Origin of the sequence: Nitrobacter sp. TKz-YC02 (assembly GCF_049852135.1) — a bacterium.
GTDB lineage: Bacteria > Pseudomonadota > Alphaproteobacteria > Rhizobiales > Xanthobacteraceae > Nitrobacter > Nitrobacter vulgaris.
On the sequence record NZ_CP180728.1, the window covers coordinates 2,090,950 to 2,318,580 of the forward strand.

Consider the following 227,631-nt stretch of genomic DNA (forward strand, 5'->3'; position numbering starts at 1 on the left):
CATAGATGCCGGCCGCCTCCTGGCGTATCATGCCTGCCCGCAGCATCAGCCGGTGCGAGACTATCTCGGCTTCCTTCGGGGTCTCCTTCAGAATCGGCAAAAAGAACCGCGACAATCGCATGGGCAGGCCTGGAATCGCTTGGGGACACGGACACTGGCAGTGAAACCGGATCGGCCAGCAAAATACAAGGTCTGCAAGACGACAAGCCGCGCAAAAGCGACGGAATTTCCCGCATCTGAGTCGCAGGCGCACCGACGAAGCGTCGCTCGCTGGATCACTGACGATCAGGCTATCGTCGGCCCGGTCCACAGCCTACGACAGTACTGTCACCAAAAACCAGCACCACACTGCCCGCGCAAAACGTCTTGCCGACCGCGGGTCTCAGGGCGCGGCTTTCAGCCGGATTACCGGCGCGGGCGTGCGTAGTTTCTCGGAGGTCCGCCCCACCTGCGGGATTTCGATCCAGCGCTGGTCCCCCTGTTCGCACTCCTGCACAGCGGGGAAATAAAGGCTCTGCCCCGTTTTATCCGGAAGTCGGACGACCAGACCGAACGTGTCATAAAGGTTGTCCGGCAACGGACCACCACGCCAGGTGACCTCCTCCACGACATCCGTGACGGTTTTTCCGTGCGGCCCTTGTGCCGGTGTATCGAGCTTTCTGCTCTTGATTTCGACATTCCAGCCCGGCTTCATCTGCGGTTTCGCCGACAGAATGCCGTCCGGCAACTTGATCCGCAGCGCCGTGGTCGCGCTGCCGTTGCAGCCGTGCGGCACGGTAAAGGTGAGATGCGCATAGCTGTCCGCGGGTGCATCCGCCGGCTGGACTGTGACATGCGCCAGCGCTGCGTTACACGAAATCATTGCGGCAGCCGCCGCAATGGCCGAGCCGATCCACGATCCTAACGCGCGCGTCACTTCTCGCCTCCATCCTGTGAATGATCCGGCATCTTTTTCATCATCGCTCCACCGGCCGGCACGCCCGGCGCTCGCGCACCGATGCCTTCCACATCGAGCGTGACCGCGACGTTGCCGGCCTTTTCGAATTCGAGCGTCACCGGCACCGTTTCTCCCTTTTTGAAGGGATGCTTAAGATCGACCAACATCAGGTGATAGCCGCCGGGCTCCAACTTGACCGTCTTGCCCGGCTCGACGGTGAGGCCACCCTCGACCTGATGCATTTTCATCACGCCGTTGCTCATGCTCATTTGATGAACTTCGAGCTTGCCGGCTGCATCGGTCGAACCGCCGACAAGTTTATCGGCAACCGCACCTTTGTTCTCGATGGTGAGATATCCGGTACCGACCTTGGCGCCGCCCGCCGTGGCACGAGTCCAGGGCTGAGAAATCACCAGATCGCCGACGCTGGCGGATTCAGCGTGGACCGGCATCACCAAGCCAAGCGCAGCAATCGCCACGGCGCCGATCATGTCGCGAAGCGCCAAACATGATTTCATCACGTTCTCCTTTTGGGTCTGTCACAAAGGATCGTTCGGTTATAAGCACTGGTCGAAAAATGCCGATGAGCGCGTATAGGCGCTCACCATCGCACCTTGAAACCAGCATAGACCGCACGCCCGAATCCAGGTTCAAACAACGGTGAGTTGGCGTTGGCACGATCGATGATCGAACTGGAAGCGATGTAGGCCTTGTTGCCGATGTTGCGGGCCTCGACGTAGCCAGAATACCTGCCGCCATCGTCAAAACCGGTTTTCAGTCCATAAATCGCATAGCCGTCCGTGCTCAGCGTGTTCGCGCTGTCCACATAATAGCCTTGCGGCACCCATTCGATATTCGGACCGATGTAGAACCCGTTCGGATGCTTGTAGAGCAGTTCGCCTCGGACGAAGTGGCGCGGCGCTCCAGGCAGCAGATTATTGCCGAATACCGGATCATTGCTGAAACGGAAATCGCTGAAGGTATAGGCAATGTTGAGCCAGAGCCGGTCCGGCCGATCGCCGCGCACGAAAAGATTGCGGAAGATCGCCGCGCCTGCGCCGGCCTCTATGCCCTGATGCATCGTGCGATCAGCGTTGGTGACGTTGCAGTTACCGAACGCGCTGAATAGACAAAGCAGTTCGTTGTGGATCTGCGCTCGGTAGTACGTCAGCTCCCAAGTGGCGTCAGGCCGCCCCGCGCGCGTGCCTATCTCGTACGTCGTCGCGCGCTGCGGCCGAATGCTGGTAAAAGGAATGGTCGGAATCCCGGGACCGATCGCACTCTCGCCGTAGCTCGGCACTTCCGCGCTGCGCGAGATGTTGGCAAAAGCCTGCCAGGTCGGATCGATCTGCCATAATAACCCGCCCTTCGGGCTCCACAGGCTGAACTCCGTCCGGCCCGATTGATCGCCGTTGCTCAGGAGGCGGTCTTGCCTGTCGCGCGTCGCGTAAAGAAACTGCGTGCCCGCTACCGCGGCGACGTTCGGCAGGAAATAGAACGAATCCTCGGCATAGACCGAAGTGTTCTTCGAGCGGTCGATCGACGACCACAGCAGCGCTCCCTTCTGGCCGGCGAGATTGGCGAACTGTTGATTGTCGATCCGGCCATTGATCACGTTGACGCCCGCCACCAGCCGGTTGCGGAAACCACCGATCACGCGGTCATCGACCGCTCGCACGAACGCCCCATAGTCCTGATAGTGATAATCAAGCCATTGGAAGATCGGGTGCATCAGGTGGCGATCGATCCCGAATGCACCGAACTCCACCGTCGTATTGTCGAACCGCATCGTGGTCTTGTTACCTATACGCACGGAATCGATATTTCGCTGCCAGTCGCCTGTAAGGTTGTTCACAGCGGCGGTCTCAGGTGACGTCAGCGCCGAAAACTTGCTGACGCTGCCGGGGATGCGTTGCCGCACACTGTTGGCGTTGAGATAAAACCGCGTCTCGAAATCCGGCGAGAATTGATAGCCGACGTTGCCGCTGAGGCGCGTCGCCTGGCCGAAGCTGTGATCGCGAAAGCCATCGCTGCTCTGCGTCGCAGCCGTGATAAAGCCATCCCACGGACCGTTGTTGCCTCCGGCTTTGGCCTGCATCCGCCGGAAGCCGAAAGCGCCGGCATCGACGCTGACGCCGTTGATGAACGGGTCGCGGCCGGACGGCGTCACAAAGTTAATGGCGCCGCCGAGGGAATTGGCGCCGAAGCGCAGCGCATTGCCACCCTTGAAGACTTCAACATACTTATAGGCGGTCGGATCGATTTCCTGGAAATCGCCATAGCCGTCGGACGTGTTGATCGGGATTCCATCCATATAGAGCTGCACGCCACGTAGATGGAAGTTACGCGACAAGCCCGAACCTCGGATCGACAGCCGGGTGTCGTCGCCCCATTTCGGCTGGACGAACACGCCGGGCACGTATTCCAGCACGTCCTTGATGGTGTTGGCGACGGTCGAGTTCTTGTAGGCATCGGCTATCACCAGCGCGACGCCGCCGGGCGTCTGTTGGATTTCCCGCAGCGCCTGCTGCGCGGTGAGGACCGTCAACGATCCGGGGACGGCTGCTGGAGCAGCGGCCTGCGACGGGGCCTGTGCATGACGAATGGCTTGATTTGACCGCGACGTGCTTCGCATGGCGCGCTTCAACTGAGGTTTGTCGGGCTGGGCCGCCATGACTGTTACCGCCGGCAGCGTTACTCCGGATTGCGCGAAAGCCGCGGAAGGCAACATGATCGCAACGGACGTCGCGAGCACACGGCGAAGCCCGCTGCCTCCGACGGAGGCAAGGCAATTGAACATGATAATTTACCTGATACCGGACATTCGCCCGGAGCGTTCGAACGGATTCGGATCGCTGCAAGATCGCAGCAATCGTTCAAAATTCACCGATCAGGAAATAACGGGAGGACCACGCGCTTGCGCGTTGGAGCCGACCGCCGATGGCGGCAGGACGAAGGTCAGATCGCGCCAGCGGACCGCGTTGGCATTTCGTTCGACCTCGACAATGGAGGCTTGCGGGTCAGCAGTTGGGGTCGCGCTACTGCCGACACAACATAATGTACAGCACGCGCCGCTTGCCTTTTGATGGTCCGCCTGACTGTCTTGCGAAACGCTGCCGTCAGTGGCGTGGGAACAGATGGCGCCCGCAGTCAGATCACCGGTGGTGTTGCTCAACGCCCGGCAAGCGGCGATTGGTGCGAAAATCTGCACCAGCATCGCAAACATGACGATCGGAAGAAGCCTTCCCAGCCGCCGTCGCATGATCCCCTCAGCCGTTCGCGTTGAGAGCTACCATGGCCGGAGTCGAGTGTCGAGCCGATATCCTACAGGTTGGCGGACGGATGTTCGAGCAAGCACACGACCACAACGCTCTGCGGTTTCGTATTCTAACGCCGGCCCGGCCCTTCTCTTGAATGCACCAGTATCCGACGCCGCGCTGGGACAGCGCGCACAGTACTTAGCGAAAGCTAATCCGAAAAACCCATCAGTCGCGACAACCGCGCCACATTCAGCAGGCCTGAATAATACGCCCAGGCCGCGATACCATAGAGCGTCAGTGAAATAATCGTGGTCCAGATCACTTTGCGCAGCATCAACGCCCTCACAGGGGCTCCGGGATCGGTGCCCGGAGCATGCTCGCCGTCTTCATGCTGGCTTCGCACACCGAACGGCAGCATCAGAAACAGCGTTATCCACCAGAAGACAAAATAGATCGCAACACCGGAGAAAATTGCGGAAACCATCAGGATTGCTCGATCTCGACAAGCGCGCCGGAAAAGTCTTTCGGATGGAAGAAAAGCACCGGCTTGCCATGCGCACCAATCTTGGGCTCACCGTCGCCGAGAACGCGCGCGCCCTCTGCTATGAGAATATCACGAGTCGCGACGATGTCAGGAACCTCATAGCAGACATGGTGAATACCGCCATCCGCATTACGCTCGACAAACTTCGCAATCGGAGACGTCTCGCCGAGCGGCTGAATGAACTCGATCTTCGTATTTGGCAGAACCGCGAACACTGTGATCACCCCATGCTCGGGCAACGGCAGCGCGGCAGAAATTTCCGCGCCGAAGGCGGCGCCGTAAATCTTTGCCGCCTTTTCGGCATCTCTGACGGCGATAGCCACGTGATTGAGCCTACCCAGCATGTCATCTCGCAATGCAATGGTTGGATTTAGTTTCGTCGCACCTGCACCACATCCACATTCACGTCCGGGAAACACCGTCAAGGGGCGGCGTTAATCCACTGCACTAGATCACCAGAACGTGAATATAGCAGAGCGGCTTCTTGCCCCACTCTTCCGCGACTGCTGCCCGCACCGCGCGGCGCACTGACTCGGCCATCGCATCCGGATCGCGCCGCCGAGTCCGCGGCAACTCTTTCACCGTCGAGACCACCGTGTCGAAAACGATGTCGTCGAGTATCTCGCCGGCCATGTTCTTCTCCGGTATGCCGACGAGATCAACTTCGGGATCCTCAACCAGTTCACCTTTGTCCGTGACAGCAATTGCCACGAACACGCAGCCGGCAAATGCCATGCGCCGCCGCTCGACGACCGCGCGCGACTTTGAATCCTCCAGGATGGAGCCATCCTTGTAAAGCCGCCCTGCCGGCAATTCATCGATGATGCCTGGGTCTCCTGGCCCAAGCCGGACCAGATCGCCATTCTTGCAGATCAGAACTTTCGGCACGCCTGAAGCACGCGCCAACTGCGCATGTTCGGAGAGATGCAAAGCCTCGCCGTGCACCGGGATCAGCAGACGTGGGCGAACCCAGGAAATCATGTCCCGTAGCTCGTCGCAGCGTGGATGGCCGGACACATGAACAAGTCGGGTGCGATCGGTAATGACCTTGATGCCCTGCGCCACAAGACCGTTGATGATAGCGCCGACAGCTTTCTCATTGCCGGGAATGGTGCGTGAGGAAAAGATCACGGTGTCGCCACCGTTCAGCGTCACCTCCGGATGATCGTCCCGGGCGATGCGGGCAAGTGCCGCCCTCGGTTCGCCCTGACTGCCCGTGCACAACGCCAATACTTTGTCCGCTGGAAGGTGGCCATAGACTTCGGCGCTGCGGAATTCCTGCACCCCGTCCATATGCCCGGTCTCGCGCGCGACTTGCACCACGCGCGCCATTGCACGGCCGACCACCACGACCTCGCGTTCTGCCTCACGCGCGGCATCGGCCACCGCGCGCAGCCGTCCGACGTTGGACGCAAACGTTGTCACCGCAACTCGGCCCTTGGCGGCCTTCACCAATTCCGCGATGGTTTTGGCGACTTCGATTTCAGACGGCGAACGCCCATCCCGCACCGCGTTGGTCGAATCGCCGATCAGCGCCAGCACGCCCTCGTCGCCAAGTTCGCGAAAGCGCCGTTCGTCGGTCGGCGGGCCGATGATGGGCGTCGGATCGATCTTCCAATCGCCGGTATGCACAACAATTCCAGCTTCCGTATGGATCGCAAGGGCATGGGACTCCGGAATCGAGTGCGCCACCGGAATGAATTCCACGCCAAAGGGGCCGATCTCGATACGCCCTCCCGAAGGTACGACAGTCACAGGTATGTCGGGCGAATTGCGTTCGGCGGCGCATTTGGCCTCGAATAAAGCTGCGCTGAATTTGGTCGCGTAGATCGGGCATCTCAGACGCGGCCACAAATCGATGATTGCGCCGAAGTGATCCTCATGGGCGTGCGTCAGCACCAAGCCGACGAGGTTCTTTCGTTCCTGTTCGAGAAACCGGATGTCCGGCATGATGAGATCTATGCCCGGCAAATGTTCCTCGTCGCCGAAGGATACACCGAGATCGACCGCCAGCCAGCTGCGCTGATGACGATTGCCGAGCCCGTAGATCGACAGGTTCATGCCGATCTCACCCACGCCTCCGAGCGGGGCGAACATCAACTCATCAGGCCGCGCTATCATGTTGCTCCGACCGAGGCTGCCGTGCCGAAATGCACATCACCGGCGGAGACGGCAACTCGCTTACCGTCGGAGGTCGCAACGATCAAACAACCGTTTTTGTCGATGGTATCAAACAGGCCGGATACCGTTGACGGGCCGGACTGGACCGAGACCTGTTGGCCGACGCCGGCCGCCCGATCGAGCCACAGGCGCCTGATCTCGCCAAAGCCACGACCCATGTCCCAGATCGCGCGAAATTCAGCCCAGGCCTCGGTCAGCGCGCGAAATAAATCCTCCGCGCCGATGTCGATGCCGAGGTCCCTCAACGCAACCGCCGGATACTGCATTCCCTCAGGCGCAGCAATCACATTGGTGCCTATGCCGACAACAACGGCCAGACGGTTATGTGCGACCATCTCGGCCTCCAGCAGGATTCCCGCGAGTTTCCTCCCACCTGCCAACACATCATTCGGCCATTTCAAATGAAACGTCACCTTCTCCGAAACTGGAGATCGCATGCGCGCTTCAAGGCTGACTGCTTGAAGCGCAGCTTCGAGCGCCAACCCTGCCGCAAAGCTCAGGGTTGCCGCTACGGCAGGTGAGGTATCGATAACCTCTAGTACGCTGCTGGCCAGATTGCCCCGAGGGGAGATCCAGCTACGCTGCCGGCGACCGCGTCCCGCGGTTTGTTCCGCCGTTACCAGCCAGATCGGACCGGTCTCGCCCGTTCGCGCGCGCACCAGCGCTTCGGTGTTAGTCGAGCCGATGCGGTCAAAAACCGCGAGTCGGTAACCAGCCGATGCAGCTCGTGGACCGAGCGAGAATGCCATTAGAACAATGATTTCGCAGCCGCCGTGGCTGCGCTGACCAAGGGTCCCGGATACACGAAGAACAGCATGTTAAAAAGCGCCGTCGCAGCCACCACCGAACGCAATTCGATGTGCACGGCGTCTGTCGCCTCGGCCTGCTCGTCGAAATACATCATCTTAATCACATTGAGATAGTAGAACGCGCCGACGACACTGGTGATGACGCCGATCACGGATAGGGCAAACAATCCTGCCTTGATGGCCGCGCTGAAGACATAGAATTTAGCAAAGAATCCAGCCAACGGCGGAATACCGGCGAGCGAAAACAACAGCATTGCAAAGAAAAACGCCAGCAGCGGATTGGTTCGCGATAGTCCCGCGAAATCGCTGATCTGTTCCAGGGCCTGACCGTTACGGCTCATGGCGAGAATGACAGTGAACGCCCCGAACGTCATCACGGTATAGATGACCAGATACAGCACGACGCCCTGTGCGCCCTCGACCGTGCCGGCAGCAAGGCCGACCAGCGCAAAACCCATATGGCCGATCGACGAATAAGCCATCAGGCGTTTGATGTTGCGTTGTCCGATCGCGCCGAACGACCCCAGCGCCATGGACGCGATCGCCACGAAAACCACGATCTGTTGCCACTCGGCGACGACCCCGGAGAATGCCGTCAGCACCACGCGGGTAAACACAGCCATCGCCGCGATCTTCGGCGCCGAGGCGAAGAATGCCGTGACCGGCGTCGGCGCGCCTTCATAAACATCGGGCGTCCACATGTGGAACGGCACCACCGACACCTTGAAACAAAGGCCCGCCAGCAGAAAGACGATGCCGAACACAACACCGATGCTACCCGTCTTCGCAGCGGCTGCAATGCCGGCAAAGCTAACCGTTCCCGTGAAGCCATAGATTAGCGAAGCGCCATACAGCAACATCCCGGACGCCAGAGCGCCAAGGACGAAGTATTTCAAACCCGCTTCGGTTGACTTGACGTTGTCACGGTTGCTCGCCGCTACCACGTAGAGCGCAAGGCTCATCAATTCGAGCCCGAGATACAGCATGATCAGGTCGGCCGCCGAAATCAGCACCATCATGCCGACCGTCGAAAGCATCACCAGAATTGCGAACTCGAACATCCGACGGGACTGGTCCTCGAGAAACTCCCGGGACAGAACGAGCGTCGCCGCAGAGCCGAGCAAGGCAAGTATCTTCAGAAACCGAGCGAACTCATCGACGATGAAGCTGCCGCCGAACGTCATCAGCCTGCCGTGCGGCAACAGATACTCAATCACGCCGGTCCCGATCAGAAAACAGATCGCAAGACCGGTCACGAGGCCGGTTGCACGCTGGCCGCACCATGCCCCTATCAACAGCAACACCATCGCGCCGACCGCCAGAACAATTTCCGGCAATACGGGGAGCAGTTGATACCCAGCGGCCTCAAACATCATAGCTGGCATCCCTGACCTACCGCGATCATGGCAGCGCCGCAGCCTTGATGGCGGCGGTCGCGCTTGCGTAATTATTGACAAGATTTTGTACGGAAGCCGCCGAGAAATCGAGCACCGGCTTCGGATAAACGCCGAACAGGATCGTCAGCACCACAAGCGGCGCCAGCGTCAGGCCCTCGCGGAAAGTAAGATCCTTAATGGTCGCAAGCGACGGCTTTACCAGCGCCCCGAACACGATCTTGCGATAGAGCCACAAAGCGTAGGCGGCTGACAGGATCACGCCGAGCGTTGCCGCCACCGCTGTGGGAATGTTGACCTTGAAGGTGCCGATCAGCGCAAGGAATTCCCCGACAAATCCGGACGTTCCGGGCAGTCCGACATTGGCCATCGTGAAGACGAGAAACACCATCGCATAAAGTGGCATCCGGTTGACAAGCCCGCCATAGGACGCGATCTCGCGCGTGTGCATTCGGTCATAAACCACACCGACACACAGAAACAGCGCGCCCGACACGATCCCGTGCGACACCATCTGGAATACGCCGCCGTGAACCCCTTGCATCGTGCCGGCAAAAATTCCCATGGTCACGAATCCCATGTGAGCCACCGACGAATAGGCAATCAGCTTCTTCATGTCCTCCTGCATCAGGGCCACCAACGAGGTGTAGACGATCGCGACAGCGGAGAGAACGAAGACCAGCGGCGCGAAGTCATGCGACGCAAGCGGAAACATCGGCAGCGAAAAGCGCAGGAAGCCGTAGCCCCCCATCTTCAGCAAAATAGCTGCAAGGATAACCGATCCCGCCGTGGGCGCTTCGACATGCGCATCCGGAAGCCAGGTGTGCACGGGCCACATCGGCATCTTGACCGCGAACGATGCAAAGAAGGCAAGCCACGCCCACATCTGTAGGTTGTACGGAACGGAAGTGCGCATCAGCGTCGGAATGTCGGTCGTTCCGGCATTCCAGTAGAGCGCCATGATGGCCAGTAGCATCAGAACCGAGCCGAGCAGCGTATAGAGGAAGAACTTGAAGGTGGCATAGACCCGGCGCGGACCGCCCCAGATCCCGATGATCAGGAACATCGGGATCAGGCCGCCTTCAAAGAATACGTAGAACAGCAGCAGGTCGAGCGCCGAGAACGTGCCGGTCATCAGCGTTTCCAGAAACAGAAACGCCATCATGTAGGCAGGCACGCGACGGGTAATCGATTTCCAGCTTGCGATGATGCATAGCGGCATCAACGCCGTGGTGAGAATGACGAACGGCAGCGAGATGCCATCGACGCCCATATGATAGCGAATGCCGGTGGCAAGCCAGGTCGCCTGCTCGACGAACTGGAATCCCGTATTGGTTGGATCGAAGCGCGCAACCAGGATCAGCGACACCGCGAGGGTGACGATCGTCGTCCACAGCGCAATCCAACGCGCGGTGCGGTTGGCGGCTTCGTCGCTGCCACGAGCCATCACGTAAATCAGAATCGCGCCGACCGCCGGCAGAAAGGTCGTGACAGACAGAATGGGCCAGGTCGTCATTCTTACCGGCCTCCCGAGAACATGAACCAGGTGATCAGGCCGGCGACGCCCATCAGCATTGCGAACGCATAGTGATAAAGGTAGCCGGTCTGTAGCCTGACGACATTGCGGGTGACATCAAGAACCCCCGCCGAGACGCCATCGGGGCCGAATCCGTCAATGACGAAGCCGTCGCCCTTCTTCCACAGAAAGCGACCAAGCCACTTCGCCGGACGCACGAAGATCACCTCATAGAGCTCGTCGAAGTACCACTTATTGAGCAGAAATTGGTAGAGCATCGGGTGTTCACGGGCGAGTTGGACCGGCACGTCGGGGCGACGGATATAGAACAGCCACGCCACCGCAAACCCCAAAATCATCATCGCTGTCGGCAGGTAGGCGATTGCCTTTGGAATATGGTGCATTTCCTCAAGGATGTGCGGATGCATCTTCACGGATTCCCGGAAGAACTCTTCGACCCCGTGCCCGGTGAATAGTTCCTTGAAGGGAAAGCCTGCGAGGATCGAGCCCGCTGCAAGAATGCCGATCGGAATTAGCATCCAGATCGGGCTTTCATGCGCAGCCTTATAGTGCGCCTGATCGTGAGGCCGGCCGTGGAAGGTCTTGAAGATCAACCTCCACGAATAGAAAGAGGTCAGGCCGGCAGCTACCACGGTCATAAGGAAACCGTAGTACGCGAAGGGGTTGTGAGACACATAGGCGGATTCGATAATCGCGTCCTTGGAAAAATAACCCGCCGTCAGCGGAAATCCTGTCAGCGCCAGCGTACCGATCACCATCACGAAGTAGGTATAAGGAATGCGATCCTTCAGGCCACCCATATTGCGGATGTCCTGCTCGTGATGCATCGCATAAATCACCGATCCCGAGCCCAAGAACAGCAGCGCCTTGAAGAAGGCGTGAGTGAACAGGTGGAACATTCCAACGGTGTAGGCTCCTGCTCCCATTGCCACGAACATGTAGCCGAGCTGCGAGCAGGTCGAATACGCCACGATGCGCTTGATGTCGTTCTGCACGAGACCGACCGTCGCTGCGAAGATCGCCGTGGTCGCGCCGACGAACATCACGAAAGCCTGCGCGTCTGGCGCCAGTTCAAACAGGGGCGACAGTCGCGCCACCATGAACACCCCGGCCGTCACCATGGTCGCTGCGTGAATCAGGGCCGATACTGGTGTTGGACCTTCCATGGCGTCGGGCAGCCAGGTGTGCAACAGGAACTGGGCCGACTTGCCCATGGCGCCCATGAACAGCAGCAGACAGATCAAAGTCAGGGCGTTGACGTCCCAGGCGAGGAAATGAACCTTCGTCCCGGCCAGGCCCGGCGCCGCGCTGAAGATGGTGTCGAAATCGGTCGAACCGATCAGCATGAACACCGCGAAAATGCCGAGCGAAAAGCCGAAGTCTCCGACACGGTTGACCACGAACGCCTTGATCGCTGCCGCATTAGCCGACGGCTTCTGATACCAGAATCCGATCAGCAGATAGCTAGCGAGACCGACGCCTTCCCAACCGAAGAACAGTTGGACCAGGTTATCCGACGTCACGAGCATCAACATCGCGAAGGTGAACAGCGACAGATAGCCGAAAAATCGCGGCCGGTTGGGGTCTTCGTCCATGTAGCCAATGGAATAGAAGTGCACCAGCGACGACACCGTGGTGACGACAACGAGCATCACCGCCGTCAGCGTATCCACCCGTAACGACCAACCAACCTGAAGATCGCCCGAGGAAATCCAAGGGAAGAGCGCAATGCGTGCGTCATGATGCATGAAGCCGACGTCGACCAGCGTCACCCAGGACAGGACTGCCGATGCGATCAGAAATGCGGTCGTAATCAGTTCGGCGGCGCGCGATCCCGCAGCCGGAGGCTCGCTGACATGATGGTCGTCGTGACCGTGGGCGTCACCGTGCCCATGTTCATTATGCGCAGCAGCCGCGTGAGCATGACCATGGTCGTCGTGATGATCGACCGCATCACCGCTGGGATTGCGCCCATGCGCGCCCACCAATGCAATCAGCGCGGCAAGGATCGCGCCGATCAGCGGCAAGAAGACGATTGCCTCGATCATGCATCCACCTCACGAAGCATGATCTCGCAACCAATGCATCCATTGGCCGGAGAAAGCCGGTCCTCACTTTTCCGGATCATGCTTCAGCCCTTCATCAGATTGACGTCCTCAACCGCGATCGAACCGCGGTTGCGGTAATACACAACGAGAACAGCAAGGCCGATCGCAGCCTCGGCCGCGGCAACCGTGAGCACCAGCAGCGTAAATACCTGCCCGACGATGTCGCCCAAAAACGCCGAAAAAGCCACCAGGTTGATATTGACGGCCAGCAGGATCAATTCCACCGACATCAGGATGATGATGATGTTCTTGCGATTGAGAAAGATGCCGAGAGTCCCCAGCGTGAAAAGGATCGCGCCAACCGCCAGATAGTGTCCGAGGCCGATTGTCATTTCACCCACTCCGCCGAGTCAGCGTCCTGCAACCCCTGCCCCGAGGCAACCTGGCGCACACCCATGGCCATCTCAGGAGTCCGCGCGTTCTGGACATTGATATCCTGACGCTTGACGCTGGCCCTGTGTCGCAGCGTCAGGACGATGGCGCCGATCATGGCCACCAGCAACACCATGCCGGCGAGCTGGAAATAATGAATGTACTTCGTGTAGAGCACGAGACCGAGCGCCTCGGTGTTGCTGACGTCGCCCGGAATGGCCGCCGTGATCGATTTCGTGACCGTCGGATTGAGGGTCCAGCCCCCGACAACGAGCAGCAGTTCCAGCAAAAAGATCGCTGCGATCACCAAACCGAACGGCAAATATTCAAGAAAGCCTTCTCGTAATTCGGCGAAGTCGACGTCCAACATCATGATGACGAAGAGGAACAACACCGCGACTGCGCCGACATAGACCACGATGAGGATCATCGCGATAAATTCCGCACCCAACAGGATGAACAGACCGGCGGCGTTGACGAACGCCAGAATGAGGAACAGCACCGAGTGCACGGGATTGCGCGACGAAATGACCATCGCGGCAGATGCAACGCACACGCCGGCGAACAGATAGAAGAACAGTGCTGGAAGGATCATGCGATACCCCCACCAGCTAGCTGCAACCTTGCCGCGCGGAGAACACACCCTCTCCCCCCTTGTCGGGGCGGGAGAGTGGAGGCAACGCCCCATACTACAATGCGATTGAACATACCCACCTTACCGATACGGCGCATCAAGTTCGATCGCTTTCGCGATCTCGCGCTCCCAGCGGTCGCCGTTGGCGAGCAGCTTGGCCTTGTCATAATAAAGCTCCTCGCGGGTCTCGGTCGCGAATTCGAAATTCGGCCCCTCAACGATGGCATCGACCGGACAGGCCTCCTGGCACAATCCGCAATAGATGCATTTCACCATATCGATGTCGTACCGCACTGTGCGGCGGGTGCCGTCGTTTCGGCGCGGACCGGCCTCGATGGTAATAGCCTGCGCAGGGCAGATCGCCTCGCACAGCTTGCAGGCGATGCAACGCTCCTCGCCGTTTGGATAACGGCGCAGCGCATGCTCACCGCGGAATCGTGGCGAGATCGGATTCTTCTCGAAGGGATAGTTGATAGTCGGCTTCGGTTTGAAGAAATACCTCATGGTGAGGAAGAACGCCGAGATGAATTCGGTCAGCAGGAGCGAACGGGCTGTTGCATTGATACTCATGACAAATCTCAATTCGGCGCGATGCCAGCGAACTGCAACACGCCAGCCACGATCACCACCATCGCCAGCGACAGCGGCAGAAACACCTTCCAGCCGAGCCGCATCAGTTGATCATAGCGGTAGCGCGGCACGATCGCCTTCGCCATCGCGAACAGGAAGAACATGAAGAATAGTTTCAGTGAGAACCAGATAACGCCGGGCACCCAGTTGAGCGGTGGCAAGTCGACCGGCGGCAGCCAGCCGCCCATAAAAAGAATCGCACCCATCGCGCACATGGTGGTGATCGCGACGTACTCGCCGAGCATGAACAACAGATACGGCGTCGAGCCGTATTCGACCATGAAGCCCGCGACGAGTTCGGATTCCGCCTCGACGAGATCGAACGGCGGGCGATTGGTCTCAGCCAGAGCCGAAACGTAAAACACCACGAACATTGGCAGCAGCGGCAGCCAGTACCAGTTCAGGAACGTCAGCCACGGCAATCCGATCAGGCTGGCTAACCCGCGGGTATGCTGCGCCTCGACGATGGCAGAGAGGTTCAGTGAACCTGCGCAAAGCAAGACCGTGATGATGACGAAACCGATCGACACCTCGTAGGAGACCATCTGCGCCGCCGAACGCAAAGCGGCGAGAAACGGATATTTCGAGTTCGACGCCCAGCCGCCCATGATGATGCCGTAAATCGACAGCGACGAGATCGCAAAGATGTAGAGAATCCCGACATTGATGTCGGAGATGACCCAGTTCAGATTGACCGGGATCACCGCCCACGCGGCCAGCGCCAGCACGCAGGAAACCAGCGGCGCCAGAAGGAACACGCCCTTGTTGGCGCCGGAGGGAATAATCGGTTCCTTCAGCACAAATTTCAGAAGATCGGCGAACGACTGAAACAGACCCCACGGTCCGACAACATTGGGGCCTCGCCGGATCTGCACCGCGGCCCAGATTTTTCGGTCGGCGAGGAGAATGTAGGCGATCGCTATCAGCAGAACGACGAGCAACAGCAGGCTCTGCGCCACCATCACGATCAGAGGCCAGAGAAAGTCCGTCCATAATGGCATTGCGAAGAAATCGGCCATCACGCTTACTCCGCTGCCGTCAACATACGACCCGATGCAAGCCGCGAGCATTCGGCCATCACGGCCGAGGCCCGCGCGATCGGGTTGGTCAGATAATAGTCGTCAATCGCTGGCTTGAACGACGACTTCTCGATACTGCCGCCCTTGCCCACCAGATCTTTGATCGCGCGGATATCGCCGGCCTCTATTTGGTCGATCCGCATCAGATGCGGCACTGTCTTGAACATCGCCTGCCGCAGGGCGGCCAGCGAGTCATAACCCAGGGTCTTGCCTAGCATTTCGGACAGCGCACGAATGATCGCCCAGTCCTCTCGCGCCTCACCGGGCGGGAAGCTCGCCCGGTTCGCCATCTGGACCCGGCCTTCCGTGTTGACATAAATGCCGGTCTTTTCGGTGTAGGCTGCGCCTGGCAAAATGACGTCCGCGCGGTGAGCGCCGGCATCGCCGTGTGTTCCGATATAGACGACGAATACCCCGTCCGGCACTTTGATCTCGTCTGCGCCGAGCGAAAACAAAACGTCGAGCTCGCCCGGTGCGGTCATCCGTCCTGCGGTCAGCCCCCCCTTCCCAGGCACGAAGCCGAGGTCCAGCGCGCCTACCCGCGACGCCGTATTGTGAAGCACGGCAAATCCGTTCCAGTCGTCGTTCAGCCCACCGATATCAACGGCAAGTTTGGCCGCGGCCGCGAGAATTGCCGCGCCGTCAGGCCGTGACGTTGCAGCACCGCCGACCAGTATGATCGGATAATTGGCGCCCTTTAGTGCATCGAGGAACTTGTTCTTGCCCGCAGCGAGGTCCGCAAGCGAATCTGCGCCGGCGCCGAGATAGTCATACTCGTAGGTCAGATCGGCTCGCTCTCCGATCACACCGATCTTGAGCTGACCCGTCCGCCAGCGCTTGCGGATGCGCGCGTTGAGGATCGCCGCTTCCTTGCGCGGGTTGGACCCGACGATCAGCAGCGCGTCGGCCTGCTCGATGCCGGCGATGGTCGGGTTAAAGATGTAGGACGCCCGCCCCCGGGCGGGATTGAAGGCGTCGCCTCCCTGCACCGCCATGTTGACCGAGCCGAGTTTTGACAGCAGATCCTTAAGCGCGAACAATTCCTCGACAGCAGCAAGATCGCCGGCAACGGCGCCGATCCGCTTTCCGTCGGTCCCCTTCACCTTCGCAGCAATCGCCTTGAATGCTTCCGGCCACGAGGCCGGGCGCAACGCGCCGTTCTCGCGAATGTAGGGGCGATCGAGCCGCTGGGTGCGAAGCCCGTCGACGATGTGGCGGGTCTTGTCCGAGATCCACTCCTCGTTCACGGCGCCGTTGAAGCGCGGCAGGATGCGCATCACCTCGCGTCCGCGCGTATCGACGCGGATGGCTGAGCCAACCGCGTCCATGACGTCGATGGATTGAGTCTTTCCGAGCTCCCATGGCCGGGCGGCGAATGCGTAGGGCTTCGATGTCAACGCGCCGACCGGACAGATATCGACGAGGTTGCCTTGCAATTCCGACGTGAGCGCACTTTCGAGGTAGGTCGTGATCTCCATGTCCTCGCCGCGGCCGGTCGCGCCCATTTCCGGCGCGCCGCATATCTCGGCGGAGAAGCGGACGCAGCGCGTACACTGGATGCAACGGTTCATCGAAGTCTTGACCAGTGCACCGAGATACTTGTCTTCGACCGCGCGTTTGTTCTCGGCGAAACGCGAAGTATCGACGCCGTACCCCATCGCTTGATCTTGCAAATCGCACTCGCCGCCCTGATCGCAGATCGGACAGTCAAGCGGATGGTTGATCAGCAGGAACTCCATCACGCCTTCGCGCGCCTTCTTCACCATTGGTGAGCGCGTGGAGATTTGCGGCGGTTCACCGTTGGGACCGGGACGGCAATCGCGTACGCCCCAGGCGCAACTCGCGACCGGCTTCGGACCACCCTTCACTTCGACAAGGCACATCCGGCAGTTGCCGGCGATCGACAGCCTCTCATGATAGCAGAAGCGTGGAATCTCGGCGCCGGCGGCCTCGCACGCCTGCAAGAGCGTATACTCTGCTGGTACGTCGATCTCTTTGCCGTCGATGATAAGCTTCGTCATGTCTCTACTCCGCCGCAACCATATGGGCGGGATCGAGGATGCCCTGATCGTCGCGGTCGGCCTTGTGCGAATACTGGTCGATGCGCGCCTCGATCTCATGCCGGAAATGCGCGATTAGACCCTGAATCGGCCAAGCCGCCGCGTCGCCGAGCGCGCAGATGGTGTGGCCCTCAACCTGCTTGGTGACTTCGAGCAGCATGTCGATCTCGCGCTTGTGGGCGCGGCCGTCGGCCATCCGGGTCAGCACCCGCCACATCCAGCCGGTCCCTTCCCGGCACGGCGTACACTGGCCGCAGCTCTCGTGCTTGTAGAAATAGGAAATGCGCGCGATCGCCCGGATCAAGTCGGTCGACTTGTCCATGACGATGACCGCCGCGGTGCCGAGGCCGGAACGCAGCTTGCTGAGGCTGTCGAAATCCATCGGCGTATCGATGATCTGCTCGGCCGGCACCATGCGCACCGACGAGCCGCCCGGAATGACGGCCTTGAGATTGTTCCAGCCGCCGCGAATGCCGCCGCAATGGGTATCGATCAATTCGCGGAACGTGATCCCCATCGCCTCTTCGACATTGCAGGGGCGCTCGACATGGCCCGAAACACAAAACAGCTTGGTGCCGACATTGTTGGGTCGGCCAATGGCGGCGAACCAAGCCGCGCCGCGGCGCAGGATGTCCGGCGCCACCGCGATCGACTCGACGTTGTTCACCGTGGTTGGGCAACCGTAAAGACCGACATTGGCCGGGAACGGCGGCTTCAGCCGCGGCTGGCCCTTCTTGCCTTCCAGGCTCTCCAGCAGCGCCGTCTCCTCGCCGCAGATGTAGGCCCCCGCACCATGTGCGACGTAGAGATCGAACGGAAAGCCATGAATGTTATCCTTGCCGATCAGCCGGGCGTCGTAGGCCTCGTCGATGGCGGCCTGAAGATGTTCACGCTCGCGGATGAATTCGCCGCGAATGTAGATATAGCCGGCATGGGCGCCCATGCCGACGCCAGCCAAAAGGCAACCTTCGATCAGCAGATGCGGATCGTGCCGCATGATCTCGCGGTCCTTGCAGGTGCCGGGCTCGGACTCGTCGGCATTGACGACGAGATAGCTCGGGCGGCCGTCGGCGTTGTCTTTCGGCATGAAGGACCATTTCATGCCGGTCGGGAATCCGGCCCCGCCGCGGCCACGCAGGCCCGAGGCCTTCATCTCACTGATGATCCAGTCGCGACCCTTGTCGACGATCGCTTTGGTGCCGTCCCACGCGCCACGGCGGCGCGCGCCGGCCAGCCGCCAGTCATCGAGGCCATAGAGATTTCGGAAGATGCGATCCTTGTCGTCGAGCATCAGGTCTTGCCCTTTTTGGTCGCGTCATCGGCGGGCGGCCTCTTGGCGTCCGCATCCGTCAATGCCGGCCGAACACCGCCGCGCGATCTTCCCTCACCTTTCGCAGCCGCCGTATTCAATGTGGTCGGACCGCCGACCGGCGCGGAAAACTGGCGGTCGATCTGAGGACCGGGCTTCGGCGGCTGGCCCGAGGCAAATCCATCCAGCACCTTGCCGAAGTTCTCCTTCGTCAAATCTTCGTAAGTGTCCTTCCAGATCAATACCATCGGCGCGTTGACGCAGGCGCCGAGGCACTCGACCTCTTCCCACGAGAAGTCGCCATCCTTCGAAAGATGAAACGGCTCGTGATGGATGCGGCTTTTGCAGACGGCGAGAATGTCCTCAGCGCCCCGCAGCCGGCAAGGCGTGGTGCCGCAGACCTGGATGTGAGCCTTTTTGCCGACCGGCTGCAACTGGAACATCGTGTAGAAGGTCGCGATTTCCAGCATCCGGATGTAGGGCATGTCGAGCATGTCAGCGACGACGCGGATCGCCGCCTCGGAGATCCAGCCGCCGTGCTGTTCCTGCGCGCGCCACAAGATAGCGATGGAAGCGGACGCCTGGCGACCCGCCGGATATTGCGCGATCTGCTTGTTGGCCCATGCGAGGTTTTCCTCGCTGAAGGCGAAACTCTCGGGCTGTTGTTCTTTCGGTGCCAGACGGCGAACGGACATCGTACTCTAGTCTCTCAATGAACACGTTGCGACGCGGTCGCGTTCAGGCGACGAAAACGATCTTGCCAGAATGCGCTCGAGGTTCCGAACACGTTATATCCAACGTGGGAGGCAACCTTGATGCGGTCCAAAATGGAAAGTTCGGTTAACGTCTCGAAACGATCACTGGCCGGATCATGCACGATCAGATCGAGCGGCGTCTGCTCAAGAATGTAGCGCGATACGGTGTGATTTCGATCATTGCCGTGTTCCTCGCATAGGATCACGGCATCACCCTGCAGCACGCGGGTGCCGCCCTTGATGGCTTCGATCTCGACGCCTTCCACGTCAAGCTTGATAAGATACTTGCCGTCAGGCGAAATCTTGCCGTCATCGAGTAGATTATCTAGCGCCACCACTGGCACAACTTCGCCGCCGGCATCGGCGCCGCCGGCGATGCTGAAGGCCTCGTGCTTGGTGCCGGACAGGCGCGCGGTGCCGCGCGTCGCACCAATGGCGCTCTGCATCACCTCGAAGCGACTGCCATTGATCTTTGCATTATTCGAAAGCCTGGCGAAATTCTTGGACGACGGCTCAATCGCGATCGCCTTGCGTGATCCGAACGGCTTGCTGGACACCAGCACCGACCAGTAACCGTAGTTAGCGCCGCAATCGAGCAGCGTGTAGTCGATGTCGGCGGAATCGCGAAACAGCAATTCAAGTTCGTCTTCATATTTGAAGGAGCGATTGAGCAGCTTGCTCCAATAGCCGTCGCCATAGGGAAACGCGAACGTGGCATCAGGATTGAGCCTGACGGCGATATCCCGCTCTGGCAAGGTTTTGCGCAGCAGGTTGGCGCAACTGTTGTAGCCGCGATGCGAGAACAGCGACGACACCTTGGAGCCAGCCACCAGCGCCAGCGCAGCCGCGCGCTCCCAGGCGTTCGCTCCCTGAAGAACGCCGGAGGTTCGGTCGAATTGGATCGGCGGCTGTGCGATCACCGGTCAACCTCTCCGAACACGATGTCAAGCGACCCCAGAATAGCGGACACATCCGCAAGCAGGTGCCCCCTGCAGATGAAATCCATCGCTTGCAGATGCGCAAAACCCGGCGCGCGGATCTTGCACTTGTAGGGCTTGTTGCTGCCGTCGGAGACGAGATAGACGCCGAACTCTCCCTTGGGCGCTTCCACGGCCGCATAGATCTCACCTGCCGGAACGTGGAAACCCTCGGTGTAAAGCTTGAAGTGATGGATCAAAGCTTCCATCGAGCGCTTCATCTCGCCGCGACGGGGCGGGAAAATCTTGTTGTCTTCGACCGCTACCGGTCCCTGCCCGTCGGGAGCGCGCAGCTTGGCGATACATTGCTTCATGATGCGAACCGACTGCCGCATCTCTTCCATGCGAATGAGATAGCGATCGTAGCAGTCGCCGTTCTTGCCGATCGGAATATCGAAATCCATTTCGGCGTAGCATTCGTAGGGCTGCGCTTTGCGCAAATCCCAGGCCGCTCCGGAGCCGCGAACCATGACGCCGGAAAAGCCCCATTCCCAAGCCTGCTTCAACGTAACCACGCCAATATCGACGTTGCGCTGCTTGAAGATGCGATTGGCGGTCAACAGCCTGTCGAGGTCGGCGACAACCTGAAGGAACGGATCGCACCAGGCGTCGATGTCATCGATCAGCTTTAGCGGCAGATCCTGATGCACCCCGCCGATGCGGAAATACGCGGCATGCATCCGCGAGCCGGACGCGCGCTCGTAGAAAACCATAAGCTTCTCGCGCTCCTCAAAACCCCACAGTGGCGGGGTCAGCGCGCCGACATCCATCGCCTGCGTGGTGACGTTGAGGAGATGCGAAAGAATGCGTCCGATCTCGCAATAGAGCACCCGGATCAACTGGCCGCGTCGCGGCACCGCAATCCCAAGCAGTCGCTCGGCCGCGAGACAGAACGCATGCTCCTGATTCATCGGCGCAACATAATCGAGCCGATCGAAATACGGGATCGCCTGAAGATAGGTCTTTTGCTCGATCAGCTTCTCGGTGCCGCGGTGAAGCAGGCCGATGTGCGGATCGACGCGCTCGACCACCTCGCCATCCAGCTCCAGCACCAAGCGCAAAACGCCGTGGGCCGCCGGATGCTGCGGGCCGAAATTGATGGTGAAGTTACGCATACCGGGAGTTACGGCACCAAGTGCTTCCGTCATCAGCTACCCGCCTTGCCGCCCGTCGCCTTCTCATCACCCGGCAACTGATAGTCGCCGCCCTCCCAAGGTGACATGAAATCGAACTTGCGAAACTCTTGGTTGAGACGCACGGGCTCGTACACGACCCGTTTCTCGGCGTCGTCGTAACGCACCTCGACTAAGCCCGTCAGCGGAAAATCCTTTCGCAGCGGATGTCCGTCGAATCCATAATCGGTCAACAAACGCCGCATGTCGGGATGGCCAGTGAAGATCACGCCGTAAAGGTCGTAGGCCTCCCGTTCGAACCAGTCCGCGCCGGGAAACACGTCGATCAACGAGGGAACCTGGGTGGTCTCCGAAGCGTGAGCACGCAAACGGATGCGCGCGTTCAGCGTCGGCGACAGGAAATGATAGACCACATCAAAGCGCTCCGCACGGCCGGGATAGTCAACCGCGGTCACGTCGATGAAATTGACGAAGCGGCAGCGCTGGTCGTCGCGGATGAAGCGGGCAATCTCGACAATCTTCGCGGCCTCGACCGTCACGGTCAGTTGACCAAACGACACGGAATGACCCGTAGCCGCGCCCGGAAGCGTGGCGACAATCATCTGGCCCAAGGCATCGAGCCTGCTCTCGTCCATCCCTTTAAACCTCAGCGTTCAATCGTTCCAACTCTCCGGATCTTCTTCTGCAGGAGAAGAATGCCGTAGAGAAGTGCTTCGGCCGTCGGCGGACAGCCCGGCACGTAGATATCGACCGGCACGATGCGATCGCAACCCCGCACCACCGAATAGGAATAATGATAGTAACCGCCACCGTTGGCGCACGATCCCATCGAGATAACATAACGCGGTTCCGGCATCTGGTCGTAGACCTTGCGCAGCGCGGGCGCCATCTTGTTGGTCAGCGTTCCGGCGACGATCATCACGTCCGATTGCCGCGGCGATGCACGCGGCGCGAAGCCAAAGCGCTCGACGTCATAACGCGGCATCGAGACCTGCATCATCTCGACCGCGCAGCAGGCCAAGCCGAAGGTCATCCACATCAGCGAACCGGTACGCGCCCAGGTGATGAGGTCGTCGGCCGCGGCGACAAAGAAACCTTTGTCCGACAGTTCGTGATTAACCTCGAGAAAGTACGGATCGCTCGCACCGACGGGCCGGCCGGTGCTGGGATCCAGAATCGAGCCTCCCGACGGAGCCGAGAGAGGGCTGCCGGCGTAGGCGACCTTTGCCGTGGGAGAGTTCAATCCCATTCTAGAGCGCCTTTCTTCCATTCGTAGGCAAAACCGACCGTCAGCACCCCTAGAAACACGATCATCGACCAGAAGCCTGTCACGCCGAGCTTGCCGAACGTGACCGCCCAAGGAAAGAGAAACGCGACTTCAAGGTCAAAAATGATGAAAAGAATAGCGACCAAATAAAACCTGACGTCGAACTTCATCCGGGCATCGTCGAATGCGTTAAATCCGCACTCATAAGCGGAAAGCTTTTCCGGGTCCGGCTGCTTGTATGCGACGATAAATGGAGCGATCAGGAGCACAGCGCCGATCACACCCGCTATTCCGATAAACACCACAAGCGGAAGATAGTTCTGCAAAATGCCGCTCATGGGCGCTTCCCCTCGCTGCGATGCTTTACCCGCAGATTTGTTTAGATATTGGAACTTTTGAGAGGCTTTAGCCTAGCAAAACAGGGGTGGCAAGATAGCCTAATTTGACGCACCCGGGACGGAGATTTTGCGACTTGACATCGGAGCATGGACCGCGGCCGGGCGGTCGACCCGCTGCTCACTCACCCCGTCGAAACCACGGCCCGAAAAATCAGGCCCAATGAAACCATTTCGGGAGTGCCGCGAAGCCGGGCTGAAACAAACTGGTTTTATTGCTCTCGCCTACGGACCACGAGTTGCCGCGAGGCGGAAGGCGAACCATGAACCATTCGATCCAGAGCGCAGACCGCGCCACCCACCTGAAGATCGTGATTGTCGCGCTTGTCGCAGGTGCCGTATTGACAACTTTCGGGACTTCCCTTCGCCCAAGCACCGACTTCGTCCAGACTGCTCACGTGATCAAGGCCGGACAACCAACGATGGTATCCAGCTCGGAACCATCGCTCGTAAGATGATCCTGATTTCGCGCCGGTGACAAAGCGCCATCTGGTGGCGCTCATTGAGGCAACCGCTGGCTGGAACCGGCCCGAGCTGCGAGCCCTCGTCAAAACCCGAAGCTGATATCACGCGAAATGGCGCGAGAGACGGGACTCGAACCCGCGGCCTCCGCCGTGACAGGGCGGCGCTCTAACCAACTGAGCTACTCCCGCGGAAGCCGTTTATCCGCGCATAGGTGTGACGGCTTAAAGGGGAGGCCTTTCCAAGTCAAGGCAGTTGCAGATCTCCTTTGCTATCGGGCTTTTTGAGGGGTCGGTGCAAAAAATCAGCTATTTGCAAGCAAAATGGCGCGAGCGGCATCTCCCCGAATCAAACAAGGGCTGATACGCCTTGCTTTTCGACGCTGGCAATGACGAGGAGAGCTATATTATGGCGAAGAAGGCAGCGACCCCGAGCACCGTGACCCTGAAACATCTCGCGGCAGCCTTGGCCGAGGACCATGAATTGTCCAAGAAGGCTTCCGAGGCCATCCTGACCGACATGGTTACCCGCATCACCAAGCATCTCAAGAAAGGCGATCGTATCCGAATCGTCGGCCTCGGCATCCTCCAGGTCCGCAAACGCGCCGCCCGCAAAGGACGCAACCCGGCCACCGGCGAGGAAATTCAGATCAAAGCATCCAAGAAAGTCGCGTTCCGAGCCGCCAAAGAGCTCAAGGAAGCCATCTGACCAAGAATGCCGGATCCAGGACGCTCCGTTCAAACGCTCGAGGATTTGCCGCAACGAACCGGTTGCCCACGCAAAGCCCCATCGCGGATTTGGCGAGGTTGATTTCTTACTGCTCAGCCCTGCCCTGGATTCCCGATGGCCGTTCCCATGACATTCAATCACACGGTGACGGAGCGCTTTCTTCGTTATGTCACCATTGATACCCAGTCCGATCCGACGTCTTCCAGTTGTCCCTCCACCGGGAAGCAGAAGGATCTTGGACGGCTGCTGGTGAAGGAGTTGCAGGAGATCGGCGCCGCCGATGCGCATCTCGACCCGCACGGTTACGTGTACGCGACCATTCCGGCAACCAGCTCAAAGCAGGTTCCAGTTATTTGCTTCTGTTCGCATATGGACACGTCGCCGGACTGTTCAGGCGCTAACGTCAAACCGCAGATTGTCCGGAATTATCGCGGCGGCGACATCCCTCTCCGCGGCGATCCGTCGCAGATCATCCGCGTGGCCGATAATCCGGCACTGGCTGATCAAGTCGGCAACGACATCATCACGTCGGACGGTACCACGCTGCTTGGCGCCGACAACAAAGCCGGCGTTGCCGAAATCATGGATGCAGTGCAGGTCCTTCTTGCCAACCGAGACATCAGGCATGGCGTGATCAAAATCCTGTTCACGCCCGATGAGGAAATCGGACGCGGCGTCGACAAAGTCGATCTGAAAAAACTCGGCGCGGACTTCGCCTACACCATCGACGGCGAGACCGCAGGTCATATCGAGGACGAGACGTTCTCGGCCGATGCTGCGGTTATTACCATCAAGGGAGTCAGCGCCCATCCCGGATTCGCCAAGGGAAAGATGGAACATGCGATCAAGATCGCATCTCGCATTGTGGAGCGCCTTCCAAAAAATACTTGCTCGCCCGAGACGACCGAGGACCGCGAAGGTTTTCTTCACCCGACCGGAATCAGCGGCGAGCTTGAGCACGCGACGCTAGACTTCATCGTGCGCGATTTCACGGAAACAGGTCTGACGGAGAAGGAGGCCTTGCTGGAGGGCATTATCCGCGATGTCATGACGGACTTCCCACATTCGACGTATCGGCTGGACATACAGCCCCAGTATCGCAACATGAAGCAGGTTGTGGATCGTCACCCGGAGGTTGTCGACAACGCGATGGAGGCGATCCGCCGCGCCGGTCTCAAGCCAGCCAAAGGCAGCATTCGCGGCGGCACGGACGGCTCGCGGCTGTCATTCATGGGACTTCCCTGCCCTAACATCTTCGCCGGTGAACATGCTTTCCACTCACGCACCGAGTGGGTCAGCGTACAGGACATGGAAGCCGCTGTGCGCACCATCGTCCATCTCGCTGCGATCTGGGAAGAACGTGCCTGACGTTTCTGATATCGCGAGCAAGAGATCGCAGGTCCGGATGCCGCGCGGTCATCGCGGGATACGACCGCGCTAACATCGTTAATCTTTCCTAAACATCAGAAGATATGATCCTCGAATCATCGGGGATTCAAGAATGCTACGCACCATCTCGCTTGCGGTCATCGGAGTTGCAATGATGGGAACGGCGGGATCAGCCGCCGACCTTCCAATGCAGAGCCGCATCGGCAAAATCTTCGCGGAGCCGGCACCTCCGCCGGTCCGTGTCGCGCAGGAGAAGGATTACCCAGAGAGCGTGCTCTACCGTTTTCGGATTCCGCCGCCAGTGCCGGGCTATTACGGAAGGCCAAACGATTTTTACTATCGCCCGTACTACGAGGAACGGCCAGTACTCTCGTTCTATTTCGACCGATTGCCGTACGCTTGCGGACTTTACGGATATTGCTAGGGCATGATCTGATAAACTTGGATCTCTAAATCGGCGAGTCGACGAACTGCGCTGAGATCAAAGGTTGCGCGCGGTTACGATCCAGATCGATGCCGGTAGAACCACTGTTTGCTCACGGGCAAACGGAGCAAGAACTTCCCGGATCGAGTTCGCCGCAGCAGCGATGACTTCAACAGGCTGGCCTTCAATCGCGCGGCTGGCGGGACCGAGCTGAAGCGCGGACTTGACCGCGGCATCAATCCCGCCGCCGACGGAAATATCCAATGTGAGGTCATAGGCCTCCATTGCGACGTCAGAAAATCCGGCAGCACCGAGAATACGATGGACACGCGCTTCGGACGCGAACGCGAACGGACCGGGGTCTTCCGGCCCGACCTCGGGGAGCTTCGGAACATGGTTGTAGACCGCCTGGAGCGGGACCATGAGCCAGGGATTTAGGCGAGGCTCCCGCCAGCAAATGAATACCAAGCGGCCACCCCGTCGCAACGCCTGACGCAGATTGGCAAACGACACGACCGGCTCGTCGAAGAACATCACGCCGAACCGGGAGGCCACCAGATCGAAACGCTCTGGCTCAAATGGATATACGGTGGCGTCGGCGAGCAGGAATTCCACCGACGGGTTCTTCGGCGCAATCTGCCTTGCCCGTTCCAGCATCGGTGCAGAAATATCGATTCCCAGGACGTAGCCGGAAGCGCCTACCCTCTCCGCGAATGCTCGCGTAGTTGCACCGCAGCCGCAGCCGACATCTATGATGCGTTCGCCGGGCATAGCTTTGGCACGATCCAGCAGGAAGGTGGAGACCGGCTGCAGCAGTTCATCCTGCATCCGCTGACGATCAGCCCAGCGCTGACCGCCGGGTCCATTCCAATAGGCGATCTGGTCCGCGTTTCGCGTCAGAGGAACCCCTGCCATCACCGCTCCCGCGCAATTCGAGCGATTGCCCTTCACAAAATCGGTGACGCCGCTTATGGAGGAAACCACTCGATCTAGCGGCTTGGTAACAAGCCGAGGTCAAAACGTACCACACCCAAGCAGAGGGCGATATCCCGCCGCAGCGGGACAGAGGAGAGGCCGCCTGCGGTTTGGACCAGAATGGAGAGATGAGATGGCAGATGAGGAAGATAAGACGATCGTCGAGCAAGGCCCTTCCATCGGTGAGTATCGCCGGGAATCGATCCCCGAATACATCGTCGATTCGAGCGGCGTCCGGTTTGAGTTCGATCGTATCGCTCTCGAAGGAGCCGGCGGGCTTGAGCCATCGCAGCTGGCCCGGAATGAATGCCTTATCGCTCCCGGTTTGATCTATCGTAAAGTTTCGTCATGACCGATCCGAGTATGCATCTGCGGCTTGCGTTTGCATCGGGATCAACGGGCAAAGCCGTATGATGGACCTAGGGCTACGACAGCGGCTTGCATGCAGGGATGCGTCGGGGCTAAACAAGGAGCGGAGGGCGGCTAGCTCAGCTGGTTAGAGCATCTCGTTTACACCGAGAGGGTCGGGAGTTCGAATCTCTCGCCGCCTACCAATATTTAGTTGTTTTGATTCGGCTCCCCGCCAGCTTCCCCGAATTTTAATGCATGGCAACGCTTCAATGAAGCGCACCTCCATCTCCCTCCTCGATATCCCTTATTACGGTCCAGCAGGCATAGTCGCATCATAATGCAAGAACGGCGCCCTCGCAGGCGCCGTTCCGTCAACTATGCCGTGACGTCAGTGAGCGGTCAGGCCGCCGGCCGCCTCGTCAGCTTCATCCGGACCGACCGGGAGCTTCGTATCCTCCTCCCAGACAATCGGCTTCGGCTGCCTTACCAACGCCTTTGCAATCACCTCGTCCATCCGGGCAACCGGAATGATCTCCAGCCCCCCTTTGATGGCATCGGAGATCTCAGTGAGATCCTTGGCATTCTCGTCCGGTATGAGCACCGTCTTGATGCCACCTCGCGCAGCTGCCAACAGTTTCTCCTTGAGGCCGCCGATCGGCAAAACCCTGCCTCGCAGCGTGATCTCGCCCGTCATTGCGATGTCGCGCCGGATCGGGATTCCGGTCAGCACCGACACAATCGTCGTCGCCATCGCTACACCGGCCGAAGGACCATCTTTCGGGGTAGCACCCTCGGGGACGTGAACGTGGATATCGCGTCGCTCGAACAGCGGCGGCTCGATCCCGAAGGTGATCGCGCGCGAACGGACGTAAGAAGCCGCCGCCGAGATCGATTCCTTCATCACGTCGCGCAGGTTGCCGGTAACCGTCATGCGTCCCTTGCCGGGCATCATCACGCTTTCGATCGTCAGCAACTCGCCGCCGACGTCGGTCCATGCCAGACCGGTCACGACACCAACCTGATCGTCGATTTCGATCTCGCCGTAGCGATACTTCGGAACTCCGAGAAATTCCTCGACGACCTTCTCGGTGACTTTGACCGACTTCCTTTTCGAAAGCATCAGTTCCTTCACCGCCTTGCGGGCGAGTGTGGAAAGCTCACGCTCCAGGTTTCGCACGCCCGCTTCGCGGGTGTAGCGACGGATGATGAGCAGAAGCGAGTCGTCATCGATCGACCACTCCTTCGAATCCAGACCGTGCTTGGTCAGCGCGTTCGGGATGAGATGCTTGCGAGCGATCTCGACCTTCTCGTTCTCCGTGTAGCCGGCGATCCGGATGATCTCCATGCGGTCCATCAAGGGACCGGGAATATTCAGCGTATTCGCGGTCGTGAGGAACATCACGTTGGACAGATCGTAGTCGACTTCCAGATAGTGATCGTTGAACGTCGAGTTCTGCTCGGGGTCGAGGACCTCAAGCAGGGCAGACGACGGATCGCCGCGGAAATCCGCGCCCATCTTGTCGATCTCGTCCAGCAGGAACAGCGGGTTCGAGGTCTTGGCCTTGCGCATCGACTGAATAATCTTGCCGGGCATCGAGCCGATATACGTCCGGCGGTGACCGCGGATTTCCGCCTCATCGCGCACGCCGCCAAGCGAGACGCGCACGAATTCGCGGCCCGTTGCCCGCGCGATCGACTTCCCGAGCGAGGTCTTGCCGACGCCTGGCGGACCGACAAGGCACAGGATCGGTCCGGTCAGCTTGTTGGCGCGCGACTGCACCGCGAGATACTCGACGATACGGTCCTTGACCTTCTCGAGCCCGTAATGATCAGCGTCCAGCACTTCCTGGGCGGCGTTGAGATCCTTCTTCACCTTGGACTTCTTGGCCCACGGTATCGACAGCAACCAATCGAGATAGTTGCGCACCACGGTGGCCTCCGCGGACATCGGAGACATTTGCCGCAGCTTCTTCAGTTCGTGCTGGGCCTTCTCGCGAGCCTCCTTCGAAAGCTTGGTCTTGGCGATCTTCTCTTCGAGATCGGCGAGCTCGTCCCGGCCCTCGTCATCGCCGAGTTCCTTCTGGATCGCCTTCATCTGCTCGTTGAGGTAGTACTCGCGCTGGGTCTTCTCCATCTGGCGTTTGACGCGTGAACGGATGCGTTTCTCGACCTGCAGGACGGAGATCTCGCTCTCCATCAGACCGAGCACCTTTTCCAGACGTGCGGTTACAGACAGCGTCTCAAGAATGCCCTGGCGATCCGCGATCTTGGCGGCGAGGTGCGACGCTACGGTGTCACCAAGCTTGGCGAAATCCGTGATCGCCTGCACGACACCCACAACCTCGGGAGAGATCTTCTTGTTCAGCTTCACATAGCTTTCGAAATCCGACACGACTGAACGCGCCAGCGCCTCGGCTTCGACGCTGTTGATATCGGTATCAGCCAGCGCGACCGCGGTCGCCTCATAATAGTCGGAGCGGTCGGAATAGGCCTCCACGCGCGCCCGCTCAAGACCTTCCACCAGCACCTTCACCGTGCCGTCGGGTAGCTTCAGCAGTTGCAGCACGCTGGCGAGCGTTCCGATTTTATAGATAGAATCTGGCGCAGGATCATCGTCCGACGCGTTCTTCTGCGTCGCTAGCATGATGAGCCCATCGTTCTTCATCACCTCTTCCAGCGCCCTGATCGATTTCTCGCGGCCGACGAACAGCGGCACGATCATGTGCGGGAAAACGACGATGTCGCGAAGCGGAAGCACCGGATAGGCATGGATTTCGCCGTGGACTATAGCTGGCCGGGGTTTCGAGGCGGTCATAGCCTTGTTCCTTTTGTTGCGCCCCCTTGTTCGCAGCCGCATATCATGCGCAACCGCCACAAGGTGCCGAGTTTCCTGGAGAAGAATGGGCCTTTGCGAACCAAGGCCTCACCTGCCCGAGGTCGTGAGCAGCTGACGAACATACGCCGCTGCCGACAGCATAAGGTGGCCATCCACCACCAGCGTGTCAAGTGAAGGAAATCAGCGGCTTGTACCTACACGGAGCGTCGGCTTGCAACCTACAGGAGCCATCGGCTTGTAAAGCAAGGCCCCCTCGCGGCTAACCGCCAGCGAGGCATCCGACAGCCGAAAACGGTCGGATCAGGCGCTGGCGCTGCTTTCGCTCGCGCGATCAGAGCGGTCGGCGTAAATGTACAACGGTCGCGCAGTGCCTTCGACCACTTCGCGGGAGATCACGACCTCCTCGACCCCTTCCAGGCCCGGAAGATCGAACATGGTTTCGAGCAGGATGCTTTCGAGAATCGAGCGCAACCCGCGCGCACCAGTCTTGCGCTCGATCGCCTTGCGGGCCACCGCGCCGAGCGCCTCGTCGGCGAACGTCAGCTCGATATTCTCCATCTCGAACAGCCGCTGATACTGTTTCACCAGCGCATTCTTGGGATCGGTCAAAATCTTTTTCAGCGACGCTTCGTCGAGATCCTCGAGCGTGGCCACGACGGGCAGACGTCCGACGAATTCCGGGATCAAGCCATACTTCAGCAAATCCTCCGGCTCGACATGCCTGAAGATTTCACCAGTGCGGCGGTCTTCCGGCGCAAGCACCTGCGCAGCGAAACCGATTGACGTCGTGCGTCCTCGCGCCGAGATGATCTTCTCTAGGCCGGAGAACGCGCCCCCGCAGATGAACAGGATATTCGTGGTATCAACCTGCAGGAACTCCTGCTGCGGGTGCTTCCGGCCGCCCTGCGGCGGAACCGAAGCCACTGTGCCTTCCATGATCTTCAACAACGCCTGCTGCACGCCCTCACCCGACACGTCACGCGTGATCGAGGGGTTGTCGGACTTGCGTGAGATCTTATCGATTTCGTCGATATAAACGATACCGCGTTGCGCACGCTCGACATTGTAGTCCGCAGACTGCAACAGCTTCAGGATGATGTTCTCGACATCCTCGCCGACGTAGCCGGCCTCGGTCAGTGTCGTCGCATCCGCCATGGTAAACGGAACGTCGAGGATACGCGCCAGCGTCTGCGCAAGCAGCGTCTTGCCCGATCCGGTCGGTCCGATCAGCAGGATGTTCGACTTCGCGAGTTCGACGTCGTTATGCTTGGTCTGATGGTTAAGCCGCTTGTAGTGATTGTGGACTGCAACCGAAAGTACCTTCTTGGCATGGCCCTGCCCGATGACGTAGTCGTCCAGAACCTTGCAGATTTCCTTCGGAGTCGGAATGCCGTCGCGCGACTTCACCAGCGAGGACTTATTCTCCTCGCGAATGATGTCCATGCAGAGCTCGACGCATTCGTCACAGATGAACACGGTCGGGCCCGCGATCAGTTTGCGCACCTCGTGCTGACTCTTGCCGCAAAACGAACAATACAGCGTATTCTTGGAGTCGCCCGTACCGACCTTGCTCATTCCTGTCTCCGTCCGACGCTCGATCCCGCCTGTTCGCCTGCTCACCCGTTCCGATCCGGCACATCCGGTCTAACGAGTTTACATATGAGCAAAGTCCGTACCAGAAAAGACCCTGCGCTCTCAACCCCGCGCGAATCGCGGGTCCATTCGATTCTCCTGCGCATACCGCCAGTTGAAACGCAGCAACCGCACCATGGCTCCCCGACTCTCAAGAATTCGCTAATCGGCAGCCATCCGCAATGCGACAATAGCCTGATTTGGCCCAGGGAGGCGACTCTTCCCTTGCCAAAATTTAGTCCAGCGTTGCGCTGGTATCATGCCAGTCAGGCGGATACTTCGCGCGGAAGGAAAAGGAACTTTTCAGAAACCATCGTGCAATCGCGATGGTTCAAACTGGATCGGGATCAACCGGCCTTGCGTTCGTCACTGGACGGAGCCTTGATACGTTACGAAGCCTTCGGTGCGGCCGGTTCTTCAGCGCGCTTGTCGATCACTTTATCAACGATGCCGAAGTCACGAGCCATGTCAGCCGTGAGGAACTTATCGCGCTCCAGCGCCTCCTCGATCGCCTGGTAGGTCTGTCCCGTATGCTTGACGTAGATCTCGTTGAGTCGCTTCTTGAGGCTCAGGATTTCCTGCGCGTGCAGCATAATGTCCGTCGCCTGCCCCTGGAAACCGCCAGAGGGCTGGTGAACCATGATGCGCGCGTTCGGCAGTGCGTGCCGCATATCCTTTTCGCCTGCGGCCAGCAGCAACGAGCCCATCGACGCAGCTTGTCCGGTGCACAGCGTTGCGACCGGCGGACGAATGAACTGCATCGTGTCGTAGATCGCCAGACCCGAAGTCACCACGCCACCCGGCGAATTGATGTACATCGAGATTTCCTTTTTCGGATTCTCCGCCTCCAGGAAAAGAAGCTGCGCAACGGTCAGCATCGCCATGTTGTCTTCGACCGGGCCGGTCACAAAGATGATGCGCTCCTTCAGCAGCCGGGAGAAGATATCGTAGGCCCTCTCGCCGCGATTGGTCTGCTCGACCACCATCGGCACGAGGTTCATGTAGGTTTCCACTGGATCGCGCATTGATCACCCAAAAGTTTGTGTCAGCGGTTGGCGGCGACGAACATCCGAGAAACCGAGAGTCTTCAGTTCTTCCGGCGCGGATGAATGTCCCGTGATGCAGGACTCGGCAAGCACGGCCCACAGATATAAGTTCATCGCTTGGGCGACAAGACTGAACCTAAGCCACGCCGGAATCGTAATTTGCTGGCGCCCTCGATTTTGACATTCGCTACGAAAGGTCGCGCAGTACGAGCTGGTCCTCGACGGCACCCCCGCCTCGAATGTCAGACTCACTCCACAAACTGAACCGATTCGCAGCCTGACGGGACCGTATCGCGACGCCGGATCCGATCCATACCCATAATAACATGCGGCGCCGTACAGACCCCGACGCGCGGTCGGTCAGATCTCGGTACTGTGTGCCTCATGTTCCTTAAAGAGGTCCTCGCGCGTCACACTCTTTTCCGTGATCGTGGCGAGTTCAAGAATGTAATCCACCACCTTGTTCTCAAAAAGGGGCGCGCGAATCTGAGCCAGCGCTTGCGGGTTTTTCTGATAGTAATCCCAAATTTCCTTCTCACGGCCCGGCGTCTGGCGGGCGCGACTAATCAACGCACGATTAATTTCATCATCCGCGACCGTGATCTTGTTCTTTTCGCCGATCTCCGAGAGTACCAGGCTGAGCCGTACCCGGCGGTCTGCAATCCGGCGGTACTCTGCCCTGGCCTCTTCTTCGGTGGTGTTCTCGTCGGCGAAGGTCTTCTTCTCTTTTTCCATCTCCGCCGTGATCGACTGCCAAACCTGTTCGAACTCCTCTTCGACCAGCGTCGGGGGCGCATCGAACTTGTGCGTCTCATCGAGACGATCAAATAGCGCGCGCTTGACGTGTTGCCTCATCGCTCGGGCAAATTCAGCGCTGAGCTGCTCGCGGACGACTTGCTTCAACTGATCGAGCTCCTGCAGACCGAGCAACTTGGCAAACTCGTCGTCGATCTTGATATCCTCCGGCGCCTCGATCAGGCTTACCGTGGTCTCGAACTCTGCATCCTTCCCGGCAAGCTCTGAGTCCGCATAGTTCTGAGGGAACGACGCCTTGACCGTGCGAGTCTCGCCGACTCCGGCCCCGACCAACTGCTCTTCGAACCCCGGAATGAGAGCATTCGATCCCAGCACGACCAGGATATCCTCGCTGCTCCCGCCCTCGAACGGCTCGCCGTCGATGGTGCCCTTGAACGAAATGGTGACGCGATCGCCATTCTCGGCCTTCGCACCTTCCGTCCTGTTGGAGTAGGTGCGATTCTGATCGGCGATCCGTTTGATGGCTTCGTCAACGTCGGCGTCGCTAACATCGACCACCGGCTTCTCGATAGTGAAGGACTTGAAGTCCGCTAGTTCGATCGGCGGCACGACTTCGATCGCCACGCTGTAGCTGAGGTCGGACTTGCCCGCGAGGATATCCTCGATCTCCTTCTCCTCCGAAGGCATCGTTACCTTGGGATTGCCTGCGAGTTTGAAGCCACGGTCATTGACGATCTGCATATTCGTATCGCGGATCGTGTCTTCGATGGTCTCGACCATCAAGGAGCGGCCATAGAGCTTCTTGAGGTGGCTGACCGGCACTTTCCCTGGACGAAAGCCGTTGATCTTCACCTTGTCCTTGAGGTCGACGAGCCGCTCATCCGCCTTGGCCGCGATTTCGGCGGCCGGAATGCTGACCTGGAACTCGTGTCTCAGTCCCTCGGCGAGGGTTTCGTTCACCTGCATGACGTCATCTTCTTCCGCTCGATCCGGCTGGAATGGCTGGATCATTGTCAATCGGTCGATGCGCGGCAAAACGCCTGCATCGGTGTACGGCCGGCATGTATCCAACCCGGATAGCTGCCTGAAATCATCTGCTCAAACGCTTTAGCGCTTGGTGCGGGCGGAGGGACTCGAACCCCCACAACTTTCGTCACTGGAACCTAAATCCAGCGCGTCTACCAATTCCGCCACGCCCGCCGGTGGAGTGGGTTTGACATTTGCTACCATCTGGCTGGGAGTCGGCAAAGCGAATGTCAAATGATGCCGAAAAATGCGAAGCGGCTTTCGGTAGACCTCATGCTCCAACGAGTTAAAACCGGAACGAGTTGAAACCAAGCGCATCGAGGGCAACGGGTTCATCTCCCGCCGTCATCGAGGCGCTTCGATGCGGCGGGCTTATAACATGGCGGCATCCGTCTGCAGTAAAAAAATGGCCGTGCTGGACAGGGTCCCAAGAACATGATCGGCATTGGCAAATGACGTTTCGCCCTGCTCAATTAACCCGGAGGCATCTTCTGGCCGGTTTCGGGGCAGCCGCCGCGGCAGGACCCGCCACCACGATCCATGCGCAATCGCAACATCCTCAAATACAGGCCATTGACGCAATGCCCACCCCCCTTTCACTTGGGCCGGATCATCGCGAAACCACGGTCTGGTCCCTGAAGACCGACGGCTCCTCCGGAAGCCTGCGTTTCCGCCAAAGCGAGAGCATGGGCCTCGTCGTGAACAACGGCCTGCCGGCACCGTTTGTTTTGAACTGGCATGGATTAGATGGCGCGGCTGCCATCGAGCCATTGACCGCTCGGCCCCCTATCTCGCCGGGCGGAACCGATCGCTATTCACTCCCCTTCCAGCAGGCCGGAACTTTTATGTGCGATAGCCGCCTGCTGGGAGACGGTCTGGCGCAGCCCTCGCCCGCGCAAGCTCTGATCGTCGAGGAACGGACGCCGCCGGAAGTCGACCGTGACGAGGTCATGCTGATTGAGGACTGGCGGCTGGATGCCGAAGGACTTCCTGTCGCGCCCGGGATAACCGAAAAGAAGGTCGGACCGCCCATCTACCTGGTGAATGGGAAGCCATCGCTCAACTTTAACCTTCACATCAACGAGCGACTCAGGCTGAGGTTCATAAATGCCTGTCAACGCAATGCAATCGCTATTGAAATCAAAAATCTTGGTGTACGGATCATAGCGATCGACAGCCAGCCGGCGGAGCCGTTTCTGGCGCGCAACGGCCGATTGGTACTGGCCCCGGGAACCCGGATCGACGCCGTTATAGATGTCACGCTTCCGTCGGGAACGACATCAGCCATCGCCCTGCATGACGGCGGCGGCAACCCACGTGAGATCGCCCGCCTGCACGTTTCAGCTGACGGGCCGGGCCGGGCCGCGCCGCTGCCGGCGCCGCCTGCGTTGCCATCCATCAGCCTGCCTGCGAGACTCGATCTCAGGAACGCGCTGCGCGCCGACGTGCCGCTGCCCTCCTCTGAAGGAACTCCAACTTCATGGAGTCGCCCGGCGCTCTTTAGCACGCGTAGAACCCCCGCCTTCCGTATCAAACGCGGCCGGACCGCCGTGCTTGCGCTGACAAACACGACAACAAAGCCCATGGTCTTTCGCCTGCATGGCCATCACGCCCGCCTGCTGGACCGGCTCGACGACGGATGGAAACCGTTCTGGCTGGATACGGTGCTGATCGATACAGGGCAGACCCAACGCATCGCTTTTATCGCTGACGTCGCCGGAGCATGGCTGATCGAGACCATGGCTGTGGAATGGAGCGCGCCGCGCCAGGTCAGCTGGTTCGCTGTAGAGTAGCTGTTTAGTAATCAACCCCGAACCGATCGTAGAGCCGCCGCAAGACCGCGGGCAGCACCTCCGGTAGATCCTCTGCGATCAGCCCCGGACCCGCCTCCTGTCCAGCTTCGCCGTGCATCCAGACTCCGATGCAGGCAGCCTCGAAGGCCGGCACGCCCTGCGCCAGCAGTCCGCCGGTCATGCCGGACAGCACGTCGCCAGAGCCTGCCGTCGCCAGCCACGGCGGGGCATTGGCCGCGATCGTCGCGCGGCCGTCGGGCGAGGCCACCACCGTGTCCGGTCCCTTGAGCAGAACGACCGCTCCCGAACGCTCGGCCGCGGCACGCACCCGCTCAAGTTTTGATCGAAGTGGATGTTTATCAATCATCTCACTGAAAAGACGTCGAAACTCTCCTTCATGCGGGGTCAGGATAATGTCGGAGCTTCCGCTCTGCTTGATGGTCTCGAACAAGCGACCCGGCGCATCGGCAAAGCTCGTCAGTGCGTCGGCGTCGAGCACCAGCGCCCGCCTGGCTGTAATAGCCGTCGTCACAAGTTCTCGGGTTTCCTCGCCGATCCCGGCGCCGGGTCCGATCACGCAGGCATTGATGCGCCGATCTTCCAGGATTTCCGTGAGGCCAGCCGCGTCATTCATGCGGCGTACCATCACGGCAGTCAGCGCCGCCGCGTTCGCGCCCAGCGCATCATCGGGGGAAAGCACGCTCACAAGCCCGGCTCCCATGCGCAACGCGCTGCGCGCGGACAGTCGGGCAGCGCCCGTCGATGTCAGATTGCCGGACACAACGACAGCATGGCCACGCGCATATTTGTGACCGTCGATAGGTGGCACCGGAAACGCATTCTGCCAATAATCCGGGATATTCTCAAAGGTTATGGGACGAATCTTATCTAGTACCGCATCGATGATGCCAATATCGGCCACGCGCACACGGCCGCAAAAAATCCGACCCGGCAACAGCAGATGCGCCGGTTTTCTACGAAAGAACGTTACTGTCTCGGTAGCGCGTATCGCCGCGCCCATGATCGCGCCAGTGGTGCCGTTAATGCCGCTCGGCAGATCGATGCTGAGCACCGGCGCGACGTTGGCGATGATTGCCTCGATCATCGCGCGGGCGTCGCCCATGACCGGCCGGTTGAGACCCGCGCCGAACAGCGCGTCGATGATCAACGCGGGCGAGCCAAGCGCGGTGAGGTCGCAAGGCAGCACCGGCCCTTTCCAACCTTTTGCTGCGAGCGCGGCGTCGCCCTTGAGGCTGCTTCGCTCGCACATCAGGATGACCGAAACGTCGTAACCGCGTGCCGCCAGTTCTGTAGCAGCCACGAACCCGTCGCCGCCGTTGTTACCGCATCCAGCGACAACCAGGATCGGCCCTTCCTCCGCGAGGTCGGCGGCTGTGTTCGCGACCGCCTGCCCGGCACGCAGCATCAGGGCAAAACCCGACGTGCCTCCCGCAATCGCCAACCGATCGGCCCGCTCCATTTCGCCGGTCGTCAGAATCTCCATGGCCTCAAACCCGATAGCGCAAGTTGCCCGTCCACATATCCAACGTTGCACAAAAAATAAACGCAGTGCCTAATTTATAGTCTGGCCGCTGGTCAGGCGCTCATCTATCGATATGTCAAGCTGCCTTAATCGTATGATATTATGGATGTTTTTTACAAATTGCTTATTGGCATAAACCCTGCTTTGAAGGCGAAATTCGACCCAATGTATCCACTGGCGGGCAATGAAGCGTGTCCCGCGACTTTTGTCCGTCCGAAAACCAGTGCATGACCGCTGCTGCAGGCGGCAGTGTGAGCGCGCATCAGCCCCTGGCTGAATATTGAAAGCGCCAGGAGACGTTCAATGAAAAAGATCGAAGCCATCATCAAACCGTTCAAGCTTGACGAAGTGAAGGAAGCTCTGCAGGAGATCGGATTGCAAGGCATCACCGTGATCGAAGCGAAAGGCTTTGGCCGGCAGAAAGGACACGCCGAGCTCTATCGCGGCGCGGAATACGTGGTGGACTTCCTGCCCAAGGTCAAAATCGAGATTGTGATCGGCGATGATCTGGTCGAAAAAGCCATCGAGGCCATCAGGCGCGCCGCCCAAACGGGCCGCATCGGCGACGGCAAGATCTTCGTATCCAATATCGAAGAGGCTATTCGGATCCGAACGGGGGAATCCGGCCTCGACGCAATCTAGACCCTTTGAGAACGACATCCACACAACAAGCCATACCGACGGCCGCTTCGCGCCGCCGATTACCAAGACCAGCATAGACAAGGGGTATTTATGAAGACCGCCAATGACGTCCTGAAATCAATCAAGGACAACGACGTAAAGTACGTCGATCTGCGATTCACTGATCCGCGCGGTAAGTGGCAACACGTCACCTTCGACGTGAGCATGATCGACGAGGAGTTTTTCGCCGAGGGCACGATGTTCGATGGTTCATCGATCGCCGGCTGGAAGGCGATCAACGAATCCGACATGATGCTGATGCCCGATCCGGCGACGGCGTCGATCGATCCGTTCTTCGCCGAGACCACCATGGTGATCACCTGCGACATCCTGGAGCCTTCCACGGGCGAGCCCTATAACCGCGACCCACGCGGAATCGCAAAAAAAGCCGAAGCGATGGTGAAATCGATGGGCATCGGCGATACGGTCTACGTCGGCCCGGAAGCCGAGTTCTTCGTGTTCGATGACGTGCGCTTTCAGTCCACGCCCTACAACACCGGATTCAAGCTCGATTCCTCTGAGTTGCCGACTAATTCCGATACCGAATATGAGGGCGGCAATCTAGGTCATCGCATCCGCAACAAAGGCGGCTACTTCCCCGTTCCACCGCAGGATTCGATCCAAGACATGCGTTCGGAGATGCTTGGCTCCATGGCCCGCATGGGCGTGAAGGTCGAGAAGCACCACCACGAGGTGGCATCTGCCCAACACGAACTCGGCATGAAGTTCGATACACTGACCCACATGGCCGACCAGATGCAGGTCTATAAATACTGCATTCATCAGGTCGCGCACATCTACGGCAAGACCGCCACCTTTATGCCGAAGCCGGTCTACGGCGACAATGGCTCGGGAATGCACGTCCATCAGTCGATCTGGAAGGACGGTAAGCCGACCTTCGCCGGCAGCAAGTACGCCGACCTATCGGAAGCCTGCCTGTATTATATCGGCGGCATCATCAAGCATGCCAAGGCGATCAACGCCTTCACCAATCCCTCCACCAACTCCTACAAGCGCTTGGTCCCGGGCTACGAGGCGCCGGTGTTGCTCGCCTATTCGGCGCGCAACCGTTCCGCCTCCTGTCGTATCCCCTACACCACCTCGCCGAAGGCCAAGCGTGTTGAGGTTCGTTTCCCTGACCCCATGGCCAATCCGTATCTCGCTTTCGCTGCGATGCTGATGGCGGGCCTCGATGGTATCAAGAACAAGATCGATCCCGGCCCCGCCATGGACAAGGACCTCTACGATCTGCCGAAGGAAGAGCTGAAGCAGATTCCAACGGTTTGCGGCTCGTTGCGCGAAGCGCTGGAAAACCTCGACAAGGATCGCGCCTTCCTCAAGGTCGGCGGCGTGTTTGACGACGACTTCATCAACGCCTTCATCGAATTGAAGATGGCCGAGGTGGAGCGCTTCGAGATGACGCCGCACCCTATCGAATTCGATATGTACTACTCGCTGTAATCGGCGACCTGCGAAATCTTCTGCAGGTTTCGAAAGCTCAAGGGCGCCCATCGCAGGGCGCCCTTTTTGTTGAATGGTCGTACTCCGTAAGGTCGCGTCAGCTTGATCCCTGCGGGGTTTGCAGAAAGAGTGCCTGCTTTGGGAATCAGTGAGGTCAAAAGTGGACGGTTCGCCTGAAACTCGGGGCTTCGAACGGCGGTCTCTTGCCCGCTCGATCGCAGCCGGCGGCATTGGCATTGTCGCCTTTGGCGCAGCCCTCGCACTGGCATGGTATTCCGCAGCAACGCTGTTCATGCTGTTCGCTGGCATCCTGTTTGGCGTGTTCCTCACGGCCATGGCAGATCTGCTGCGCCGGGTGTTCGGCGGAAATCAAACCCTGCGGCTGGTGATCGTGTGCCTCCTGTTCACCGGGCTGTTGTCCGGTGTGGTTGTACTCGGCGGCGCAACCATCGCCCAACAAGCTACGGCCTTGAGTTCGACCCTCCGCGCGCAGCTTGGCAACGCCAAGGATTTTCTCGAGAAGCAAGGGATCGACACCAGCTTCCTCAACGTGGGCACCAAGGCGGCGCCGACCGACGCCGGTGTCACTCCGACGCCCAACACTTCTGCCTCGCCGTCGCGCGGCCCGAAACTACCCGACGCCAGCACCATCGCCTCCGGAACCGGTGCAATCATCACTCAGACCATCAAAATTCTGACCCACGTCTTTGAGGGCGTTGGCAACTTCTTCATCATCATCTTCCTGGGGCTGTTACTGGCGGTACAGCCAAAACTCTATCGAGACGGCATCCTGCGTTTCGTGCCGAGACAACGACTACCCGAAGCAACGCGCCTCATCGACGATGTCAGCGAGACGTTGCGCCGGTGGCTGCTCGGCCAAATGGCCACCATGGCCACGCTGTTCCTGCTGACATGGATCGGATTGACCGTGATCGGCATTCCCGGCGCGCTGGTGCTGGGCTTCGTTACCGGGCTCCTGACGTTCATCCCCAACGTCGGCGCCATCCTAGCGGGCGCTCTTATCGTGCTGGCGAGCCTCGGCTCCGGATTCACCGCGATCATCAGCTCCTTCGCGCTCTATCTCGCCGTGCAATTTCTTGAAGGCAACGTACTAACGCCACTAATTCAGCGCCACGCCATCAGCATTCCGCCGGCGACGTTGTTCGCGGCACAAATTTTCCTCGGCGTGCTGTTCGGAGTGTGGGGTCTGGCGCTGGCGCTGCCTTTGATTGCGGTCATCAAGGTGGTGCTGAACCACGTCTGGCCGGATCAAACTGCGGCTGCCCAGAGCTAACTATAGCGTTTCGAGCGAAGTGGATATCGGTTCGCTTGAAGACAACGCGTCAAATCAAAATCTGAGAGCCCCGCTACTGTTTCGATCAGAAGCGGAAAGACTCTTGCCGTCAGACGCTGGAAATCACCACCGTTTCAGTGTGCTCGACCTCGGGGGGCGAAGCAAAGAATGACCCCACCAGCGCACGCCATTCGGTGAAGTTTGAGGATTCGCGAAAATCCACGACATGGTTTTCAAGCGTTTCCCATTTGATCAGCAGCCTATAGCGTGACGGCCTCTCGATAGACTTGTGCAACTCAAAACCTTTCCAGCCGATGCAGCGCTTGAAGATCGTTTGAGCTTGCGACACGGCAGCCTCAAAATCTTTCTCGCTGCCCGGCTTGATCTCGATTTGCGCGATTTCGGTGATCATGTGAGCAGACCTTTCATATGCCTTGCGTCTGTACCGCAATCGACTGCAACCGTGAAGCGAACGGCAAGTAGCGTTCAGGCCGCGTTACCAGGTGCTGTTATCACTCGCACCATCAGACAACAACAAAACGCCCCCGGCTCCGGACGAACCGGGCCGATGGGCGCAAATGCAGGGAATATCGCAGGGTATCCGGAGAACGGGCTGCCGATCTTGCTGCCGACTTCGCCCTGTTCCGGAGAAAACTCAGAGCCGATACAGAATCTGGTCAGTCCAGAAGCGCTCAAGGCGATGCAGCGACTTGTTCAGCGTTGCGAACTCCTCGTTCGAGATGCCGCCGACCTGTTCGACAGTCTTGACGTGCTTTTGATAAAGCGCTTCCACGATACGTCGAATCTCCTGGCCCTGCGTGGTCAAGCGGATTCGCACCGAGCGGCGATCCACGCGCGAGCGCTGATGATCGAGGAATCCAAGCTCGACGAGCTTCTTCAGATTGTAAGAAACGTTGGAGCCGAGATAGTAGCCGCGGGTTCGCAGCTCACCGGCCGTTAGTTCCTTGTCGCCGATGTTATAGAGAAGAAGCGCCTGCACCGAATTGATGTCGGCCCGACCGCGACGATCGAATTCATCTTTAATGACATCGAGCAGTCTGCGATGCAGTCGCTCGACCAAGGTCAATGCCTCGAGATAGAGCGACTGCACCGGTGCCTGGCCGGCGACCTGTTCCGCGGGCTCGTGAGCCTTCGCAACGGCTTTCATGGTGACATCCCCTGTTGTCGTTTTTCGACTTATTCGACGAAACTTGTGTTCCGCCTGATAGCTGAGACCTTAGGGGGGGCGTTTGAAGATCAGCTTAAATAAGACAATAAAGACATCATGAATTTAAGAGAGTGAATCGCCGATTAAGTCGCCAGAAAAGGGCATTTCGCAACCCTTCGTTGACGTTTCCGCTGCGCTGTTCACGCTTCGTGTGCGACCACTGTCGCATTCAGAAACAGCACGGCTCAGATTTGAAATACTCGGTCAATATAGATAACCGGGCCGTTAGGGTGACCAAATTCTTATTGCGAAAAATTCTCGGAAAACTTTACGGGACTTCGTCATCTCCGATCTGGAAATGACGTCCGTTCCGAAGGGCCGCTACAGTTCAAACTGTGCTCCCTTCTATCGGCCCAACGCTCGTCGCACGTCTCATCTATGGCGGCCGTTCACGCGCAGCCATCCATGCCAGCGCCAGATAGGCCGTGAGCAATGCAGTTTCCAATCCGACGATGATCAGGTTGCCGCCGTAGATCGCCGGAAACATAAGTTCGACGACGGCCATTGAGACCACCGTGGTAAGCCACACAACGGCGCCCCATGGCGTGGCCAGCCATAGACCCACGGCAGCGACAAGCTCGATCACGGCGAAGTAGATCGTCGCCGCCTGCCAGGCCACCATCTGGTTCTCAAAGGCGTCGTCCTCGCTGCCTATGAATCCGGTCAATTGAGCCCAATGATAGAGCCCAACGACGAGCGATAGCACCGCCATGGCCCGCAGAAATACCACCAGTCGCCGGGTCCAGAGATTTTCGTCGGCTTCTGTCTGTGCCGTCGAACTTCTTGCCACCGACATGGCTTGATCCCGCGGGATCTGCTCGCGCGATGAGGTTTTAGACATCAGGATGCTCACAACCGGAACCGACAGCCATGCGAGATCAATTCATGACTTTCCGGAACCATAAAATCAATTGCAATGCACCGAGATGCACGAGCGCGGTGACGAAGCCGGTTCCTGATGCTACAAAAATCCAATTGGTTCTGGCCTTCGGGAGTGTCGGCAACATGGCGATAAAATACGGGCGTCCCATTGAAATGCGGGATGGACCCCGCCGCGATGTCACGATCACTGCCCCTCCGCTCGATCTCGTGGCCCGGCTTCGTCGTAACCGCAAGGCGGAATGGGCCCGCCGCCTGGTCCGCGAAAGCGTTCTGACAACCGACGACCTCATCTGGCCGCTGTTCGTCGCCGATGGCGCCAACGGACGGACGCCTATTCCCTCAATGCCCGGGGTCGACCGTCTTAGCGTGGACCAGTGCGTGCGTGACGCTGAACGAGCGCTCAAGCTGAACATCCCCTGCATCGCGCTGTTCCCCTACACCGATCCCGCCTTGCGAGACCTCTCCGGCAGCGAAGCCCTCAATACCAAGAATCTGGTCTGCAAGTCGGTCCGCGCCATCAAACGGGAATTTCCGGACCTCGGCGTGCTCTGCGACGTGGCGCTCGACCCCTTCACCAGTCATGGCCATGACGGTCTGATCGAGGACGGCAGGATACTCAACGATGAAACCGTTGCGGTTCTGGTCCAGCAGGCGCTGGTGCAGGCGGAAGCCGGCTGCGACATCATTGCTCCGTCCGACATGATGGACGGCCGCGTCGGTGCGATTCGAAGGGCTCTCGACGAAACGGGGTTCGTCGATGTGCAGATCATGGCGTATGCCGCGAAGTATGCATCCGCGTTTTACGGCCCGTTCCGCGACGCCATCGGTTCGGCCAAGGCGCTCACCGGGGACAAGCGCACATACCAGATGGACAGCGCCAACTCCGACGAAGCGCTGCGTGAAGTCGAACTCGATATTGCCGAGGGCGCCGATATGGTCTTGGTGAAGCCCGGTATGCCCTACCTCGACATCGTGCGGCGAGTAAAAGACACGTTTGGAATGCCAACCTTCGCCTACCAGGTGTCGGGCGAGTACGCGATGATCGCCGCCGCGGCAGGCAACGGCTGGATTGACCGCGACCGGGCGATGATGGAAAGCCTCGTTGCCTTCAAACGCGCCGGCGCCGACGGGGTACTCACCTATTTTGCTGCGGCGGCCGCCGAGAAGCTGAAACAAAAAAACGGCTGACCCTCCCTCCCCGGCCCGTATGCCGTCGTTCCGTACGCCTCTGAGCTTCTGAGGGCTTGTAACCCAGGCAGCACGTCGCCATGTCGAAGGGCGGCAGAAATGCCGTGCTGAGCGCCGTGGAGGATTGGACATGGCCGATGGTGGCTTCAACACTGCGCAGAGCGGCAACTCTGCCGAGTTTCAGCGGCATGCGTTCGACCCCTGGATGCAGCCTGAGCTGTTTCGCGGTGTTTTGATCCGGCGCTTTTTTGCGTTTCTGATCGATCTGCTGGTGCTTTCGATACCAGTGATCCTCGGCGTGATCTTCATCGCAATGTTCGGCGTCATTACGCTCGGGCTCGGTTGGGCGCTGTTCTGGCTGGTGTCGCCCGCCTCCTTGATCTGGGCCGTCGTCTACTATGGCGCGTCACTTGGCGGACCGCATTCGGCGACGGTTGGGATGCGGGCCATGGGTCTGGAAATGCGCACATGGTCCGGCGAGCCGAGTTATTTTGTGCTCGGCGCCATGCACGCGATTCTGTTCTGGATCTCGGTATCGATGTTTACGCCGCTTATCCTCGTGATTAGCCTGTTCAACAACCGGCGACGCATGCTGCACGACATGTTGTTGGGAACCGTCATCATCAACAATTCGGATCTTGCGACAGTTGCGGAACCACATGGAAGCTATTGATATCGCGGCAACCCGGATTGACGGTCAGCCCTGGGAGCGCGATGCTGGAATGTAATTTGTCGGAGGCTGACAAGGCGCCGTGACCCAGCACTCGCGAGATACCCCGCAGTTCTATTTGACCGCGCCTTCGCCGTGTCCGTATTTGCCCGATCGCAGCGAGCGCAAGGTATTCACTCATCTGGTCGGCGAAAAGGCGGGCGAACTCAACGATCTGCTGACCCATGGCGGTTTCCGCCGCAGTCAGTCGATCGCCTATCGTCCGGCTTGCGACCAGTGTCGTGCTTGCATTTCCGTGCGGGTGATCGCCGATGAGTTTCGGCCGTCGCGCAGTGCTCGCAGGGTGCTGGCGCGGAACGCTGACATTGTCGGCAACCTGCGTGCCGCAATGCCGACGTCGGAGCAATACTCGGTATTTCGCGCTTATCTGGACCAGCGCCACCGCCACGGCGGCATGGCCGATATGACCGTGCTGGACTACGCGATGATGGTGGAAGACAGCCACGTCGAGACCCGCATCATCGAATATCGCAGGCGCCGCCCGAACATCGGCAACAACGAACGCGGCGAACTGGTGGGCGTGGCGCTGACCGATGTGCTCAGCGACGGGCTCTCGATGGTTTATTCGTTTTTCGAACCGGCCGAACAAAACCGTTCGCTCGGCACCTTCATCATCCTCGATCACATCTCGCGCGCGCGGCGGCTCGGCCTACCTTACGTATATCTCGGCTACTGGATCGAGGGATCGCGGAAGATGGATTACAAGGGCCGCTTCCTGCCACAGCAGCGCCTTGCGCCGACGGGCTGGTTGCGCGTGGATGAGAACAGTCAATCGACAGGCGACGCGGCAGATCAGCCATAGCCGATGAGACGGCAGCGGTCAGTTGGCTGACGGTTATCGAATGCTCTCCTCATTTGGGCCACAAGACGTTATCCAGGATCGAATCGTCGCCTTCAGATAGCGCACGCGCTCATTGGCATAACGCAGACCGCCGTGCAGACGCAGGTCCATGAAGCTGGCGTCGGCACTTATGTGGTCACAGACTTCAAACTCGTATTTGCACCAATAACTAGGACGGGTCGGCTCGAAACATCTGGCGGCGAAAAACTCTTCGGTATTATTCGGCGAATAAAGTTCGATAGATGCTCCATACGACCCTAATCTGGTCGCGATGAGCCCCTCAAAGGAACCTCGATTGACGTACTGCGAACTCTCGTATCGCTAGTTACCTGTCGAGGGGGAGGAACAGTGTAGTTTAGCGTGACAGTGGCAACCTCCGCTCGCAGCGTATCCCGGAGCGGGAAATCAGAGTCTTTCTGCGCTTTGAGGTCTTTGAGGCGAGCGACATAGGACTCCGTGCGGCCATGAAGTATGGCCACGGCCACTTCAGTAACGTCAACCCGCTGCGGAAGGCCCGCGTCACTCTGTTGCTTCTGTGGTTCGGCTACAAAGAAAATGTAACCACGCGGTATCCTCAGTGTCGCATCTTCGTTTGAACCCAGCCAATTGCGACGCAGTCGCACATCGATCATGTCCATCCGATCCGTCCAGAAGTAAAATGGAGCGATATAACCTTCCATCCCGAGAAACGAATCCGCGCGAGCTGGAGCAATTGAAAAACCGTTCAGCACCGCTCCCACAATCATCAGCGCGAACGTGGCAACAGTCCTCGGCACTATCGACAGGTGCAGAAAGGCTGGCTTGATGTCCATTTCCTAAACTCTGCCAGATCTAATGATTGCTCGGCTCTTGCTCACCATTCTTGTCCAGCGGCGGTTCGAAGCAAAGAATGACCTCGGGTGTGCAGCCGCCAGAACTGAAGCTATAGTTGCCGCAGGCAGGAAATCACAAACCTAGAATTCCGATGGCTTCATGCGGAGAGCCTTCCGACGGTCCAGCACACATCCGAACGAATTCGATACAGCATAGGATGTGCTGCTGTAGCCTAGGTTAAAAAAACCTCGGCCCTCGCCTATCCGGCGAACGTGTCTGCCAGCAGCTTGAGATTGAGGATCACGATCACGCCGGCGATAATCCACGCCACGGCGGCGGTCCCGGTTGAAATCGCGAACTCGCCCATCTTGCGCCGGTCCGAAACAAAGCGGACCAGCGGGATTACCGCGAACGGCAATTGCATCGACAAAATGACCTGACTGAGAACGAGAAGCTGTGCGGTTCCGCTCTCGCCATAAAGCGCGGTGACGACGATCACGGGAACGATGGCTATGCCGCGGGTGACCAACCGCCGCGCCAACACTGGCATCCGCAAACGCAGAAAGCCTTCCATCACGATCTGGCCTGCGAGCGTCGCCGTCACTGTAGAATTGATGCCGGAGGCGAGAAGCGCGACCGCGAACAGCGTTGATGCGATGCCGAGCCCCAATAGCGGCGACAGCAGCCTGAACGCATCTCCGATCTCAGCCACTTCGGTGTGGCCGCTGCGGTGAAACACCGCGGCAGCTACGATCAGAATGGCGGCGTTGACGAACAGAGCCAGCATCAAGGCTAGCGTGCTATCGGCGGTCGCCCAGCGGATCGCACTCCGCCGTCCCTCCGTGGTTCGCGGGTATGCCCGAGTCTGCACGATCGACGAATGCAGATAGAGGTTATGCGGCATGACCGTCGCGCCGATAATGCCGATGGCGATATAGAGCATTGCCGGATTGGTGACGATCTCGCGTGACGGCGTGAAGCCGCGCAAGATCTCGGCGACCGGAGGCGCGGCGGCGGCGATCTGGATCGCAAAACAGACCGCGATCACGATCAATAGCGCGACCACGAAAGCCTCGAGAAAACGAAAGCCGCGGTTCATCAACAGCAGCAGCAAAAAGGCATCCAGCGCCGCGATCAGCGCGCCGCCGATCAGCGGGATGCCGAACAACAATTGCAGCGCAATCGCCGTGCCGATCACCTCGGCCAGATCGCAGGCAATGATCGCGGCCTCACAGACCAGCCAGAGCATGAAATTGACGGGCCGCGAATAGCTGGCGCGGCATGCCTGCGCGAGATCAAGGCCGGCAGCGATACCAAGCCGGGCGGCCAGGGCCTGCAACAGGATCGCCATGAGGTTCGACAGCAGGATGACAGACAGCAGCGTGTAACCGAACTTCGAGCCGCCCGCGATGTCTGTGGCCCAGTTGCCGGGGTCCATATACCCCACCGAGACCATGTAACCGGGTCCCGCAAAGGCCAGCATGCGACGCAGCCAGTGCCCGGTCGCGGGAACCCGCACCGTCGCATGGACCTCCTCGAGACTGGGACGGACTGGCGCTTCCGAACTCCAGCCAGCCCCAGCCGAGAAGGTCCCTTGCGACGGCTCCGAAGCCGGTTCGGGCGACAAAGCGGATGCTTTCATATCCATCGGACGAGATAATGGGCTAACTTCACTTTTATTGCAACTCATTTGCAAATGCATCTAGAGCAAGATGAGAAATAATGTGTGTAGCGGTTTCCGCCACGCGGTTCGCGAGCGGCGATGCTCCGCGACGCGAAGATCGCGGGATTCAAGGATGCTGGTATGTGAGACTACTTGCCGGAAGCGACGGGAGAATCGAGCAGTTCGAGCACCGTTTCGGCCGGACGGCAAATCCGCACGCCCTTCGGGGTTTCCACGATCGGGCGTTGAATCAAGATCGGGTGCGCCAGGATGAAATCGAGAAGCTGGTCGTCGGTCCATTTGGGGTTGCCAAGATCGAGTTCGGCGTAGGGCGTGCCCTTCTCCCGCAGCAGCCCGCGAATGGGGAGACCCATGGCGTCGGCCAGCGCACGAAGCCGCGCACGGTCCGGCGGGTGCTTGAGATATTCGACGATCACCGGCTCCTCGCCGCTCTCCCGGATCATTGCCAGCGTGTTGCGGGAGGTTCCACAAGACGGGTTATGATAGATCGTCACGGTCATGGTCGTATCCGCTCAGGTGTCCAGGATTTTGATTTGACGCGTTTTCTTCACGCGAACCGGTATCCACTTCGCTCGAAAACGCTATATCCGCGATGTCATATGGTTCGGCCGAACCTGTTCGATTTCGGTAGGCCGTGCGCGAGGCGTCCGGCGTCGGCGCGGTTGCCACGCCAGTCGGACAACTCCTTCCAGCTCAAGCCTTGCTCGCGGCCCGCAGAATCCCGCCACGTCAATCCGGTTTTCGAATCGAACACGGCGACGTCGGACAGCCCTGCGTCCTTGTACTTCTGCAATCGCACGCCGCGGCCGCGCGTCATCTCCGGCACCTGATCGAGCGGAAAGATCACCATCTTATGGTTGGTGCCGATGACCGCGACCTGATCGCCCGCGACCGTCACAATCGCCTTGGCCTCGTTCGGCATCTCGACATTGAGCACCTGCTTGCCCTTGCGCGTGGTGCCGACGCAATCGTCTTCGTTGACGACGAACCCCTGCCCCTCATGGCTCGCGATCAGAAACTTGCGGCCGCCAGTGTGGACGAATAGCGAAACGATCGCTGCATCCTGCTCGAGATCGATGAATAGGCGGATCGGCTCGCCATGACCGCGTCCGCCTGGCAGCTTCGCGACGTCGAGCGAATAGAATTTACCGTTGGTGGCGAACAGCAACAGCTTTGACGTCGTTTCAGCGAAAAACGCGAAGCCGAGCTTGTCGTCGGTCTTGAAGGACAGGTTCGACAGATCTTCGACGTGACCTTTCAGCGTCCGCGCCCAACCCTTGTCGGATACAACGACCGTGACCGGCTCGCGCTCGACCAGCGATTCTTCCAACGCGGCAAGATCGTGCTCGGGCGCGTCGGCAAAGACGGTGCGGCGCTTGCCGAGCGGTGTCTTGGGGCCAAACATGTCACGCACGTTGCGCACCTGCTCGCCGACTTTCTCCCACTGCTTGGCTTCGGAGCCCAGCACGGCATTGATACCCTTGAGTTCCGCCCGCAGGTTCTTGTCCTCGGTGCGTATCTCCATTTCCTCGAGCTTGCGCAAACTACGCAGGCGCATGTTGAGGATGGCCTCCGCCTGGACCTCCGTCAGCTTGAACGCCTTCATCAGGGCTGGCTTCGGCTCGTCTTCGGTGCGGATGATTTTGATAACCTTGTCGATGTTCAGATACGCGATCAGGTAGCCGCCAAGCACTTCCAGCCGGTGCTCGATCTGCGCCTTGCGATAGGCGGAGCGACGCAACAGCACGTCGCGCAGATGGTCCAGCCATTCGCGAAGGCACTCCGCAAGGCCGACGACTTTTGGAATCTTGCCTTTGATGAGAACGTTGAGGTTGAGCGAAATGCGACTCTCAAGCTCGGTCAGCTTGAAGAGCGATTCCATCACCAGCTCGGGATCGACGTTGCGCGACTTTGGCTCGATGACAACGCGGATGTCTTCGGCCGACTCGTCCCTGATATCGCCGACCAGCGGCAGCTTCTTCTCGTTGAGCAGTTCGGCGATCTTCTCGATCAGTCGTGATTTCTGCACCAGCCACGGAATCTCCGTGACCACGATGACCCAGGTGCCGCGCGCGCCTTCTTCCTGATGCCACTTGGCTCGGGTGCGGAAGGCGCCGCGCCCGGTCGTGTAGGCCTCAGCGATGCTCTCTTTGGAATCGATGATGATGCCGCCGGTCGGGAAGTCCGGCCCTTTGACCCATTTCAGCAACGATTTCGATTTCGCGTCAGGCTTGTCGATCAGATGTAGCGCGGCGTCGCAAAGTTCGGCGGCGTTGTGCGGTGGAATCGCGGTGGCCATCCCGACCGCGATACCCTGCGCGCCGTTGGCGAGCAGGTTGGGAAAGCCGCCGGGCAGCACCACCGGCTCGCGGCTCTGGCCATCATAGTTCGGACGAAACTCGACGGCGTCCTCGTCGATGCCATCGAGCAGCAGCCGCGCCACATCGGTCATGCGCGCTTCGGTGTAACGGTAGGCGGCGGGATTATCGCCGTCGATGTTGCCGAAATTTCCTTGGCCGTCGACCAGCGGATATCGCGAGGCGAAATCCTGCGCGAGCCGCACCATGGCATCGTAGATCGCTTGATCACCGTGAGGATGGAACGAGCCCATCACATCACCAACAATCTTGGCAGACTTTTTGAAGGCCGAGCCGGGATCGAGCCGCAGCAACCGCATGCCGTAAAGGATACGCCGATGCACGGGTTTCAAGCCGTCACGGGCGTCCGGCAATGCGCGATGCATGATCGTGGACAGCGCATAGGCGAGATAGCGCTCTTCCAGAGCCTCCCGCAGTTGCACTTCGTGAATTTCGGCCGGCTCAGCCGGAATCAATCGTTTTCCCATACGGACGGGTTAACGCCTGTCAGGTACGGCGACAAGGTGTGCGAATGACCTCCCCTTCTCGAGGGAGGGTGTAAACTCAACCTACGGCTAACTAGATGCCCTGCCTTCGCCAGTCCCGGCGCGCGCCCTCCGGAATTGCCGCTGCCCGCTTTCGCACCACCGCGTTGATAAACCCGGCGCGAGCGTCGGAATGGCCCTGCCCGCGCGGCTCCAGTACATGGCGCAGCAGGAAGCGCCCGGTTAACTCAAACCCGTCCAGCAGGTCTTGTTCCGACCAGCAGTTTTGCTCGTCGTCGATCGCGCGGAGAAAAGGTGGCAGCGGTAAGAGCCGGTCGCGCCAGGGCTCGCCGGCCTGCCGCGACACCGCCCCGCCCGATTTCGGGGAGACGTAGATGAGGTCTGCGGTAGCGCCCGTGGCCGCACAGGCCGACAGATCGAGGCCGAAACCGAGCTCGGTCAGCATCGCCAGCTCGAACCGGACCAGATGGATCGCCGCCCCGCCCGCGTAATCAAAATCATCCAGCGTCCGTTCCAGCATCGCAAACATGCCTTCATGCGGGTCGCGCTCCGGCAGCAGGCGCGCCAACGCCGCCAGATGGGTCACGCCATAGGTTGCATGTGACGATGCGAGCAGGCTCGCTGCGCGCATGCGCGTTCCTTCCAGCACATAGGTGCCGAGGTGCTCGTCAAGCCGCGCCCGCCACAGCGCGTTGACCGAATTTCCGGGTTGTAACAACGGACGCATCCGCGATCCGGCCCCGCCACGTACAAGGCCAAGATGGCGACCATGGCTGCGGGTCAAAAGCTCGACGATGGCCGCGGACTCGCCATGTCGCCGCACTCCGAGCACGATGCCGTCGTCGGTCCATTCCATGGCGCCAGTCTACGGTATCCTGCCGTTTCGCAGCAATTCGATTGCACCGTCAGTGGAACCACTTTTCCGCGTCATCGGAGAATGAAAAATATAGTCCGGCTCCGGCCAGACCGGTCGAAAACAGATCGACTACCAATGCCAGAGTCAGCCCATAGCTCAAGGAACCGAGCATCGAAAGCACCGAAAGCGCAAGCGCGACGACCAGCGCCCATCGGGCCCAATTCTTTCGTTGCCGTGCTGCAAGCCACACCAGAAGCAGAAAGAATATGAACACCATAACGACGAACGTATCGGCGCTCACCGCAGCCGCTTGGTCGATTTCGGCCGACGGGCGTGCAATGAAAGCAGCCGACAACGTATCGATCAGGAGCGAAAGGTACAGCAGAGCTTCAAACCGCAGCACGTTTCTAGGGATGGTCATTCCGTCGGCCTATTCCTTGGGAAACTCCAGTCCCATTTCTCGATAACGGTTCGGATCGTCGCCCCACTTCTCACGCACCTTCACGAACAGAAACAGATGCACGGGCTGCCCGATGATCTCGCCGATCTCCTTGCGGGATTCGGCGCCGATCGCCTTGATGGTCGCGCCGCTCTTTCCCAGAACGATCTTACGCTGACTGTCACGTTCAACAAAGATGGTCTGCTCGATACGAACCGTCTTATCGTTGCGTTCGGTCCAGGTGTCGGTCTCGACGGTTGATTGATACGGCAGTTCCTGATGCAGATGGCGGTAGATTTTCTCGCGGGTGATTTCGGCAGCGAGATGACGCAGCGGGGCATCCGACATCTGGTCTTCCGGATAGTGGAACGGCCCTTCCGGAACGCGCTCGGCCAGCGCACGACGCAGATCATCGGTGCCGTCGCCCGACAACGCCGATACCATGAACGTATTCTCGAACGAGAGACGTTCGTTGGCCGCGCTGGTCAGCGCCAGCAGCTTTTCGCGGGGGACGAGGTCGATCTTGTTCAGCACCAGAATTTTCGGATGCGCCACGCCAGCTAGCTTCGTCAGGATGGCGTCGGCCTCGTCATCGATGCCCGCGCGTGCGTCGAGAAGCACGCAGACGAGATCGGCGTCGTAGGCTCCGCTCCATGCGGTCGAAACCATGGCGCGATCGAGCCGCCGCTTCGGGACGAAGATACCGGGAGTATCGACCAGAATGATCTGGGCGTTGTTCTCGACAACAATGCCGCGGATCAGCGCACGGGTGGTCTGCACCTTGCGCGAGACGATAGTGACTTTGGAGCCGACCAGCGCGTTCACCAGGGTCGACTTGCCGACGTTCGGTGCTCCGATCAACGCCACGAAACCGCATCGCGCAGCCGGGCCGGTCTCGCTCACTTGACACCTTCACGAGCGATCATGGCGGATGCCGCAGCCTTCTCCGCCGCACGCTTACTTCCGCCGATACCTTCCGAAGCCTCCAACCCCGGCAATTCCACCGCAACGCGGAAGCGCGGGTCGTGATGCGGCCCGGTGCGCTCCACTTCGCGGTAAACCGGCGTCGGCAGCCCCTTGCCCTGCGCCCACTCCTGCAGCACGGTCTTGGGGTCGCGCAGCGGTCGCACTGGCTTGCGCATCCGCTCAAGCCAGTTGTGTTCGACGAAAGTAGCTGCCGCCACATAGCCACCGTCGAGATAAACCGCCCCAATCACCGCCTCGCAAATGTCGCCGAGCACGGACCGGCGTAGCCGAGCCCCGGCGCCAGCGCCGACCGCGCCGAGCTTGACGCCCTCTTGCAGATCGAGCGACTTGGCAACGTCGATACACGTCTCCTTGCGCACCAGATCAGCCAGGCGCTTCGACAATTCGCCCTCATCCGCCTGCGGGAAGGCACGGTAGAGCATGTCGGAAACCACCAGACCGAGCACGTGATCGCCGAGGAATTCGAGACGCTGGTAGCTATCGCAGCGTCCGCGCGATGACTTTAGCGCCGAGACATGGGTGAAGGCCGTCGTGAGCAGCGAGATATCAGCAAACTTATGACCCAACCGCTGTTCGATCGCGGCCATAATGGCTTTTGTGGTGGTCCGGGCTCGCTTCTTCTTCGGGGCAAGCGCCACCGGCTCCGCGCCGGATGGCACGGCTACGTCGTGGGGAGGCGGGACTGGCTTAATATCAGCCGATTCGTCGATCATCGCACGATGGAGAATATGCGATTCCAGCGCACCGCGGCGGGCCAGCGCCAAATCTGCCAGGCATGCTCGCCCTCCGCGATCGAAAAGAAGATCATCTGCGCCCGTCCGACCAGATTCTCGAACGGCACATAACCAACCGCGGAGAGCACGCGGCTGTCGGTCGAGTTGTCGCGGTTGTCGCCCATCATGAAGAAATGGCCCGGCGGCACGGTGTAGACGTTGGTATTGTCGTAGAAGCCGTTATCGACGCAATCGAGCGTTTTGTAGGTGACACCGTTCGGCAGCGTTTCCTGCCATTGCTTTACGCGCGCCGTCGCATCGGAGCCGCAAGGGTCTTCACCCACGAAATCCGGCAACCGTTCGCGCTGCACCGGTGTGTCGTTGATGTAGAGCAGCCCCTCCTTCATCTGGATGTGGTCGCCCGGCAGCCCGATCACCCGCTTGATATAGTCGGTGGTGTTATCCTTCGGCAGACGAAACACCAGGACATCGCCCCTGTTCGGTTCAGAACCGAACACCCGCCCTGAAAACAACGGCGGTGAGAATGGGATGGAGTAGTGACTGTAGCCGTATGAGTATTTCGAAACGAACAGGTAGTCACCTACCAATAGCGTCGCCTTCATCGAGCCCGAGGGGATGTTGAACGGCTGGAACAGAAAGGTCCGGATCACCAGTGCGATTAGGAGAGCGTGGATAACGACACGGACGGTCTCGCCGACGCCGCTTTCAGTTTTGGTTCCGGATGACACGCTCATCGTTTCCCTATCTCGGTGGCCGCCGCTTCGAAGCGATGGCAAAGCGTTTCAAGCGAAGCGTATCCGTTCCGCACAATAACGCAGTGAATTCTGGTATTTGGACGAACTCGCACGCAATTCGTCACGATTCGAGCTGATTCACCCTGATCGTGGTCCCTGCGGCGTTTTAGACGGTTGTTTACGACCGCGCAATCAACCGTGTCGTGAAAATCATATAACTATCTGATAAATAGCATATTTTAGTTTAAGCCTATTGCCAGCCGACTCAAAATTTGCCCGGTGCGACGGCCGAAATTATGACGAAAGCCTGCGCCAACGGCCAGTCATCGGTAAGGCTTACGTCAATGCGGGCCTCAAGGCCGGAGGGCGTGAGCAGTTCCAGCCGCTTCAGCGCCCCGCCTGTTAGCCTCATAGAGGGTTGCCCGGTCGCCAGACTGATGACGCCCATGTCCTGCCACCATACGCCCTGCCGGATTCCGGTCCCGAGCGCCTTGGCGCACGCTTCCTTCGCGGCAAACCGCTTCGCATAGGTCGCAACCACCATCTTCTCATTGCTGGCGCGCCGCTCGGCCTTCGCCCGCTCGACCTCCGTGAAGATCCGGTTGAGAAATCGATCCCCATGACGCTCCATGACTGTCGCCACGCGGCGAATATCGATCAAGTCGGAGCCGATGCCAATGATCATGCCGTCCGCATCTTCAACGTTGCGCGTCCGCGATCCATGGCCGCACGCATGGTGCGAACGGTCTCGGCGACGCCGACGAGCAACGCCTCGCCCATCATAAAGTATCCGATATTCAGTTCGACGATCTCGGGCAGAGCCGCAATCGTCTCCGCCGTCGCGTAATCGAGACCATGGCCGGCATGAACCTCAAGGCCCGCCGACTTGGCTAACGCCGCGCCTTCGACAATACGACGCCACTCGGCATCCGCCTTCTCTTTGTCATCTTCCACGACAGCATCGCACCAGCCACCGGTGTGAATCTCGATCACCGGCGCGCGCAGTTTCGCCGCAGCCTCAATCTGCCTGGGGTCGGCGGCGATGAACAGCGAGACCCGGATGCCGGCGTCGTTCAGTTTTGCGATGAAAGGCGCCAGCGCGTTGTATTGGCCGGCCGCGTCGAGACCGCCCTCGGTGGTCAGCTCCTCCCGCCGCTCGGGGACCAGACAAACGGCGTGCGGTTTGGTGGCGAGCGCAATCCCTTGCATCTCCGTCGTCGCCGCCATCTCGAAATTGAGAGGCTTTGCAATTCCAGCCTTTAGCCGCGCCATGTCGGAGTCGCGAATATGACGGCGATCCTCGCGCAGGTGCGCGGTAATGCCGTCGGCGCCAGCCGCAATCGCCGCGAGCGCTATTCGCACCACATCCGGCCGATCGCCACCGCGCGCGTTACGAATAGTGGCGACGTGATCGACATTAACTCCTAGGCGTATGGATGGAGGATGGGACATCAAACAACTCTAAATCTGCATAGTATCGCGTTGGCTTAGCATCGCGACGTTAAACTAAAATGTGAGCAGTCGATTGTGCCGTCTTAGGAAGACAAACTGAGATTGCACATGAAGGCCGGTCGCGATCCATATCACTTTATTACTAGCCATTGACCCGCTCGACCCGTGCCACAACGTCCTTGGCACGTAACTGGGCGATGATGGCGCTGAGATGCTTGAGATCGTAGACCTCGAGATCGATGGTCATCTCGGTAAAGTCGGACGAGCGCCTCGTCATGCTGATATTGTCAATATTGCCATCGTGCTCGGCGATCACGGTCGCGACCTGCGCGAGGCTGCCGGGTTCGTTGAGGCTATCCAGCACGATGCGCGCCGGGAACCGCTGAGGCGTGGTGTCGTCGACGTCCCAACGAACGTCGAGCCAGCGCTCGGGCTCTTCCTCGAAATTCGTCAGCGCCGGCGACTGAATCGGATAGATCGTGATGCCCTCACCAGGCGTGACGATGCCGACGATACGATCACCCGGCACCGCGCCGCCACTGGGCGCGAACTTGATCGGCAAACCCGAATTGATGCCGCCTATCGGGATCACCGACGGGCCACGAGCAGGATCCGGCAGCGATTTCAATTTGAGTTTCGCCGCCAGACTCTTCTTGACGCCTGGGCGCCCTAAGCGCTCCTCCTTGTAGTCTGGGTACATCGCGCGCGCGACATCGGCGGCGCGCATTTCCCCCCGACCCACCGAAGCCATGACATCCTCAATCGTGGCGCGCGCCAACCGGTGCAACGCGCCGGTGAGCTTGTCGTCGGCGTATTCTATCTTCGCGCGGATGAACAGGCGTTCCACGATCCGCCGACCAAGGCTGACATACTGACCGCGCACGGCGGCTCGCGTGGCGCGCCGGATCGCCGCCCGCGCTTTGCCGGTTGCCGCAAGCGATTCCCAGGCAGATGGCGGTGCGGACTGAGCGTCCGAAGTCAGAATCTCGACCTCGTCACCATTCTGCAATCGCGACGACAGCGGCGCGAACTTGCCGTTGATCTTGCAACCCACCGTGCTGTTGCCGACGTCGGTATGCACGGCGTAGGCGAAGTCGATGACATTGGCGTGCCGCGGCAGCGCGATCAACTTCCCCTTCGGGGTGAAGCAGAAGACCTGATCGTGAAACAATTCGAGCTTGGTGTGTTCGAGGAACTCTTCCGGATTGGCGCTTTCCGATAGCATTTCGATGGTATGACGCAGCCATGCGAACGCATTGGACTCGCGATTGAGCAATTCGGTCGGCGAGCCCGCGCCTTCCTTGTAAAAGGCATGTGCGGCGATGCCGAGCTCGGCGATGCAATCCATCTCCTCGGTTCGGAGCTGCAATTCGACACGCTGATTGCCAGGTCCGATCACCGTGGTGTGGATCGAGCGATAGTCGTTCTGTTTCGGAGTCGAGATATAGTCCTTAAAACGGCCTGGCACGACCGGCCACGTCATGTGGACCACACCGAGAGCGCGATAGCAGGCTTCGACATCGGGCATTACGACGCGAAATCCGAAAATATCGGAAAGCTGCTCGAACCCGACCGACTTTCGTTCCATCTTAGTCCAGATCGAAAACGGCTGCTTACGACGACCGCTTACCCGCGAAGCGATACCTTTGTTCGCAAGACTGGTCGTGAGCTGGCTCTCGATCTCGCCGATGAGGTTGCGGTTACGCTCGGCCAGCGCATCAAGCCGCTGCCCCACCACGGCGTGGGCTTCCGGATCGAGGGTCTGGAACGCCAGATCCTCAAGCTCCTCGCGCATCTCCTGCATACCCATGCGGCCTGCAAGAGGCGCGTAGATGTCGAGGGTTTCCTCGGCGATGCGCTGACGCGACATCGGCGGCACGAACTCGAGAGTACGCATGTTGTGCAGCCGATCCGCAAGCTTGATCAGCAGCACGCGGACGTCGTCAGCAATCGCCAGCAGCAATTTGCGCAGATTTTCGGCCTGCTTGGCCTCGCGCGAGACCAATTCCAGCCGTTTCAGCTTGGTCAGGCCCTCGACCAGCGCACCGATCTCTGGCCCGAACATGTTGTCGATCTCGGCGCGGGTGGCCTCGGTGTCCTCAATGGTATCGTGCAGCAGCGCCGCGACGATGGTGGCATCGTCGAGCTTGAGACCGGTCAGGATGGCCGCCACCTCAAGCGGATGGGAGAAATAGGGATCGCCCGACGCCCGTATCTGTTCGCCATGAGCTTTCATGGCATAGACGTAGGCTCGGTTCAGCAAATCCTCGTCTGTGTCCGGGTTGTAGGAGCGAACGCGTTCGACCAGGTCGTACTGACGCATCATTCGCGGACGCGGCGGCTTGACGGGGGCAGCCGGCATCGGCGCCGCTGCGGCCGAGTCGGTCGCGGCCTCTATCTGTCGCCTTCTGCGAGGCCAACCTGTCATAGAACCAAGTGTCTTCATCGCGCGAAACCCGCCGTTCACCCTCCAGTATCTATCCTAGATTGTCTTGACCGAAAGTCGAATTCGATCTTCGGGCACACCCGATCTTAATAAAACCCAGATGCCTATCCATGCGACCGGCGCAACCGGTGCGCGATTATTTTCTAGCTGCCTCGACTTCCGAAGGACCTAACGGTGATCAACGCCAGAGCCGTTATTGGACCATCTTACTGCTGAGAAACCGACAAATATTCACCGCGTCCCGACTTAAGCCGATCGAAAGCGAAAGAGCTTGGTGTTTTACTAGCCTGCCTTCTCCTCGCCCTGGCCCTCGTCCTCGCCCTCGACACTTGACAGTGATCGCACGTTATTCCATAGTATATTGGAATGTTGGAAGTAGGATGATGGTTGATTTTCATCGGCATCAGCTCGAGCTGGCAGCCGAAATGCTCAAGGCACTGGCTGACGCAAACCGGCTTGGTATCGTCTTGCGATTATCAAAGCGCGAACTGAGCGTCGGAGAACTCGCCGAGATCGAACAGGAGAAAGTCACAACCATATCCGCCCGTTTGAAGGTCTTGCTGACGGCGCATCTCGTCAAACGGCGACGCAAAGGCCAGACGATTTTTTATTCGCTAGCCGATACCCACGTTCTCAACCTCGTGGACAATGCGATCGGGCACGCTTGTGAAGGCCACTAAACTTCAACCAGGAAAGGAACGTACATGACAGCTCATACCCATGCCGATCATTCCCACAAGCACGGACCTTCATGCGGCCATGTCGCGGTCAAACATGGCGATCATGTCGATTACCTGCATGACGGTCATCTGCACCATCAGGCGGGCGACATCGTTGAAGAGCACGCCATCGACGTCAACGCCAAGAATCCCGACCGTTGCACCCCAGAATTTGGTCATGCGGGCCACGACGCCGGCCATGTCCACGGCCCCAACTGCGGACATCAGGCCGTTCCTCATGGCGATCACGTCGATTACCTCGTGAACGGCCGGCTTCATCATCCTCATGGTGATCATTGCGATGACCACGGAACGATTGAGGTTGTCGCTAGCTAAGAAGCATCAATTTTGGCGTTGGCCGCCCTGCTTACAGTGCGGCCGGTGACCGTTGCCGAAACGGTTGGCGACCGTGGCGCGCCTCAGGCATGCGGGTTATTGATACTTAAGCGGAGTTCGCGCCCATTTACTTGATCGAACAACCGTATCTGGCCCTACAAAAGCAAGATTCCGGGCGAGTTCGGCTGGACCGATGCCGCTCTCGCGCGCAACATGAGGATAAACTTCGCACGGGCTATGAAGCGGTCGCCGATACGACACGCTGTCACCCCGCGCAAATATTCTGCGAGAAGCCACCTTGAGCCCAAACCCAAACCTCTGTGGTCAGCTAAATCGGAAACCTGACCCGCGGGTACCTGACCCCTCAGAGTCGGCATAGGTCTATCATTCGTCCTCTTCGGGTTGTTCCTCGCGAGGCGCGAGTCCCTCTAAGCCTTTCAGCAGTTCTTCCTCCGTCATGCGCTCGACGGCAACCTCGGTATCGTCCGCATCGACGCTTGCCCCGGCTGAACCGATCAAAGGCACGGTGTCGGGCTCGGGCTCGTCGACCTCGACAAACTTCTGCAAGGAGTGAACCAACTCTTCGCGCATATCCTCCGGGGAGATGGTCTGTTCGGCTATCTCACGAAGCGCAACAACGGGATTCTTGTCGTTATCGCGATCAATCGTAAGTTGCGAACCGGATGAAATCGTCCGCGCGCGATGGGCGGCCAAAAGAACCAGGTCGAACCGGTTGTCGACTTTATCAATGCAATCTTCCACGGTGACGCGCGCCATCGCCTGTCGCTCCGTTGCAGGGCTGAAACTGGTGAATATATACGCTACGTATAGAGCGTTTACGGGTTTCGCAACAGGGAATTTAGCATTTGGCGTGACGGCCGGTCTCTGGTACCCGTTATTGGAGCCAGAAGGCCTGCGTCCGGAGAAGCGTGGAAAAGGGTCCTGACCGGACAACAATTCGCTTCATTGCTTCTCCATCGTATCACGCTGCCTTTGCCTCAACCTCATTGCGCATATTGGCTTCTTCAGTCTGATCCGCAAGACGCGATGCATCATTGAACCGTGGGGCTGAATTCAGCCGCACCAATAACGCGAACAACGATCACGAGAACGCTCGATGCCATCTGCCTCCAACAAGATCGCGCTTTTCATCGATGGCGCCAATCTCTACGCAACAGCCAAGACGCTTGGCTTCGACATCGACTACAAGCGCCTCCTGAAAGAATTTCAGTCCCGAGGCACCCTCATCCGCGCTTTCTATTACACGGCGATCATAGAGGATCAGGAATACTCATCGATAAGACCGTTGATCGACTGGCTTGACTACAACGGCTACACGGTGGTCACGAAAGCCACCAAGGAGTTCATCGACGCCAGCGGCCGTCGCAAGGTCAAGGGAAATATGGACATCGAACTTGCGGTCGATGCGATGGAGCTTGCCGAGCACGTTGATCAGATCGTGCTGTTCTCGGGCGACGGCGATTTCCGCTCTCTTGTCGAAGCGGTACAACGTCGCGGCGTTCGCGTGACCGTTGTTTCCACAATCGCAAGTCAGCCGCCGATGATCGCCGATGAGCTACGCCGTCAGGCCGACGTCTTCACCGATCTCGTTGAGTTGCAGTCGAAGCTCGGCCGCGACCCGTCGGAGCGTCAATCGCGCCACCACGCGCCGCAGTTCCTGCAGCGCACCGCCACTATGGCACCCCGGAGCGATGACGACGACTTTGAGGACTGAAACACGCCCGCGCACCCGAACCGCTCGGTCCGGCGCGGCTTCCGCCAGTTCAGAACCAGGCCGTGATTGTCCGCTCTGCCCGCGGCTGGTCGACTATCGCCTTTCGGTGCGGGCGCGCGAGCCGGATTGGTTCAACGCGCCTGTGCCTTCTTTCGGCGACCCCGACGCGGCCGTTCTGATCGTCGGCCTGGCGCCGGGCGTGCAAGGCGCCAACCGCACCGGGCGACCCTTCACCGGAGACTATGCCGGCGACTTGCTTTACGCGACACTTCTCAAATACGGCTTTGCCGCCGGACGTTACCAGGCCCGCCCCGACGATGGCCTCAAACTGATCGATTGTCGCATCAGCAATGCGGTACGTTGCGTGCCGCCGCAAAACAAACCTCTACCGGTCGAGATCAACACCTGCCGCACGTTTCTCAGCGCCACGCTTGCGGCAATGCCCAGATTGCGAGCGATGGTCGCACTCGGCCGCGTCGCACACGATTCCGCTGTGAAGGCGCTCGGAGTCCGCGCTGCCGCCGCACCCTTCGCCCACGGCGCCGTGCATCCTGTCGGTGCGGTGAGACTCTATGATAGCTATCACTGCTCGCGCTACAACACCAACACGCGCGTCCTGACGCCCGCAATGTTCGAGAGCGTATTCGCGCAGGTGCGTGCCGATTTGACCTACCGCTGAAACTCCGGCAAGTCTATCCCGGCTCCGTGAAGCGGATTCCCATCATCTCGCCATTTCGCCAGACGCGCTCGCATTCCCTCGGCGCTGAATTCGGCACCAGCGCGACGCCGAAACGCTTTGGCACAGTCAGGCCGGAGGCAATCACCAGGCGCGCGCCATCGTGGGAGATGTCCATCACCTCACACTCCGATTTGGATCTGCCCTCGACCGAGTCGAGCACAAGCCACGCTCGTTGATGCCGCCGACGCATCCGCCGAATCGCACGTTTCTGTTTGATGCGCATGTCGAGAGCCAATCACCTCAACCCTAAAATTAAGTTGAACCGATCCTTCAAAGTTTAACGACCGGATCGACCTCCGTCAGGCTTGCTACTCTCATCCCCTCGCCCGCAACAACCGGCCCTTTTCGCGGCCCCAGTCGCGCTTCTTCTCGGTCTCGCGCTTGTCGTGCAGTTTCTTGCCCTTGGCGATCGCCAGCAACAGCTTGGCCCGTCCGCGTTCGTTGAAATAGAGCTTGAGCGGAATCAGCGTCATCCCCTCACGATCGACCGCACCCATCAGCTTGTTGATCTGCTTCCTGTGGAGCAACAGCTTGCGCGGCCGCTTCGGCTCGTGATTGAAGCGGTTGGCTTGCAGATATTCGGGGATGTTGGAATTGATAAGCCAGATTTCGCCGTTCTTTGAATCGGCATACGATTCGGCAATCGTGGTCTTACCGTTACGGATCGACTTGACCTCCGTCCCGGTCAGCACAATGCCGGCTTCGACGGTATCCTCGATCGCATAGTTGAATCGCGCCTTGCGATTCTCCGCGACGACCTTGATGGCGCGCTCGCCTTTCTCGGCCATATCCCTGAAACCTCCAGGCGTTATCTTTCGAGGGACGGCGGCGACACCGATCTGGCGGCGTTGCGTCCTATACCTTCGCTTTCAGGAGATCGCGAATCTCGGTCAGCAATTCTTCCTCGCGAGAAGGCTTCGGCGGCGCGGCAGGCGCTGCCTCCTCCTTGCGCTTCAGCTTGTTCATGCCCTTGATGACCATGAAGAGGACGAAAGCAACAATCATAAAATTCAACGTCAGCGTGAGGAAGTTGCCCCAAGCCAATACTGCGCCTTGCTTCTTCGCATCCGCAAGGTTGGTCGCAGTGACGGCCTTCGAAAGACCAGTGAAATAGTTGGAGAAATCGAGGCCGCCGGTGACGGCGCCGATGATCGGCATGATGACGTCGGCTACCATCGAGGACACAATGGCCCCGAAGGCGGCGCCGATGATGACGCCGACGGCGAGATCGACGACATTGCCCTTCATCGCAAATTCACGAAATTCTTTGAGCATCGCAATCTCCAGCGGTCCTTCACCGCCACGTGCGGCAGCAATTAGCCCCCAGTCAGTTCATCAAACCGGCATGGACCATGGCATCGCGGATGAGCTTTCCGGTCGGCGGGGTCACCGGCATCAGTGGCAGCCGCACGACTTCGTCGATCCGGTCGAGCAGCTTGAGCGCATGCTTTGCTCCGGCGAGACCAGGTTCCTTGAAAATAGCATCGTGCAGCGGCACCAGGCGGTCCTGAATTGCGAGCCCGGTGGCATAGTCGCCCTTCAGGACAGCGGACATCAGGCCCGCACACAATTTCGGCGCGACGTTCGCGACGACGGAGACGCAACCATGTCCGCCCGCCGCCATGAAGGCGAGCGCTGTCATATCCTCGCCCGACAACTGGATGAATTCTGGCCCCATCGCCCGGCGCTGCAGCGAGACCCGCGCCAGATTGGCGGTAGCATCCTTGACGCCGGCGATGTTCTTCAGTTCGAATAATCGCGCCATTGTCTCGACGGAAAGATCAACGACCGAGCGCGAGGGAATGTTGTAGATAATGATAGGAATACCAATCGCATCGTTCACGGTCTTGAAGTGTTGGTACAAACCTTCCTGGGTTGGCTTGTTGTAATACGGCGTCACCACCAGCACCGCGTCAGCGCCGGCCTTCTCGGCATGCAAGGCCAGATCGACAGATTCGCGGGTCGAATTTGAACCCGCGCCCGCGATCACCGGCACACGACCCCCGGCCTCCTCGATGCACCATTCCACGACCTTGCGGTGTTCGTCGTGGCTCAGCGTAGGACTCTCACCAGTTGTGCCGACCGGCACAAGCCCGTGGATTCCTTCGGCGATCTGCCAACTCACCAGACTGCGAAAGGCGGCCTCGTCGACGGAGCCGTTCTTGAATGGCGTCACCAGGGCCGTATACGATCCTTGGAACTTCGCCTTGCTTGCCATTAGTCCGCTCCAACACGTTGCGCGGCTTCGCCGTCTGCCGATTTTGATGCTGGATCAGTCATATCGGGTCTGACGCTGCCACGAAAGGTCCACGGCTGAAGCCATGGCCGCGATTCCGCCGTTGTCGAGGCATATGATCGCAATGTCGGGGTTTTAGTGTTTTGTCCACACATTCAATGAAATAGTAAATAAGATTTTAGAGGCCTGCTTAATTCGCTGAAAAAGGGATTTGTCGTGACATCGCCTGCCCGTGCATCAAAGCTACGAACCGCGGCTTTAAGCGCGAGTCTGGTGGCGGCCGCGCTCTGGGCGGGGATCGCCCATGCGGAGAAAGTCGCCAAAAGTCCCGCGCCGAAGTCGAAACCTTCAGGCCACGCCGTTCCAAAACCCGTCTCCGGCCATGGGCACGGCAAGACCGTCGCTCCGAGCAAAAGCAAGGCCTCCGCGGCCTCGATCATTCAACCCGCCACACGTCAGCACGCCACGCTCCCCGCGCCACCGGCTCGCAAGCCCGCTCCCAGAGCTGCGATGGCCGCAACGTCATCGACCTCGCGCACCGATGTCGCTGCGCTTGAGAATGTCATAGACCTTACCCGCAAGAATAAATTTTCGGAGGCCAACCAGGTCCAGGCCACCATGACAGACCCGGTGGCTCGCAAGCTCGCCGAATGGATCATCCTGCGCAGCAACGACAACGGCGCGCCGACCGAGCGCTACCGCGCCTTCCTCGACGCCAATCCGAGTTGGCCCTCGCAGACATTCCTGCGCCGGCGCGCGGAAGCTGCGCTATGGGACGACCATCGCGACGGCACCACTGTGATGGCCTGGTTCGAAAATGAACGACCACTGTCGGGCAAAGGACGCTTTGCTCTGGCAAGCGCGCTTCTCACACGCGGAGACCGCGCCCGCGCCGAGCAATTGGTCCGCGAGGCCTGGCGAACCGATGCCATGTCGGCCGCGGTCGAGGGAAAGGCGCTGGAGATGTTCGGAGCGCTGATTACGCCGAGCGACCACAAGGCACGCATGGATTATATGCTTTACGGCGAGGACCGCGAAGTCGGAATGCGTGCGGCGCAGCGTCTCGGAAGGTCGCAAGAGGCCCTCGCCAAGGCGCGAATTGCGGCCGATCACAAATCGTCCAGCCTGCGCGCACTGCTCGAGAAAGTACCACACGAACTGCACAGCGATCCTGGCTATGTCTTGGCCTACATTCAGCTACTGCGTCGTGAAGAGAAGTTTGCGGAAGCTGCGCGGCTGATGCAGAGCGCACCGCGGGATCCCAACCGACTTTACAATGTCGATCAGTGGTGGATCGAGCGGCGGCTACTCGCGCGCAAGATGATCGACGTCGGAGAGTACCACACCGCGTATCTCATCGCTCGCGACGCGGCGCTCCCCGCGCGCGATATCTACAAAACGGAACAAGAGTTTACCGCCGGCTGGATCGCTCTCCGCTTCCTCAAGGACCCCAATACGGCTGCCCGGCATTTTGCGCGCATCGGCGTTGGCAGCGTCAATCCGACCGCGCTGGCGCGGGCTGGCTACTGGCAGGGTCGCGCCGCCGAAGCGGCAGGCCGGATTCAGGAGTCTCGTCGCGCCTACGCGTCGGCAGCGGAACAATCCACCAGTTACTATGGTCAACTCGCACGCGCCAAGCTCGGGCTCCCGCAGATCGAACTGCACAGCGTTCCAAGCAGCCGGTCACGGGGAATCGAGCGGCTCGAGATAGTCCGCGCCACGGAGCTTCTCTACGCTCTCGGCAAAGACGACCTCGCAATTCCGATCCTTGCCGATATAGGCGCAAACGGCGACCCCGATGCGGTGTTGGGGCTTGGCGAACTCGCCGCACGTCATGGCGACGCGCAGGGAATGCTGCTCGCCGGCAAGGCCGCGCTAAATCGCGGTTTGCCATTCGATTTCTATGCCTACCCGGTCAGTGGAATGCCGCCGGTCAAATCAATTGGACCGGATGTGGAACGCAGCATCATCTATGCGATTGCCCGACAGGAAAGCGCCTTCAATCCGTCGGTGGTCTCGCCAGCGCACGCCTACGGGCTGATGCAAGTGACGCCGGATGCTGGACGGTATGTCTGCAAGAAGTACGGCGCCAGCTTCGACCTTCATCGCTTGAAGACGGACAGCGCCTACAATGCTGCACTCGGCGCAGCGGAACTCGGCGGCCTGCTCGAAGACTATCGCGGCTCTTACATCATGACGTTCGCGGCCTACAATGCCGGCCGCGGCAGCGTCCAAAAATGGATCGCGCGTTACGGTGATCCGCGGGATCCGGGAGTCGATGCGGTGGACTGGGTCGAACTGATCCCGTTCTCGGAGACGCGCAACTACGTGCAGCGAATAATGGAAAACCTGCAGGTCTATCGCGCCCGCTTTGGCGGCGGCTCGAAGTTACAAATCGAGGCGGACTTGCAGCGCGGCGCTAACTAGTGACGTTTGAAGGCGGATAACGCCTCGTGCCGGGCACAGTCCACGTGGTGGAGGAAACGTCCTTGGTGATCCTCCTTGCCGGCTGCGGAACTTCGTTTGCGGAACAAAATTGACGCGAGTGCCTGGAGCAACGGAGCCTGCGCGCAGGCTCGATCCATCCGTCCCATTCTAGAGCATTTTTGTTTCTAGCTGAATCAGAAGCGAACTCTGGATTGTTGTTTAACGCATTTTCTTCGCGCGAACCGGCATCTACTTCGCTAAAAAACGCTAGGGACACTCCAGCAGTACCGCATCCACGCGTGAACACCGCAATATCGGATTTGTCGCCGCTATCTCCGTCGCCGATGAAAGTGTCCAGGCTGCTCGCGACCCGCGGCCAAGCACATCGGACTATCCCCTATCACTGGTTCGGACGATCGTAGTCCTTGTCCCGCTCAGCGGCGGCGCAGCACCTTCCTGAAACTGAGCAAACATCTGGCTTCGCCACAAAATAAAACCCCGGTGGTCTCCCGCCGGGGTTTTATGAGAGTGTGTCGTCAGACGATGTGTCTTACCAGGTGCGCTGAGCGCGGAACATAACGGTCCAGATGTCCTGATCCTTCAGCTGATAATTGCCTGTCGCCTTGTAGACCGCGTAGTTGTTTGGAAGATTCGCCACACCGGCGTGCTTTTGATCCAACATGGAGTACACGCCTTCCGTCGTGAACGTCAGGTTCTTGACTGGCGTCCAGCGAAGGTTCGCACCGACCTGCGCGATGTTGAAATCGGGGTTGCAGGAGGTGAAACCCGCACCAAGGGCCCTCGGAATTGAGACACCGCACATATATGACTTGGCTTCGCCGGTGAAGCTGACCGCTGCATAGGCGCCGAATACCGAACTGCTCCAGTGCGGACTCCAGTTGTGGGTGAAGGCGCCGCGCATGCCCCAGGTCGAGACCAGTTGAAGCTGGCCGTTGGGTGCATAGACAGAATCGGGAGCAAAGCCGAAGCCAACGCTGCTAATGCCGCTGCCGCCATAGATGAGGTTTGCACCTGCCAAAGCGGTCATGTCCTGGATGTTGTAGCGGGTCGCACCGTTGGTGTAGACACCCGAGACATTGATCACGTCACCCGGACCAGTCGGGATGTTCTTGATCGTCAAAGCGCCTTGACCGGCCCAACCCCACTTGCCTCCGGGACCGCCGCCGGTTTCAACGCCAGTGTAGTAAGCTGGGTTGTTATGATGCCCTGCGAGCGAGGCCTGGAACATACCCCAAGCTTGATCGACGCGGAGCTGGCCGACGATATCCGGAAAAGTGGTTCCACCATAGGCGCTGAGGCCGTAGCCGAGCTGGGGGGTGCCGTAGGGAACGGGACCGAAGAAGGGGGGTTGAACATCGAGGATGGCGTTGCCGGGCGGCGCTATCCCGAGGTTTTGAATGCCGGGCTGGTAGTATGCGCTCGGATCCTGCACCCCGATCGAAGCTGATACGCCGTTGCCGAACTCTGTCGTGTAGGTGAACTGGTTCACACCCGTGAGCGCACCGCCACCGCCGACAAGACCGTCATAGACGTTTCCGGGATATTGCCCCCAGGGAGCACTAAACTGAGAGGCAGCTTTACCGATCGTGAAGCCAGCAAACTGGATGAAGGCGTGGAACACGCCAAGCTGGCCGCCGAGGACGCCACCGTTCGGATTTCCGTCATACGCACTGCCGCCGACGCGCAAACCCTGGTAGCCGCCCGAGGTCCAGGTGAAGACACCCTCGAAAAAGGTGCGAACCACGCCGTACTCTGTCGCGGTCCGGGTGTCGACAGTCAGGTCCGATCGCGCGCGCCAAGTGAAAGCGTTGCCCATGCGATTCTGCGCACCGGCCTGATTCGACGTGTTACCTTGGAAGATCGTATTCGTATTGACGCCCAGATCGGCGCGCATATAGCCGCCGAGCTTGATGCAGGTGTCGGTGCCGGGGATGTAATAGAAGCCCGCGCCATACAGGGAGCAGACCTTCACGTATTCGACCGCTTTGGCCTTTAACGGAAGATCGGCAGCGTGAGCCCCGCTTATGACGACCAGCCCTGCCGCCGAGCCGAGGTAAAGGCTCTTCATCAAATTCATCGTCAAACCTCCAAGTTGCTCTGCAGGGCGACCGGGTCCGCTAAACGCAACGCTCAAGAGCGTTTCCCCAATTGCGGGCTAACCGATAGCATTCGTGCTTGCTGACCCCCGCTCAACGCGAGGAGAGACGCAAACGGGCGACCAAACAGCGACCATCTAAAACAGAACGACTTTGGGATGCCCCCCTCCGTCGCACGATCAGAATTACCGAACCGTCTTGCACACGCAATGAAGGAAGCTTCGAAATGGAATAAGTCGAAACGATTTTTGGTGGCATGTTGCGCAAATGGCACATGCTCATTGCTTGGATTTTTTCGATAAGCCATTGGTTTGTAGTATATTTTTCTTATAGCGTGCTTGAGGCGTCTAAAACGGCACTTCCGCTCCACATGACAGGCCATTCGCCTCCCCTTTTCAAACATCGCAAATCATAGACACCTGATTCGATCAGTGGATCGCCGTTTCAAAGGCAGAAAAGCTACACGAATTCAACGTTGTATGCCGAACAATACAATGCGAAGACCTGAACTTCTGCACCGCAAATGCAGGATGAAGCGGTACTCATCGGCATCGGCATTACAGATCTGCGTCACATAGTCTCATGGATTCGCAGTACGACGCCTTAATCTCGCGATCCTGTGCTTGCGGCTGGCGAGCGTGTCAGGCATATCGGTCATCAACGGAGCTGTGGCCGAGTGGCTGAAGGCGGCGGTTTGCTAAACCGTTATAGGGTTGTAAAGCCCTATCGAGGGTTCGAATCCCTCCGGCTCCGCCAATCAATGTTTTATGCAGGTCTCCTGCAATATTCTTCGCAAAATGCTCCCGCATGTGGCGCGGTTGCCGCCAATAGAAGCGATTTCGGCCAGCACAAAACCCGGAACAGTGTGTTTTCGATCCGTTCGCTCTATGATCAGACATGCTCACCAACCACCCCGTCCGAAAGCTCGGCCGCCAGCTATTCCGGCGAATCCCCTTCGCGCATTTTCGCGACGTAGAATCTGGCGCCCTACTGTCCCTCGAGCGCGACCTGAGATTTGTGCCTACACCTGTCTCAAGCGGGATGCGCAAGAGCCCTGGCGAAGGAGCTGGGCCGCCAGAATGCGCTTCGGTTCGAGGCGCACCGCCTCTATCGGGAGCCTGATCTAAGGCGAGCTCATCTCTGCGGTTGCGTCTGCGTTGGGCTATTCGGCGCATTCGCGCCGGATTTCGGTGGCGTGCCGTGCCCGGTTAAGACTGAGAGACTGAGTAGCATCACGAGCACTGCGCCTCCGATAGCCCAGCCGATCGCGGTGTTGTTGACGCGCCTTATATGGTCCTTCCCTCTTGGGGGACTGTCATCTGGGGATGCCATGTTGCCTGCACTCCATGCCTGTCTAGGAACAACAACCGCACAGGGTTTTCACAGTTCCTGATGTAGCCCCGCGCTCGGGCGATCCGGTGTGCGGCGCTCAGGCCAAATGGTGGGAAAAGCGGAAGCTGACGAGGGACAAAAAAAAGGTGGCCCGACTCTGCAAGAGCGTACCGGCTGTCACTATATGTTCGGCCGTGGGGGCAACAAAAAAAGGAGCTCCCCTATGTCCAATCAGAACGAGAAAAATCCGGACCTGCAGCAGCAGAACCAAAGTCAAACTCCGAGCGAGCAGGCCGACGAGGACGAAATCAGGATGGCCGAAATCAGGAAAGCCGTAAGGGCAGATATGATCGACCCGAAGCATCCTCAGGGCCAACAAGATACTGAGTATAGCGGTGGCACCTGATAGGGCCGAGTATCGCCGGGTGGCCCGCTGTACGCCTCACGGGGTCTTTTTGCAGTCGGCTCGTCTCAGCGCTCCCGGTTTCGCTTTAACTTCGCCTGATCGACAGTGCAGTCGGCAACTCTCTGCTTAAGATCGGCGGGCCACCGCTGCGCACCGCGCATCCGGCCAGGTCATCCCCGGTCGGCCCGGACGGGCCGCAGCCCGCGAGGATGATAACCTACCATCCTGCCCGGCCGCTTCTATGCGCCACGGCCCTATTGACGCCCTTGGCGTTATCCTCGTCTTGGGCGGCGCTTGTAAGCCAATAGAGCCCGGCTTTTGGCCGGGCCCTATGCTGGACTCGGCATCTACCGCTGTGTTGGTCCCTTGCCTTGTCGAAATAGCCAGACCCGTTACGGAGATGGCAAGGACGCTCCAGGGACGATGACACCGTCGACGATCGTCGCGGCGCGAACGGTGACCCACTTGTCCACGATCAGCGTGCCGCCCGTTGCTCTGATGTCGTAGTCGAAGTACGTCCATCCGTCTGGTGATGGCACGAAGAAGACGTTCTCGAAGGAAATGCGCGTCGTCCCGGTGTCGGCGTAAATCGCCATACCACGCCCGCCGCCGTGGATAAGAACATTGGTCATACGAACTTCGCCCTGGAAGTTGTCCGCCCAAAACAAGCCTGCAGACCCGATAAAACCTGCGCCGTACTTGCTCACAGCCTCAGCGTCCGTGTAGCTGCGCAGGCAGCTATTGGTGATATCAACGAGGGCCTGCCCACCGGGAGAATACGCCTGAAGCCCGTCGGCGTGGTCCCCAGTCTTGCCAACGCAATTGATGAAGCACTGGTCGATATCGAGGGTCGCGCGCGGAGTTGACCCAACCCCGATTCGCGGGCCTTCGCGGAAATCCACGCGGCATTGTGACATCGTCAGAACGTCGGTCCCATCTCCTTCCCACACGAAGCACGGGACCGCGCTGGTGTAGCTTGGGTTATCGTTCCAATCCTTATTGTCATAGGTGGCGTTCGTGACCGTTGACCCGCTGCCGGCGGTGTTGCTCGCGAACCGGCTGTCATCCCACGACATCGGAATGCCACCGCTAGGACCGCCGCCACTCCGCGTTTCGACCGAAACGACGGCATAATTCTTACCGTCCAGTGTATTGAAGCCGAGACCGCTCACATCGGCCACGTCCCAATGCGTACCGCTCTGCCAATAGGTGTCTGCATTGGTGGCCAATGCGTTTGTTCGAGTCGATGCCTGCCCTGAGCCCGCCAGTCGTGTAGGAGACGACGATCTGGTCTCCCTCATTCAGATCAAGCCCAGAACAATCTGTCCAATCACTGGTTTGAGGTGTTGTCGCATTAGCAAAACCGCTCAGTCCGCCGAACAAGGCTTCCACAGGAGTTGTCAGCGTGTTGGGATAAAGTGGCACACCCGTATCGCGCTTACCAAACCCGAGGCCAACAGTGTGAGTGCGTTCGTCGATCCCGGCGCGAGCGTAATTCGAAGCTGTGTCTGAGCATCAGCCGTAATGGTGCCGGACACACGGAACGTCGTGTTTATGTTGTTATCGTCGGCGTCCAGAGCAGGATCGGCGGAGAAGATTGTTACAGGCCCTTGAGGAGTCGGTGGCGCTCTCCGCGCGCCCAGACTGAGGCCGAATTGAAGACCGCCTTACTATCTAAGAGCGAAATAATTTACAATTAAAAATTGCATAAATGATGCTACACAACCTACATTTCGGTCAACGCTGTTGCTTAGACGCGACCGAACCAAAGATGAAGCGCAGCAGGTTCACCGAAGACCAACGGGATATCGCCGCAAGGATAGCGTGAACAACGTCAGCATCTGGAAGTGAAGGCCGCGTGGGTCGCAGAAGCGTGATCGCGTTACCGGGTGGTTCATCGAGATTGGCGCTTGTTTCTTGATTCTAAGCGTTGCATCGAAATAACGTTTAGGTGCTCGACAGTGGAGATTTCAAATGTCCCGGGGCTTTGGCGCGATCCAACGAGCGATACTCGATGCGTTATCGGACAAATTGATCGTCACCCTCTCGACACTTGACCTCGCTCACGTCGTCAACGGCGGGGTGCGCAGTAGGTCGATGATTGCATCAGTTCATCGTGCGCTTCGAACTCTGGAAGCCGTGGGCAAAGTCGTCCGTCTCGATGGGAGATGGGCTCTCGCGTCGCGACAAAGGGAAGCTCGGAGCTTTAGGCGCAGAGGACCTGAGTCGCCTGTGCAGCAGAAAAACGAACGGTTGAAATTGATCTCGAAGATTCTTGGAATGCTAGGATCGTCTCAAGACGGTGAGGTTCTGGCGGCTGCGAAAAAAGCGGAAGCCAAGCGGGTCGAACTAGGTTTGTCTTGGGACGATATCATTCTGGGATCGTCTTATTCGATGAATTAAGAGCAGTGCCCTGACATACCCTCGACCGATCTTTCGCGTTAATTCGGACGAAGTAGCGTGCGCGCCAGTTCATTGACTGTCGACACACGCTGAACAAGCGTCGGGTATGACTCCCGCTGCATTATTGTCGAGCGCCGCGTAGACTACTTCAGTCAGACAGCCATTTCTGTACGTATACGTCGATGAGCTCGCGCACGGATTCGGATTTGATCACCAAGCCGAGGTCGATCATTTCCGCACCGATGAACCCGGACGCGGTCTGCGTCGGTACCGGCCCGGGCACGAGCTGGTTGGCTTCTTCTCGGAAGAATACCTCCGCCACCACGCCAGCAAACCATATCGTACGCGCAGCGTCGCCGCGCGGGCGTAGCGGATCGTCGCGCATCACAAAAACCGGGCTGCCGCTCGATCCGGGATACACCGCGGCGTCGATCAGGAATTGCTTGTGCCCCTCGAAATCGAGCTCCAGCGCCGTGGCGGTGGTGCCCCTGCGCAGGATGGGCATGAGGTTGACCTGATCCCATACCCCACTGGGATAGCCGACGAACAGGACCTCCTCCAGCGCATCGAAGCCCCGCACCGTTGCCGCATCAGGAATGCGCTGGCTGTCGATCGCGTGGTAATACAGCTGCACGCCGAGATCGCGCGCCGCACGCTCGAGCGGCCGCAGCGGCACGATGGCGAGATCGACCGCGGGATCGGGATGGACGAACCACGCCGCGGGGAAGTCGTCGATGTTGAGCTGAAAGCGCTGACCGAATGCCGGCTTACCCTCGCTTGTCTGGGTGAACACCAGGCCGCCGCGGCGCACGCCCTCGACCAGGTGCCGGTTGGTGACGATAAACGGCGTACTGCCCTTAGCGTGGGCGTGGCTGAGGATGAAGGCCGTGCCCGAGCCGGCGCTGCCGTCCTCGAGTTCGGTATCCACTCGCACGGTGGAGAACAGCAGTTTCTTTGCGATAGAGTCGATTTCCATGAGCTCACCCGTGCGGGACGGCGCGCTGGTTCAAGCGCTCTATCGCGGCCACTGCGGCGCGCTGTGCTTCCTCGGCCTCGGCCTCGTTGCCCATCATGGTCAACCGGCCGAAAGAACCGAAGGCTTTGACATCTACCAAGGTGATGTGCGCGGCCTTCTCGGCCTCATTGGCGGCATACATGATATAGCCCGCCGGCTCGACCTCCAGGATGAACATGCTCTTGCCGGGCAGGATCATCGAGCCCTTGCGCAATTGGCGGTTGATCAGCGTGGCGTGGTCGGGCGTGATGGCGCGGATGATCTCGTTCCACGCTATCTTGCAGCGCAGCCGAGAATCCATCGTGGTGTTGAGCTGCCGTAGGATCAATTCACCCGCGGCGAGCACCTCGCTTTGATTGCGGAAGTGGAGCTCCATCGAACCGAAAGCGCGCTCGACGACCTGCTCGCCCATGCGCACGTTGGTTTTCTTCAGCGCAATATCCGAGAGGTTGTGCACCGCCATGCCGGGGGCGACCTCGATCCACATGCAGGCATCACCAGGCACCGGTAGAAAACCTTGCGAGGACGTCGCGATATAGGACGCCAGCTGCGGCTGCAGCGCGTCCATGAACACGTAAGTTCGCAGGGTGATCTTCATCCTCAGCCCACCCTCACCGCGTCAGGCTCATGTAGAGCATGGGCAGTTTTTCCGGCAGGCGCTCAGCCTTATCGATAACAGTGAAGTTCTTTATGCCAAAAATGCGCGACACGTATTGGTCGGCATGCGGATCGAGCGACAGACCATAGACCGTGATACCTTGACGGCTGAGTTCTTCCACTGCGGCCTTAGCATCGTGGCGCAGGTATTTCGGATCGGTGACGTCGTTGTCGGCCGGCTCGCCGTCGGTGACGACAAATATGACACGTTTGCTTCTGGGCTGCAGCGCCAGGTAGTGGGCGGCATGACGCAACGCTGCGCCCATGCGAGTGGAGAGCCGTCCCTTCATCCCCGCCAACCGCGCCTTGGCTACATCGTCATACGGCTGATCGAAATCCTTGAAGCGGTGGTAATGCACATCGTGCCGGCCGTCAGAGCAAAACCCATGGATGGCAAACGGATCACCGATACGATCCAGCGCACCTGCCAGCAATACCGTGGCGGCGCGCGTAAGGTCCATCACTGTGTAGTCGTGGCCGCGCACCTTTTCGTTGGACGATTCGGACATATCCAGCAGCACCAGCACCGCCAGATCGCGCAGCGCTCGCTTGTAGCGCATCATGATGCGCGGATCGTGCTGCTGGCCGATGCGAATATCAATCATCGCTCGCACCGCGGCGTTGATGTCGATCTCGTCGCCATCCTCCACGTGACGAATGCGCTGCATACCTTGCGGCACCATCGACTCGATCAGGAACTTGAGCCGCGAGATCACCGGCTTGTGCTCTAGGATGATACCCTCGATCACCTCCAGTTCGCCCATCACCGGGTGGTACTCAAGCAACGTCACCCAGTTTGGACGCTCGAGCTGGATCTGATAGTCCCACTCGGGATAGTGGAAAGGCTCGGAGACCGGCGGACGGCCTTCCAGCGAGTTGATGCTGACGTTCTCCTGATCGAGATAGAACTCGGTCGGAAGCTCCCAAACCTCCTGCGCATCGTCGCCGGCGAACTCAACGTCCACCTCGTTGACCATTTCCATCACGTTGACTTTTTTGCGCACCTGCTGGCGGGTCTCCCAGGTGGCAGCCATCACCTGCGCCTCGTCGTATTCCTCCAGAAACCAGACGGCGCGATTGTCATCACGATAGATGGCGCTGAGCGCATCCGTAAGCTTGTTGTAGGTAGGCAGGTCGAGTTCGAACAGGCGGTGCGATAAATCCACGCCCAAATTCCAGCTCACCTGATTGCTGTCCAGATCAGACTGGGCACGAAACGCGGCCACACCCTGCTGCACAAACGGATGCGGGTCGGTCGCGTTGAGATCGAGCAAGGCGCGGGCGAGACGATCAAGCAACTCCCCCACGGTCTGCGGCTGGGCCGAATAGTCAAACACCGGATGCAGCGCCAACCAGGCTTGGCGCATCCCGGGGAATTTGCGAATCGCCAATTCCTCCACCCGCGCATCCTCGAACAGCTCGATCAGCGCCATCTGCACCGGCAACAGCTGCTGCATCGAAAGCGGTGTCTGCGTGAATACAAGATGCGCAGCGCAATGGTTGATAGCGGCGCGGTAGACCTCAAGCGCACTAACGATCCGTTCGGGCGCGGTCGCATCGCCCTCGGGTTTATAGTCGTCATAGGCGTCTGCGATGTGGATGACATAATGCTCGATGTACGGCCTGAGCCCTTCGCGGCTCTCGTAATCGCCGGCGGTTGGGCGCAGAAAAAAATCGCGGCCCCAGATCGCACGCATGTAGATGTTGAGCCGCCGCTGGATGTCGACGAACAGCGTGCCTTTGCGCTCTTGCTGCAGCACGGCCATCGCATCGGCGCTCTGCAGTCCGAAATACGTCGCCTGCCCTTCGAAATCCGCCTTGTACGCCTGCGCCCCCCATTGCACCCAGCGGCGCAAGCCACCCAGCGTGAGCTGGCTGAGCAGACGGTCGAGATTTTCCAGCATCGGCCGCAGGCCGCGCGGAGCCTGCGCCAGCACGATCTCGAGCACATTGAGGTATTGGCGAAACAGTTCGGCATCACCCACTCGGTGGGCTGCGAGCGGCGCGGTGCTGGCGATCAGCGCCAGTACCTGCCCCGAGGTTTTGGATGCCATGCTCAACAGGAAGTTGACCAGATCTGGCAGCACCTCCTCGCCGATGGCACGCCCGACCTCCGGCATGGACTGGATGAAACTCACCACCAGGTCTTCGCCGCGACCAAGCTCATGCAGCGCCACCGCGCCTTTGAGATAATTATCCAGTCCGCGCGGGCTGAGGGTGCGCGCAGCCTCGTTCCAGGAGGCGCGCAACAATTCTTGCGCACGGCCGGGCAGTTCGTCGAGAAGCTCCTGGAATTCGTCTAGGTGGATGGCCATGATGTGTAAGTTCGGACTGCCCTGGTAATTCTAGCCCGGCCGACCTCTCGTTTCCTTTCTCACCTCTCGCCCGCAAGCCGTCGGAGACGCTTAGAAATATGTCGTCACCGCGGAATCGAGCGCGTTGCGCATATCGGGATCGTCGGTGATGGGGCGCACCAAAGCCACGCGGCAGGCGGCCAGCGGCGCGACGCCGCGGGAAATCAGCGAGCCGGCGTAGATCAGCATGCGAGTCGAGATGCCCTCGTCCAGCCCATGGCCTTTGAGGTTGCGCGCATGTTCGGCGATGTGGACCAGCTTTTTTGCCGCTTCCAAGTCGACGCCGCTCTCGTGCACGACGATCTCGGCCTCGACCTCGTGCTCAGGGTAGTTGAAGTCCAGCGCGCCGAACCGCTGCTTGGTCGACTGCTTCAGATCCTTCATGAGCGACTGGTAGCCGGGGTTGTAAGAGATCACGACCTGGAAATCCGGATGCGCTTCGACGATCTCGCCCTTTTTCTCGAGCGGCAGAATGCGCCGCGCGTCGGTCAGAGAGTGGATCACGACCGTGGTGTCCTGACGCGCCTCGACCACTTCGTCGAGATAGCAAATTCCGCCGAAACGGGCCGCCATGGTCAAAGGTCCGTCCTGCCAGCGGGTGCCGTTGGCGTCGAGCAAAAAGCGGCCGACCAGATCGCTGGCGGTCATGTCTTCGTTGCACGCCACGGTGACAAGCGGCTTGCCGAGTTTCCACGCCATGTATTCGACGAAGCGCGTTTTGCCGCAGCCTGTCGGGCCCTTCAGCATCATCGGCATACGGACCGAATAGGCGGCTTTATAAAGCTCGATTTCATCGGCTACCGCGCGGTAGTAGGGCTCCTTGGCGACGCGGTAAGCGTCGAGCCCGGCCGTAGCACCGGCCGTATCCGTCACGGCGCGGGGGACCACGCCGCTCGGCGTAGGGGAATCCGCAGGCACGTGGAAGGCTGGGTTTCGTCGCGGAAGGTAGCCGCGCCTGGTGAGATCGTCACGCATGATCGGGTTCCTGGAAATCTCAATCCGGCCAAATGCGGTCGGGGAACAATTCGTGCTTACTATCCGGCGGCTCGGCCGCCAGTGATTCTGTAGGGGCGCGCTTGGCGGTAGCGGCCTTGGCAGTGGTCGAAGCCGAGCGCGGCGTCTTGCGGGTCTCGGTCTTTTCTTCAGGGGTAGGCTCCGCGCCAGTCTTGGCCTGACGGACGCTGCTGGCGAGCTTGTCTTTGATGCTGGTCATGCAAGAATCTCCTCTATGAGGCCTTCGATCTCCGCGACCGCACTTTGGCCGCGCGCCCCTAGTTGGTATGCCGATACGCCCTCAAGCGCAGCGGTCTTGTAAATGCCGCGGCGGCGCACCGGGGTACGCATCACCGGCAGGCCGAACTCGGCCAGCGCCTCCTGCATCGCCGCCGATAGCGCGCTACGCGCCTCGATCTGATTCGGCAGCAGGTAGGCTCGGAGCCCCGGATTGAGTCGCCGAGCCTCATCGATATCCTGCGGTAGCCGCAGGCTGGCCCACAGATCCATCGGCGAAGGCAGCACCGGAATGACAGCCACGTCGCAGCTTTGCAGCGCCAGCGCCGCCGCACGGCTCTCGACCGCTGGCGGACAGTCCAACACGACGAACGGATAGGCGCGAAAGTCCCGCCGCAGATCGACCGCGCTCACGCCCACGCGCAAGTGCTTGACCGTGGCCGGAAAGGATTGCGTGCCTGCCGCGGCCCATTGCGTGGCCGAGCCCTGCGGATCCAGATCCACCACAACCGCCGATGCACGCCGCGCCAGCCCCGCGCCGAGATGCATGGCCACGGTGGTCTTGCCGGCGCCGCCTTTCTGGTTGATCACCGCGATGACCAGTGGCCCGCCCATCGCTCACTCCCCGCGCTCGGCCAGAGCAGCGATACGCCCGGCGAATTGTTCGTCCTCGGCGCTCAATGCGGCGCCGTCGGCCGCCCCGATCGTAATGTTGACGTAGGTGGTGCCGAAGTTGATGTTCTGCGGATGGCGCTGAATCTCCTCGGACAGCGCCGACAGCGCGTCGAGGAAGGCGCGGGTCTGCGCATATTGCGCAAACGCAAAGCGACGAAACAACGTCGGCGGCTTGTCGCGGCGCTCCCAACCTTGGAAATCATCAGTCATGGGCGTCCTACCCCGGTTCGATCTGGGTTACGTGATCGAGATGCGCTAGCGCCTCCTGTAGCAAGGCTTCGAATAGCGACGCGGTGTCGTTACCGCGCAGCCGACGGCGCGTACGTCAACGCGTCGACAACTGCAGAGTCTCGACCCGAACCGTTGTCCAGCCCAGCCGCGCCGCGGGCAACTGCCCGCCGCAAGGTGTCATACCCAACAGGACCTGCCGCGCCATCAAACGCTCGGCATGACCCGGTCGCTCCGGCTCGGCGCGCCGCTTGCGTGCCAAATTTTCGGCATCTCCCCAGAAGCGTGCGAGCATGCTTGGACGAGATACTTGCTGCACGCCGCCAACTCTTGATTGAGCGCGCGTGCGAGCCAGCCAGGGTTCGCCGATCGATCGCCACGACGTCCTCCGCGCAGGATCAGCTGCGGGTGGACGTGAGCTCGGCGTCGCGACCGCCGCGGCTACCGCCGTTGACCTCGGGTTGGGTCGGCAAGATACCCTCGACCTCGTTATGCACTCGCGCGATGATGTGCGCGGCCACCAAGCCATCGCCCACGCGCTCGCACGCGTCAGCCCCGGCACGCACCGCCGCGTTGACCGCACCGGTTTCGCCGCGCACCAGCACGGTGACGTAACCGCCGCCCACAAATTGCCGGCCGATCAGCCGCACTTCGGAGGCCTTGGTCATCGCGTCGGCCGCCTCGATCGCGGGTACCAACCCGCGGGTTTCAATCATGCCCAGGGCAATGCCGTTCACGTGTGTTGCCATGTCGTTGTCCTTCCAATTACCAGCAGGAGAAAAAGCCGAGCTTAAGCGCTCGGCGATTTCGGCAGAATGCCTTCGACCTCGCTGTGCACGCGGGCAATGATGTGCGCGGCCACCAGACCGTCGCCTACGCGCTCGCAGGCGTCAGCCCCGGCACGCACCGCCGCGTTGACCGCACCGGTTTCACCACGCACCAGCACGGTGACGTAGCCGCCCCCGACGAACTGACGCGAGATCAAACGCACCTCGGCAGCCTTGGTCATCGCGTCCGCCGCCTCGATCGCGGGAACCAGTCCGCGAGTTTCAATCATGCCCAGCGCAATACCCATTGTTTCAGCCATCTGTTCACTCCTTGTTGTGTCGAAATAAAAGAATCACAAGCCAGTCACTGCACCCTGGCGCCCGCTACGCGCGCGCCGTTTTGCTCTTTGCTCACCGCGTCATCACTCCTCCTCCCAGCCATCAATGATGCCGCAGATAGTCAGGTCGGTAGCCACTGTTCGATCAGGCATGGCCATACGTGCGGCTGTGCCGGCAGCAGTGAATACCCACTTGCCAGGCGGCGTCCCGACCGGGTCGGTCGCCACCGATAGTTCTCCCTTCTGGCCCCTCAAAATCCGAAGCGAAGCAGAGTTCATCTCTGGCACACGCCGGGTGCAGACCAATTCATCGACCACGCGCCAGACTTCCATCACGCCACCTCCGGATTCCAATGGTCGATGATACCGACGATGGTCAGATCGGATGGATAATCCCTGGCCCCTGCCGCGTCGCGCGCCGCGGAGGACCCGACACAAATCACCCAGTCGCCCGGGATGCAGCCGACGGCATCGACCGCGACGCTGCGCGGTCCATTCGGCGTTTCCTGCACGACAAGCAGCGGACGATGACCCATGGCATGGATGCGATTGGTCGACACGAGGGTGGTACTTACACGCATGATCTTCATGGCTCATACGTCCTCAATGATCATCGACAGCGTCGTCGGCGACGAAGGCGCAGCGCTCGTCGCCGCCACGTTCGCTCACCGCAATCGCGCAATTGAGTAGACCCCGGGCGGCCAGATCGGGGTAACGCGACTCGATCGCATCACGCACCCGCCGCCCCCGCGCAATCGCCCGCTCACGCGACTGAGGAATCCGCACATCGTATTCGAAATGCACCAAGACCGGCACGGGCAGGCCGTGCGCGACATTAAGCTTCGAGAAGATATTGATCCCGACATCCATGTCGGGCGCGCCTTCCTCGATCGTATTGAGGTGAGCGAAATAAAACAGATTGCGCAATTGCAGCGGCCGCAGCGCTTCACCGGCAACGATGCATTCCTCGTCGTGACCGATTGTCGCGTAGCGCCCGGTGTGGTGCTTGATGACGTACTCGACCTGCGACAGGTTGGCCTCAGCCAGCGCCAGCACCAGGCGGCGCATACCATCGTGCATACGGCCGTTGCCCTGGCCCCAGCCACCCATGCCCTCGGCATCGGCAACGATCCCGGCGATACGCGCCCGCGCGGCATCGGGCGCTAGCCCGATGGTGTCGCGGTAGACCTGCGCGGTTTCGAAGTAGCGGTGCGCGTTAAGCTCGCCGAATCCATCGGGCAGATGGATGCGCAGCGCATCCAGATCCGTGTCAACGCCGATAAGCAGCACATCTGGCGCGGCGCCCGAACCGAAAGTCTGGTCGATCGCCGTCCGCAACTCATTCTGCAGGCGGTGCAGCGCCGCCTCGGTGGCCTGACGGTCGTTGCTGCCGTGAGCAGCGCAACCCTGGCCGTCGGGCGAGGAACTGCTGAAATGATAGACGGCGATCTTGAGGTAGTTCAGGCGGTCACCATCGACCATAGCGCCCGACAGTCGCTCGACTTCGCGCTGCGCCCAGTCTGATACATCGACGTCGACATCGAACAGTGCGCCGGCATACGCCTTCACCCGTACATTTGGCCCGGGCAACATGCGCAGCACATAGGGGCTGACGCCCTGGAGCCGGCCGTCGGAACAAGGGCTGATGTCCACGGTGTGGTAGCCGCACGAACGAAGGAAGTTCTCATCGAGCGGCAAGCGTTGGCGCCAACCGGCCTGCTCGGTCGACGCATTTTCAACACTCGACTTCAGAGCGCTGAATATGCAGCGCGAATGCAGTGCGGACAAATCCAGCCCGCACACCCAAGCGTCCTCGAGCACCTGCGACGGCAGATCGAAACCGAGTTGCTCGTGGGCAAGCTGCTGCGCGCGCTCCGTGAAATTTCCGTCGTGCTGATACGTCGAGATATGTTTGAGCACGTCGACGATGCGGGTAAAACGCGAGCGCACGGTTCGCTCGTAATCGAACAGCATGCGATTGAGATCGCGATCAACCAGCGCATGCTCGCACATCTGCCCGCCGCCGATCATACACGCCGGATGATCGGGCATGGCCGTCGCCTCGGGAGCCGCCACAGCAACTGGGCTGGCTTCTCGTCGCAGGGCCTGAAGGCGTTTGCGCGTGTTCATATCCGGCGATCCTCAGCCGCGCGCCCCGCCGGAGACGGTCACCACGGCGCCACCACGGGTGTTCCCCGCAGAACCCGTAATCACCGAGTCTGGCACTTCCGGCCGCTCGACTCCGCGAAACGTCACGGCACTAACCCCGACTCCACGCGGCTGGCCACGCATAGAAGGATTGCGCGCAAGGCTGGACGAACCCTCAGTACCAGTGACACGGCTGTTACCGTCCCAAGCATCTCCCGAGACGCGCCGACCCTGCTGACTGCCTTCGCCGCTCAAACGACGCGCAGCAGGAAGCGAATGCTCTTCGTCACGCGGACGGCGCGATTGGTCGCCGTGCCGGAATTCCGGTGTGCCGGTGATCAGGCCATCGGCCTTGTTGATCGGGCCTGTGATGCGCGAAGTGCCCATACCGCTACCGGTGATAACCTCGGTCTGCCGCTCGCGCGCCTGCCGCGCCGGAATGGTGACGCTGAAATCCCGGGGAGCGGGCGGACGCTGATCCACACCCCGCGAGCGGAAGCGATCACTCATCGCGCATTGTCCGGACGCGATATTGTCCAGCCCGAGATAAGGCGTTCCCGAAATCGGCTCACAAGCGCCACGCTCGTCGCCGGTGACCTGCGACCCGCCCGCGCCCGGCCTATCGCCGGTGACGACGGTGGCCGGAATCACCGCGCTGTCGCGTACCCGCGCAGCCTGTTGCTGACGCTGCGGCGCCTCGCAGAATTCCGTGTACTGCCCCTGACCGATGTATGGGGTGCCACTGATCGGCGCACAGGTCCCGGCCTCGTTTCCGGTGACGTGTTCCGCACGTCCAGCAGCAACGCCCGTGATCGTCTGGCCGCGCAGCGTGGTGTCGACCACGACCTTACTGACCGGCGAGACAACCGGTAACGCCTCGACTGGACATACTGCGGCTAACTGGCGGGTGCCAATGTAGTCCGTGCCGGTGACGGGTTCGCACCCATAAGACTCGTCACCGGACAATTTTGGGCTTGGAGCGACCTCCGAGCCGGTCACCGTACGACCGCGCAGCGTCTGCATCTCCGCCACCTTCTTGGGACTCTGCGTCTGGCACAGCCCCGCGAAATCGGCAGTGGTGTAGTACTGGCTGCCGGTGATGCTGCGGCAGGAACCGACCTCATTGCCGGTTACCTTGGCCGACCGATCGACCGCGGTCCCCGAGACGACCTGTTCGTCGCGAGTGGACATCACGCTGACCTTTCGCGGGCCTCCTCCTGGTGGAGGCGTTCGACAGAAATCGCGAAACTGTTCAACAGTGTGATATTCGGTGCCGGTAATCGAACGGCAGCTTCCAGCCTCGTCGCCGGTCTGCCGTTCGCTGCGGCCAACCACCGTGCCGGTGATAGGCTTACCCGCAGCTGTATGGGTGACTGCCACTTTCGGGGGCGCGTCGTCGGTTTCTCCCTGGCTGTAACGCGTGCCAGTGATAGCGCGATCGGCGCCGTGCTCGACGCCTGTGACGCGGCGCGGACGATCGACCAGCGCACCGGTGACGGTTTGGCCCTTGTCGGTACGGGTGAGCGCCACCTTCCCCAGCGGGGCGGACGGCCGCGTCGAACAGAACTGGTCAAATCGCTCACTCGAAAGATATTCCGTGCCAGTCACGGGACGGCACGCGCCCGGCTCATCGCCAGTGGTCTTGGTAGAGCGCCCCAACGCGGTACCAGTGATGCGTTGCTCGCGCAGCGTGCTGCTGATCGCGACCTTGGGCGCTGTCGGCTCGGGCCGGGTGCCACAGATCGTCTGGAACTGCTCGAAGCCGATATACTCGGTACCTGTAATCGCACGGCAGGAGCCCGGCTCATTGCCGGTCACCTTGGAGGTACGCTCAACCTGGGTGCCAGTGACGGACTGCCCAGAGAGGGTATGCCCCTCCTCGACCTTGGCCGGCGCATCGACCACGTTGCGAGCGCGCACCCGACCGGTCGGGCGCGTACCGGCACCCGACGTCTTGTCGATACGGCCCGCCAGCGCCCGCACCAACCGATGCTGCATCGCGACCTGACGGCCGGTTGCGCCTTTCAGCATGGCACTCTGCCAATCCTGCGCCGGCATCGAAGCGGCGATCCGCGTCGCTTGGGCGATGCGCTTCAGACCCTTTTTGCCATCTTGGTTCAGCGCAGCACGGCGCATTTTGGCGAGCGCACGGCCGGTCGCTTCCGGCGCGTTCACGGCTGCACGCGCGACCGCTGGATTATCGATTTGCACCGCTTCAACATGCGCCGCTTCCTTCCGCTGCGCGCCGCGACTGCAGCCACACTGTCCGCCGCAACTGCATTGCCCGCCGCAGCCGCAACCGCAATCGGAGCCACGCACCTCAGCTTGAGCCGTACGGCTCGGGCGCAAATGCGCCGCCGGACGGGATGCCGCGCCCTGCCCGGCGTTCTTCAACCCGGCCTTCCCAACCGTGGACAGCGCCTGCCGTCGGATTCGCGCCGCGGACTTCGATGTCACCGGTTGATTAAATGCGGCCGATGCAGACGCCACCGCCGATGCGGCCGTAGCAGCACCACCGTGATGCGCGCTAACAAGATGCGCCGCATTTAGCTGCAAGCGGCCGGCAGCGGAATGCTTGACGGTTTGCGCCGTCGAGACGGTCCCGGCCTTGCCGTGACGCGCCATAGCCTGCCGGCGCTGGAGCGCCAGTTCACGGCCGGATAGAGTTGCAGTGGCATGACCGGGGGCGACGTTTGTCATTCGGACCTCAGCACAAAGAACCCGATGAAGGGGCGGCGCCAAAGCGCCGCGCCGCGTTCAAATCATGGGCGCCGAATCGAGTCGGCTCCAGCGCCCACTTCATCAGCGATACACCACGAACGCCATGCCCTGGCTCTGGGCGTAATTGTCGTACGCAACGAAACGCACCATCTGATCCGGAAACTCGCGGTGGCAGGCCTCGATTTCGGCCACCACGGCGTCGACGGACTGCTCGCCGAACAGCGGCAGTTTCCACATGTACCAGTAGCTCGCCTTAGCGGGTGTGCCCTTTTCGGTGTGTTCGACCGCCGGATTCCAACCCTGAGCAATCGCGTGGGCGATCTGACGGCGCACCTGCTCGGGCGTCATCTGCGGCAGATAGGAGAAGGTCTCGTATTTCTTGAGCGAACGGTAAGCTTGAACAGCCATGACTTAGTCCTTTCGATTTTTGCTGGGTGGCGGCGCCCAATGGAGGCGCTGCCAACCCTAGCCGGCGACCGGTTACTTGTTGGCGACGGCGAGCTTGTCCATGGTTTCAAACTCGAACTTGATCTCTTTCCACGTTTCCATGGCGATCTTCAGTTCGGGCGAGTGAGCGGCGGCAGCGGTGAGGATATCCTTGCCTTCCTTCTCCAGATGACGGCCCTCGCCGCGCGCCTGGACGCAGGCTTCGAGCGCCACCCGGTTGGCGTGCGCGCCGGCGGCGTTACCCCAGGGATGGCCCAGCGTACCGCCACCGAACTGCAGCACTGAATCGTCGCCGAAGATCGTGACCAGCGCAGGCATGTGCCAAACGTGAATACCACCCGACGCCACGGCGAAGCCGCCCGGCATCGAACCCCAATCCTGATCGAAGAAGATGCCGCGCGAGCGGTCTTCGGGAACGAAGGATTCACGCAGCAGATCGATCCAGCCCAGGGTGGAAGCACGATCGCCCTCGAGCTTGCCCACCACGGTGCCGGTGTGCAGATGGTCGCCGCCCGACAAACGCAGAATTTTCGTCAACACGCGGAAGTGGATGCCGTGATGTGGGTTGCGATCGATCACCGCATGCATGGCACGATGGATGTGCAGCAGCATTCCGTTGTTGCGGCACCAGTTCGCCAGACCCGCGTTGGCGCAAAGCCCGCCAGCGAGGTAATCGTGCATGATGATCGGAGCGCGGATTTCCTTGGCGTACTCGGCGCGCTTGTACATTTCCTCAGGCGTTGGCGCGGTCACGTTGAGATAGTGACCTTTCCGCTCGCCGGTCTCCTGTTCGGCTTTTTGAACCGCCTCCATCACGAAATCGAACCGATCGCGCCAGCGCATGAAGGGCTGGCTGTTGATGTTCTCGTCGTCCTTGGTGAAGTCCAGACCGCCACGAAGCGCTTCATAGCAGGCGCGGCCGTAGTTCTTCGCGGACAGACCAAGCTTCGGCTTGATGGTGCAGCCCAACAGCGGGCGGCCGTACTTGTTAAGCTTGTCGCGCTCGACCTGGATACCATGCGGAGGGCCGCCGCAGGTTTTCACGTAAGCGATGGGGAAGCGCAAATCTTCCAGACGCAGCGCCCGGACAGCCTTGAACCCGAACACGTTGCCCACCAGCGAGGTGAACACGTTGACAACCGAACCTTCCTCAAAAAGGTCGATGGGATAGGCAATGAAAGCGTAATAACAGGTATCGTCGCCCGGCACGTCTTCGAGGCGATAGGCGCGTCCCTTGTAGTAATCGAGGTCGGTCAGCAGATCGGTCCACACCGTGGTCCACGTGCCGCAGGACGATTCGGCAGCAACCGCTGCCGCCGCTTCTTCGCGATCCACCCCAGGCTGCGGCGTGATCTTGAAACACGCCAAAATATCGGTGTCGAGAGGCATGTAATCCGGCTGCCAGTAGCTCTGCCGATATTGCGTGACGCCGGCCTGGTACGATTTGACTGCCATATTCGAGGACTCCTTCATGCGCGCTTTTGCGGTAAGCGAACTGCGATAAGCGAACGACGGGCGAGGACCTACCGCGGTGCGGTGGCCATCCCCCCACCCGGCCCGGGGATGACGTTCGTGGGTCTCAGCAAGGCCTGTGATTCAGCCAGCCCAGCGATTCACGAGTAAAGAACATAGAAGAGGATGGGCATAAACACTAATTGATATTTTTGATCGAATGTATTAGTATCACTTATGTATCGACCATGCATCTGACCCTGAGACAGCTCCAGATCTTCGACGCTGTGTTGCAACAGCAGAGCTTTACACGCGCGGCCGACGCGCTGCACCTCACCCAGCCAGCGGTCTCAATGCAGATGCGACAGCTGGAAGAGCAGATCGGTGTACCGCTGTTCGACCACGTCGGAAAAAAAATCCACCCAACCGACGCAGGTCGCGAATTGCACCGCCATGCCACGCTCATCGGCGCCAAGATGCACGACCTCGAGTCGGCGATGGAGGAGTTCCGTGGCGTCCATCGCGGAGAACTCGACCTCACCGTGGCGAGCACGGCCAACTACTTCATGCCGAAGCTCATCGCAGCTTTCTGCGCCTGCCATGCCAGGGTGCAGGTGCGGCTGCAGGTGTCCAACCAGACACATATCCTCGAGACGCTCTCGGCGGCGAACCAGGACCTAGCTATCATGGGGCAGCCGCCCGAGGACGGTGAGCTCGTCGCGCGCGCATTTCTCGACAACCCACTAATGGTCATCGCCTCGCCCGAGCATCCACTCGCCGGACGCCGCAAGATTCCGCTGGTGGAATTGGGTCACCAGCCGTTCATTACACGCGAGCCCGGCTCGGGCACGCGTAACGCCGCGGAGCGTCATTTTTCTCGTCTTGGCGTGGAATTCCACTCAGTAATGGAAATGAGCAGCAACGAGGCTATCAAGCAAGCTGTCGAAGCCGGACTGGGGCTCGGCATCCTGTCGCTGCACACCCTGGAATTGGAGCTGGCAATACGCCGCCTGGTCACCCTCGATGTGGAAAGTTTTCCCATCGTGCGGCAATGGTTCGTCGTGCACCGCAAGGGTAAACGCCTATCGGCGGTGGCGCAGTCCTTCCTGGCGTTCATCACCCAGCAAGCGCGGCCGCTGGCCTCGCCCAAGCATCCGCAGCAATTCCGCTCACGCCATGAACTTGACCAGGCGACCGACCTGGATGTCGCTGACGAAAAGCACTCCTGAATGGGCCTCGAAAAACGGCTGGAAACCCTCGAGCAGCGGATCGAACAGGCTTTGCGGCACGGCGGCGATGATCATGATGAGAACGTCATCTTCATTGAACATCAAGTGCCCTTCGTACATGCCGTGGGCGCCCTTCCCGGATAGATTGCCGATGATGGTGTAGCCCTTGACCCCAGCGCGATCGAGCAAGTCGGTGGCGAATTCCCTGTGCTCGCCTTGGAGAATGATTTCCAGCTTTTTCAGCGGATGCAGTTTGATCTCGTTCATGCGGAGTGTTCCTTCTCGGCAGGAGCAATCAGAGCCGGACGCTCTTCCCACTGGCCATTGTTGAAGACAAAAGGCTTGTAACCCTGAGTGGGGTCGATGACGATGGCGCGAATCCACCCGCCAAGCACCAGACTCTTGACCTTGACCACGCGTTCCAGCACACGGCCGGCAAAGTCCAGCGGCGCCTCGATCAGCGCGATCAGGCGCATCGGCTCGTGGTAAGGACGTCCCTCGCGCATGACCGTCTGCATTGGCAGGCCGGTCCGCAGATCGCTCAGGTTACCGGTCATCACGCCGAAGCGTCCGGACACATTGTGGTAGACCTTGCTGCCGCTGCCCAGATGGGCATTGTCCACGGTGGAGAAGAAGTGTTCGAGGTTGATCCACTGGCCCACCACCACCGGGGCAGCGAGCAGATTTTCCAGCAGCCGGCCCTTGGGGTCGCAGCGCCAGTCGTAAGATAACAGAAAGGCGGTGCCCTTCAGATCCGCGTTTTCGGTGAGCGCGCGCCGGCCGACGACGCCGTATACGTTCCCCGACAGCCCCCACTCCGGCCGAACCTGCGCCCAATCCACCGCCAGACGGTTCGCCAGGCGCCAGGCTTCCGCCGGCTCGATCGCCTTCGCCTCCGGCAACAGCTTGGGCATGCGCTCGGCCGCCGTCAGGCGCGAGGCCGCGCGCAAGCCTTCGCGCAGGCGGTCCAGGTACACCAGATGGCGCGGCGGCAGCAGGTCGAGGTCGGACAACTCGATGGCATCCGTGGTGGTGACGTGCAGCGCGGGCATGAACCAGGTGTCTTCCGGGATGGTGATGCCCATGGCCGCCAGCCGCTCGCGCACCGCAGCCTTGTTGGCCATCTGCGCGAACACCCGGGCATTAACCAGACCGCTCGCGCCACCGCAGGCGCCGCAGTCCAGCGCCGACTCGTAGGGGTTGTTCTCGGTCTTTCCACCGTGGCCGACAACGAGCACGAAGCGCGAGAAGGTATGGGTCAGCCCGATCATTGTCAGGGCCGTGTGCACATAGTTAACCTGCTCCTCGAGCGAGTAACCTATGCGTCCCAACCGCTCGAGCTGATGATTGGTGTAGTCGGCATCGACACCATATGCCTCACGCAGCTTCTCGATGAACTCGACCTCCTGCGTCTGAGGCACGCGGAACTCCGTGCGCAACCGCGTCGGCCCGTCGCGGTGGCGTAGCGCGATTTCGCGCAGTTCGCGGATCATGTCGTCATCCACCCGCTCGCGCTCGATTTTCAGTTCCTCATGCAGCGCCTTAACGATCATCGCTCGCTGCAGCGTGCGAATGATGGAGTCGGCCTGCTCGCGGGTGAGCTTGTCCACCAACAAGCGGGTGACCGGCTTTTCTGTATCGATGCGGCTGCGCCAGCGATTGTAGGCCAGCGGCGCCAGGGTTTTGCCGAACAGGTCCAACCCGAACAGCATACCCACCGCCTCCACCGTGACGTAAGGCGAGAGCACCGATTTCTTGAGATCGTGCAGCGCATGGCCGAGGGTAGTGAGGAAATCTTCGTTGTTGGGATCTAGTGCGGCGGGCAGCTCCAGCACCAGGTTCTTGGGTGTGATCACCGCCGGACAATAGTGACTCTCGCTGCCCTTGCCGTAGCCGAGGAAGCCCACGGGGACACCGAAGAATCCGGCGATGCCGAAGGTCTGGTAATTTCCCACGCGCTCCAGGTGGCGGCGGATAGGCTCGGCGCGCACGTCGATGCAGAACCAGGCCTGAGCGAACGGCGCCTTTTCGGACGGCGAGTCCTGCGGCGCTTGCACTTGCGTAAGCAGCTTGTCGATGGACTGCGCCTCCATCGCCAGGGTCCACACCATGCCTTCCTGCTGCGCGAACTCCCGCAAGCCCTGCAACAGACCCGCGACGTCCTCCGGCGTCAACGCATCGAGCGCCGCGGTGGCATTCGCCACGGTGGCCAGTTCGCGCAACGCAGCGGCTTGTTCATGCCCAAGTTGAGTATGCCACAACGGCCAGTAGCGTTGCAGGAGATCATGGCAGCGGGTGCCGTTGCCGCGCGACAGCGTGTCGTCGATACGCTGCGCCCAATCGGGCAACACCTCGCCACTGTGCAGCGCATAGCGCAGTACGCTTTCCGCGCCGCGTTCGCGCAACACGCTATTGAGCTGTTCACGCCGGACCGGCGTGCCGCGACTGCGCGCGCTCTCCTGCAGCAGCGCCAAGCCCATTACGAGGCGGATCGCCAGAAGATCGACGATGTCGGCGGGGTACTGCTGCGCCCAATAGTAGTGCTTGGCCGACGCGCGCCAACGCACAAAGCCGGTCCAGCCATGCAACCGGGTGAGCACGCGCGTGAAGTAGATCGGCCAAGTATCGGCGCTGATGCCCATCTCCTCCATGACGTACACGACGGCGCTCTCGGCGTCCTGCACCAGATCGAGAATGCGTGGCATGTGCAGCCCGCGCAGGAACATACGCGCATTGCGCCGCGTGAGCTCGCTCCAGGCAACGAACAGGCCGCGCTCGCGCCCGGGCATACGCCAGGCAGACTGGTCTTCGTCGAAAAAATCCAGGCAGTTTTTGATCACCAGTTCGTCGAGTTCGTCGGCCAGGCCGGTGCCCCACATTGCGTCGACCGCCTCGGGCAATGTGCGCGCGTGCAGACGCTGCTCAAGATCCGGCAGCAGCGCCGCAACATCGACAGCCTCCGCGGAAGACGGCCGGCCGTGCAGCGCGGCGTGAACGTCCTTCGCCCGCACGCCTCGCACCACCACGTCGCGGTCATGCGGCAACTGCATCAGCGCGTGTAGCCAGCGAGGCCAGTCGATGCCCGGCACCGAAGGCAAGTCCTGCGACCGTCTCCCGATTTCCTCGGTGAGCGTATCCTTCCGTACTTTGCCGTCGCGCTGCCACTGCTGATAGTTGCTGCGCGGCAGGAACATGCGCGCGTGGAATAGCTCGGCACCGCGGCGCACTGCCTGTTCGAACGGCATGTTCTCGAGGCCGTAGAGCGGGTTGTGGTGAATGAAGGTACGCATCGGCCAGAAAAACGGCACCGGCTCACCCGCCACATAGGCGGTCGAGCGTACCCGCAGACGCCGGCCGAGGTTCAATGCATCCACCATGACCATCCTCCGATCGAACCCAGCACTGCGGCAACGGCTACGAGCATCAGCAACAGGCCAGTGCTGAGTGACAAGTCAACTGCGCCCGCCGGGCGCGGCCATTCTTTCCCGAACAGGCCGTGCTGCCACAAGATTGCGGCCGCCCAGCTCCACAGCAACCACACCGCAAGCACGACAGCCGCCAGACCAGCGGGAATCTGCTTCAGCACCGCAAACATGGCGAAGAACCCGGGGAAAGGAGGTGCAGCCAGAGCCGCGAGCAAGGTCAGCACCAAGGCGCAGGTCAGGCGCGGAAAGGCCGGACCGATGCGCCCACGCAGTCCGAGATACGCCCCTCCGAGACGTTGGCTCAGGTTGGAGCCGAGAACCATCAGCACCGCAGCGGGGATTGTCACCGCTAGAGCCACGAACACGAGGGCCTTACCGTGCAGACCGTGCAGCCACGCCAGCCACACCAGCGGCCAAGCGGAGGTGGCCTGCAGCCGCGCCCAGATGAACACCTCCTGCACTGCAAGCAACCGCCATGCATAGAGCAGCGCGGTGAACGCCGCCAATAGTTGCAGGGGAGCTATGTATTGCTCGGGTGGCGCGGCCGCCCGGTCGAGCAACAGCACGCCCGCAATGGGAAACGCCACAAGCACCGGAGCGCGCAACCACATGGGTAGCGCCTGGAGCCCGGCATTGAACAACATGCTCAGGGGAAACAGCGGCAGCAGGATCAAGGCAAGGAGCAGAGCGATCATGGCGGTCAGACCCAATGCAGCCAAATATTCACCCGCTTGGTCGCGGCCAGCAGACTACGCGACAGTTGGGTGTAAATGACGGACACATAGAACTCTCGCGAGAACAGGGCGTAGAGATTGAGGTAAATGGCGTTCCACCGTGTGCCCGGTTTCCCCCCGATTTCGAGCGACTGCGCATAGAATGTCACCAGCCAGGCGCCAACCAGCAATGCGGTGAAGAACAGCACAAGGATGCCGAAAGCGAGGTCGTTGATGCCCGCCGCGGCATAGATGGCGTCGCGCAGCACCGGATCCGGATAAAGGAAGGCCTCGAACACATGCGCGATGAGTGTATAGCCCACCACCACGATGAGAAAGGACAGAAGGATCATGGTCAGCAAGCCCCATGCGTTCTCGCTAGGCAGCTTGTGAATGGAGAAGAACAATTGCGCGCCAGTGACCCAGCCGAAGAACAGCAGCACCACCGAGCCTTGCTTATGGAAGAAATCTTCCGCCACCACTCCGTGGGATAGAACCAGCACCAGCGCCGGCACCAGAACGGTGACGAGCGCGGCCAACAGCCAGGGCACCTTCTTAACTTCGCGCAGGGGACGGCGCTCGACCACGAAGCTGTAGATATCATCGGGCGGCACGCCATCCTCGTGGCGGCTTTCGCTGATGACATTGCCCGAGCCGAGAAACAGGGTGGCTTTGAACAACCCATGTGCGATGAGGTGATAGACGGCGAGCGAAAATGCGCCCAGACCGCATTCCATGATCATGAAGCCCATCTGGCCCATGGTGGAATAGCCCAGGGATTTTTTGACATCATTCTGCGTGAGCATCAACGCCGAACCGATCAGCGCCGTCACCAGTCCGACGACGAAGGCCAGGTGCAGCACGTCAGGCGCGTGAACAAACACCGGAGCGAAGCGGTTGAACAAGAATCCCCCGGCGTTGACGATGCCCGCGTGCATCAGTGCCGACACCGGCGTGGGCCCGTCCATTGTGTAAGGTAGCCAAGTATGCAACAGAAACTGCGCCGAGCGGGCAAACGCCGCCAGTGCCAGCAGCAGCGCCGCCAGCGGCACCACCGCTATTCCGCCAAGTTGCACGCTCGGATCGGCGCTGATCCGCGTGAACAGTTCCGGCAACTGAGCGGTTCCATAGCCATGCCACAACAGCAACGCCGCGCCCACCAGCGGCAGATCGCCCACCCGATAGGTCAGAAACGTCCACAACGCATAGCGACCGCTGGCTTTGCGACTGGTGTCGAAGCCGAGCAGGAAGAACAGCAGCACCCCGATCAGGAACCAAGCGACCAGCAGCGTGACCAGATCGGCGGCGATAACCATCAGCAGGATCACGGCCGTCATCAGGTCCAGCATGGCAAAAAACCGCACGTAGCCGGGCTCGTCGGCCATGTAGCGCACCGAATAGACATGCACCACCAAGCTGATAGCCGCCACCAGCACCGCCATCGCCACGGCGAGATGGTCGAGCAACAGAGCCGCCGGCCCGAGTCGAGCCAGCATCACCTCGCTCTCCGGCGCGCCCAGCACCGCCACCAGCATCGCCAGCGCGACAGCGCAGCTGACAGCGGTCATTGTCACGCTAATGCGCGCCGCCTGTGCCGGCCGACCGGCTCCGGCTAGCGGGGCGACGATCGCCGATAGTGCCGGTAGCAACGGCAACACCACTAGACACCAAGAGACCCATTGGTCCACGGCAACACTCCTTGTTCGATCGGGATAGCGCGATGCCGAAGCATTCGGGGGCCCCGCAGCCCCGGCTGGCCAAGCAGGCCGGCCGCAACATCATAAAGGATAGACTGAATAAGCAAATTTGATTTTCTTATTCAGTCCCCAAGGCGAGCTGATAACAACGCTTGCCGCCAGGCATGCGGCGAATCGTTTTTCATGCAAGAGAATCGTCCATGGCCAAATACGTCGGACTCGACCAAGACAGACATGGGATGACCCCGCTCGGGCGAACCGTGCTTGATGCGCGCGTGTTCGGTCTCATTCCCGAGACACAAGACTGCGCGAATTGGGACGCCGGCCAGATGCAGGCGTTGATGAGCAAAGTGGACCAGCTTTGGGATCAATACGGCAACGTTCCCAGCGCGTTGCCACCGGAGTTGGCCGATCGCCACAAGCGCGTTTATGCCGAGGCCATCGCCCGTGCAAGGGCGCGTGGCTGGGACGCTGAACTGGACGACAACGATTAGCTGGCCTGCAGCGGCGGGGTTCGAACCAGGCCTTTGCTCGGCAGGCTAGTGCCTCCCAGGCGTCCTCACCGCCGCGCTTCGCAGCAGATGTCGGTGGCAGCGGAGAGCTGCGGGTGGCGCGTGCCGTGCAACGATCTGTGACGACGGGTCGCATCACCTCAGCGTCAGGTCGCAGGATGTGGAGGCTGCGAAAGGTGAATGATCGCACGCCTTACATCTCATTAGCCTATTAGCGGCAACGCCGTTCACGCTCATGGCTGGCGCTGATTGGTGCACAATCTCTGGCAAACATTGCAGCGCGCGCCAACGAGCGGTTGAAAACGACTCCCCTCGCAATCGAGCAACGGAAACAGTCCAAGCCAGTTGCTCGCGCGTACTTGGCGAACAAGCAGAATGCCTCGTTCTACTGAGCTCGTGTGGTTTCTGCAGGTGTCCAGCCGCAGCCTCGATCAATAACACTGAAACACTGATGGGTCGGTCGGGTATTTGCCGCCTTCCCTTCCTGAGAGGAATCTTGCCCTCGCCGACGTCGACGCGCCCCTGCTTCAGGGCCCCTTGAAAGGAGATGCGCAGTCCATTCGTGCAGCTATGAAACAAAACGATGGAAGGAATTCCAAAACCCGCACCGACATCGCCGAAGCTATGCTGGCACAGCCCTTTCGTGCGCGCCCTTCTCGAGACGCTTGCTGCGTCGCGAGGCGGAACCGAAAGACCTAGTTATCGATGGCCATATGGCACAGCTCCAGTGCCGTTGCTGCCAGTGATTTCAGATTCAATCGCAAGCGACCCGAAGGCGATACCAAGCGGTAAGACTCCCGCGGCGCATTGGACGCGAAAGTCAAAGCGGCTCAGTGCACCGTCATCCAGGCCCGCGCGTCGCGTTGCGCCATGACAATCTCGGCCTCGGACATCAGCGCCGCAACCTCGCGACGCATCGCGGCCGCTTCAGTATGTCCCTTAACCGCTGCAAGATTGAACCATTTATGCGCGGCCACCAGATCGACCAGGCCGGCCCGACCGCTCGCCCAATACAGGCCCTGTTCGAAAAGAATATCCTGAATAGCGTCAGCGCTTACTGGCACCGCCGTCTCGTAGTCGATCTGCCCCTGAAACATCCCTCTATTCCTTTTTTTTGCCACCCCTGCTTCGAGTGCGGCCCATCCACCTGTTGGCGCCCCGCCGGATCCAACCGCCGTTCGCCGGCGTGCCGTCCAGACACACGGATCATGGAGGTTAAATTTGAAGAGCAGTTTAAGTATTGGGATGAATCGAACGTGAACACCGTTGCGGACAGGAACCGCACCGAATCAAAAAACCCTTATGTGACAGGGGTTTTTGTAGTTTCACAGGATTCGATTTACTGTTTCATTTGGCAAACTGCTAACCATCGCCACAGCCCGGATCCAACCGCGCTCGCTAAAGCAGGAGGCCGGACGCCGTAAGCATCACGATTCGCCGCCTTCCTGCGACAGATCAACTGCAAATGATGGAAAATGGCAGCGCCGGGGCTGAGCCACGCCAGCGCAGGACGAGGGCGTCGGTGAACACGTCAGGACCAACTCTCACCGCAGCCGAGGCTGCAAGTGATCGCGGATCTTGATATCCGCGTCGACGAAGACCGACGGTAAAACTCACCGCGCTCTTCCTTCGGATCGGTTGTCGCGGGGGGAGTACCGAAACGACGATCCGACCGTTTGACCTGATGTCTCGCCGACACCCTCTCTCGTCGCCAAAGCCCGAATTAAAATCTGTTTGGAAACAAACTCTCTTCGGCTCCTACGACTTCGCCGGCATCAAGCTGCCGGCGATTCCAAAGCGAACTTACTTCTTCTTCTTGGCGACCTTGCGGGTCTTCTTCGCAGTCTTCTTCACTGCGCTCTTGGTCTTCTTCACCTTCTTCGTTTTCGCTTTCGCCTTCTTCGCTTTCTTGGCCATGTTGCCCTCCAGATGTAGTGAGATGGCTTAGTCGCTGCATGCACTCGGGAATCGAAGTGCATATCCATCGAATACACCAACATATTGAAAAAAACAGTGTCTCGCTTAAGGAAGTGTTGACGCCTTACAGCGGCAAGACGGCAGTGCGCACCGCGATGATGCGGAGACTCGTTGACGAGAGGCGCCAGCAAGCTAAGAAACCCTGCGCAAGCGCTTCTCGATATTTTTAAGAAAACCACTGCGCCGCAACGATATTCTGCATTCAACAAATCAGCGATAGATGCGCAGCACGCATCGTGACAAGTCGGAGCGAAGGTGAAATCGATATAGGCGCGGACTCCGAGTCGCGGCTTTTGGCAATAAAAATATTTTCACCGACAAGCTTGAAAGCCACCGCTCGACGCCCGCCATGACGCATCGCTTTTGCGAATCGTGAAATACGATTCGCAAAATTGATCCTGCTCTCTCGACTCTTCCGGGCGATGTCGGCTCGTTGGGACAGGTTGCGAACTCAGTTGGTACGAGCCCGTGAAGACGTTTGCGAGCGGTTGGTATTGTAGTCGATCCTTCAGTCCTCAATGACTGGCGGGCCTCGTCGAGGCTGACGAACAGATGCTCGTTGAGGCATTAGGCGCGAAGCGGCCTTTGAAGCTTTTGACAAAGCCTTCTGCATCGGTTGGCGGGCGTAACGTAACGCCACTCCGCGCCATGCGAGGCCAACTCCTTCAGCCAGGCCCGCAACGCTCGGCCAAACAAGCGCAAGCGCCGTCGCACCATGCGGTCGGGGCGAGGAATGCAGCCGCGCCGCGTTGAAACTGCGGTCGAAGGTTACAGACCAAGCTTGGTCTTGAGCAGATCATTCACCGCCTGCGGATTGACCTTGCCGCCGGACGCTTTCATCACTTGACCCACGAACCAGCCGATCATCTGCGGCTTGGCGCGGACCTGCGCGACCTTGTCCGGGTTGGCAGCGACGATATCCTCGACCGCCTTCTCGATCGCACCCATGTCGGTGACCTGCTTCATCCCGCGCGCCTCGACCAGCACCCGCGGATCGCCGCCCTCGATCCAAACGATCTCGAACAGATCCTTGGCGATCTTGCCGGAGATGGTTCCCTCGCCAATCAGGTCGATGATCGCAGCGAGTTGGGACGCCGATACCGGCGATGCCGCGATGCTCAGGCCCTCTTTGTTGAGCCGTCCGAACAGCTCGTTTATCACCCAGTTGGCGGCAACTTTCCCATCGCGTCGCGCGTTCGCAAGACCGGCCAGAACCGACTCGTAGAAGTTGGCGCACTCATGCTCGTTGACAAGCACGGCTGCGTCATAGGGTGTCAGGCCGAGATCCGCGATGAACCTTGCCTTCTTCTGGTCAGGCAACTCCGGCAGATCGGTCTTCAACGCATCGACGAAGGACTGCGAAAACTCCAGCGGCAGCAGGTCGGGATCTGGAAAATAGCGGTAGTCGTGCGCCTCTTCCTTGGAGCGCATCGCGCGGGTCTCGCCCTTATCCGGATCGAACAGCCGGGTTTGCTGATCAATGCTGCCGCCATCCTCGAGAATTTCGATCTGACGCCGCGCCTCATGTTCAATCGCCTGACCGATGAAGCGGATGGAGTTGACGTTCTTGATCTCGCAACGCGTACCGAAGGGCTCGCCGGGTCGGCGCACCGAGACGTTGACGTCGGCGCGGAGGCTGCCCTTCTCCATGTCACCGTCGCAGGTGCCGAGATAGCGCAGGATCGCCCGCAGTTTCGTCACATAGGCCTTGGCCTGTTCCGACGAGCGCATGTCCGGCTTGGAGACAATTTCCATCAGCGCCACGCCGGAGCGGTTGAGATCGATCGCGCTCATGTCGGCGTGCTGGTCGTGCAGCGACTTGCCGGCGTCCTGCTCAAGGTGCAATCGCTCGATCCCGACCACAAAGCTCGTGCCGTCAGCAAGATCGACCACGACTTCACCCTCACCGACGATCGGCGACTTGTACTGGCTGATCTGATAGCCCTGCGGCAGGTCGGGATAGAAATAGTTCTTGCGATCGAACACCGAGCGCAGGTTGATCTGCGCGTTCAGCCCAAGCCCGGTGCGCACCGCCTGGCGGACGCATTCCTCGTTGATGACCGGCAGCATTCCGGGCATCGCCGCATCGACCAGCGAGACATGGCTGTTGGGGTCGCCGCCGAAGGCGGTCGAGGCGCCCGAAAACAACTTTGCGTTGGAAGTGACCTGGGCGTGGACTTCAAGCCCAATCACCATCTCCCACTCGCCGGTTACGCCTTTGATCAGGTTAGACGGTTTGACAGGTGCGTTCATGCGCGGCTTTTACTCCGGGGTTCGCGATTGGGAAACCCCATCTTACGCGGGGTGCCCACGCTCACTTACTTGCTTCCGGCAAACATGCGAAACGCGGTGCTTGCCCGCAATGCGTCCCGGCCTGCCGCGATGACCTCGTCCACCTGCTGCGGCGGCAAGTGGAATCGGGTCGGAACGGTCTCGAGGCGAGCGGCGCGCGCGGGATCGAGTTGATCGAAGCCGACGCGGCCTACGAAAAATTTCAGATCGTGACAGTTCCAACCCGGACGCGCCCCGTAACGGGCGCGCTCCGCCGCAGTCAGACCACAGCGCCAACGGACCAGCGCCGCCTGCCAATCACCCATGGTGCGCTCGAAGGCGGTGTAACCCGCGCCCACACTGGCATCGATCGCGGTATTCGCCGCCGCCTTGACCAGATCGGCGCCGCTTGGACCTTCAATGGTATTGATCCAGTTGCCTGAAACGCCGGTCTTGGCATCCACGACCACAAACAGTCCGCGCCGGATTTTGACGGCCTGCTCGGGCGACAGCGGTTCATAGGGTGCTCGCGCCGACAGCAGCGCGATGGTGAAACCGGCCAAGCCGTAGTTGTCGACCAGACCGCCGTCGAGCAGCTTGATGTAGGGAATTTCGCCATCATGATAGCGACTGATCGCTTTCGCAAAGGCGCTCAACATCGGCGGCGCGTTGCGATTGTCGCGTGCTTTCACGATCCAGGCCGGCAGCGGATCCTTGCATCGACCCGGAAAGGTCTGAATCACCACCGGCGCGAACGCGACAGGCACCGCCGCCGACGCCGCCACCGCGTTTGCCATCGGATAAGACTCGAGGTCGCTGCACATTGCGCTGAACGCGGTCACACCAAAGACAAAGGGCGTGCGATTGTAGATGTCGGAAGCGTTGATCCACACCCGCGGGCGTACCGTCTTTCGTAGATCGGCGAAGGTCGCGCCATGAAACAGGTTGGCATCGAGCCAGCGCGGCAGGCCGTTAGAATCGTTGATACCGCCGGCGAACGCTTTGCTAAGCGTGGCAAGGTTAAGGTTGGTTTGAAGTCCCTCCTCGGCATTGCGCAGCAGGAATTTTTCACGGAAGTCGGCCATGGCCGCTCGTTTGCGCAATCCGAAATACGCAGCGGTCACCGACCCTCCGGATACTCCGGAAATGAAATCGATGCGGTCGATCATGGATGCGCCGCCGCCGCGCACCGGCGTTTGCGCCAGTTCTTCCAGCACGCCGAAGGAAAAGGCAGCCGCCCGCGTACCGCCACCTGAAAACGACAGCGCGATCAGATCGTCATCGGTGGCGGTGCGTGCTTCGAAGTTTTCGTGCAGCTGGCCCGCGAGATCGGCGCTGCTGCCCGGCTGGTTGACAGGCGCGTTCTGGATCGACGCGCAACCAAGCAGCACCGCACACAGTCCGATGACAGCAAATGCTGAACGCATGGTCGTAAAGTCGCCCCGCCAATCGCGCGCCGACTATGGTTCGGAGCGCGGCGAATGGCAATCCGTCTCGCCGGCCTACCTCCCGTTGTGGTCAATTTGCGGCGCTGATACCGCGCATGAAGCGGCAATTAAACTGGCGGGACAACCACCCCCGAATGAGCTAGCCGCTTTGGTCGCCCAGCAACTCCGCGACGATCTGGTTCCACTCGTCCTCGGACGAACCTTTGGCAAACGACTTTTCGGCGCGGCGATACCAGTAAGCGGCGTTGCCGATCTCGCGACCATCAAGCCGATGCAGATAGGCGTGCACCCAGGCGGCCTCCGGCCCCACCAGCGGCTGCACGATGACATGCGCCTTATTCCAGTCACCCTTGGCAGCCCACCACAACGCCGTAAGTTGTGGCGAAACGCCTCCCGGCGGGTCCGCACTCGTCAGGCTGGCTTTGAAAGCATCTGGAGTCACCACCACACCTCGGGTTTAAAGCGCCCGGTAGCCTGCTCGATAATCGCGCCGAGCGAAAGCAGCGTCTCCTCGTCGAACGGCCGACCAATCAGTTGCAGTCCGAGCGGAAGTCCCTGAGCATCCTTGCCCGCAGGCACGGAAATACCCGGCAAGCCCGCCATGTTTGCCGTCACAGTGAAGATGTCGTTGAGATACATCTCGATCGGATCGGAGCCAGCCTTCTCGCCGATGCCGAAGGCGGCGGACGGCGTCGCCGGAGTGAGGATCGCGTCGACCCCCGCTGCATAGCAATCCTCGAAATCCTTTTTGATCAAGGTACGAACCTTTTGTGCGCGGAGGTAATAGGCATCGTAGTAACCCGCCGACAAAACATAGGTTCCGATCATGATGCGACGGCGGACCTCCGCGCCAAAGCCTGTCGCACGCGTATTTTCATACATTTCCACAATGTTGTTACCCGCTGCACGGGTGCCGTAACGGACGCCATCGTAGCGCGCGAGGTTCGAGGACGCCTCGGCCGGTGCGACGATGTAGTAAGCGGGCAGCGCGTATTTCGTGTGGGGCAGCGACACCTCCACAAGTTCGGCGCCAGCGGCTTTCAGCCAGTCGGCACCCTGCGACCACAGTTTCTCGATTTCAGCGGGCATTCCGTCCAGCCGGTACTCCCTGGGAAGGCCGATCTTCATTCCCTTGACGGATTTGCCGACCACGGCCTCATAGTCGGGCACGGCACGATCGACTGAAGTCGTATCCTTCGGATCATGTCCTGCCATCGAGCGCAGCAGAATCGCCGCGTCGCGGACGGTACGCGCAATCGGCCCGGCCTGATCGAGCGACGACGCAAACGCGACAATGCCCCAGCGGGAGCAACGCCCGTAGGTGGGCTTGATGCCGACGGTACCGGTGAAGGCTGCGGGCTGGCGGATGGAGCCGCCGGTATCGGTCGCGGTTGCGCCGAGACATAATCCGGCTGCCACCGCCGAAGCCGATCCGCCGGATGATCCACCGGGCACCAGTTTCGCGTCGGAGGCTTGCCGCCGCCACGGATTGAGCACCGGACCGAAGCACGAGGTCTCGTTTGACGAACCCATCGCGAATTCATCATTGTTAAGCTTGCCAAGCATCACCGCGCCATCACGCGTGAAGAGCTGCGACGTCACCGTGGATTCATAAGGCGGCTTGAAATCATCCAGGATTCGCGAACACGCCGTGGTCCGTGTGCCTTCCGTCGCAAACAGATCCTTCACGCCGAGCGGAAGGCCATTGAGCGGTCCGCCCTCGCCTTTGGCAATCCGGCCGTCGGCCTGGCGCGCCATCGCCCTCGCCTGCTCCGGCGTCTCGAGCACATAGGCGTTCAAAACGCGCGCCCGCTCCATCGCCGCAAGATGCGCGTCGGCCAATTCGAGCGCGGTGAACGATTTGCCCGCGAGACCGTCACGGGCCTCGGCCAACGTAAGCGAAGTCAAGTCTGTCATTTATCAACCGCGCTGCAAAAAAAAGGCGATAGCGTCCTGTCGTTCCTGGGGTCATCGGCAGGCGCCGTATCGTTTGCCTGAAGTCTGTCGAGAACGGCATTCATCGCCTTGTCAGGATCGGCAATTCGCCCCTGGCGCTCCATGGCGTCGAGGTAGTCCATATAAGCCCGATACGACTTTTCATCGCCACACAGCAGACACATCGAATCAAACCCTGCTATTCGACGACCTTCGGCACCAAAAAAAAGTGATCATGAGTCACCGCCGCGTTGGCGACGATCTTGTCCGCGATCTCGCCGTCATTCACCAGGTCGGGCCGCATTTTCATCGCCATCGGCGTCACAGACGTCATCGGTTCGACACCGTCGACGTTCACTTCCTGCAACTGCTCAACGAAGGCAAGGATCGCGTTCAGTTCGCCCTGGAGATGGGGAACCTCGGTGTCATCGACCGCTATGCGCGCGAGATGCGCGATGCGGCGGACGGTAGCGGCATCGACGGACATATTAGGCCCCCGCAGGCGTCTATCGTAAGGCATTGGCACCCTACAAGCGTTACGCCTATAGCAGACCCGGCTTTCGCACCGCAACCATCCGTGATTGCCAAGGTCGCGCAAACGGTTCCTTAGCCCCCCTTTTGCCCTGCCTGTCTTGCCCATGATATGCGGTCTCATGCCTGCATCCGTCCTTCCGCTGATCGAAGCTGCCGCGTATTGGCCTGAGCGCGGAGCGCTTGTCGGACTCGATCTCGGCACCAAGACCATTGGCGTCGCGGTGTCCGATCCGGATCGTCGCCTCGCCACCGGCGTGGAAACCATCCAACGCAAAACGTTCACAGTTGATGCCGCGCGGCTTCTCGCCATTGCAAGCGAACGTCGCGCGGAAGGTTTCATTCTTGGATTGCCTATCAACATGGACGGCAGTGAAGGGCCGCGCGCGCAATCGACCCGTGCTTTTGCGCGCAATCTGGCAAAGCTCACCGAGTTCGCAATCGGGCTATGGGACGAGCGGCTCTCGACGGTCGCCGTCGAGCGCGAGTTGATCGGATTGGACATAAGCCGAGCAAAGCGCGCCAAGGTCATCGACGAGCATGCCGCGATCTTCATTCTGCAGGGTGCGTTGGATCGGCTTGCGACGCAACGGCGTTCGTCCGGACCGGCGTGATCACGGCTGATTGGCGAGCCATAACGTCTGTAGCGTCGCCGCGAGATTGTTGAGGCCGTGCAGGATCACGGTCGGCCAGATCGAACCGCTGAGGTATCGCAAGTAACCGAACAGCAATCCGATCGAAAAGATCTGCCCAAAGAAAAACCAGTCGTATTGAAGGTGCATCGCGGTCCATACCATCGATGACAGCAAGATCGCGCCGGTGGGGCGCAAGAACGACTCCGACCAACCGCGATACAGAAATCCGCGCGTTAGAAGTTCCTCGCTAACAGGCGCCACGACGCAAAATGAAACGATCAGAAGCCACAGCGCGCCATCGGCGCGGGCCGACTTTGCCACATCGACCATGAATGCAGCCGAACTTTCGTGTCCCACCGCATTGGATATTCCCTCCCAGCCGACGACAAGCACGACCATAGCGACGATGCCAAGCAGCAGGTAGCGCCATGAGGTCCAGCGCAGCGCGAGATAATCGGCGAACGACACCCCCGACAGCCGGATCGAGATCCACAGTGCGAGCAGGGCCGCAGGCAGCCCCATGATGACTGATAGCGAAATGGTCAGACCTCCGCCGGCCAATTCCTTGACCTCGTCGAAACTGAACGGCGCACGATCGGTGATCAGGAAATAAGCAAGGACGGATAGCTGGCCTGCAAACATCGCAGCGAATACCACGATCCCCCACAGGCTGGTGCCGAGAAATTTCCACGTTTGCGGAACGCGGGGTGGTGAAGGAGCCAACGTCGGCGGCGTCACAGGATCACTTTCGGGTATACTTACTCCGCTCAGCATTTGCTTACCCCCGATTCACGGCAGCGCCCGCTCTAGCAGATCGCGGCTCTGGGCGGCGGACAATTCAGCCGTTCCGAACAGGCGCCCATGCGTGCCGCCGAGCCGTGTCGTCGCAAACAGCGCGGCCTGATTTGGCGAGGTCCGGTTGAGCGCCGCGACCGCGGCCAGTTGCGCGAGCGTCTCCACCGCCTGGCGCGCGACGCGCTCACAGTCGGGCCGACGGAAAGTCTTGGCAAGAAATGCTACCGCTTCCGCCGCACCGGGCAAACCATTGGTATCCACCACGAAGTCTTCGAGCACGGCGACAGCCGCCTCGCCTTCGTGGGCCAGCGCCCGCAGCACGTCGAGGCACATCACGTTTCCGGACCCTTCCCAGATCGCGTTTACCGGCGCCTCGCGATAGTGGCGAGGCAGAATATTCTCCTCGACATAGCCGTTTCCCCCAAGACACTCCATCGCCTCATACAGAAAGCCCGGCAAGCTCTTGCAGATCCAATATTTCACCGCGGGCGTCAAAAGCCGCATCCATGTCGCCGCTTTCGGGTTAGATGGGGCTTCATCGCACGCGCGACACAGCCGCATCACCAATGCCAACGACGCTTCCACATGTAGCGCCATATCGGCAAGAACCGCATGCATCAAGGGCTGATCGACGAGACGTTTCTGGAACACGCTGCGATGACGTGTGTGATGCAGCGCATGTGCCAGCCCCGAGCGCATCAAGCCTACCGAGGCGATGGCGCAATCCTGCCGTGTTAACTGCACCATCTGGATGATGGTGCGAATACCGTTTCCTTCGTCACCGACACGCCGGGCATAAGCCTCGATAAATTCCACTTCGGACGAAGCATTGGAGCGATTGCCGAGCTTGTCCTTCAGCCGCTGGAAATGAATCGTGTTGACCGAGCCGTCTGGACGGAAGCGTGGCATGAAAAAGCATGTCAGTCCGCCATCCGCCTGCGCCAGCACCAGGAACGCATCGCACATCGGCGCCGACATGAACCACTTGTGACCGGTGATACGATAGGCGTCGCCATCGCGGACAGCACGGGTCTGGTTGATGGACACGTCGGTGCCGCCCTGCTTCTCGGTCATGCCCATGCCCAGGGTGATGCCGCGCTTGGTCCACCACGGCGCAACCGACGGGTCGTAGCTGCGGGTCGCAATCACCGGCATCGCTTTCGCCAGCATGTCCGGCTGCGCCGCGAGCGCCGCCACTGAGGCGCGGGTCATGGTGATCGGACAGAGATGTCCGGTCTCGACCTGCGCAGCCATATAGAATTTTGCCGCGCGCACCACTTCCGCCGCGCCGGCCGCGGGTTTGCCCTCGGCCGTCCAGGTGGAATTGTGGAGACCGGCATGAGCGCTGTTCGCCATCAGTTCGTGATAGGATGGATGGAATTCGACCTCGTCGCGCCGGTTACCGCGCGCATCGAACAGTCGCAGCTTCGGCGGGTTCTCGTTGGCCAGACGGCCGCGCGCGGCCATCGCTGCCGAGCCCCAATGCTTTCCGAACGCCTCCATTTCGTCACGGGCTGTGGCTCCGCCGTTCGCAGCTGCCGCCTCCGCCAACGGACGGTCGAGCGTAAATAGATCGACGTCCTCGAACGGCGGCGACTGGTTGAAGACCTCGTGCGTCCTGAATGGTTGCGTCATGAACCACCTCCGCCGGCGCTGATGCCCATGCGACTTTATGCCGGAACCGCGGCGAGTTCACGCCGACGGGCTCCACTTCATTTACCGTGACCTCCGCTTCGGCGGGGGATAACCCGCCTGCGCGCTGTTCGGCCTTGCTCGACGGGGAAACTCTGCCTATAGCTCTGGCTTTAATGACATCGTCAACCAAATCGAGCTTTGTCCTCGGACACCGGCATCTGCTGGGCATCGAGGGCCTTTCCGTCGCCGACATTACCGGCCTCCTCGACCTTTCCGAAGAATACGTCGAATTGAACCGCCAGGTGGACAAGAAACGAACCTCCTTGCGCGGACGTACCCAGATCAACCTGTTCTTCGAGGCTTCGACCCGCACCCAATCTTCGTTCGAGATCGCCGGCAAGCGGCTCGGCGCCGACGTGATGAATATGTCGGTATCGTCAATGTCGACTCGCAAGGGCGAGACGCTGGTCGATACCGCGATGACACTCAATGCCATGCACCCGGACATTCTGGTGATGCGCCATTCAGCTTCCGGCGCGGTGGAGCTTCTGGCGCGCAAGGTTGACGGTTCCGTCATCAATGCCGGCGATGGCGCCCACGAACATCCGACCCAGGCGCTGTTGGATGCCCTGACCATCCGCCGCAACAAAGGACGGCTGGAAGGACTTCTGGTCGCGATTTGCGGCGACGTGCTCCACTCGCGTGTCGCGCGCTCCAATATCATCCTGCTCAACGCCATGGGCGCGCGCGTCCGCGTCGTTGCACCCTCCACGCTGCTGCCGCCGGGCATCGAGCGCATGGGCGTCGAAGTCGCCCGCGACATGCGCGAGGGGCTGGACGGCGCAGACATCGTGATGATGCTCCGGCTGCAACGCGAACGGATGAGCGGCTCGTTCGTGCCGTCGAGCTCCGAGTATTTCCATTATTACGGCCTCGATCAGAAAAAGCTCGCATACGCCAAACCTGACGCGCTGGTCATGCATCCGGGGCCGATGAATCGCGGCGTAGAGATTGATTCAATCGTCGCGGACGGCACGCAGTCTCTGATCCGCGAACAAGTGGAAATGGGCGTAGCGGTGCGGATGGCAGTGCTGGAGGCGCTGGCGAGGAATCTGCCGAATGCATGAACCCGACCGTTCCAGCCGATTTGCACGGCGAGCATTAGCGAGCGCTCTCGATTTGCGAAGGTGCAGCACATGCTAAGCGGTTCCCGCCCCATCCTGCTCGCCAACGCTCGCATCGTCGACCCTGCCCTCGATCTCGATGGTCCTGGGGACGTGCTCATCACTGACGGGGTCGTTCGTGACGCACGCCACGGCATCGGCGCCGCAGGCGTGCCCGAAGGCACCGACATCATCGACTGTGCCGGCAAGATCGTCGCGCCAGGCCTGATCGACATACGCGCTTTCGTCGGGGAGCCGGGCGCCGGCCATCGCGAAACCTTTGCATCCGCAAGCCGCGCCGCCGCCGCCGGCGGGATCACCACCATTGTCTGTCAGCCTGACACCTCGCCGGCGATCGACAATTCCGCAACCGTCGATTTCGTGCTGCGCCGCGCGCGGGACACCGCGATCGTCAACATTCATCCGATGGCGGCGCTGACCAAGGGTCTTTCCGGCAAGGAAATGACCGAGATCGGCCTATTGAAGGAGGCAGGCGCGGTCGCCTTCACCGATGGTGCCCGCAGCGTGATGAACGCCGGGGTGATGCGCCGCGCCCTCACCTATGCCCGCGATTTCGACGCGCTGATCGTCCATCACACCGAAGATGCCTTTTTGGTCGGCGAAGGCGTCATGAATGAAGGCGAGCTATCTGCCCGTCTCGGATTGACGGGCGCTCCGAAGGCCGCAGAGGCAGTGGTGCTGGAGCGCGACATGCGGCTCGTGGGACTCACCGGCGGCCGTTACCACGCGGCGTCGCTCACCTGCGCGGAATCTCTCGATATTCTCAATCGCGCGCGCGAGGCCGGACTTCCTGTCACCGCGTCCGCATCAATCAATCATCTAACTCTGAATGAAAACGATATCGGTCCATACCGCACGTTTCTGAAGTTGTCGCCACCACTGCGCGGCGAGGACGACCGCCGCGCGCTGGTCGCAGCGCTGGCGTCAGGCCTGATCGATGTGGTGATGTCCGACCATAACCCGCAGGACGTGGAAACCAAGCGCCTGCCTTTCGCGGAAGCTATGTCCGGCGCGATAGGGTTAGAAACCATGCTGACGGCGGCGCTGCGGCTTGTACACAACGGGGAACTCGATATCAAAACCCTGATCCGGGCAATGTCGACGCGGCCCGCAGAATTGCTGGGTTTGCCGGGCGGATCATTACAACCGGGCGCCCCCGCCGATGTGATCGTGATCGATCCTGACGTCCCCTGGATTCTCGATCCCGCCGATCTCAAATCGCAATGCAAGAATACGCCATTTGACGAGTCGCGCTTCCTGGGCCGTGTCGTCCGCACAATCGTCGGCGGACGCACGGTTTTCGAACACGTCTGACGCCACAATAACGGCGGGCAGCGAGGGTATCCGAACCAAGGAACACGCGCTGCGCAGGCGGATGGACGCGAACCTCATGCTCTATTTTGACATGTCGGTTATGGCGCGATGACGCCGATCTATGGTTTACATCTGCGAAGTGAAGCCCGGAGTCCCTCACGATGTCTTCGTCCATCATTGCCGTGATCGCCTTCGTCTTCGGCTACCTGTTCGGCTCAGTCCCGTTCGGGATGATTTTGACGCGGATCGCCGGAACGCAAGATCTGCGTTCGGTCGGCTCCGGCAATATCGGTGCAACCAACGTGCTGCGGACCGGACACAAGCGACTCGCCGCGGCAACGCTTGTTGGAGATATGCTCAAGGGCACTGCCGCCGTACTTGTTGCAGGATCGCTATGGGGGCCTGCGGCCGCCATGGCTGCGGCACTCGGTGCGTTTCTCGGCCACCTTTTTCCAGTGTGGCTGAAATTCCATGGCGGCAAGGGCGTCGCAACCTATATCGGAGTGCTGCTCGGCCTGTGCTGGGCGACAGCGCTCGCCTTCTGCGCGATCTGGCTGCTCGTGGCGTTCACGACACGCTACTCGTCACTGTCGGCACTCATCGCCAGTCTCCTCACGCCGCTGCTGTTGTGGTGGCTCGGACACCCGCAGCTGGTGCTGCTGTTTGCGGTGCTGACCGTGCTGTTGTGGTTTAAACACCGCGACAACATCCGGCGTCTTTTCGCGGGCAGCGAAGGCAGGATCGGCGCGAAAGCGTAACGGCGTTCTGGGATCAAATTGATCAACGCCGCATCCAAGGTTGCTCCCTCGCGACAACTTGGGCAAAGCTCACCTGGAGCATTTCCGCTTTTTACTTGATTGGGAGCGAGCTCCAGTTTGTTGTTTTGACGCGTTTTCTTCACGCGAACCGGTATCCACTTCGCTCGAAAACGCTCTAGCTTTGGGGGCAGGCGTGGACATCCGGAATCCAGACAGGCGGCTGAACGAAGCGCAGCGGATCGATTGGCTGCGGCTGATCCGGTCCGAAAACGTCGGGCCTCGGACCTTTCGTTCCCTCGTGAACCATTTCGGCAGCGCCCATGAGGCCCTCATCCGGCTACCCGATCTGGCGCGACGTGGCGGAGCTTCGCGTCCCGGCCGGCTTTGTGCGGAAACCGAGGCGCGGAACGAGTTGGCGGCTGCCCGGCGGATCGGCGTAAGTTTGCTAGCGCCAGGAGAGGCCGGCTATCCCCCGCACCTTGCAATGATCGACGACGCGCCGCCGCTGCTTGGTGTGCGCGGCAACTTCGATGTCATGGAGCGTCCCATGATCGCGATCGTCGGCTCACGCAATGCATCCGGCGCCGGTCACAAGTTCGCGCAAACGCTGGCGCATCATCTCGGCGATGCTGGTTTCGTCATCGTATCGGGACTGGCACGCGGCATCGATCAGGCGGCGCATCGTGCAAGCCTGGCACGCGGCACTGTCGCAGTGCTTGCCGGTGGCCACGACCGTATCTATCCGTCGGAGCATGAGGACCTGCTAGCGGCAATATTGGAAGGAGGCGGCGCGATTTCTGAAATGCCGATGGGACATGTGCCACGAGCCCGTGATTTTCCGCGACGCAACCGCCTGATCTCGGGCGCCGCCATCGGTGTTGTCGTGGTCGAGGCCGCGCATCGATCTGGCTCGCTGATCACCGCCCGCATCGCTGCCGAGCAAGGCCGCGAGGTTTTCGCCGTGCCGGGCTCGCCGCTCGATCCTCGTGCCGCCGGCACTAACGATCTTATCAAGCAGGGCGCGACTCTAATTACCGAGGCATCCGACGTCATCAATGCCGTCCGGCCGATCATGAGACGGCCGGTCGATCTACCCGCTGAAGAACCGGAGCACGGCAGCACCTGGACCGAAGAGCCTGCCGCAAGCGACCGTGCGCGCATCGTCGCCTTGCTTGGTCCCGCACCGATTGGACTCGACGATCTGATTCGGATGGCGGATGCCCCACCGGCCGTCGTGCGCACGGTCCTGCTTGAACTGGAACTGGCCGGACGACTGGAGCGCCATGGCGGCGGTTTGGTATCAACGATCTGACGGTCTGTTCGACTCGATTCGAAGTTGCAGCGATTGTAACGTCTTCAAAGCGACTACTGGACGGGAGCCGATGGCGGCGGCGCGGACCAAGAAGCGGCGGGCTCCAATGGCGGCGATGCCGGCTCCGTCTTAGGCAAAGCTGATGGCGACGGCGCTGCGGAGGTCGATGGCGACGATACGGTGGCAGAGTCGGAGGGAGCTGGCGCCAGCGTGGAGCTCGCTGCCTCCGACGGCGGCAGAGCTTCGCTCTTGCCGACCTTCGGCGCAGGCGTCACCGCCGGAACGGGATCGGCGCGCAAAGGCACCGCTTTGGGTTCACCGAAAGGCACAGCATCGGTCGGAGTGCTGTCCGCCTTGCTACTTGCGGCGCTGGGTTTCTCGGCTTCGGATTTATCAACGCCAGGTTTTCCCGTTTCGCTTCTACCGACGTCGGCCTTATCACTCTCGGATTTGGCTGGATCAGGCTTCGATGCCTCCGGCTTGACCGCTTGCGGCTTTGCGGCTTGCTCCAGAGCAGGCTGTTTCTCGCCGGCCTGTTCCTTGGCAGGCTCCGTTTTTGGTGCTTCGTCCTTGACCGTCTTTTCTTCGGCCGCCTCTTTCTTGCCAGGCTGTGCCTTGGGCGCCTGTCCGTTAGCTGGTTCTTCCTTGACCGCTTCTTTTTCCTTGGCTGGCGTCACGTCGGACGGTTCAGTCTTCGCCGTGTCGGGCTTCGTCGCAGCATCGCTCGGAGACGCTCCCTGCCCTGCGGCGCCGGCTTTCGTCGATTCGTCTGGGGCCGGCTTGCTTTGCTTGCTTAGCTTTTTCCTGTCTCGAAGCTTCCGCCTATCCTGCTGGCTGGCCTCCTCCGAAGCCGGTCTCGCAGTCTCGGGATTCTCTCCGGCCGGCCGCATGATGCGCCTTCCATACCGGTCCTTACCTGCCTGTGGCTCATTCTGCGCGGAAGGATCGGGCTGCACCGCCTGGGGAAGCGGCCTCCTGCCCTGTCCCTCCGCCTGCCTCGGTTCCGGTCTCACATCACCCGGAGATAACCTGGGTCGTTCAGGGCGGGACCGCTGATCGGTCGCACCTCTGGAAATCAGATAGGCACTAAGCATCCCGGCCATGTCGGGGCCGGTGGTATAATGCTGGCGCAGGAAGCCTGGCAACGATCCGGGCGGCACCGTCCTGAGCAGCCCGCGCACCGCTTTGTGGCAGGAGGCGCAGTTCCCCGAAAACATCTGGGCCGCCGACTTTCCTGCCTCGAGATTTTGCGCTCCGGCATCACCCGCGAAAACAACGATCACAAGCATCGTTGCTAAACTGAGCGCTCGGCTCGACATTCTCATCCTCCGGGTACGGAAATTGCGCTGCCGCCGCGGCGGCACACCTTTTAGCTCATTATGCTGCGAATGGAAGCGTCGAGATGGATGTACACACATGACTGCAGCTCGATTCCGGATATCGGCCTTGCGATCAGAACATTGGTGAACCGGCTTCCGCGACATTATTCTTATTGCTGATGGAACTTGGACGCCATTCCCAGACGTTACGGCGGCTGATGCGTCCTGGTGATGATGGTGGTTTCGATGGACCGTTTGTTACGGTTTTTTCTGAACCAATTTATCCGGCGCGGCTCGATCACATTCGTAACCGCGAGCGGCATGACCTTCACTTGCGGTGATGGCACCGGGGAACCGGTTCGGGTGCGCCTGACCACGAGGGAAACGGCGCGCCAGCTTCTACTGGATCCCGAAATGTCCTTCGGCGAAGCCTACACCGATGGCACATTGCTCGTCGAACGGGGATCGATTGTTGACGTCCTGGCGATCATCCTCGACCAGCCCGACATCATGCCGCGCTGGTCGAGGCTGCAATGGTGGCTCCGCTATCTGGTCCGCAACATTCAGCAATTCAATCCCCGCGGGCGGTCAAGAAACAATGTCGCGCGCCATTACGATCTCGACGGCCGTCTCTACTCACTGTTTCTCGATGCCGACAAACAATACAGTTGCGCGTATTTCGAAACTCCGAACATGACGCTGGACGACGCCCAGCTTGCAAAGAAGCGGCATATCACCGCCAAGATTCTGGTCGAGCGCGGCCACAACGTCCTCGATATCGGCTCGGGCTGGGGCGGCCTCAGCCTTTATCTCGCGGAAATGACTGGCGCCAACGTCACCGGCATCACGCTTTCGACCGAACAACTTCAGGTGTCGAAAGCCCGCGCGGCTGAGAACAACATGACGCGGTCGACGAAATTCCTACTCCAGGATTATCGCGATATTCCCGGATCGTTCGATCGCATCGTATCTGTCGGGATGTTCGAGCATGTCGGCGTCCACCACTACGATACCTTTTTCAGACGTTGCGCCGAGCTGCTTGAACCCGACGGCATAATGCTGCTGCATTCGATCGGCCGTTCCGAAGGCCCGGGCATTACCAATCCCTGGATCGCGAAGTACATCTTTCCGGGCGGCTACATCCCCGCGCTGTCCGAAGTCCTGTCAGCCATCGAGGGCGCCGGACTGCTCGTCTGCGACATCGAAATCCTGCGTCTGCACTATGCAGAGACGCTGAAGGCGTGGCGCGAGCGCTTCATGGCGAGACGCGAAGAAGCCGTGTGGCTCTACGATGAGCGGTTCGGGCGCATGTGGGAGTTCTATTTGGCGGCATCGGAAATGTCGTTCCGGAAGCAGAACCTGATGAATTTCCAAGTTCAGATCACGAAACGGCAAGGCACCGTACCCACGACGCGCGATTATATCCATTGTGGGGAAGCGAAACTGCGCAATCTTGAGCAAAAACAGCGGCCGCGGTTTCAAATCGCCAGCGAAATGAGCCGCCTCAAATCGGGAAATTTCAGTTTCGAAGGCCGATATGCGAAGTCGCTCCGTCATCCGTTCAAAGTTTCATTTTTGAGCCTCATCCCGGCTCGGCGAGTCGGGCGGAGATTTGTCGCAGGCGACAGTCAAGTTCGTTGCATTTTCGACTCAAGTTTCATTCAAGGTCATGTGGGAATCGGGCATAAAGGGCAAGACCTTGCTTTCGCCGTCCACTGGAGCGGCGCTTTATGCGGGGCCTGTATCCCACAAATAATCCAGGTCAGAATCTGAAAGCCATGGCTGATTCGAACATCGTGAAGCTTGCGCCTGACGCGACGACACCAGCCTATCGCACCCCGCCGCACAACATCGAAGCGGAGTGCGGCCTTCTCGGCGCCATTCTGGTCAACAACGACGCATTTTACAGGGTTTCGGATTTCCTTGAGCCGAAGCACTTCTTCCACCCGATGCATCGGACCATCTTTGAGACCGCAGGCAGCCTGATCCGCGCTGGCAAGATCGCAACGCCTGTCACGGTCAAAACGTTCGTTCCCGCTGAAACCGATATCGGCGGAATGACCGTAAGTCAGTATCTCGCCCGTCTGGCGGCGGAAGCGACCACGATCATCAACGCCCTGCATTACGGACGCACAATCTATGAGCAGGCGCTACGCCGTGACCTGATTCACATCGGCGAGGATATGGTCAACGTCGCCTACGACGCGCCGGTCGATTTCGCGCCGCGAGCACAGATTGAGGACGCCGAGCGCCGACTCTACGAGCTGGCCGAATCCGGCCGCTATGAAGGCGGCTTCCAGAAATTCTCGCAGGCGATGAAGATCGCACTCGACATGGCGGCCAACGCCTACCGCCGCGATGGAAAGCTTTCCGGCATCGCGACGGGCCTGCGCGATCTCGACTCGAAAATGGGCGGATTGCAGCAGTCCGACCTGATCATCGTGGCCGGCAGGCCGGGCATGGGCAAGACCGCGCTCGCGACCAACATCGCCTACAACATTGCCAAGAGTCATGAGTCGGAGCTTCAGCCTGACGGCACGATGAAGACCGTCAATGGCGGCATCGTGGGCTTCTTCTCCTGCGAAATGTCGGCGGAGCAACTGGCGACTCGTATTCTCGCCGAGCAGACCTGCATTCCCTCGAGCAATATTCGGCGCGGCGGCATCACTGAAAACGATTTCGAGAAGATCCGCGATCACACCATCGAGCTGGAGCACCTGCCGCTCTTCGTCGACGAAACCGGCGGCCTTTCGATTTCACAACTGACCGCGCGCGCCCGCCGTCTGAAGCGGCAGAGAGGGCTCGACGTCTTGGTGATCGACTACATCCAGCTTCTGCTGGGTAGCGGCAAGCGCAGCGACAACCGCGTGCAGGAAGTCACCGAAATCACCACCAGCCTGAAAGCGCTGGCGAAGGAGCTGAACGTTCCGATCATCGCGCTGTCGCAGCTGTCCCGTCAGGTCGAAAATCGCGACGACAAGCGCCCGCAACTCTCAGATTTGCGCGAATCCGGCTCGATCGAACAGGACGCCGATGTCGTGATGTTCGTCTATCGCGAAGAATATTACCTCCAGAACAAGGAGCCTCGGCCCGGCACACCTGAACATGAGAAATGGCAACTCGAGATGCATCTGGTGCACGGCAAAGCCGAAGTCATCATCGGCAAGCAGCGCCATGGGCCGACCGGCACCGTCGAACTACAGTTCGAAGGCCAGTTCACCCGCTTCAGTGATCTCGCGCATGACGGTCACCTGCCCGAACGCATCTAGCGTCGGTTCCGACAATCGCCTCACGATGCGGCGCGCTACAATATGAACAGGCTCGATTTACAGTCTTTCCAAGCATACGACTCGCGCTGTTGAACCGCCGCACAGCCGAGCGTACCATGCGGCATGAATCTCATGCCCGATTCCAAAATGACCTCCAGCAGCGTGCCCGCCGATGCCGGCGCGGCTATTGCGACGGCTGCGGCGATCGGCACCCTCACCGTCGATCTGGACGCCATAGTCGCCAACTGGCGCAAGCTCGAAAAGACCGCGGTGCCCGCCGAATGTGCGGGGGTGGTCAAGGCCGACGCTTACGGCTGTGGAGCCCGACCCGTGGTGCGCGCGCTGAGCGCCGCCGGATGCAAAACGTTTTTCGTTGCCACGCTCGATGAGGCGCGCGTGGTGCGTGCCGCCGCGGCCGGGGCCGACATCTATGTGCTGGACGGCTTCTTTCAGAATTGCGGTGACGCTTTCGCGACAATCAATTGCCGCCCCGTGATCGGCGATCTCAACGAACTTGCGGAATGGGACGTGTTTTGCCGCCGTACCGGCTGGGCGGGCGGCGCGGCCATCCACATCGACACCGGCATGAACCGCCTCGGTCTCACCATCGATGAAGCGCAAGGCATCCTTCCAAGGATCGACGCTGGCGATCATGGTATCACGCTGGTGATGAGTCATCTGGCGTGCGCGGAAAGCCTCCATCATCCTCTCAATGCCAGTCAGGTCGCGGCGTTTCGGGAGACCGCTAGGCTGTTTTCCGGCGTTCCGTCTTCGCTGGCGAACTCGTCTGGTATTTTTCTCGGGCCACAATATCAATTTGACTTGGTTCGTCCGGGCGCCGCGCTCTACGGCGTCAACCCCACGCCGGAAGCCACCAATCCGATGCAGCCGGTGGTCGAGTTGAAGGCACGGATCTTGCAAACCCGCTCTATCGACAAAGGCGAAAGCGTCGGCTACGGCGCGACGTGGACCGCGCGGCGGCCGACGCGGCTTGCCGTTGTCTCGGCGGGATACGCCGACGGATATTTCCGTGCCGGCGGCAGCAGTGACGGTACGCGCGGGGCCGACGTCGTTATCGCCGGAACGCGATGCCCGGTGGCAGGCCGGATTTCCATGGACCTGTTGGCGGTCGACATCACCGACCTGCCGTCTCACGCGGGAGTGCGGCGCGGCCATCTGGCGACGCTCATTGGCGAAGGCATCACCGTGAACGAACTTGCGCATCATTTCGGCACCATCGGTTACGAGGTGCTGACCAGCCTGGGCGGCCGCTACAACCGAATCTACAAGGGCGGCCCAGCCGAGTCGTGAACCTGGCGTCGATCACAGAATGCCCAAATCCGCCCTCTCCTTCGTCTGCCAGAACTGCGGCGCGGCGTATAATCGCTGGCAGGGCAAGTGCGACGCTTGCGGCGAGTGGAATACGCTGGCCGAGGAGGACATAACCGGCGCGACGACTATGCCGGTCAGCATCCGCTCCAAGCGCAAGGGCCGATTGTTCACACTGGAAACGCTGACGGGCCAGACGCAGGATGCGCCGCGCCTTTCCTCCGGCATGACTGAGCTCGATCGCGTGACCGGCGGCGGGTTTGTCCGCGGCTCGGTTCTGCTGGTCGGCGGCGACCCGGGGATCGGCAAATCGACTTTACTCACGCAAGCGACGAGCCTGCTGGCGCGCGCCGGCCATCGCGCCGTCTATATCTCCGGTGAGGAAGCGGTCGCGCAGGTGCGATTGCGCGCCGAACGCCTTGGGCTTGCCGACGCACCGGTGCAACTGGCAGCGGAAACCTCTGTTGAGGATATCGTCGCCACGCTGTCCGAAGGTACGGTGCCGCGCCTCGTGGTGATCGACTCGATCCAGACCATGTGGACCGACACGGTGGAATCTGCGCCGGGAACCGTAACCCAGGTGCGCACTTCGGCGCAGGCCCTCATTCGTTTCGCAAAAAAGTCCGGGGCGGCGCTGATTCTGGTGGGCCACGTCACCAAGGACGGCCAGATCGCTGGCCCCCGCGTGGTCGAGCACATGGTCGACGCCGTGCTGTCGTTCGAAGGTGAAGGCTCTCAACAATTCCGTATTCTGCGAGCGGTGAAGAACCGGTTCGGCCCCACCGACGAGATCGGCGTCTTCGAGATGACAGGACTCGGCTTGCGCGAGGTCTCCAATCCGTCCGAACTGTTCCTGTCGGAACGTGATCTCGGTAGTCCGGGCACGGCGGTCTTCGCGGGCATCGAGGGCACCAGGCCGGTGCTGGTGGAACTACAGGCATTGGTGGCGCCGACCTCGCTCGGCACACCGCGACGCGCCGTCGTCGGTTGGGATTCGAGCCGGCTGTCCATGGTGCTGGCGGTTCTCGAAGCTCACTGCGGGGTCAAGCTCTCGGGTCACGACGTTTATTTCAATGTGGCGGGTGGTCTGCGGATCAACGAGCCGGCCGCCGATCTTGCTGCGGCTGCGGCGCTCGTGTCTTCGCTGACAAACGCCCAACTCCCGACCGACGCGGTCTATTTCGGCGAGATTTCGCTGTCTGGCGCGGTCAGACCGGTGGCCCAAACCTCGGCACGACTGAAAGAAGCCGCCAAGCTCGGATTCGGACGTGCCGTGCTGCCGGAATCGACCCGTGGAGACGTCGGCGGCGATGCTGGCCTGTCGCTCAATACCGTCGCCGGATTGACGACGCTGGTGGCGGATATCGCAGCGCGCGGACAAAGCCGCTCCGGCAAGGCCACCGATCCGGAGAAAAATGCCACACCTGCCCGATTCCGTCGTCAGGACGGCTAAAGCGGCGTGACCTCGCGACCGCCCGCCGCTATACATTCGGCGGCCGCAAGGCCAATGACAGTTTTGTGAGAAATCGTCTCTGCTGGACGCGCTGTATGATCGTCTGCGGGACCAGCAATAACCAACGATTCGTGGTTTGAGATTTTACGAGCGGACCTGACCAGCCGATGCCGATAACCATCCTCGACCTCGTACTGCTAGCCGTAATGCTGATTTCGGGGCTGCTGGCGATGATACGCGGCTTCATGCGCGAAATCCTGTCGATTGCCTCTTGGGGCATAGCCGCGCTGGCGACCCTTTACTCGTTCCAGAAGCTCCTGCCGTTCGCCAAGAATTATATTAATAACGATACGATCGCGGCTGCCGCCGTCATCGGCGGCGTTTTCATCGGCACCTTGATCGTGATTTCCCTCATCACGACACGCATTTCCGACATGGTCCTCGATTCCAGGATCGGCGCGCTCGACCGCACCCTTGGTTTCCTGTTCGGACTGGCGCGGGGTCTGTTGATCGTCGTCGTTGCCTTCCTGTTTTTCACCTGGCTGGTTCCGGACAAGCAGCGGCCCGATTGGGTCACGGCGGCAAAATCGCTCACGGTGCTCAATTCCACTGGCGTCTGGCTACAGTCGCTCTTGCCGGACGATCCCGAGAACACCATTTTAAACAAGCTCAAGAAGAATAAGCCCGAAGAGGAGCAGCCGGATGCGGAACCTGCGTCACCGGGTTCCGAGGGCTATTCCAAACCTGCCCGAGACGGCCTGCAAAAGCTGATCGACGGCAAACCGGCGGAACAGTAGTTAGAACGCGGACTTGACGTTCACGACTTATTCAGGTCCGACCGAATAGTGAGGCGCAATGGACTGTCAGCAGAGCCTATCCAGCGACGCGTCCTCGCACGATCCCGAACCTGATTTCGATCTTGACGGCGACATGCTCCGTGAGGAATGCGGCGTGTTCGGCATCTTCGGCCATCCAGAAGCCGCAGCGATCACTGCGCTTGGCCTTCACGCACTCCAGCATCGCGGCCAGGAAGCGGCCGGCATCGTGACCTTCGATGGCCACCGCTTTCACTCTGAACGCCGGCTCGGACTTGTCGGTGACGCCTTCTCCCGCCGCGAGGTAATCGAACGTCTCCCCGGCAGCGCCGCTGTCGGCCACACCCGCTACTCCACCACCGGGGGCACCATCCTGCGGAATGTGCAACCGCTGTTCGCCGAACTCAACGCAGGCGGATTCGCCGTTGCCCACAACGGTAACCTCACCAACGGACTGACGCTGCGTCGCGAATTGGTAGGCCGCGGCGCGTTGATGCAATCGACCACCGACACCGAGGCCATCCTTCATCTGGTTGCGCAGTCAAGGCGCGGCCGCTTCATCGAGCGCTATATCGAAGCGCTTCGGGCTCTCGAGGGTGCCTATGCGCTGGTGTCGCTGACTAACAAGAAGCTGGTCGGAACGCGTGATCCGCGGGGCATCCGTCCGCTCGTGCTCGGCGAACTCGACGGTTGTCCGATCCTTACCTCGGAAACCTGTGCGCTCGATATCATCGGCGCAAAGTATGTCCGTGACATCGAACCCGGCGAAGTCATCGTGTTCCATCGTGTCGATGGCACCGTCCAGACCGAAATCCACAAGCCCTTTCCGCCGATGCCGCCAAGGCCGTGCATCTTCGAATACATCTATTTTTCACGGCCCGATTCGATCGTCGAAGGCCGTTCGGTCTACGAAGTTCGCAAGGCGTTCGGGGCACAACTGGCCCGTGAGAGTCACGCCGAGGTCGATGTCGTGGTACCGGTGCCCGATTCCGGCGTGCCTGCCGCCCTTGGCTACAGCCAGTTTTCCGGGGTGCCGTACGAACTCGGGATCATCAGAAACCATTATGTCGGCCGCACGTTTATCCAGCCGGCCCAAAGCGTCCGCGAACTTGGCGTCCGGATGAAGCATTCCGCCAACCGCGCCGCGATCGCCGGCAAACGCATCATCCTGATCGACGACTCGCTGGTGCGCGGCACGACTTCAAGAAAGATCGTTCGCATGATGCGCGATGCCGGAGCCACGGAGGTGCACTTCCGCCTGGCCTCGCCGCCGATCATCCATCCCGATTACTACGGCATCGACCTGCCTGACCGGAGCGGACTATTGGCCGCGACCCACAGCCTTGAGCAGATGCGTGACATGATCGGCGCGGATTCGCTTGCCTTCCTCTCCATCGACGGCATGTACCGCGCCATGGGCGAACCCGGACGCGATCCGGCGAACCCGAAATATTCCGATCACTGCTTTACTGGCGCCTATCCGACCAACCTTACCGACCATACTGACGTGGAACCGCAACCCCATCAGTTGTCGCTGCTCGCGGAAGCGAGCTGACCGGATCGAGCTAGCAAGCGCCGGCACCGCTCCCATCTGATCGTGCCAACCATATGGTGTGGCCACCGCATGCTGCATCTTCGGCAACGTGGTCGACGACATCGAATCCGTTAGCCTGCAGCACAGTCCGATATTCGTGGGGATCAAGACTCGCGTGGTACAGCGCCTCCCCCTGATACGTTCCGATCGCTTCGCCCGCACGCGGGCCGCTGGTGAACATTAGCGCGCATCCTTCCGCAGCATGCGCGGCAAAGATTGCAAACATCGCCCGCTGATCGGCCTGTGTGAGATGGAAAAAGCTGTCCCACGCGAGAATGCCGCTAAACCGGCGGCGGAGGGCGAGACTCCGCATGTCGGCAACCACCCACGATTGCGTCGGGAAGCGCTCCCGGCAAATTGCGATCATCGTTTCTGCCGAATCGATGCCGGTGATGTTGTGCCCGGCCTCGATGAGCGCGCGAGCGATCGGCTCACCCGATCCGCAACCTACATCCAGAATGGCCACTCCGGCGCCCGCGACCGCACGAAATCGGTCAAGCCAACCTCGTTCGAACAGGCTCCTGCCGCGCTCTCGATCGAAGGCACGTGCGTGCCGTTCGTAGAGGTCGACAATCCGTTCCGAGGACACATCCATCGACAAACCTTCGGCCTAGAACCACCCGACCATGAAGGCCGCCGCGTTACTGTAACCGTCGGCGGCCGGCATCGGTCGCCATTGCCCTTTGGCTTCGCCAGATAATTCAGGCATAAGACACAGAAAACTCGAGCTCTTCCAATCCTAGCATAAAAGCATCCGTCCATGACACAACCGCTCGCCTCCCGCATAGCGCTCGTCAGCGGCGCCTCGCGCGGCATCGGCTATGCCACCGCACGCGCGCTTGCCAAAGCCGGCGCGCATGTCATTGCGGTTGCGCGCACGCAAGGCGGGCTCGAAGAACTCGACGACGACATCCGCAAGGACGGCGGCAACGCGACACTGGTGCCGCTCAATCTCACCGACTTCGATGGAATCGCACGGCTCGGCGCGGCCCTGAACGAGCGTCACGGCAAACTCGATATCCTCGTCGGCAATGCGGGCATCGCCGGTCCATCCTCCCCGCTCGGCCACATCGAAATGAAGCCATGGCAGGACGTGATGGCGATCAACGTCACCGCGAATTTTCAATTGATCCGCTGCATGGAACCGTTGCTGCAGCAATCGGATGCCGGACGCGCAGTATTCGTTACCGCCAGCGCTGCTGGCGAGGCCAACGCCTATCGCGGCCCCTATGCAGCCTCGAAGGCGGCGCTGGACACGCTGGTGCGATGCTGGGCAAACGAGACCGCCTCGACTCCGCTCCGCGTCAACCTGTTCGATCCGGGACCGATCCGGACCCGGATGCGCGCCACAGTGTTCCCCGGCGAGGACCCCATGACGCTGGACACGCCGGAACAGGTTGCGGATCTCATTATACCGATGTGCCTTCCCTCCTGGAACGAGACCGGAAAACTCTACGACTACGCCAGCCACGAGGTTATGAGCTTCGGCTCGCCGCCGGCCTAGAGCCGTTCCGCTTCAGATGGGAATCAGAAGCGGAGCTCCATGATTTTGATTTAACGCGTTGCTTCCCGCGAACCGGCTTGCACTTCGCTCAAAATCGCTATAGGCGCACCGACGATTGGCCGCCATCGGTCGCGTTCCGCCAGCGCCGGCGTATTGAATCATTTGGGACGGCCGCCTCACAAATGACTGGAAGTACGCGATGGATGGTGTCGGGCGGGTCAGGAGCTGTCGATGCAAGCCGTTGTCGAGCGCGTGATACGCGCGTTTACCCTCAAGAACTCGCCGTCCGACGAAAAGGCCGACGGCGATTGCCGGACTCCGGCCGGGTTGGCCGCCGACTTGTTGGAGAATTACAGAGCGCATCTTCTGCAGCGTGCACAGCCTCCTTGCAGCCGCTGACGGCGTCCTGTTTCTGGCAATTCTGATCGACAAATCGATTAGCGGTGCGCGCTATGACTTGCGCTTGCGCTTATGCGCGAACGGATTAGCTTTTTCGCGAAGCGTGACGCGGATCGGCGTGCCGGGGAGATCGAAAAAGCCGCGCAGGCTGTTGACGAGATAGCGCAGATAGAATTCCGGAACCGCGTCCGCCCGCGAACAGAATACAATGAAACTCGGCGGCCGCGCCTTGGCCTGGGTTGCATAGTTGAGTTTCAATCGCCGACCCGAAACCGCTGGCGGCGGGTTGGCATCGACCGCCTGCTCGAACCAGCGATTGAGCGCCGCGGTCGGCACACGACGATTCCAGACGGCGTAGGCGCTTTGAATCGCCGTCATCAGGCCGTCGATCCCGTCGCCCGTCAGGCCGGAGACCGCGACAATCGGCGCGCCCTTGACCTGCGGCAGCCAGTGATCTGCATCGGTGCGCAGCGACGCGATCCGGCCTGATCCCCGATCCATCAGATCCCATTTGTTGACGGCAATCACCAGGGCGCGGCCTTCACGTTCAATCAGGTCGGCGATGCGGAGATCCTGCTCCTCGAATTTGTTCTGCACATCCATCATCAGCACGACGACTTCGGCGAACCTGACGGCGCGCAACGTATCCGCCACCGACAGTTTCTCGAGCTTCTCCTCGATCCGCGACCTGCGCCGCAACCCGGCGGTGTCGAAGATACGAAAATCGCGCCCCTTCCAGTCCAGTTCGACCGAAATGGAATCCCGCGTGGTGCCGGCTTCGGAGCTGGTCAGCAGCCGCTCTTCCCCAAGCAGATAATTGATCAGTGTCGATTTGCCGGCATTGGGGCGCCCGACAATCGCCACGCGGATCGGCCGCTGCGAGATATCGTCGGACTCGATGATGTCGTCATCGTCGAATTCCTCGGCTTCTTCGGCTGGCTCCGGCATAACGGCACGCAGCGCGTCATACAGATCGCTCATTCCCTCGCCGTGCTCGGCGGACACCCCGATCGGATCGCCAAGGCCCAGCGCATAGGATTCCAGAGCACCGGCGTCCCCGTGCCTGCCCTCGCTCTTGTTGGCGACGAGCACAACCGGCTTGTTGGCGCGGCGCGCGAAATCGGCGAACGAACGATCGGTCGGCGTGAGTCCCGCACGCGCATCGAATACGAACATGAGGGCATCGGCAGCTGCAATCGCAGCTTCGGTCTGCTCCTGCATTCGCGCCGTCAGCGAGCCGCGCGGACCTTCATCGAGACCAGCGGTGTCGATCACCGTGAAATCGAGGTCGCCGAGCCGAGCCTGTCCTTCGCGGCGATCACGCGTCACGCCTGGCTCGTCATCAACCAGCGCCAGCTTCTGCCCGACCAGACGGTTGAACAGGGTCGACTTGCCGACATTGGGTCGGCCTATGATGGCAATGGTGAAGGGCATCGACGCTCCGCGCCCGTTCCGGGCGGCGTCTCAATACCAGTGTTTCAGCAGCGCCGATACCGCTGTCAGCGCGAGAAGCTGCCGCTGGGCATCGGTGCCGGGAATGGCGACGCTGCCGGCTCGGTCTGTTGTGCGACAGGCGGCGGCGGCGCAGCCTGCTGCGTCGACGGAGAGTCTTCCTTTGGCAGGGACGTGGCCCGCCGATGAACGAGACGCTTGGGCTTGCTTGGCGCGGCGGCGGCAGTGCCGGCATCAGCGGCGGCGGCCTCAGCGCCACCGGACGAGCCGTTTGCTGCGCCCTGTTGTCGCGCCCGCCCCGATTCCGGCGCCGGTGTCGTGGCAGGCTGAGCTTGCTGAAGCTCGCCGTCGCTCTTGTAAAGATCCTTCGGCACGCCTTGCTCGATGCCCGGAACGCCACCCGGGAAAACCGGCTGGCGGTTACCCTGCATCTTCTTCTTCGTATCGAGGAAGCCGAGCAAATCGGACGGATCCCAATTGTTCAGGCCGCCACTACCGCAACCAGCCAGCACGCCGCACAGCGAAATCAGAACAGCGAAAGTCAATAGACGTTGCGAGCGGCGCATCGACGGTTCTCGTTCAAGCTTGAGTTCGACAAACCTGCTCAGCTCTTCGCAACCGGCGGCAGCAAAGCTTGCAGGGCTTCGGCGCGGTTGCGCAGGCTGGACGGCGTCTGGCCGTCCTCGCTGATCATGTCGAGCCACTTCCTTGCAGCCGTGGTGTCGTCGTTGCGCCAAGCGGATAACGCCAAAAGCTCGCGCGCGGTATGGCGAAAGGTCGCCTCGGGCGCAGTCGTCGGCTCGAGCCGCTGCAGCATGTTGTTGTAGGTTTCGGTGTCCACCAGCAATCCGGCGGCGCGCACCCGCGAAAGATCACGCTCGGCGCTGCTGAACCCGCTGTCGGCGGCAATCGCATCATAAAGTTTCACCGCTGCATTGACGTTATGCTTGGCGGCTTCAGCAGCGGCGCGAAGCCGCGACAGATTACGATATCCGGGCGGTGCGGCCTCCGCCAGTTTGGTGAAAGCCGCTTCCGCTTCGGCATGCTTGTTTTGATCGGCCAGCGCAGCCGCCGCTTCAAAGGTCGAACTGGCCTCGGCGGCCTTCTGGGTCTGGAGATATTGGTATCCACGCCAACCGCCGACAGCGGCAATCACGAGAATGATGGCGGCAATGATTAGCGCCGAATAGCGGCTCCAAATTCTCTGAACCTGCTCGCGACGCAGTTCATCGTCAATTTCACTAAATATCTCAGTCACTTACTACTATCCCCGCTTCCCCAAACCACAGCGCCGCGCCGCGCGCGCCCCCACCAATAGCGACCGCGATATCGTAGCGATATGGCACCGACAAGGCAAAAGCGAGTCCGATCGGCTAAAGCAATTCCGGTCTTGAACTATCCGAGCCGGAATGGCTTTAATTTTTGTCTTGACGCGTTTTCTTCACGCGAACAGGCATCCCCTTCGCACGAAAACGCTCTAACCCGCCGATGTAACGCAAGCTTTCAGGTCAACTTCCTGATCTTCTGTCCCGAATCCGAAGGAGCGTAGTGGCAACTTCGGCTTCGGAACAGCAGGGACACCCGATTATCAAACGAGCGATCCGTTGCACAGGTGGAAACGGTTACGAGCTTGCGCTGGCCAATAGCAAAGCAGGCCAGCCGTCAAAGCGTTTTCAGATATTCGAGAAGAGCTTTCTTGTCAGCATCCGGCAGGCTCGTCCCAAATTCGTGACCGCAACGGCTGTTGCCTGAGTTCAGATCGTCGCAACCGGTTGTTTCGCGAACATTGCCGGCCTGGGCCTGATTTGAAGAAATGCCAATGTTATTCACGTCATAGTCGGGACCGATCGCAAAACGCTGCTGCCGTTGGCTTGCAGGCTTGAGCAACTCGGCAAGACTCGCGACCGAGCCATTGTGCAGGTACGGAGCGGCCGCCCATATGCCGTAGAGAACTCGCGATTCATAGGCGCCCTTCGGGGGCGTTGGGGTTGCAGCGTCCGTTTTCGAGCTTGAGCTTCCAGCATCCATGTCGAGTCGAAGACGGGTTTCAGGAGTTGCAGCGGCGTCGGGAAACCTGAATGCACCCGGCAAGTCCTGCAAGACTGTTGGGAGTCGAGTGGCATCGACGGGCTCGGACGCGCCCTGCGTGACCTCGGGCTTGGCAGAAACACCAAGGGCTCGTGGTGGGGTGCCTTTCGAAAAGCTCAGGACGTGCTCTCCGATCGTGCCGATCACCGAGGTCGAAAGGATGTTGAATGCGAGGTCGGTTTCTTTCAGAGGCTTGGTCGCGAACGGAATGTAAGCACCATTCAGGACTCCCGATTTGGCCGTCCATCCCAGGATATCGTATTCACGCGTGTCCGTCCCGACGTTCTGAATTGGCGTCGCCCAGGTCTGCTGAAATGGAAAACGCTCCGTGCCGGCTTTTTGGCCATGGCATTCCTGGCAGCCGCCGTCAGCCGCCGACCGTTCAAAGATCGTTTTGCCCTTGGCCGCCAGCGCGGTGTCGACGGACCATGGCCATTTCGGCGGCCCGATTTTCTTTGCCAGATCCTCAAGCTTTTGCAGCCCGTCAAAATTCACCGAATTATTGTTCAGGAAGTCGATAAACAGGCCATCGTGCGTCGGCTGAAAGTTGCCGAACACGCCCATCACTTCGCCAACATTCCGAGCCAGCCCGAGGATATCGCTCCCGTTATCGGCGAATCCCGGCCACTGCGTCTTGTCCTGTTTGGGCGCGTTCCAGAGAAAAGGATAACGTACCGGCGCATCGGCTCTGTGAATGTTTTCGGGGATCAAAAATGTCGGCTCCGGGCCGATGCCCAACCCCGTCACGCGATTGAAGATCATGCCGACTGCATCGAGGCGCCCCAATCCCCAGGCGGGGTTCGGAAGAGATCGATCAATGATGGTGTGGTATCGCACGTACCAAGCATCGACGTCGCTCCGCAGCGCAGCGACTTTATTGCTATCGGGCTTGGCCGTCTGGAGGACAGACGCTGCAAATGCATTGAACGCGGCATCGTCGGACGTTGCCCGCGCCATCGCCTTATCGAGATCGCTTAAGAACGTTTGGAAATCGACGAGCGCCGGCCCGCCATCGATACGATACTGCCGTTCTGCGACCTTGATCTGGCGGGTGTGACAGGCGGAGCACGTCATCCCGACAACCTTCGCGCCCGTCGGGCCTGATGCATAAAAACCGACAGGAAGTTCCTGCGAAGCATCGAGCGCCGGCAAGTATCCGTATCGTGTCAGCCCGCCGGAAAGAAAGGGAGCCCCGTCAGATTGCTTGAGCGCCTTGAGCCACGCCAACGGAATGAGGCGCGAACCTTGATCGCGCGTGTAGAAATCGGTGCGGCTGGGCATATCCCAAGCTGAGCCTTGGTCAACGAATACCGGACCAGACTCGTCGGCAAAGGATGAGGTGGCGAGAGGAAAATTCAGGAGGACGAGGGCCAGAATAAGGGTTCGCATCTGTGCTCCGAACGCACAGCCATTTAGGGCTGTCATGTTGTTGTTGACACACCGCAAACGAGCGGTGGGCGTTACTTCGCACGGATAGCGTGTTCTCGCAATAGTTGATACAACAATAAAATTCTAGTCAAGCGATCATAAAGTTGATGGGGAGTTCGAACCGGACCATGGCGATCTAGCTCTTCGGCTTCATCGCATAAACGTGCTCGGGGCCGGGAAAGGCGCGGCTGCGCACGTCGCGTGCATAGCCTTCGATCGCGGCCTCGATCATTGGGCCGAGTTCGCCATAACGCCGGACAAATTTCGGCGCTCGCGGCGACAAGCCGAGCATATCCTCCAACACCAGCACCTGGCCGTCGCAGGCGGGACTGGCGCCGATGCCGATCGTCGGGATCGCCACCGTTTCCGTGATCTTGCGCGCCAACGGCTCCGCCACCGCTTCGATCACCATGGAGAACGCGCCCGCCTCCGCCACGGCACGCGCATCGTCCTCGATCGGCTGCCACGTTCCTTCTTCGCGTCCCTGCGCACGAAACGAGCCGAGCGTGTTGATCGATTGCGGCGTCAGGCCGACATGCCCCATCACAGGAACACCGCGCGCGGTGAGAAACGCGATGGTTTCCGCCATCTTCACGCCGCCTTCGAGCTTCACCGCGCCGCAAAGCGTCTCCTTGAGAAGGCGCGCGGCGGAATGAAACGCCTGCTCCTTGGAAGCCTCATAGGAACCGAACGGCATGTCTACCACGACCAATGCTTGTTGCGACCCGCGCATCACCGCGCGGCCCTGCAAGATCATCATGTCGAGCGTGACCGGCACGGTGGTCTCGAAACCGTGCATCACATTGCCCAAACTGTCACCGACCAGAATGATGTCGCAATGACGATCGACCAGTGCAGCGGTATGAGCATGATACGAGGTCAGCATCACGATCGGATCGCCGTTCTTGCGAGCCCGAATGTCGGGTGCTGTCCTGCGCCTGATGGTCGACTGGACCGACATCTCAGGCTCCGAAGACGGGAACGCCGACAACATGCGGATGGAAGAGAACGCCGAGCGCGAAATAGACTACGGTGCCGACGACGACCGCGATCACGTCGTTGCGAACCCCGCCGACCGGAATCTGCAAGCCGCTGGGATCAGTGCGGTGCTTGAGTGAAATGCGGTCGATAACCGCCCACGCCAGGATCGATCCGAACAGGATCATCGAGCCGAGATCACCGTTGGAGAGCAGATGCGCCGTCGCCCACAACTTGATCCCTGCTAGCATCGGATGCTTCAGCTTTGCATAGATGCGACCACGGATATAGGACGCGACCACAAGAATGATGGAGGGCAGGATCAGCGCTTCGGCGATGTGCTTCATCACGCGCGGCGGATGCCAGACGTCGATCCAGCCGGTGGCGCGATAGTCCAAAAATCCCCAGAGGGTCAGCGCGACACCAACCGCTGATATGAGCGAAAACCCGATCTTGTATGGTCCTTCGCCATAGGACGAGATCAAGCGTGCGCGAAACTCGCGTCGTGTCGCGGCGAGATGCACGCCGAGGGACAGAACAAGGCCAGCAATCATCACGAGTAGTCCCATCGTATCCTCCTATGAGCACTGGTCTCGATTAACATTTTCGAGGAGTTTCAGGCAACACGGCGCAAGAACAGAGGCAAACACGTTTTTGTCGCAACAACACCTAGCAATCACCTAAAAAAAACGAAGAACGCCAGCACACGATCGCCGCTCCACCAAACCAGATGGAGCTTTCAATGAACGTCAGACTTCTCGTCGCCGCCGCCGCTATCACAGCCTTTGGAGTTGCCGGGGTTGCCGGTGCCCAGGCCCAGCAGCTCTCACCCCAGGGTCAAGTACAGCAGAACGACAGCATCCGTGGCAGCGCAGGAGCGTCCGGATCCGCGCATACCCAGAAGGTTCATCCGAAAGGATCGGCAAAGGGTACGGTCGGCGCGGCGCCAGGGCGCAGCGGGGTCGATGCTGGCGCCTCCGGCTCGGTAGATGCACCGCCGGCGAACGTCAACGGTAGCGCCCGCACTGGCGGCTCGATGCGCTAACTCCACTTTTCGGGAAACGGCCGGTCCCGCACCGGCCGTTTTTCGTTGCGGGATTAGGCCGACTTCTTCACATCCTTGACGCTGGAAAAGACGATACCTTCGGCGCGCTCTCGTGTGTAGCCAAGATAGAATTCGTTCTTGGCCAGAAATACCGGGTCGCCGTCGACGTCATCGGCAACGCCGGAGCCGTTAGCGGCGATGAAGGAATCGAGCTTCTTGCGATCGTCAGATGAGATCCAGCGCGCAAGCTGAAATTCGCAGATTTCGAAATCCACCGGCAGCGAATACTCGGCATCGAGCCGGGCTTTCAGCACATCGAGCTGCAACATCCCGACAACGCCGACGAGAGCAGGTGCGCCGTCGCGCGGACGGAAAACCTGCACAACGCCCTCCTCCGACATCTGCTGCAGGGCCTCCTTCAGCTTTTTTGCCTTCATCGCATCGGTCAGCCGCACGCGGCGGACGATTTCCGGCGCGAACGACGGCACACCTACAAAGGTGACATCCTCACCTTCGGTCAGGGTATCGCCGATCCGCAACGTACCATGATTGGGAATGCCGACCACGTCGCCTGCGAAAGCCTCATCCGCAATGGCGCGATCCTGCGCAAAGAAGAACTGCGGCGACGACAGCGGCATCGGCTTGCCGGTGCGCACCAGCTTCGCCTTCATGCCGCGCGTGAGCTTGCCAGAACATAGACGCGCAAAGGCGATGCGGTCGCGATGATTGGGATCCATGTTCGCTTGAATCTTAAACACGAAGGCGGTCATGCGCGGCTCATCGGCCTCGACCTTGCGCAGGTTGGACTCCTGCGCGCGCGGAGGGGGCGCGAATTTTCCGAGTCCTTCCAGAAGATCACCGACGCCGAAATTGCGCAGCGCCGAGCCAAAATACACCGGGGTTAGGTGCCCCTCGCGAAATGCCTCAAGCTCGAACGGCTTGCAGGCTTCGGTTGCCAGCGCCAGTTCATCCCTGACCTCATCGACATTCAGATTGGCATTGCGCGCCGCGAGATCGGCGATGTCGATCCGTTCGGCCGCGCCGGTCTTGGCGCCGCTGCCCTCGAGCAGGCGGATGCCGCCGGTCGCGATATCGTAGGTGCCGAGAAAATCGCGGCCGCGTCCGACCGGCCATGTCATCGGAGTGGTGTCGAGCGCCAAAGTCTTTTCAATCTCGTCCAGCAAGTCGAAGGTATCGCGGCTCTCCCGATCCATCTTGTTGATGAAAGTGATGATCGGGATATCGCGGAGACGGCAGACCTCGAACAACTTTCGGGTACGCGCTTCGATGCCCTTTGCCGCATCGATCACCATGACGGCCGAATCCACCGCGGTCAGTGTGCGATAGGTGTCCTCGGAAAAGTCCTCGTGGCCAGGCGTGTCCAGCAGATTGAATACCCGGCCATCGAACTCGAACGTCATCACGGAAGTGACCACCGAGATTCCACGGTCACGCTCGATCTTCATCCAGTCGGAACGGGTATTGCGTCGCTCCCCTTTTGCTTTCACTTGTCCGGCGAGATTGATGGCGCCGCCGAACAGCAGAAGCTTTTCCGTTAGCGTCGTCTTGCCGGCGTCCGGATGCGAGATGATCGCGAAAGTGCGCCGGCGCGCGACTTCGACCGCCAATGGCGAGCGCGGAGCCGTGTCAGTCTGCAAAGCGAGGTCGGACATCAGCGAGCGTGTGGCAGGGAAAATCGGCCGGATCAAGAGGTTTCCATCCCGCACCTCAAGCGCCGCCGGGAGCTTGCCGGGTGCTCCCGCCTGCCCCATATCAAGGCTGGGGAAGGACGACCTTCCATCTCATACGACAACCGCGGGGACGGCCCTGCCTCATGATTTGGGAGGGCCCTATGGCTTGGTTTTTGTTGCTCGCCGCCGGATTGATGGAAGTTGGCTGGGCGATCGGCCTTAAATACACTGAAGGATTCACGCGGCTGATGCCGTCGGTGCTGACATTGACGGCCATGGCGATCAGCATGGCGTTGCTCGGACTGGCGCTCAAAACGCTTCCGATCGGTACCGCCTACGCGGTCTGGACCGGCATCGGCGCGGTCGGAACCGCAATTCTCGGCATCGTGCTATTCGGTGATCCGGCGACGATGGCGCGGCTCGCCTGCATCGGCCTCATCGTTGCCGGAATCGCCGGGCTAAAGCTCGTTACTTGACGAACGCCACCGCCCAATAGGCCAGCGCGGCGACGATCGCTGATGCGGGAATTGTGATGACCCACGCATAGACGATGGAACTGGCGACGTTCCAGCGTACCGCGGACAACCGCCGCGCCGCGCCGACGCCGACGATGGAGCCGGTGATGGTGTGGGTCGTCGACACCGGAACGCCGAGAAACGTCGCCATGAATAGTGTGGCCGCGCCGCCGGTCTCCGCGCAAAAGCCCTGCATCGGCGTCAGCTTGGTGATACGAAGACCCATTGTCCGCACGATCCGCCAGCCCCCCATGAGGGTCCCCAGCGCCATTGCGGCCTGACAGGATAGCACCACCCAGAACGGCACGCTGAATTCGCTGCCGAGATAACCTTGCGAAAACAGCAGCACGGCAATGATGCCCATGGTCTTCTGCGCGTCATTCCCACCGTGCCCCAACGAATAAAGCGAAGCGGAAAAAAACTGAAAAATGCGAAATGCGCGATCGACCGCGAAGGGCGTCGAGCGCACCGATAGCCACGAGACGATGGCGACCAGCACCAACGCAAGCAGAAAACCAACTAGCGGCGACAATACGATCGCAAGCAACGTCTTCGACAATCCGCTCCAGACCGCCGCCGAAAGGCCGGCTTTGGCGATGCCGCCGCCGACCAGACCACCGATCAGGGCGTGCGAGCTGCTTGACGGAATCCCGAGTCCCCAGGTGACCACGTTCCAGACAATGGCGCCAACCAGCGCAGCGAAGATCACCTGCGCGTCAATCACATTCGGATCTATAATGCCGGTGCCGATGGTATTTGCGACATGCAGGCCGAATACCATGAAGGCGATGAAGTTGAAGAAGGCTGCCCAAAACACCGCGTATTGCGGTCGCAGCACTCGGGTGGAGACGATGGTCGCGATCGAATTCGCGGCGTCGTGCAGTCCGTTCAGGAAATCGAACAGAAGCGCGACGGCGATCAGGCCGACAAGGACCGGAAGACCAATGGCGTCCACGGCGCAGCCCTGCCCTATACCTGCTCGATGACGATGCTGCTGATCTCGTTGGCTACGTCATCGAAGCGGTCGGCGACCTTCTCCAGGTGATCGTAGATTTCGACACCGACAATGAAGTCCATGGCATTGGCGTTGCGGTGTTTCAGGAAAAGCTCCTTCAGGCCGATATCGTGCAGATCATCGACACGGCCTTCCAGCTTGCCCAGCTCCTCGGTGATTGCCATCAGCATCGCGACGTTGTTGCTGATCGACTCCAGTAACGGTAGCGCGCGATGGACCAGATTGGCGCATTCTACGATCAGCGTACCTATCTCGCGCATCGGTGGCTCGAAGCTGAGCACCTCGAACAGCACCACGGCCTTCGCGGTCTGCTGCATCTGATCGATGGCGTCGTCCATCGAAGTGATCAGGTTTTTAATGTCGACTCGATCGAATGGCGTGATGAAGGTGCGCCGAACCGCCGTCAGCACCTCTCGCGTGATGCCGTCCGCATCGTTTTCAAGCTGGCTGACCCGCTGGCAAAAAACCGGCGTTTCTTCACCACCCTTCAGCATTCCCTGAAGCGCAGCTGCCCCCTGCACAACTGTCTGCGAATGACGGGCAAATAAGTCGAAAAAGCGCTCCTCTTTCGGCAGAAAGGACCGGAACAAACGCAGCATCGCAACATCCACTTTGCAGACAAGAACCGGGCCGCCAGTCCGGATCGCAGGGATGTCATAAACCATTTCCGGCAAAGGTGGGCAATCGGCATCGCAACCGCCGGGATCATCCACCGGTTTATGGGCCTCCTGCCCCGGATGATTGATCCACAACGATCGCTTGAAATCATGAGCAATTTCGCTCACCACACCGCGGCGGAGGACCAACGCGCAGACGACGAAAATCGCGACTGGATCACCGTTACCCATTCACGCCGGCGACGTGAAAAAATTAGCGAAGCAGTGCTTTCACTTCGCCTTCGGCAATCGAAGCTCCTTTTCATAGACCTCAGGCTTGAAGCCGACGAGCAGCTTGCCGCCAGCCTCCAGCACAGGTCGTTTGATCATCGAGGGCTGTTCAATCATGAGTGCCAATGCGCGGGCTTCCGTCAATCCCGCCTTCTCCACATCCGGCAATTTGCGAAACGTGGTGCCGGCGCGGTTGAGCAATGTTTCCCAGCCGAGCTTTGCGACCCATCTTTTGAGCCGGGCATCATCGATGCCAGCCGTCTTGTAGTCATGAAAGTTGTAGCCGATGCCATGATCGTCGAGCCATGCGCGCGCCTTCTTCATGGTGTCGCAGTTCTTGATGCCGTAGATGGTGTTGGTCAACGCAAGGCGCTCCGGAGATTTATGAAGCGGATGTATAAGGAGATTTCGGTGCTGACGAAACTACTTGCCGCACTCATCTTACTCTGGAGCCTCGCCGGATCGGCGATCGCGGGGCCGGACGAGGACGCTGTGCGCGATCTGCTCCATTCGACCTTTGACAAGCCTGAAGCAAAGCTGGATGTCGCGCCTGTGGTCGCCCTGGCGGGCTATGCGATTGCGGGCTGGACGCAGGGCGAGACCGGCGGGCGCGCGCTCCTCCGTAACAAGCACGGACGCTGGACCATAGTCCTCTGCGCGGGAGACGAAATCAGGAGCGCCGACGCCTTGCGGCATGCGGGCATTGCCCCTGACGTCGCAAACGCACTCGCCCAAGCGCTCGCGAAAGCCGAGCAAACGGTTCCGGCCGACCGACTTGCAATGTTTGCCCGGTTTGAGGGGCTGCTGCGGATGGACGAGGCGGGCAACCACCCTCCGGCTCATGATCGGGCGCACTGATCAACGGTAAAAGGACAAAGCTTTCGCCTCGGGATTTGGCGGCGGCGGCTTTCACCGGTTGCATGCCGCAAATCGGCTGCTATACCGCAGCATCCCGCTTACCTGCGCTCGTTCGCAGGAGTGAGCCACAGGAGAGACTGATGTCCGACAAACAAGACCCCTCGTCGGGATTCCGGTATGGCCTCGCCAATTTGAAGCCCGCCTCGCCCACCGACAATGTCGTTCTCACCTTCCCCGACGGTGCGGAACGTGAGTTTCCCAGAAACATCACCGGCCTGGAAATCGCCAAAGGAATCTCGCCATCGCTGGCGAAGCGAACGGTGGCAATGGCGCTCGACGGCGTCGTCAGCGATCTTGCCGATCCGATCGAACAGGATGCAAAGATCGAATTTATCAGCCGCGACGACCCTCGCGCGCTGGAACTAATCCGTCATGACGCCGCGCATGTGCTAGCGGAAGCCGTGCAAACACTTTGGCCGGGCACGCAGGTCACCATCGGCCCCGTGATCGAGAACGGATTCTATTACGACTTCTTCCGCAACGAGCCGTTCTCGGTCGAAGATTTCGCCGCAATCGAGAAAAAAATGCGCGAGATCATCGCGCGCGACAAGCCTTTCACCAAGGACGTCTGGGATCGCGAAAAGACCAAGCAGGTATTCCGCGACAAGGGCGAGGCCTTCAAGGTCGAACTGGTCGACGCCATCCCCGGCAACGAGCCGATCAAGATCTACTACCAGGGCGACTGGTTCGATCTCTGTCGCGGCCCGCACATGACCTCCACCGGCAAGATCGGCAACGCTTTTAAGTTGATGAAGGTGGCGGGCGCGTACTGGCGCGGCGACAGCAACAATCCCATGCTGACGCGCATCTACGGCACGGCGTTTGCCAAGCAGGAAGACCTCGATGCCTACCTGAAGCAGATCGAGGAAGCCGAAAAGCGAGACCACCGAAAGCTCGGCCGCGAACTCGACCTGTTCCACTTTCAAGAGGAAGGTCCGGGCGTGGTGTTCTGGCACGCCAAGGGCTGGACCATCTTCCAGGCCGTAATCGCCTATATGCGCCGCCGCCTCACCGGCGACTACGACGAGGTCAATGCGCCGCAGATGCTCGATAAGTCACTGTGGGAGACCTCGGGCCACTGGGAATGGTATCGCGAGAACATGTTCGCGGCGCAGTCGGCCGGCGACGAGGCCGAGGACAAGCGCTGGTTCACGATCAAGCCGATGAACTGTCCGGGCCACGTGCAACTCTTCAAGCACGGGCTCAAAAGCTACCGCGACCTGCCGCTGCGGCTCGCCGAGTTCGGCGTGGTCCATCGCTACGAGCCGTCGGGCGCCATGCACGGCCTGATGCGCGTGCGCGGCTTCACGCAGGACGACGCGCACATCTTCTGCACCGAGCAGCAGCTCGCCGACGAGTGCCTCAAGATCAACGAACTGATCCTTTCGACCTATGCCGATTTCGGTTTCGACGGCGATCTGACGGTGAAGCTCTCGACACGCCCCGAGAAGCGGGTGGGCTCGGACGCGGCGTGGGATCACGCCGAAGCGGTGATGGCGGATGTACTCAAGCGCATCGCCGCATCAAACAACCGGGTCAAGACTGAGACCAATCCCGGCGAAGGCGCATTCTACGGACCGAAGTTCGAATACGTGCTGCGCGACGCCATCGGTCGCGACTGGCAATGCGGCACAACGCAAGTGGACTTCAATCTGCCAGAGCGGTTCGGCGCCTTCTACATTGACGCTGATGGCGGCAAGAAGGCACCCGTGATGGTGCATCGCGCGATCTGCGGATCGATCGAGCGCTTCATCGGCATCTTGATCGAGCACTTTTCCGGTCACTTTCCGCTCTGGCTCTCGCCGGTGCAGGCGGTCGTCACCACCATTACTTCGGATGGTGACGAGTATGCCAGGGAAGTCGCAGCCGCAGCGCGGCGTGCGGGACTTCGTGTCGAAATCGATCTACGCAACGAGAAGATCAACTACAAAGTGCGGGAGCACTCGCTAGCGAAAATTCCTGCTTTGCTCGTGGTCGGCAAGAAGGAAGCTGAGACCAAATCGGTTTCCATTCGTCGTCTCGGTAGCGATGGGCAGAAGGTGATGCCAACCGATGAAGCCATTGCCGCGCTTGTGGAGGAAGCCATGCCGCCGGACATCCAACATAGCAAGATACCGCAGTAGCTGCGGGCTTCGAAAAAGAGACGTATCAGTTGCATGCCAGCAAGCTTTGCCAAGGAACACGCGCCCGCCCGCAAATAGACCGATCACAATCGCGTCCCCCCTTGCGCGAGCCAAGCGGGCGGCAGCAAGTTCAACGAGAGCACTTATGTCCGATATCATCGAATTCCTACGCACCCGCCGCTCGGTCAAGCCACGCGACATGAGCGGGCCCTGCCCCTCGGCTGAGGAGATCGATACCATCCTCACCATCGGCGCACGCGTACCTGATCACGGCAAGATCACGCCGTGGCGATTCATCGTGTTCGAAGGCGACGCACGCGCCCGCGCCGGCGACGTCATCGCCCGTGTCTACGCGAGCAAGAATCCGTCGGCACCGCAGGAGGAAGTCGAAATCGAAAAGCGCCAGTTGATGGAAGCGCCCCTGGTGATCGGTGTGGTGAGTTGCATAAAGCAACACCCCAGTGTGCCGTCATGGGAGCAGGTGTTGTCGGCAGGGGCCAGCGCCATGAATATCGTCACGGCCGTCACCGCGCTCGGCTACGGAGCGAACTGGCTGACTGGCTGGTTCGCCTACGATCGCGACGTGCTCGACGGGCTCGGGTTAAAGTCGGACGAAAGATTCGCGGGCTTCATTCATATCGGCACGCCGACCAAGCCCAACAAGGACAGGCCTCGTCCAGCCCTGTCAGCTATCGTCACCCGATTCTAGCGGTTCGAGCATTCGCATCTCGTGACGGGCGCCGGCCGATCACACCGTTTCCGATCTTTTGAGTGTCTTGCCTCGTTCTTCGAGCCAGAGCACGATCTGGTTTGCGGTGACAGATCCGACTCCTGGCTCGGACAGCAATTCCTCCCACGTGTAGGCGGTTGCGATCACGTCGAGATGGCGGCTGCGTTTGGCGACGGTCCTGCCGCCGAGCGGGGCGTGGTGGCCATGAAGCAACGCCTCCACGGCCCGACGCGGAAGATTACGGCGCGGAGCTTTCTCGCTCGGCTTCGGGCAGAACGCCCGCACGTCGTGCTCCTCGATATCGAGCTGCGCGGCGATGCGGCGATGATCCATACCGAGCGTGCGCAGGATCGCCACCTCGTCGCGGAGCCATGAGAGGAAGCGACGCCGGTTGTAATCGCGTTGAGGCGGCGGCGAATCCTGCTGGACGGAGAGATCATCCTTAACCAGCGTCAGCATGGGCAATCTCCTGATTTGGTGGATGTTTGACTCAACTGCGTTGCAACCCTGGCCTGTCTTTTGATTGAGCATGATCTCGTCAAACCCGGTTCTCTCGACTGTCGCTATTTTGCGAGTTCTGTTGCGCGCGCCAACGCGGGACCGAAGCCGTTGAGCGAGACGTTGAAGGTGACGGCCTCATTGCTTGAGAGGTTGAGGGAGGCGACCACGAGTTTCGTGCCCTTGCGCATGGCGTCGGTGGCGGCGGCCGGGAAATTCACCGGCAACAGGCAGCCCTGCGGTACGCAGGTGGAGAAGCGCAGTCCCTTTCCGAGGTCCTTGTCGTCAAGCTTGAGCACCGCGCCGGCATCGAGATTGAGCCCGAACGGCATCAGGATGGTGCCATCGACCTTGCCGCCCACGGCAGGGTTCAGTTCGATGGCGTAGACCCGCCTGCCGGTTTCCTTGTTGCCCTGCGCTTGCGACAATAAGCATTGCTTGCGCCGCTCGATGATCCGGCAATCGACGGTCCAGTCGCCGAAGGTCTCGTTCACCGACGAGGCCCCGTTCGGCAGCGTTGCCGCTGATGTGGCCGGCTGCTGCACCGCAGGTTGCTGGGCCTGAGCCGCGGTCATCGTTGCGGTTGCGATCGCGGCGGCGAGGGTGAGCAGGCGTGTTCGTGTGAGATTTGCTGAGATCATCTACTGAACCTGATTGGAACGGCGAGTGTGATTGAACCGCCGCCGACATCGGGCGGCGGGGCGGGAACGGGACTGGCGCGACGCGGCAGCGAGGCGGCTTCTGCGTCGAGCGCGGGGTCGCCGGCCGAGCGCACCAGGCGCGCCGACAGCACGCGGCCAGAGCGGTCGATCGTGAACGCAACCGTCGCAACACCCGCCCCCGCCGCACCGGACGGGAAACGCTTGTGGCGGTTGAGATGCGCCATCAGCGCGCCGCGCCAGGAGCTCGGCGACATCGACGAGGCCATACCTTCCGCGGGCGCGGCGGCGCGATCGGCGCGCTGCGCCTGTGAACTCTGCGGTGCGGTGGTGCGCGGCGCCTTCTTCTTTTTCTTCTTCGGCTTCGGTTTCGGCGGCTCCGTCTTGGCCGGCAGCACGACCTCCGCCTTCTCCACCTTCGGCGTCGGCGGCGGCTTGAGCTCGGCCTCCTTCACTTCCGGCGGCGTCGGATCTGGCTTCTCCTCGACCGGCTTCTCCGGTTCGGGCTGCTCCTCCTCGGCCTCCTCCATCTGCGGCCCCGGCGCGATGTCCTGCTGCGGCACCTCCGGCGCCACCGCCAGCGGCGCCAGCTCCATCATGATCGCGGCCGGCGGATCGCCCGGCGTCTCGGCCTGCGCCGGCCAGTGTAACGCCAGCCAGATGCCGCCGGCGTGCGCCGCGACCACCGCAAGCCCGGCCGCGGTCCAGCGCAGCGCCGCGGCCCTGGTTACCGCGCCTTCCGGCCGCCCGTCCGGATCGTGCCAGTCGATCCTCATGGCTTGGTCGCCGCCGCTGGCGCACTGCTACCGGCGGCCACGCCACCTGCTTGCACCTGTCCGGTATCCTCCAGCCCAACCAGCGCGATCTTGAGATAGCCGGCCTCGCGCAACAGGTTCATCACCTTCATCAGCTCGTTGTAAGCCACCGTCCCGTCGGCGCGCAGAAACACCCGCTGCTCGCGGTCATTGCTGGTCTGCTGATCGAGCGTTGCCTGAAGGGTATTGCGCGGCACCTCGTCGTTGCCGAGTGCCAGCGTCAGATCCTGCTTCACCGTCAAAAATACCGGCTTGTCGGGACGCGGCTGCGGCTGTGCATTCGACACCGGCAGGTCGACCGCGACATCCACCGTCGATAAAGGCGCCGCCACCATGAAGATGATCAAAAGCACCAGCATCACGTCGATGAACGGGGTGACGTTGATTTCGCTCAGCTCGTCGATGCCGCCGTCCTGCGGGTTCTTCAGAGATACCGCCATGAGGGCTCACTCCGCAGCGGAGCGGCCGCGCGACAGCGGCACCACGGACGGTCCAAGCCCCCGCTCCTGACGTTCCAGGTCGCGCGAGATGTGCTGAATGATCTCGCCGGAGGCATCCGACAGCAGCGCCCGGTAGCTCGAAAGCGCACGCGCGAACACATTGTAGATGATCACCGCCGGAATCGCGGCGACGAGCCCGAGCGCGGTCGCAAGCAAGGCTTCGGCGATGCCCGGCGCCACCACCGCAAGATTGGTGGTCTTGGAATGCGAGATGCCGATAAAGGAGTTCATGATGCCCCACACCGTGCCGAACAGCCCGACGAACGGCGCGGTGGCCCCGATCGTCGCAAGCAAGCCCGTGCCGCGGGCGATGTCGCGCCCCGACTTGGCCTCGATACGCGACAGCGCTATGGCCAGACGCTCCTTGATGCCCTCAGAGGACAGATCGTTCGAACGCCTGCATTCGTTCTCCGCCGCCTCCATCAGATCAGACACCGGGCCCTTTCCGGTCCACCCCTCAGAGATCTCTGCCCGTGCCGCCGCAAGAGTGTCAGCGCGCTCCAGCTTGCGCAAGCAGCTCTGTGCACGCCGCCGCGAAGCCGCCAGATCCAGCCCCCGCGCCAGCCAGATCGTCCACGTCACCAGCGACGCAAACGCAAGCCCGATCATCACCGCCTTCACAATGATGTCGGCCTGCATGAACATGCCCCACGGCGACAAGTCTTGCGGAAGCGTGGAGGACGAGGCATCCGATGCTGGCGCGGCAGCCGGCGCAGCTGATTGATCCGACGGCGCGGCCGCGTCAGACGATGCAGCCGACGACTCCCCGGACGTAGCTTCAGCCGCGGGCGCACCCGAAGAAGAAGACGGCGTGGGCGATGTCACCGACGACGACGGTGTCGTTGGCGATGCGGACGATGGCTGCGTGGACGGCTGCGTCGGCGTCGATGCTGCTTGGGAAGACACCGGCACTGACGATGATGGCTGCGTCGGTAACGCCGACCGCGGTGAAGGCTGGGTCGCGGGATGCGCCGACGGCCCAGATCCCGCCGCAGCCGCAGCCGGATGCTCCCCCTGCTGCTGCGCAGTCGCCTGTGCCGCAATCGCCAGAACGGCGAGCGCGACGACAAACCCAAGACGTGTCGCCCTTGTTACAAATCCCGTCATGATTCCCCGTTCCTTGTTCCTATTGACTTGACAGCGCCACGACAGGATCAAGCCGCGCCGCGCGAAACGCCGGCATAAAGCCAAACAGCGTTCCCATAACCACTGCACCCGTCACCGCGCCGATCGCTGCCGTGATCGAGAAAATTACCGTCATGCCGAACAGTGTGGCTGCGGCTATTCCGATCAGCACGCCGAGCAGCAACCCGAACACGCCGCCGATTGCCGACAAAACGATCGCTTCGGTCAGGAACTGGCCCAGGATGTCCGCGGTCCTGGCCCCGATCGCGGCGCGGACTCCGATTTCCCTGGTGCGCTCGGCCACGGTGATCAACATGATGTTCATGATGCCGATACCGCCAACCAGCATCGAAATCGCGGCGATGGCGCCGAGCAAAAGATTGCTTGAGCGGCGCTCATCCTCGGCCTTGCGGAAGGCGGACGCCGCATCGTGCAGCCAAAAATCCTCGCGACCATGGCGGCGGATCAACAGCGACTTGATGGCGTCCTTGGTCTGTTGCAGACGAGACATATCGGCGATGGAGACGACGATTTCCGACAGCTCGTCCTTACCATAGAGCCGCATCGCCGCCGTCCGAAGCGGCATCACCACATTATTGTCCCGATCCATGCCCTTCTCGGAAAGGCCCTTGGATTCGAGCACGCCGGTGACAAGAAATGGAATGTTGTTGACCAAAACGTGGCTGCCGGAAGGATCGGCGATATTGGGAAACAGTTTTAACGCGAGGGTCGCACCGAGCAACATCACGGCGTTGCCGCTGACCTCATCCTCCTTCGTAAAGAACATTCCCTTCGCTGTATCCCAGTTATGAACCGTCCGAAACTCGGCCGTGGTGGCGATCACTTCGGCGTTCATATCCGTGTTGGCGTGTCGCAATATGCCCGCTTCCCACAAGGCCGGCATCGATCCGGACACGTTATTAAGATCCTTGATCGCCTCGGCATCGGCGAGAGTTAGCGGCATGCTGGTCGCTGCGGATTCGCCCGCACGGCTGACCACCAACCAGTTGGTGCCGATGGCGGAGGCCCGCTCCATGAACGACGCCTGCGCGCCGCGCCCGATCGCCATCATGGCGACGACGGAGGCAACGCCGATGACGATACCGCTCAGGGTCAGCGCCGTTCGAACCGGATTGACCGCAAGCGCGGCGAAAGCAGAGCGGGCCGCTTCCTCCAGCCAGGCCCACAGCGGCGGCGAGGTGCCATTCGCATGTCGTGCAGCAACGGCAACCGAGGGGCGCGGAACCCTTTTAGCGTCGCGGCCGCTGTCGGAGGCGATCAGCCCGTCCTCGATCCGGATGATGCGCTCCGCCGCGGCGGCTACATTCGAGTCGTGAGTGATGAGGATGATCGTGTGCCCGGCGCCGGCAAGCTCTTTCAGGATCCCCAGTACTTCCGTGCCGCTTTTGCTATCCAACGCGCCCGTCGGCTCGTCAGCGAGGATCACCGCGCCACCGTTCATCAGCGAGCGCGCGATCGAGACACGCTGCTGCTGGCCGCCCGAGAGCTGCGATGGCCGATTGAACATGCGCGTGGCAAGGCCGAGCCGCGCCAGCAGTGCGGACGCGCGGCGATGACGATAGGCGCGGGGCGCGCCAGCATGAACCGCCGGCATCTCGACATTGCCGAGCGCGCTCACTGTCGAGATCAAATGATACTGCTGGAAGATGAAACCAAAGGAATTGCGACGCAGCGCGGCAAGACCGTCACGATCGAGCCCGGCGACATCTTGTCCCGCAAAACGATAGACGCCCTGCGTCGGCCGGTCGATCAGGCCGATGATGTTCATCAGCGTCGACTTGCCGGATCCGGAGGCGCCGACGATGGCGACGAACTCGCCGGAATAGATCGACAGCTCGACGCCGCGCAGCGCGCGGGTCACGACATCGCCGCTGCGATAGGAGCGGCAGATGCCCGTCAGGTCGATGAGCGGGACATGCGATACGCTCATGACTCCACCCTCAGCTTAGCGGGCGGACCGGACACCTTCACGCCCGTGATGATCCGTTCGCCACCGGCGAGGCCGCTCGTGACTTCGCTGAGGAAGCGGGTCCGGGCACCAGTCTCGACCTTGCGGACGGCGATGGTCCCGTCTCCCTGAAGAACGCGAACCTCGCTTTTTTCGTTGAGCGACGACACTGGAATGACCAGGGCGTTTTGTGCCGCAGCGGTGACGAAAAATACCTGTGCGGTCATTCCGGCTTTCAAGCCGCCATCCTTGTTGGGAACGTCGAACAGCGCCGTGTAGAGTACGACACTGCTCGATTGCGTCGCAGCCTTGGCCTCGACCTTCTTGTCGGGCCGGCGCGGCGCCGGCTGGATTTGCCGGAGCGTTGCATGCCACTTGCGGTCCGGCCGGCCCAATGTGGTGAACCACAGCGGCATGCCTTCACGCAGCTTGACGACGTCGGCTTCGGACACATCTGTCCACACCGTCATGGTATCGAGGTCGGCGATTTGCAGCACCAGCGGCGTATCATAGTTCGCGTTGAGGGTCTGCCCTTCCTTCGCGTCCAACGAAACCACGGTGCCCGCCATCGGCGCGGTGATACGGGCAAAGCGCAATGCTGTTTTTTGCGCGTGAAGATCGGCCTGCATCTGATGGATGCGGGCTTTGGAAGCGTCGATACGGGCGATCAAGATGTCGCGGTCGCGCACCGCCGTCTCAAGAGCGACTTTCGACACCGCGCTGCTCTGAGACAGCGTCAGGTGGCGCTCGGCATTGCGTTTTGCAAACGCAAGCCCGGCTTCCTGCTCGGCAAGTTCGGCGGTCAACCGCGCGACGTCCGCCTCAATGCCCTCGACCTTGGCCGCCTGCATCTCGGCATCGATCTCCGCCACGACCGCCCCCGCGATCACCTCGTCGCCAACGGCAACGTGAAGACGCTTCAACTGGCCGGACACCTGCGCGCCAACATCGACATAAGCGCGCGGCTGGATTTTGCCGGTCGCGGCAACGGTGCTCTCGATGTCCTGCCGCGTGACGGTAACGGTCTCATAAAGGCTGTCCGGTGACGGCGCGCGGAATCCCATGAAAGCAAGGGTGCCGAGCACAGCCAGCGTGACAACGCTCACCCCCAGGACGAGCTGCCGGGAACCGCGCGTTCTCCGCGTCGGCGCGGTCCAGGCCGGCAGCAACGTCAGGCCGTCAACATCGTCGGGAGGCACCGGAGCATTCATCGTCGGCATCCGCTCACTGAATGTCTTTGTAGTCGACGTCGAACGATTGTCCGGGGCCGGCATCGAAAAGCATGTAGAATTCGCCATCGGGCTTGCGGAAGCTGACGGTCGAGTCGGTCCCGAAGCTTGTTTGCAGGATGATCGACTCGTCGTAGCGAACGACGTCAAGCCTCACCCCGGGAACGCCGGTGCCGTCCGCGAATCCGCCTTCGCAACCCACCGTCGTCGCATCGATCATCTTGCAAACGCAGAACGGCGGATGCGCCCAGGCAGCACCGATAAACAAGGACGCAGCGCCGGTGACGACGATGGTCAACCCGCCTTTCCAGAGCCCCTTCATATCCGCCCCCTCTTCTCGAGCCAGGCTGCGGTCAAGGGCGACGCCGTGCGGATCGGGATTGACGTCTGGAATAGCGCGCCGTCCCAACCCTCGAACGTCAGCCACAGCACACTATCAGCACCGGCCTTCTCCGGAATCCGCACTTCCGCAAACTGTCGATAAGGGGTGCCCGAGAACAGCGCGCCCGCGGTACGGACGTTGCGCGGCTTGCCGACGCGCAAATATGCCGCCTTCACCTGATCGACGCAGGCCGGACACAGCGCCATGACAAAAGACTTGGTGTAACCCGCACGCCCTTCCGCCTCCGGTTCGATCAGCTTGAATTCGGCCATCCGTGCGGTCCACGGACCAACCACGACCTCGCCGATATCGCGCTCGCCGAGGCCTTTCTTGCCATCGAACAATGCATCTGCCTGGAAGAAGGTCGACGCCGAAACGATCGGCACGATCAGCATCAAGGCGCTGAGATGGAATCGCCAGCGCTGCCACAGCGACGCATCGCGCGATGGGGATACGAGCGCCGCCATCACTCAGCCGCCTCCAGCCCCAACCGCACATGTCTACGGTCGCGGACGATCTTCACTGTCTCGATCGCGGTGCGCCTGGTCCACACCATCATCCCGGAAAACACCAGTGTGGTCAGCGTCAGACCGAATAGCAGATAGATGAGCTTGAGCCACACGCCGGCGAAATCGCCGGTGTGCAAAGGCCGCATCGAGCCGGTGACGAGCTCGAGCGCGGAGCGGTCGGACACGCGCCGCGCCCGCTCCACCTTGCCGTTGTAGGGATTGACCTCCACCGTCTCGAAAATCAGCGGATAGTTGCCGCGCCCACCGACGCTGATTTGGCCGTAGGCACTGTCCGGGAGTTCCACGAAGCTGGGTTCAAGATCAGGCAGCTGAGCATGCACGATCTCGGCCGCCTGCCCCAGCGTGATCCGCGGCGCTGGCGCGCCCTTGGCGACCACCGGCACGTCAGTGCGCGCCAGCACCGGCGGTACGCCCGCCGTCGAGATCGTGATGTGGCTATCGAAGAGGATCGCCTGGATCAAAAACCAGCTCGCCGTTACCGCCATAATGGCGATGAATGGGATCGACCACACCCCGGCCAGCCGGTGCAAGTCGCCCCAGAAAACACGCGTGCCCTTGCCAATGCGAAGGCGGGGCTGCAGGTAGGCACGCCAGAACCGCTTGTAGACGACGATCCCTGTGATTAGCGAACCGAGCAGTGGAACCGACAAGGCCGAGACAAAGTACCACCCGATCGGGAAACTGCTGTCGAACGGCATCAGCAGCCAGCCGTGCAAAGCGCGCGTAAAATCACGAAAATCGAACGTGCCCTGCTCACCCTGCACCGCGCCAGTGTATGGATTGACGAATAACTTGGCGGAACTGCCGTCGGGGCGTGTCACTTGCACCCCCAGGGCGAAGATCGACTTCACCGGCCGCGAGATGAATCGTAGCCGCGCACCGGGTACCTCGCGCTCAACCGCCGCCAGTATCTCGTCATAACCGAGCAGCCGCGCGTCGTTCGTGGGAGCATTGGCCCGCTCCATCGGGGATGCCAACCACGTGATCTCCTGACTGACGGTCGCGATCGACCCTGTCAGACAAACGAAGAACAAAAACGCCCAGATCGGCAGCGCAAGCCAACCGTGAATTACGAACCACAGGCGGGCACCTGAGGTCTTACGCGATGCGGTTCCATTCACTCCTACTGTCCTTCGGCGCGCTGGTTGTCCCGCCACGGGACATCCGCAGGTCAAAGCAATGGCGGCCCTATAGTTAGAGACGTTCGAGCAACCGCTTTTTGAACCCCCTCGCTGCAAAATTTTTTGACGGGTTCCAGGTTACAACGACCGGCGTTGCCGGATTATCGGATCGCAACCCGCGATGCGGCTGCGATCAATCGCTCGCGCTCGAAATAACTTGCGAATCTGGTGGTGGCGGTCATCCGGAGATCGCCGCCGCAAACGACGTCAGCTACCAGTGATTAAGTCGGGTGCCGATCACAGTGCGCACGCGCCCGACATTGCATTGATACGGCCGTACCCCGAGACATACCGCGCGTCGAACAGGCTGGTGACATTGACGGAGAAGCGCCAGTTGTCGATCTCGTAACGTGCCATCGCATCCACCAGCGTATAGGCCGGGCGCACCGGCGCTGGCGTCCACATACCGCACGCCTCCGCTGAGGGTAAGCTGATGGTGAAACCCCTATCGTCAGGCCTGCCTCGTTGCAGTCATCCACGCTTACGGGCGGTATCAGCAAAACAACGAGCAACAAGATCGCTCAGAAAGGATAGGCTTCGCTGCGGCAAAAGAGCGTTACTACGGCTGTCATGACGAACGAAAGCGAAAAGGCACAGCCGCCTCAGAAACCCTGGCGACTAGTGGAGAAGGTACGCCGGAACCAGTCGTCCAGCAGTGCTTTCTCGTACACATACCGATCACCCGAAAAGCGCGCCGACGGATTCATCTGGTAGTTGATATCGGTGAGCGTCTCTTCGCCACTTCGCATACGCCGGCCTCTCTCGGTCAATGCATAACGCAGTACGATCCTCGGTAGCGTGACGCCATTAACAATCCGGACGTTGTTGGGAGCAAAACGAAGCGGCTGTTGATAGCCAGCAAGATCGATATCGACGATATCGATGTTGAGATTCTGCCCAGGCGCGAGAAATCGCTTGCCGAGACGATCCAGATGAGCACGAAAGGCCGCCTCTACCGACGCGCTCGAAGTATCGTATGAGCCTGCATCGGTATAGCGGCTCGGACTGACGAAGCGCACGTTCACGCCAGCGTGGCTCAATGCCGGCGAAAGAATGATGACTGCGAGAACCGCAGCGATGCCAAGATTCCAGCGCATGGTTCACCTCTCGGCCCCCGTCGACCGAACATAAGCACGAATCCCGAAACCTTCCAAACGGCGCGATTGCCGAGGAGAGAGTTCACATCCTGAAGCGCACGGGAACAACGAGTTGCACGACCTGCGCGGTGATCTCCGGCGGCACAGGGGGCAAAGGAGATGCGCGCACGATCATCGCGAAGGCTTCGTCGTCGAGTTCAGGAGAACCCGAAGAGCGCACCAGATGATATTGGAGCACCCGACCGTCGCGATCCATGCCGAAGCTCAAAAGCGCCGTCCCTTCAGTTCCTTTCATACGGGCCTCGCTCGGATAACGCTTGTAGCGCTCCAGGTGAGAGAGCAGCCTCGCTTTCCAAGCATGCGAGACCCCGACGGACGCTTGATCGGTATCGCTCGCTCCCATCTCGGGTTGGTCAGGCACGCCGGACGCGCCCATGATCGGCACACTCGTATGAGGCGGCGCGGTGCTTGCGGCTGGCGGAACAGGAGATGCGCTCGCCTTGTGAACTAACGCCCGCTTCGGACTCGGCGCCGGCAATGCCACCGGCTTTTCTACCGCTTCTCCTTGTTCCGAAATCTCCGGCGGAGGTTCCTCGGCGAGCGTCGGCGGGGGTAATTTAGCGAGTTCCGCCGATGTTGGTTCGGCAACCTCACCCTGCTCGACAAAGGTTGAGCCATGAGAGGGAACAACGACGATCTCGACAAGGGCCGGACCAGGCTGTTCGCCGACGACCAGCTTGACCGTCGGATCGTAAACCAGCGTATACAAGATAGCGAAATGTGCAGTGAGCGCGATGCACGTTGGGATTCTCCGCGCAACAAGGCGAGGCATCCAACCGCCTTGCATGATGGCGGTGGGGTTTCCCATCACGCAAGGTCCGAGACCAGGGACTTACGGTGATGAATTACATCGGCGCAGGTCAGCATGGTGGTAACACGTTGCGGAACGGCCATGACGATGGACGCACAAAGAGAATGGTCATCAGCCGCGCAGATACCGTTTGCATGATGGCGTGCATCCTTCGTTCTCCGGCCTACAAATAATGCAACGTCGCGCCTATGCAGCCGCGCGCTTCTCACAGGGCATGGCAGCTACCTAGGCTGGGCATGTGCCGCCTTCAAGGCGTTGCAAGAGCCAGCAAACTTGAATACCTCGAAAGTAATGACGGCTTCTCTTCGCGACGCGGTCGGAGCGACACAGAATATTACGCGAGCGATTGCGAGCCTGGGAGCATCGCCGAGCCGTTTGCTGGTTGGGATCAATCAAAGGGCGTCGGCAAGCAACGCGATCCGCTTACGCGTGGTGGCGCGGTGAAAATGACAGAACCGGCTCGAGATGCGGCGGGTCGTCTTCGGGAACAGATTGGCTGAAACCATCGGTAGCGAGGCTCATCAGTGATGCTCGCGACTGGGTTGAGACCCGTTTCATACTCCCACGCGATGTTTCGTCGTGCATCGCCCTATGTGGTTGCCAGACCGTCGATGGTGATGCCCGACGCCTTATTCCTAACCCTGTCGAAACTTTAGCGATCAGCAAAGACCGGATTCAAGCAACCATTTCCGTTATGCTTGCGCATCACCTGCATCAGCGAACAGCGCGGCAATGGTTTCCGATGCGATCAACGCGTTGGCTTCGAGGGGCTTACCGACGACGTGCTCATCAACAAGCGCGAAAGCTTCATCTTCGGCCATCCCGCCACCAATCAGCCCGAGGGTGATGACGTTCTCCACATCGGTCGCCGAATAGATCTTTTCAAGAAAGCGTCTGTGGCAAGCCGCCGGTGTGTCGCCGTATTGCCCCGCCAGCGGTGCCCTGCCTATGCCGAGGCGGGCAATCGTGATCATCCTCGAGACCTGTTTCAATTTTGCTCCACCTGCGATCATGGCGAGGACCTTGGGGTCGTTCAAATTGAAGGTACGAACCTTGCCGGCAAAACTGATCTGGCGAGCGCAACGATTGGTGCTGTTTTTGGTCATCTCAAACCTCCTCGATTACTTTGGCAATTCGGCCTGCGATTCCAGCAACCCAGGCGGCGTTATACGAAGGCAGACCACACCGTCTGTGCGATATGTAGGTGAGGCGGCTCTTTATTCTATATTTTATTGTGATGCTCTCCCGCCGAGCATCTCGCATCGGCTAACCACATGCCGTGTTCCGGGAGGATCAGGCGATAAGGCTGCTCCGGTTCACGGTTCGCCATATGTGGTCAAGGGAGCAATTCGGCGATCACCTTCATGTTATCACGAGCGTCACCCACGCGCCGGAAGGGATAACTCGTTTTCCTGCATTGAAATCCTTCTGGAGCGGGTGAAGGGAATCGAACCCTCGTATTCAGCTTGGAAGGCTGCTGCTCTACCATTGAGCTACACCCGCGCCCGCCGATCACCTATCACGTCGCGCCGGGACCCTCAACCATCCTCAGCGCAACGAGCATCCCCGAACGGACGAGCAAGGGTCTTAACATGCCGCGAGTTCGTGCCTATGATCTAGTTTCCAACAACAAACGAAAGGAGGTGATCCAGTGTCTTGTTCAAAGCGCTGTCACCTCGCTGGGATCGCCCGCTAGGCTTTTCGCCTCGTGGAGGGCGACTCAGCGCCCGGGCCAGCGAGAATAAACATCGGGGCGCGGCGGGACAGCTCGCCGCGCCTTTTCGCTGCAACAGGCAGATGCGGTCGGGCACCTCGCCATATCAGCGCAGCTGGCCCTCTCAGCTTATGATGTTCACGCTGACCGATCCGCGCCGCCAGAGTGGCCGTACGCCACGAGCGTCAAATCGTTGACCGACATCACCATCGCGCGTTGGCATAGTGCGCACGGCGTTGATGTTGACGGCGTGCCTCATGCCGTCCTCCACTCCAGCCGCCAAGTTGGAAATGGCCGCTGTCGGCATGTGCCCATTGTGCACCCGCAATTAACCCGCAGGAGTTCGCCAGCGCGATTTCGTTGCGGGGCATGCGCGGCCGCGTGACGTTGCGTCCGTACTGGTTGATATCGAGCGCCAACCCCGCCGGATGCAGCGAGCCACGCACACTCCCGTGCGCTCGCCAGCCTCCCATGAAACGGATCGGATAACCCTGCCGGTCGAGAGCCGACACCAGACATTGAAAGGCACCGGTGGCGCGGTTGGCAACATGCGCCCTGGCACCCGAGGCCGAACGGATCAAACCGACCGCTCTCCCCGCACCCTCGGCCATGACCCGCGCAAGCCCGACGGGAATTCGTCTGTGCCACTTGTGACGGACCCAGTGCCGGACAGCAACATGATGGGAATGCCAGCTGGCGTGCTCCGCCGAGCCATACAGCGGGTTCCAGTTGCCATAGCAGGGACGCATCGCGTCGCATCCCGTGGTGGCAACCTGCCATTTCTTAGAAGAAGGTCTGGCCGATGAGGGTGTGGCAACAATGCAAATCATCGCCGATGCAATAAGCAGTCGGATCATCGTATCTCCCGGCATGCTGGAGTGAGGGGAACGCGGGAACTAAGCCCCTGCTCTGAAATGTCCGGCACGGAACCGCTGGTCATGGTGGCGGTACCTAGGACGGGCAGCTATGCCCTGTCCAGCTAGACGCGAACAGACGAATGAATTAAGATTGATGGTCGAGGTTAAATTGCTTGAATGAGCAGCACGACGACGTCGATCCTGCGGCAAAAAGTCGAGCCGAATCAATTAGAAAAGACTACTGGCAGGAAACACGCCTAATCACGGCTCGTGCGAGCCAAGAAGATAATTCTGGCTCATGAAGTCTAGGCTCCGCCAGCCCGCACGCGTCCCGTCCAATCCAGTTTAAGACTCGAGCGGTCAACCGACCAATCGAGCCGGCGCCAAAACTGGCGTCCAAGACTTGGAATACCGCCGGGGTCCCGCTCAAAAACTCGTAGACACGGCGCCCTCGCCGACTATGCGCGGCTGCCTTGCGCCAACTCGCTAGCGGTTTCTCTCCTTCGCGCATAAGTAGGGTCAACTTGCATGTTGACCCAAACTCCTTCTTAGGCTGATGGAACACAGTCCTGGGCGAGGTGCATAAGCATTCCACCATCCTCCTTAGTGGTAAGCTTCAATGATCGCGCTCCGGTCCAAATTCCTCAACACCGCCCTGGCTTCAGGAAGGAGCATGCTTGAAACAGGCGATCGAGACGACGGAGGCGAACGATGAATGATTTTTGGGAATGGCGCAGTTCTTCGCGAGAATTCGATGGCAAACCTGACGATATCGCTGGAGGTCACGGGAGTGACCGCACCAGAAGGGGTAAACTCGGTCTGATCATCGGCGTGGTCCTGTTCGTTGTTTTGGCCGCGATATTCGTAATTTTCGAATACGCGAAGTGAACTCGCGTCATGAGTCTTAAGCAACGGCCGGCCATTTCCACCATTGGATGCGTGGAAGTGCATCTTCTTGGCCAGCGCTCGGTTGACTTTGCCGGGGCGCTTCGCTCATAAACGCGCGCAACCGCACGCTCGGCATCCGGGCAGGTGCCTTTAATGTCATCCATGGTCGGTCGGACCACTTTCAGCTGACATCCGATGGCGTTGCGGGGGAGTGTCCCGAGTGGCAAAGGGAGCTGACTGTAAATCAGCCGCCTTATGGCTTCGTAGGTTCGAGTCCTACCTCCCCCACCATTCGCAAGTTCACCATTCTCAAGTCTCCGATTGCTACGATTTTCTCGATAGATCCCGTCCCCCCCGAGACAAACATGCATGAGCGATCGTGATCGAGAACCGCGATTCCGGAGGGGTTCACGGCCTGGGAGTGGCCACGTCAAGGATTCCCACCGGAAGGGCCCACCAAGGCATGGTTCGGTGCGGAGGGCTCGCGAGACCGGCCCCGATGGCCCAGCGGTGCTTTACGGCTGGCATACGGTGACAGCCGCGCTGGCAAATCCCCGCCGCCATATCCGAAAATTGCTCCTTACGGAAAACGCCGCGCTGCGGCTCACGCATGAAAACATCAATACCCGGATCACGCCTGAAATCGTGCGTCCGAGTGCGATCGATCAGCGCCTCGGCCCCGACGCGGTGCATCAGGGACTGCTTGCCGAAGCCGATCCCCTATCCTCGCCTGATATCGAGACGCTGACGCAGGAAGGCATCGTGCTGGTGCTCGACCAGATCACGGACCCGCACAATGTCGGCGCGATCATGCGATCGGCCGCCGCTTTTGCGGTGAAGGCGATCGTCACCACGGCGCGCCACAGTCCCGAGGCCACCGGCGTGTTGGCAAAATCAGCCTCTGGCGCGCTGGAAGTTGTGCCGCTGGTGCTGGTGCAGAACCTGGCGCGGGCGCTGACCGGACTGAACGACCGCGGCTTCATGACCGTCGGTCTCGACAGCGACGGTGGCGAAAACCTCGCCGCCATCCAGTTGCAGCAGCCATTGGCTCTGGTACTCGGCGCCGAAGGCAAAGGTCTGCGGCAGCTCACGCGGGACACATGCAGCGCGGTCGCGCGCCTCGACATGCCTGGCCAAATCAAGAGTCTTAACGTCTCGAATGCCGCGGTGCTGGCGCTTTATATCGGCGCCAGCCGTCTCGGCCTCATGCACTGACGGCACGAAGACGCCCGCTCGCACCGGGCATTGCGGGAACGCGTTTGTTTTCAGGCGCGCCGATCAGTACTCATGATACCGCGCTGAATGACGGTAGTCATGATGTTGTCCCGAGCCGTAAATCACGCGCGGAAGAGCGGCGCGATCGCTATGGCGCGAAACATGGCCGTGATGACGGTTACGATTCCAGCGGTAGCTGTACACGACCGGACCGGTCACGGGCGCGCCATCATAGTAGTGATGCATGGCGTGGGCATAACGACCGCCGTCGTAAGGATAGAAATAAGGACGACTGTAGGCATTCCATCCGGCAACGGCACTTTCCTGATAGGTCGGCACTGGTGCGAAATTGCCGGGACCGCTAAACACTGGCCCTTGATTGACATAATAGTACTGTGTCGGAGACGGCAGGCTCTCATAGCCAGCGAAGCCGTAACCACCGTAATAGCCTGGATAATAACCCGATACGCAGGGGCTGTACGACAGGCATGGAGAGCATCCACTCGTGAACAACCCTCCACATGCCATTGCGGGCGCAACACTTGCGGCCACGATGACCGCAGCCGCGACCATCCCGGAAATCATTTGACGCATCTACTTTCTCCCGCTGTTTTCTTTTTGTTCGATTTAGGTTGTGTTGATCTCAACGAAAATTTGGAGGCAAACCCGAGGGTCCGATCTTGGGCGCGAGGATCACCGGAGGCGGCATCTGCGGGATGTCGGATTGCGCGGGAGTTGGGTTTGAACGGGCCGACCACGACTGATGAAAGCTTTCGGCTCGCCGCGGTGGCTTGCGATTAGGCGGCGGCTCGATTTCGAGGCGGCCGTAACCGGGCGCGCGGCCAAGACTCGGATAATAATGACCGACATGCGGTTCATAGACGTAGCGTCCGCCGTACACCGTGGGCTGCGGTTGTATCCTCCGAGAAAGTCCCCAATCGCCCTCGACGACGGCATAGGACGCATCGACACCATTGATGATGATGGGAACGCCGGGACGTCCGGGAATCACAAACACCGGACCGCTGTCGGCCAGAGCCGTCAACGAGGTCCCGATCAAAATGGCCAGCACAAGTCCGATACGCATCACTGGACTCCGGGTTATGGCAAACCCTAATCGAACCAACGCCGGCAAGGGTTAAGGCTGTCACCGAAACTTCCGGTAAGCCTAACGTCTCGGGATGCGCCGAGGTTCAAATACGAACAATCCCGCCATCGAATTGTTAACGCAGGTCGTGCCTGCTCCCATCGTACGAGTTAGTCGCTCACGCTAAATATCTCTTCGATGGTCAGGTTGAATAGGCGGGCGATTTTGAATGCCAGCGGCAGGCTTGGATCATATCGCCCACGCTCGAGTGCATTGATCGTCTGACGCGAAACATCCAGTCGAGCAGCCAAATCAGCCTGCGACCAATTACGTTGCGTACGAAGCTCCTGAATGCAGTTGTTCATCTGTAGCGCAGGTAGCCCAGAAGAACGCCCGCAAGCCACAGGCCGCACATCACCGGCCAGACAGTGAAGGCTGACAACCGCGGGAAGCCGGCATTCTCCAGAAAGCCGTAGCTGAACGTGGCGAGGGCCGTACCTGCAAAGCCAAAAGCAAAAGCTTCCAATTGCAGCCTGCGTTGCATCTCATCCGATCTGCGTATGATGCCGACGATGGACACGCATAGCAGAAGCGCCGGAATCATCGGGGCGAGGCTGATCGCTATGCTTGCCGCCCTATTATCGATGCCTCGCGCTAGCAAGCGCAGCGAAATGATCAGGGTGATCGCGTAGGTCGCCATGCTCAACCCAGCGGGAATCATGTTCCGTGCTAGCTTGGTGTATGTGTTTCGGTCCATTGTCTCTCCGTATGTAAAGCTAGCTTTACACTCACGCAAGTCACTCAGCGTGTCAAGTACGCTTTACATACCGACGAAGGCAGTAGATTTTCCTGGCTGATTATGAATCGCGGTAGCCGCAGGACCCGCGAATCCCCGCCACGAACAGTGATGACCGCGTTCACCCGACAGCGCAAAAGATCACTTGATGCACGAAGGCTCAGAAACCCGCTGCCACGCCCGCCACAGCAGATCTCGCAACAGCTATGTTCCAACCAACTGCCATCGGATAAGAACCCATAGCCGTCAGCGGAAGACTGCGTTAAATAGCGCCTCTTCGCCCGCTTAGCTCAGTTGGTAGAGCAGTGGTTTTGTAAACCTCAGGTCGCTGGTTCGAGTCCGGCAGCGGGCACCATTCTCAGAGATGCTGCCAGAATACTAGATCGTCGCGCGTGCGGAACCTGCTGGTCGATAAAGCATGGGCCGGGTGTGCGGACGCGTGCCCCTGCAAGGAGCCTCATCCGCCATGCTGAGTGTTTTGCGTACTATAGACACATCGGCGGAATGTCGTCGGTGGGGCGATGGATGCAGCGACTCCCGGTAGGACGACAATGATGATGCATCTTGCGTTAGGATCGAAAACGTCCTGCCAGCACGCAGCTAGGGCAGCCTAGCCTCGTGTTGGCCTTTTAACACCTGCGCGGACATGCCGTCCCTGTCACCGGAGGCTGCTCACGTCAGCGCCTCCTCCTCTTCCTCTTCCGCCGCTGCATCGCGCCGCACTGTCCCGCTATGCGCGAGCTTGCCATGCGCGACCCTGCTATGCGCGACCCTGCTATGCGCGGCCTTGACACCCTCAGCCAGATCGCTGCGAAATCGCACGTAAGGCGGCTTCACGCCATGGATCAGGAGCGTGCGCCGGATCGCGGGAGACGCTCCGGTAATATAGACGGGCGCTCGCCGGCGATGCGTTTTGTGCACAAAACCCTCAATGGCTGCAGCGCCGGAGGAATCGATCACCGGCACGTCCGAGAAATCGATGACGTAGGCTTTCGGATGGTCGCCAATACTGTCGAGCGCCGCGCCGACATTCGCCGCCGCCCCGAAAAAGAACGCCCCGGAAATCCGGTGAACGGCCACATCGGGATCAGTGGCGAGGACGACATCAAATGCCTTACGGCCATCGCCATTGACCCTGTCCGACTCGTCCTCGTCGGTCAGCGAACGCGCGTTCTCGACTTCCACCATCTTCGCCATGCGATGCAGGAACAGGAGCGCCGCGATACCGAAGCCGACAAGAATGCCTTCGATGAGGCCACTGAAGATCACCAGCAAGAACGTAACCACCAAGACCACCGCGTCGCTGCGCGAGGCACGCAGAAGCATTGCGAATGCGTGCCTTTCGGCCATGTTCCACGCGACCACGGCCAGCACGGCGCCGAGCGCGGCCAGCGGGATGTACGAAGCGAGTGGTGCGGCGACGAGCATGAACAACAACAAGAACACCGCATGCAGCATGCCCGCGACCGGGCCGTGCGCACCGGAGCGCACATTCGTCGCTGTGCGGGCGATCGTGCCAGTTACACAGAAGCCGCCAAAAAACGGGGAAACGATGTTGGCAATACCTTGCGCCACGAGCTCGCAGTTGGAACGGTGCCGCTCTCCGCTCATGGAGTCGGCCACCACCGCCGATAGCAGGCTCTCGATAGACCCCAGCAGCGCGAATGACAGGGCAGCGGGCAGCACCTCCCTGATCTTCTCCAGCGACATCACGGGAAGCATAGGTGATGGCAGCGTTTGGGGAATCCCACCGAATCGGGTGCCAATAGTCTCGACCGGCAGGCCGAGCAACCAGACTGCAACCGAAGCAACACCGACCGACATCAGCATCGCAGGCCAGTAGGGACGGAAGTAGCGGATCGCGACGATCAACGCGATCGTCGGTATGGAGACGGCCACCGCCGCCGCGTTCATGGTGGGCAACGCTGCGCCAATGGCCGTCAGCTTGGGGATCAGTTCCCCCGGCTCTTTGCCTGCAAGAGTGAGACCGAGTAATTCGGTGAGTTGGCTGGCGAAAATGATCACGGAGATACCCGCCGTGAATCCAATCGTCACCGGAAACGGAATATATTTGATGAAGGTCCCGAGCCTCAGCAGTCCCACCACGAGCTGGACGACGCCCGCAATCATGGTGGCAAGGAGCAGTCCATCCACGCCGTGAAGCGCGACGGTCGTGGCGACAAGGACGATGAACGCCCCCGCAGGGCCGCCGATCTGAAATCGGCTGCCGCCAAGAAACGAGACGATGAATCCGCCGATGATCGCAGTGTACAAGCCGCGGTCCGGAGTCACGCCGGAGGCGATGGCGATCGCCATGGAGAGTGGCACCGCCACGATGGCGACAGTCAGCCCGGCTAGAACGTCTGCGCGGAAATCCCTAAAGTGGTAGCCTTCCCGGAGGACCGTGACGAGCTTGGGTGTGAATGCTTCAACAAAGGTCGGTTCAACCGATCGCGCAGTCATAGCCATCCCTTATTTATGATTTATGCCGCTTAAGTGGAGGGATCGGGGGCAGGCAGCCACCGTCCGGTAATTTTTGCTTTTGGTTAGAAGGCGTTATCGCCCGGCGGTAGGGCTGGGTGTGTGAAGCGGGCTCTGCGTCCGTCCCCTCGCTTCTCGCGTTCTCGACGATTTTGGTGAGCGTGTGGACGACCCAGCGCACGTTCTCCTCGCTGGCCTCCATCCGCTGGATCGTCGGCTGCAACACCGCGGACATCTCGACCAGTTGCTTCTGGTCGGTGCCGAGCAAGGCGCGGGCAGCACGCATTTGCGTGGAGGTGATCAGGCTCGCTCTCCCGGCTTAATGTACCCTATTTTACATTCGTAATGTATCTTACTTTACATTTGAAATATCAAGTACGACAAATAACCGCACCTTTGTAGCATAGATGCCTTCGTCGCCGGGCCTTTACTGCCCGCGCCGGCTCAATATCAGGTTGCGATTTTTCCACGACAGGTCAGCCTTCCTGACCGAGCCGACGATGGACAATCAGCGCCCTGGCAGGAAAACCGGAGCAGACGCAACAACAGGGGGCGAGGCACCCCGCCACATGCCGCGGATCGACCGAGGTCGGGGAGAAGACTTTACCTTGGACATTCTATCGTCCAGCAACCACGCTCGGAAGCTGCCATTCTATTGGAGCTGGTGAGCCAGGCGGCCGGCCGCATCGTTGGAGGTTGCATGGCGAACGCTTTCCCACATGGCACTGTCCACGAAGCACGTGAAGACCTTCAAGCCGCGTTGCGATCGGATCCAAAAGTCTTTGTGCTATGGGAAAGCCTGACGCCGCTCGGTCGGAATGAGTTCATCTGCTGGGTGGATGATGCGAAACAACCAAAGACGCGCCAGCGTCGCATCGAGCGGACCTGTGACGAACTGTTGGAGGGCAAGAAACGGCCTTGCTGCTGGACAGGCTGCATTCATCGTAGCGACAAAGCGCCAAGCCCATGGCAACAGGCAGTCTTGATTGATCGGCAGGGAAGAAAGGGCCGTAAACCGGCTTGAGCGCGGTCGCCAGCGCTCCACGATCCTTCACCCTGACGCACCACCGGGATCACGAGGTCTGACAATCCTTGCCAGACGTGAATCACTCCCACTCGATTGTGCCGGGCGGCTTTGACGTCACGTCATACACCACGCGATTCACGCCCTTGACCTCATTGATGATCCGTGTCGCGGTCGCACCGAGGAATTGCATGTCGAACGGATAGAAGTCCGCGGTCATACCGTCGGTCGACGTCACAGCGCGCAGGCCAACGACATAGTCATAGGTCCGGCCGTCGCCCATCACTCCGACCGTCTTCACCGGCAGCAACACCGCGAACGCCTGCCAAATCTTGTCATAAAGCCCGGCCTTGCGGATCTGGTCGATATAGACGGCGTCGGCCTCGCGCAGGATATCGAGCTTTTCGCGGGTGATCTCGCCGGGGCAACGGATCGCGAGACCCGGCCCCGGGAACGGATGACGGCCGACGAAAATCTCCGGCAACCCCAGTTCGCGCCCCAGTACGCGCACTTCATCCTTGAACAACTCGCGCAGCGGCTCGACCAGTTTCATGTTCATGCGATCAGGCAGGCCGCCGACATTATGGTGCGACTTGATCGTCACCGACGGGCCGCCGGTGAACGACACGCTCTCGATCACATCGGGATAAAGTGTGCCCTGGGCCAGGAAGTCAGCCGATCCTTTTCCCAAGGCTGCGATCTTTTTCGCTTCTGCCTCGAACACGTCGATGAAGAGACGGCCTATGGTCTTACGCTTCGCTTCCGGGTCGGTAACGCCAGCAAGCTCACCCAAGAATTTCTTCGACGCATCAAGGTGGACCAGCGGAATATTGTAGTGATGGCGGAACAGATCCACCACCGTCTTGCCCTCGTCCTTTCTTAGCATGCCGTGGTCGACGAACACGCAAGTGAGCTGGTCGCCGATCGCCTCGTGGATCAGGATCGCCGCCACCGAGGAGTCGACACCGCCGGACAGGCCGCAGATCACCCGGCCCTGACCGACCTGCGCCCTGATCTTTTCGATCGCCTCCTCGCGGAACGCGCGCATGGTCCAGTCGCCTTTCAACCCGGCGACTTTGCGGACGAAATTGCGGATCAGTTTTGCCCCGTCGGGGGTATGCACCACCTCGGGATGGAACTGCATCGCGTAGAACTTGCGCGCGTCGTCGGCGATCACCGCGATCGGCGAGCCCGGCGCTTTCGCCACGGCCCGGAAGCCCTCGGGCAGCTTTGTTACCCGGTCGCCATGGCTCATCCAGACATCGTGTGCGCCGCCCTTCTCCCAGACGCCGTCGAACAGCACGCAGGCATCGGTGACCTCGATGACAGCGCGGCCGAATTCGCGATGATGGCCGGCCTCGACCGTGCCGCCGAGCTGCCGGGCCATTGTCTGCTCGCCATAACAGATGCCGAGTACGGGCACGCCGGCCTTGAAGATCGCCATCGGTGCCGTAGGCGCCTCCTTGTCGAGCACTGAGGCCGGCCCACCGGACAGGATCACCGCCTTCGGCTTCATCTCAAGAAAGGCTGCTTCTGCCTTCTGGAAGGGTACGATTTCAGAATAGACGCCCTCCTCCCGCACGCGCCGCGCGATCAGTTGCGTGACCTGAGAGCCGAAATCGATGATGAGAATCTTGTCGTGCGCGGAGATCGCGTGGGGGGAATGCTCGGCGGACGGAAGCGCGGATGAACTGCCTATCATGGCAAGCAGATACGCGAGCGGCTGCGGGGTCGCAACGGGGAAAGGACGAGAACACACACGCTTCCGCCTCTTCCCATGAGAGCGGGGAGAGCGCGCGTTCCCTATCCCTGTCGCCGCATCACCGAAACGAAAAACCCGTCTGTTCCGCTCCGGCGCGGTGTCATCAAAAGCCCTTCGTTCGACGAATAAACCGCTGCGAGAAAATCGTCTGTCCTATCCCACAGCATCGAGGCTGTCTGCGACGGCGGTATCACCGTAAAATCTGAATGTCGGTCGATAAACTTAAGGATTTGCTGGCCATTTTCCTGCGGCAGTACCGAACAAGTGACGTAAGCGATGCGTCCGCTCGGTTTGACAAAAGCGACTGCCCGATCAAGTACTTCGGCCTGATCCTTCAAACGTATATCGAGCGCACCGGGCCGCATCCGCCATTTCGCGTCGGGATTGCGCCGCCAGGTGCCGGTCCCGGTGCAGGGTGCATCGATCAGCACCAGATCGGTCGATTCCCTGATATCGGACAACGGCTCTGCCTCCCCCCTCGGGGTCCGGATCTCGGCGTTATGCACCCCAGCGCGGGATAACCGCTCATGGATCGGCGCGAGCTGCCGCTTGTCGCGATCGGTCGCGATAAGCCGGCCCCTGCCCTGCATCATGGCGGCCAGCGTCAGCGTCTTGCCACCAGCGCCGGCGCAGAGATCGATCACCTGCTCACCCGGCTTGGCTCCGGACAGCAGCGCCGCGATTTGTGAGCCCTCGTCCTGCACCTCGACGGCGCCCTTGACGAACTCTTCCTCGGCCTGAATGCCGGGATTGCGCGCATCTGCGCCCAGCATGATTCTCAACCCGAGCGGCGACCACGGCGTCGCCGTCACGCCGAGATGTCGCAGCGATCCCAGAACCTTCTCGCGTTTTGCTTTCAGCGTGTTGACCCGCAGATCCAGCGGCGCGCGGCGCGCCATCGCGGCTGTCTCCGCGGCACGATCGTCGCCGAACGCCTCGATCAAGTAAGGGTCGAGCCATTCCGGATAGTCGCCAGCGACATGGGCGGGCGCGTCCTGCAGCGAGCGCGAGGTCAACGCCTGCCGCTCCCCATCGGTCAGCGGTTCGGGCGCGAAACGGCTGCCGTCGCATAGCGACGCGATAGCGTCGGCATTCATGCCGCGCTCCAGCCTCAGCATTCCGAACAGACGCCCGCGTGGGGTGTCGTCATCCATAATCCAGGCGCTGGAAGCCTGACGGCGCAACATGTCGTAGACCAGTCCGGAGACTGCGGCACGATCACCGGAGCCCGCGAAGCGGTGCGCAGTGCCCCACTCCTTGAGCGCCTTCGCGGCCGGTACCCGCTGGTCGTCGATAGCCTTAATCACTTCGATTGCTGCGGAGAGCCGCGCGGCGGGTGTCATGGTCGACTTCCGATCTTGGCGGCGGCGCCTACACGAGCATCATGCGGAGCGCGAAATAAACCCACATGACCAGCAGCACCACCACGCCCACGAACCACGCCAATCCCCGCTGCGGCACATTGTTCGAGGTCACGAAGATGCCGGCATGCACGAACCGGGTGATGACGAATACCCACGACAACACCACGATGACAAGATCGGCGTGACGCAGCGGTAGCGCCAACGCGATCAGGATGTAAAACAGTACCGGTATTTCGAACTGGTTGCTGAAGCAGTTTGCGATCTGCGTGGCGCGCGCGGACCAGTTCGGCTCGCGCAGCGCGATGTCCTTGAACCGGGTCTCCCCCGACCTCAAAGACCTCGTCCGTGCAACAGCCATTCCCATCAGCAAGGTGAACGCCAGCCCTATCAACACAAAAACGGGCAAAAGCACCGTTTGAACAGACATCTCGTTTGCCTCTGGATTGCGCCGCTACTTGGCAAGGACGGGATGAATCAGGCCGCAATCGTGGCCAGAACCTTGTCGAAAGCAGCGGCGGCAGCCTCCAGATCATCGAACATGAGCGCGCCGTCGGCGGACTGCTTCTGGCCGTGGTTGTCGCGGATGGCATCAACCGGCGCGCCACCATCGAGCATCGCCTGCGGCGCGATCACGAAGAACTTGTGTTCGGACATGTCCTGATTCTTGGGCAGGAATACACCGAGGGAGACGATATCGTTGCCGCGCCGATAAGAGATGTAGCGATCGACCGCGACGAATCCCGCGCGCTGCAATCCGCCGAGCTTGGCCTGGCCATCGCCACCAACCAGCTTGTGCGCCCGGAAACCCTTGACGCCGGCTGACTTCGCCTTCGCGGTTTCTTCCGACAGATCGTATTTCTCCGCCATTCGCCGGCCGATGGCAGCAAGCTGCGACGACATCTCGTGCTCGAAATCCTTCAGACCGGTGCGCGCCTTCGCAGCCTTCCGCGGCTTCAGGGCATTTCGCTTTTCGAGCTCCGCCTGGCATCGCGCGACAAGATCATTGACCGATTTCCGCTCCGCATTCGCCAGCAGGTTCTTGAGGCCGGAATCCGAAAGCGCTTCAATTCTTTCGTCTGTCCAATCGACCATGTTTTCATGCTTCTCTTGTGTGGCCCGTAATGTCATTTCCGGAGAACGGCGCAATCAAAGCGCTATCCCGGCGCAGAAAATCGCGGCAGTACGGACAGTAACCCGTTTTCGCGTCGCTGTGCGGCTCAATTTTGGCGATTTGTCCCAGCGTAGTGCGAAGTTCGCTTCATTTTCTCTGCAAGTGCTGCATGCAAACTTCAAATTGAGGATGCTAGCTGCCGCCGGGATAGTTCGGGCTTTCGCGCGTGATCGTGACATCGTGGACGTGGCTTTCGCGCAAGCCCGCGCCCGTGATGCGGACGAACCGCGCCTTGTCATGAAACTCGGCGATGTTGCGCGCGCCGACATACCCCATAGCCGCGCGCAGGCCGCCAGCAAGCTGGTGCATGACGTTGCCGACGGGTCCCTTATAAGGCACCTGTCCCTCAATGCCTTCCGGAACGAGCTTCAGCGTATCCTTGATGTCCTGCTGGAAATAGCGATCGGCCGAGCCGCGCGACATCGCTCCCACCGAACCCATGCCGCGATAAGCCTTGTAGGAGCGCCCCTGCCACAGGTACACCTCGCCAGGCGTTTCGTCGGTGCCCGCCAGCAGCGAGCCGACCATGACAATGTCCGCACCCGCGGCGAGCGCCTTGGCGAGATCGCCGGAATACTTGACGCCCCCATCGGCGATCACGGGCACGTCGGCCTTACTCGCCGCCTCGACCGCATCCATGATGGCGCTGAGTTGCGGCACGCCGACGCCAGCAACGATGCGGGTGGTGCAAATCGAGCCCGGACCGATGCCGACCTTGATGGCGTCGGCACCGGAATCGATCAGCGCCTGCGCGCCTTCCGTCGTGGCGATGTTGCCCGCGATGACCTGTACAGCGTTCGACAGCCGCTTGATGCGGTTGACCGCTTCCAGCACGCGGCTGGAGTGACCATGCGCGGTGTCCACGACGATCAGATCAACGCCGGCATCGATCAGTCGCTCGGTGCGTTCGAAACCGCCCTCGCCGACCGTGGTTGCCGCAGCGACCCGCAGCCGGCCCTGCGCGTCCTTGCTAGCCAGCGGATGCGCCACCGCCTTTTCCATGTCCTTGACGGTGATGAGACCGACGCAGCGGTACTGCTCGTCGACAACCAGTAGTTTCTCGATGCGATGCTGGTGCAGCATCCGCTTGGCTTCTTCCTCGCTGACGCCCTCACGCACCGTCACGAGGTTTTCGTGCGTCATCAGTTCGGAAACTTTCTGCCGCGGGTCAGTCGCGAAGCGGACGTCACGGTTGGTGAGAATGCCGACAAGCTTGCCCGGAGAGGCCCCGCTGCCGCCTGTCACCACCGGAATGCCGGAAAAGCCGTGATCGTTCATCAGGGCCAGCGCGTCGGACAGCATCGCGTCCGGGCCGATGGTCAGCGGATTGACCACCATGCCGGACTCGAATTTCTTCACCTGCCGCACTTGCGCGGCCTGGCCTTCCGCATCGAAATTGCGATGGATGACACCCAGGCCTCCGGCCTGCGCCATCGCGATCGCCATGCGCGCCTCGGTAACGGTATCCATGGCGGAGGCCATGATCGGGATGTTGAGAGGAATGGCGCGGGTAACGCGGGAGCTGATATCGGCTTCGGAGGGCAGGATGTCGGACGCACCGGGTTTGAGCAGGACGTCGTCGAACGTGTAGGCTTCTTTGATATCCCGAAATCCGTTTCCAAGCGCCATCGCCAACTCCATTGAGCGGCGCGGTCGCCGCGAAACCCATCAGGATGGAATGGCCGGTCGGCGACGCCCTAGCGTCGCCGTCGAATTAAGTTCCATCGAATGGATTGGCGGTGGTCGATAGCACGGCAATCCCAGGAATCAAAGCGTCTGGCTACCATGCAGGGGCTTTTCCCGCCCGTTCAACGCGGATAGTTCGGAGGCGGCCCATGCTCCCGGATCGCGTCGACCACCTCACGGTGCCGGCGATCCTCCCGCTTCATGTAGACAGCAATCACGGCGTGCGCTGACGGCACCAGGAAAAGGACGGGGAAAATCAGCCCGAAAATCACGCAAAACACGATCACGACCACGTTCAGGATGGCCGAGAATAGCTGACCGTTGAGCAGCAGTCCGAGCGGCGGCAGCAAGGCAGCGAGTACATAAATCATCGTTGGCCCTCCCAAAACACACCAAGGATTTAGGTAGGCTTGGCCGCTCCGCAATAGCGCGCCAGCCCCAATCGATGCTACAGCCCGCCTCCCGTCCGCTTGCCCTCAGCGAACCCGCATGAACAAGGAACGCTTGATCCCGCTGATCGTCGCCGCCGCCCTGTTCATGGAAAACATGGACTCCACGGTGATCGCGACATCGCTGCCGGCGATCGCCGCCGACATCGGCACCAGCCCGCTGACCCTGAAGCTCGCGATCACGTCCTACCTTCTGTCGCTGGCGGTATTCATTCCGGCAAGCGGCTGGACCGCGGATCGGTTCGGGGCGCGCTCCGTCTTCAGCGCGGCCATCGTCGTGTTCATGGTCGGCTCGATCGGCTGCGCGTTGTCATCATCGGTGACGGATTTCGTGATCGCGCGGACGCTGCAAGGTTTGGGCGGCGCGATGATGACGCCGGTCGGTCGGTTGGTGCTGCTGCGTTCGATAGACAAGAGCGCGCTCGTCAACGCGATGGCATGGGTGACGGTGCCCGCCTTGATCGGGCCGGTGATCGGTCCGCCGCTGGGCGGCTTCATCACCACCTATTTCTCATGGCACTGGATTTTTCTGATCAACATTCCGGTCGGCCTGGTCGGCATCTTCATGGCGCAGCGCTACATTGACCCGATCCGCAGCGACAATCCCGAACGCTTCGACCTTTACGGAATGGTGCTGGCGGGCGTGGGGGTCGGCGGCATCGCCTTCGGTCTTTCGGTCGCCGGTCTCAACCTCCTGCCATGGACGGTTGTAGCTGCGTTGATCGGGGTCGGGTCAGTCTCTATGGCGGCCTATATGATGCACGCAAGACGCACCGACTCGCCGGTGCTAGATCTCACGCTGCTGCGCCTGCCGACGTTCCGGGCCAGCATGTATGGTGGGTTCCTGTTTCGCGTCGGCGTCGGCGCGCTACCGTTTCTACTGCCGCTTCTGATGCAGGTTGGCTTCGGCCTGTCGCCGTTCGGCTCTGGACTCGTGACATTTTCATCGGCCGTCGGCGCCATGGGCATGAAGACGCTCGCCGCCCGCATCATCCGCACCTTCGGCTTTCGCAACATCATGACCGTTAATGCGGTCGTCAGTTCCGTCTTTCTCGCCGCCTGCGCGCTGTTCACTGTCACGACGCCGCTGCTGCTGATCATGATCATTCTCGTCGTCGGCGGCTTCTTCCGCTCGTTGCAATTTACCGCGATCAACGCCCTCGCCTATGCGGACGTCGAGCCAGAACGAATGAGCCGCGCGACCACGCTCGCTAGCGTCAGTCAGCAACTGGCAATTTCGACGGGCGTCGCCATCGGCGCGTTCTCGGTGGAAGCCACGATGCTGTACCATCACAGCACGGAATTGGCTGCCGCCGATTTCGGCCCCGGCTTTCTCGTCGTCTCCGTGCTTTCAGCGATGTCCACCTTTTATTTCGTGCGAATGCCCGCCGATTCCGGCCATCAGGTTTCCGGTCGGCGCATGGTGGTCATTTCCGACCCTACCCGGGAATCCGAGGCTGAGGAGGAAACCTCTCGCGAGACCGCCACCGCTCGCGATCAGCGGTTAAGTTAGTTTCTGCCTCGTGCTGGTATTGATGTCCCCATTCTCGGACCTCGCCCGAACCATTGCGGACCTAACTATGCAGGACAGAGTTCGAGTCCGGATCTTATGAGTTGTTGACGCTCCCCGTCCCCACCAGATCCACCTCAGGAGAGATTCTATATGGACCCATTCTCGGGAGCAGCGGTGAATACCTACGCTGAAGGCCCACCTCGTCAGGTGCCGGGATTCTTCGATCTACACCGGATGACAACGATGCTGCTCGCGGAACGAGTGCCTGAAGACGGTCGCGTGCTGGTCCTGGGCGCGGGTGGCGGATTGGAGCTCAAGGCTTTCGCGGAATCGCACCCCGGTTGGTCATTCGATGCGGTGGACCCGTCCGCCCCCATGCTGCAGATCGCTGAGCGAACAATCGAACGACATGCAAAGCGTGTACGCATGCACGAAGGCTATATCCAAGATGCGCCACATGGTCCGTTCGATGCCGCCACATCGTTGCTGACCTTTCACTTCATCCCCCGTGACGAGCGACCGGGAACGTTGAAGCAAATCCGCCGTCGTCTCAAGCCCGGCGCGCCGTTGGTGGTCGCCCATATCAGCTTCCCGCAGGCGGAACCGGAGCGATCCGTTTGGATCGCTCGTCACGTCGCATTCGGGGCGCGACATGACACAAGTCCCGATCAAATGGAAAAATCGCGGCAAGCCATAGCCGACAGACTATCAATACTCGCGCCGGAGGAAGAGGAAACGATGCTGCAGGAGGCCGGCTTCTCCAACGTCAGCTTGTTTTACGCCGGTTTCAGCTTCAAGGGCTGGTTATCTTACGCGGGCTGAGCAGGCTTGGACTTATCGCCCGTGCTTCCGCGAAAGCCTGTCGCCATGACATAGCGTTCAGATGAATCCTGCCGGCTCGCGGCGGGCTTCACATGCCGGACCGTATGGAAGTCGCGTTTGAGCTGCGAAAGCAGACCGGCGTCCGCCCCACTCTGGAAGACTTTTGCGATAAACGTCCCGCCGGGCCGCAGCACCTCGACCGCAAATGCCGCCGCGCTCTCGACGAGACCCACAATCCGGAGCTGATCCGTCTTGCGATGGCCAGTGGTGTTGGCGGCCATATCGGAAAGCACGACGTCCGCGCCCCCGTCCATCATCGCGAGCAGCTTGTCCGGGGCGCTGTTGTCAAGGAAATCGAGCCGGGCAAACGTCACGCCGACGATCTCCGGCATCTCCAGAAGATCGATGGCAATCACTCTGCCTTTGCCTTCGGCGACACCGACACGCTTTGCAGCCACTTGGCTCCAGCCGCCGGGCGCCGCACCGAGATCGACAACCGTCATGCCAGGCTTGAGGACGTGATGTTTGTCGTCCATTTCAATCAGCTTGAAGGCCGCGCGGGAACGCCAGCCTTCGCGCTTCGCCTGCGCCACATAGGGATCGTTGAGCTGCCGCTCCAGCCAGAGCTTGGACGACAGCTTTCGTCTGCCGCCGGTTTTGACGGTCACGTGCAGCCGACCGGTGGTGTCTCTCGCCATGTCTAACCATCCTGCCCAGACATCGCAAAACTCCGCGTGCCGACAGGCTGGAAGGCCTTAAGCGGAAATCTTGCGGCATTCCTCGGCGCAAGTCTTGCATGAGTCGCCGCATGCCTTGCATTCCGCCACATCCGGATACTTCTCACATTCCTTCTGACAGTCCACGCACACCTGCGCGATGACCTTAGCAAGAGCGGGAACGTAGGGCGAATTGACGGCTGCCAGCGTTCGCAACGCGCCGCAAGCGGCCATCATCTGATAGGCCGCGTTGGTACAACCGGCCATGCTCGCATCCTTCATGCTCAACATGCCGAGGCAATGCCGCATGCACGCATCACCTTTGGAAATGCAATGATTGGTCGCATCCTCGAGAGCCTTGTACTTCGCGGGATGCATCGATTCGGCTGGCGCGGTATTTGCCGGGGCGCCAAAAGCCTTCGATGCCGATAAGACTGCCGCCGCAGTCCCCATGGTAGCCACGAACTCACGACGGTGCATGATTGTCTCCTCGCTGATTGAATCAATTGTCATTCTCGTACCTGACGATAGCATAGTCCCGGCCGCCTCGCATTCAAGCAGATGCGATCGGAAGGAGGTCACCGGCGAATCCGCCACTTCCCCATACCACCGGTTTTCATGTAAGTCTTGGTGGCCCGCGAACGCGCGTGCGCGGACGCCCATGCCCGAGAACGGAATATGTCGTGAAAAAACTTATCTGCAGGTGCGCCGTCGTAGCCGCAACCACGGTGGTGATCCTCCATCTCCAGAGGGCTGAAGCTTTTTCTCCTGGCGACCATCCGGTCGCGTGGTTTCCGCACACACAGTTGTTGCTGGTTCAGGCTCAAGAACCGTCGAATGGCCTTTATCGAGGGATTGGAGTTGTGACGGCGATCAATCCGGCGACCGGTTCGCTGACGATCAACCACCAAAAAATCGAGGGTTTAATGCCGGCGATGGAAATGCTGTTCCAGGTCGATCCCCGCACATTGAGCGATCACGTGAAGCCGGGCGACAAGGTCGAGTTCCAGCTCGAAGGCAAGACCTATACAATTCGAGATATCAAAGTGATCGAGCCTGCAAAATGAGTTTCCTCAATCGCCGCGGCCACCCGGCGGCGGCGCTCCCATCGCGATGACCTCGAATTCAACCTCTATTTTGCCGGCGTGCTCGAACTGCAAGGCGCCCCGGACCTTCTCACCCGCAGCCAGCGGATGCCGCAGGCCCACAAACATGATGTGACGCCCGCCCGGCTTTGCCTCAACGGAAATTCCCGGCGGCAGCTCGATGCCCGTCAGCTGGCGCATTTTCATGACGCCACCCTCGAGCACGACATCGTGAATCTCGAAACCCGTTGCAACCTCCACCGAGCCACCGAGGAAGCGATCAGGCGAACTCCCACGGTTTTCAATGACGAGATAGCCAGCGCCGACTTGCGCTCCCGCCGGCGTCGCTCGCGACCACGGGTGCGAAATCACAATATCGCCTGCTTTGAGATCCTCCGCCGAGGCGGCTCTCGCGGTTGCCAGCAAAGCGCAGACGACCGCAACGCAGAAGAGTTTCGATGTCATTGACCCTGTTTTACGCATGATGAAATCCGTTAACGTCGCTTTCTGGCAAAGATGACGACACCCGTCAGCGAGATCACGACCACAAACAAACCTAACGCACTTACCAGAACCTGCATCAGCAAACCGCCGACCGCCGCCGTATGTATTGTTCTTATCCAAGTCGTGAACGTTCGCGCCGCATTCTGCCCGCTGGGAAGACTAAGGCCGAGACGCTCGGCATTCCCATCTCTCATATACAACGTGGTCGCGCCGAATCGTTGATTGACGTCCTTGTCGCTGAGGACACGGTACGAAAATATACCCCTGTCGGGATGGTAACTCAGCATGTTCTCCCTGATGATGCGGAAGCCCTGCTGTAGAGCTGCCTGTTCCATGAGCGTGCGGGCCGCGGCATGTGCGTCCCGCCACGCCATGATCGGCTGATCACGCGGCGCTGGCAACGGGGCTATGCCGTCTTCGACATTCTCGAATCCGAACACGGTCTTCATGAGCGGTTCGTAGACTTCGCTCTTGAGATTGAAGCTGACCGCCGACAAGGCAAAGACGAGAAGCAGGGGCCAGACCCAGAGGCCAGACGCCCGATGCAGATCGAAATGAAGACGAAACCGGGAGGCGCGCCATCGAACGCGCCAGGCCACGCCCCACCGCGAGGGCCAAGACCGGCGTCGTACCGGAGCCTGGCCTTTTCCGGATGATATGGCCGGCAGCGTCAGGAAAAAGCCAACGAAGCAATCCGCCGTCCATATCAGAGCCGCGACCCCGAACAGCCAGATTCCAATCTGGTTCAGCAATAGTCGATAATGCAGGGCATAGACGAACTCCATGATCGCCTCGGTTGTCGGCGGCCAGGAATTTCCTTGCACGCGGCGCGCCAGCTCCTGCCCTGAATACGGGTCCAGAATGATAACACTGAACGGCGTATCATCCGGCTCTCGCTCGGCGCGGTGACGCACCCAAGCCACATAGCTGCGCTCGGGCGTTCGTGTCAGATCGACACTGTCGATGAAGATGCCCGGCGCGCGCAGGAGCGCGCGCTCCCGCAACTCAAACGGATCAATCATGTCGCGGCCGTCGGCTTCGACATGCATGAAGCCGAGCTGAAACCGGTCGTTCAGCTCGCTAAAAAAGGCGAGAAGACTTCCGCTCGCACCCGCGATAACGAGAAAGATCGCAAGATAGAGCCCGGCGCATCGATGGACCAGCACCCAGAAGCGTCTATGCATCGCGAACCCATTCATGTCGGTCCGGGAGCGGCGAACGCGCCAGTTGGTCGGGCGCGCGCTCCGCTCGCAGAGTCTTCATTCAGTGTTCGAACCTCAACCGGGCGATAAAGGTGCGTCCCGGCGCAGGCAGCACCGCGGGAACGTAGGTCGCGCTTACATAGTATCTTTCATCGAACAGGTTCTGGACGTTAAACGACGCCGTCGCCTTTCCGAAACCGGTGTCCCAGCTGTAGGCCGCACTGGTGTCGACGCGAACGTAGTCGCCGATCCTGAAGGTGTTTTCGTTGTTGCCCCATCGGTTGCTGCCCGCGAACGCGCCGCCACCGAAACGCCATCCCGACGGCAGACTGTACTGAAGCCAGATACCGCCCTGATGAAGCGGCACGTTGTACAGCCTGTGCCCGGTGTTACCCACGCCGCCAGCATCCGTCGTGTCTGCGGTGATCCGCGCATCGGTGTAGGCATAGTTGGCCATCACCTGGAGACGATCCGTCAAATTCCCGGAAACGTCCACCTCGACGCCACGGGAGCGCGCCTCGCCGATCTGGTTAACAAAATTCGGGTTGCCCGGTATGGGCGTTACGAGGTTGGTTCTGGTCAGGTCATATGCGGCCACCGTAGCGTTGAGGCGGCCATCAGACGTTTGAAACTTCGCGCCGACCTCATATTGCTTCGCTTCGCTCGGATCCGGCAAGGAGCCATCCAAAAGCCTCCCGAATCCGACAACGGGGCCGAACGATTCCGAATAGCTGGTAAACAGCGCGACCTCCGGCGTAACCCGGAAGTTGATGCCGGCGCGGGGCTTGAAGACATCGAATGCCTTGACCTCTACCGGCGTGGACGGCGGACAGCTCGTCGCGCCGCCGCTCAATTCACACGAGGCGCTACCGGCGTTGCTCCAGTCCCAACGGCCGCCGGCGATCAGATCCAGTCTGTCGAACAAGGTCACCTGGTCCTGAAAGCTGATAGCTCGCCACTCCGTATAGGGCCTGCCCCCCATCGTCAGCGGGAGCCCAGCGACTTCCCGCCAGCTCTGGTACACTGGGTTCTGAATGCTGAGCGGACGAACGATCGCCGGATCAGTTGTGCCGTTGAACCCGAAATTTTGCGCGCTGTGATAGGACTCGGCGCTGGCGAACAGGCGGTTGCGGATGTCCTGCGTGATCTGAGTATCGCCCGTGACCGAAGCCTCAACGAAATGGCTGTCGTAACTGCCAATGAACTCACCGTAATAAATGTTGGTGAAACCCGGAGCTACGAGCGATCCACCCGGCTCGGAATCATAAGTATGATGGTGACTCGTCGCATAAGTCCCGCGCACTTTCGCGGTCCAACCCTCGGCCAGCTGCTGCGTCAGAATCGCATCGACCAGATGACTTTCGACTACGCTGGGAGGCTGATCTTTCAACCCGATAAAGCGGCTGCGCGGAACGTCAGGGATCACGTTATTGTATACGGGAATGCCGAGGTCGAAGACCTGTTCCATGCGCTTGTATTCATAGTTCAGATAAAGCTCGGTGGTTGGCGTGATATCCCAACTGATTGACGGCGACAGCAGGACGTTCCGCGAGTCGACGAAATCACGGAATGAATCGCGATCCTCGAAGGCCGCGATGGCCCGATAGCGCAGCGAGCCGTCCTGCGTAAGCGAGCCCGTAGCATCTCCGACGGAGCGGTAGCCGAGATTGCTAACCCACTGTTCGACCGAATAATGCGGTGTCGCAAGCGGCTTCTTGGTCACCACGTTGATCAAGCCGCCCGGATCGATACGTCCGTAAATGCCGCCCGCCGTTCCCTTCAGCACCTCGATCCGATCGACATTCGCGAAGTCGAACTTGGAATTCCGGAACGGCGCGCCATCGCGATAGATCCATCGAGTGGCGCTATCCTGCGCGAAACCACGCAGTATGATGCCATCATAAATGCCCTCACGGTTGATCTGCACGCCGCTGACGTTCTTGAGCGCATCGTCGACCGTCGTCACCGCCTGGTCTCTGATGACATCGCTCGGAACGGTTTGTATCGAATACGGCGTCTCGAACACCCGCCCGTTCATCCTGGTGGCGGTGGTGGCGTCGGGCATCGCGTAACCCTTGCCGGCGCTGTCGGCGGTTCGGGTGCCGAAACCGGTCCCTCGCTCGATGATCGGCGCGGCCGGAGCATTGGCGCGTGCGGGCTGGCTAAATATTGCGGCCGCGCGTGCCGCCGGGCTAGGGGCGGCGCGCTTCGGCTTGCGCTTGGGAGCGTGGCTCGTAACCACCGTGATCGGCGGCAGCGTGACGCCCTCACCTCGCGGCGCGGGCCGTTCCTGCGCCGCGGCCCCATTGACCACGAAGGAAATCGCGACAGCAGACGTTGCGCACGCCGCACAGCAGCGCGCGAACAAACGGATAGACATGACTATTCTCTCTCCGAGACGGAAAACAGAAGCACTTCCGGTGCAGTTTGTTTTGGCTCAGGAGATGTGAGGAGGACCGCGCGCCTGCGCGTGGGAGTCGACCGCGAATGGCGGCAACCCAAAGGCCAGACCGCGCCAGACGACAGCGGTTGCGTCACGCGCGATGTCGACGGCGATGGCTTGCGGGTCGGTGGGCGGTGTCGCGGCGTGGACGACGCAATACAATGCACAGCAGGCGCTATGAGTTTGCTGCGGGTCGGTCTCACGGTCTTGCTGAGAGCTCGCATCGGGAGCGACCGAACATATCGCACCTGCCAGCGGATCGGCGGCGACTATGCTGAATGCCAGGGACGAGGCGATTGGCGCGAATGTCTGCACCAGCATCGCAAACATGGCAATTGGAAGAAATCGTCCCAGCCGCCGACGCATAATCCCTCAGCCTTTCCGCCGCCCGCTCAGGTTTCTTGAGAGTTCAGTGCAGATCTCCCTCATCTTGTTTCGATCATCTGGCTTCCGAACCATTTCTTTACCTTGGCGAGATCGACAATGCCCTCAACCGTCGTGACTTTGCCATCGCGTGCAATCAACATCGTTCGAGGAATGTCGCCTTGCCAGCTGGGATCGATCTCATAACGTAGTCGTTCGACGAAACCGTCACCGAAGGTCCAGTTCTCGACCGAAGATAGTCCGGCCTTATGCAGCATTGAGAGTGCGGCTTCGCGCGGGTTCGGAACGAGATCGGCATTGACCGTTACGACGTCGACACCCGGATTGTCTCTGACGAACTTCCCGAGCAGCGGCAGCTCGACCTTGCAGGGGCCGCAAGTGACGCCCCAGAAATTGACCATCATTGGACGGCCGGCATGCGCATCAAGGATGGTTTGCCAGCTTCCGCGCTGGAACGAGCGCAATTGATCGTGCGCCGCGAGGGGTTGCGAGAGAAGTGTCAGAGCAAACGCGAACAGCAACAAGTGACGCTTCATGGCGCGCCCTCGATCGGCATGATGTGGTAGCCGTCAGCCTTGGTCATCCAGGACAAGAAGACCTCGCGGCCATTCCCGACAAGCAAAGGATGATCAGACGCGTCAACTGTCTCAGCGACGACCTGTGGTTGCGACCAGTTTTCCCCATCATCGCCGGACCTTATAAGCTTCACGGTTGTCTTCTCGCCGTCGAATTCCTTCCAAACGATCGCGTCGCCAGAGGCGCTCGCTAATACGTAGGGGCGTGACGCGCTCCGGTCCGGCCTGCCAATAGCCATGGGCTCGGAAAACGTCTGTCCGCCGTTCGTCGAGCGCGCATAGAACAAACCCTTTCGCGCTTCGCCGCTGGTAAACCAGACCGCGTGATAGATTCCCTTCGGCGAAATGGCGAGGCTCGGCCCCTGGTGCGGGCACGCCTCGGTCTTCCAGTTGTCTTGACTGACGCGATGGATCTCTCCCGGCGTAGCTGGATCCCCGAGGGTGACGATCGCGTGGTCCCGAACGCTGCCCGGGAAGATATTGCGAAACAGTACGGCGGGCCGGCCAGAGCTCGCGAATGCGACGGAGATCCGGCAGCACTCGCAAGTGCTGTCCTTCAACATGCGAGCCTCGGTGTACGACCCGCCGCCGTCCTTCGACCATGCGAAGAACAAAGCCGCTCCCTTATATGTTTGATTGGCCGCGCGCGCTTGCGCCCGGTTGCGTTTGTCGAGCCAGGCCACGAAGACCGAACCGTCGGCATCCAGTGCGAGCTGCTCGAAGCGTTGGCTTTCCTTGTTCGATGTAATGGATGCCGGCTTGCTAAAGCTGTGACCTCCATCGACCGAGCGTGTGTACAGCACCTCGCCGTTGAAGTTCTTGTCCCTGAAAATCGAGAAGGCGATGGCGATCCGGTTGTGCTGGTCAACGACCATCTTGGGACGCGCATCGGGTCCCCAATCGAGCTCGAGCGGCCGATCAACCACCGCGACTGGCGCTGAAAAGGTTTTTCCGCGATCCTTGGAGCTCGCCACAAGTATGCGCCCGCCTGCCATCCACGCCAGCCACAAGGTCCCGTCTGGGGCGAATGCGGGCGTGACCTTGGTCGCGCATCGCAGTTCGGTCGTATCACAGGCGGCCTCTGATGCGTGGTGATGGCTCATCTGCGCGTTTGCCACGCCCTGCCAGAGGATCGCGATCGCAGCGATGATTGCTGTTCTGATCATGGTCAGGTCACCTTTGCTATCGAAACGCAAATCTCATTCCGGCGATGAACATGCGCGGCGACCCGGCATAGATAGAGCCGCCGGTGTTAGCCAAAACGCTCGCGGGGTTTTGAACGCCCGCTCCGGTTACCGTGTTCGCGATGTTATTGGCGGACGCTACATATGTCCTGTCGAAGACGTTCCGCACCTCGAAATAAGCATGAAGCGAGTTAAGATACTCGGATTGCAGGGGCTTGTCGTAGTGCAGATTGAGATTGACGAGTTCGTAGCCGGGCGCTTTCAGGAGGTTGGCATTGTCCATATAGAATGCGTCCCTCCACTGAAACTCGACGAACGCGCCAACGCCTTTCAGCGCGCCCGAGAGCTGGTCATAGGAAAGCCGTGCCGTCAGTTCGTTCGGCGAAATACCGGGAATCTTGTTGCCCGCGCGATTGAAACCGAAAACGCCATTGGTGATATTCTCGGTGTAGCTCGTGTAGATCTGGTCGAGATAGGTATAGGCGGTGGTCACACGCCAACTTGGCAGGAAACGCCATTGCGCCAAGAGTTCGAAGCCACGGTGCTCGGATTTCGGGGCGTTGAACGTATAGCTTGAGTTGGGCGAGTTGAGGGGCGTTGCCTGCGTGACCAGTTCGTCGCGGAAAAACTCGTAGAAACCTGTCGCGCTTACCCTGATCGTGGGGTCCGGCGTCCAGTCAAAGCCGAGATCGTAGCCGAGATTCTTTTGGGGATTGAGCTGGGTGTTATTGCCGTTCTGGCCGTTTGGCAGCACGAACAGGTTGCCGACCTGTGGCGTTCCGTAACCGGTCGCGACCCGCGCACGGAGAAGCCAGTCTTTGTCCGCGCGGTATTGAAGCGCGAATTCCGGCGCGGTGTTCTGGAATTGGCGATCCGTGCTTCTGATGGTCGTAGTCGTAATACCCGTTTGCCCGGTATAGGTGTAAGATGTATTGACGCCGTTTAAATGGGTTGTCTCCCACCCGATCCCGGCAATAGCGGTCCATGAGTTGGTGAGCCGCAGTTCTTCGCGCGCACGGACACCATAGTTGGTGTGCTCGCCGGTGACGTTCGACTGTAGTCGGCCGCGCGTTCCTCCAGGCGCCACACTGTATGTGTCACCCGACCAACTCAGGGTGTTGTAGAACGCGCCAAGGTAGCTGGTGGAATCCATTCCCAGGAGATCGCTCCGCCTGACGAGGTCGCTCATGAAGTTATAGGATGGGTAATCGCCGATCGCGCTCGTGGTACCGGTCGGCTGGTTGATATTGCGATCGTCGAACACGAATTGGTTGCGCCAGGTGGTCTGGTTGTCGAAATCATGCTCCCAGCGTCCGCCAACGATCGTCCGGCGATCGTTGCGGCCGAGCCTGGCCTGCTCCGCCGTTTCGCGGCTGATCCCGTTGGCTGCATTAAAGCCGTTATTGAACAACGTGATCGTGCCGCAGCCGGGAGCGGCCGTTGCGGCCGTTTCACAGCCTCGCTGAAAGGGGTTGATGTAGAATTGATTGAGCGATGACCGGATCGGGAGACGCGTATCCAGCGTGTTGTTGATCAGCTTGAATGTGAAACGATCGTCCGGCGTCGCCTGTAATGTTCCGAGGAAATTCACGGTCTGGGTGTTGAACCAACTGTTGCCCAGAAAACCATCGCCGCGCGCGTCGCTTGCGAACAGAGAGCCTTCGAAGTTTCCGACTTTCTTGCCGGCAGTCAGATAGTTGTTGAGGTATCCGTAGCTCCCGGCATCGACGCCGTACTCGACGCCGTTGATCTCGGCGCCGCGACGGGTCCTGAAGTTCAGCGCGCCGCCGGTCGCGTAGTTGCCGTAGAGTGCGGACGACGGCCCCCGAATGACGTCGATGGCCCCGTAGGCGCGAGGATCGATCAGGTCGCTGCGGGACAGTCCGTCAGGCTGTGTGACCGGGAAGCCGTCATCAAAGATCACCAGATTTCGAATGGCGAAGCCGTTGCGCGCGTTCGATCCGCGAATCGAGATGCCGAAGTCCCTGGGACCGTTCCCTTGCTTGATGGAAATGCCGGGACTGTCACGCAACACGTCGGCCACGGAGAACGATGGCCTGTTGGCAAATAGATCGCGGCCGATAGTTGTCTGGGGCTGTCCGGTCGGCGCCTGATGAAGGATCGCAAGTTGGGTATCTGTAGAGACTGGCGACGGCCTTACTACGACGGCCGGCTGCGGTCGGGGAGATGATCTCGGAGCGTCGCGGTGGGCGACCGACCGCTTTTTGCGCGGACTGGCTTGGGCGCGGCGCGGGGCTTCGACCGTGATGCCCGGCAGTGTCTGGGCGGCAGTCTGAGCAGCAGCATCAGTGCAAACGGCGAGCAGCGCCGAATGCAATGCGAGCGCGCTGGCACCCGAAAGGATACGAGAGCAAAACATAGGATATTCCCGATACGGGCGATCGCCCTAAGCATTTAACCAACAGACCGGATCACCGCCGCAGTCACGGCGATCGTGCGGATTTGCTGAATCAGGAAATGGCGGGAGGAGCACGCGGCTGCGCGTGGGAGGCAACCGCGAATGGCGGCAACCCGAATCCCAGGCCGCGCCAGACGACGGCGGTTGCGTCACGTGCGAAGCTGACAGCAGCCGCTTGCGGGTCGGGAGGTGGGGTCGCGGCGTGGACGACACACAACGTACAGCAGACGCCTTGCGTCTGCTGCGGGTCGGTCTCACGGTTTTGCGGAGAACTCGTATTCGAGCCGTGCGAACATATCGTACCCGCTAGCGGGACGGCGGAGACGGTGCTGAATGCCAAGCATGCGGCGATGGGTGCAAATATCTGCACCAGCATCGCAAACATGACGATCGGAAGAAATCGCCCCAGCCGCCGACGCATTATCCCCAGCCTTTCGCTGCCGGGAACTATCATGCCGGAATTCAGGTGTCTAGACGACCCTCTCGATTTCGGCCGATCAGGATAGATTACCGGGTCACGCCCGGCAATCCGGAGAAACATCCTTTTGGGCGTCAGCTCCGTTGAATGCGCCATCCTCGCGCATCATTTCGACCAGCATACCCTCCCGCAGACCACGATCCGCTACCCGTAGACGCGGCAAGGGAAAGGCTCGTCGAATGGCATCCAGGATGGCGCAGCCCGCCAGAACCAGATCAGCACGCTCAATCCCGATGCAGCCGTTTGCCACCCGTTTTTCATAATCCATGCCGCAGAGCCGCGCGATGACCTGGGTCACCTCGATATCGTTCATCCAGATACCGTCAACCTTGCGGCGATCGTAGCGCGCCAGGCCGAGATGGAGACCGCCAAGCGTCGTCACCGTGCCCGAGGTGCCGAGAAGGTGCATTCCGTAAAGATCGCGGCCATGGGCAGCCGCAAACACCGCAAGATGGCCGGTGACCTCATTCACCATGGAAGCGTAAGATTGCGGCGTTATGTCGTGCCCGCCAAAACGCTCGGCTAGCGTTACGACACCAACCGGAAGCGACATCCAAGCCATGGTGCGCAGGTCGCCTTCGCGACGGCGTTCTATGCGAACGAGCTCCGTCGAGCCGCCGCCGATGTCGAACAGGATCGCGCCGCTCGCTTTCGGATGAACCAGCGGCGAGCAGCCGATTACCGCAAGTGCGGCTTCCGTCTCCCGATCGATCACCTCGAGCTGAATGCCCGTGGCGGCAGCGACGCGGCTACAAAAATTCTCGGCGTTCGACGCCGCCCTGCACGCCTCTGTCGCGATCAGCCGCAGGCGGCCCGCTTTCCTGACGCGGATCTTGTCGCGGCATATGGCGAGCGCGGCGATAGTCCGCTCGATCGCCGCCTCGCTGATATGCCCGGTCGATGAGATGCCTTCGCCTAGCCGGACAATTCGCGAAAACGAATCAATCACGCGAAAGCTGCCGCCTGTCGGAGAGGCGATCAGCAACCGGCAATTATTGGTGCCGAGATCGAGGGCAGCATAAACGCCGGCATCGGCGCTCGGCGAAGAACGGATAGCGCTCGCCGCAGTCATCGCGGCTTCCAATCCCAGAAAGCTGTCGCGCGATCCGGTATCAACGCAACGCTGGATTTCATCATCCAAGTATCCGTCTTTCCGCGGCCATTCGAGAGGCCTCGAAACAATATTTTTTCCGGAAGTTTAGCAGCGCAGATCGCCAGCGCAACCGCCCATACCTCCTAGATCAGTGTCTTTCGGATTACCCGGATGATTCGACCGGGAGCAAACAGGAAAACATCAAAAGCCAAGCAATTTTACAACTTTCCCGCTTTATTGCGTCGCAAAATCAATTCGTACAACCACAGATATCGTTGACGGCAGCATGCACTTTCTTGTGCGCCAATCGGAGGCTTGGCTCGCCCGCTCGCAATCATCTCTCACATGGAGTAACACGCGTTGCCATGATGTCCGCGCAGCTGATGATCCGCCATTGACCTCCATTCGCATCTACGTTGACGCCGATGCGTGTCCGGTGAAGGACGAAATTTATCGCGTCGCGGTACGTCACAGCGTACCTGTCATCGTGGTCGCAGGTACGTATATCCGTGTGCCTGACGACTCCTTGATCCAGCGAATTGCGGCCGGGCCGGGCATGGATGCTGCCGATGACTGGATCGCAGAACGCGCCGGCAAGAATGATATCGTCATCACCGCGGATATTCCGCTGGCGAGCCGCTGCGTCAAGGCGGGCGCGAGCGTGATCGCGCCGAACGGAAAGCCATTCACGGAGCAGTCGATTGGGATGACGCTCGCAGTCCGCAACCTGATGACCGACCTACGCGCGAGCGGCGAAGTGACGGGCGGCCCCCGCTCGTTCCAGCCACGCGACCGCTCCGCATTCCTGTCGGAGCTCGACAAAACCATCCGCCGTATCCAGCGCACCTGCGCGACACAGCAGGGTTGAGACGATGGCGCCGCCGCTGATTCAGCTAAAAGATATCGCGCTGACATTTGGCGGCACACCGCTGCTGTCCGGCGTCGAACTCACGGTATCGGAATCCGAACGGCTTTGCTTGGTCGGTCGTAACGGCTCCGGCAAATCAACACTCTTGAAGATCGCGGCAGGCCTCATGGCGTCTGATGGCGGCAGCCGCTTCGTGCAGCCCGGCGCCACCGTACGTTATTTGCCGCAGGAACCGGATTTCTCCGGCTTTGAAACCACGCTCGCCTATGTCGAGGCTGGGATGGGCCCCGGCGACGATCCCTATCAAGCGCGCTATCTGGTCGAACAGCTCGGCCTCACTGGCGCGGAGCATCCCGCGCACCTTTCCGGCGGAGAAGGCCGACGCGCTGCGCTGGCGCGCGTGCTCGCGCCCTCGCCCGACATCCTGTTGCTTGATGAGCCGACCAACCATCTCGATCTCACCACCATCGAATGGCTGGAAGGTGAACTCGGCGCGCGGCGCGGCGCGCTGGTTCTCATCAGCCATGACCGACGCTTCCTGGCCAACCTTTCGCGCAGCACCGCATGGCTCGATCGCGGCCGGGTCCGGCAGATCGACCGGGGCTTCGCTAATTTCGAGGAATGGCGCGACGAGGTTCTGGCCGAAGAGGAGCGCGACCAGCACAAGCTCGACCGCAAGATCGTAGCCGAGGAACACTGGCTGCGTTACGGGGTCTCGGGCCGGCGCAAGCGCAACGTCAAGCGGCTCGCCGGGCTTCATGAACTGCGCCGGCAACGCCGCGATTATCGCGGCACGGCCGGCAGCGCGAACCTCGCCGCGGCCGAGGCCGACAAGTCCGGAAAGCTCGTCATCGAGGCAAAGGGCATCGGAAAGTCCTATGAGCGAACGATCGTGGATCAGTTCTCAATCCGTATCCAGCGCGGCGACCGTATCGGCATTGTCGGCCCTAACGGCGCAGGCAAGACCACGCTGATCAACATGCTCACTGGAGCGGAGCCGCCTGATGGCGGCACGATCCGGCTCGGCGCCAATCTCGAAATGGCGACGCTTGACCAGCACCGAGAAAGCCTCGACCCGAAATCGACGCTGATGGAGGCGTTGACCGGGGGGCACAGCGATCACGTCATGGTTGGCGGAAAGTCGAAGCACGTCGTCAGCTACATGAAGGATTTTCTGTTCGCCCAGGAGCAGATGCGAACTCCGCTTGAGGCGTTGTCCGGCGGAGAGCGCGGACGCCTGATGCTGGCACGCGCGCTGGCAAAGCCATCCAACCTGCTTGTGCTGGACGAACCGACCAACGATCTCGATCTGGAAACGCTCGACGTGCTGGAGGACATGCTCGGCGACTACGAGGGCACCGTCATCCTCATCAGTCACGACCGCGACTTTCTGGATCGCGTCGTGACCTCGGTGATCGTCCCCGAAGGCAATGGCCGCTGGGTCGAATACGCCGGCGGTTATAGCGACATGCTGGCGCAGCGCGGCGCCGATCTGAAGCGCGAGGCGCCGAAATCCGCTCCGGCGTCTGAGATAGAGCGTTCCGCGAAGAACGCACCTGCAGCCGCCCCCGGCAAGCGGCGGCTCAGCTTCAACGAGAAACATGCGCTCGAGACGCTGCCGAAATCCATCGCAAAACTTCAAACCGAGATCGCAAAGCAGCAGCAACATCTCGACGATCCAGACCTCTATGCGAAGGATCGAGCAGCCTTCGACAAGGCTTCCGGCGCGCTGGCCAAGGCGCAGACAGAGTTGCAATTAGCTGAGGATCGCTGGCTCGAATTGGAAATGCTCCGCGAGGAGATCGAGGAAGCCTGAGAGCCAGACTAATGCCGCAACCACTTCAGCGCGCCTCGCCCGGCCGCCGCACCGGTCGCGAACGAGGCCTGCAGCAGATAGCCGCCGGTCGGCGCTTCCCAGTCCAGCATTTCCCCGGCGGCGAACACGCCCGGCAAACGGCGGATCATGGTGTCGCCGTCAAGCTCGCTGAACGCAATTCCTCCAGCGGAGGAGATCGCGCGCGCGATCGGCGCGATGCCAGTCAGCGTGATCGGAAACGACTTGATAAACCCCGCAAGCGCTGGCGGCGACATCGTTCCCGGCTGCTGTCCGGAAGCCATCGCCGCTTCCTGCAATAGTCCGATTGTGACCGGCGCAAGGCCAGCAGCTTTGCGCAGCCAGTTAGACATGGAATGTTTTCCGCGCGGCACGTTCAACCGCACGACGAGTCGATCCGTCGGCACATCAGGTCGGAGGTCGATGTGCAGAACGGCGTTCCCCGCAACGTTGATGTGTTCGCGCAACATCGCAGAGAGGGCATAGATTCCCCCACCCTCGATGCCGTCACGCGTGATGAGGACCTCGCAGCGCACTGTGCATGAACCGAACGACAGCGCGACGTTCTTCAGTGGCTGGCCTTCGAAGCGATCACGGAAGATGCCGCTCCATGCCACGGTGAACGCGCAGTTGGCCGGTCGCAGCGGCGACAAGGCGATCCCTCTGGACTCGAGCTGTTCGACCCACGCGCCATCGGAGCCAAGTCGCGGCCAACTCGCGCCGCCAAGCGCCATGACCGTCGTATCTGCCACCACCATGCGCTCGCCGTCAGGCGTTTGAAACTTAAGACGATCGTCGTGATCCCAGCCCATCCAGCGATGCCGCAGCGCCAGCGTCACGCCAAGCGTATCAAGCCGCATGAGCCACGCACGCAACAGCGGAGACGCTTTGAGGGCTTTCGGAAACACGCGGCCGCTCGACCCAACGAAAGTCGGTTGTCCGAGATCGTCGGCCCATTTTCGCAGCGCCTCCGGCGTGAACGCGTCGATGGCCGGCTTGAGATAGGGTACGGCCGCGCCATAGCGCGCGAGAAATTGCGGCAGCGGCTCGCTGTGCGTCAGATTGAGGCCGCCGCGCCCCGCCATCAGAAACTTGCGGCCCGCCGACGGCATGGCGTCGAACACGGTCACGCGCACGCCCCCGCGCGCGAGAACCTCCGCAGCCATCAGGCCGGCGGGACCAGCGCCCAAAATCGCAGCTTGGGTTTGGAGGACGTCACGCATCGAAAAAAGATGTGCCCTAGTTCCGCGCTGTCAGGAAAAGTACAGGAGGGCGAGCCAGTCGGCGGCAAGCGCCAACCGCTTCTCGCCCTCGATCTCGACGCTGACGGCGGTGCGCGACAGCAGTTCGCCGGGCTTGCGAAGCGTAGCCTCGGTGAGCGTGAAGCGGCCCCTGACGTGCGATCCAGATCTGACCGGCGATATGAACCGGAGTCGGTCAAAGCCATAGTTCACCCGCATGGTCACACCGGCGACCGGCGGAATCACCTCATGCGACATGACACTGAGCAGCGACATGGTCAGGAATCCATGCGCAACGGTGGTGCCAAACGCTGTTTCCTTGGCCCGCTCGGGGTCGACGTGGATAAACTGACGGTCTTCGATCACGTCGGCATAGAGATCGATCCGCTTCTGGTCGATCAGGTGCCATGACGAAACGCCGATCTCCTGACCGATCATTTGCCTGTAGGCTTCGAGCGAGACCGATGGTTGCTTCCAGACCTCGTTCACAGCTTACGCCTCCCCCGCTTTGGACCCGAGCCCTGAGCTCTCGAAGTTTTAGAAAGTCACCCTCGCGTCGTCATCGGCCACCCATGTTTTCCGCAAGGGCGCGGATATGCCGGATGATTCCGGAGAAATCGACCCCCCCGTTTCCGGCCGCATCGAACGCCTTGTAGATGTCCTGCGCGTGCTGTCCAAGCGGCGTCACCACGCCGCCGGATTTCGCCGCCTCCTGCGCAAGCGTCAGGTCTTTGAGCATCATCGCCGAAGCGAAGCCCGGCTTGTAGTCGTTATTCGCGGGCGAGGTCGGAACCAGCCCCGGCACCGGACAGTAGCTCGTGAGCGACCAGCACTGGCCCGACGCGGTCGAGGCGACATCGAACAGCGCCTGATGAGACAGGCCGAGCTTTTCCGCAAGCACGAACGCCTCGCCCACCGCGATCATCGAGACGCCCAGGATCATGTTGTTGCAGATTTTGGCGGCCTGCCCCGCTCCGTCACGGCCGCAATGGATGATCTTCTTGCCCATCGCTTCAAGAAACGGCTTCGCCGCCTCGAAGGACTCAACTTCCCCGCCAGCCATGAAAGTCAGCGTCGCGTCCCGGGCGCCCGCGACGCCTCCCGAGACCGGCGCATCGACCGAATGCAGGGAAGCCCTGGCCGCCAGCATATGGACCCGCCGGGCGCTTTCGACATCGATGGTCGAACAGTCGATCATCAGCGCGCCCCTGGTGGCTGCGGGCATGACATCTGTCCAAACCGACACCACATGCCTCCCGATCGGCAGCATGGTGATGATGACGTCCGCGTTTGTCACCGCAGCCCTTGCGCTGCCGGCGATCGTCACGCCATTCGTTTTGGCCGCATCTCTCGACTCCGGAACGAGGTCGAAACCGACCACCCTGTGGCCGGCTTTGACGAGATTGGCCGCCATGGGTCCACCCATGTTGCCGAGACCGATGAACGCAATGGCCGCCATACTGCCTCCAGTCGAGGTTGCTTGTTCTTATATCTAGTTGAACACAAGTTCGTCCGCACCGACATTCGCAAAGTACGGCGCAATCATCTCCGGTGTAACCTCCTCGATCGTTGACGGCGACCACTTTGGATTTCGATCCTTGTCGATGATCGCAGCGCGAACGCCTTCGCGAAAATCGTTGCTCGTAAAGACTGCGAGCGCGGCACGATATTCCCGTGCAAGGCATTCCTCCAGCGTGGCCGAGGCGCGCGCAAGCCGCAGCAACTTTAACGTCACGATAAGACCGCGCGGAGATTTCTCGTTTAGAGTCTTGAGGGTTGACCGCGCGAGTTCGGACCCGTCGCGTTGCAGCGCCGCCATGATATCGTCCATTCGACCATGGGCAAACCATGCATCGATCCGCGGCCGGATGGCCGCGACAGAACTGCCGGCGTCGCCATTCGTAAAACCTGCGATCGTTGCTTTCACGCGGGCTGAATCCGCACTAGCGCCGAGATCAATCAGCGCCTCGCGCAACGCGGCAAGTTTTCGCGACGGCACAACTACGTCGGCGAAGCCTGCGTAGATCGCATCCGGCCCGTTCATGTTCTGGCCGGTCAACCCGAAATAGGTCCCGATCTCGCCGGGCGCACGCGACAACAGCCAGGTGCCTCCGACATCCGGAAAGAAGCCGAGACCGGCCTCAGGCATTGCGAGCCTGGTTCTCTCGGTGACGACGCGGTGCCTACCATGCGCCGACAAGCCGACGCCGCCGCCCATCACGATGCCATCCATGAAGGCGACATAGGGCTTTGGAAATTTCGCAATCCGCGCGTTGAGGGTGTATTCCTCCCGCCACATCACCCTGCCGAGATCGCCCCCGACATTCGCACTCTCCCAGAGCGAGCGGATATCGCCTCCCGCGCACAAGCCGCGCTCGCCGGCGCCCTCAAGAAGAACCAAACCGACGGCGGGGTCTGCCTCGAACTGGTCCAGCGCCTTGTGCATCTCGCGAAACATTTCCAGGGTGACGGCATTGATTGCCTTCGGACGATTGAGGCGAACGACGCCCACGCTCCCCTCGCGCCGTACGATCAGATCCGGCTCGTCTGCAAGACCCCTCATCGCGTACCCTCGATCAGCTTGCGTGACACGATCACGCGCATGATCTCGCTGGTGCCCTCGAGAATTTGATGGACGCGCAGATCGCGCACGATCTTCTCGATGCCGTACTCGCTGAGGTAGCCGTAGCCGCCGTGGAGTTGCAGCGCTTGATTGGCGACATCGAATCCAACATCCGTGGCGAGCCGCTTTGCCATCGCGCACAGCATGGTGGCATCAGTATCCTCCCGATCCAGCGCGGAAGCCGCACGCCACAGAAAAGTTCGTGCCGCTTCCAGCTCGGTCGCCATGTCGGCGACCTTGAATTGCAAGGCCTGGAATTCCTCGAGCCGCTTCCCGAAAGCCATGCGCTCCTTCATGTAGACGAGCGTCTTGTCGAGCGCCGATTGCGCGCCACCGAGCGAACACGCGGCGATGTTCAGCCGTCCGCCGTCGAGTCCGGCCATCGCGATCTTGAACCCGACGCCCTCGTCGCCAAGACGGTTTACAACCGGCACCCGCGCGCGCTCGAAAATCACCGCCCTGGTGGGCTGCGCGTTCCATCCCATCTTGCGTTCGTTGGCGCCGAACGAGACACCCGGCGTATCGCTTTCGACCACGAGCGTCGAGATACCGCCAGACCCGTCATCTCCGGTGCGCACCATAACGACGTAAAGATCGCTGGCACCAGCGCCGGAGATGAACTGCTTCTGTCCGTCGACAACGTAATGATCGCCATCACGCGTCGCGCGGGTCCGCAAGGCAGCCGCATCCGATCCCGCAGCAGGTTCAGTCAGACAATAGCTCGCCAGCAGCTCCATGGTGCAGAGTTTCGGCAGCCATTTGCGCCGCTGCTTGTCTGAACCATAGGCATCGATCATCCACGACGCCATGTTGTGGATCGAAATGAACGACGATACGGTGGGACAACCCTGCGCCAACGCCTCGAAGATGAGCGCAGCATCAAGCCGACTCAAGGCTGAGCCGCCGACATCATCCCGAATATAGATGCCACCGATACCGAGCGCCGCTGCCTCCCGCATCGTCGCGACCGGAAAGTGCTTCTCCTCATCCCATTTCAGCGCGAACGGCGCGATCTTCTCAGCGGCGAAGTCGCGCGCCATATCGCGGACAGCGATCTGATCCTCAGTCAGCGCGAACTGCATACGCGATCCCTACCGATCACTTGCTGTGGAACACGAACTGCGTCCCTTCCTTGACACCGGAAGGCCAGCGCGAGGTGACGGTCTTGGTCTTGGTGTAAAATCGAATTGAATCCGGACCGTACTGATTAAGGTCGCCGAAGCCCGAGCGCTTCCAGCCACCGAACGTATAGTAGGCGACCGGTACCGGGATCGGCACATTGATGCCAACCATGCCCACCTGGACGCGTGAGGCGAACTCGCGCGCAGCGTCGCCATCGCGCGTGAAGATCGCCACGCCGTTTCCATATTCGTGTTCAGAGGGCAGAGCCACCGCTTCGTCAAAATCATTGACGCGCACCACCGAAAGCACGGGACCAAAAATCTCCTCCTTGTAGATCTGCATGTCCCTGGTGACGTTATCGAACAGGCAAGCACCCATGTAGAAGCCGTTCTCGTAGCCTTGCATTTTGAAGCGGCGACCATCGACCGCCAGCGTGGCGCCTTCCTTGACGCCAATCTCGACATAGTTCCTGACACGCTCCAGTGCCAACCTGGTGACGAGCGGACCGAAATCGGCAGACGCATCGGTGGACGGTCCGATCTTCAGGTTCTCCACGCGCGGGATCAGATTCTCCATTAACCGGTCGCCAGTTGTTTTGCCGACCGGCACCGCAACCGATACCGCCATGCAGCGCTCACCGGCTGCGCCATAACCCGCCCCTACCAGCGCATTCACCGACTGATCCATATCAGCGTCAGGCATGATGACCATGTGATTCTTGGCACCGCCAAAACATTGGCACCGTTTGCCCGTCGCGGCGGCACGAGAATAAATGTAATGCGCGACTGAGGAGGAGCCGACGAAGCCGACTGCCGCGATATCGGGATCGTCAAGAATGGCGTCGACCGCCTCCTTATCCCCGTTCACGACATTAAGGATACCGGACGGCAAACCGGCCTCGAACATAAGTTCGGCCAGCCGCATCGGCACACTTGGATCGCGCTCGGAGGGTTTCAGGATGAAGGCGTTGCCACAGGCGATGGCCGGCGCAAACTTCCACATCGGAATCATTGCAGGGAAGTTGAACGGCGTAATTCCGGCGACGACGCCAAGTGGCTGGCGCATCGAATAGCTGTCGATGCCGGGACCGGCGTTCTCGGTGAAACTGCCTTTCATCAGCTCGGGAATGCCGATGGCGTATTCAACGACCTCCACGCCGCGGAAGATGTCGCCATTGGCGTCGGGAATGGTCTTGCCGTGTTCGCGGGCGAGCAGTTCCGCCATCGCATCATTGTCGCGCGCCACTAGTTCGAGAAACTTGATCAGCACGCGGATTCGGTGCTGTGGACTGGTCGCGGCCCACGCCGGCTGCGCAGCCTTGGCATTCTCCACGGCCTCGCGCAATTCAGCTTTCGATGCCAATGCGACCCTGGCCTGCACCTCGCCCGTCATCGGCTGATACACGTCGGCGAAACGTTTCGATGTACCCTTGACGTTCTTGCCGCCGATAAAGTGCCCGATGGTACGCATGCTCCCTCCCGGCTCGTTTGCAAGAGTTCAGTCGTGACATTCTGATCCTTGTATTCTTATTCGCTGCGCGTCTTGAACGATGCGCGCTTTAGAAACTATCGAACCGGCTCAAGGATCGAAACATAGTTCGCAACTGCCGTGCCACCCATGTTGAAGATGCCGGCGAGTTTGGCGCCTCTGATCTGCATGCCATCGGGTGCCTCGCCTGCGAGTTGCATTGCGCTCATCACATGCATGGAAACTCCGGTGGCGCCGATCGGATGACCCTTGGCTTTCAGACCGCCTGACGGATTGACAGGCAATCTGCCATCCTTCTGCGTCCAACCTTCCTTGATGGCGCGCGCCCCTTGCCCTCTGGGCGTCAGACCCATGGCCTCGTACTCGATCAGTTCGGCAATGGTGAAGCAATCGTGAGTCTCGACAAAAGAGAGATCGGATAGCGCAACGCCGGCCTTCGCCAGCGCCCGCTGCCAAGCCACCGTGCAACCCTCGAACTCGAGAATGTTGCGCCTCGACATCGGCAAGAAATCCTGCGCGTGGCCAGTCCCGCGGATGCTGATCGCCTTGCGCGCCGACTTGGCGATGTCAGCATCCATCAGCACCAACGCGGCCGCGCCATCCGATACCAGCGAGCAGTCAGTGCGCTTCAGCGGCCCCGCCACGAACGGGTTCTTCTCGCTCTCGGAACGGCAGAAGTCGTAACCGAAATCCTTGCGTATTTGCGCGTAAGGATTGGCGACGCCATTCTTGTGGTTCTTCGCTGCGATCATCGCCAGCGCATCCGAAGCGTCACCGTATTTCTGGAAATAGGCTTGCGCGATCTTGCCAAAAATGCCGGCAAAACCGCCGACGGTATCGCCGTGTTCGGGCAGGTAGGAGGCGCGCAGCAGATTGCGGCCGATCTCCGGACCGGGCGTCCGCGTCATCTGCTCAACGCCGACCACCAGCACGATCCTCGCCGCACCGGACGCAATCGCGCGGACACCCTGATGCACCGCCGCCGACCCGGTGGCGCAGGCATTCTCCACCCGCGTCGCCGGCTTGAAGCGGAGTTCCGGATCGGCTTGCAGGACGAGAGCCGCGGTAAAATCCTGTGGTGAGAAACCGGCATTGAAATGCCCGAGCAAGATCTCATCAACCTCGCCTGCGGAAACGCCGGCATCGGCCAACGCGTCGGTTGCCACCTTCACCACAAGGCTTTCGACCGTCTCGGTGTCCAGTTTCCCGAACGGCGTATGCGCCCATCCCACGATGTTGGCGGTCATGGTCCTGCTCCCATGTGCTGGCCCGTATCTCTTTTAAAGCGAGATGCGAGCGGATCTTCACCACACACATTCCTCTTCTCGCTCTAGTCTTATGCCGAGATATAGTCTGTCGGGAACGCAGGTTTCAGGGCGATAGTGGGATTTTTCACCATTCCCCAACACATGACTGATCATGCGTTCCAAGCTGGGTGGCGGGACAGCGCGGGGTCTTGCGAAAAAAACCGGAAGCAACTCGGCGAAGCGGTCATTCACGAAGCCGCCGTGGCGTTGCGCCTTATATGGCCGCGTACTCCATGTCCGTTCTCAAACGGCACAACTAGGCGGCTTTGAATACCCGACCATTGCAAGATTAAGATGGCCGACTGAAAGCGATAACAGGATGATTGGCACCGTTTTCTATGAACGTTTCTTTGATCTTCCGCCCTTAGCTGTCGAAAGCGCCTTCGAGTTCTTTGGAGCGGCGGAGCGCGCCTTATGCCCGTTCAGCTTTCTACGACTGCCTCCGACGCTTGCGCGCTTTTCGGCCCTCGCCCGTGACTGCATCTTTTCCTGGCGCGCCGCCGCACGCAACTTTTTGCGCTTTTTTTCACAGGAGTCACACTTGCAGCCGATCGGCTTCAAATACTCCTTGAAGTAGTCGGTGCCGTAATCGTAGTTGATTTCCTCGCCGGGCGCGATGTCCTTGATGGCGCGAATATCGACGCGCCGCTTGATCTTTTGGACGTCCGACTCCGCATTCGGTTTGCAGGAGTGGTTGATATAGCGTGCGATGTTTTTGCGCAGCGAGCCGTCGATGGTCCAGCGGCTGGTGACCTGGAAGAGATACTTGTTCTCGACCGCGTCGTCCTTCTCCTTGTTGCAGTCGAGCAGCGGCCCGATGTACCGTATGATCTTCGTGCCCTTCTTGATTGGTTTTGTGGCGAAGAGACCGAGTCCCGTGCGGGAGCGGCCAATACGATAAGGCTTGTTCGGAGATATGTCAGGCATGATGGGCTAAACTGAAATGCTCAATGATGATGGCAGGCTTCGTGGATACGCTGGTCTTGCATGATTCCACACCTATTGTCAGGTGTCTCCGTCCATACGAGTTACCCTTCCCCACCGCATATGGGTTTATCTTCGCCTTGGTTTCTGCAATAAGCAACTCGCGTTTAGAGGCTTGAATGACAATTGTGCTCTCGCGGAGCATTGTTAGAGGTAGAATTCTCTCGGATCAATCAGGCCAAAAGCGGTCTTCGATGATATCTACATCCAGAGCGATCCAAGATCGGATCGCATTTCTCGATCCTAAACCATCTCGACTATATGATCACCGATGTAGCCGAGCCGATTTATCCGCGAGCACCAACCAGCTTGGATTATTTCCTTCGGGAGATCGTTGAATGACAAGCCTGCGCCGCTGCCTCACCAGCCTTTATATTGCCGCAGCAACGATGCTTGCCCCTTTACCGGCCCTTGCTGATCGCTGTGACGATCTGGCCGGACAACTTAAAAGTCAGATCGACGGCTTGCATGTCGGCAAGACCGCCGCCAACGCTATTTTCCTGTCGCATTCCGCGACCACGCAGTTGATCCTCGGTTGTCCTAACCGCAAGTTCACCAACGAACTGATCGCCGGCACAGATAGCCGCAAGCCGAAACCTGAGTTTTACGATCTGGTGGCGCGAGCCTCTGCCATTATCTTCACGATACCGATCGCTGATACATTGAAAGGCGTCACCCGATGCATGAAGCGCATGGGCCTGTTACACGGCGACGACGTACAGACGCGCTATCGGCGGCTGAACATGCATTGTACCCGCACCAAAACCAGCGCCGCCATCGCGGTATCCCGCGGCAACGACGAGTGACGAACCAACGATTTTCAGCCTTTCCCGAAAAGGAACCAATTCTCTGCTTCCTGTCGCAGGTTTGTCGCGAAATGTGGTAATGTGGACGCATGGATGAAGAGCGCAACCTGACCCGCCGGTTGATGACCCAGAACACGGTGTGGATCGTTACACTGGGCGTGCTGCTGTTTGTCCCCGCAGGCAGCGTGGACTGGCCTGCCGCTTGGCTGTTTCTCGCGACGCTCGGTTTTCTCGGTATCGTCGGTGGATTTTGGTTTGTGAAGATCAATCCCGGGCTGCTGGCCGAACGCATGCGCCCAATGATCCAGAAGGACCAGCCGAAGGCGGACAAGGTCTTCATCTTGGTAATGGGGCTGGTCAGCATGATCTGGCTGATCGTCATGGGGCTCGATCAACGTTATCTGTGGTCGGGCATGAGTGCCGGATTTCAGGTTCTCGGCTTCGTGCTGTTCATGCTGTCGCTTGCTATTTCGTTCTGGGCGATGCGGGAGAACGCATTCGCAGCGCCGGTGGTGAAGATACAGGCCGAGCGCGGACATCAAGTGATCCGCACAGGCCCCTACGCGCTTGTCAGGCATCCGATGTATAGCGGGGCGATCTTCTTTTTCCTCGGGGTTTCGCTGCTGCTGGGATCATGGTGGGGCGCCACAATCACACCGATCTTCATCGGGTTGTTCGCAGGGCGTGTGGTGATCGAGGAAAGCACCCTGCTCGCCGGCTTGCCGAACTATCGGGATTACACCGAGCAAGTCCGCTACCGATTGTTGCCCGGAATCTGGTAGTCTGATCCGTTCGTTCTGGACCGGAGAGCCAAATGCCCGACGTGAAAACATACACCGGCGGCTGTCATTGCGGTCAGGTGCGCTTCGAGTGCACAACAGATCTTGCCATGGTGACCGCATGTAACTGCTCGATCTGCACCAAGAAGGGACTGCACATCACCTTTCTTGCGCCACAAGACTTTCAACTCAGGGCGGGCGAAGATAATCTCAAGGAGTACCTGTTCAACAAGCACGTGATCCGGCATCAGCTTTGCATCGACTGCGGTGTTGAGGTATTCGCGCGCGGCAAAAAGCCGGACGGGACTGAAGTGGTCGCTCTCAATGTGAGTTGCATCGACGGTCTCGATCTGTCTCGTCTCAAATTGACACCTATTGACGGACGCAGCTTCTGAAACGCTGCACTTTTTCTACAACGTTTTCGAGCGAAGTAACTTTCGGTTCGCGTGAAACGTGCCCAAACCAAGGCTCTTCATTCAACGCAAACAAAAAGACGCCACGAGGTTATCGCGGCGCCTTCTTTTGAATGACCGTCCTGACCGGTCAGGTCTGCTGGATTGCCGATAACTCCCATTTTCCTCCGCTCCGACGCGCGAACGTCCAGACGTCGGTCGCCTCCTGCGGCTGGTCGCTGCCCTCTACGATGCGGCCGCTGGCGCGCTCGATGGTCTTGTCGATCAACGAGTAACGCAGCGCCACCGTGGCATAATCGGTAACCCCCTCGCGCCAAGCTTCTGCGAGATCGCCCTGCAGAAGCTTGACGTCCGACACCTTGTTGACGACGCCGCGGGCGTCGTTAGCCCGGAGATCTTCGGTGAAATATGACACCATTTCCGGCGTTGCCAGCGTGTGCAGGGTGTTGACGTTCTCGTTCGACCACGCGGCCTGGATTTCTCCGAGCAGGCGCTCAAAAGCTTCGTAGTCGGACGGCGTGATTTCCAGCGGCGCGGCGCTTGACATCGAACCGAAACCAAGACCGCTGCGGGCATTCGTTTGAGCAGCAGCCGGCCCAGGCGCCGGTCCAGCATAAGCCGGCGAATTGCGCCGCTGCCACCACGACATCGCAAAGCGAACAACGAGATAGATCAGGCCGATCTGAAGCACCAGGCCGATGATGGACGACAGGCCTCCGAGGCCGCCGAACAGGCCACCGCCGAACAGCAAACCCAATAGTCCCGCACCGAGGAATCCGGCAGCGAGACCGCCGAGCATCCCCATACCCGGCCGGTTAGCCGCAGCACCGGCGGCCGGACGGCCGGGCTGGCTCATGGTGCGATCGAGCGGACGCGCCGCGTTCGGCGCGGTATTGGTGACCGGCGGCGCGGAGAAGGTCCGCGAGCCGCGCGATCCATAGCTGCTGCCACCGCCGACACGCGCATCCGCTGCAGAGACCGCTAATATCAAGGGAAGCGCCAACGACAGGACGACGGCAAAAGCCTTCATCGCGCCAGACGCCCGCTTAGCCAATTTCATAAGTTGTTCCTTTTTCTTTTCGGCAGGATCTGGCCCATAAAATGGGTAGCGCCGGTCAAAAGAAAAGTCTTATCGGGTCACAAAGCTGCGGCCCACCGTCGCGGCAACGTCTGGTAAGCTGAATTCATCATTTCGACGCAAGGTCGAGAAAATGCCGCCCTGCTTTGTCTTCAATTTCAACGATCCAGGCATCCGGATCGAATCGAACTTCTTTCTCCAGGCGCTCATTGACCGCCTGCTCGGCGATGGGCTCGGCTGAAGACGGAGCGAATACACGTTCAACGGGACGGCTGTCGTCGTATACGGCTTGCGGCGCAGGGCCGTAAAGCATCGCTTTGCCGTCGAGAAACGCCAGTTTGACGAAGACAGCGCCGGCCTCATCAGCTCCCCGGCGGCATACCGCTCCGAAAACCCCCTCGGACTGGCAACGGCGCAGGTAGGCGGCGACCCAAATGCTCGATTTCAAACGCATGAGGATGACGATAAGCCGTTCGCGAGAGCGGCGCTAGGGCGTGTGCTCATGAACTCGAACGACCGGCGGAGTCCGCCTTTGTGCACGCAACAAATTCAAATCCGACATCGCGTCACTCCGAAAGGGGCCAATAGCGTTCATTAAGTTACGCATATCACGCGGCTCCAGATCGATCTCAGCGCAATCCCAAGTAAAAGCCCGTTGTGATGAATATCTGGATGAAAATCGTCGCCAAACTTCTTTTGAACCCTGTAAGCGACGGGTAGAGGTTTGAGAGATAGACTGCTGAAGACACGAGGTAGATGGCAGCGGCCATCCCAATAACCACGAGGAGATTTGGGCCCTCAGGGTCATTGAAGAATGCAAACATTGTCCTCGAACATGCGACGGCTGTAATCGCCAGAATCAACAAAGAACTATTTTTGAAGTTAACATGCATGGGGTCGCGCCCCCCGTTTTGCGCATTGATACGATCATACCGTAGCCGAAGCTATGGCACGAACGCCAAGAGGATGACCGCTTTGGATCGATTGTGTTGAAAAACTCCGGGTTGTGAACGGTCAGAAGCGCTGATTCACTCAGGCATCCAAGCCTGGGGCGAAGCCATGATGGGTGAACGGCGAATCGATCAAGCGGCGCTTTTCTATCTATTCTCGCTGGAGCGGCACGTGCCGGCGGACCACATGCTGCGGGCGATCGACCGGTTCGTCGATCTGCAGGGTGTGCGGGCGCACTTGGCAGCGTTCTACAGTTCGACGGGTCGCCCCTCGATTGATCCGGAGCTGCTAATCCGGATGCTGATTGTCGGCTACTGCTTCGGCATCAGATCGGAGCGGCGTTTGTGCGAGGAAGTCCACCTGAACCTCGCCTATCGTTGGTTCTGCCGATTAGGCCTCGATGGCGACGTGCCAGACCACTCAACCTTCTCCAAGAACAGGCACGGCCGCTTCCGTGACAGCGATGTGCTGCGACATGTGTTCGAGACCGTGGTGCGTCGCTGCATGACCGAGGGGTTGGTTGGCGGTGAGAGCTTCGCTGTCGATGCCAGTCTGATCAAGGCCGACGCCAACCGCCAAAGCGGGGTGCAGGGCGCCGAGGAGCTAGATCCAGTTCGATCTCGTCGCGCAGTTCGTGAGTATCTGGCGGTGCTAGATGACGCAGCCTTCGGTGCGGCGACGTCCGTCGCGCCGAAATATCTCGCGCCCGTCGATCCGGCCGCGCGGTGGACCGCGGCAAACGGCGGCCTCGCGTTCTTCGCCTACGCGACGAACTACCTGATCGACCTTGATCATGCCGTCATCGTTGAGGTGGAGGCATCCAGCGCCGTACGCCAGGCCGAGGTTACAGCCGCCAAGACCATGATCACGCGAGCCCACGATCGCTTCGATCTTCAGCCGGCGCGTCTCGCCGCCGATACGGGTTATGGCTCAGCCGAGATGCTCGATTGGCTGGTCAACGAAGAAGGTATCGAGCCGCACGTGCCGGTGTTCGACAAATCCCAACGCACCGACGGGACCTTCTCACGAGACGAATTTATTTACGACCATGAGCGCGACATCTATGTCTGTCCCGGCGGCAAGAACCTAACGACGAAGGGAACGCTGGTGAACGACGGCGCCACCTTGTTCTACCGCGCCAGCAAGGCTGACTGCTCCGCCTGTACTCTTAAATCTCGTTGCAGCCCTAACACCCCGATGCGGCGAGTGCCTCGCAGTATCCATGAGGGCGCAAGAGACTTCGCCCGCCACATCGCCAAGACCGCCGCTTATCTAACCTCGCGGCGACAGCGCAAGAAGGTTGAGATGTGCTTCGCCCACCTCAAACGCATCCTCAAGCTCGACCGACTGCGACTGCGCGGCCCATGTGGCGCACATGACGAGTTCCTGCTCGCCGCCACCGCTCAGAACTTGAGAAAACTGGCCAAGCTGATCCCCGCCACCGCACCGATCTTGGCCGCTTGATCGGTTACGACCGCCTTCAAACGCTACGGCTTGCCTCGACGTAAGATCACTCCAGACCGAAAGGCGACTTCTTCAACACAATCCCTCTGAAGCGAACGATCCGAATTTATAAGTATACACCCTGTTCGACCTTCCATCCGCATGGTTTGTTTCCAACCGACAGCTCTGTTAAAGCGGGGCATAATCCCTGAAAACCTCAAGGATCGTCGATGATTCCTCGTTACACCCGTCCGGAAATGGCTTCGATCTGGGAGCCGCAGACCCGTTTCAAGATCTGGTTCGAAATCGAGGCTCACGCGGCGGACGCCCAAGCCGAACTCGGGGTGATCCCGAAGCAAGCTGCTGAAACCATCTGGGCCAAGGCCAAGGATGCGACGTTCAATGTGGAGCGCATCGACGAGATCGAGCGCGAAACCAAGCATGACGTCATTGCCTTCCTCACTCACCTTGCTGAAATTGTCGGTCCCGAGGCGCGCTTCGTACATCAGGGCATGACGTCATCGGACGTGCTCGACACATGCTTCAACGTACAACTCACCCGCGCTGCCGACATCCTAATCGCCGACATCGATAAGCTGCTCGGGGCGCTGAAGACCCGCGCGTTTGAACACAAGATGACGCCGACCATCGGCCGTTCGCACGGTATTCACGCCGAGCCCGTGACCTTCGGGCTCAAGCTCGCTTACGCCTATGCGGAGTTCACACGCGCCAAGGAACGCCTGACCGCGGCCCGCAGGGAGGTCGCGACCTGCGCGATCTCAGGCGCGGTCGGCACCTTCGCCCAGATCGATCCGCGCGTGGAAGAGCACGTTGCCGTCGCTATGGGATTAACCCCCGAGCCGGTGTCGACGCAGGTGATCCCGCGTGACCGCCACGCGATGTTTTTCGCCACACTGGGCGTCATCGCCTCCTCGATGGAACGGCTCGCTATCGAAATCCGCCATCTGCAACGCACCGAGGTGCTGGAGGCCGAGGAGTTCTTCTCCGAGGGGCAGAAGGGTTCGTCAGCGATGCCGCACAAGCGCAATCCCGTGCTGACCGAGAACATCACCGGACTTGCCCGCATGGTGCGCGGCTATGTGACACCGGCCCTGGAGAACGTCGCTCTCTGGCACGAGCGCGACATCTCGCACTCCTCGGCCGAGCGTATGATCGGGCCCGACGCCACCGTGACGCTCGACTTCGCGCTTAACCGCCTCGCAAGCGTCATCGACAAGCTGCTGGTCTATCCCGGTAACATGCAAAAGAACCTCGATCGCCTCGGCGGGCTGGTGCATTCGCAGCGCGTGCTGATCGCGCTGACCCAGAAAGGCGCAAGCCGCGAGGACGCCTACAAGCTGGTCCAGCGGAACGCCATGCCGGTATGGCGCGGCGAAGGCGATTTCCTTAACCTGCTGAAGAACGACGCCGATGTGAAGAAATATCTGGCGGATGCCGAGATCGCTGAGCAGTTCGACCTCAACTACCACCTCAAGCACGTCGATACGATCTTCAAGCGGGTGTTCGGCAGCGCGTGAGCGTGCCGCGATCCTCTATCGTAAGCGCGCCAGATATGCCCGTGCTTCGAAAAGTGAGCCTTGTCGCGCCTCTCGTAGACGCGGCATGAGCCGTCTTGGTGTCGATCGAGGCCCAATTTGGGCCGTCGCGCCGGGCTATACCGCTCAGAAACGCTAACGCCGCGTTAACCCTGACAACCTTAAGGTTTATTCATACCGACCGTTGGTCGACCCGCGGACCGATCGATTTATGGCGTTGGCGCAGAAAATCTCGAACCTGCCGGTTGAGCGCCGGCGATTTCAGCGGGTCAAGATTCACCTGCTGGGTCGCTATATGCTGCCGGATCGGCGCGAATTCCCCTGCCAGGTTATCAACATGTCTCCCGGCGGGCTGGCCATGCTGGCCCCCGGTATCGGCAACGTCGGTGACCGGGTCATCGTCTATCTCGACCACATCGGCCGGGTCGAAGGCAAGATTACCCGGATTATCGACAGCGGGTTCGCCATGAGCGTCAGCGCGACCCCCCGCAAACGAGACAAGTTGGCGTCGCAACTCACCTGGCTCGCCAATCGCGACATCCTCAATCTTCCGGAAGACCGTCGCCACGAACGCATCGTTCCGCGCAATCCCGTCGCGACGCTCACACTTGAAGACGGCACAAGGCTGACTTGCCGGATCATCGATCTTTCGATGTCGGGCGCCGCCGTCTCGGCCGAAAAACGACCCCCGCTACAGTCCAAGGTCGCACTCGGCAAGGTGCTCGCCCGCGTTGTCCGCAATCTGGACGAGGGCTTCGCGCTCGAGTTCATTCACGAGCAACATCCCGATACTCTGGAAGCCAGCGTCAGCGGCCGGTAAACGCCATTCTCCAAAACTCCCCTTTCAGTTTTGAGAACATGCAATCTTGCCAAAATCGCCTTGCGCTTGACCGTGCTGACTGAACGAGCGCGTGCTGTCGGGATCAGCGTGAGAAGCGCAGCGCCATCCGCCCTTCGCGCTCGAGTTTATTCACGAGCAGGACTCTCGAAGATAACGTCACCACCCGGTAAACGGCCATGATCGCAAACTGCCGCCTAGCGATCCTCGTTGTCCGCTTCTGCCACGGCAGAAGCCCGCGATCTCAGGGTTAACGGCAGGCGCGTTCCGATACGAAAAACCGCGATTCAACCGGGTTTCAATCGCTAATATCTAAAATTTGAATCGATGATGATCGCTAAAATTTGAGTCAATTTCGATTCAAATACCGATTCAATTAGCGGCGAACTTTACTCGCATTTGCATCGAATGCACTTCGAGCATTTAGCGCCGGCGCAAATCCTTTGTGCGAAATGTGGTCCCAACAAGAAACGGGGGCCACAATGCTCAACAGGGGTCAGGGAATGGGACTGGCGGTGGTTGGCGCCATCCTGTGGGGAATGGCAACGCCAGCGGGGGCAGCGGAAGCAGAAAAGCTCTATGCGAGTCTCGGCGACACCACACGGGCGCCGATCGGTTGGGTTGAATTCTGTAGCGACAATCCGAAGGAATGCCGCACCGGCGCAACGCAGCCGCGTGATATCGTCTTAACGCCTGACGCCTGGCGCGATCTCCTGAAGGTCAACCGCTGGGTCAACGAAACCGTCAAACCGATGACGGACAAGGATCATTGGGGCGTCGTCGAAAAGTGGTCGCTTCCCACCGACGGCCACGGGGATTGCGAAGACTACGTCCTGTTGAAGCGCAAGATGTTGATCGACGCTGGGTGGCCGCGTGAGGCGTTGCTGGTCACGGTAGTCCGCGACAAGCAGGGCGATGGCCATGCCGTCCTGACCGTTAAAACAGACAAAGGGGAGTTCATTCTCGACAACCAGAATGAAGACATCCTGGCCTGGATGCAAACCGGCTACCGCTTCATGAAACGACAATCGCAAAGCGACCCCGATGTCTGGGTTGCGCTGGACGATAACCACCCGGCGGTCGCGACGGCCAGTTCGCGATAAAGAACAAACACGAGACCCGCGACCCGGTCATACCCCTCCCCGTCCCCAGACCGGCTCGCGCGCGGCCAGCCTTCCCCCAAAAGGCTGGCCGCACCCCTTTTCAGGAAAGCTTCAGCGCACGTTAGAAGGCCAAGAACGGATCAGTGCGCTACCGCGCGAAACAACGACCGCGCGAAGCGACTCAGCCTTTCAGGCCGAGCAGCTCGACGTCAAAAATCAACGTTGCATTGGGCGGAATGACTCCACCGGCGCCGCGTGCTCCGTAACCGAGCTCCGGCGGAATGATCAGCGTGCGCTTGCCGCCGACCTTCATAGAGGCGACGCCTTCGTCCCAGCCTGCGATCACGCGACGCTTTCCGATTGGAAACTCGAAGGGTTCGTTGCGGTCCACCGAACTGTCGAACTTGTCACCTTTCTGTCCGTCCTTATAGAGCCAGCCGGTGTAATGCATGATGCAAACCTGGCCCGGCTGAGGCGAAGGGCCCTCCCCAACTTTGGTGTCCGTGATCTGCAAACCCGATGCTGTTGTCATGGTTTTCTCCGCGGTTTGGGCCGCTGCTGTGGCCGGAGCATCGATCAGAACGATTCCGCCCGACGCAATCGCAATTGCGAATGTCAAAACACCCGCACATCGAAACGCCCGCATCGCTGTATTCTCCAGCCTGTTATCGGCGCCCACATCTAGCCCAAGGAATAGGCGACGACCACGGCTTTCTGCAACCTTCCTCAGCAGTTCCACCGAGGATTTCAGCCGATTCGCTTCAGGCCCTTTCCGAAGCGCAGGCCATTCGCGGCGTAGAATTTCGCGCCGCTTCCCATCGCCTCGATCTCGGAAGGTCTAAGCGTGCGGGTCACGCGCGCCGGCGCGCCGACAATGAGAGAGTACTCCGCAAACTGCTTGCCTTCGGTAATGAGCGCGCCGGCGCCGACGATGCAGCCGCGACCGACCCGCGCGCCGTTCATGACGATCGAACCCATACCGATCAGCGCACCATTTTCGATGGTGCAGCCGTGCAGAATAACGTTATGGCCAATCGTGCAGTTGCTTCCTATCGTCAGCGGAAATCCCTCGTCGGTATGGCAGGTGCACCCATCCTGAACGTTGGAACCCTCTCCAACTTCGATCCATTCGTTATCGCCGCGCAGCACCGCACCGAACCACACGCTCGCATTGTCGCGAAGGCGAACCCTGCCGATTACCGCGGCGGTTTCGGCGATAAAATAGCGCCCGCTTTCCGGCAGGACGGGCACCTGCCCATCGAGTTCGTAAATCGCCATCACGCCTCCTGCCAGCTAGCGGCGACAGTGCCACGGCGGCGCTTAGGCGAGCAACCCGACCGCCTTCAGCGTCATGACCACGCAGGTGCCAGACATCAGGCTCCAGAAACCCGCGATCACGGTCGCCATCATGACGAACTCAAAACGGCGCCGCTCGATGCGTCGTCCGCGAAGTGTATTGCGCATGATGATGAAGGGCGCAGCGAAGACCAGGAATGGAACCGCAGCAAATGCCCTGGCAACAACACCCTGCTGCAGCAATCCGAAGCCGGCGGGGCGCTTGACGAACGCCTGATAACCGCTGGCGAGCGCGCCCGCGATGGCGAATCCGATGCACAGGGAAAAGAAGGAATTCAACGCATCTGGCGACATCGAAAAGAACATCCGTTCACGACTACGGCGTCTCTCCTTCGCAAAATGCCGCTTGCCTCGCCACTTTATCCTTAAGAAAGGGTTAACGCGACGCACGCGCACTAACCTTGCGCGCCGGCACAGTACGGCTGACCTCGCATGCAAACTCCACATTGCGTGGCATAGTCGCGGCTGATTCGTCCTTTCGGAAATGTCCGTCGCATGGCCATGCTGTCGTCCGCCCCGCGCCGGTCGCGCGGAAAACCGCCGGCCGGTCATCTGATCCCACTACTCGCAGCCGTGATGATCGCGATGCCCGCGATCACCGCAGTCGCCTATTTGTTGTGGCCAACCTGGACTCCCAAAGCGCCTGACAACAATGAGCGATTGCCGGTCAGCATCGGGCAAACCGTGTTCAATGTGCCGAAGCGCGCCTTCCGTGTGAAAATTCAGAGACATTCGGGGCCGCAGGAGCGCATCGATCTGAATTTCCTTTATCCTTCGCTGGCAACGCCGGATGCGCCAAGACATGTCACCGCCGAGACCGTCGAAGATGGACCGCAGCCGATCGACCGCGTTTTCCTATCGATTGCCGCCCATCACGATTCGCTGGCGCCGGATATCCTCGTGCGTACCATCTATCCACGTTATCTTGATGCCACTCACACACCGTCTCAGGACGGACTATCGATACGTGCATTCCGCGACGGAACGCCGTATGCGGGCGAAGATCTGCTCATGGCGCAGACGCCCGCGCTAGTGGCGCGATGTACCCGCGATGCCATGACGCCGGGCACGTGCCTGAGCGAGCGCCGGATCGGGGGCGCCGACGTGACGTTCCGCTTTCCACGGCAATGGCTAACAGAATGGCGCGACGTTGCCGGTGGGATGGAGCAGCTCGTGGAGCAACTGCACCCGCTGCAAAACTAGCTTCGACAATTAACCGACGTCGGCCAAATCCTCCTCAAGAATAGCCATCTGAAACTGAAACGAGCGATCGTCGTCCTCGTCATCGACGAATAGCACGCCAATAAACTCCTCGCCGATATAGACCTCGGCCGAGTCGTCCTTCTTTGGACGCGGCACCACTCGAATCCTGGGATTGCCGAACACACGCTTGAGGTAGGCGTCGAGTTTCCTGACTTCCTGAACGTTCACGGCAGTCTCCAAATGTGAGGGTTCGCAGGGTTCTAGAGTCTCATTCAACTCCGCAGAGTTCTGACTCTGGGGTCCGATCAACTGCGTTGAATAAACTTGTTTAAATCTTTGGATTGAGCACGATCTTGTCCGAAACCGGTTTCCACTTTGCGCTGGCATGGCCCTTTAGGTTGGGATCATGCTCCCGGCTATATACTTTTAATCACGCATTATCTCGTCCGAAAATCGATTCCTATTTTCGGGTCGTCGGTGTTTGCAGCCAAGCTCGCCGCTGCACTGCGCCCCCGGGAACTTCAGATTCGAAAGAACGCTGACAAGCTTATGATTCTGGTGTCGCATTCAGCATCTGGTTCATCGTGCGCGAGGGCTCCGAGCAGCCGGCCGGACCGACCGTTCTGGCTGGAACCCCTGCGACGGTGACATTGTGCGGTACCGGTTTCACGACGACCGATCCGGCCGCGATGCGCGCGCAATGTCCGACCTCAATGTTGCCAAGGATTTTCGCGCCCGCGCCGATCATGACGCCGTGGCGGATCTTCGGATGGCGGTCCTCATTTTCCTTGCCGGTACCACCGAGTGTCACGCCATGCAGGATCGACACGTCATCCTCGATGACCGCGGTCTCACCGACGACGAAACCGGTCGCATGATCGAGGAAAATTCCACGGCCGATTTTAGCGGCGGGATTGATGTCGACCTGGAACACCGAGGAAGAACGGCTCTGCAGGTAATAGGCAAAATCCTTGCGACCTTTCTTTTGGAGCCAGTGCGCGAGGCGGTGGGTCTGGATGGCATGAAAGCCTTTGAAGTAGAGCAGCGGATCGATGAACCGCGACGTCGCGGGGTCGCGGTCGAACACCGCCACCAGATCGGCGCGGAACGCGTTGCCGATATCGGGATCGTCGCGGAGCGCCTCATCGAAGGTCTGGCGGATCAGGTCGCCTGACAAGGCCGAATGGTCCAACCGCCCTGCGACGCGATGCACCACCGCAGCCTCAAGCCGATCATGATGAAGAACGGACGAATAGATAAAGGCCGCCAGCTCAGGTTCGCGGCGAACGATGTCTTCGGCCTCGCTGCGGATGCGATCCCAGATCGGATCGAGCGCAGCAAGTTTCGGATTCTGCGAATTGACGTGCTGGATCGCCATGGTCGTCTCGCAACCTCGATTTTGCCCCGCAGTTTAACATGTTGCGAGGTCGTTGTCCTTGATGTTCAGAGAATATTCATTTGGCCCGTCTAGGGTTAACCGATCTAAAGGCTTGAATCTTCGTACTATATTCGGTCCCTGAGAGAGGCCCGGCGCCACCAAACGGATCGGAAATCTTCATCGTTCCGGCCAACGTCGGACTAATTTACGTCAAATAAATTATGCATGTGCGACGAAACACTCAATAGGCGGAATGGTGCGCCGCCCACCGGAGAACACGTCCATTTCGACCCCGGTCTTACACACGCGTGACGCGGAAATACCATGGGGCTGGATCGTAGCCGTCGTCATCCCCGTACTTTTGCTCGCTCCAGCGATCTGGAACGGCTACCCGCTGCTTCAATATGATACGGGCGGCTATCTGGCGCGATGGTATGAAGGCCATCTCGAGATCAGCCGTTCGAACGCGTATGGCATCTACCTTCATTTGGGACAGGGCTCGTACTTCTGGATCAATTTGGTATGCCAGGCGCTGCTGACGCTGTGGATCCTGCATTTGACCTTGCGCGTGCTCAACATGGCGCAGCCATTGCGGCTTCTCACAATCGCCTTGATCCTCATCACGGCCACCGCGCTACCGTGGCTCGCCAGCATGCTGCTAACCGACATTTTCGCGGGGCTGGCGGTGCTCGCGCTGTACATCCTCGTGGTACATAACGGCAAGCTTTCGATCGTCGAGAAGGTCTCGCTGTTTCTGTTTACGTCCTTCGCGGCGGCGAGCCACACGGCGACGTTCGGGGTCCTGTTGGGACTGTGTTGTGCGGGGTGGATCGTCAAGCCATTGCTCGGCCCAAGGCTTCAGATCACAGGGCTGGTTCAGGGTTCCCTGACGATCCTTGCCGGCGCGGCCATGCTGCTGGCCGCCAATGTTTTTTTGACAGGCCGGCTTGCCTGGACGCCAGGTGGCGCCTCCGTCTCGTTCGGACGCATGATGCAGGACGGCATCGTCGCGCGTTATCTCAACGACCACTGCGACAAGATCAAGTTGAAGCTCTGCCCCTACCGCAATCAACTGCCGGCAACAGCGGATGATTTCCTTTGGGGCAATGACACCATATTCGACAAACTGGGACGCTTCGCCGGCATGAACGGCGAGATGGAGTTCATCGCCACGCACGCACTGGTCGCCTACCCTCTTTGGCAGGCCGAAGCTGCAGCCGAAGCAACGGCAGAGCAACTGGTGAGTGTCGACACCGGCGAAGGCACCACCGGATGGATTCCGCACACCTACGGCATCATCGAACGCTATCTGCCGGAACAGGCAAAGACCATGCGCGCCGCGCAGCAGCAGCACTGGAATATCAAGTTTACGGCTATCAACTGGATTCACGTCCCGGTCGCACTTGCCTCGATGCTGTTGGCCGCCGTGATCGCTCTGGCGGCGATATGGCGGCGGCGTATCGATGACGTCGAACTTCTTGCCGCGACAGTTTGCGTGGCATTGCTCGGTAACGCTTTCATCTGCGGCGTCATATCAGGTCCCCACGACCGCTACGGCGCGCGCATGGTCTGGATCGCAACGTTCGTGGTGCTGATCGCAGCGGCGAGACTCCTCGCCCATCGCTACGGCTGGCTTCACGGCCGACGTGACAGAAATCTCAGCACGCCTTCCTTGTAGACCTTGTCTCCCACAGCACGCATGTGGTCTCGGTTGGGAATGTTCAACACCTCCGCACCGGGGATAACGTCCGCGAGCTCCTGCGCCGATCCTGCGATCTCGTCTTTCGTGCCGACCGCTATCAGCGTCGGCACCTCGATGCCGGCGACTTCAGCTTCCGTCATCAGCCGCCGTGATCCCCGCAAACACGCCGCCAGGGCGCGCCGATCAGATCGGGTCTGATCGGCAAAGACCCGGAACGTCCGGCCGAACGGATCGGTCACGTCATCCAGCGACGGTGCCTCCAGCGCCCTAGCGACGCTTTCGCCCGGACCGCCCCCCTTGATCAGTCCGATACCCAGACCGCCGAAAATTCCGGAGCGCACCCGTTCAGGCCGAGTTCGCGCCAGAATTCCCATCATCCTGGCGCCGAGCGAATATCCCATGACGTCCGCGCGCGCGATGGCAAGATGATCCATCAGCGCCGTGATGTCGCTCGCCATCGTGCCGATGTGATAGTCTTCCGGATCGTAGCGCTTGCTGGAATCGCCGTGGCCGCGGTTGTCAAACGCGATTGTCCGGAATCCGTTTTTGCGCAATTCCGACACCCAGGTCGGATACACCCAGTTCACGTTCTTGCTCGACGCAAAGCCATGCACAAGAACGATGGGATCGCCATCGCCCTCGTCGAGGTAGGCAATTTCAACATCGCCGTGATGAAAGCTCGGCATCAGCGCTTCCGTGATCTGGATGGAGACGGGATGGCTAGCAACGATCGACGAGACGTTTACGTCGGCGACGGCGCGGCGGACAGCCGGCGCAGACGCCTGATTTTTGAACGTTGCAGCCATGAGAGCGTCAGGCGCTCGGTCGTGGCCTTGATCGATGACAGAAAACCAAATAGCGCGAACACCGCGCTAAGCACCCACATCGCTAGATTGAACGCGCCGGTCGTGAGTAGCAACGCACCCCGCCCCAGAATCTTGATGATGGCTCGGGTCTGTCCGCCTTTGGCCTCAGCGAGCCGCACAGCGCGGGTGACATCTTTTGGCCCTTGAGCGATCCGCAACATGTCGAGCGCACCGCGCGTCCCGGTCTTTTCGCCGATGCGGCCAACATCCTTGGCGAGCCGCACCAGTCCACCGGCTTTCTCGGCGCGGATCGCGGCCCTGATCGCGACGGCTGTCTGACGCGGCCGCGCCAGCGACCCCGCAGCGACCGCATTTTGCAGTTGCCGCATGTCGACCATCGCGCGCGCCGAACGACCTGCCCATCGGCTCAGGCCTTCACCGAGCCGCCCAGCCTTCCTGGCATCCTTGACAAGCGTCAGTCCGGCTCGGGCCGGTGCTGCGCCGCCAACGGTCACGAAGGTGGCCCCCGTCACAACGACGCCTGCTGCGGCGAGCCCCAGCAGCAGCCGGTCGGTATCCTCGCCCATCGCCAGATGTCTGCCCTCCCGCACGATGTCCCGACATCACCAAATACGCAAAGGTCGCCGGTGAGCGTACCCGAAAGACTGGCCCCGTCGACGGCATTGCCTGTGACAAGCCCAGAGAAGAATCTCGTTGCGATACCTTGGCTGGAATTTTCTTCTCCGACGGCCTCTGTGACGCGTTGAGACAGTTTGTCCGGGATCGGCATTCCCTTGGCAGCCGCAAGATCGACGAAGCTGTTTGCAAGATCTGGATCCTGCGCCGCTAGCGCCGCCTCGACGTTCCGCCCAATCAGCGCGGGATCGTTTCGAAGTGCGGATTCCAGCTGAAGATCGGCAAGCTGCACGGGGTCATCCTGCGCTATCAGCATGGCGCCGGCGTCCGTGGCACGTGGCAACAACACAGCGAACGCTGTTGCACACACCGCGGCTGCCGTTATCGCGCTGCCAATTCGCCGTCGCATGCCGCCTTTCAAGCACAGCTTTTCCGACCAAAAAAGGGCTTCTCTCAAACGACAGGAATATGTCGAATTTGCATGGATAACGGACTGCCAAAATTTGCAAATCTGTCTCCGGCGAGCGCTGTTTTCGAGCGACATGGATCACGGTCCGCGTGAAGAAAACACATCAAAACAACGATCTAGAGCTTCGCTTCTGATTCAATCAAAAGCGAAAATGCTCTAGGAATTCGAAGCGCCGGCCAGTATGGTGCCGCGCGATCTCGTTGCGTTATCGGCGCGTCAATGTCTCGCAACGACTTGAGGTGGAAAGCATGTCTGATCACGTAGTTCCCCATTTCCATAACGATTCCGGCGTCGCCGTTATTGAAATCGGCTCGCAGGAATTCATGTGCGTCGGGGCCAATCCACCATTCGATCATCCGCACGTCTTTCTTGATCTCGGCAACGATAGCGAAGTCATCTGCCCGTATTGCTCGACACTGTACCGTTTCGCGGCCGATCTCGGCGCCGGACAGTCCCGTCCCCCAGAGTGCGTGGTAAGGGACAAGGCGGCCTGATCCGCCTGTGACACGGTCACGGTCACGCACGGTCGTTGTCGCCGGTGCCGGAATCGGAGGCTTGACGGCATCGCTTGCGCTGGCGGCGAAGGGTTGTCGTGTCCTTATCATCGAAACCGCTGAACGCCTCGAAGGGGTCGGCGCAGGGCTGCAACTTTCGCCGAACGCAACCCGCGTCCTGATCGAACTCGGCTTGCATGCGCGGCTATCCGCCCGCGCGCTCGCGCCAGAAGCTGTCAGCATCATGAGTGCGCGGCACGGCGGCGAGATCTGCCGTATCCCGCTTGGCGAAACAGCCGCGTTGCGCGCCGGCGCGCCTTATTGGGTGGTGCATCGCGCCGACCTGCAGGCCGCTCTGCTGGAACAGGTTCACGACCATCCAGATATCGAATTGCGTCTCGGCGCCAGGGTTGAAGACGCAGCCGCGTTCGCTATCGGCGCCAAGGCAACTGTATGCGACGATACAGCTGGCGCTCAGGAGACCGCGTGGGCGCTGATAGGCGCCGACGGCGTGTGGTCCGCTTTGCGCAGTCGGCTTTTTCCGGACGCTGCTCCGCTGTTTTCCGGCCTAATTGCGTGGCGCGGGACCGTGGAGGCAGCACAGTTGCCGCACGACATGACCGCGCCGCGCATACAGCTCTGGATGGGTCCGGATGCGCATCTCGTGACATATCCGATGTCAGGCGGGGACCAGATCAACTTGATCGCAATCGTGCCGGGCAGCTGGAACCAGCCCGGCGGGAGCGCTGCCGGAGATACTGCGGATATCAAACGCACGTTCGCACAAGCGCACTGGCCTGAACCGGCGCACGTGATGATCGGCGCCGTGAACCGCTGGCACAAATGGGCGCTGTTCACAATTCCGCCGATGGCTGCGTGGCACCGCGATACAACCGTCCTGCTTGGCGATGCAGCCCATGCGATGCTGCCGTTTGTTGCGCAGGGTGCGGGTATGGCGATCGAGGATGCCGCGGTCCTGGCGCAGTGTCTCGGCGAAGCCGCGAACGAAAACGCCGAGGGCGTCGCGGCTGCACTTGCGCGTTATACCAGGCTGCGTCGCGCGCGCGTTGCGCGTGTCCAAGAGACCGCACAACTGAATGGGCGAATCTACCATCTCCGAGGTGTCGCCGCTTTGGCGCGCGATCTTGCCATCAGAGCGATGGGACCGCAGCGTATGCTGGCGCGTCAGGAGTGGATCTATAGCTGGCAACCCTGAACCGAGCGGACTCTAGCTCATCGCTGCCCGTCGTTGGGCCGATCGTCGGAGATCATTTAACGGCGCCGTCGGAGCGCCTCGGTGCAACGCGGGGCTCGCTCGCCGGCGTCTGCTGCGCGGTCGAAGCCGCGTCACACCCGTTCCGTCGCCACGTTTCGTCGGCAAGTTTAGCCGAGGCACGAGTGGTAATGTAGTCGTTGCGATACGCTACTTCGGCAACGGCGGCACCCGCGACACCCGTATGAGCCTTTTCGATCAGCCCCTGCAACGTTGCCGTGCGCACCGCCAAGGATTTGCGTTGCGCGTCGAGCTGCGGGCAATCATAGAGATCATACGTCGCGGGATCGACGAATGCGCCCGAGACGGCACCGTCGCCGATATTGGCGCAACCGCCAAGACCGCCGCCCATGATCAGCAGAGCAATGAACACGGGTAGCCGCAGACGACGGCCACTAACGATCCGGTCCGGCATTGTTCCCCATTCAAGCCGAGCCAAGCGCCCGCCGAACTGCCAAAAAGCACCGGCTCGTGACGGCATTGAGGCCGCTCGTGCGATCAGGCGTGGGCGGTTCACGCCCACTCGCCCTTGCGAAAGACAGGAACACGACTGCCGTCGCTGCTGATGCCATCAATATCGGTCTCGCCTGACCCGATCATCCAGTCGATGTGAATGAAGCTCTTGTTGCCGCCTTGCGCCGCGATCTGCTCCGGCGACAGCTTCTCGCCATCGACGAAGCACTTCGAATAGCATTGGCCGAGTGCGATGTGGCACGCCGCGTTCTCGTCGAATAATGTGTTATAGAACAACAAGCCGCTTTTCGAAATCGGCGAGGAATGCGGCACCAACGCGACCTCTCCGAGCCGCCGCGCGCCCTCATCCGTATCCAGCACCTTGTTGAGCACGTCGGCGCCGCGCGACGCCTTGGCCTCGACGATGCGACCCTGCTCGAAGCGGACAGCGATCCCGTCGATCAGCGTGCCTTGATACGACAGCGGCTTAGTGCTTCGGACGTGCCCCTCGACCCGCAATGCATGAGGTGTGGTGAATACCTCCTCGGTCGGGATATTCGCGTTGAAAACGATGCCATTATTGGCCGCGGAAGCGCCGCCCACCCATTCATGGCCGTCGGCCAGGCCAACCGTGAGGTCGGTGCCTGGCCCGGAGTAATGCAGAGCATGAAAGCGCTGGCTATTGAGCCAATCCGTGCGCTGGCGCAGGGCCGCGTTGTGTGCGGTCCAGTTCGCGATCGGATCATCGTTGTCGACGCGCGAGGCGGAGAAAATCGCGTCCGCAAGTTTCGCCACCGCGCCGTCTGCGCTGTCATCCGGAAACATCAGTCTTGCCCACGCTGTGCCCGGATAGGCGACGATATTCCAGTTGATGTCAAAACCGACAATCTTCTCAAGCGCCGGCTGGTAGGCCATGGAATTCGCCTTGTTGGCACGGGCGACTTTCGTTGCATCCTCGCCCGACAGCAGCATCGGATTGTCGCCAACGACGGCGAGCCGCGCCGTGTTGGCCGCGAATGCTTTCGCCATGCCCTCATAGAGCCAGCTGGCGGCGCGATCGAAACTCGCGTCCGGCCCGAACCTGTAGCGTGACAACGTGAGGTCGTCATCGGAGAAAAATGGCGTCACCAGCCCCGCCCCTGCCTTGTAGGCATGTTCGGCGATCCGCCGCACCAGAGGCAGCGCCACCGCGGGCGCGGTGATCAAAAGATCCTGTCCCGGCGCAAGTTGCAGGCCGACCTTGACCGCGACTTCCGCGAGACGATCCAGCTTCACCGGATCGATCGGCGTAACGATATGACGCTGATGCTGGGTCATGCGAATTTATCCTAAGCAACAGAGCGGCCTGATTAGGGCCGTGGACTAACTATCAGGCGTTGTTTTGAAGCGGCCGACCAAGCGCTCCCCCTCCCATATTTCCACGTGACGAACGCCCACTATTCTCTTCGCAGCTTCGATCGCCTGAGCGTCATCCGCGCTCACTATGAGCGTGTCGCTCTGGATGTGGCCCTTGTCGTTGAGGATGTAGACTCGATAATCGGTCACTGTCCTATCTCCAGATTTTCGCTGTCACCGGCGCGCCTAGGGGCAGAGTAAAATTTCGTCAACCATCGATCCCCACCCTCACCGGGTCCTTCTTTCAGCAGAGCCAACGCGGGTCTAAGAAGTGGTGCCCCCAACCCGAGTCGAACGGGTACGTCCCTGACGGGACTACAGATTTTAAGTCTGTTGCGTCTACCAGTTTCGCCATGGGGGCAGTGATTTGAGTCCCTTGCGTTTACCGATTCCGCCATGCCTGCGCGCTTTCTTTTCAGATACTTAGTGGGGAAATGCAATGGCGGTATTGCAAAACAGCTCGCGCGTTCTGCAAATGCGTTCACTCGGTGATGAAATGAGGCAGGAGACGAACCTATGATCCCAACCGACGATGTGACCAACCTGGTGGAGCGGTTGCGGCAAGACGCCGAGATGCTCAAGGACGGCTACCAGAGCAACCTCACCGAGCTTTGGCACGGCGTCGTCGTGAAGGATGCCGCAAAAGCTTGTGAAGCAGCTGCCGACCTCATCGAAGCCCAGATCCAGGCACTGAGCGATGCCAAAGCGGAATGGGATGCATTGGATCAATCTCACCGATCTATCGGCGAGCAACTCGGCCACGAAGGAAGGCGTCGCATCGCCGCCGAAACCAGGCTGAAGGAGGCCGAGAAGGTGATCGAATTGGTCGCGGCGATGCGAATTAACAACTCCGAGCAGATTCGACTGGTTACGCGCGCTCGCACGTTTCTCGCTCCAACGGAGAAGCAAAAATAACAAAAAAGCGTCGCGGGCGTTACGCAGCGCTCCTTCGTTGCAGCGCCTCACGGATCAGCGGCAGCCGGTCATTGCCGAAATACATATCGGTCTTGCTAAGAAAGATCGTCGGCGATCCGAACACGCCACGCGCGATCGCCTCGTCGGTATTAGCCTTGAGTTCGTTCTTGATGCCTTCATCTCCAATGCCGGTCAGAAGCTTTTCAGGATCGATGCCGAGCGACCTGCAAATCTCGGCCAGCACCGGCTCACGCGAGATGTCCTTGTCATCGCGCCAGTAGGCTTCGAACACCGATCTGGCGAATGGCACCATCGCGTCGTTGCCAAGCCAGAGACAGCCGCGCATGGCTTTGATGCTGTTTACGGGGAACACAGTCGGCGGCATCTTGATCGCGAGTCCCGCCAACCGCGCCCAATCCGCGAGATCTTTCCTCATGTAGCGGACCTTCGCCGCCACCGGATTTTCCCGCGAGGCATAGACGCTCGGGTTGATGGCATTGAATATTCCGCCGACCAGGACCGGCCGCCATGAAATCTGCTCACCGAACTCTTTTGCCAGCGGCTGGATGTTGTGGAAAGCGAGGTAGGTCCAGGGACTGGAGCAATCGAAGAAGAATTCGATCATGGACTGCTTCCTTTGTTTTCGTGCCACGGCTTGGCCCGGCCATCCCTGTCTTGTCAACTATGGCTCAAGATCAACGTGCGGACACGATGTCACAACATTGATCAATAGGATTGAATCGTCACACTTTCATGCAACTTCACACGATAGCCGGCCTGCAATGCGCGCATGGTGGATGGTGGCGTGATCAACCGGGGGCCTGCAAGCGGCAAGCTCGCCTCGTAATAGCCATCAAAGCTCCACAGCAACGGTCGCGCACCCACAATCAAATAATTCTGTTCACCCGCGCGCACCATCGCTCCGTCCGGCAATTCGTTGATCGGCATCGAAAGCGAATGCAGTCGCTTCGTGCGGCCGTCGAGCCGTTCCACGTGAAGAACTGCGTCTATTGAAGGCGCTGACGCATCGTGGGCGCGATTGCCTCGTTTCCACGCGGCACGAAACGCATTTGCATCCGCGCGCCGGCAATGGAAGCACGGGCGGTGTCCTGCCGCGAACGCTGTCGCCTCATCGAGAAAGAACAACTCGGTCCAGCTTCGCGTCGCCATCACATCACGGCGGCGGCCACGAAACTCGCAGACACAGACGATCCACGCCTTGGTGGTCCAGCGCCGCTTGAGCAGCGTCCGAGTCGCCGGATCGTGAATGATTCCACGGTTGCCGGTGAAGGCGCCGCGCTGCGACACCGCGACAATGTCGCCTGAAGGCATGACACGGTTTTGCAAAGGATGCATGAACCTTTCGAGCCGTGACGTGAGTTTTCTTGACCTGTTGCCGGCGGGAACGATGAAGAATTCTATGCTGCGCCGTCACGCAACGGCGGGGCGAAGGCAAGGTCGAGATCCCAGGGGAAATAAATCCAGGTGTCCTGCGAAACCTCGGTGATAAACGTGTCAACCAACGGTTTGCCGAGGGGCTTGGCGTAGACGGTAGCGAAATGTGCGTCCGGAATCATGCTCCGCACGACTCGCGCTGTGGCGCCGGTATCGACAAGATCGTCGACAATCAGAAGATCCTTGCCGGTGCCGCCGCCGAGTTTCGCGGTCGCATCTGAGATGCCTTTCAGCACTTTCAGTTCGCCTTTGCGGATATGGTCGTAGCTTGCGACACACACCGTGTCGATCACGCGGACGCCGAGTTCGCGCGCCACGATCGCTGCCGGGACGAGACCACCGCGGGTGATCGCGACCACTGCATGGAAGGGTCCTGTCTCGTTCAGCCGCCAGGTCAGCGCGCGGCAGTCGCGATGAAACTGGTCCCAGGACACCGGAAAGGCCTTGTTGGGCGTTTTGTTAGCAGTCACTTGGTGGTTTCCGTCACAAGTCTTTTTGTAAGAGCAGAAATCTCGCTCATCATATCCAGAATTTTTGGTCTGAGTGCGAGACGCCAAACCGATGGGCCATTTACTGAGGCACTTTGAGTGCCGTCAGCATCGCTCTGATAGCGTCCATTGCCGCCGTCAGCTTGGCCTGATCGCGGGATCGCACCACAAGGCTCGTGTTCGGCTTGCCGTTTTCGTCGAGGAAGGGATAACTGCCGATGGTGGTGTCCGGGTGCGCCTCGGCGATCTCGCGCAGCGGCGTGCCGATGTCACCTTCCCGGCAATTGCCGCGCACCGATTCCGACAGCATCCGCTCGCCCACCTGGAGCGACGGCGCGACGATATCCATCATCGCTTGCATGATCGATGGCACTCCCGCCATGACAATGACGTTGCCGATCCTGAAACCGGGCGCCAGAATGGTTGCGCTCTGAATCGGTTCGGACCCCCGGGGAAGGCGCGCCATCCGCAACCGCGCCTCATTCAACTCGCCGGGCTTCTGGTAACGCTCCTTGAAACGCGCCACCACCTCGGGATGATAATCGATGCTGACGTCCAAGGCTTTCGCGATACTGTCGGCGGTGATGTCGTCATGCGTGGGGCCGATACCTCCGGTCGTGAAGACGTAGGTGTAACGCGCGCGAAGCGCGTTCAACGCCGCGACGATATCGGACTCATCGTCGGCGACGATGCGTACCTCCTTGAGGTCAATTCCGATATTGGTCAGGTATTCCGCAATGAATCCGATGTTCTTGTCCTTCGTCCGGCCGGACAGGATTTCGTCTCCGATCACCAGAACGCCCGCGGTGACAATATCACCCATCACCTCTCCTCGCCGTCAGCAGGAACTTGTCCCTCGCCCGGAACCTGCCGCTTCATGGCGAGCCCGCCGCATCATTGCCGAGCGTGCGGCGCGCATTCGGGATCATCACATGACGCGCAGCCGCGCCAGCGTCAAGACGTGCGCCTTGACTGCGCGACAGCAGAGGCCGCAGCGCTCCATCGTCAAGGCCCTCAATGCAGACAGAACACGCCATCCACCGCGCGCAATTCAGCAGGCCTGATCAGCCTCGAATGCGCGACCGTTACCGAAACCAGTGGTCCGTCGAGTTGCCTCTCCCAAAAGGCGAGGAAGTCGCACAGCACCGGAAATTTCGGGAACATGTCGTAATTCTGCCAGACGTAGCTCTGTAATAACCACTGCCGATCAGGACGGCGGTACAGGATCTCGGCCGTCGTCAAGCCATAGCCGAGCACTTGCTTGCGAAAATCATCCGAAACGCCGCGGAACTGCACGTCATGCTTCGTGACCATCTCAACCTCCTTGAGAAGGCTGCGCTATCGGCGAAGTGACGGGCCGGTTCCCCGATAACGCTCCATTCCTCCGTAATCCGCGGTCTGGACTGGTTTTGATGCGCGGATCATCTGGAAAATGTGACATACGAAGGCGGAATCACAAATGAAAAAAATAAAGAAACCAGCAATTAACCAAGTTCTAGCAGCAGCTTACTGCATCTGCTAACAATGCTCTGCACGGTGGGTTAGATTGATGACCAGGCGCTGGCAGTCTCGGTCTTTGATTGCTTAAAAAATACGTCTCGGACCCTTGCCCGCATCTTGCACTGGGCTTATGTCCTGTCCGGTTAGCTAGCACTCGCTTGTGTTGACTGCTAAAACTCAGAACATCCCAAATTTTCAATATCTTAGGAGGACTGCATGAAATTCCGTCCGCTTCACGACCGCGTCGTGGTCAAGCGCATCGACGCTGAAGAGAAGACCGCAGGCGGCATTATCATTCCCGACACGGCCAAGGAAAAGCCCTCGCAGGGCGAGGTCGTAGCCGTCGGCCCCGGTGGCCGCGACGAGTCCGGCAAGCTGATCCCGATCGATCTCAAGGTGGGCGACAAGGTGCTGTTCGGCAAGTGGTCCGGCACCGAGGTGAAGATCGACGGCCAGGATCTTCTCATCATGAAGGAGTCCGACATCATGGGCGTCCTCACCGACGCCGCGCCTGCCAAGAAAAAGGCCGCCTAAGCGCCATCCCCTTCAAAATCATTCAAAGGAAATATCCAATATGTCAGCCAAAGATGTCAAATTCGGCGTCGAAGCTCGCGACAAGATGCTGCGCGGCGTGGACATCCTCGCCAATGCAGTGAGGGTGACACTCGGTCCGAAGGGCCGCAACGTGGTGCTCGAAAAGTCATTTGGCGCGCCCCGCATCACCAAGGACGGCGTCACCGTCGCCAAGGAAATCGAACTTGACGACAAGTTCGAAAACATGGGCGCGCAGATGGTGCGCGAAGTCGCCTCCAAGTCCGCTGACGCGGCTGGCGACGGCACCACCACCGCGACGGTTCTGGCCCAGGCGATCGTGAGGGAAGGCGCCAAGTCGGTCGCCGCCGGCATGAATCCGATGGATCTGAAGCGCGGCATTGATCTGGCCGTCGACGCCGTGGTCGCTGACCTCGTCCGGAATTCCAAGAAGGTCACCTCGAACGAAGAAATCGCCCAGGTCGGCACCATCTCGGCCAACGGCGATTCCGAAATCGGCAAATTCCTCGCCGACGCCATGAAGAAGGTCGGCAACGAGGGCGTCATCACGGTTGAAGAAGCCAAGTCGCTCGAGACCGAACTCGATGTCGTCGAGGGCATGCAGTTCGACCGCGGCTACATCTCCCCCTACTTCGTCACCAACGCCGAAAAGATGCGCGTTGAGATGGACGACGCCTACATCCTCATCAACGAGAAGAAGCTCTCCTCGCTGAACGAGCTGCTGCCGCTGCTCGAGGCCGTGGTGCAGACCGGCAAGCCGCTGGTGATCGTCGCCGAAGACGTCGAAGGCGAAGCGCTTGCGACGCTGGTGGTCAACCGCCTGCGCGGCGGCCTCAAGGTCGCGGCCGTCAAGGCGCCGGGCTTCGGCGACCGCCGCAAGGCCATGTTGCAGGACATCGCCATCCTGACCGGCGGTCAGGCGATCAGCGAAGATCTCGGCATCAAGCTCGAGAACGTCACGCTGCAGATGCTCGGCCGCGCCAAGAAGGTGATGATCGACAAGGAAAACACCACGATCGTCAACGGCTCCGGCAAGAAGGCTGACATTGAGGCGCGCGTGGCGCAGATCAAGGCGCAGATCGAGGAGACCACCTCGGACTACGACCGCGAGAAGCTGCAGGAGCGCCTTGCCAAGCTCGCCGGCGGCGTCGCGGTGATCCGCGTCGGCGGCGCGACCGAGGTCGAGGTGAAGGAGCGCAAGGATCGCGTGGACGATGCGATGCATGCGACCCGCGCGGCGGTCGAGGAAGGCATCGTGCCGGGCGGCGGCGTCGCCCTGCTCCGTGCTTCCGAGCAGCTCAAGCGCATCAAGACCCAGAACGACGACCAGAAGACCGGCGTCGAGATCGTGCGCAAGGCGCTGTCCGCGCCGGCCCGCCAGATCGCGATCAACGCGGGCGAAGACGGCAGCGTCATCGTCGGCAAGATCCTCGAGAAGGAGCAGTATTCGCACGGCTTCGACTCGCAAACCGGCGAATACGGCAACCTGATCTCCAAGGGCATCATCGACCCGACCAAGGTCGTGCGCACGGCAATCCAGAACGCGGCCTCGGTTGCGGCGCTGCTGATCACCACGGAGGCGATGGTCGCCGAGCTGCCGAAGAAGGCTGCCCCTGCTCCGGCGATGCCGGGCGGCGGCGGCATGGGCGGCATGGATTTCTGATCCACGCATCCAACAACACGAAGGGCGCGGCGAAAGCTGCGCCCTTTTTGTTTGCCCGCCGCCGATTCATGGCTCTCAAATGTTTAAAAGCCGGGCGAGCCCCAGCTTTCAGTGGCGGCTTGGATTTCTAAAGTCCATCAGCCTTCCAAGCCGATTACGAAAAGCAAAACCCCGGCAGCGATGCCGGGGTTTTCGTTTGCGGTACAAACCCGCGAATTTGTCTGGCCCGACTTTTTTATACGGGCGCGAGGTGTGATGCTTACCGCCAGCGGTTCACGATCGCCAACGCACCCCACGATCCCAGCACCACGGCGGCCATGGTACCGGCCAGCGAGACAGCCATCACGGCCCCTCCCGAAGCCGCGAGCGACGACCCATCCATAAACGGGCTGAGGATCATGACCATTATCATGCCGCCAACCTGGGCAGCCACAAACGTCGCGAGAAATGAGATAATGATATTCACGATCCAGCCGAGCACGCCCCGCCTTTTCGTCCATGCCTCGTGGATCGCGACGGCCAGCGCCGCGACAAAGACAGCCAGCGCGATCACCATCGGCCCGCCGACACTCGACAGCGGAATCGCGCCGCTGACGTAAAGTAGGAGGATGCCGATCACGGCGATGAGCAGGATATATGGCATGACGTTCGTTCTGTTTCCCTTGGCTAACAGTGTCTCATATGAGTCTGCTGACGGGCGCCACAGGTTCAGCTCAGGCTTCGGCAGACCCGATCAAACATGCCGAACGTGTTGTTCCGGCTATCCACGCCTCCCTGGCTCGCCGTGAACACAGAATACAAAAAAGCCTGCGGGAGGCTCCCCTAGATTTACTCTAGGGCTTCAAACATCTGGAAAAAAGCCTGAACTATCCCGTGCAGCAAAACGTAACTTCCGAGCCGCGTTTTTTAAAGCTTCGAAAGACCTGAAGTGGGGCGCTAACAACTTGGATTACCTTTCGGGCATGGCTGAATGGCATAAGTGCATCTATGGCTTCGACGAGAAATATCGCGATTACATTAGGACAATTCGGAATGTCCGCAACATCAGGTTTCACGAAGTCTATTCTCAATAATCAAACACACTGATGAGGGCGGCTCGCGATCGTCACGATGCGCGTGGCGGTAGGCGCGGCAGAGTCGGGCCGGAGGCATCAGGTCTTGAGGGCGCGAGCCTGGAGCAAGGACGCTTTCCTCACTTTGAGGGGCGTTTGAACTTCGGAAGCCGCGCTGAGGAGACCGGACCTTCGGCTGACGACCACGCTGTGCGATGCGGCCGGGGCGGAGATGCGCCTCACTGACATCGCTTCGCGCGTCGGCCCAAGTCGCGTGCTCCCGGCGTGATGCCTCACGCCATAGCATGGCACGGCAGCGCAACGCTTTCTCTACGGATGAGGCGGCGCCAGCCCGGTCCACGACAACGGTGGGTAACAAAGGATCTCCCACCGGGGGACATGCGAAGCAAGCCGAAAAAACCATCGCGCGCGGAACGCCGGATGAAGCCGGGACCGTGGTGACTACGATCGTGTGCTTTTCACTTTCGCACACGAGGCCGCGGGTGCATCGGGCACCCGGCGTTCCGCGCGCCCTCTTTTGACGGCGCGAATGAGGAACACCTCAAGCGCGCTTGATGGCGCGAATGAGGAATATACCTCAAGCGCGTGTCTTCGATGGCGCGAACTTGAGAAGTAACACGAGGCGTCCCCGCGCCGATAAACAACAGGGGCGATGACGCGTGTCTGGCCGCGCGCACGTCGCGCGCGGCGCTGCTCCTTGCGAGACGGTCGTGCCGCCTACTTGCGGTCCATCCGCATCGGCGCGGGCGCCGTTTTCGAACTGCCGACCGTCGAACGCCGATCCTCATTCATCTTGATTGCCATGACGAGGTGGCTCTTGAGCGTCTCCAGTGTCTTGCCGGCCCAGTTCTTCAGATTGGCGTTATCGCCGCTCTTGGAATAGCGCTCGAACAGCGACACAGCATCCTCATGGGCATCGACCTGCATCGGGTCGTAGAGCGCGGCGAATTCCTGAGGTGTCGCGACTCTGAGCTTGTCGAGCTTGCTTTGCGCGGAACTGTCGAGCGCGGTCGGCAGCTCAGCCTTCAAGTCGCCGCTTTTCACCATACCCTTGAGGTCGTTCGAGGTCTGGGTGTGATCGGCGATCACCCGTTCGGCAAACTTCTTTTCCGCATCGTTGCCCTTTCGCTGCGCGATCTTGGCGGCCTCGATTTCCAGCATGTCGCTCGTTGCGACCTCCTTGACGAAATCGGCCGTGGACGGCGCGACGCCGAGCACAGAGTTAACGCCAGTTCTTTCGCTGATGGACTGAGCAGATACCACTCCGGTCAGCATCGTGGTGGCGGCGAGAGCGATCAGAATCTTTTTCATGTCGCGGATCCTTTTTGGTTGTGTGTGGAACAGCCCCCGCTCGGCCGCATGACGAAATCACGGTTCCGGAGCACTCGTTGAGCGACAACGGCTGGTGCGCAGCCTGGTTCCGACGCTGTCAACAGGTTTGTTGGTTGCACCACCTGTAACTGAATTCAGCTACTTCAATTCCGGCGGCAGCGGCGCGAGCACATCGGCCTTGGGCTCCGCTACCACGTCGATCTGGAAGGTCTCGACCGTCAGCGGCCCGCGTTTGCGTTCGAGAGTCGCGACCTTCTCAACGTGATTGAAAGACTGCGCGACCGGTGGCCAGTTGGCCGATCCGTCATCGACATAAAGCAGCCTGCCCGTGAGTTGGTCTGCGTCCGGTGGTGGAGCGTTGATCCAGCGAATGCGCTCGAAATGCTGCGCCACGCAAGTGCCCTTCGGCAGATAAAAACGAAGCCAGCTCGTTACGCCATAGCCCTGAGCGAGCACGCAGCGCGCGCCGCTTTTCGCGCGCATCGCCTCAATCTCAGCGGCAAGCACTGGAAAACCAACGCCAACGCTACGCACCGAAGCATCGCGGCGATAGCCCGAGAGTAGGCCAGTGTTCACCTGCACCACCAGCGCCACGAACATGCCAACACCCACCGGCAGCGCCCAGCGCCGGCAGGCATCTGCGAAGTGCCTACCGCGCGGCTGCCAGCGCGCGACGTCGGAAGCCACCGCCGCCGCGATCGCCAGCGCCGGATAGATCGGTCCGAACCAGTTGGCCTCGACGCGACCATGCAACGAATGCCAGACAAAATAGATCGTCAGCGTCCACACCATCGCATTGATCAGCACTCGCGCCGCCAGCGTGCCCTCGCCGCGTTTCGCCAATGCAAACAGCCCCATCGCGGCGAGACCGAACACCGGCGGCGTCGCAAAGGCGATCTGAGTCGGGATCAACTCAACGATATAGCGAAGGGTTAGTTGGTCGACGCGCGCGCGACCGAACTGCTTGGAGAACGACACCCAATGGTGTTCGGCATTCCAGATCAGGACCGGCGAGAAGATCGCCAGCGCCACCAGACCCCCGAGATAAGGCCACGGCGTCCGCAGCCAGCGGCGCAGCTCCGGCACGGCCAACAGCCAGATCAGAATCACCGGACCGAAGACCAGCGCGGTATATTTCGACAGCAGCGCCGCGCCGACTGCTGCCCCCACCCCGAGCCACCAGGCCCCGCGCCCGGTCACGAATAGTTTCGCGAGACACAGCAACACGAAACTCGATGCCACCATCAGCGGCGCGTCCGGAGTCACGATCACGGTTCCCGCAGCAACCATCAGCATGAGGTTGAGAAAAACGGTGGCAGACGCCGCCGCGCGCGCACTGTCGAACAGCAGCACCGTTGTGCGGTAGACCGCAAAGCTCATCGGCAGCGCCAACAGAACCGACACCAGCCGGACGCCGAATTCGGTATCGCCAGCGATCATGGTGCCGAGACGGATCACGACCGCCACCATCGGGGGATGATCGTAGTAGCCGCCGGCCAGATGCTTCGACCACGTCCAGTAATAGGCCTCGTCGAATGTCAGCGGCGTCAGCGCCGCGCAGACGAGCCGCAACACCACCAGCGCAAGGACCGTGAGAACAACGGCGCGGACGGACCGCGTCTCGGCCGGATGCATCGTCGTGCTATCGCCTGCGCCAGACGAACAGGCTGGATACCGCGTAATTCCAGACCACGCCCATCAGCGCCCCGGCCGCGCCTGCCAGCCACCAGATCGGCTTCTGATCGTAGACCGAAAATGCGACGCCGACATTGGCGAGCAGGCCGACGCTGCACACGAGATAGAAAACAAGGAGGCCGCGAAGGATTCCGAGTCCTTTCAGGCGCAGGTCGCGATAGGTCAGGAAATTGTTGAACAGGAAATTGCTGGTCATCGCCAGGATCGCGCCGAAAGCTTGCGAGTGCGGAAACGGCCATCCCAGCACTTCGAGCGCGACAAACAGGCCAGCGAAATGGACGACGACGCCGACCGATCCTACTAGCGCGAACAGCAGAAACCGCAGCGATACCGCATCATGCGTCAGCTTCGCCAACACGAGGCCGAGAAAGTCGAGCGCGACCATCGAATCCAGCTTGCTCTCGCCGTGCAGCCGCGAACCGAAGGTGTAGGGAATCTCTCTGACACGCAATGTGCCGCTTGCAGTTGCGATCACATCAAGCAGAATCTTGAATCCCTGGGTTGAAAGCTCGGGCGCAAGCTGTTCGAAACGGTCGCGGCGGATCATGAAAAAGCCGCTCATAGGATCGGCGATTTCGATGCGCAGCAACTTCTTCGCGACCGAGGTTGCCAGCATGCTGAAGCCTGCGCGCTGCTTGTCGAAGCTGTCGGCACTGCCGCCTTCGATGTAGCGGCTGCCGACGACGAGGTCGACGACGTTGCTTTCCAGAAGCGCGAGCATTTCCGGCAGCCGGGTTTCATCGTGCTGAAGGTCGGCATCCATCACCGCGGCGCACGGCGCGCTCGATGCCAGAATGCCCTCGATGCATGCGCCGGACAGCCCGCGCCGACCGATGCGCCGGATACAGCGAACGCGCGGATCAGCCGCAGCCAGCTCGCGCACCATGTCCGAAGTTCCGTCCGGGGAATTGTCATCGACATAGATGACCTCCCACGCAATTCCCTTTAGCGCAGCGGACAGTTTTCGGTACAGCGCAACCACGTTGTCGCGCTCGTTGAAGGTGGGCACGACAACCGAAAGCTGACGCGGCATTCCGGTTGATAGCTCGACCGGCTCCGGTCTCATGGCTTCATTCATGGCGCCAGCATATATCCGTGGCGACCGCCGATGCCAAGATGACCGCATCAAGGTAGCCGGCGCGAAGCCCTTACAGGCGCGAGCCGGAAATCCTGCTAAAAGCCGGAAATGTATGGAAACAGACCAAAGTCAACGACCACGAACAACGGGGCGCGCGTACATCCGGCGCAGCCCAGTTATCCCGTGGTCGTTCCGGCGACGGAGCGGGCTTCAACATCGCCGTTGTCATTAAGGTAGGTACGGTCGGAACATCCGCAAGAGGCAGGTCCCATATGACGGGCAAAGCAGGCAATATCTACATCGGAATCGGCGGCTGGACTTTCGCGCCTTGGCGAGGCGTTTTCTACCCGGACAAGCTGGCGCAAGCGAAGGAGCTGGCATACGCCGCCTCCAGGCTCACCTCGATCGAGATCAACGGCACCTATTACGGATCGCAGAAGCCCGAAAGCTTTCGCAAATGGGCGCGGGAGGTGCCGGATGGCTTCATATTCTCTCTGAAGGGTCCGCGCTTCGCCACCAACCGCCGGATGCTGGCCGAAGCCGGCGATTCGGTAAAACGCTTTTATGATTCGGGCTTGCTGGAACTGGGCGACCGGCTCGGACCGGTGCTGTGGCAGTTTGCGCCGACCAAGACTTTCGACGAGTCCGATTTCGGCAAGTTTCTCGAAGTCTTGCCGAAGAAGCTGGACGGACGTGCGCTGCGGCATGTGGTCGAAGTTCGCCACGACAGCTTCTGCACACCGGCCTTCATTTCGCTTCTTCGGCAGTTCCAAGTGCCGGTCGTATTCGCCGAACACGGCAAGTATCCGGCGATCGCCGATACCGTCGCGGATTTCGTCTATGCGCGCCTGCAAAGGGGCAGCGACGAGATCAAGACTTGCTATCCTCCGAAGCAGCTCGATGCCTGGGCGAAGCGCTTTCAATGCTGGGCCACAGGGGGCGAACCCGACGATCTGCCGCGCGTGGGCGAGGCCCCGCCGAAGAAAGTGGCGCGCGACGTGTTCGCCTACGTGATCCACGAAGGGAAGGTTCGCGCACCTGCGGGCGCGATGGAATTGATTGCACGGTTGAGGTGACGAAGAACGGTTGGTTAAAAAAACCTTGAGGGTGTTTCCATATTGTTCCCTACGCGACTGCCTGCCCGCCTGCTATCAGTAGTTGTACGTATGGGCGTTTGGGGCTTGTGGGGGCTCGGGTACGTTGGGGAGCGTGCGCGCATTTGGCATGGCCGCCTTATTGGTGTGGGCGGCCGTTGGTCGGTCAATGGCCCAGCCTGCGGTAACCCCGCCGCTGACCGATAATCTCAGCGGTGGCTCCAGACCCGAACGATTCCTGTTTTTCAGCGGCGTTGATCTCTGGAGCAACGGACTGGCCGGCTACAACGGAATGCTGCTGGCGCCGAAAGGTGACTTGAACAACGATGGTTTTCTCGTTCGTCTGTTTATGTCCGACAATCTCGAACGGTACGACACCGCGACGCAGCGCTTCACAACCAACATCTTCCGCGCCTCGGCCCTGCCCGGCTGGCGGACCAAGCGCGGTGACCTCGAGATCAGGGTGTTTGCCGGTCCAACCCTGGAAATTCGTGGGGTCAAACCCGACGTTCAAACCGGCAAGTTGAGCGGAAGCCGTTTCGGCGGCCAGTTAGCGAGCGAGCTATGGTGGGAGCCCACGCCAGCGATGATGGTGGCTGCTTCCGGCGCGATCACCACCATCTACTCGGTGTATAGCGCCCGCGCCGCGGCCGGCTGGCGTTTGTTCGACCGGTTCTGGATCGGACCCGAAGGCTCCGTATCCACCGATCGGTTCAGCACCCAATACCGGATCGGCACCCACCTCACGGGCTTCAAGACGGGGATGTTGGAATGGTCGGTCGGCGCCGGCTTGGTGGAAGACAGTTTCGATCGCAGTGGCATCTACGGGCGCGTCAGCGCTTTGCTTCGAAAGTGATGTTTCCATTAGCTTCGGCTAGTCCAGCGTGCGGCGGAATCGTGTCACCGCGATCGCCATGGCCACCAGCATCAGCGCCAGCAACGCGAGCGTGTCGTACTTCAGGTTTTGCATCGTCGCGCCCTTCAGCATGATGGCGCGGACAATCCTGACATAGTGCGTCAGTGGCAGGCACTCCCCGACACGCTGCGCCCACACGGGCATACCGGCGAAGGGAAACATGAAACCGGACAACAGGATGCTTGGCAGGAAGAACATCATCGACATCTGCATGGCCTGGAGCTGATTCTGCACGATGGTCGAGAATGTGTATCCGACGGCGAGATTGGTTGTGATGAACAGCGTCGAGAGCAACGCCAACAACGTCAGGCTGCCATCGATGGGAACGCCGAATAGCAGCACGCCAATGCCGATGATCAGGGCTGCTTGAATAAATCCAACCAGCACGTAGGGCAAAATCTTGCCGATCATCACCTCGACCGGCGTGATCGGCATCGACAGCAGGCTCTCCATGGTGCCCCGTTCGATCTCGCGCGTGACCGACAAGGCCGTGAAAATCAGCATGGTCATGGTGAGGATGGTGCCGACGAGCCCGGGCACAATGTTCAGCCGCGACGACGCCGCCGGATTGTACCGCGCATGCGCCCGGATTTCGAATGGCGGATCGGGTGGATCGCCAATATGCAGATCGTGCGCGAGCGCGGTCTGCACGACCGGGCCGAGTGCGCTCAACGCGGAACCGGCGGCGACGGGATCGGTGGCATCAGCGGCAACCAGCAGCGCCGGACGATCACCACGCCGCACCCCGCGCTCGAAGCCACGCGGAATCTCGACACCGAACAGCACCGTGCCGGATTTCAGGAGATTGTCGAAGGTATCGACGTCATGCACCTCCTGCGTGAAACGGAAATAGGACGTATTTTCCAATGCCTTCAGAATCGAGCGCGCGAGGTCGCTGTCTTCCTGCAGCAGGACCGCGGTCGGAAGATGGCGCGGTGTGGTGTTGATCGCATAGCCGAACAGCATGAGCTGCATCACCGGAATCATCACGATCATCGCGAACGATACCCGGTCGCGCCGGAGCTGGATGAACTCCTTGACCAGCATGGCGTAGCTGCGCCGCCAGAATCCGAACGGCATTTCTCTTTCGGAGGAGTGGTCGTTCGCAGCACTCATTGGAAATTGTCCTTCGAACGGCTCATCAGTTCGATGAACACGTCCTCCAGCGACGGCTCGCTCTGCTGCCAATGCAGATCGCCACGACTGCGATAGGCCGCGATCGTCTGTTCGAGCGCGGCCTTGTCCCGGCCGGAGACATGTAAACTGGTACCGAACGGCGCGGCCATGTCGATGCCCGGCTTGCCTGCAAGCTCAGCCGACAGCCCATTGAGGTCGCCGCCCGTGACTGTGTAGGTGGTGAGCGCCGATTTCGCGATCACATCATCTACGGTGCCATGCGCAAGCAGATGACCGTAGGCGATATAGGCGATCTCGTGACAGCGTTCGGCCTCGTCCATGTAGTGGGTGGAGACCAGTACCGTCAGGCCGTCCGCAGCCAACGCGTGAATCTCATTCCAGAACTCACGCCGCGCTTTCGGATCAACACCGGCGGTCGGCTCGTCGAGCAATAGAAGTTGCGGGTTCGGCAGCGTACAGGCGCCAAGCGCAAGGCGCTGCTTCCAGCCACCGGACAATTCACCCGCAAGCTGCTCCTCGCGGCCGTTAAGACCGAGCCGCTTGATCATGGCTCGCGCCGCGCCGGGCGCACCGCGAATGCCGTAGAGCCGTGCAACGAACTCCAGGTTTTCGCGCACCGACAGGTCCTGATACAGGCTGAAACGCTGGGTCATGTAGCCGACCCGGCGCTTGATCTTGTCGGCGTCGCGGCGGATATCGTAGCCGAGGCAGGTACCCTCGCCGCTATCGGGCGTCAGCAGTCCGCAGAGCATGCGGATGGTGGTGGTCTTGCCCGACCCATTGGGACCAAGGAAGCCGTAGATCATTCCGCGCTTTACCTGCATGGACAGGTCGTGCACGACCTCGCGGCCGTTGAACGATTTCGATAGGCCGGAAACCTCGATCGCGATGTCGGACGCTTTCACGGCTGCCTGGATCATGGTGCTACCCCTCCGGGTGGCGCGGCGTCGATCTGCACGGTGACCGGCTGCCCAACGCGGAGACTGTCCGGCCTGGAGGGCCGCGCCTGAACCAGGAACACCAGCTTATTGCGCTCCTCGAGACTATAGATCACCGGCGGTGTGTATTCAGCCTGAGTGGCGATGAAATAGATCTTTGCCGTCAGATCGGGCGCACAGTTGTCACAGGTGATGTGAACATCCTGCCCGATCCTGAGTTTCGGTAAATCCGGCTCCGACACGAAAAACCGGACCTTCATGTTACCCGGCGGCATGATCGACAGCACCGGCCGTTGCGCCGGCGTCATCTCGCCTTCGCGGAAATAGATTTGCTGGATGGTCCCTGCGACCGGCGCAAAGCCCTTGC

At 60.3% G+C, this 227,631-nt stretch carries 223 protein-coding genes, 8 tRNA genes and 2 pseudogenes (2 of these 233 cut by a window edge); 65 read left to right on the top strand and 168 right to left on the bottom strand.

The genetic code is table 11. The features are described 5' to 3' along the window. The 24 genes from proS to ACM561_RS10000 form a co-directional block, all read right to left on the bottom strand. Positions 1–121, bottom strand: the 5' end (the start) of a protein-coding gene (proS, locus tag ACM561_RS09885; RefSeq protein WP_425904775.1) for a proline--tRNA ligase. It extends 1,199 nt beyond the left edge of the window; 121 of the gene's 1,320 nt are visible here — the first part of the coding sequence; the start codon lies at positions 119–121; the stop codon falls past the left edge of the window. A gap of 261 nt (positions 122–382) precedes the next feature. Continuing rightward, positions 383–916, bottom strand: coding sequence for a YcnI family protein (locus ACM561_RS09890; protein ID WP_425904777.1), 534 nt, complete (start codon positions 914–916; stop codon positions 383–385). Then, the gene (locus ACM561_RS09895; RefSeq protein ID WP_425904778.1) at positions 913–1,455 is read right to left on the bottom strand and encodes a copper chaperone PCu(A)C; all 543 of its coding nucleotides are present in this window, start codon (positions 1,453–1,455) and stop codon (positions 913–915) included. The genes ACM561_RS09890 and ACM561_RS09895 overlap by 4 nt, the downstream gene beginning before the upstream one ends. A gap of 83 nt (positions 1,456–1,538) precedes the next feature. Further along, complete coding sequence (locus tag ACM561_RS09900; RefSeq protein WP_425904780.1) at positions 1,539–3,737, bottom strand: TonB-dependent receptor family protein; 2,199 nt, start codon at positions 3,735–3,737, stop codon at positions 1,539–1,541. A 90-nt stretch (positions 3,738–3,827) separates the two neighbouring features. Beyond that, complete coding sequence (locus ACM561_RS09905; RefSeq protein WP_425904781.1) at positions 3,828–4,199, bottom strand: DUF2946 domain-containing protein; 372 nt, start codon at positions 4,197–4,199, stop codon at positions 3,828–3,830. Between the two features lie 206 nt (positions 4,200–4,405). After that, complete coding sequence (locus ACM561_RS09910; RefSeq protein ID WP_425904783.1) at positions 4,406–4,681, bottom strand: DUF1467 family protein; 276 nt, start codon at positions 4,679–4,681, stop codon at positions 4,406–4,408. Then, positions 4,681–5,085 carry a methylmalonyl-CoA epimerase gene (gene mce, locus ACM561_RS09915; RefSeq protein WP_425904785.1) on the bottom strand — a complete coding sequence of 135 codons (405 nt, stop codon included), beginning with the start codon at positions 5,083–5,085 and terminating at the stop codon, positions 4,681–4,683. The genes ACM561_RS09910 and mce overlap by 1 nt, the downstream gene beginning before the upstream one ends. A 103-nt stretch (positions 5,086–5,188) precedes the next feature. Further along, on the bottom strand, positions 5,189–6,859 hold the full coding sequence (locus ACM561_RS09920; RefSeq protein WP_425909704.1) for a ribonuclease J: 1,671 nt from the start codon (positions 6,857–6,859) through the stop codon (positions 5,189–5,191). After that, positions 6,859–7,671, bottom strand: a complete 813-nt coding sequence (locus ACM561_RS09925) for a biotin--[acetyl-CoA-carboxylase] ligase (RefSeq protein ID WP_425904786.1) — start codon at positions 7,669–7,671, stop codon at positions 6,859–6,861. Before ACM561_RS09925 ends, ACM561_RS09920 begins: the two co-directional genes overlap by 1 nt. Further along, positions 7,671–9,107: an NADH-quinone oxidoreductase subunit NuoN gene (gene nuoN / locus ACM561_RS09930; protein WP_425904788.1), complete on the bottom strand. Its 1,437-nt coding sequence runs from the start codon at positions 9,105–9,107 to the stop codon at positions 7,671–7,673. Before nuoN ends, ACM561_RS09925 begins: the two co-directional genes overlap by 1 nt. A 25-nt stretch (positions 9,108–9,132) precedes the next feature. Beyond that, the gene (locus tag ACM561_RS09935) at positions 9,133–10,641 is read right to left on the bottom strand and encodes an NADH-quinone oxidoreductase subunit M (protein ID WP_425904790.1); all 1,509 of its coding nucleotides are present in this window, start codon (positions 10,639–10,641) and stop codon (positions 9,133–9,135) included. 2 nt (positions 10,642–10,643) lie between these two features. Further along, positions 10,644–12,710, bottom strand: coding sequence for an NADH-quinone oxidoreductase subunit L (gene nuoL / locus ACM561_RS09940; RefSeq protein ID WP_425904792.1), 2,067 nt, complete (start codon positions 12,708–12,710; stop codon positions 10,644–10,646). A gap of 83 nt (positions 12,711–12,793) precedes the next feature. Then, positions 12,794–13,102: an NADH-quinone oxidoreductase subunit NuoK gene (gene nuoK / locus ACM561_RS09945; RefSeq protein WP_079446675.1), complete on the bottom strand. Its 309-nt coding sequence runs from the start codon at positions 13,100–13,102 to the stop codon at positions 12,794–12,796. Then, positions 13,099–13,737, bottom strand: a complete 639-nt coding sequence (locus ACM561_RS09950) for an NADH-quinone oxidoreductase subunit J (RefSeq protein ID WP_079446676.1) — start codon at positions 13,735–13,737, stop codon at positions 13,099–13,101. Before ACM561_RS09950 ends, nuoK begins: the two co-directional genes overlap by 4 nt. Before the next feature lie 120 nt (positions 13,738–13,857). Continuing rightward, the gene (nuoI, locus tag ACM561_RS09955; RefSeq protein ID WP_079446677.1) at positions 13,858–14,346 is read right to left on the bottom strand and encodes an NADH-quinone oxidoreductase subunit NuoI; all 489 of its coding nucleotides are present in this window, start codon (positions 14,344–14,346) and stop codon (positions 13,858–13,860) included. Positions 14,347–14,354: 8 nt separating this feature from the next. Further along, entirely contained in the window at positions 14,355–15,425 is a 1,071-nt protein-coding gene (nuoH, locus tag ACM561_RS09960) for an NADH-quinone oxidoreductase subunit NuoH (protein WP_425904793.1), read from the bottom strand. A gap of 5 nt (positions 15,426–15,430) precedes the next feature. Then, positions 15,431–17,506: an NADH-quinone oxidoreductase subunit NuoG gene (gene nuoG / locus ACM561_RS09965; protein ID WP_425904794.1), complete on the bottom strand. Its 2,076-nt coding sequence runs from the start codon at positions 17,504–17,506 to the stop codon at positions 15,431–15,433. Between the two features lie 4 nt (positions 17,507–17,510). Further along, positions 17,511–18,836, bottom strand: a complete 1,326-nt coding sequence (gene nuoF, locus ACM561_RS09970; RefSeq protein WP_425904796.1) for an NADH-quinone oxidoreductase subunit NuoF — start codon at positions 18,834–18,836, stop codon at positions 17,511–17,513. Next, positions 18,836–19,549, bottom strand: coding sequence for an NADH-quinone oxidoreductase subunit NuoE (nuoE, locus tag ACM561_RS09975; RefSeq protein WP_425904798.1), 714 nt, complete (start codon positions 19,547–19,549; stop codon positions 18,836–18,838). The genes nuoF and nuoE overlap by 1 nt, the downstream gene beginning before the upstream one ends. 14 nt (positions 19,550–19,563) lie before the next feature. Then, complete coding sequence (locus ACM561_RS09980) at positions 19,564–20,526, bottom strand: FkbM family methyltransferase (RefSeq protein WP_425909705.1); 963 nt, start codon at positions 20,524–20,526, stop codon at positions 19,564–19,566. Beyond that, positions 20,526–21,734 (bottom strand): NADH-quinone oxidoreductase subunit D, encoded by a 1,209-nt coding sequence (locus tag ACM561_RS09985; RefSeq protein ID WP_425904800.1) that lies wholly within the window; start codon positions 21,732–21,734, stop codon positions 20,526–20,528. Before ACM561_RS09985 ends, ACM561_RS09980 begins: the two co-directional genes overlap by 1 nt. Continuing rightward, a complete protein-coding gene (locus ACM561_RS09990; RefSeq protein WP_425904801.1) occupies positions 21,734–22,354 on the bottom strand; it encodes an NADH-quinone oxidoreductase subunit C in 621 nt (206 codons plus the stop codon). The genes ACM561_RS09985 and ACM561_RS09990 overlap by 1 nt, the downstream gene beginning before the upstream one ends. 11 nt (positions 22,355–22,365) lie before the next feature. After that, positions 22,366–22,989: a NuoB/complex I 20 kDa subunit family protein gene (locus ACM561_RS09995; RefSeq protein WP_087881145.1), complete on the bottom strand. Its 624-nt coding sequence runs from the start codon at positions 22,987–22,989 to the stop codon at positions 22,366–22,368. Then, positions 22,959–23,324, bottom strand: a complete 366-nt coding sequence (locus ACM561_RS10000) for an NADH-quinone oxidoreductase subunit A (protein ID WP_079446687.1) — start codon at positions 23,322–23,324, stop codon at positions 22,959–22,961. The genes ACM561_RS09995 and ACM561_RS10000 overlap by 31 nt, the downstream gene beginning before the upstream one ends. 320 nt (positions 23,325–23,644) lie before the next feature. On the opposite strand from ACM561_RS10000, the gene ACM561_RS10005 reads away from it, so the two are divergent. Further along, complete coding sequence (locus ACM561_RS10005) at positions 23,645–23,839, top strand: hypothetical protein (RefSeq protein WP_425904803.1); 195 nt, start codon at positions 23,645–23,647, stop codon at positions 23,837–23,839. 118 nt (positions 23,840–23,957) lie between these two features. Here ACM561_RS10005 and ACM561_RS10010 read toward each other — a convergent pair. Continuing rightward, positions 23,958–24,034 (bottom strand) — tRNA-Asp (locus ACM561_RS10010). Between the two features lie 217 nt (positions 24,035–24,251). Here ACM561_RS10010 and ACM561_RS10015 point away from each other — a divergent pair. The 3 genes from ACM561_RS10015 to ACM561_RS10025 all read left to right on the top strand — a co-directional run bounded on the left by ACM561_RS10015 (position 24,252) and on the right by ACM561_RS10025 (position 26,385). After that, the gene (locus ACM561_RS10015) at positions 24,252–24,551 is read left to right on the top strand and encodes an HU family DNA-binding protein (RefSeq protein WP_079446753.1); all 300 of its coding nucleotides are present in this window, start codon (positions 24,252–24,254) and stop codon (positions 24,549–24,551) included. A gap of 135 nt (positions 24,552–24,686) precedes the next feature. Then, positions 24,687–25,940 carry a peptidase T gene (gene pepT / locus ACM561_RS10020; protein ID WP_425904805.1) on the top strand — a complete coding sequence of 418 codons (1,254 nt, stop codon included), beginning with the start codon at positions 24,687–24,689 and terminating at the stop codon, positions 25,938–25,940. Between the two features lie 133 nt (positions 25,941–26,073). After that, positions 26,074–26,385 carry a hypothetical protein gene (locus ACM561_RS10025; protein ID WP_425904806.1) on the top strand — a complete coding sequence of 104 codons (312 nt, stop codon included), beginning with the start codon at positions 26,074–26,076 and terminating at the stop codon, positions 26,383–26,385. 57 nt (positions 26,386–26,442) lie between these two features. Here the strand turns inward: ACM561_RS10025 and ACM561_RS10030 are convergent, their stop codons facing one another. Beyond that, entirely contained in the window at positions 26,443–27,300 is an 858-nt protein-coding gene (locus tag ACM561_RS10030; RefSeq protein ID WP_425904808.1) for a class I SAM-dependent methyltransferase, read from the bottom strand. 193 nt (positions 27,301–27,493) lie between these two features. Between ACM561_RS10030 and ACM561_RS10035 the strand changes: the two genes are divergently transcribed. Further along, entirely contained in the window at positions 27,494–27,712 is a 219-nt protein-coding gene (locus ACM561_RS10035) for a hypothetical protein (RefSeq protein WP_425904809.1), read from the top strand. 125 nt (positions 27,713–27,837) lie between these two features. After that, a tRNA-Val gene (locus tag ACM561_RS10040) sits at positions 27,838–27,914 on the top strand. A 185-nt stretch (positions 27,915–28,099) separates the two neighbouring features. On the opposite strand, the gene lon is transcribed toward ACM561_RS10040, so the two are convergent. The 5 genes from lon to ACM561_RS10065 all read right to left on the bottom strand — a co-directional run bounded on the left by lon (position 28,100) and on the right by ACM561_RS10065 (position 35,181). After that, the gene (gene lon / locus ACM561_RS10045; protein ID WP_425904811.1) at positions 28,100–30,526 is read right to left on the bottom strand and encodes an endopeptidase La; all 2,427 of its coding nucleotides are present in this window, start codon (positions 30,524–30,526) and stop codon (positions 28,100–28,102) included. A gap of 321 nt (positions 30,527–30,847) precedes the next feature. Beyond that, a complete protein-coding gene (clpX, locus tag ACM561_RS10050) occupies positions 30,848–32,122 on the bottom strand; it encodes an ATP-dependent Clp protease ATP-binding subunit ClpX (protein WP_040675983.1) in 1,275 nt (424 codons plus the stop codon). A gap of 446 nt (positions 32,123–32,568) precedes the next feature. Then, complete coding sequence (locus tag ACM561_RS10055) at positions 32,569–33,204, bottom strand: ATP-dependent Clp protease proteolytic subunit (RefSeq protein ID WP_079446692.1); 636 nt, start codon at positions 33,202–33,204, stop codon at positions 32,569–32,571. Positions 33,205–33,585: 381 nt separating this feature from the next. Continuing rightward, positions 33,586–34,947: a trigger factor gene (tig, locus tag ACM561_RS10060; protein WP_425909707.1), complete on the bottom strand. Its 1,362-nt coding sequence runs from the start codon at positions 34,945–34,947 to the stop codon at positions 33,586–33,588. A gap of 149 nt (positions 34,948–35,096) precedes the next feature. Further along, positions 35,097–35,181 (bottom strand) — tRNA-Leu (locus ACM561_RS10065). Positions 35,182–35,459: 278 nt separating this feature from the next. Here ACM561_RS10065 and ACM561_RS10070 point away from each other — a divergent pair. Continuing rightward, entirely contained in the window at positions 35,460–36,800 is a 1,341-nt protein-coding gene (locus ACM561_RS10070) for a multicopper oxidase family protein (RefSeq protein ID WP_425904813.1), read from the top strand. Positions 36,801–36,804: 4 nt separating this feature from the next. Here ACM561_RS10070 and ACM561_RS10075 read toward each other — a convergent pair whose 3' ends face one another. Further along, positions 36,805–38,304: an NAD(P)H-hydrate dehydratase gene (locus ACM561_RS10075; RefSeq protein WP_425904814.1), complete on the bottom strand. Its 1,500-nt coding sequence runs from the start codon at positions 38,302–38,304 to the stop codon at positions 36,805–36,807. Positions 38,305–38,646: 342 nt separating this feature from the next. Here ACM561_RS10075 and ACM561_RS10080 point away from each other — a divergent pair, with 342 nt between their 5' ends. From ACM561_RS10080 to ACM561_RS10090, 3 genes are all read left to right on the top strand, one after another. Further along, positions 38,647–38,985: a P-II family nitrogen regulator gene (locus ACM561_RS10080; RefSeq protein ID WP_011315159.1), complete on the top strand. Its 339-nt coding sequence runs from the start codon at positions 38,647–38,649 to the stop codon at positions 38,983–38,985. A 90-nt stretch (positions 38,986–39,075) separates the two neighbouring features. Continuing rightward, on the top strand, positions 39,076–40,485 hold the full coding sequence (gene glnA, locus ACM561_RS10085; protein WP_425904815.1) for a type I glutamate--ammonia ligase: 1,410 nt from the start codon (positions 39,076–39,078) through the stop codon (positions 40,483–40,485). Between the two features lie 160 nt (positions 40,486–40,645). Then, positions 40,646–41,779 carry an AI-2E family transporter gene (locus ACM561_RS10090; RefSeq protein ID WP_425904816.1) on the top strand — a complete coding sequence of 378 codons (1,134 nt, stop codon included), beginning with the start codon at positions 40,646–40,648 and terminating at the stop codon, positions 41,777–41,779. Between the two features lie 109 nt (positions 41,780–41,888). Here ACM561_RS10090 and ACM561_RS10095 read toward each other — a convergent pair whose 3' ends face one another. The 3 genes from ACM561_RS10095 to ACM561_RS10105 form a co-directional block, all read right to left on the bottom strand. Beyond that, positions 41,889–42,191 (bottom strand): antibiotic biosynthesis monooxygenase family protein, encoded by a 303-nt coding sequence (locus ACM561_RS10095; protein ID WP_425904817.1) that lies wholly within the window; start codon positions 42,189–42,191, stop codon positions 41,889–41,891. A 243-nt stretch (positions 42,192–42,434) separates the two neighbouring features. Then, positions 42,435–42,947: a transcriptional regulator LdtR gene (gene ldtR / locus ACM561_RS10100; RefSeq protein WP_425904819.1), complete on the bottom strand. Its 513-nt coding sequence runs from the start codon at positions 42,945–42,947 to the stop codon at positions 42,435–42,437. A gap of 436 nt (positions 42,948–43,383) precedes the next feature. Continuing rightward, complete coding sequence (locus ACM561_RS10105; RefSeq protein ID WP_425904821.1) at positions 43,384–43,848, bottom strand: DUF6163 family protein; 465 nt, start codon at positions 43,846–43,848, stop codon at positions 43,384–43,386. A gap of 164 nt (positions 43,849–44,012) precedes the next feature. Between ACM561_RS10105 and hemB the strand changes: the two genes are divergently transcribed. The 3 genes from hemB to ACM561_RS10120 all read left to right on the top strand — a co-directional run bounded on the left by hemB (position 44,013) and on the right by ACM561_RS10120 (position 46,609). Beyond that, a complete protein-coding gene (hemB, locus tag ACM561_RS10110) occupies positions 44,013–45,077 on the top strand; it encodes a porphobilinogen synthase (protein WP_425904822.1) in 1,065 nt (354 codons plus the stop codon). Between the two features lie 130 nt (positions 45,078–45,207). Further along, positions 45,208–45,750 carry an RDD family protein gene (locus tag ACM561_RS10115; RefSeq protein WP_425904824.1) on the top strand — a complete coding sequence of 181 codons (543 nt, stop codon included), beginning with the start codon at positions 45,208–45,210 and terminating at the stop codon, positions 45,748–45,750. A gap of 79 nt (positions 45,751–45,829) precedes the next feature. Next, complete coding sequence (locus ACM561_RS10120; RefSeq protein WP_425904826.1) at positions 45,830–46,609, top strand: arginyltransferase; 780 nt, start codon at positions 45,830–45,832, stop codon at positions 46,607–46,609. Between the two features lie 296 nt (positions 46,610–46,905). On the opposite strand, the gene ACM561_RS10125 is transcribed toward ACM561_RS10120, so the two are convergent. From ACM561_RS10125 to ACM561_RS10180, 12 genes are all read right to left on the bottom strand, one after another. Continuing rightward, positions 46,906–47,460, bottom strand: coding sequence for a hypothetical protein (locus ACM561_RS10125; RefSeq protein WP_425904827.1), 555 nt, complete (start codon positions 47,458–47,460; stop codon positions 46,906–46,908). Positions 47,461–47,720: 260 nt separating this feature from the next. After that, complete coding sequence (locus ACM561_RS10130) at positions 47,721–49,109, bottom strand: Nramp family divalent metal transporter (RefSeq protein WP_425904828.1); 1,389 nt, start codon at positions 49,107–49,109, stop codon at positions 47,721–47,723. Between the two features lie 164 nt (positions 49,110–49,273). Further along, positions 49,274–49,645 (bottom strand): arsenate reductase (glutaredoxin), encoded by a 372-nt coding sequence (arsC, locus tag ACM561_RS10135; RefSeq protein WP_425904829.1) that lies wholly within the window; start codon positions 49,643–49,645, stop codon positions 49,274–49,276. 95 nt (positions 49,646–49,740) lie between these two features. Next, complete coding sequence (parC, locus tag ACM561_RS10140) at positions 49,741–51,990, bottom strand: DNA topoisomerase IV subunit A (protein WP_425904830.1); 2,250 nt, start codon at positions 51,988–51,990, stop codon at positions 49,741–49,743. A gap of 91 nt (positions 51,991–52,081) precedes the next feature. Then, entirely contained in the window at positions 52,082–52,864 is a 783-nt protein-coding gene (gene recO / locus ACM561_RS10145; protein WP_425904832.1) for a DNA repair protein RecO, read from the bottom strand. A 49-nt stretch (positions 52,865–52,913) separates the two neighbouring features. Further along, positions 52,914–53,285 carry a hypothetical protein gene (locus tag ACM561_RS10150; RefSeq protein ID WP_425904833.1) on the bottom strand — a complete coding sequence of 124 codons (372 nt, stop codon included), beginning with the start codon at positions 53,283–53,285 and terminating at the stop codon, positions 52,914–52,916. A 9-nt stretch (positions 53,286–53,294) separates the two neighbouring features. Beyond that, on the bottom strand, positions 53,295–54,206 hold the full coding sequence (gene era / locus ACM561_RS10155) for a GTPase Era (protein WP_425904835.1): 912 nt from the start codon (positions 54,204–54,206) through the stop codon (positions 53,295–53,297). After that, a complete protein-coding gene (gene rnc, locus ACM561_RS10160; protein WP_425904836.1) occupies positions 54,203–55,003 on the bottom strand; it encodes a ribonuclease III in 801 nt (266 codons plus the stop codon). Before rnc ends, era begins: the two co-directional genes overlap by 4 nt. After that, positions 55,000–55,758, bottom strand: a complete 759-nt coding sequence (lepB, locus tag ACM561_RS10165; protein ID WP_079446709.1) for a signal peptidase I — start codon at positions 55,756–55,758, stop codon at positions 55,000–55,002. The genes rnc and lepB overlap by 4 nt, the downstream gene beginning before the upstream one ends. Before the next feature lie 265 nt (positions 55,759–56,023). Further along, on the bottom strand, positions 56,024–56,443 hold the full coding sequence (gene acpS / locus ACM561_RS10170) for a holo-ACP synthase (protein WP_425904838.1): 420 nt from the start codon (positions 56,441–56,443) through the stop codon (positions 56,024–56,026). Beyond that, positions 56,440–57,210, bottom strand: coding sequence for a pyridoxine 5'-phosphate synthase (locus tag ACM561_RS10175; RefSeq protein ID WP_425904839.1), 771 nt, complete (start codon positions 57,208–57,210; stop codon positions 56,440–56,442). Before ACM561_RS10175 ends, acpS begins: the two co-directional genes overlap by 4 nt. A 142-nt stretch (positions 57,211–57,352) precedes the next feature. Beyond that, positions 57,353–59,638 (bottom strand): RelA/SpoT family protein, encoded by a 2,286-nt coding sequence (locus ACM561_RS10180; RefSeq protein ID WP_425904841.1) that lies wholly within the window; start codon positions 59,636–59,638, stop codon positions 57,353–57,355. Between the two features lie 401 nt (positions 59,639–60,039). Between ACM561_RS10180 and ACM561_RS10185 the strand changes: the two genes are divergently transcribed. Further along, positions 60,040–60,336: an ArsR/SmtB family transcription factor gene (locus tag ACM561_RS10185; RefSeq protein ID WP_425904843.1), complete on the top strand. Its 297-nt coding sequence runs from the start codon at positions 60,040–60,042 to the stop codon at positions 60,334–60,336. Positions 60,337–60,405: 69 nt separating this feature from the next. Here the strand turns inward: ACM561_RS10185 and ACM561_RS10190 are convergent, their stop codons facing one another. After that, the gene (locus tag ACM561_RS10190; protein WP_425904845.1) at positions 60,406–60,654 is read right to left on the bottom strand and encodes a hypothetical protein; all 249 of its coding nucleotides are present in this window, start codon (positions 60,652–60,654) and stop codon (positions 60,406–60,408) included. A 441-nt stretch (positions 60,655–61,095) separates the two neighbouring features. After that, positions 61,096–61,488, bottom strand: a complete 393-nt coding sequence (gene rpoZ, locus ACM561_RS10195; protein WP_079446711.1) for a DNA-directed RNA polymerase subunit omega — start codon at positions 61,486–61,488, stop codon at positions 61,096–61,098. A gap of 340 nt (positions 61,489–61,828) precedes the next feature. Here rpoZ and ACM561_RS10200 point away from each other — a divergent pair, with 340 nt between their 5' ends. Both ACM561_RS10200 and ACM561_RS10205 read left to right on the top strand, forming a co-directional pair. Beyond that, positions 61,829–62,446, top strand: coding sequence for an NYN domain-containing protein (locus ACM561_RS10200; protein ID WP_079446712.1), 618 nt, complete (start codon positions 61,829–61,831; stop codon positions 62,444–62,446). Continuing rightward, positions 62,424–63,125, top strand: coding sequence for a uracil-DNA glycosylase (locus ACM561_RS10205; protein WP_425904847.1), 702 nt, complete (start codon positions 62,424–62,426; stop codon positions 63,123–63,125). The genes ACM561_RS10200 and ACM561_RS10205 overlap by 23 nt, the downstream gene beginning before the upstream one ends. A gap of 13 nt (positions 63,126–63,138) precedes the next feature. Here the strand turns inward: ACM561_RS10205 and ACM561_RS10210 are convergent, their stop codons facing one another. From ACM561_RS10210 to dapA, 4 genes are all read right to left on the bottom strand, one after another. Then, on the bottom strand, positions 63,139–63,300 hold the full coding sequence (locus ACM561_RS10210; protein ID WP_425904848.1) for a hypothetical protein: 162 nt from the start codon (positions 63,298–63,300) through the stop codon (positions 63,139–63,141). Positions 63,301–63,499: 199 nt separating this feature from the next. Beyond that, positions 63,500–63,973, bottom strand: a complete 474-nt coding sequence (gene smpB, locus ACM561_RS10215) for an SsrA-binding protein SmpB (RefSeq protein WP_425904850.1) — start codon at positions 63,971–63,973, stop codon at positions 63,500–63,502. 67 nt (positions 63,974–64,040) lie between these two features. After that, positions 64,041–64,460 (bottom strand): large conductance mechanosensitive channel protein MscL, encoded by a 420-nt coding sequence (mscL, locus tag ACM561_RS10220; RefSeq protein WP_425904851.1) that lies wholly within the window; start codon positions 64,458–64,460, stop codon positions 64,041–64,043. A gap of 52 nt (positions 64,461–64,512) precedes the next feature. Continuing rightward, positions 64,513–65,403, bottom strand: a complete 891-nt coding sequence (dapA, locus tag ACM561_RS10225; protein WP_425904853.1) for a 4-hydroxy-tetrahydrodipicolinate synthase — start codon at positions 65,401–65,403, stop codon at positions 64,513–64,515. A 234-nt stretch (positions 65,404–65,637) separates the two neighbouring features. Here dapA and ACM561_RS10230 point away from each other — a divergent pair, with 234 nt between their 5' ends. Then, positions 65,638–67,848, top strand: coding sequence for a lytic transglycosylase domain-containing protein (locus ACM561_RS10230; protein ID WP_425904854.1), 2,211 nt, complete (start codon positions 65,638–65,640; stop codon positions 67,846–67,848). Positions 67,849–68,398: 550 nt separating this feature from the next. Here the strand turns inward: ACM561_RS10230 and ACM561_RS10235 are convergent. Beyond that, positions 68,399–69,946: a porin gene (locus tag ACM561_RS10235; protein WP_425904855.1), complete on the bottom strand. Its 1,548-nt coding sequence runs from the start codon at positions 69,944–69,946 to the stop codon at positions 68,399–68,401. A gap of 681 nt (positions 69,947–70,627) precedes the next feature. On the opposite strand from ACM561_RS10235, the gene ACM561_RS10240 reads away from it, so the two are divergent. Both ACM561_RS10240 and ACM561_RS10245 read left to right on the top strand, forming a co-directional pair. Continuing rightward, positions 70,628–70,721: transfer RNA gene (locus tag ACM561_RS10240), tRNA-Ser, on the top strand. Between the two features lie 799 nt (positions 70,722–71,520). After that, a complete protein-coding gene (locus ACM561_RS10245) occupies positions 71,521–71,703 on the top strand; it encodes a hypothetical protein (protein ID WP_425904857.1) in 183 nt (60 codons plus the stop codon). A 392-nt stretch (positions 71,704–72,095) separates the two neighbouring features. Here the strand turns inward: ACM561_RS10245 and ACM561_RS10250 are convergent, their stop codons facing one another. From ACM561_RS10250 to ACM561_RS10330, 17 genes are all read right to left on the bottom strand, one after another. Further along, on the bottom strand, positions 72,096–72,932 hold the full coding sequence (locus ACM561_RS10250) for a hypothetical protein (RefSeq protein ID WP_425904859.1): 837 nt from the start codon (positions 72,930–72,932) through the stop codon (positions 72,096–72,098). 1,322 nt (positions 72,933–74,254) lie between these two features. Then, a complete protein-coding gene (locus tag ACM561_RS10255; RefSeq protein ID WP_425904861.1) occupies positions 74,255–75,082 on the bottom strand; it encodes a S1 family peptidase in 828 nt (275 codons plus the stop codon). Positions 75,083–75,086: 4 nt separating this feature from the next. Beyond that, the gene (locus ACM561_RS10260) at positions 75,087–75,719 is read right to left on the bottom strand and encodes a hypothetical protein (RefSeq protein ID WP_425904862.1); all 633 of its coding nucleotides are present in this window, start codon (positions 75,717–75,719) and stop codon (positions 75,087–75,089) included. A gap of 13 nt (positions 75,720–75,732) precedes the next feature. Next, a complete protein-coding gene (locus tag ACM561_RS10265; protein WP_425904863.1) occupies positions 75,733–78,093 on the bottom strand; it encodes a nitric oxide reductase activation protein NorD in 2,361 nt (786 codons plus the stop codon). A gap of 90 nt (positions 78,094–78,183) precedes the next feature. Further along, positions 78,184–79,107, bottom strand: a complete 924-nt coding sequence (locus ACM561_RS10270; RefSeq protein WP_425904865.1) for a CbbQ/NirQ/NorQ/GpvN family protein — start codon at positions 79,105–79,107, stop codon at positions 78,184–78,186. Between the two features lie 19 nt (positions 79,108–79,126). Further along, a complete protein-coding gene (locus ACM561_RS10275) occupies positions 79,127–79,345 on the bottom strand; it encodes a hypothetical protein (protein ID WP_425904867.1) in 219 nt (72 codons plus the stop codon). Then, complete coding sequence (gene parA, locus ACM561_RS10280; protein ID WP_425904869.1) at positions 79,342–79,977, bottom strand: ParA family partition ATPase; 636 nt, start codon at positions 79,975–79,977, stop codon at positions 79,342–79,344. The genes ACM561_RS10275 and parA overlap by 4 nt, the downstream gene beginning before the upstream one ends. A 3-nt stretch (positions 79,978–79,980) precedes the next feature. Then, on the bottom strand, positions 79,981–80,247 hold the full coding sequence (locus tag ACM561_RS10285) for a 4a-hydroxytetrahydrobiopterin dehydratase (protein ID WP_079446739.1): 267 nt from the start codon (positions 80,245–80,247) through the stop codon (positions 79,981–79,983). Between the two features lie 115 nt (positions 80,248–80,362). Further along, positions 80,363–80,584 carry a hypothetical protein gene (locus ACM561_RS10290; protein WP_425904871.1) on the bottom strand — a complete coding sequence of 74 codons (222 nt, stop codon included), beginning with the start codon at positions 80,582–80,584 and terminating at the stop codon, positions 80,363–80,365. 79 nt (positions 80,585–80,663) lie between these two features. Continuing rightward, positions 80,664–80,981 (bottom strand): BMC domain-containing protein, encoded by a 318-nt coding sequence (locus ACM561_RS10295; RefSeq protein WP_274533958.1) that lies wholly within the window; start codon positions 80,979–80,981, stop codon positions 80,664–80,666. Positions 80,982–81,055: 74 nt separating this feature from the next. Then, positions 81,056–81,352, bottom strand: coding sequence for a BMC domain-containing protein (locus tag ACM561_RS10300; RefSeq protein WP_009797089.1), 297 nt, complete (start codon positions 81,350–81,352; stop codon positions 81,056–81,058). A 102-nt stretch (positions 81,353–81,454) separates the two neighbouring features. Then, positions 81,455–81,703 (bottom strand): carboxysome peptide B, encoded by a 249-nt coding sequence (locus ACM561_RS10305; protein WP_309772882.1) that lies wholly within the window; start codon positions 81,701–81,703, stop codon positions 81,455–81,457. Then, on the bottom strand, positions 81,703–81,960 hold the full coding sequence (locus ACM561_RS10310; RefSeq protein WP_079446743.1) for a carboxysome peptide A: 258 nt from the start codon (positions 81,958–81,960) through the stop codon (positions 81,703–81,705). The genes ACM561_RS10305 and ACM561_RS10310 overlap by 1 nt, the downstream gene beginning before the upstream one ends. A gap of 13 nt (positions 81,961–81,973) precedes the next feature. Next, positions 81,974–83,500 carry a carboxysome shell carbonic anhydrase gene (locus ACM561_RS10315; protein ID WP_425904873.1) on the bottom strand — a complete coding sequence of 509 codons (1,527 nt, stop codon included), beginning with the start codon at positions 83,498–83,500 and terminating at the stop codon, positions 81,974–81,976. Between the two features lie 12 nt (positions 83,501–83,512). Then, positions 83,513–86,218, bottom strand: coding sequence for a CsoS2 family carboxysome shell protein (locus ACM561_RS10320; RefSeq protein WP_425904874.1), 2,706 nt, complete (start codon positions 86,216–86,218; stop codon positions 83,513–83,515). A gap of 102 nt (positions 86,219–86,320) precedes the next feature. Further along, on the bottom strand, positions 86,321–86,647 hold the full coding sequence (locus ACM561_RS10325) for a ribulose bisphosphate carboxylase small subunit (RefSeq protein WP_011315232.1): 327 nt from the start codon (positions 86,645–86,647) through the stop codon (positions 86,321–86,323). A gap of 72 nt (positions 86,648–86,719) precedes the next feature. Then, positions 86,720–88,141: a form I ribulose bisphosphate carboxylase large subunit gene (locus ACM561_RS10330; RefSeq protein ID WP_040673904.1), complete on the bottom strand. Its 1,422-nt coding sequence runs from the start codon at positions 88,139–88,141 to the stop codon at positions 86,720–86,722. 245 nt (positions 88,142–88,386) lie between these two features. On the opposite strand from ACM561_RS10330, the gene ACM561_RS10335 reads away from it, so the two are divergent. Beyond that, a complete protein-coding gene (locus tag ACM561_RS10335) occupies positions 88,387–89,367 on the top strand; it encodes a LysR family transcriptional regulator (protein ID WP_425904876.1) in 981 nt (326 codons plus the stop codon). On the opposite strand, the gene ACM561_RS10340 is transcribed toward ACM561_RS10335, so the two are convergent. Genes ACM561_RS10340 through ACM561_RS10355 form a run of 4 tightly spaced genes read right to left on the bottom strand, consistent with a single transcriptional unit; the run spans position 89,308 to position 95,193 of the window. Continuing rightward, positions 89,308–89,634: a P-II family nitrogen regulator gene (locus tag ACM561_RS10340; RefSeq protein ID WP_079446747.1), complete on the bottom strand. Its 327-nt coding sequence runs from the start codon at positions 89,632–89,634 to the stop codon at positions 89,308–89,310. The genes ACM561_RS10335 and ACM561_RS10340 overlap by 60 nt on opposite strands. Continuing rightward, entirely contained in the window at positions 89,631–92,744 is a 3,114-nt protein-coding gene (locus tag ACM561_RS10345; protein WP_425904877.1) for a DUF2309 domain-containing protein, read from the bottom strand. The genes ACM561_RS10340 and ACM561_RS10345 overlap by 4 nt, the downstream gene beginning before the upstream one ends. Further along, positions 92,729–93,487, bottom strand: a complete 759-nt coding sequence (locus ACM561_RS10350) for a hypothetical protein (RefSeq protein ID WP_425904878.1) — start codon at positions 93,485–93,487, stop codon at positions 92,729–92,731. The genes ACM561_RS10345 and ACM561_RS10350 overlap by 16 nt, the downstream gene beginning before the upstream one ends. Positions 93,488–93,492: 5 nt before the next feature. Then, positions 93,493–95,193: a proton-conducting transporter membrane subunit gene (locus ACM561_RS10355; protein WP_425904880.1), complete on the bottom strand. Its 1,701-nt coding sequence runs from the start codon at positions 95,191–95,193 to the stop codon at positions 93,493–93,495. Between the two features lie 209 nt (positions 95,194–95,402). Between ACM561_RS10355 and ACM561_RS10360 the strand changes: the two genes are divergently transcribed. Beyond that, entirely contained in the window at positions 95,403–95,696 is a 294-nt protein-coding gene (locus ACM561_RS10360; protein ID WP_425904881.1) for a hypothetical protein, read from the top strand. A gap of 848 nt (positions 95,697–96,544) precedes the next feature. Here the strand turns inward: ACM561_RS10360 and ACM561_RS10365 are convergent. The 7 genes from ACM561_RS10365 to gatC all read right to left on the bottom strand — a co-directional run bounded on the left by ACM561_RS10365 (position 96,545) and on the right by gatC (position 103,832). Next, entirely contained in the window at positions 96,545–96,811 is a 267-nt protein-coding gene (locus ACM561_RS10365; RefSeq protein ID WP_425904883.1) for a hypothetical protein, read from the bottom strand. A 1,648-nt stretch (positions 96,812–98,459) separates the two neighbouring features. After that, positions 98,460–99,944 (bottom strand): Asp-tRNA(Asn)/Glu-tRNA(Gln) amidotransferase subunit GatB, encoded by a 1,485-nt coding sequence (gatB, locus tag ACM561_RS10370; protein WP_425904885.1) that lies wholly within the window; start codon positions 99,942–99,944, stop codon positions 98,460–98,462. A gap of 65 nt (positions 99,945–100,009) precedes the next feature. Beyond that, entirely contained in the window at positions 100,010–101,389 is a 1,380-nt protein-coding gene (locus ACM561_RS10375) for a patatin-like phospholipase family protein (protein WP_425904887.1), read from the bottom strand. Between the two features lie 160 nt (positions 101,390–101,549). Further along, a complete protein-coding gene (locus ACM561_RS10380; protein WP_425904888.1) occupies positions 101,550–101,858 on the bottom strand; it encodes a hypothetical protein in 309 nt (102 codons plus the stop codon). After that, positions 101,849–103,327: an Asp-tRNA(Asn)/Glu-tRNA(Gln) amidotransferase subunit GatA gene (gene gatA, locus ACM561_RS10385; RefSeq protein WP_425904889.1), complete on the bottom strand. Its 1,479-nt coding sequence runs from the start codon at positions 103,325–103,327 to the stop codon at positions 101,849–101,851. The genes ACM561_RS10380 and gatA overlap by 10 nt, the downstream gene beginning before the upstream one ends. Further along, a complete protein-coding gene (locus tag ACM561_RS10390; protein ID WP_425904890.1) occupies positions 103,324–103,530 on the bottom strand; it encodes a hypothetical protein in 207 nt (68 codons plus the stop codon). Before ACM561_RS10390 ends, gatA begins: the two co-directional genes overlap by 4 nt. A gap of 14 nt (positions 103,531–103,544) precedes the next feature. Then, positions 103,545–103,832, bottom strand: a complete 288-nt coding sequence (gene gatC, locus ACM561_RS10395; protein ID WP_079447090.1) for an Asp-tRNA(Asn)/Glu-tRNA(Gln) amidotransferase subunit GatC — start codon at positions 103,830–103,832, stop codon at positions 103,545–103,547. 166 nt (positions 103,833–103,998) lie between these two features. Between gatC and ruvX the strand changes: the two genes are divergently transcribed. Beyond that, positions 103,999–104,490, top strand: coding sequence for a Holliday junction resolvase RuvX (gene ruvX / locus ACM561_RS10400; RefSeq protein ID WP_425904892.1), 492 nt, complete (start codon positions 103,999–104,001; stop codon positions 104,488–104,490). On the opposite strand, the gene ACM561_RS10405 is transcribed toward ruvX, so the two are convergent. Beyond that, positions 104,491–105,285: a CPBP family intramembrane glutamic endopeptidase gene (locus tag ACM561_RS10405; RefSeq protein WP_425904894.1), complete on the bottom strand. Its 795-nt coding sequence runs from the start codon at positions 105,283–105,285 to the stop codon at positions 104,491–104,493. It abuts the gene before it with no gap. A 15-nt stretch (positions 105,286–105,300) separates the two neighbouring features. After that, on the bottom strand, positions 105,301–106,941 hold the full coding sequence (locus tag ACM561_RS10410; RefSeq protein ID WP_425904896.1) for an acyl-CoA dehydrogenase family protein: 1,641 nt from the start codon (positions 106,939–106,941) through the stop codon (positions 105,301–105,303). A gap of 173 nt (positions 106,942–107,114) precedes the next feature. Between ACM561_RS10410 and ACM561_RS10415 the strand changes: the two genes are divergently transcribed. The 4 genes from ACM561_RS10415 to dprA all read left to right on the top strand — a co-directional run bounded on the left by ACM561_RS10415 (position 107,115) and on the right by dprA (position 111,509). Next, positions 107,115–108,068, top strand: coding sequence for an aspartate carbamoyltransferase catalytic subunit (locus tag ACM561_RS10415; RefSeq protein ID WP_425904898.1), 954 nt, complete (start codon positions 107,115–107,117; stop codon positions 108,066–108,068). 69 nt (positions 108,069–108,137) lie between these two features. Next, positions 108,138–109,439 carry a dihydroorotase gene (locus ACM561_RS10420; protein WP_425904899.1) on the top strand — a complete coding sequence of 434 codons (1,302 nt, stop codon included), beginning with the start codon at positions 108,138–108,140 and terminating at the stop codon, positions 109,437–109,439. A 161-nt stretch (positions 109,440–109,600) separates the two neighbouring features. Continuing rightward, on the top strand, positions 109,601–110,197 hold the full coding sequence (gene plsY / locus ACM561_RS10425; protein WP_425904901.1) for a glycerol-3-phosphate 1-O-acyltransferase PlsY: 597 nt from the start codon (positions 109,601–109,603) through the stop codon (positions 110,195–110,197). 193 nt (positions 110,198–110,390) lie between these two features. Continuing rightward, complete coding sequence (gene dprA, locus ACM561_RS10430; RefSeq protein ID WP_425904902.1) at positions 110,391–111,509, top strand: DNA-processing protein DprA; 1,119 nt, start codon at positions 110,391–110,393, stop codon at positions 111,507–111,509. 53 nt (positions 111,510–111,562) lie between these two features. Here the strand turns inward: dprA and ACM561_RS10435 are convergent, their stop codons facing one another. After that, positions 111,563–112,399: a hypothetical protein gene (locus ACM561_RS10435; RefSeq protein WP_425904904.1), complete on the bottom strand. Its 837-nt coding sequence runs from the start codon at positions 112,397–112,399 to the stop codon at positions 111,563–111,565. Between the two features lie 675 nt (positions 112,400–113,074). Here ACM561_RS10435 and ACM561_RS10440 point away from each other — a divergent pair. The 6 genes and pseudogenes from ACM561_RS10440 to purF all read left to right on the top strand — a co-directional run. After that, a pseudogene (locus ACM561_RS10440) lies at positions 113,075–114,322 on the top strand (class I SAM-dependent methyltransferase); the annotation flags it as partial. Between the two features lie 284 nt (positions 114,323–114,606). Continuing rightward, the gene (locus ACM561_RS10445; protein WP_425904906.1) at positions 114,607–116,097 is read left to right on the top strand and encodes a replicative DNA helicase; all 1,491 of its coding nucleotides are present in this window, start codon (positions 114,607–114,609) and stop codon (positions 116,095–116,097) included. A 123-nt stretch (positions 116,098–116,220) separates the two neighbouring features. Beyond that, entirely contained in the window at positions 116,221–117,408 is a 1,188-nt protein-coding gene (gene alr / locus ACM561_RS10450; protein ID WP_425904908.1) for an alanine racemase, read from the top strand. 19 nt (positions 117,409–117,427) lie between these two features. Next, entirely contained in the window at positions 117,428–118,879 is a 1,452-nt protein-coding gene (gene radA / locus ACM561_RS10455; protein ID WP_425904910.1) for a DNA repair protein RadA, read from the top strand. 167 nt (positions 118,880–119,046) lie between these two features. Beyond that, complete coding sequence (locus ACM561_RS10460) at positions 119,047–119,676, top strand: CvpA family protein (protein WP_079447101.1); 630 nt, start codon at positions 119,047–119,049, stop codon at positions 119,674–119,676. A 58-nt stretch (positions 119,677–119,734) separates the two neighbouring features. Further along, positions 119,735–121,249, top strand: coding sequence for an amidophosphoribosyltransferase (gene purF, locus ACM561_RS10465; RefSeq protein WP_425904912.1), 1,515 nt, complete (start codon positions 119,735–119,737; stop codon positions 121,247–121,249). A gap of 10 nt (positions 121,250–121,259) precedes the next feature. Here purF and ACM561_RS10470 read toward each other — a convergent pair whose 3' ends face one another. Beyond that, a complete protein-coding gene (locus ACM561_RS10470; protein ID WP_425904913.1) occupies positions 121,260–121,883 on the bottom strand; it encodes a class I SAM-dependent DNA methyltransferase in 624 nt (207 codons plus the stop codon). Between the two features lie 165 nt (positions 121,884–122,048). Between ACM561_RS10470 and ACM561_RS10475 the strand changes: the two genes are divergently transcribed. Beyond that, a complete protein-coding gene (locus ACM561_RS10475; RefSeq protein ID WP_425904915.1) occupies positions 122,049–122,792 on the top strand; it encodes an SDR family NAD(P)-dependent oxidoreductase in 744 nt (247 codons plus the stop codon). A 231-nt stretch (positions 122,793–123,023) separates the two neighbouring features. After that, complete coding sequence (locus ACM561_RS10480) at positions 123,024–123,191, top strand: hypothetical protein (protein WP_425904916.1); 168 nt, start codon at positions 123,024–123,026, stop codon at positions 123,189–123,191. Positions 123,192–123,242: 51 nt separating this feature from the next. On the opposite strand, the gene der is transcribed toward ACM561_RS10480, so the two are convergent. The 6 genes from der to ACM561_RS10510 form a co-directional block, all read right to left on the bottom strand. Continuing rightward, the gene (gene der / locus ACM561_RS10485; RefSeq protein ID WP_425904917.1) at positions 123,243–124,625 is read right to left on the bottom strand and encodes a ribosome biogenesis GTPase Der; all 1,383 of its coding nucleotides are present in this window, start codon (positions 124,623–124,625) and stop codon (positions 123,243–123,245) included. Positions 124,626–124,690: 65 nt separating this feature from the next. Then, the gene (locus tag ACM561_RS10490) at positions 124,691–125,209 is read right to left on the bottom strand and encodes a hypothetical protein (protein WP_425904918.1); all 519 of its coding nucleotides are present in this window, start codon (positions 125,207–125,209) and stop codon (positions 124,691–124,693) included. Positions 125,210–125,247: 38 nt separating this feature from the next. After that, entirely contained in the window at positions 125,248–125,901 is a 654-nt protein-coding gene (locus ACM561_RS10495) for a tetratricopeptide repeat protein (protein WP_425904920.1), read from the bottom strand. A gap of 404 nt (positions 125,902–126,305) precedes the next feature. Beyond that, a complete protein-coding gene (locus tag ACM561_RS10500) occupies positions 126,306–128,120 on the bottom strand; it encodes a di-heme-cytochrome C peroxidase (RefSeq protein WP_425904922.1) in 1,815 nt (604 codons plus the stop codon). A gap of 175 nt (positions 128,121–128,295) precedes the next feature. After that, a complete protein-coding gene (gene panB / locus ACM561_RS10505) occupies positions 128,296–129,120 on the bottom strand; it encodes a 3-methyl-2-oxobutanoate hydroxymethyltransferase (protein WP_425904924.1) in 825 nt (274 codons plus the stop codon). Position 129,121: 1 nt separating this feature from the next. Then, entirely contained in the window at positions 129,122–129,706 is a 585-nt protein-coding gene (locus tag ACM561_RS10510; protein ID WP_425904925.1) for an NnrU family protein, read from the bottom strand. A gap of 173 nt (positions 129,707–129,879) precedes the next feature. On the opposite strand from ACM561_RS10510, the gene ACM561_RS10515 reads away from it, so the two are divergent. After that, the gene (locus tag ACM561_RS10515) at positions 129,880–130,182 is read left to right on the top strand and encodes a hypothetical protein (RefSeq protein ID WP_425904926.1); all 303 of its coding nucleotides are present in this window, start codon (positions 129,880–129,882) and stop codon (positions 130,180–130,182) included. Between the two features lie 53 nt (positions 130,183–130,235). Here the strand turns inward: ACM561_RS10515 and ACM561_RS10520 are convergent, their stop codons facing one another. Continuing rightward, positions 130,236–131,855, bottom strand: coding sequence for a peptide chain release factor 3 (locus ACM561_RS10520; protein ID WP_425904928.1), 1,620 nt, complete (start codon positions 131,853–131,855; stop codon positions 130,236–130,238). A 179-nt stretch (positions 131,856–132,034) separates the two neighbouring features. On the opposite strand from ACM561_RS10520, the gene sugE reads away from it, so the two are divergent. Further along, positions 132,035–132,349, top strand: coding sequence for a quaternary ammonium compound efflux SMR transporter SugE (sugE, locus tag ACM561_RS10525; protein ID WP_079447111.1), 315 nt, complete (start codon positions 132,035–132,037; stop codon positions 132,347–132,349). Here sugE and ACM561_RS10530 read toward each other — a convergent pair. The 3 genes from ACM561_RS10530 to ACM561_RS10540 all read right to left on the bottom strand — a co-directional run bounded on the left by ACM561_RS10530 (position 132,342) and on the right by ACM561_RS10540 (position 134,653). Next, a complete protein-coding gene (locus tag ACM561_RS10530; protein ID WP_425904930.1) occupies positions 132,342–133,343 on the bottom strand; it encodes an anion permease in 1,002 nt (333 codons plus the stop codon). The genes sugE and ACM561_RS10530 overlap by 8 nt on opposite strands. Positions 133,344–133,357: 14 nt before the next feature. Further along, positions 133,358–134,002, bottom strand: a complete 645-nt coding sequence (locus ACM561_RS10535; protein ID WP_079447189.1) for a DUF47 domain-containing protein — start codon at positions 134,000–134,002, stop codon at positions 133,358–133,360. A gap of 288 nt (positions 134,003–134,290) precedes the next feature. Beyond that, positions 134,291–134,653, bottom strand: a complete 363-nt coding sequence (locus tag ACM561_RS10540; protein ID WP_079447113.1) for an ArsC family reductase — start codon at positions 134,651–134,653, stop codon at positions 134,291–134,293. A 30-nt stretch (positions 134,654–134,683) separates the two neighbouring features. Here ACM561_RS10540 and ACM561_RS10545 point away from each other — a divergent pair, with 30 nt between their 5' ends. From ACM561_RS10545 to ACM561_RS10555, 3 genes are all read left to right on the top strand, one after another. After that, positions 134,684–135,148 (top strand): copper uptake system-associated protein, encoded by a 465-nt coding sequence (locus tag ACM561_RS10545; RefSeq protein WP_425904932.1) that lies wholly within the window; start codon positions 134,684–134,686, stop codon positions 135,146–135,148. Positions 135,149–135,288: 140 nt separating this feature from the next. Next, entirely contained in the window at positions 135,289–137,331 is a 2,043-nt protein-coding gene (gene thrS, locus ACM561_RS10550) for a threonine--tRNA ligase (RefSeq protein ID WP_425904934.1), read from the top strand. Positions 137,332–137,476: 145 nt separating this feature from the next. Next, a complete protein-coding gene (locus tag ACM561_RS10555) occupies positions 137,477–138,040 on the top strand; it encodes a nitroreductase family protein (protein ID WP_425904935.1) in 564 nt (187 codons plus the stop codon). 39 nt (positions 138,041–138,079) lie between these two features. On the opposite strand, the gene ACM561_RS10560 is transcribed toward ACM561_RS10555, so the two are convergent. From ACM561_RS10560 to ACM561_RS10635, 16 genes are all read right to left on the bottom strand, one after another. Continuing rightward, the gene (locus tag ACM561_RS10560) at positions 138,080–138,520 is read right to left on the bottom strand and encodes a hypothetical protein (protein ID WP_425904937.1); all 441 of its coding nucleotides are present in this window, start codon (positions 138,518–138,520) and stop codon (positions 138,080–138,082) included. Between the two features lie 104 nt (positions 138,521–138,624). Continuing rightward, positions 138,625–139,200: an invasion associated locus B family protein gene (locus ACM561_RS10565; protein ID WP_425904939.1), complete on the bottom strand. Its 576-nt coding sequence runs from the start codon at positions 139,198–139,200 to the stop codon at positions 138,625–138,627. Continuing rightward, positions 139,197–139,994: an energy transducer TonB family protein gene (locus tag ACM561_RS10570; RefSeq protein WP_425904941.1), complete on the bottom strand. Its 798-nt coding sequence runs from the start codon at positions 139,992–139,994 to the stop codon at positions 139,197–139,199. The genes ACM561_RS10565 and ACM561_RS10570 overlap by 4 nt, the downstream gene beginning before the upstream one ends. Continuing rightward, positions 139,991–140,473, bottom strand: a complete 483-nt coding sequence (gene exbD / locus ACM561_RS10575) for a TonB system transport protein ExbD (protein ID WP_425904942.1) — start codon at positions 140,471–140,473, stop codon at positions 139,991–139,993. Before exbD ends, ACM561_RS10570 begins: the two co-directional genes overlap by 4 nt. A gap of 6 nt (positions 140,474–140,479) precedes the next feature. Next, positions 140,480–141,640, bottom strand: coding sequence for a tonB-system energizer ExbB (exbB, locus tag ACM561_RS10580; RefSeq protein ID WP_425904943.1), 1,161 nt, complete (start codon positions 141,638–141,640; stop codon positions 140,480–140,482). Positions 141,641–141,659: 19 nt separating this feature from the next. Further along, on the bottom strand, positions 141,660–143,609 hold the full coding sequence (locus tag ACM561_RS10585; protein WP_425904945.1) for an ABC transporter permease: 1,950 nt from the start codon (positions 143,607–143,609) through the stop codon (positions 141,660–141,662). After that, positions 143,606–144,838: an efflux RND transporter periplasmic adaptor subunit gene (locus tag ACM561_RS10590; RefSeq protein WP_425904946.1), complete on the bottom strand. Its 1,233-nt coding sequence runs from the start codon at positions 144,836–144,838 to the stop codon at positions 143,606–143,608. The genes ACM561_RS10585 and ACM561_RS10590 overlap by 4 nt, the downstream gene beginning before the upstream one ends. 13 nt (positions 144,839–144,851) lie before the next feature. Then, positions 144,852–145,178: a hypothetical protein gene (locus ACM561_RS10595; protein ID WP_425904948.1), complete on the bottom strand. Its 327-nt coding sequence runs from the start codon at positions 145,176–145,178 to the stop codon at positions 144,852–144,854. After that, a complete protein-coding gene (locus ACM561_RS10600) occupies positions 145,175–145,705 on the bottom strand; it encodes a thiamine pyrophosphate-binding protein (RefSeq protein WP_425904949.1) in 531 nt (176 codons plus the stop codon). The genes ACM561_RS10595 and ACM561_RS10600 overlap by 4 nt, the downstream gene beginning before the upstream one ends. After that, positions 145,705–146,889 carry a PepSY-associated TM helix domain-containing protein gene (locus ACM561_RS10605; RefSeq protein WP_425904951.1) on the bottom strand — a complete coding sequence of 395 codons (1,185 nt, stop codon included), beginning with the start codon at positions 146,887–146,889 and terminating at the stop codon, positions 145,705–145,707. Before ACM561_RS10605 ends, ACM561_RS10600 begins: the two co-directional genes overlap by 1 nt. 297 nt (positions 146,890–147,186) lie before the next feature. Then, entirely contained in the window at positions 147,187–147,354 is a 168-nt protein-coding gene (locus ACM561_RS10610; RefSeq protein WP_425904952.1) for a hypothetical protein, read from the bottom strand. 197 nt (positions 147,355–147,551) lie between these two features. Then, the gene (locus ACM561_RS10615; protein WP_425904954.1) at positions 147,552–148,046 is read right to left on the bottom strand and encodes a DUF3016 domain-containing protein; all 495 of its coding nucleotides are present in this window, start codon (positions 148,044–148,046) and stop codon (positions 147,552–147,554) included. A gap of 82 nt (positions 148,047–148,128) precedes the next feature. After that, positions 148,129–148,815 carry a TonB family protein gene (locus ACM561_RS10620; RefSeq protein ID WP_425904955.1) on the bottom strand — a complete coding sequence of 229 codons (687 nt, stop codon included), beginning with the start codon at positions 148,813–148,815 and terminating at the stop codon, positions 148,129–148,131. A 794-nt stretch (positions 148,816–149,609) separates the two neighbouring features. Next, complete coding sequence (locus tag ACM561_RS10625; protein WP_425904957.1) at positions 149,610–150,023, bottom strand: GTA-gp10 family protein; 414 nt, start codon at positions 150,021–150,023, stop codon at positions 149,610–149,612. 323 nt (positions 150,024–150,346) lie between these two features. Continuing rightward, positions 150,347–150,420 (bottom strand) — tRNA-Gly (locus ACM561_RS10630). A gap of 414 nt (positions 150,421–150,834) precedes the next feature. After that, positions 150,835–151,488: a hypothetical protein gene (locus ACM561_RS10635; RefSeq protein ID WP_425904959.1), complete on the bottom strand. Its 654-nt coding sequence runs from the start codon at positions 151,486–151,488 to the stop codon at positions 150,835–150,837. 711 nt (positions 151,489–152,199) lie between these two features. Here ACM561_RS10635 and ACM561_RS10640 point away from each other — a divergent pair. The 3 genes from ACM561_RS10640 to rlmB all read left to right on the top strand — a co-directional run bounded on the left by ACM561_RS10640 (position 152,200) and on the right by rlmB (position 153,591). Beyond that, positions 152,200–152,376: a hypothetical protein gene (locus ACM561_RS10640; RefSeq protein WP_425904960.1), complete on the top strand. Its 177-nt coding sequence runs from the start codon at positions 152,200–152,202 to the stop codon at positions 152,374–152,376. A 205-nt stretch (positions 152,377–152,581) separates the two neighbouring features. Then, positions 152,582–152,667 (top strand) — tRNA-Tyr (locus ACM561_RS10645). Positions 152,668–152,745: 78 nt separating this feature from the next. Then, positions 152,746–153,591: a 23S rRNA (guanosine(2251)-2'-O)-methyltransferase RlmB gene (rlmB, locus tag ACM561_RS10650; protein WP_425904961.1), complete on the top strand. Its 846-nt coding sequence runs from the start codon at positions 152,746–152,748 to the stop codon at positions 153,589–153,591. A gap of 63 nt (positions 153,592–153,654) precedes the next feature. On the opposite strand, the gene ACM561_RS10655 is transcribed toward rlmB, so the two are convergent. The 4 genes from ACM561_RS10655 to ACM561_RS10670 all read right to left on the bottom strand — a co-directional run bounded on the left by ACM561_RS10655 (position 153,655) and on the right by ACM561_RS10670 (position 155,435). Continuing rightward, positions 153,655–154,185 (bottom strand): hypothetical protein, encoded by a 531-nt coding sequence (locus tag ACM561_RS10655; protein ID WP_425904963.1) that lies wholly within the window; start codon positions 154,183–154,185, stop codon positions 153,655–153,657. Positions 154,186–154,234: 49 nt separating this feature from the next. Further along, the gene (locus tag ACM561_RS10660; protein ID WP_309774996.1) at positions 154,235–154,678 is read right to left on the bottom strand and encodes a hypothetical protein; all 444 of its coding nucleotides are present in this window, start codon (positions 154,676–154,678) and stop codon (positions 154,235–154,237) included. A 170-nt stretch (positions 154,679–154,848) separates the two neighbouring features. Continuing rightward, positions 154,849–155,043: a helix-turn-helix transcriptional regulator gene (locus ACM561_RS10665; protein WP_079447137.1), complete on the bottom strand. Its 195-nt coding sequence runs from the start codon at positions 155,041–155,043 to the stop codon at positions 154,849–154,851. Beyond that, complete coding sequence (locus ACM561_RS10670) at positions 155,040–155,435, bottom strand: hypothetical protein (protein WP_425904965.1); 396 nt, start codon at positions 155,433–155,435, stop codon at positions 155,040–155,042. The genes ACM561_RS10665 and ACM561_RS10670 overlap by 4 nt, the downstream gene beginning before the upstream one ends. A gap of 318 nt (positions 155,436–155,753) precedes the next feature. On the opposite strand from ACM561_RS10670, the gene ACM561_RS10675 reads away from it, so the two are divergent. Further along, a tRNA-Thr gene (locus tag ACM561_RS10675) sits at positions 155,754–155,829 on the top strand. A 317-nt stretch (positions 155,830–156,146) separates the two neighbouring features. Here the strand turns inward: ACM561_RS10675 and ACM561_RS10680 are convergent. Both ACM561_RS10680 and ACM561_RS10685 read right to left on the bottom strand, forming a co-directional pair. Then, positions 156,147–157,937: a SulP family inorganic anion transporter gene (locus tag ACM561_RS10680; protein WP_425904967.1), complete on the bottom strand. Its 1,791-nt coding sequence runs from the start codon at positions 157,935–157,937 to the stop codon at positions 156,147–156,149. 13 nt (positions 157,938–157,950) lie between these two features. Further along, complete coding sequence (locus ACM561_RS10685; RefSeq protein ID WP_425909710.1) at positions 157,951–158,259, bottom strand: hypothetical protein; 309 nt, start codon at positions 158,257–158,259, stop codon at positions 157,951–157,953. Positions 158,260–158,655: 396 nt separating this feature from the next. On the opposite strand from ACM561_RS10685, the gene ACM561_RS10690 reads away from it, so the two are divergent. After that, positions 158,656–158,979 carry a YdeI/OmpD-associated family protein gene (locus ACM561_RS10690; RefSeq protein WP_425904969.1) on the top strand — a complete coding sequence of 108 codons (324 nt, stop codon included), beginning with the start codon at positions 158,656–158,658 and terminating at the stop codon, positions 158,977–158,979. 82 nt (positions 158,980–159,061) lie between these two features. Here the strand turns inward: ACM561_RS10690 and guaA are convergent, their stop codons facing one another. From guaA to ACM561_RS10720, 6 genes are all read right to left on the bottom strand, one after another. Beyond that, complete coding sequence (gene guaA, locus ACM561_RS10695) at positions 159,062–160,681, bottom strand: glutamine-hydrolyzing GMP synthase (RefSeq protein ID WP_425904970.1); 1,620 nt, start codon at positions 160,679–160,681, stop codon at positions 159,062–159,064. Between the two features lie 101 nt (positions 160,682–160,782). Beyond that, complete coding sequence (locus ACM561_RS10700; RefSeq protein WP_425904971.1) at positions 160,783–162,084, bottom strand: RsmB/NOP family class I SAM-dependent RNA methyltransferase; 1,302 nt, start codon at positions 162,082–162,084, stop codon at positions 160,783–160,785. 28 nt (positions 162,085–162,112) lie between these two features. Then, positions 162,113–162,532, bottom strand: a complete 420-nt coding sequence (locus ACM561_RS10705; protein ID WP_425904973.1) for an MAPEG family protein — start codon at positions 162,530–162,532, stop codon at positions 162,113–162,115. Positions 162,533–162,579: 47 nt separating this feature from the next. Beyond that, positions 162,580–163,197 carry a hypothetical protein gene (locus tag ACM561_RS10710; protein WP_425904975.1) on the bottom strand — a complete coding sequence of 206 codons (618 nt, stop codon included), beginning with the start codon at positions 163,195–163,197 and terminating at the stop codon, positions 162,580–162,582. A 211-nt stretch (positions 163,198–163,408) separates the two neighbouring features. Further along, positions 163,409–164,905: an IMP dehydrogenase gene (gene guaB, locus ACM561_RS10715; RefSeq protein WP_425904976.1), complete on the bottom strand. Its 1,497-nt coding sequence runs from the start codon at positions 164,903–164,905 to the stop codon at positions 163,409–163,411. A gap of 179 nt (positions 164,906–165,084) precedes the next feature. Next, positions 165,085–165,333 carry a hypothetical protein gene (locus ACM561_RS10720; RefSeq protein WP_425904978.1) on the bottom strand — a complete coding sequence of 83 codons (249 nt, stop codon included), beginning with the start codon at positions 165,331–165,333 and terminating at the stop codon, positions 165,085–165,087. A gap of 118 nt (positions 165,334–165,451) precedes the next feature. Here ACM561_RS10720 and ACM561_RS10725 point away from each other — a divergent pair, with 118 nt between their 5' ends. Further along, entirely contained in the window at positions 165,452–166,924 is a 1,473-nt protein-coding gene (locus ACM561_RS10725) for a DHA2 family efflux MFS transporter permease subunit (protein ID WP_425904980.1), read from the top strand. A gap of 150 nt (positions 166,925–167,074) precedes the next feature. Beyond that, positions 167,075–167,746: a class I SAM-dependent methyltransferase gene (locus tag ACM561_RS10730; RefSeq protein WP_425904982.1), complete on the top strand. Its 672-nt coding sequence runs from the start codon at positions 167,075–167,077 to the stop codon at positions 167,744–167,746. On the opposite strand, the gene ACM561_RS10735 is transcribed toward ACM561_RS10730, so the two are convergent. Next, complete coding sequence (locus tag ACM561_RS10735; RefSeq protein WP_425904983.1) at positions 167,734–168,444, bottom strand: RlmE family RNA methyltransferase; 711 nt, start codon at positions 168,442–168,444, stop codon at positions 167,734–167,736. The genes ACM561_RS10730 and ACM561_RS10735 overlap by 13 nt on opposite strands. 57 nt (positions 168,445–168,501) lie before the next feature. Beyond that, positions 168,502–168,975 (bottom strand): four-helix bundle copper-binding protein, encoded by a 474-nt coding sequence (locus ACM561_RS10740; protein WP_425904985.1) that lies wholly within the window; start codon positions 168,973–168,975, stop codon positions 168,502–168,504. Between the two features lie 215 nt (positions 168,976–169,190). On the opposite strand from ACM561_RS10740, the gene ACM561_RS10745 reads away from it, so the two are divergent. Then, positions 169,191–169,529, top strand: a complete 339-nt coding sequence (locus tag ACM561_RS10745; RefSeq protein ID WP_425904987.1) for a copper-binding protein — start codon at positions 169,191–169,193, stop codon at positions 169,527–169,529. Positions 169,530–169,535: 6 nt separating this feature from the next. Here the strand turns inward: ACM561_RS10745 and ACM561_RS10750 are convergent, their stop codons facing one another. From ACM561_RS10750 to ACM561_RS10790, 9 genes are all read right to left on the bottom strand, one after another. Next, complete coding sequence (locus ACM561_RS10750) at positions 169,536–170,012, bottom strand: copper chaperone PCu(A)C (RefSeq protein ID WP_425904988.1); 477 nt, start codon at positions 170,010–170,012, stop codon at positions 169,536–169,538. Between the two features lie 29 nt (positions 170,013–170,041). Continuing rightward, positions 170,042–171,235, bottom strand: a complete 1,194-nt coding sequence (locus tag ACM561_RS10755) for a PepSY-associated TM helix domain-containing protein (protein ID WP_425904989.1) — start codon at positions 171,233–171,235, stop codon at positions 170,042–170,044. A gap of 79 nt (positions 171,236–171,314) precedes the next feature. Further along, positions 171,315–173,633 (bottom strand): TonB-dependent siderophore receptor, encoded by a 2,319-nt coding sequence (locus ACM561_RS10760; protein WP_425904991.1) that lies wholly within the window; start codon positions 173,631–173,633, stop codon positions 171,315–171,317. A 57-nt stretch (positions 173,634–173,690) separates the two neighbouring features. After that, positions 173,691–174,062, bottom strand: coding sequence for a DUF2946 family protein (locus ACM561_RS10765; RefSeq protein WP_425904993.1), 372 nt, complete (start codon positions 174,060–174,062; stop codon positions 173,691–173,693). A gap of 59 nt (positions 174,063–174,121) precedes the next feature. Continuing rightward, complete coding sequence (locus ACM561_RS10770; protein WP_425904995.1) at positions 174,122–174,616, bottom strand: TlpA family protein disulfide reductase; 495 nt, start codon at positions 174,614–174,616, stop codon at positions 174,122–174,124. Then, a complete protein-coding gene (locus ACM561_RS10775) occupies positions 174,613–175,821 on the bottom strand; it encodes a sialidase family protein (protein ID WP_425904997.1) in 1,209 nt (402 codons plus the stop codon). The genes ACM561_RS10770 and ACM561_RS10775 overlap by 4 nt, the downstream gene beginning before the upstream one ends. Before the next feature lie 16 nt (positions 175,822–175,837). After that, on the bottom strand, positions 175,838–178,219 hold the full coding sequence (locus tag ACM561_RS10780) for a TonB-dependent receptor family protein (protein WP_425904999.1): 2,382 nt from the start codon (positions 178,217–178,219) through the stop codon (positions 175,838–175,840). 91 nt (positions 178,220–178,310) lie between these two features. Beyond that, a complete protein-coding gene (locus tag ACM561_RS10785; protein WP_425905001.1) occupies positions 178,311–178,679 on the bottom strand; it encodes a DUF2946 domain-containing protein in 369 nt (122 codons plus the stop codon). A 94-nt stretch (positions 178,680–178,773) separates the two neighbouring features. Then, positions 178,774–179,808 (bottom strand): Ppx/GppA phosphatase family protein, encoded by a 1,035-nt coding sequence (locus ACM561_RS10790; RefSeq protein WP_425909711.1) that lies wholly within the window; start codon positions 179,806–179,808, stop codon positions 178,774–178,776. Between the two features lie 415 nt (positions 179,809–180,223). Between ACM561_RS10790 and ACM561_RS10795 the strand changes: the two genes are divergently transcribed. After that, complete coding sequence (locus tag ACM561_RS10795; protein WP_425905002.1) at positions 180,224–180,697, top strand: YaiI/YqxD family protein; 474 nt, start codon at positions 180,224–180,226, stop codon at positions 180,695–180,697. A 4-nt stretch (positions 180,698–180,701) separates the two neighbouring features. After that, positions 180,702–182,513 carry an ABC-F family ATP-binding cassette domain-containing protein gene (locus ACM561_RS10800; RefSeq protein WP_425905004.1) on the top strand — a complete coding sequence of 604 codons (1,812 nt, stop codon included), beginning with the start codon at positions 180,702–180,704 and terminating at the stop codon, positions 182,511–182,513. Positions 182,514–182,521: 8 nt separating this feature from the next. Here ACM561_RS10800 and ACM561_RS10805 read toward each other — a convergent pair whose 3' ends face one another. From ACM561_RS10805 to ACM561_RS10840, 8 genes are all read right to left on the bottom strand, one after another. Beyond that, positions 182,522–183,754, bottom strand: coding sequence for an NAD(P)/FAD-dependent oxidoreductase (locus ACM561_RS10805; RefSeq protein WP_425905005.1), 1,233 nt, complete (start codon positions 183,752–183,754; stop codon positions 182,522–182,524). Positions 183,755–183,784: 30 nt separating this feature from the next. Further along, positions 183,785–184,261 carry a MaoC family dehydratase gene (locus ACM561_RS10810; RefSeq protein WP_425905007.1) on the bottom strand — a complete coding sequence of 159 codons (477 nt, stop codon included), beginning with the start codon at positions 184,259–184,261 and terminating at the stop codon, positions 183,785–183,787. A 70-nt stretch (positions 184,262–184,331) separates the two neighbouring features. Beyond that, a complete protein-coding gene (gene mmsB / locus ACM561_RS10815) occupies positions 184,332–185,231 on the bottom strand; it encodes a 3-hydroxyisobutyrate dehydrogenase (protein ID WP_425905009.1) in 900 nt (299 codons plus the stop codon). Between the two features lie 33 nt (positions 185,232–185,264). Beyond that, complete coding sequence (locus tag ACM561_RS10820; RefSeq protein WP_425905011.1) at positions 185,265–186,335, bottom strand: enoyl-CoA hydratase/isomerase family protein; 1,071 nt, start codon at positions 186,333–186,335, stop codon at positions 185,265–185,267. After that, on the bottom strand, positions 186,332–187,477 hold the full coding sequence (locus ACM561_RS10825) for an isobutyryl-CoA dehydrogenase (protein ID WP_425905012.1): 1,146 nt from the start codon (positions 187,475–187,477) through the stop codon (positions 186,332–186,334). The genes ACM561_RS10820 and ACM561_RS10825 overlap by 4 nt, the downstream gene beginning before the upstream one ends. Positions 187,478–187,493: 16 nt before the next feature. Next, entirely contained in the window at positions 187,494–188,987 is a 1,494-nt protein-coding gene (locus ACM561_RS10830; RefSeq protein ID WP_425905014.1) for a CoA-acylating methylmalonate-semialdehyde dehydrogenase, read from the bottom strand. A 95-nt stretch (positions 188,988–189,082) separates the two neighbouring features. Then, positions 189,083–190,252 carry an acetyl-CoA acetyltransferase gene (locus tag ACM561_RS10835; RefSeq protein WP_425905015.1) on the bottom strand — a complete coding sequence of 390 codons (1,170 nt, stop codon included), beginning with the start codon at positions 190,250–190,252 and terminating at the stop codon, positions 189,083–189,085. Positions 190,253–190,648: 396 nt separating this feature from the next. Continuing rightward, a complete protein-coding gene (locus ACM561_RS10840; protein WP_425905017.1) occupies positions 190,649–191,239 on the bottom strand; it encodes an SET domain-containing protein in 591 nt (196 codons plus the stop codon). Positions 191,240–191,634: 395 nt separating this feature from the next. Here ACM561_RS10840 and ACM561_RS10845 point away from each other — a divergent pair, with 395 nt between their 5' ends. The 3 genes from ACM561_RS10845 (at position 191,635) to ACM561_RS10855 (ending at position 193,276) form a co-directional block, all read left to right on the top strand. Beyond that, positions 191,635–192,102 carry a hypothetical protein gene (locus tag ACM561_RS10845; RefSeq protein WP_425905018.1) on the top strand — a complete coding sequence of 156 codons (468 nt, stop codon included), beginning with the start codon at positions 191,635–191,637 and terminating at the stop codon, positions 192,100–192,102. 89 nt (positions 192,103–192,191) lie between these two features. After that, on the top strand, positions 192,192–192,884 hold the full coding sequence (locus ACM561_RS10850; protein WP_425905020.1) for a methyltransferase family protein: 693 nt from the start codon (positions 192,192–192,194) through the stop codon (positions 192,882–192,884). Positions 192,885–192,916: 32 nt separating this feature from the next. After that, complete coding sequence (locus tag ACM561_RS10855; RefSeq protein WP_425905022.1) at positions 192,917–193,276, top strand: GFA family protein; 360 nt, start codon at positions 192,917–192,919, stop codon at positions 193,274–193,276. Between the two features lie 148 nt (positions 193,277–193,424). Here ACM561_RS10855 and ACM561_RS10860 read toward each other — a convergent pair whose 3' ends face one another. Continuing rightward, entirely contained in the window at positions 193,425–194,354 is a 930-nt protein-coding gene (locus ACM561_RS10860) for a Tim44 domain-containing protein (RefSeq protein WP_425905023.1), read from the bottom strand. 127 nt (positions 194,355–194,481) lie between these two features. Further along, the gene (locus ACM561_RS10865; protein WP_425905024.1) at positions 194,482–194,826 is read right to left on the bottom strand and encodes a DUF1491 family protein; all 345 of its coding nucleotides are present in this window, start codon (positions 194,824–194,826) and stop codon (positions 194,482–194,484) included. Positions 194,827–195,431: 605 nt separating this feature from the next. Here ACM561_RS10865 and ACM561_RS10870 point away from each other — a divergent pair. The 4 genes from ACM561_RS10870 (at position 195,432) to ACM561_RS10885 (ending at position 200,263) form a co-directional block, all read left to right on the top strand. After that, on the top strand, positions 195,432–196,787 hold the full coding sequence (locus ACM561_RS10870) for a transposase (protein ID WP_425905026.1): 1,356 nt from the start codon (positions 195,432–195,434) through the stop codon (positions 196,785–196,787). 209 nt (positions 196,788–196,996) lie between these two features. Further along, positions 196,997–198,304 carry an adenylosuccinate lyase gene (purB, locus tag ACM561_RS10875; RefSeq protein WP_425905028.1) on the top strand — a complete coding sequence of 436 codons (1,308 nt, stop codon included), beginning with the start codon at positions 196,997–196,999 and terminating at the stop codon, positions 198,302–198,304. Between the two features lie 229 nt (positions 198,305–198,533). Beyond that, positions 198,534–199,142 carry a PilZ domain-containing protein gene (locus tag ACM561_RS10880; RefSeq protein ID WP_425905030.1) on the top strand — a complete coding sequence of 203 codons (609 nt, stop codon included), beginning with the start codon at positions 198,534–198,536 and terminating at the stop codon, positions 199,140–199,142. 500 nt (positions 199,143–199,642) lie between these two features. Further along, positions 199,643–200,263, top strand: a complete 621-nt coding sequence (locus tag ACM561_RS10885; RefSeq protein ID WP_425905031.1) for a transglutaminase-like cysteine peptidase — start codon at positions 199,643–199,645, stop codon at positions 200,261–200,263. Between the two features lie 181 nt (positions 200,264–200,444). On the opposite strand, the gene ACM561_RS10890 is transcribed toward ACM561_RS10885, so the two are convergent. The 3 genes from ACM561_RS10890 to ACM561_RS10900 all read right to left on the bottom strand — a co-directional run bounded on the left by ACM561_RS10890 (position 200,445) and on the right by ACM561_RS10900 (position 201,913). Further along, positions 200,445–200,909, bottom strand: a complete 465-nt coding sequence (locus tag ACM561_RS10890; RefSeq protein WP_079447173.1) for an FKBP-type peptidyl-prolyl cis-trans isomerase — start codon at positions 200,907–200,909, stop codon at positions 200,445–200,447. A 101-nt stretch (positions 200,910–201,010) separates the two neighbouring features. Next, positions 201,011–201,541 (bottom strand): gamma carbonic anhydrase family protein, encoded by a 531-nt coding sequence (locus ACM561_RS10895; protein ID WP_425905034.1) that lies wholly within the window; start codon positions 201,539–201,541, stop codon positions 201,011–201,013. Between the two features lie 42 nt (positions 201,542–201,583). Further along, complete coding sequence (locus ACM561_RS10900) at positions 201,584–201,913, bottom strand: DUF6949 family protein (protein ID WP_309773855.1); 330 nt, start codon at positions 201,911–201,913, stop codon at positions 201,584–201,586. A gap of 201 nt (positions 201,914–202,114) precedes the next feature. On the opposite strand from ACM561_RS10900, the gene ACM561_RS10905 reads away from it, so the two are divergent. Further along, positions 202,115–202,822: a hypothetical protein gene (locus ACM561_RS10905; RefSeq protein WP_425905036.1), complete on the top strand. Its 708-nt coding sequence runs from the start codon at positions 202,115–202,117 to the stop codon at positions 202,820–202,822. A gap of 9 nt (positions 202,823–202,831) precedes the next feature. Here the strand turns inward: ACM561_RS10905 and ACM561_RS10910 are convergent, their stop codons facing one another. Next, on the bottom strand, positions 202,832–203,050 hold the full coding sequence (locus tag ACM561_RS10910) for a DUF3126 family protein (RefSeq protein WP_079447176.1): 219 nt from the start codon (positions 203,048–203,050) through the stop codon (positions 202,832–202,834). Positions 203,051–203,369: 319 nt separating this feature from the next. Next, a complete protein-coding gene (gene cysE / locus ACM561_RS10915; protein ID WP_079447178.1) occupies positions 203,370–204,200 on the bottom strand; it encodes a serine O-acetyltransferase in 831 nt (276 codons plus the stop codon). A gap of 253 nt (positions 204,201–204,453) precedes the next feature. On the opposite strand from cysE, the gene ACM561_RS10920 reads away from it, so the two are divergent. Beyond that, on the top strand, positions 204,454–205,878 hold the full coding sequence (locus ACM561_RS10920) for a hypothetical protein (protein WP_425905038.1): 1,425 nt from the start codon (positions 204,454–204,456) through the stop codon (positions 205,876–205,878). Here ACM561_RS10920 and ACM561_RS10925 read toward each other — a convergent pair. Both ACM561_RS10925 and ACM561_RS10930 read right to left on the bottom strand, forming a co-directional pair. Further along, complete coding sequence (locus tag ACM561_RS10925) at positions 205,836–206,588, bottom strand: alpha/beta fold hydrolase (RefSeq protein ID WP_425909713.1); 753 nt, start codon at positions 206,586–206,588, stop codon at positions 205,836–205,838. The genes ACM561_RS10920 and ACM561_RS10925 overlap by 43 nt on opposite strands. Before the next feature lie 56 nt (positions 206,589–206,644). Continuing rightward, a pseudogene (locus ACM561_RS10930) lies at positions 206,645–207,753 on the bottom strand (hypothetical protein). A gap of 308 nt (positions 207,754–208,061) precedes the next feature. Here ACM561_RS10930 and ACM561_RS10935 point away from each other — a divergent pair. Next, positions 208,062–208,307: a zinc-finger domain-containing protein gene (locus ACM561_RS10935; RefSeq protein ID WP_079447202.1), complete on the top strand. Its 246-nt coding sequence runs from the start codon at positions 208,062–208,064 to the stop codon at positions 208,305–208,307. A 61-nt stretch (positions 208,308–208,368) separates the two neighbouring features. Further along, positions 208,369–209,523: an FAD-dependent monooxygenase gene (locus ACM561_RS10940; protein WP_425905040.1), complete on the top strand. Its 1,155-nt coding sequence runs from the start codon at positions 208,369–208,371 to the stop codon at positions 209,521–209,523. 52 nt (positions 209,524–209,575) lie between these two features. Here the strand turns inward: ACM561_RS10940 and ACM561_RS10945 are convergent, their stop codons facing one another. From ACM561_RS10945 to ACM561_RS10960, 4 genes are all read right to left on the bottom strand, one after another. Further along, positions 209,576–209,995 carry a twin-arginine translocation pathway signal gene (locus ACM561_RS10945; RefSeq protein WP_425905042.1) on the bottom strand — a complete coding sequence of 140 codons (420 nt, stop codon included), beginning with the start codon at positions 209,993–209,995 and terminating at the stop codon, positions 209,576–209,578. 98 nt (positions 209,996–210,093) lie between these two features. Next, the gene (locus ACM561_RS10950) at positions 210,094–211,350 is read right to left on the bottom strand and encodes an aminopeptidase (protein ID WP_425905044.1); all 1,257 of its coding nucleotides are present in this window, start codon (positions 211,348–211,350) and stop codon (positions 210,094–210,096) included. A 45-nt stretch (positions 211,351–211,395) separates the two neighbouring features. After that, positions 211,396–211,578, bottom strand: a complete 183-nt coding sequence (locus tag ACM561_RS10955; protein ID WP_425905045.1) for a hypothetical protein — start codon at positions 211,576–211,578, stop codon at positions 211,396–211,398. A gap of 122 nt (positions 211,579–211,700) precedes the next feature. Next, positions 211,701–211,789 (bottom strand) — tRNA-Leu (locus ACM561_RS10960). Between the two features lie 212 nt (positions 211,790–212,001). Between ACM561_RS10960 and ACM561_RS10965 the strand changes: the two genes are divergently transcribed. Continuing rightward, on the top strand, positions 212,002–212,343 hold the full coding sequence (locus tag ACM561_RS10965) for a hypothetical protein (protein WP_425905046.1): 342 nt from the start codon (positions 212,002–212,004) through the stop codon (positions 212,341–212,343). 19 nt (positions 212,344–212,362) lie between these two features. Here the strand turns inward: ACM561_RS10965 and ACM561_RS10970 are convergent, their stop codons facing one another. The 5 genes from ACM561_RS10970 to ACM561_RS10990 form a co-directional block, all read right to left on the bottom strand. Further along, positions 212,363–212,968 (bottom strand): 2-hydroxychromene-2-carboxylate isomerase, encoded by a 606-nt coding sequence (locus ACM561_RS10970; protein WP_425905048.1) that lies wholly within the window; start codon positions 212,966–212,968, stop codon positions 212,363–212,365. A gap of 101 nt (positions 212,969–213,069) precedes the next feature. Then, positions 213,070–213,699, bottom strand: coding sequence for a hypothetical protein (locus ACM561_RS10975; protein WP_425905050.1), 630 nt, complete (start codon positions 213,697–213,699; stop codon positions 213,070–213,072). Positions 213,700–213,761: 62 nt separating this feature from the next. Then, entirely contained in the window at positions 213,762–214,268 is a 507-nt protein-coding gene (gene gpt, locus ACM561_RS10980; protein WP_425905052.1) for a xanthine phosphoribosyltransferase, read from the bottom strand. A 100-nt stretch (positions 214,269–214,368) separates the two neighbouring features. Beyond that, entirely contained in the window at positions 214,369–215,109 is a 741-nt protein-coding gene (locus ACM561_RS10985) for a competence/damage-inducible protein A (protein WP_425905053.1), read from the bottom strand. Between the two features lie 191 nt (positions 215,110–215,300). After that, positions 215,301–215,600 (bottom strand): usg protein, encoded by a 300-nt coding sequence (locus tag ACM561_RS10990; RefSeq protein WP_425905055.1) that lies wholly within the window; start codon positions 215,598–215,600, stop codon positions 215,301–215,303. 402 nt (positions 215,601–216,002) lie between these two features. Between ACM561_RS10990 and groES the strand changes: the two genes are divergently transcribed. Continuing rightward, positions 216,003–216,320 carry a co-chaperone GroES gene (groES, locus tag ACM561_RS10995; RefSeq protein ID WP_079447228.1) on the top strand — a complete coding sequence of 106 codons (318 nt, stop codon included), beginning with the start codon at positions 216,003–216,005 and terminating at the stop codon, positions 216,318–216,320. Positions 216,321–216,360: 40 nt separating this feature from the next. After that, positions 216,361–218,001, top strand: a complete 1,641-nt coding sequence (gene groL, locus ACM561_RS11000) for a chaperonin GroEL (protein ID WP_425905057.1) — start codon at positions 216,361–216,363, stop codon at positions 217,999–218,001. A gap of 259 nt (positions 218,002–218,260) precedes the next feature. Here the strand turns inward: groL and ACM561_RS11005 are convergent, their stop codons facing one another. The 4 genes from ACM561_RS11005 to ACM561_RS11020 all read right to left on the bottom strand — a co-directional run bounded on the left by ACM561_RS11005 (position 218,261) and on the right by ACM561_RS11020 (position 223,179). After that, positions 218,261–218,644 carry a hypothetical protein gene (locus ACM561_RS11005; RefSeq protein ID WP_425905059.1) on the bottom strand — a complete coding sequence of 128 codons (384 nt, stop codon included), beginning with the start codon at positions 218,642–218,644 and terminating at the stop codon, positions 218,261–218,263. Positions 218,645–219,791: 1,147 nt separating this feature from the next. Continuing rightward, entirely contained in the window at positions 219,792–220,385 is a 594-nt protein-coding gene (locus tag ACM561_RS11010) for a DUF4142 domain-containing protein (RefSeq protein ID WP_425905061.1), read from the bottom strand. A 159-nt stretch (positions 220,386–220,544) separates the two neighbouring features. Further along, complete coding sequence (locus ACM561_RS11015) at positions 220,545–222,041, bottom strand: glycosyltransferase family 39 protein (protein WP_425905063.1); 1,497 nt, start codon at positions 222,039–222,041, stop codon at positions 220,545–220,547. A gap of 7 nt (positions 222,042–222,048) precedes the next feature. Further along, a complete protein-coding gene (locus ACM561_RS11020) occupies positions 222,049–223,179 on the bottom strand; it encodes a glycosyltransferase (protein WP_425905064.1) in 1,131 nt (376 codons plus the stop codon). Between the two features lie 272 nt (positions 223,180–223,451). Here ACM561_RS11020 and ACM561_RS11025 point away from each other — a divergent pair, with 272 nt between their 5' ends. Then, on the top strand, positions 223,452–224,255 hold the full coding sequence (locus tag ACM561_RS11025) for a DUF72 domain-containing protein (RefSeq protein ID WP_425905066.1): 804 nt from the start codon (positions 223,452–223,454) through the stop codon (positions 224,253–224,255). A 133-nt stretch (positions 224,256–224,388) separates the two neighbouring features. Further along, a complete protein-coding gene (gene bcsS, locus ACM561_RS11030) occupies positions 224,389–225,129 on the top strand; it encodes a cellulose biosynthesis protein BcsS (RefSeq protein WP_425905067.1) in 741 nt (246 codons plus the stop codon). A gap of 18 nt (positions 225,130–225,147) precedes the next feature. Here the strand turns inward: bcsS and ACM561_RS11035 are convergent, their stop codons facing one another. The 3 genes in view from ACM561_RS11035 to ACM561_RS11045 are tightly spaced (each overlapping or abutting the next) and all read right to left on the bottom strand, a layout consistent with a single transcriptional unit that may run on beyond the window. After that, positions 225,148–226,305 (bottom strand): ABC transporter permease, encoded by a 1,158-nt coding sequence (locus ACM561_RS11035; protein WP_425905069.1) that lies wholly within the window; start codon positions 226,303–226,305, stop codon positions 225,148–225,150. Then, on the bottom strand, positions 226,302–227,246 hold the full coding sequence (locus ACM561_RS11040; RefSeq protein ID WP_079447239.1) for an ABC transporter ATP-binding protein: 945 nt from the start codon (positions 227,244–227,246) through the stop codon (positions 226,302–226,304). Before ACM561_RS11040 ends, ACM561_RS11035 begins: the two co-directional genes overlap by 4 nt. Further along, positions 227,243–227,631, bottom strand: partial view of an HlyD family secretion protein gene (locus ACM561_RS11045; protein WP_425905071.1) — the final stretch only. 400 nt of this gene lie beyond the right edge of the window; the window shows 389 of its 789 coding nt (coding positions 401–789); the start codon falls outside the window, past its right edge; the stop codon is at positions 227,243–227,245. The genes ACM561_RS11040 and ACM561_RS11045 overlap by 4 nt, the downstream gene beginning before the upstream one ends.

Bases quoted from the DNA above. Each gene is read 5' to 3' on its own strand.
- ACM561_RS09895 (WP_425904778.1), bottom strand. From the start codon at position 1,455: ATGAAATCATGTTTGGCGCTTCGCGACATGATCGGCGCCGTGGCGATT.
- ACM561_RS09900 (WP_425904780.1), bottom strand. From the start codon at position 3,737: ATGTTCAATTGCCTTGCCTCCGTCGGAGGCAGCGGGCTTCGCCGTGTG.
- ACM561_RS09905 (WP_425904781.1), bottom strand. From the start codon at position 4,199: ATGCGACGGCGGCTGGGAAGGCTTCTTCCGATCGTCATGTTTGCGATG.
- ACM561_RS09910 (WP_425904783.1), bottom strand. From the start codon at position 4,681: ATGGTTTCCGCAATTTTCTCCGGTGTTGCGATCTATTTTGTCTTCTGG.
- mce (WP_425904785.1), bottom strand. From the start codon at position 5,085: ATGCTGGGTAGGCTCAATCACGTGGCTATCGCCGTCAGAGATGCCGAA.
- ACM561_RS09925 (WP_425904786.1), bottom strand. From the start codon at position 7,671: ATGGCATTCTCGCTCGGTCCACGAGCTGCATCGGCTGGTTACCGACTC.
- nuoN (WP_425904788.1), bottom strand. From the start codon at position 9,107: ATGATGTTTGAGGCCGCTGGGTATCAACTGCTCCCCGTATTGCCGGAA.
- ACM561_RS09935 (WP_425904790.1), bottom strand. From the start codon at position 10,641: ATGACGACCTGGCCCATTCTGTCTGTCACGACCTTTCTGCCGGCGGTC.
- nuoL (WP_425904792.1), bottom strand. From the start codon at position 12,710: ATGATCGAGGCAATCGTCTTCTTGCCGCTGATCGGCGCGATCCTTGCC.
- nuoK (WP_079446675.1), bottom strand. From the start codon at position 13,102: ATGACAATCGGCCTCGGACACTATCTGGCGGTTGGCGCGATCCTTTTC.
- ACM561_RS09950 (WP_079446676.1), bottom strand. From the start codon at position 13,737: ATGATCCTTCCAGCACTGTTCTTCTATCTGTTCGCCGGCGTGTGCGTT.
- nuoI (WP_079446677.1), bottom strand. From the start codon at position 14,346: ATGAGTATCAATGCAACAGCCCGTTCGCTCCTGCTGACCGAATTCATC.
- nuoH (WP_425904793.1), bottom strand. From the start codon at position 15,425: ATGGCCGATTTCTTCGCAATGCCATTATGGACGGACTTTCTCTGGCCT.
- nuoG (WP_425904794.1), bottom strand. From the start codon at position 17,506: ATGACGAAGCTTATCATCGACGGCAAAGAGATCGACGTACCAGCAGAG.
- nuoF (WP_425904796.1), bottom strand. From the start codon at position 18,836: ATGCTCGACGACAAGGATCGCATCTTCCGAAATCTCTATGGCCTCGAT.
- nuoE (WP_425904798.1), bottom strand. From the start codon at position 19,549: ATGTCCGTTCGCCGTCTGGCACCGAAAGAACAACAGCCCGAGAGTTTC.
- ACM561_RS09985 (WP_425904800.1), bottom strand. From the start codon at position 21,734: ATGACGGAAGCACTTGGTGCCGTAACTCCCGGTATGCGTAACTTCACC.
- ACM561_RS09990 (WP_425904801.1), bottom strand. From the start codon at position 22,354: ATGGACGAGAGCAGGCTCGATGCCTTGGGCCAGATGATTGTCGCCACG.
- ACM561_RS09995 (WP_087881145.1), bottom strand. From the start codon at position 22,989: ATGGAAGAAAGGCGCTCTAGAATGGGATTGAACTCTCCCACGGCAAAG.
- ACM561_RS10000 (WP_079446687.1), bottom strand. From the start codon at position 23,324: ATGAGCGGCATTTTGCAGAACTATCTTCCGCTTGTGGTGTTTATCGGA.
- ACM561_RS10005 (WP_425904803.1), top strand. From the start codon at position 23,645: ATGAACCATTCGATCCAGAGCGCAGACCGCGCCACCCACCTGAAGATC.
- ACM561_RS10015 (WP_079446753.1), top strand. From the start codon at position 24,252: ATGGCGAAGAAGGCAGCGACCCCGAGCACCGTGACCCTGAAACATCTC.
- pepT (WP_425904805.1), top strand. From the start codon at position 24,687: ATGGCCGTTCCCATGACATTCAATCACACGGTGACGGAGCGCTTTCTT.
- ACM561_RS10025 (WP_425904806.1), top strand. From the start codon at position 26,074: ATGCTACGCACCATCTCGCTTGCGGTCATCGGAGTTGCAATGATGGGA.
- ACM561_RS10030 (WP_425904808.1), bottom strand. From the start codon at position 27,300: ATGGCAGGGGTTCCTCTGACGCGAAACGCGGACCAGATCGCCTATTGG.
- ACM561_RS10035 (WP_425904809.1), top strand. From the start codon at position 27,494: ATGGCAGATGAGGAAGATAAGACGATCGTCGAGCAAGGCCCTTCCATC.
- lon (WP_425904811.1), bottom strand. From the start codon at position 30,526: ATGACCGCCTCGAAACCCCGGCCAGCTATAGTCCACGGCGAAATCCAT.
- clpX (WP_040675983.1), bottom strand. From the start codon at position 32,122: ATGAGCAAGGTCGGTACGGGCGACTCCAAGAATACGCTGTATTGTTCG.
- ACM561_RS10055 (WP_079446692.1), bottom strand. From the start codon at position 33,204: ATGCGCGATCCAGTGGAAACCTACATGAACCTCGTGCCGATGGTGGTC.
- tig (WP_425909707.1), bottom strand. From the start codon at position 34,947: ATGCAGGTGAACGAAACCCTCGCCGAGGGACTGAGACACGAGTTCCAG.
- ACM561_RS10070 (WP_425904813.1), top strand. From the start codon at position 35,460: ATGACGTTTCGCCCTGCTCAATTAACCCGGAGGCATCTTCTGGCCGGT.
- ACM561_RS10075 (WP_425904814.1), bottom strand. From the start codon at position 38,304: ATGGAGATTCTGACGACCGGCGAAATGGAGCGGGCCGATCGGTTGGCG.
- ACM561_RS10080 (WP_011315159.1), top strand. From the start codon at position 38,647: ATGAAAAAGATCGAAGCCATCATCAAACCGTTCAAGCTTGACGAAGTG.
- glnA (WP_425904815.1), top strand. From the start codon at position 39,076: ATGAAGACCGCCAATGACGTCCTGAAATCAATCAAGGACAACGACGTA.
- ACM561_RS10095 (WP_425904817.1), bottom strand. From the start codon at position 42,191: ATGATCACCGAAATCGCGCAAATCGAGATCAAGCCGGGCAGCGAGAAA.
- ldtR (WP_425904819.1), bottom strand. From the start codon at position 42,947: ATGAAAGCCGTTGCGAAGGCTCACGAGCCCGCGGAACAGGTCGCCGGC.
- ACM561_RS10105 (WP_425904821.1), bottom strand. From the start codon at position 43,848: ATGTCTAAAACCTCATCGCGCGAGCAGATCCCGCGGGATCAAGCCATG.
- hemB (WP_425904822.1), top strand. From the start codon at position 44,013: ATGGCGATAAAATACGGGCGTCCCATTGAAATGCGGGATGGACCCCGC.
- ACM561_RS10115 (WP_425904824.1), top strand. From the start codon at position 45,208: ATGGCCGATGGTGGCTTCAACACTGCGCAGAGCGGCAACTCTGCCGAG.
- ACM561_RS10125 (WP_425904827.1), bottom strand. From the start codon at position 47,460: ATGGACATCAAGCCAGCCTTTCTGCACCTGTCGATAGTGCCGAGGACT.
- ACM561_RS10130 (WP_425904828.1), bottom strand. From the start codon at position 49,109: ATGGATATGAAAGCATCCGCTTTGTCGCCCGAACCGGCTTCGGAGCCG.
- arsC (WP_425904829.1), bottom strand. From the start codon at position 49,645: ATGACCGTGACGATCTATCATAACCCGTCTTGTGGAACCTCCCGCAAC.
- parC (WP_425904830.1), bottom strand. From the start codon at position 51,990: ATGGGAAAACGATTGATTCCGGCTGAGCCGGCCGAAATTCACGAAGTG.
- recO (WP_425904832.1), bottom strand. From the start codon at position 52,864: ATGGAATGGACCGACGACGGCATCGTGCTCGGAGTGCGGCGACATGGC.
- ACM561_RS10150 (WP_425904833.1), bottom strand. From the start codon at position 53,285: ATGACCATCCCTAGAAACGTGCTGCGGTTTGAAGCTCTGCTGTACCTT.
- rnc (WP_425904836.1), bottom strand. From the start codon at position 55,003: ATGATCGACGAATCGGCTGATATTAAGCCAGTCCCGCCTCCCCACGAC.
- lepB (WP_079446709.1), bottom strand. From the start codon at position 55,758: ATGAGCGTGTCATCCGGAACCAAAACTGAAAGCGGCGTCGGCGAGACC.
- acpS (WP_425904838.1), bottom strand. From the start codon at position 56,443: ATGATCATTGGCATCGGCTCCGACTTGATCGATATTCGCCGCGTGGCG.
- ACM561_RS10175 (WP_425904839.1), bottom strand. From the start codon at position 57,210: ATGTCCCATCCTCCATCCATACGCCTAGGAGTTAATGTCGATCACGTC.
- ACM561_RS10180 (WP_425904841.1), bottom strand. From the start codon at position 59,638: ATGACAGGTTGGCCTCGCAGAAGGCGACAGATAGAGGCCGCGACCGAC.
- ACM561_RS10185 (WP_425904843.1), top strand. From the start codon at position 60,040: ATGGTTGATTTTCATCGGCATCAGCTCGAGCTGGCAGCCGAAATGCTC.
- ACM561_RS10190 (WP_425904845.1), bottom strand. From the start codon at position 60,654: ATGAAGCCGGCCGTTCACGAGGTAATCGACGTGATCGCCATGAGGAAC.
- rpoZ (WP_079446711.1), bottom strand. From the start codon at position 61,488: ATGGCGCGCGTCACCGTGGAAGATTGCATTGATAAAGTCGACAACCGG.
- ACM561_RS10200 (WP_079446712.1), top strand. From the start codon at position 61,829: ATGCCATCTGCCTCCAACAAGATCGCGCTTTTCATCGATGGCGCCAAT.
- ACM561_RS10205 (WP_425904847.1), top strand. From the start codon at position 62,424: ATGACGACGACTTTGAGGACTGAAACACGCCCGCGCACCCGAACCGCT.
- ACM561_RS10210 (WP_425904848.1), bottom strand. From the start codon at position 63,300: ATGGACATCTCCCACGATGGCGCGCGCCTGGTGATTGCCTCCGGCCTG.
- smpB (WP_425904850.1), bottom strand. From the start codon at position 63,973: ATGGCCGAGAAAGGCGAGCGCGCCATCAAGGTCGTCGCGGAGAATCGC.
- mscL (WP_425904851.1), bottom strand. From the start codon at position 64,460: ATGCTCAAAGAATTTCGTGAATTTGCGATGAAGGGCAATGTCGTCGAT.
- dapA (WP_425904853.1), bottom strand. From the start codon at position 65,403: ATGGCAAGCAAGGCGAAGTTCCAAGGATCGTATACGGCCCTGGTGACG.
- ACM561_RS10235 (WP_425904855.1), bottom strand. From the start codon at position 69,946: ATGAATTTGATGAAGAGCCTTTACCTCGGCTCGGCGGCAGGGCTGGTC.
- ACM561_RS10245 (WP_425904857.1), top strand. From the start codon at position 71,521: ATGTCCAATCAGAACGAGAAAAATCCGGACCTGCAGCAGCAGAACCAA.
- ACM561_RS10255 (WP_425904861.1), bottom strand. From the start codon at position 75,082: ATGGAAATCGACTCTATCGCAAAGAAACTGCTGTTCTCCACCGTGCGA.
- ACM561_RS10260 (WP_425904862.1), bottom strand. From the start codon at position 75,719: ATGAAGATCACCCTGCGAACTTACGTGTTCATGGACGCGCTGCAGCCG.
- ACM561_RS10265 (WP_425904863.1), bottom strand. From the start codon at position 78,093: ATGGCCATCCACCTAGACGAATTCCAGGAGCTTCTCGACGAACTGCCC.
- ACM561_RS10270 (WP_425904865.1), bottom strand. From the start codon at position 79,107: ATGCGTGACGATCTCACCAGGCGCGGCTACCTTCCGCGACGAAACCCA.
- ACM561_RS10275 (WP_425904867.1), bottom strand. From the start codon at position 79,345: ATGACCAGCATCAAAGACAAGCTCGCCAGCAGCGTCCGTCAGGCCAAG.
- parA (WP_425904869.1), bottom strand. From the start codon at position 79,977: ATGGGCGGGCCACTGGTCATCGCGGTGATCAACCAGAAAGGCGGCGCC.
- ACM561_RS10285 (WP_079446739.1), bottom strand. From the start codon at position 80,247: ATGACTGATGATTTCCAAGGTTGGGAGCGCCGCGACAAGCCGCCGACG.
- ACM561_RS10295 (WP_274533958.1), bottom strand. From the start codon at position 80,981: ATGATTGAAACCCGCGGGTTGGTACCCGCGATCGAGGCGGCCGACGCG.
- ACM561_RS10300 (WP_009797089.1), bottom strand. From the start codon at position 81,352: ATGGCTGAAACAATGGGTATTGCGCTGGGCATGATTGAAACTCGCGGA.
- ACM561_RS10305 (WP_309772882.1), bottom strand. From the start codon at position 81,703: ATGGAAGTCTGGCGCGTGGTCGATGAATTGGTCTGCACCCGGCGTGTG.
- ACM561_RS10310 (WP_079446743.1), bottom strand. From the start codon at position 81,960: ATGAAGATCATGCGTGTAAGTACCACCCTCGTGTCGACCAATCGCATC.
- ACM561_RS10315 (WP_425904873.1), bottom strand. From the start codon at position 83,500: ATGAACACGCGCAAACGCCTTCAGGCCCTGCGACGAGAAGCCAGCCCA.
- ACM561_RS10320 (WP_425904874.1), bottom strand. From the start codon at position 86,218: ATGACAAACGTCGCCCCCGGTCATGCCACTGCAACTCTATCCGGCCGT.
- ACM561_RS10325 (WP_011315232.1), bottom strand. From the start codon at position 86,647: ATGGCTGTTCAAGCTTACCGTTCGCTCAAGAAATACGAGACCTTCTCC.
- ACM561_RS10330 (WP_040673904.1), bottom strand. From the start codon at position 88,141: ATGGCAGTCAAATCGTACCAGGCCGGCGTCACGCAATATCGGCAGAGC.
- ACM561_RS10335 (WP_425904876.1), top strand. From the start codon at position 88,387: ATGCATCTGACCCTGAGACAGCTCCAGATCTTCGACGCTGTGTTGCAA.
- ACM561_RS10340 (WP_079446747.1), bottom strand. From the start codon at position 89,634: ATGAACGAGATCAAACTGCATCCGCTGAAAAAGCTGGAAATCATTCTC.
- ACM561_RS10345 (WP_425904877.1), bottom strand. From the start codon at position 92,744: ATGGTGGATGCATTGAACCTCGGCCGGCGTCTGCGGGTACGCTCGACC.
- ACM561_RS10350 (WP_425904878.1), bottom strand. From the start codon at position 93,487: ATGATCGCTCTGCTCCTTGCCTTGATCCTGCTGCCGCTGTTTCCCCTG.
- ACM561_RS10360 (WP_425904881.1), top strand. From the start codon at position 95,403: ATGGCCAAATACGTCGGACTCGACCAAGACAGACATGGGATGACCCCG.
- ACM561_RS10365 (WP_425904883.1), bottom strand. From the start codon at position 96,811: ATGTTTCAGGGGCAGATCGACTACGAGACGGCGGTGCCAGTAAGCGCT.
- gatB (WP_425904885.1), bottom strand. From the start codon at position 99,944: ATGAACGCACCTGTCAAACCGTCTAACCTGATCAAAGGCGTAACCGGC.
- ACM561_RS10375 (WP_425904887.1), bottom strand. From the start codon at position 101,389: ATGCGTTCAGCATTTGCTGTCATCGGACTGTGTGCGGTGCTGCTTGGT.
- gatA (WP_425904889.1), bottom strand. From the start codon at position 103,327: ATGACAGACTTGACTTCGCTTACGTTGGCCGAGGCCCGTGACGGTCTC.
- ACM561_RS10390 (WP_425904890.1), bottom strand. From the start codon at position 103,530: ATGTGTCTGCTGTGTGGCGATGAAAAGTCGTATCGGGCTTATATGGAC.
- gatC (WP_079447090.1), bottom strand. From the start codon at position 103,832: ATGTCCGTCGATGCCGCTACCGTCCGCCGCATCGCGCATCTCGCGCGC.
- ruvX (WP_425904892.1), top strand. From the start codon at position 103,999: ATGCCTGCATCCGTCCTTCCGCTGATCGAAGCTGCCGCGTATTGGCCT.
- ACM561_RS10405 (WP_425904894.1), bottom strand. From the start codon at position 105,285: ATGCTGAGCGGAGTAAGTATACCCGAAAGTGATCCTGTGACGCCGCCG.
- ACM561_RS10410 (WP_425904896.1), bottom strand. From the start codon at position 106,941: ATGACGCAACCATTCAGGACGCACGAGGTCTTCAACCAGTCGCCGCCG.
- ACM561_RS10415 (WP_425904898.1), top strand. From the start codon at position 107,115: ATGACATCGTCAACCAAATCGAGCTTTGTCCTCGGACACCGGCATCTG.
- ACM561_RS10420 (WP_425904899.1), top strand. From the start codon at position 108,138: ATGCTAAGCGGTTCCCGCCCCATCCTGCTCGCCAACGCTCGCATCGTC.
- plsY (WP_425904901.1), top strand. From the start codon at position 109,601: ATGTCTTCGTCCATCATTGCCGTGATCGCCTTCGTCTTCGGCTACCTG.
- ACM561_RS10435 (WP_425904904.1), bottom strand. From the start codon at position 112,399: ATGCGGCCGGCCGGAGAGAATCCCGAGACTGCGAGACCGGCTTCGGAG.
- ACM561_RS10445 (WP_425904906.1), top strand. From the start codon at position 114,607: ATGGCTGATTCGAACATCGTGAAGCTTGCGCCTGACGCGACGACACCA.
- alr (WP_425904908.1), top strand. From the start codon at position 116,221: ATGAATCTCATGCCCGATTCCAAAATGACCTCCAGCAGCGTGCCCGCC.
- radA (WP_425904910.1), top strand. From the start codon at position 117,428: ATGCCCAAATCCGCCCTCTCCTTCGTCTGCCAGAACTGCGGCGCGGCG.
- ACM561_RS10460 (WP_079447101.1), top strand. From the start codon at position 119,047: ATGCCGATAACCATCCTCGACCTCGTACTGCTAGCCGTAATGCTGATT.
- purF (WP_425904912.1), top strand. From the start codon at position 119,735: ATGGACTGTCAGCAGAGCCTATCCAGCGACGCGTCCTCGCACGATCCC.
- ACM561_RS10470 (WP_425904913.1), bottom strand. From the start codon at position 121,883: ATGGATGTGTCCTCGGAACGGATTGTCGACCTCTACGAACGGCACGCA.
- ACM561_RS10475 (WP_425904915.1), top strand. From the start codon at position 122,049: ATGACACAACCGCTCGCCTCCCGCATAGCGCTCGTCAGCGGCGCCTCG.
- ACM561_RS10480 (WP_425904916.1), top strand. From the start codon at position 123,024: ATGCAAGCCGTTGTCGAGCGCGTGATACGCGCGTTTACCCTCAAGAAC.
- der (WP_425904917.1), bottom strand. From the start codon at position 124,625: ATGCCCTTCACCATTGCCATCATAGGCCGACCCAATGTCGGCAAGTCG.
- ACM561_RS10490 (WP_425904918.1), bottom strand. From the start codon at position 125,209: ATGCGCCGCTCGCAACGTCTATTGACTTTCGCTGTTCTGATTTCGCTG.
- ACM561_RS10500 (WP_425904922.1), bottom strand. From the start codon at position 128,120: ATGCGAACCCTTATTCTGGCCCTCGTCCTCCTGAATTTTCCTCTCGCC.
- panB (WP_425904924.1), bottom strand. From the start codon at position 129,120: ATGTCGGTCCAGTCGACCATCAGGCGCAGGACAGCACCCGACATTCGG.
- ACM561_RS10510 (WP_425904925.1), bottom strand. From the start codon at position 129,706: ATGGGACTACTCGTGATGATTGCTGGCCTTGTTCTGTCCCTCGGCGTG.
- ACM561_RS10515 (WP_425904926.1), top strand. From the start codon at position 129,880: ATGAACGTCAGACTTCTCGTCGCCGCCGCCGCTATCACAGCCTTTGGA.
- ACM561_RS10520 (WP_425904928.1), bottom strand. From the start codon at position 131,855: ATGTCCGACCTCGCTTTGCAGACTGACACGGCTCCGCGCTCGCCATTG.
- sugE (WP_079447111.1), top strand. From the start codon at position 132,035: ATGGCTTGGTTTTTGTTGCTCGCCGCCGGATTGATGGAAGTTGGCTGG.
- ACM561_RS10535 (WP_079447189.1), bottom strand. From the start codon at position 134,002: ATGCTGCGTTTGTTCCGGTCCTTTCTGCCGAAAGAGGAGCGCTTTTTC.
- ACM561_RS10545 (WP_425904932.1), top strand. From the start codon at position 134,684: ATGTATAAGGAGATTTCGGTGCTGACGAAACTACTTGCCGCACTCATC.
- thrS (WP_425904934.1), top strand. From the start codon at position 135,289: ATGTCCGACAAACAAGACCCCTCGTCGGGATTCCGGTATGGCCTCGCC.
- ACM561_RS10555 (WP_425904935.1), top strand. From the start codon at position 137,477: ATGTCCGATATCATCGAATTCCTACGCACCCGCCGCTCGGTCAAGCCA.
- ACM561_RS10560 (WP_425904937.1), bottom strand. From the start codon at position 138,520: ATGCTGACGCTGGTTAAGGATGATCTCTCCGTCCAGCAGGATTCGCCG.
- ACM561_RS10565 (WP_425904939.1), bottom strand. From the start codon at position 139,200: ATGATCTCAGCAAATCTCACACGAACACGCCTGCTCACCCTCGCCGCC.
- ACM561_RS10570 (WP_425904941.1), bottom strand. From the start codon at position 139,994: ATGAGGATCGACTGGCACGATCCGGACGGGCGGCCGGAAGGCGCGGTA.
- exbD (WP_425904942.1), bottom strand. From the start codon at position 140,473: ATGGCGGTATCTCTGAAGAACCCGCAGGACGGCGGCATCGACGAGCTG.
- exbB (WP_425904943.1), bottom strand. From the start codon at position 141,640: ATGACGGGATTTGTAACAAGGGCGACACGTCTTGGGTTTGTCGTCGCG.
- ACM561_RS10585 (WP_425904945.1), bottom strand. From the start codon at position 143,609: ATGAGCGTATCGCATGTCCCGCTCATCGACCTGACGGGCATCTGCCGC.
- ACM561_RS10590 (WP_425904946.1), bottom strand. From the start codon at position 144,838: ATGAATGCTCCGGTGCCTCCCGACGATGTTGACGGCCTGACGTTGCTG.
- ACM561_RS10595 (WP_425904948.1), bottom strand. From the start codon at position 145,178: ATGAAGGGGCTCTGGAAAGGCGGGTTGACCATCGTCGTCACCGGCGCT.
- ACM561_RS10600 (WP_425904949.1), bottom strand. From the start codon at position 145,705: ATGGCGGCGCTCGTATCCCCATCGCGCGATGCGTCGCTGTGGCAGCGC.
- ACM561_RS10610 (WP_425904952.1), bottom strand. From the start codon at position 147,354: ATGTGGACGCCAGCGCCGGTGCGCCCGGCCTATACGCTGGTGGATGCG.
- ACM561_RS10615 (WP_425904954.1), bottom strand. From the start codon at position 148,046: ATGCGCTGGAATCTTGGCATCGCTGCGGTTCTCGCAGTCATCATTCTT.
- ACM561_RS10625 (WP_425904957.1), bottom strand. From the start codon at position 150,023: ATGACCAAAAACAGCACCAATCGTTGCGCTCGCCAGATCAGTTTTGCC.
- ACM561_RS10635 (WP_425904959.1), bottom strand. From the start codon at position 151,488: ATGATCCGACTGCTTATTGCATCGGCGATGATTTGCATTGTTGCCACA.
- ACM561_RS10640 (WP_425904960.1), top strand. From the start codon at position 152,200: ATGAATGATTTTTGGGAATGGCGCAGTTCTTCGCGAGAATTCGATGGC.
- rlmB (WP_425904961.1), top strand. From the start codon at position 152,746: ATGAGCGATCGTGATCGAGAACCGCGATTCCGGAGGGGTTCACGGCCT.
- ACM561_RS10655 (WP_425904963.1), bottom strand. From the start codon at position 154,185: ATGCGTCAAATGATTTCCGGGATGGTCGCGGCTGCGGTCATCGTGGCC.
- ACM561_RS10660 (WP_309774996.1), bottom strand. From the start codon at position 154,678: ATGCGTATCGGACTTGTGCTGGCCATTTTGATCGGGACCTCGTTGACG.
- ACM561_RS10665 (WP_079447137.1), bottom strand. From the start codon at position 155,043: ATGAACAACTGCATTCAGGAGCTTCGTACGCAACGTAATTGGTCGCAG.
- ACM561_RS10670 (WP_425904965.1), bottom strand. From the start codon at position 155,435: ATGGACCGAAACACATACACCAAGCTAGCACGGAACATGATTCCCGCT.
- ACM561_RS10680 (WP_425904967.1), bottom strand. From the start codon at position 157,937: ATGACTGCGCGATCGGTTGAACCGACCTTTGTTGAAGCATTCACACCC.
- ACM561_RS10690 (WP_425904969.1), top strand. From the start codon at position 158,656: ATGGCGAACGCTTTCCCACATGGCACTGTCCACGAAGCACGTGAAGAC.
- guaA (WP_425904970.1), bottom strand. From the start codon at position 160,681: ATGATAGGCAGTTCATCCGCGCTTCCGTCCGCCGAGCATTCCCCCCAC.
- ACM561_RS10700 (WP_425904971.1), bottom strand. From the start codon at position 162,084: ATGACACCCGCCGCGCGGCTCTCCGCAGCAATCGAAGTGATTAAGGCT.
- ACM561_RS10705 (WP_425904973.1), bottom strand. From the start codon at position 162,532: ATGTCTGTTCAAACGGTGCTTTTGCCCGTTTTTGTGTTGATAGGGCTG.
- ACM561_RS10710 (WP_425904975.1), bottom strand. From the start codon at position 163,197: ATGGTCGATTGGACAGACGAAAGAATTGAAGCGCTTTCGGATTCCGGC.
- guaB (WP_425904976.1), bottom strand. From the start codon at position 164,905: ATGGCGCTTGGAAACGGATTTCGGGATATCAAAGAAGCCTACACGTTC.
- ACM561_RS10720 (WP_425904978.1), bottom strand. From the start codon at position 165,333: ATGATTTATGTACTCGCTGCCTTGCTGCCGCCGCTCGGACTGCTGCTC.
- ACM561_RS10725 (WP_425904980.1), top strand. From the start codon at position 165,452: ATGAACAAGGAACGCTTGATCCCGCTGATCGTCGCCGCCGCCCTGTTC.
- ACM561_RS10730 (WP_425904982.1), top strand. From the start codon at position 167,075: ATGGACCCATTCTCGGGAGCAGCGGTGAATACCTACGCTGAAGGCCCA.
- ACM561_RS10735 (WP_425904983.1), bottom strand. From the start codon at position 168,444: ATGGCGAGAGACACCACCGGTCGGCTGCACGTGACCGTCAAAACCGGC.
- ACM561_RS10740 (WP_425904985.1), bottom strand. From the start codon at position 168,975: ATGACAATTGATTCAATCAGCGAGGAGACAATCATGCACCGTCGTGAG.
- ACM561_RS10750 (WP_425904988.1), bottom strand. From the start codon at position 170,012: ATGACATCGAAACTCTTCTGCGTTGCGGTCGTCTGCGCTTTGCTGGCA.
- ACM561_RS10755 (WP_425904989.1), bottom strand. From the start codon at position 171,235: ATGCATAGACGCTTCTGGGTGCTGGTCCATCGATGCGCCGGGCTCTAT.
- ACM561_RS10760 (WP_425904991.1), bottom strand. From the start codon at position 173,633: ATGTCTATCCGTTTGTTCGCGCGCTGCTGTGCGGCGTGCGCAACGTCT.
- ACM561_RS10765 (WP_425904993.1), bottom strand. From the start codon at position 174,062: ATGCGTCGGCGGCTGGGACGATTTCTTCCAATTGCCATGTTTGCGATG.
- ACM561_RS10770 (WP_425904995.1), bottom strand. From the start codon at position 174,616: ATGAAGCGTCACTTGTTGCTGTTCGCGTTTGCTCTGACACTTCTCTCG.
- ACM561_RS10775 (WP_425904997.1), bottom strand. From the start codon at position 175,821: ATGATCAGAACAGCAATCATCGCTGCGATCGCGATCCTCTGGCAGGGC.
- ACM561_RS10780 (WP_425904999.1), bottom strand. From the start codon at position 178,219: ATGTTTTGCTCTCGTATCCTTTCGGGTGCCAGCGCGCTCGCATTGCAT.
- ACM561_RS10785 (WP_425905001.1), bottom strand. From the start codon at position 178,679: ATGCGTCGGCGGCTGGGGCGATTTCTTCCGATCGTCATGTTTGCGATG.
- ACM561_RS10790 (WP_425909711.1), bottom strand. From the start codon at position 179,808: ATGACTGCGGCGAGCGCTATCCGTTCTTCGCCGAGCGCCGATGCCGGC.
- ACM561_RS10800 (WP_425905004.1), top strand. From the start codon at position 180,702: ATGGCGCCGCCGCTGATTCAGCTAAAAGATATCGCGCTGACATTTGGC.
- ACM561_RS10805 (WP_425905005.1), bottom strand. From the start codon at position 183,754: ATGCGTGACGTCCTCCAAACCCAAGCTGCGATTTTGGGCGCTGGTCCC.
- mmsB (WP_425905009.1), bottom strand. From the start codon at position 185,231: ATGGCGGCCATTGCGTTCATCGGTCTCGGCAACATGGGTGGACCCATG.
- ACM561_RS10820 (WP_425905011.1), bottom strand. From the start codon at position 186,335: ATGAGGGGTCTTGCAGACGAGCCGGATCTGATCGTACGGCGCGAGGGG.
- ACM561_RS10825 (WP_425905012.1), bottom strand. From the start codon at position 187,477: ATGCAGTTCGCGCTGACTGAGGATCAGATCGCTGTCCGCGATATGGCG.
- ACM561_RS10830 (WP_425905014.1), bottom strand. From the start codon at position 188,987: ATGCGTACCATCGGGCACTTTATCGGCGGCAAGAACGTCAAGGGTACA.
- ACM561_RS10835 (WP_425905015.1), bottom strand. From the start codon at position 190,252: ATGACCGCCAACATCGTGGGATGGGCGCATACGCCGTTCGGGAAACTG.
- ACM561_RS10840 (WP_425905017.1), bottom strand. From the start codon at position 191,239: ATGCCTGACATATCTCCGAACAAGCCTTATCGTATTGGCCGCTCCCGC.
- ACM561_RS10845 (WP_425905018.1), top strand. From the start codon at position 191,635: ATGACAAGCCTGCGCCGCTGCCTCACCAGCCTTTATATTGCCGCAGCA.
- ACM561_RS10850 (WP_425905020.1), top strand. From the start codon at position 192,192: ATGGATGAAGAGCGCAACCTGACCCGCCGGTTGATGACCCAGAACACG.
- ACM561_RS10855 (WP_425905022.1), top strand. From the start codon at position 192,917: ATGCCCGACGTGAAAACATACACCGGCGGCTGTCATTGCGGTCAGGTG.
- ACM561_RS10860 (WP_425905023.1), bottom strand. From the start codon at position 194,354: ATGAAATTGGCTAAGCGGGCGTCTGGCGCGATGAAGGCTTTTGCCGTC.
- ACM561_RS10865 (WP_425905024.1), bottom strand. From the start codon at position 194,826: ATGCGTTTGAAATCGAGCATTTGGGTCGCCGCCTACCTGCGCCGTTGC.
- ACM561_RS10870 (WP_425905026.1), top strand. From the start codon at position 195,432: ATGATGGGTGAACGGCGAATCGATCAAGCGGCGCTTTTCTATCTATTC.
- purB (WP_425905028.1), top strand. From the start codon at position 196,997: ATGATTCCTCGTTACACCCGTCCGGAAATGGCTTCGATCTGGGAGCCG.
- ACM561_RS10880 (WP_425905030.1), top strand. From the start codon at position 198,534: ATGGCGTTGGCGCAGAAAATCTCGAACCTGCCGGTTGAGCGCCGGCGA.
- ACM561_RS10885 (WP_425905031.1), top strand. From the start codon at position 199,643: ATGCTCAACAGGGGTCAGGGAATGGGACTGGCGGTGGTTGGCGCCATC.
- ACM561_RS10890 (WP_079447173.1), bottom strand. From the start codon at position 200,909: ATGCGGGCGTTTCGATGTGCGGGTGTTTTGACATTCGCAATTGCGATT.
- ACM561_RS10895 (WP_425905034.1), bottom strand. From the start codon at position 201,541: ATGGCGATTTACGAACTCGATGGGCAGGTGCCCGTCCTGCCGGAAAGC.
- ACM561_RS10900 (WP_309773855.1), bottom strand. From the start codon at position 201,913: ATGTCGCCAGATGCGTTGAATTCCTTCTTTTCCCTGTGCATCGGATTC.
- ACM561_RS10905 (WP_425905036.1), top strand. From the start codon at position 202,115: ATGGCCATGCTGTCGTCCGCCCCGCGCCGGTCGCGCGGAAAACCGCCG.
- cysE (WP_079447178.1), bottom strand. From the start codon at position 204,200: ATGGCGATCCAGCACGTCAATTCGCAGAATCCGAAACTTGCTGCGCTC.
- ACM561_RS10920 (WP_425905038.1), top strand. From the start codon at position 204,454: ATGGTGCGCCGCCCACCGGAGAACACGTCCATTTCGACCCCGGTCTTA.
- ACM561_RS10925 (WP_425909713.1), bottom strand. From the start codon at position 206,588: ATGCCGAGCTTTCATCACGGCGATGTTGAAATTGCCTACCTCGACGAG.
- ACM561_RS10935 (WP_079447202.1), top strand. From the start codon at position 208,062: ATGTCTGATCACGTAGTTCCCCATTTCCATAACGATTCCGGCGTCGCC.
- ACM561_RS10945 (WP_425905042.1), bottom strand. From the start codon at position 209,995: ATGCCGGACCGGATCGTTAGTGGCCGTCGTCTGCGGCTACCCGTGTTC.
- ACM561_RS10950 (WP_425905044.1), bottom strand. From the start codon at position 211,350: ATGACCCAGCATCAGCGTCATATCGTTACGCCGATCGATCCGGTGAAG.
- ACM561_RS10965 (WP_425905046.1), top strand. From the start codon at position 212,002: ATGCTCAAGGACGGCTACCAGAGCAACCTCACCGAGCTTTGGCACGGC.
- ACM561_RS10970 (WP_425905048.1), bottom strand. From the start codon at position 212,968: ATGATCGAATTCTTCTTCGATTGCTCCAGTCCCTGGACCTACCTCGCT.
- ACM561_RS10975 (WP_425905050.1), bottom strand. From the start codon at position 213,699: ATGCATCCTTTGCAAAACCGTGTCATGCCTTCAGGCGACATTGTCGCG.
- ACM561_RS10985 (WP_425905053.1), bottom strand. From the start codon at position 215,109: ATGGGTGATATTGTCACCGCGGGCGTTCTGGTGATCGGAGACGAAATC.
- ACM561_RS10990 (WP_425905055.1), bottom strand. From the start codon at position 215,600: ATGGTCACGAAGCATGACGTGCAGTTCCGCGGCGTTTCGGATGATTTT.
- groES (WP_079447228.1), top strand. From the start codon at position 216,003: ATGAAATTCCGTCCGCTTCACGACCGCGTCGTGGTCAAGCGCATCGAC.
- groL (WP_425905057.1), top strand. From the start codon at position 216,361: ATGTCAGCCAAAGATGTCAAATTCGGCGTCGAAGCTCGCGACAAGATG.
- ACM561_RS11005 (WP_425905059.1), bottom strand. From the start codon at position 218,644: ATGCCATATATCCTGCTCATCGCCGTGATCGGCATCCTCCTACTTTAC.
- ACM561_RS11010 (WP_425905061.1), bottom strand. From the start codon at position 220,385: ATGAAAAAGATTCTGATCGCTCTCGCCGCCACCACGATGCTGACCGGA.
- ACM561_RS11015 (WP_425905063.1), bottom strand. From the start codon at position 222,041: ATGCATCCGGCCGAGACGCGGTCCGTCCGCGCCGTTGTTCTCACGGTC.
- ACM561_RS11020 (WP_425905064.1), bottom strand. From the start codon at position 223,179: ATGAATGAAGCCATGAGACCGGAGCCGGTCGAGCTATCAACCGGAATG.
- ACM561_RS11025 (WP_425905066.1), top strand. From the start codon at position 223,452: ATGACGGGCAAAGCAGGCAATATCTACATCGGAATCGGCGGCTGGACT.
- ACM561_RS11035 (WP_425905069.1), bottom strand. From the start codon at position 226,305: ATGAGTGCTGCGAACGACCACTCCTCCGAAAGAGAAATGCCGTTCGGA.
- ACM561_RS11040 (WP_079447239.1), bottom strand. From the start codon at position 227,246: ATGATCCAGGCAGCCGTGAAAGCGTCCGACATCGCGATCGAGGTTTCC.